Origin of the sequence: Natronosalvus amylolyticus (assembly GCF_024298845.1) — an archaeon.
GTDB lineage: Archaea > Halobacteriota > Halobacteria > Halobacteriales > Natrialbaceae > Natronosalvus > Natronosalvus amylolyticus.
In genome coordinates this window covers 3251705-3480564 of record NZ_CP101156.1, presented here as the reverse complement: position 1 = coordinate 3480564, position 228860 = coordinate 3251705, and the positions used below count along the sequence as shown (strand labels likewise).

The following is a 228860-nucleotide window of genomic DNA, read 5'->3' as shown; positions in this document are numbered from 1 at the left end:
CGGATTCGTTCCCGAAATCACTCGCTCGAGGCGAAGAAGGTGAACCGTTTTACCTGATACGTTAGTACACCGCGACGTCGTCGAATTTTCCATCGTAAAAGATGTGATCAGGATGGGTTGGCTCCGTTCCGGAAAGCAATAGGCGGTCGATTTTCTCCCAGGTATTTTCGTAGACGAGGTGACCGAGCTCACTCGCCGTCGTCCCCCACCGCTTGAGCCCGTTGTCGTAGACGACACGTCGTCGTTCATTAGAACGGAACGCCTCGACGAGTTCAGCTTCCGACTCGATCGATCGGTCGAATTCGACGTACGATACACCAACTGAACGGGGTAGATGCGCATACGAAGAGGTAAACGGAGCCAGGTCGAACTTCGATGCCACCGTTCTCGCCCGCCGGTTGTGTCTCGGCAGATGCTTTGGATTGAAAATTTCTATTGCGTCGATAACGTCTCGATATTCGCGAATATCGCGCTTGGTCAACGAAACCGTCAGAAACTCCGGGTGTGGAACCAGCACGGCTGCATCCTGTCGGTCGAACGCCGTCATCGCTCCCTCGAGCGTGATAAAGTCCGGAACCGGGTCCTCGAGTCCGATCGCCAGCACGTGCTTTCGATCCTGCCACGACCCCGTAAACACCTCTCGAGCGGGGATCACTTGGACCGAGTCGGTGCTGTAGGCGGCCGCCCGCTCGCGTATCTCGGACAGGCGCTTGAAATGGGGGGCATACACCAACACGTCGATCCCAGCGCGCCGGGCGTATTCGACGGTGCGATCGTTTAACACTTTGACGTGGCAATCGACTCGAGTTGACTCTCCGGCGCTCACACCTGCCAGTTACACTAGCGAGCAGTTAGGAATTCTGATTTGTCCATCCGGTCTGACGGTCGAAATCGAACCGTGAGTGCAACGAAAGACCCTTTAGACCCCCTTGAGAAAAGCCATTGAATGGCCTGGGAATGTGGAATCGACGGTTGTGAGGCCGTCTTCGACGACGTCGAATCGGCCATCGCCCACCAGGTGAGTGCCCACGAACGCCTCGAGTGTGGTGTCTGTGGGACTATCGTCCCCGACGGCTACCTCGGAATTCGTCACGTGTTCACCGAACACAGCCGTGCTGAGTACGTCCGCGCATACGGAGCCGACTCTGAAGACGTTCGTCAACGTGAGAAACTTCTCGAGGAAATCGACGAATCGATCGACGAAAAGCGACTGGCCGAGTTTTTGAACGGGTAAATTTTCACGCGTCGGGTTCGTTCGCTACGCTCACTCACCCCTCCTTGCGAAATCTTGTACAAAATACTCGGCGCTCGCCTGTGACCTGCGCCGAGTGCATTACCTCGAAAAACGCCACAAGATAGGACACGATACCGTCTCAAGACAGCACTCGAGTCCTTACCGCTCGTCCGAATCCAGCACTCGAATCTGGTCGCCACGAACCGTCACCGGAATTGGAACCGTGGCTTCGTACAGTTCGACCGTCACCTGATCTTTCCCTTCGTCGATTCGCTGCACCTGGGCTTTCTCCCCTTTGAACGGACCTGCGATGAGTTCGACGATGTCTCCTTCTGCAATCCCTTCCACGTCCGGTTTGGGCGAAAGGAAATGCTCCACTTCGGAGATGTCCGATTCGCCTGGAATGACAGACCGTGCGTGGGGGATCTCCTCGAGGATACGTTCGATGATGTTCGAATCGTCGGCTTCGACCATTACGTAGGAGGTCAGCGAATCGGGGGCTAACGCTGCGTGTACGGTCGGGTCTTCCCGAGTGATGATCATGTCAGCGACCGTCTGCTCCTGGCTTGCGGTCGTTTTGACAGCGTAAATCGGCATCAGAACCCACCGCCAGTGAGGAACAACATAATCACACCGATGAGGAATCCGAGAAAGCCGACGAGCAAGATCCCTGCACCGGCTATTTTCGACACTTGCAGGAACTCCTCGCGCGTGGGCGTCGTCGCCATCTTCAGTACCCGCACGTACGAGGTGAGATCGTAGGGAACGTCCATATCTGTGTGTTTACAATGTAGCGACTTTTATCTGTCTTTCTGTTTTCGAGATAGGCCACTCGAGCGAGCCTCGAGAGACAGTGCACATCGATGAAGGCCTCCAGGAACAGCACACAATCGATGATACTCGAGCAGGCGTCCCAATTGCCGACGAATGTGGAGACGTTATGCTTCGTCGAACAGTTCTTCACCGTCGACCATGTGGTCGGCGACGGTGTCCATGTCGAGGCTGACACCGAGTCCAGGTTCTTCGGGGATTTCGATGTAGCCTTCCTCGATCACATCGCCTTCGACCAGGTCCTCCCACCAGCCGAGTTCGTAGCTGTGGTACTCGACGGCCAGCGAGTTCGGAATCGCCGCCCCGACGTGTGCGGAGGCGACGGTGGCAACCGGCGACGCCACGTTGTGCATCGCGACGGGGACGTAGTACTGGTTAGCAACATCGGCGATCTTTCGCGTCTCACGCATACCGCCGACTTTCGGCATGTCCGGTGCGATAATGTCGACGGCCTGGTTTTCGATGAGACGACGGAGTTCAGTCACGCGATAACGGTTCTCGCCGACCGTGATTGGGGTCGTCGTCGACTGGGTAACGTTGGCCTGCACTTCGAGGTTCTCCGGCGGGACGGGGTCTTCGAGCCACCAAACGTCGTAGGGCTCGAGCGCTTCGGCGAGCCGCTTCGCCGAGCCACCGGAGAACGTCCAGTGGCAGTCGAAGGAAACGTCTGCACGGTCTTTGACGCGTTCGGTGACCTGCTCGACGATTTCGGCTTTGTGCCGAATTTCACCGGGACGGAGATGACGGTTCGCTCGGTCTTTTTCCAGTCCACTCGGCACATCGAGGTCGAACTTCAGGGCATCGTATCCGAGCTCCTCGACGACCCGTTCGGCCTCATCAGCGCAGGCTTCCGGGTCGGCTTCCGCCTCAGTGTGACAGTCACAGTAAACGCGCATCTCGTCGCGATACTTGCCACCGAGTAGCTGGTAGGCCGGCACCTCGAGGATCTTGCCCGCCAGATCGTGTAAAGCGATTTCGATACCCGAGATTGCCGTAACGGTGACGCCTTCGACTGAGCCCTCGCCGGACATCTTCTGGACGAGATGCTCGTACAATCGATCGATGTCGAGCGGGTTCTCGCCCTGTAAAAACGGCTTCATACGCTCGATCAGTTCGGGAACACCTGCACCCCAGTAGGCCTCACCCGTGCCGACGATACCGGCGTCGGTGTATATTCGCACGAGCGTCCATGGGAAGTTCCCGTCGACCATCGTCGTCTGGATGTCCGTAATCTCCACGTCTCGGCCGCCCCCGCGTTTGGCAGTTACGCCCATCGTTTCAGCCGAGAGGTCCCGCATCGTGTACTCGGCATTAGGGTCGTGTAGCTGAGAGTAATCGATTCCCATACGGACACCATTGACTCGCATAGTAGTAAAACCTTATACTTCACCCGGTCGTCCGTCTCTCACAGGCAGACGAACAGTCACTCGTCGGTTAGCAACGCCTCGAGGCCGTCGACGATGGCCGTTTTGCTGTCGTCGAAGCCCCCACCCTGCGCGAACGCGGCTGACCCGCCACCGCCACCACCGTGAGTCGTCGTCAACACATCGATAAGCTCGCTCGCGTCTCGCTGTCCGTCGCTACGGACGACGGCGAACGTATACTCGGTTTCGCCGACGACCGCAAGCCCATCCGCACTGGTTACCGATGCACGACGGACGGCGTCACCGAGCCCCTCGGGTTCGATACCGTCGATTGTCGTGACGATCCACGATTCATCGCCGTACCTGTCTGGCGATTCCGCACGGAGAGCCGTCTCGACCACCGTCGATTCGAGTTCGCTGTTTCGGGCCTCGAGTTCGTCCTGTTTCGCCAATATACTCGTCAGATTGTCCGGAATCGATTCGACGTCGGCACCCAGCGTCGTTTTCGCGGCGAAAGTGGCCCGTTTTTCGGCTGCTCGTCGCTCGATTGCCCGTGGACCCACGGCGAACTCGACGCGTGTCAACCCGTCTCCCGGATTCGATCGCTCGAGAATGGTAACGGGGCCGATTTCTCGCGTATTTCTGACGTGGGTTCCACCACATGCGGCGACATCCCAGGGGTCACTCGAGCCGTTGGTCGTCGTCCCGTTATCGTTCTCGGAACCGATCGTGACGATGCGAACCTGTCCCCTGTTGAACGCGCCCTCCTCGGTCGCCTCGTTGAACGCGATAAACTCGCGCTCGCGAGCCTCGCTTACCGGAATGGACTCCCAGGAAACCGGACGTGATTCCCAGACGGCTCTGTTGAGCAGTTCGTCGAGTTCGACCAGTACGTCGTCGTCGATATCGGTCGTCGTCTCGAAATCGACGCGAACTTTTTCAGTGCCGATATCGAAGCCGCCGTAGCCGAGGTCGTCGAGGAGGCGTCGCCCGGCACCGTAGAGAACGTGGCTAGCCGTGTGTGCCCGCATACAGTACATCCGAAATGACCAATCGATCGAGCACATGACGCGGTGACCGGCACGAAACGGCGGCGTTTCCGCGAGGATGTGGACGTGTTCGCCATCGATTTGCTGGACATCCTCGACAGCGACGTCGCCAATTTTCCCACGGTCAGCCGGTTGGCCACCGCTTTCAGCGTAGAAATACGTCGTCTCGAGCCAGACGCTGTTGCCATCAACGGCCGTCACTTCAGTCTCGAACCGTGTCGCGTAGGGCTCTGCTGCCGCCCGTTGCCCGCTCATTACCTCCCCATCCGTTCCCAGGTGATAAAAGTCTGCCCGCCGACCGTCGGGAGAAAGGACGGAAAAGAGAGTAACATTTTCCAAGACGGAAGCGGAGTTCGGGTATTTCGTCCGAAACTATTCGGCGAGTTCGACGTCCAGGAACTCCTCGAGCGCCGTAATCAGGCCGCCGCCGACCCCGGCCTGGGTCGCGCGGCCTTGCTCGATAGCGAGCAGGTCGGATTCCTTGCAACCGAGTTCCTCGGCAAGTTCTTCGCGTTTGTATCCGGCATCCTGTCGAGCGGATTCGAGGCGTTCACCGTAAGATTTGACCAGGTACGGCAGGGGGTCGTCGTCGTAGTTTGTCCCGTCTTTCTCCCAGTGTTCCGAGTCACCGTCCCAGATTGGGTTGGCTTTGGCGACGTTCTGGGCTGCTTTCTTTTTTCGGCTGGTTCGTGACTCCTGGCCGCTCGAGCCACCACCCGACTGGCCGCGTCGACTCGACTCGTCGCTATGGGGAGCACAGCTGGGACAGACCTGCAACTGTGCGCCGGCAACGGTCGCCTGCCGGAGCGAATCACTTTCCGCACCACAGAGTTCACAGGACGTCCCGCCGCCGCCAGTGGACGAACCGGTGGAGTATTTTGCCATACAAGACGTTGGCCGTTCGGCCTTTTTAACTATACGGTCGTCAGGGGAGAGAAGCGACTCGAGTGCAAAATCACGACTCGAGGACAGTCACGCTTGACGGAATAGTGCATGCAACTGGAACGGGCTACTGCTTCGACACACCAATAATCTGACTATAACCATCAGTACGTGAAATGAGATTGACTCGAGTCATCGACACGTCGAAAGGATTTCGAGGAATCTGTACCGTGTGACCTCGCCGCAGAGACAGTGACAAAAGAAAGGGCTTTTATATGGCCGCTGGATATCGATGAGTGCGGAGAAAAATACCACGCGAGCGTGGGTAGCCAAGCCAGGCCAACGGCGCAGCGTTGAGGGCGCTGTCCCGTAGGGGTCCGCCGGTTCAAATCCGGTCCCACGCATCGCAAGCGCGGACCAAGTCCGCCAACCGTTCGACGGCTATGCCGTCGAGCGAGTCGATGCAGGTGATTTCCCTTCGCGGACATCACCCACGCATAATTCTACGGAAAACTACCCCACTCAGCGATAGTGTTATTTCCAGGGACCGTCGGTACACAGTCGCTCGAGACTGTGAACGCCGTCGTGAGCGAAGCGAAACGACAGAAGTTCAAATCCGGTCCCACGCATCGTGTGCAAATCGAAGATTTGCATTGCAAGCGCGGACCAAGTCCACCAACCGTTCGACGGCTATGCCGTCGAGCGAGTCGATGCGGGTGATTTCCCTTCGCGGATCTCACCCACGCATAATTCTACGGAAGCTATAGTAGTCAGTGAAAGTCATTGCACACCGCTCGCAAAACTGCATCGCGGTAGGTGTGTAAATCGGTTCACTGGCTACTATAACTCGAGAGTGAGAGCGACGTTTCATGCCCAATTCAGCCACCTGAGACACCCGAACCAGCAGACAGAACTATGTCTCCTTGCAGCAGCTATTTTTGCCTGGCTTGAAAACCCGAGGCCATGGCAGTGGACGAATCAGAGGAGCCAACCGCTGATCTAGGGCCCGAAAATCCGGACATCGACGACCTCCTGACCAAACTCGAGACACTCAAAGAGACGGTAGACGACCCCAGAGAGGTTCAGAAGGTCGAACAGACCATCTCACTCGTCGAAGCAATGCCCGGCAGTCAGGCGTTCACCAAACGGATTACGAAGTACACCTCTCGAGACATCGCACAATCGTTCGTCGGTGCGGTCGTTTTTTCCCTTCCGCTGCTCGTCGAAGACGGGGTCTTCGAGATTGCGGAGTGGTTCCTCGAGATCACCGTGGGAGGGATTCCAGTGTTCCTGGTTGCGAACGTGTTGTTCATCCTGGGGTTGACTGCTGGACTGCTGTACTATGCCGATTTCAGAGACGTACAGGTGAAATATCCGTTCTTTGGTGTGATTCCACGGCGGTACGTCGGCGTACTCCTCGTTTCCTTTCTGACGGCGTTCGGCACGATGGTTCTCTGGGGTCGATTACACGAAGCCGACCCGACTGCGCTCGAACAACTGAGCCGAGTAACCGTTATCTGGGCTGCTGCTGCCCTGGGGGCCGTTATCGGTGACATCTTGCCTGGAGAGTCAACCGGCACAGATCTGAGCGAACGCAGTAAATAGTGACCGTTGACACGCGTTCCACCTCCAGACACAAGACGACCTCCGGATAGGGACGTGAATCGTTTCGATCGCTACGAAGACGACAGGGAGATACGGTTATCCCGCTGTGAGCGCTGTCAGGAGCGACCAATACGACCTTAACCGCCCACTCCTGATAGGCAGGTATGACCGTGGTCGCTCGAGAGCGTGTTCCGCTACTCACTGCACTGTTGTCGATCATCTCGCTCGCGTTGGTGTTCGGTGCTGCCGGTGGCGTGATTCCACAATCGGCAGTTCCGAACGTGCCTGCGTGGTTGCTCGAGGCGATTCCGACGATTAACGTCCTCATCTCGATTACTGCCATCGGAACGATTCTTACAGGGGTTCGTGCGATTCGACGCGGTGCCGTCGACCGACACCGCGTGCTAATGATCACGTCGTTTCTCCTGTTCGCCGCGTTTCTGGTCCTGTATCTGTATCGTCTGATCGCGCTGGGTGGGTCCCAGCCGTTCCCCGGGCCGGAAACGATCGAGCGATTCGTTTACCTGCCGGTGCTGGCGATACACATTCTGCTCGCTGTCGTCTGTATTCCGCTCCTGTATTACGTCCTGTTGCTCGCAATGAGCCATTCGGTCGGCGAGTTGTACAAGACTCGGCATGCACAAATCGGTCGTATCGCAGCGACGCTGTGGCTCATCTCGTTCTCGCTTGGAATCGTCGTCTACGTGCTGTTACACATCGTGTACTGAACGGAGGTTCAGTACCACTCACTATGGAAATTATGGTACGTCTCGAGCGTCAGACTCACAATACTTTGGAAAGTTGAGTATTTTAGTACGGATCTAATAGTGGTTTCGTTGCGAATTCGTCGCTGTCGCTCGAGTGTACTGTTTGGTAAAGACCGTCGTTACCCCTCAGTACCCTCCCAGGCCACTCAGTCGTCAGCCTGAATGGTTTGCCCGCCGATGTTCGGCCGCGTTACGTCACGGTCGGTTGGCTCACCCTCGATATCGTAGGGGTATTCGCCGGAGACACAGCCCATACAGAGGTCAGATCGATTGGCCCCCAGCACCTCCGCGACGGATTCGGGCGAGAGGTAGGCGATGCTATCGGCCTCGATGGCGTCACCGATTTCGGGAATCGTTTTGTCCGAAGCGATGAGCTCCTCTCGAGTGGCCATGTCGATACCCATGTAACAGGGAGCGACGATGGGTGGGGCACCGATTCGCATGTGGACTTCCGCCGCGCCACAGTCTTTGAGAAGGCTAACGAGTTGGGTTGAGGTCGTTCCACGGACGATGGAGTCGTCGATAAGGGTGACGGTTTTTCCCTCAACGGTCGAGGTAATCGGGTTGAGTTTGAGACGTACGGCCCGTTCCCGTTCGTCCTGTGTCGGCATGATGAACGTTCGGCCGACGTACCGGTTTTTCATCAGGCCTTCGGCGAACTCGACCCCCGTATCTTCGACTGCGCGTGGCTCGCCATCAGCAGTCGTCTCGTCGGCAGCGTCAGCGTAGCCGGAGGCAAACGCACGCCCGGAGTCAGGAACCGGCATCACGACGTCCGTCTCGACGCCGTTTTCTTCCCAGAGTTTGCGGCCGAGGTTCCGACGCGCTTCGTAGACCAGTGTCCCGTCGATTCGGGAGTCGGGGCGAGCGAAGTAGACGTGCTCGAAGAAGCAGTGTGCCGTGTTCTCGGCCTCGATCAGTTGATAGGAATCGAAACCAGACCCGTCCTCGCTCAGGACGACCAGTTCGCCCGGGCGGACGTCCCGGACGAGTTCGCCGTCCAGCGTGTCGATAGCCGCGGATTCGGAGGCGATGATGTAGCCGTTATCGAGTTCTCCGATACAGAGCGGTCGGTTCCCCTGTGGGTCACGAACACCCATGACGGTCTCGTCGTGCATGATCGTCAGCGAGTACGAGCCATGGATTCGCTGCATCGTCCGTTTGACCGCCCGAATAAGGTCCTCGTTGAGCAGGTTTCGGGCGAGGTCGTGGGCGATGACTTCCGTGTCCCCGTCGGAGGTAAAGGCGTGTCCAAGTCCGGCGAGTTCGTCCCGAATTTCTTCGGCGTTGACGAGATTACCGTTGTGGCTCAGCCCGAGCGACCCGGATTTGAACGAGACCGAAAACGGCTGGGCACAACAGGAGTCGACGCTGCCAGCAGTCGGGTAGCGAACGTGACCGATTCCCGTCGAGCCGTTGAGCGACTCGAGGTCGTCTTCATCGAATACGTCACCGACGAGTCCCATCTCGACGTGGCTGTGTTGTTGGAACCCGTCGTGGGTCACGATACCCGCTGACTCCTGACCGCGATGCTGGAGTGCATAAAGACCATAGTACAGCGGTCGAGCGGCGTTTCGGTCCTCGAAAGCGATACCGACGACCCCGCATTTTTCCGTCATCCCTGTTCGCCGGGGTGTCTGGCCCCGCCCATCAGTCATGGTGGTCAGTGGGGTTTCAGCCGATAAAAATCCCCCGTGTTTGTGCTCGAATTCGGAACATCAAGCGCATTATATATGCACACACTTGCATACGTAAGGTGTCGTGGGTCGGTTTTGAGCGGTTCGTTGTCGACTCGAGTACTCGAGATACCGACGAAGCCGGCGACTACCGGTAAGTGGCTTCGAAAAGCGACAGGAAAAAGACAGTTAGTTGTCGCCAGTCTTTCCTTGCCACGCGTACGAGCGGCGTTTGGCGGATTTGCCAAAGCCACAGGAGGCACAGACGCCTTTCTGCTTGTGGTAGGATTTCTCACCGCAGCGTCGGCATTTGACGTGCGTCGTCTTGTTCTTCTTTCCTTGGCTTGGGGTTCCTGCGCCAGTCATGGAGTAATCGAAACGACGTTATCGCCGCGTATAATGGTTGTGTCTTCGATTGACGCATCCGCTGCCGTTTCCTCGGGTGACGAAACCGCGGCATCCTCGAGGACGAGATTCATGTGCTGGTCGTAGCCCGCGAGGTCACCGACGTACTCCTCGCCACTTTTGAGTCGTACTCGAACTCGGTCGCCAAGTGACGCCTCGAGGACGTCAAGCGGTCGTCCACTCATACTCGTGATGGCAGTTGTCATGTACTTAACCGTACCGGTCGAGCGGTTGCCGTCTCCCGGAACCAATGACAGTCACCAGGAGTGATCACTCGGAAGAGTCAGGGTATCGGGGAATGTACGACGAGAGACGTACGAGCCATTGGATCGATAGCGGATGGACGGAGAGGTGCAGTTTTGGTGCTGGACCGCTAGGCTAGTCACTGCCGGCGTGCCTCTGACACTCGACGGCCGTGAACGGGTTCCCGTTCACGTTTTCGAAACGTTACCGTAGCGCCTCGAGATCCGTGTGATCGGCGAGCAGCGTCGCCATCGTCTCGATGGTCTGTGCATCGCGCGTCCGCCCGCTGCGGACGATTTCTTCGGCGCGTTCGACCGTCCGCAAGGTGTCGGTCTGGGCGAGGACGACCGGAACGCCCTTCTTCGCTGCCTGTCCGAGAATGGCTCCCGATGGTCGGTGGCCGCCCGTGAGGATCAGACACTTGACCCCCGATGCTTCGAGTGCGGCAGCGTGGATGTCCGCCCTGTCGCCACCCGTGATGACGGCCGCGTTTTTCGTGCGGCGGAAGTGTCGCAGGGCGCTGTCGGCACCCATCGCACCGACAGAGAAGCGCTCGACGTAGTTCTCGAGGCCTTCCTCGACGAGGACCTGGCCACCGAGTTCGTCAGCGAGGTCATCAACGGTGACGCCAGCCAGCGTCTGCTCGCGCGGCAAGACCCCGTGAACTGGGACGCCTCGTCCCTCGAGGAACGGCGCGATTTCGGTCTCGAGTCGGTCGCGTTCGGCATCGGAGACGGCGTTGAAGATGACGCCACCGAAACGGTCGCCGAAGTCCTTCGCTGCTGCAAGAACGTCGTCTACGTCACCGACGGTTTCGTAGGGTGCGACGAGCACTACCTCGGCGTCGAGCAGTTCGGCTACGTCAGCGTCAGTCAGGTCGACGATGCCGCCCTGCTCGAGGCGACCACCACCCTCGATGAACATGTGATCCGCGTCTTTGGACAGGTTCTCGAAGGCCTCTCGAACGCGTTCACCGATCCCTTCGGGGTCCTCCCGTCCGCGAATCGCCTGGTCGATGAACGTAGGCGAGTAGACGACCGGCTCGAGGTCGTGCATCTCGGCATCGAGGTCGAGCAGTTCGCGGGCGAGCATCGGATCCTCATCGAGGGTTTTGCCGACGTTGCTCTGGAGGCGCGTCCCTTTCGGCTTCATGTAGCCGACGGTCGACCCGGCGTCCCTCGCGTGTTTGGCAAGGGCGAGCGTGATCGCCGTTTTGCCCATACTCTCCTCGAGTGAGGCGACGAGCGTCGTTCGTGGCCCGTCGTCGGTCGTCGCTGGCTGTTCGTCTGCACTGTCTGGGTCGGTTGCGGTGTCGTCTGTCATAGTTTCTCCGTGTCAACGGTCAGTCGAAGATCGATTGCCTGTACGCCCTCAGGTCCGACGACCAGCGGGTTGACGTCGAGTTCGAGAATCGCCGGGAAGTCGGTCACCAGTTGTGACAGTCGCTGGATGGACTCCACGACGGATTCGATGTCTGCCGGCTCGCGGCCCCGTGCGCCACGCAACAGTGGCGCGGCTTTGATGTCCTCGACCATCGCCTGCGCCTCGTCCTCGCCGACCGGTGCCACGCGAACGGACGTGTCCTCGAGGATTTCGACGAAAATCCCGCCGAGTCCGAACAACAGGAGTGGACCGAACTGCGGATCGCGGTTGACGCCGATGATCGTCTCCGTCGACCCCTCGAGGTCGAGCATCTCCTGGACCTGCACGCCGACGATTGACGCATCCGGCTGGTAGTTCCGGGCGTTCGAGACCACGTCCTCGTAGGCGTCGTAGACGTCCTCGTCGCTCACGCCGACGCGGACGCCGCCGATGTCGGACTTGTGTGAGATATCGGGACTCACGATTTTGAGGACGACGTCGCCATCGATGTCGGCAGCGATCTCTTGGGCCGCTTCGGGATCGCTCACGATTTCGCCGTGTGGCGTCGGAATCCCGTACGCATCCAGCAGATCCATCGCTTCGACGCCGAGTCGGTTGCCGGTCCGGGAACGCGCCGTCTCCAGGATTTCTCTGGCGCGGTCGTGGTCGACATCGAACCGTTCCGGCTCGTCACGTTGTGCGGTTTTGATGTCTCGATATCGAGCGAGCGCATCGAGGCCGGACACCGCGCGGGCGGGGTCGAAGTAGTTCGGGATACCGAACTCTCGCAGGACCTCCTCGGCCGCCCGTGACCGACTGCCGCCCATCAGGCTGGTAACGATCGGCTTGTCGTGGATATCGCGCTGTTCGATCACGACCTCCGCCAACCGGTCGTACTCGAGGACGGCCGTCGGCGCACTGACGACGACGGCACTGCCCACGTTGGGATCCTCGAGTGCGATGTCGAGTGCGGTCTCGAATCGTTCGATATCGGCGTCACCGATGACGTCGATCGGATTGTAGACGTTCGCCTCGTCCGGCATCGTCTCGGCGAGTCGCCCGATCGTTTCGTCGGTGAAGTTCGCCATCTCGAGGTTCGCGTCGCCGACGGCGTCAGTCGTGAGGACGCCGGGGCCGCCGGCGTTGGTGACGACCGCAACGCCATCGGCGTCGGGTGTCGGCAGGCCCGAAAGCGCCCGTGCCCAGTCGAACAACTCCTGAACGGATCGAGCGCGCAAGACCCCGGCCTGTTCGAGGCCGCTTTCGTAAGCGACCTCGCTGCCGGCAATCGCCCCGGTGTGAGAGGAGGCTGCCTGTGCGCCGGCGTCGGTCCGTCCGGACTTGACGAGCACGATTGGGGTGTCGTCACTGACCTCGCGGGCGACCTCGACGAACTCGTCGCCACGGTCGATTCCCTCGAGGTAGCCGATGATGACGTCGGTTTCGGGGTCTTCACCCCACTCTTCGACGAAGTCGGTCTCGTCGAGGACGGATTTGTTCCCCAGGGAGACCACGTCACGGAAGCCGATTCCCTGTTCGTTCGCCCAGTCGAGAACGGCCGTAATGAACGCGCCCGACTGGCTCATAAACGAGACAGAGCCATCGAGCGCGTTCTCGGGCCCGAAGGTGGCGTTCATTCCACTTCGGGTGTTCATAATCCCGAGGCTGTTCGGGCCGACCAGGTTGAGGTCGTGTTCGTCGGCGAGTTCGCGCAGTTCGCGCTCGCGGGCTGCACCATCACTGCCGGTTTCGGCGAACCCCGCCGTGATGACGACGACGTTTTCGACCCCGGCTTCGGCGCTTTCCCGAATTGCCTCGAGTACGATCGACGGCGGGACGACGATTACTGAGAGATCGACTGGTGGCGCGCTGGCGACGTCAGGATAACACTCGATCCCGAGCACGGACTCGCGGTTCGGATTGACGGGGATAACGTCCCCGACGTAATCCGCCACGAGATTCTCGAGAATCGCGTGTCCGACGGCGCCTTCGCGATCAGTCGCCCCGACGACGGCTACAGATTCCGGTGCGAAGAGATCACGTAACCTTCCCATCACGTGGACGGTCACTCGGCACCGAGTTAAGTATATTCACACGTTCCCACCGACTGGGTCCAATCGAAGGGTGAGACACGGTGACGTGCCTCCCGTTGACTGATTCGTACAACCAACCCACACTGCCAGAGAGCCAACAGCTCTGATTGGAACCACTTAATGCATCGAAAGCGACCGGACACCGTCACTCGAGAGGCCAATCGTTAGCAGGTAGAAAGCGATTGCGACGACGATGATCGATCCGCCCGAGGGCAGTCCGTAGGTGATCGCCATGGCCAAGCCCCCAGCGATCGAGAGTTGGCCGAACAGCACGGACAGGTACATCGTCTCGCGGAAGCCGTGGGCGATCTGGGAGGCCGCAGCAACCGGAATAACGAGCATTCCGGCGACCAGAATAACGCCGAGAACCTGCATCGAGCCGACGACGACGACGGCCGTCATGACGACCAGAATTGTGTTGTAGGCGGTGACGTTGAGCCTGGCCACCCGGGCAGCCTGTTCGTCGAAGGTGATGAACACCAGTTGCTTGTACGTGTAGATGACGACCGCGACGACGATGACACTCAATACGGCCATCAATCGGGCGCTCGAGGCCGTCACGATCGACAGGTCGCCCCAGAGGAACCCCTCGATGCTGATGCCGCGCTGACCGCGACCCCAACTAATGACCAGCGTCCCGACGGCGAAACTCCCGGTAAGCATGATCGCAACGGGAACGTCGCCGTAGGTGTCGGTGTGTTCTGAAAGCCACTGCACGCCGAGTGCGCCAAGGATGCTGACGACCAGCGCAAAGTACAGCGGCACGTTGATTCCGACCAACGAACCGGCGGCAAAGCCGATGGCAACCCCGGCGAAGGCAGTGTGGGCGAGCGTCTCGCCGATGAGTGCCATCTCCCGGTGGACGAGGAACGTGCCGATGAGTGGCGCAACGATGCCGATCAAGACGCCCATCGCTAATTGTTGCCACATGAACGCCCACTTGAAGACGTTCGTTCCGAGGTAGTGATCGAGCCACTGGCCGGCGATCATAAACTGTTCGTAGGCTCCCGTTGCGATGCCTTGTTCCTGAAGCCAAAAGAGGATGATAAAGGCGAGCATCACGAGGGAAACGGCACCCGTAACCGCCAGACCAGCCAGTTCGAGCAGGCGGCGAATATCGCGGCTAGAGTCGGTTTCGCGGGCGACTGTAGTGTCGACGTTTTCGGTCATCAGTGATCGTGGTGGACGACGGTTCCCGTCGCTCCGTAGGCCTCGGCGAGCGCGTCGCTCTGGACGAACGATTCGGTGTCGCCGTGGTGGTACAGTTCCGTGTTGATACAGGCGATTCGCGAGGCACGGTCGGTGACGACACCGATGTCGTGTTCGATGAGGATGATGGTGATACCGGAGTCGTTGAGTGACTCGAGCAGCTGATAGAAGGCGTCTCGAGACTCGGCATCGACGCCGACAGTTGGCTCGTCGAGTGCGAGCAAGTCGGATTCGGAGGCGAGTGCACGGGCGATGAACGCACGCTGGCGCTGGCCACCGGAGAGTGCGTTGACGCGCCGGTCTGCAAGGTCCTCGATGCCGACGGTCTCGATGGCATCCTCGATGGCCGCATAATCCCGTTCTTTCAAGCGTGCGTGTCCTGCGTGGGCGAACCGTCCCATTTTCACGGCTTCACGGACGGTTACCGGCATCGAACCGCCCCGATTAGTCGATTGCTGGGAAACGTATCCGATGCGGTCGCCCGCGCTGAACTCCTCGACGGGTTTCCCGAAGAGGTCGATGGAACCGGAATCGGGCTCGAGGAGGCCGAGCATGAGATGCAATAAGGTCGTCTTTCCAGACCCGTTAGGACCGATTAGCCCCAGGAACTCGCCCTTCTCGATCGTTAGAGACACGTCTTTGACGACGGGCGAATCGCCGTAGGCAAACGAGACGTTCCGAACGTCGACCGCGGAGGTCACGGCCGACTCTCCGACCGCCGCCGAGTTAGTTCTTGCACTTTCCGTGTGAGCGGTTCCTGCCATCAATCTGCTTTGAGTGCCTTGCGAAGCGAAGGTATCGTCACTTCTTCCATCTGTTCGATCCAGCCCCAGCCCTGCTCGTGCCACTCGGCGAGGGTGCCTTCAGCAGGCGTCATGGGTGCGGTCTCGGTTGCGCTACTGTTCTCGACGATAGTCTGGGCGAGTGGCGGGATTTCCTCGTTCGTCGCCTCGAAAGGGTCGTACAGGATCGTATCGATACCGTGTTCGTCGACGAGTTCGATCGTCGCCGTAATTTCACCGGAACTCGGCGATTCGTCAGGTGAGACGCCCACCGGTGAGTGCAGATCGAACCCGTACCGATGTTCGACGTAGCGAAAGGAGTCGTGGCCGGCGAAGACGGCGATATCGAGTTCGCCGTCTGCGACCGCCGACTGGAACCCCTCGTCGACTCCCTCAAGCCGTTGTGCATACGCCTTCGCGTTCGCTTCGTACGTGGCCGCATTGTCCGGATCCAGTGTGGCAAACTCACGTGCAAACGTCTCTACGATCTGGGTCGCAAGCACTGGGTCGGCCCACACGTGCGGATCGTGGAACTCCGTCACGTCAGCGGGATCGACGTCCGCAGAGACGTCGATACTGAGTGCGCCCGCACTCGAGTCCCAGATAACTGACCCATCATGGTGCAGTTCGAACACGAGTAGCGTTCGACCCTCCTCGAGGCCGGTAATTTCGACGGTGTTTCCATCTGACTCGAGGTCGACGATACCCTCGGGTGCGCCGTCGTCCAGACGAACGTCGACCTGCAACTCCTCATCCGGGCCAAGCGGGACGACGTGTCCACCGTCGGCTTCGACGAACGGTTCGAATCGAACTGCGCCTTCGAGCGGGACGTTCGGAAGGCCGCCGTCCCAGTGATCGATGTGCCAGTAGGCAGTGACCTCGTTCGTCGTCGGATCGATTACCTGGAACTCCTCAAGGGTGAAATCGGCCGGATCGACAGTGTACTCCGGGTCTGGATCCGGAAGGCTCCCATCCGAAAACGAGAGAAGTTGGTCATCGGTAAAGCCGGCCAACCCATCGATGGTGGCCACATCGACCGACTCGGCCTCGAGTTGCGCTGCCAGGTCCTGTGCCCAGGAAAACTCCGGCGTGTCGAGATAGACGAACGCATCTGTCTCTGCAACGTTGCGGACGAGATCTCCCTCTGGCGTCCACCCGTGCCCCATTTCTCCGACGTCGACGGGATTTTCGAACGTTCCGTGTTCACCAGTGATCTCGTTGGCCCAGTCCCAGAGAGCGAAAAAGGAAGCGTACCCGGTGAGGCCGCCTGCCTCATCCTCGTTGTTGGTGCCCGAATCGTCGTCGGAACCATCCTCGCCCGGTTCACTCAGACAGCCGGCAAGTGCACCGACAGCGACGGCTGCCCCACCGCGCTGAAGCACATTCCGGCGTGTGCATTTCATACCCGAATGAAATCGGCTCACCGATAAAAGAGTTATTATCTAAATTGGTTGGTTTAATAATCCTGGGGAGTTCGAGTCGCTATTTTGGTAATTCTTCCCTCGAGTTCGAGATCGACGAGAGAGAGAGAGTACAACGGTTCCTTGCGGGAGCCAATTGCAATGAAATTTTGAGTGTTCTCGACCAATTCTCGAGTACCGCCTCAATACAATATCACCGTCAACAACCCCGATTTCACAGATCGGAGTTCGTGCGCTGTACCGCCTATGGAAATTCCGGTTCTGTTGAAATATTCGTATTCATACACCAACTCTGCTGAAAATACTGCCCATGAAAACTATAGTAACCATTGAAACGATTCACACACCTATCGCGACGCCAACATGCGATAAGATGTGCAATGACTTTCAATGGCTACTATAATGACCGCGAACGGCTCTTTCACGACATTCCAGTTTCCGGATCCGAACCCATTGTTTGCTCTTCGATTGGCGATTCCCAGAGCGAGATCACAACTGAGCCGACGACCAGTATCACACCTGCTGTCGAGAGTGCGATCAAGGGTGACACAGCATCCGAAATCACGCCGCTCCCGAGCTGGAACGGAATAACGGTTACCGCACTTACCATCGCCATTGCGCTCAATACGGTTGCACGACCGAGCGTTTCGATACGGTCGTTCACGTACTGTCCAGCAAGCACTCGCGTCGGTTCAACGCACGCCCACCCGACGAACAACGCGACGAGCGCTATCGAAGGCACGAACACCATTGCTGTTAACAGACCACCGACGAGGAGCGGGATGACGACAAACCACCGACGCAGTCCAATCCACTCTTGAATGAACCCGATACGGTAGCTGATCGCTGCCGAGACGAGATTGATCGCTGCGTAGTACACCCCGAGCAACGTTTCGACGTTGTCGGTCGAAATAGCGAGAGTGTAGGGGTTCTCTTGACCGGGAACAGGAAGTGAGAGCGTGAGACTCATGTTCAGGCCAGTCACCACGGACTCGAAGATCGGCTGGAGGAAGATGAACACGAGATAGGTAACGGCTGAGAACAGCACGAAGTAGTAGACGATGAACGACCGGAGCCGACGCTGACCGACAGCCTGCGTCACGACACCCCACGCCTCTCGGATACCCATCTCGCTCGAATCGCTTTCCTCGTACGTCGCCGGTTCGTCTAGCGTTACGATCACGAGCAGCCCTAACCCGGTGAACAGCGCAGCCGCGAGAAACGGATACGTGAGGTCAAGTCCGCCGAGATATCCGCCGACGAGTGACGCACCGACACCGGCCGTCAAAGCGATCGATTGTCCACGTCCACGAACGCGAGTAAACTCGTCACTCGCCGAAACGTCGGTGAGCGTTTCATACACCCACGCATCTTCCGTTCCCGAGCGGAAGTTATAGCCAAGCGACCAACAGATGAACAAGAGGGCAAACGCAAGAAACGAAGAGGCAAACGCGATACCAACTAACGTCGCCGTAATGAGTGCCGATCCGACGAGCAGGCTATTTCGACGACCGATTCGGTCACCGACGTAGCCTGTCGGTACTTCCCCGAAAACTGTCGCCAGATTGTAGAGCGCTTCGACGATGACGATTTGTGTGAACGAGAGTCCCTGTGAGAGGAAGTAAAGGTACATGATCGGCCGATAGAACTCAACCGCTTCCGTCGCTTTGTAGAGATAATATCTGAAGACTGCTCCGGAAATCGTCATATCGCAACGATCACATCACCTAATCCTAACGACTTTGGAATACACCGTCGCCTGCCGCTTCTTCATTCCGATGAAAACATGCCTCAAAGACTTTAGCATCCTCCCACGAGTGAAGTCCTGTCTCTTACCCATAAGTCCACGGCGTTCCAAACAGGCGTTTCAGCCGCTTTCGAACTCGAGTTGTGCCCGGACACTCGAGGTTCGGAGCGATTCGAGCGATGATGCCAGTGGTTGGGGTGGATGAACACCGGTAGGCGGGATCGACGGAATCGATCCTCGAGATTGATTGTACCCGTGAAAAACGGGAGTTTCGGTTGCATTCCTCGATCTTGTTCACTCACGACAGCGGCGCCATTTGTGGGTAAGAGACAGGAGTGAAGTCGTAGGGTTTCTCCCAAAATCTCTGTTATTGGCTGAAAAAACGGTATTGACTGTTAGAGAACTCGGTCAAGATTGTGGGCGATACACGCGAGGGTGAGTTCACGAAACTGCTTCCAACAGCGTCGTGAACGGACGAACGCACCGTATTTTCGCTTGAGTTGAGAGTTCACCGTTTCGCTCTGGCTCCGTTCGTTGTAGCGTTCCTTATCCAGCCGAACCGTCCACACTTTCTGAAGCGAGGAGAACTCCCGATGTTTGATAAGTGGGGAATCCCGTACTCACGGGGCGTTATCCGAACCTGTTGAACGTCGTATCTCTTGTCTCCAAGGGAAACTTCGACTTTCGCTGCGTTGCGGTTGATAAGCGATGACTGTACAAATGTATAATACATCATAGGATTTAACAGAGCCAATATTTCTGCAAAATCGACAGAAAACACCCCTTCAACCTGACCGAAATAGCTGATTGGGTATGATTAGTGATCGTGGTCGTGGTCGTCGTCGTGGTCGTGGTCGTCGTCGTGGTCGTCGTCGTGGTCGTGGTCGTGGTCGTGATCGTGATCGTGGTCGTCGTCAACCTCATCCACGACTTGGGCGGTAAGCCCAGGCGACTGATAATCTGCATGATCATCGTGCCATATCAAGAAGACGATATCAGTGACACCGGTTTCCTCACCACCAAGTGAGACATCCTTTCCGTGAGTATCGAATGAGAGTGCGCCTTCGGGAGCATCGTGTGCGTAGGCAATGCGCAGTTCGTACTCGTCCTCGAAAGTCAGTTCCTCACCCGTTTCCGTTTCCACATTTGCCTCGAGTGAGACCGACCCATCGACTGGAATCTGTGGAAGGCGTCCATCCCAGTGATCGCCGTGGACCCACGCGATTCGATCCCCGTGGTCATCGTGCAGGCTGAACTCCTCGATTCCAATATGGTCGAACTCCGATTCGGCTACTTCGGACTCACTGTGTTCATGATCGTGGTCGTCGTGGTCATCGTGGTCATCGTGGTCGTCATGGTCGTCGTCGTGGTCATCATGATCGTCATGATCGTCGTGATCGTCGCCAGCACCCTCATCATCGTCATCACCGAGACAGCCAGCGAGCGCAAGCGCACCGATAGACGCGGTTCCGAGTAGTACGTTCCGTCGTGATTGAGTCGTATCTGTTGGACGCATTGTTAGACGCTACTCGAGACATCAGGGATTGTTAGTAATGAAGCTGACGATATTATTAACAAGTGCGAAGAAGAGTGGCTGGTTTGATAAACGCAGTTTTTTGGAGGCCTGAGTCACTCGAGGCAAAAAGAATGCATTCGGTTGCCGTCACGTCACAGCGTTCCCGAGGACGACCGATTCGATCACTCCGACGCCGCCACCCTCACAACGTCCGCGTCAGCCAGTTTCTGGAGGGTTGACGGTTCGATGGGAAAGACCGCGGTCGGCGTCCCAGCGGCCGCCCAGACGGTGTCGAACTCGAGGAGCGTCCGGTCCAGAAACGTCGGCGTGGGCGTCTCGTGACAGAACGGTGGGACCCCACCGATAGACCACCCGAGGTGTGATTTGATCCGCTCGGGGTCGGCCATCTCGAGAGCGTCAGGCGAGACGCCGACGTGTTCGGCGAGAGTGGCTTCATCGGCTCGATGTGCGCCGCTGGTCACCGAGACGATCAGGTCGCCGTCGGCTTCGAACGCGAGCGAACTCGCGATTTGAGCGACGTCACAGCCGATCGCCTCGGCGGCGTCGGCTGCCGTTTTCGTCCCCTCGGGAAACTCTTCGACGGCCGGTTCGAATTCGTATTCCTCTCGAGCACAGTCGACAAACGCCGTTGCGCGTGGATGCATGCCGTGTGGTATCTCGCGGCGATGGTGAAAACCTATTGGTCCCGGGAATTCGTGCAGCGCAATCGTCACCGGAGCGATGCCGACACCGCGAGGCCGTCGCGTCGGCTGTAGGTGTGGTGCGCAGGATCGAGTTCGAACGCCTCGAGCTCGACGACGAGCCGTCCGGGCTCGATAGTCGCCCGCAGTATCACCCCGCGACTCGTGACGACGACGTACGGCGGGGCGGGGGCAGGCGGTGCAGATAAGCGGTAGCCCGCCGTCACCACGAGGTCGGCGAGCACACCCGGTAATGCCTCGAGAACGCCCGTGCGCTCGAGTCGCGTTCGAAACGGGTCGACGATGGCTCGACCTCCAGCTGCCGCAGGGGTCGGCCAGCTGTCGGCCACGGCGTCGGCACAGACCTCGATAGCCGAGCAGACGCCCGCGTGCTCTTGGCGTGTACGGGTCTCGACCGCCGTCTCGATAGATGGCTCGACCATCAGTCGCCGGCGTCGTTCGCCTCGAGCATCGATTCGACGGCGTCACGAGTCGGCAGCGCGGTCATTGCTCCCGTTTCCGTCGTCGTGGTCGCTGCAACCGCACCGGCGAAGGCGAGGGTCTCCGCGAGCGGTCGTCCGTTTCGAAGCGCCGCGATGAGTCCGGCGACGAACGCATCGCCCGCGCCAGTCGTGTCGACCACGTCGACGGCATACCCGTCGTGTTCGACCAGCGTATCCGGCTCACGAGCGTCGTCGTTCGTGACGACCATCGCCCCCTCGCTCCCGCGTGTGAGGTATACCGTGTGAGGACCGTACTCGAGGGCATTTCGAGCGACAGCCTCGAGAGAGTCACCCTGACAGCCCAGCGCTCGGAGTTCCTCGACCGTTGCCTTGCACACGTCCGTGTATTCGAGGGCCTGCCGGGAGACGCGTTCGAAGGTGTCCTCGTCCCGCCAGAGTTCCGGCCGTGCGTTTGGGTCGAACGAAACCGTACACCCCTGCTCGGCCGCGCGCTCGAGCAAGTCCAGTGTCGCGTCCCGGGACCGGCCGCTCGAGAGGGCGACGCCACCGGCGTGGACCCACTCGGTCGTCGCGAGCGTGTCGTCGTCGATTCGCCCCGGTTCCATACGCGTGTCGGCCGTGCCGTCACGATAAAAGGAGAAGGTTCGGTCGCCGTTCTCGTCGTGCGTGACGAAGGCCAGACTGGTCTGCGCGTCTCCGTCGAGTTCGACGTAGGTTTCTGGCAGTCCGTAGCCGGCGAGGACGTCCGTCAGATAGCGTCCGAACGGGTCGTCGCCGACGCGAGTCCACAGCGAAACCGGTTCCTCGAGACGGGCGAGTCCCACGGCGACGTTCGCTGGCGCACCGCCGGGTCGTCGTTCGAACCCGCTCACGGTCTCGAGAGGACCAGGTCGTTCGGGTAAGAAATCGATCAGCGTCTCCCCGGCGACCAGTACTGCTGGAGGCATACTGTGACCCTCGCGTGTCCGTCAGTTTATCCTGTCGGTCACGGCTGGACCTGCGCTGTTGGCCCGGCCACCCTGGGATGAATTTACGTTCCCCGAGGTCCCAACACAGGTGAAAGAGTTAATTTAGTAGGAAAAGTTGTTTTTGAATCCAAAACAATAATTTTCCAATGGATAGGTTTTAAGAGGCTGCGCGTGGTAGGTGAGAGTGAGATGAGTACCCAGAAAACCATCCGTCAGCATGCCGAAACCGTCGAAGAAACCGGCCTTCGACTCGAGAAAGAGAAGGCAGAACAGATCGTCGACGCGTTGAACACGGAGCTGGCGAACAGTTACGTGCTCTACCACCAGCTCAAGAAACACCACTGGGTCGTCGAGGGAGCGGAGTTCCGCGACCTCCATATCTTCTTCGAGGAAGCCTACGAGAACGCCGAAGGCGGCGCGGACCTGATCGCCGAACGCGCTCAAGCACTCGGCGGCGTCCCCGTCTCGGGCCCGACGAACCTCGAAGACCGCGCCACCGTCGAGTTCGAGGGCGAAGACGTCTACGACCTGCGGACGATGATGGAAAACGACCTCGAGATTTACGGCGACATTATCGAGTCGATGCGCGACAGCATCGAACTCGCGACCAACCTCGGAGATCACGCCACAGCTCAGATCCTCCGGAACATCCTCGTGGACGTCGAAGACGACGCACACCACTTCGAGCACTACCTCGAGGACGAGACCCTCGTTCGCGAGGACGCGCTCAACTGAGCGCTGGAGACGAGACGAGTACGACGACGGGCACAGGTCCGCTGACAGGTCGTCAGTCGAACGACGATATTTTTCGAGCGGAAATCACAGACCACTGCTCGGGTAGTTCACGGTGACCGTCGAGAGCGTATCTCGTCGCTATCTGACGCCGTTCAGGGTCGAAGCTCGAGAGAAACGTCAGCGGCGATCCAGGCGTCGGAATTGTCTTTTTCAGTAAGGACAATCTTTCCAGGGCGGGTTTCGTGGCAGGTGACCAGAGACGGATCCGTATCGATGTCGGCTGAGGGGTCAGGATCGTTGCGTTGGGCCGGTACGTCCATTGAGAGAAGTTAGGCGAGCCTAAAGCTAAATATGTTTTGGTGGGACAGGTGCCGCTCGTGCCCGCATACCTGCGTGGTTGTTCTACTGCCGGACGGGAGTGATTGAACTCCTCCCTTTGATCATGCTGTGTCCATTTCCGGAGTCTCTTGGAGGGGCTCGACACGGAATACGTACTCCGCGTAACTGCCATCGAGATTCGCGGGACTCTCTTCGTCGGTATGCCCTTGGCAGAGAACGGCCTCTGCTTCAACGGCACCGTGCCCGGTTTCTTCTTGATATCGCTCGAGGACGACAAACGTCGCCCGCTCGGTGCAGCCGCGACGGTGGCACTCGGGAAGCGAGTCCGAAGCTCCGTCCCCGCGTCGGTTCTCGCCGTCTGATTGGTTCTCTCGTCCGTTTTCCGTGTCTACCATCCCTACTCACTAGGGAAGCAAGCCGAATAATGCTATGGTCGTTCGTGGAACCGGACACCAGTAATCGGTTTCTCATGTCTTCAGGCTTGACGAACCACTTCGATGAGACGAAACGCGTTCATCAACGGCTTGACCCCTCGTTCAATCGGTTTCTTTGTCCCGAGTGTTGCTTCGTCTACCGCGACGCTACCCGTCTACCTCGAGTAACGACGCTGACGCAGAGGTCCGGTTCCGATTGAAGTACATGATTTTGGCCCGCAGGATATCGCCTTCGGTCACCGACTCGGGGACATCCTGAACGAAGACGACGAACCCCTCGACTTTGCCGACGGCTCGACACTCGCCGGAGTGATGAGTCTCGAGTTCGAGCACCCCCAATCGGACTTCTTCCCCGATGTCGACCGGCGGTTCTCGCTCGCGAGCTTCCTGATGTGCCCGATAGGATTGTGAAACGTCGTCCAGTTCGTCGAACTCCTCGACAGCATCCTCCCAGTCGTGGCCGGCCGCGACGATAGCGTGACAGAGTTCCTCGAACGCGCGTTCGTCAGTGATCTTTCCCGCTTCCGCAAGTTCGATGAGGCGGTCGTACGCACCAAGCTCCTCGAGCCCCTCGATGTCGTACAGATCGGCGTCCTCGAGGTACGCGTCCACGTCGGCGGGCGACCACGGGTCACCGACACTCGAGCGCCGACGACGGAGCCAGAGACCGGCGAGCCCGCTCAGTACGATTCCACCCACGAGGACGATACCGACGGGGGACCATTCCATTACGTGCAACGAACGGGTGAATCGACAAGTACGTTGTTTTTCCTCGGCGTTGGCACCCATCGTATGCGACCTGAACCCACACTCGAGCGATGACAGTGTGTTTCTTATACAACATTCGTGAAGAAGGAGGTATGTACGAGCGTTCGTTCATGGAGGGGACACGTGGCACCCAGGCGGTCGACTGGGAGGAACGAATCGACGTCAAGCGTATGCGCGAAGAACGCAAGGACCGCGCACTCGAGCGACTCCAGGAGACCGAACTCGGGGCCATGTTGCTCGTGTCGGACCCGAACATCCGCTACGTGACGGGGCTGGCGATGACCGGCGGCAGCGGTGCCGACCACTACACCGTGCTCACCGAAAACGGCGACATCATCCACTGGGACACGGCCGACCACGCGAGCAACCAGCGTTTCAACTGTCCCTGGCTGCACGACATCCGGTACGCCTGCCCGGGCCTCGGGAACGTCCCTCGAGCGTCCGGCCGGGACTCCGCGCGCGAGTTCCTCAAATCGAAGATGGCCGACACCGTCGCCACGGCACTCGAAGAGTACGGCGTCGACGGCGAGACGCTCGGCATCGACGTCGCCAACGGCGGCCTCGTGAGCGCGTTCGAGGCGCGCGGAATCGACGTCGATACCAAAACCGTCCCCGCGGTGATGGAAGACGCCCGCAAGGTCAAAACGCGCGACGAGATCGAGTGTCTGCGACAGGTGGCTGCAATCTGTGAAGCCGGGTTCCAGCGGATTACGGAGGAAGCCAAACCCGGCGCGAAAGAGACCGACCTCTGGGGGGCAGCAGCCGAAACCCTCTGGCAGCAGGGCGCGTTCGTCGGCGGCGGCTACGTCACCTCCGGGCCGAACACCTGGCCCAAACACCAGGCCAACACGACCGACCGGATGATCCGCCCCGGCGACCTCGTCTACGCCGATTTCTACAATATCGGCTACCTGGGCTATCGCTCGTGTTACTACCGGACGTTCTCCATGGGCGAGCCTACCCAGGCCCAGCAGGATGCCTACGAAATCGCTCGCGACAACCTGTACGACGTCCTCGAGCGCATCGAACCGGGCGCGACGACCGACGAAATCTGCAAGGGCTTTCCGGACATGGAAGGCGAACACGCCGACTTCTACGACGCTGACGAACACTGGCAGATGACGACCAACCACTGGGGCCACGGTCTCGGCCTGCAGCTGTACGAGGTGCCGCTCATCTGGCGCGGCCTCTCGCCCGACCACCCCATCGAAATCGAGGAAGGGATGACGATGGCAGTCGAGACCCAGGAACCAGCTGAAAACCAGGGTGTCCGCGTCGAGGAGATGGTCGTCGTTCGCGAGAACGGTGTCGAAATCCTCAGCCAGTGGCCGGTCGAGGAGATTACGCGAATCGAGTACTAAGATCGGTTTCAGAAGCGCTCGAGAGTCCGGGAGTTCGGGACCCTCGAGAGTCGCGGTAGCAACTGCAGCGCGCTCGAGCGCATTTTACAGCACTCGACTGCTCGAGGCCTGACACTTTTTCAGGTTCCTCACCGTAACTGGGGCATGGAGTTCGACGTTATTCAGGGCGATATCGCCGCACAGGAAGCCGACGCCCTCGTCAACGCCGCTGGGACGAGTCTGCAGATGGGGTCGGGCGTCGCCGGCGCACTCAAACGTCGCGCAGGCCCGGAAATTAACGAGGAAGCAGTGTCCAAAGGGCCGATTGACCTCGGTGGGGTCGCCGTCACCGACGCCTACGACCTCGAGGCAGAATACGTCATCCACGCTGCGGCGATGCCCCACTACGGCGACGGGAACGCCACGGAAACGAGTATCCGCGAAGCGACCCGAAACAGCCTCGAGCGCGCAGACGAACTCGACTGCCGCTCGCTCGTCCTCCCGGCACTCGGCTGTGGCGTCGCCGGCTTTGCCCTCGAGCGGGGAGCCGAAATCGTCGGCGAAACGATTGCCGAATACGAACCCTCGACCCTCGAGGACGTCCGGTTTATCGCCTACAGCGACGAAGAGTACGAGACGATTCGCTCCGCAGTGGAGGGCCTCGAGTAATCGCTGACGCGACAGTCACAGAGAGCGGTTACTCGAGCACGTTACAAGCAGCCCTGCTACTCGAGTGAGAGGCCGCGAATCTCGACGCTGTTACCTTCTTCAACACGACCGATTATTTCGCCGTCCGTTTCGTCGGCGAACGCTTCCGCATCGTCTTCGGCCAGCGCGACGACGAACCCGGTCCCCATGTTGAACGTGCGGTGCATCTCCTCGTCCGACACGTTTCCTTGCTCCTGGACGAATTCGAAGATGGGTTGGGCAGGCAGCGGGTTGTCGATGACGTACTTTCGCTCACCCATCCGGAGCAGGTTGGTCCACCCGCCGCCGGTGATGTGGGCCGCCGCGCGAACCTCGTGTCGTCGAATCGGGTCCAGCAGGTAGGTGTAGAGACGGGTTGGACGAAGCAGTTCCTCCCCGATGGACACCTCGGGGTCGAGCGGGAACGGGTCCTCGTAATCGTGATTGCGGGTAACGGCCTCTCGAGCCAGCGTCAATCCGTTGGAGTGGATACCGTTGGACGGGACGCCCACGAGTACGTCGCCGACGGCAGCCCCTTCGTTCAGAATCTCGTCTTTGAGCGCCAGTCCCGCACAGGTGCCCGCGAGGTCGAAGCCGGTGATGACGTCCGGCATGACGGCCGTCTCGCCACCGAGCAGCGTGAGATTGGCTTCCTCGAGACCGGTCGCCAGCCCCTGTCCGATCTGCGCCGTCAGGTCGTCGTCCGGTTCGTCGATGGCCAGGTAGTCGACGAAGGCAACGGGTTCGACCCCAGCAGCGACGAGGTCGTTGACGTTCATCGCGATACAGTCGATGCCGATGGTCGAGAAATCCTGGATGGCTTCGGCGACCAGTAGTTTGGTGCCGACGCCGTCGGTCGCGAGCGCGAGATAGCGGTCGCCGATATCGAGCAGGCCCGCGTACTCGGTTTTCATCCCGCTGCCGAACGCCTCGAGCAGCGCCGCGGTCGCGTCCTCGCTGGCGTCGATGTCGACGCCAGTCCCCGCGTACGTCAGCCCCGCAGCGTCGTCAGCCTCCCCGTTCGAACCGGTGTCGTCCGCCTCGTTAGTCATGCTCGAGAGACCTCGCGGTGAGGGCAAAAGGGCACCGGTCCGTTATCGAACCGGAACGCCACTCACGACGCGGTCGGAGACCGACGAACGGAACCTCAAAACGGCGAGGAGAGGTGCGCTTTCGGTATCGCGTTCCGAACCGTCACCAGCGGGTCGACCACCTGACTGATCTCGAGACCACCGGCCAAACTCGAGAACATGTAGGCCTCGGTTTCGTCGAATCCGTGTTCGGCCACGAGCAAGTCGATCAGGTCCCAGTTGGCGAGTTCGCACGCCTCCTCGAGCGTCTCCGCGCTGGCCACGGTTTTCCAGGCGTCGGCCGTCTCGAGTAGCGGTCTCGAGATGTCTACGGTCGATTCTTCGATAATCTCGAGGGTAACGTCGATCTCGGTGGCGATTTCCGCACCAGTCCCGCACATCTCGCCGTCGGCCATCGCCGCTTTACAGTCGCCCATCGCGAGCAACCCGCCGGGCTGGTTGACAGGGAAGTAGACCGTGGTCCCGGTCGTGATATCTGTTGTATCGAGGTTGCCGCCGTGGTCATGGGGCACGAGCGTGCTGTACCCCGCCTCGTTATCGCGGGTGGCGACGCCGATCGTTCCGATGACGGGGTCGACCGGCACCTCGCGATCACCGAACTCGAGCGTGCCGTCTTCGATGGGCGTCATCCTCGAGCGCGGGGCTTCGATTCGCTCGTGGCCGTCGAGTAGGCCAAAACCGCCGAGCGTGACGACCCGCCCTGCCGGTTCAGTGAGCCGAATGTCGTCGATGTGGACGGCGAGAACGTCACCAGGTGTCGCCCCGTCGACGGCGATCGGTCCCGTCGCGGCGTTTACCTCCTCGGGAACGGCCTCGAGGAGGTCGTCGTCATCCATGACGGCTCCCTCGAGGCTATCGGCCGTTTCAACGGTGATCGAATCGCCCGATTCGATGGTAAGAGCGGCCTCGAGGTCGGGGGTGAACTCGTAAATTTTGCTATCGTCGTAGCTGAGGGTCTGGCCCATGCGTACGAGTATCCTCGCCAACGGTATCAATCTCGGGCAGGCGGAAAACGCCGCGTCACCCGACCTCTCGGGGAGGTGCCTCCGGTCTCAAAACTGGAGTCCAAACTCGAGCAAGAACAGCGCGAGCAAACCGAGACAGGTCGCGAACGTGAGCGCGAACACGGACTTACTCCAGGTGAGGACGGATTTGCCGTCGAGCGGCCCGAACGGGATCATGTTGAACGCGGCCAGGAACAGGTTGATCAATACACCCATGTAGCCGATTCGCTCGAGCAGGCCACCACCGAGGATCGAGCCGAACAGCATAATTGGAAGGAAAACACCAGCCAGCGCCACGTTCGTCACGGGTCCTGCGACGGAGATGAGGCCGTTCTCTCGAGGCGTAATGCGCCCGCGGTGATAGACGGCACCGGGTGCAGCAAACAGGAAACCGATGAGCGCGCTCATGATCGCCAGAAACAGCATCTGGTAGTCGGCGCGAAACTCCGCTAGTTGGCCGAAGTGAATCGCGACCACCTTGTGGGCGAGTTCGTGTAACAGGAACGCAACACCGACGGTCACGAAGCTCAGACCGATCATCGTCACGAAGCCACCGACGGTGCCGATGCCGCGGTGGATCGGTGCCAAGAGCAGGGCAAACGCGACACTCAGGACGACCCAGGCGATAGCCAGGTCGAGCAGTTCCTTCTCACTAAACGACAACGGGGACTGATTTGCGTAACTCATGTCAGGATATCACGGATCAACTCGAGGCTGTTTCGCGCACCCTCGAACAGTTCGGCCATGAGGGCGTCGACGCTGCCGAGTTCGCCACCAGCCAGCCACGGCAAGACGAACAGGACGAACAGGAACGTGGCGATCATGCTGCCGACGTTCGTCAGCGCGACGATCATGATGAGACGGAACAACGGCACGTCGAACATCTGCTCGAGGGAATCCGAAACCGGCTGTGTGGTGTCGCCCGCAATCTCGTTCAGGCGGCTGATGTCGGTGACGTTGACCGGTCGGTATCGGAGTTCGACGTACCCGGCGAACCAGCCGGGTGCGAGCAGCGGGTTGATGCTGGTGAGCCAGGCAACGGCCCCGCCGACGGCCGCGCTCGTCCAGCGTGCCCCGGCGAGTCGTGCGAGCGAAAAGGCGAACACACCGTTGAACGCCACCCACGCGAGGAACAACTGGAGCAAGAAGACGTCCCGTACGCCAGCCATCAACAGCAGGCCGAAGAAGGCGAAGAAGCCGACCATGATGAGATAGCCGAACACTTTGGTAATCGAAAACCGGCGACTCGAGGCCGTTCCGGTGAGCGACTCCATCGGTGGGAGGCTCTCAGGGTCGGCCAGATAGCGTTCGATACCCGCTTTGTGTCCGGCACCGACGACTGCTAACACGTCGTAGCCCTGCTCGCGCAGGACGTGCAGTTTGTGGGCGATGAAGGCGTCCCGTTCGTCGATAAGCGCGTTCGCCCCGCGCGGACTGAACCGGCGAAACTCCTCCATCATGGCCGCGACGACGTCGCCATCGGTCATCTCCTCGATATCGATCTCCTCGACGCCCTCGACGTCAGCCGTCAGTGTATCCAGGGTGAAGCCAACGAGGACGCCGAGTGTCGCGCCGATGCCGAGCCCGGCGACACCACCAACGGTCCCCCGCAGGGTTAGCCCGCCACTGCTCTCGAAGGTTCCCGCACTGAACGGCCCGACGAACATTTCGGTCGCGACCAGCCCAACCATTGCGACAATGCCCAGAACCCCGCCGAGCAGCATTCGTAGACTCGAGCCGCTGAGGAGCCCGTTCGTATACTGACTCGCATCCTCGAGTGAGGGCAAGAACAGTAAGCCGACGAATAGACCACCCAACAGGCCAATCCCGACCGCACCGACGTACTGGAGCGTCGTCGGATCGGTCACGCCGAGTGCGAGCGTGTCCTCGAGGCCGACCCAGCCAGCGGCGAACGCACCGAAGCCGAGACCCACGAGGAGCCCGATAACGGAACCGAACGCGATAGAAAGCGTCCGCGGATCGGTGATTCCCAGGGCGAGTCCGCCGACCATCTTGAGTTTTTCCGTAAACGAGAGTCGCGTCCAGAAGCGCTGAATCGTAACCTGGATGTCCCGGTCGACCAGCGCGAGGCCGAGGCCGTTTCGCTCGGCGGCGTCGATAGCGGCCCGCATATCTGCGCCCGGTTCGACGTCGAAGCGCTCGCCGAGTCGTGACTGGACGTACGAGAGCATCCAGTAGGCCAGAAACTGAAAGACGGTGTTTCCGCTCAGGAGGTCTTTCGCCTCGATATCGTCGGGCGTCCCCCCTTGCATCTGCCGGTAGCGACCTTCGTCGAGTTCCACCGCGACGATGTCCGGTTGTTCCCGGTCGACCGTCTCGGTCACCTCCTCGACGCTCGCCTGGGAGACGTGAGCCGTTCCGAGAACTTCGACGGAGCCACGGCCATCACCCGCTGGCTCCGGTGGGTCTGGAACGGTCGCGTCACCTGCATCGCTCATTGTCGGTCCAACTCGGTCACGGCTTTTACCAGTATCGAAGCGTCCATACACCTCACGTTCGCCCGTAGTCCTCGTTCAGAGCCGGTATATCGAGCAGGAGGATCGAAAAGACGAGAACGAACACGGTCAAGCCGGTGAGTCGAAAAGTTAGGCCATCGGCAACACCAGCGAGTAGCCAGGCAACGACGAGGAAACCGGCAAGAATGACGACGCTCGCGAGAACTCCGCCCGTCACGCCGAGCCAGCGAAACAGGATCGTCTGTCGAAGCAACAGTTCTCGTGGATAGGTTCCCCGCGGCTTTTGTTACCATCGGTCCCCCGACTCCCAGACCGAGTTCCCGCGACCGCGTAATCGAAAGAAACTGATTCGCCGAGCAGAAAGATCAGGGGATGCCAACGCTACAGGAAACGCTGATCGAGAACCGGGAGATGGTCCAGCCAAATCACGCGAACAACCTCGAGACGGCCCACGGAGGGAACGTTATGCTGTGGATGGACGAGATCGGGGCGATGGCGGCGATGCGATTTTCGGGCGAAACTTGCGTGACCGCTGGCGTCGATCAGATGGACTTTCGGCGGCCGATTCTGGTCGGCGACGTCGCGTTCATCTCGGCGTACGTCTACGAGACGGGTCGGACGACGTCGAAAGTCCGGATTCGCGCCTACCGGGAAGACCTGCGAACGGGCGAACGTGAGAAAACGACCGAATCGGTGTTCACGTTCGTCGCCATCGACGAAAACCGGAAACCGACCCCAGTCCCCGAACTGACAATCGAGAGCGAAGAAGGCGAACGGCTCTATCAGGAAGCCCTCGAGTACGAGTCAGATACAGTGTAGGGACGCGACCAGTCGTTCACGCTCGAAAGCACAATTTCTCACTCGAATCGAATCCGTTCACTCTGCGGGTCGATTTCGACGTGGCCACCGATCGGGATTGGAACGGTCGGGTAGGCGTGCCCGAACTCGAGTCCCTGTACCACCGGTGCATCGGAATTGTACTCCTCGAGAACGGCTTCGATCACCGACCGCTGTTGCTCGCGATACGCTTCGCGCCACTCGGGTGGCCGATCCTCGAGGTGGGTGCGAGCGGGCGGTCGTCCGACCAGGACGCCCGAAAACTGCTCGAGGAGGCCGCGTTCACCCAGCGCGCGCAACACGCCAACAACCCACGCCGAGTCGGGAATTTCTTCGGAGGTCTCGAGTGCCAGGATGGTCCCCTCGAGGCGCTCTTCGTCCGGAAGATACCGTCCTGCCAGAAACTGCTGGTCGATGATCTCGAGACAGCCACCCCAGACCCGACCAGAGACGGGGTCTGACCCGCCAGACCAGTGCCAGCCGGGACTCGGTTCGGTCTCGCGGGACTCCTCGAGGGCGGCCGGCTCAACCCAGTTCCCCGGCTGGTCGGTGAATCGGTCCGCTGGCTCGAGTTCGCCCATGGAGTCGCCGAAAAACGCACGTTCGGTGTGCTCGACGGTGTGCTCGAACATCTCGCCGTCCATCGCCAGTTCGAGCATGACCGCGGGGCCGTAAAACGAGACGACGCCGAGATTCCACAGGTACAGTGCGAGGTTCGTGTTGTCGCTGTAGCCGAAAAACCGGGTCGGGTTCGACCGAAGCACTTCGGGGTCGAGGTGCTCGAGCATCCGTATCTGGTCGTTTCCGCCGATAACTGCGATGACGCCGCTGATATCGGGGTCCCGAAAGGCGTCGTGAATGTCGCTGGCACGGGCCTCGGGGTTAGCGTACAGTTCGTCGTTGTTCATCCCGGTGGTCGGAAACTCGACCGGTTCGAGACCGAACACACTCTCGAGACGGTCGAGCCCCAGTTCGTAGACGTGCGGTGCCTCGAGCGATGGATTCGAGGCGGACGCGACGATCGCGACCTGGTCGCCGCGCTCGAGAGACGGTGGCATGATGAACTCGGCTTCCTCGTGAGGTCTGGACATTCGTCACTGTCGGTGTTCGGTCACTCGGGATTTATACCGTTTGGTGGAATGAGGGTTCCTCACACGGGCCAGTTCACGTTAGTAGGGGAAGCGTTCAGGCCCCCTCGAGGAGAGGGTGTCGTATGACTATCTGGGCGCTCGGCGACCAGCTCGCACTCGAGTACGGCCCGCTGGCTGAGGCAGACCCGAATCACGACCGCGTCCTCATGGTCGAAGCAACGGAGTTTGCCCGTCGACACCGGTACCACAGCCAGAAACTCACCCTCGTGTTCGCGGCAATGCGACAGTTCCGTGATCGGCTCCGGCGTGAAGGGTTCGAGGTCGACTACCGGCAGACGGCGACGTTTGAGAACGCACTCGATTCACATTTCGCTTCTCACCCGGGTGACCGTCTGATCTGTATGGAACCGCCGAGTCACGGTGCTGGCGACCGTCTCCAGAGGCTCGTCGAATCGCACGGTGGGACGCTCGAGCGACGCCATCACGAGGGGTTTCTGTGCTCTCGTGCGGCGTTCGACGAGTGGGCCGGCCCCGATGCCGACTCGTTTCGACACGAATCGTTCTATCGGTGGATGCGTCGAAAAACGGGCTACCTGATGGATGGCGACGAACCCGTCGGCGGCGAGTGGAACTTCGACGAGGACAATCGGGCGTTCCCCCGACCGGAATACGCGTTCAGCGACCCGCGTCGGTTCCAACCCGACGACCTGACGCAAGCGACCCTCGAGTGGGTCGAGTCCACCTTCGAAACCTGGGGCGAGCCGGAACCGTTCGAGTGGCCCGTCACGAGAGCGCAAGCGCTGGACGCACGCGATCACTTCATCTCGAAGCGGTTGCCCCGGTTCGGGCCGTACCAGGACGCGATGGTCGAGCGCTCGTGGGCCGGCGAACACGCACTGCTCTCGCCCGCGCTCAACCTCGGCTTGCTCCATCCGCGCGAACTCATCGACCCCGCCATCGAGGCCTACGAAAAGGGGGGCGTTCCCCTCGAGAGTGTCGAAGGCTTCCTGCGGCAGGTCCTCGGCTGGCGAGAGTTCGTCAGACACGTCTACCGACGCGCAATGCCGGAGCTAGCGACGGCAAACGCCCTCGAGGCGAACCGCGAGTTGCCGTCGTTCTACTGGGATGGCGAAACGAAGATGAACTGCCTCGAGACGGCGGTCGGCCGCGTCCGAAAGCGAGGCTACGGACACCACATCGAGCGTCTGATGCTCCTCTCGAATTTCGCCCTGCTGTACGGCGTCGAGCCTCAGGCGCTCAACCGCTGGTTTCACCTCGCGTACGTCGACGCCTACCACTGGGTGACGACCCCGAACGTGATCGGGATGGGATTGTTTGCGAGCGACGCGCTCTCGACGAAACCCTACGCCGCGAGTGCGAACTACGTCGACCGAATGAGCGACTACTGTGCCGACTGCCCCTACGATCCTGACCAGACGGTGGGAGAGCAGGCCTGCCCGTTCAACGCGCTGTACTGGGACTTTCTCGAGCGAAACGAGGATCGACTCGGTGACAACCACCGAATGGGACTCGTCTACCATCACCTCCAGAACAAGGACGAGACTGAGCGGACCGCGATCCACGAGCGGGCCGAGCGGATTCGAAATCGAACTCGACAGGGTTCGATTTGAATGACCCCGGCGCGACTCCGTTGCCCTTATGCCTCAGTTAGTATCTCCTCGAGTTCCGCCAGCGACTCGAGGACGTAGTCCGGTTCGACCGGGAGGTCGCCGTTAGCCGCCCGTTCGTTCGAGGTGATCCCTGTCGTCACCAACGCGGTGTCCATCCCCGCACGCGTCCCGAGTTCGATGTCCGTATCCGGTCGGTCGCCGACGATGAGCGTCCGTTCAGGCGCCGTCTCGAGACGCTGTAGCGCCGTCGCCGCGGCAATGCTCGAAGGTTTGCCGAGTATTGCATCCACCTCACGACCCGCAATTGCCTCCATCGCCGCAATGATCGCTCCCGACCCCGGTTGCAAGCCGGTTTCGGTCGGAATGGTCACGTCAGGGTCGGTGCCGTAGAATGCATCGGCCGCTTCGAGTGCCCCGACCGATGCGCTCAGTTCGTCGTAGGTCAATCCCCGGTCTATCGAACCGAGAACGATCGCTGCCGATTTCGGGTCGTCAGTTACCTCGAGGGACGCCGACTCGAGTAGTTCCCGGAGCCGATCTTCACCGACCAGATAGATCGGGTCATCCGGATGTGTTACCGAGAGATAGTCGACGCTCACGCTCGCGGAAGTGAGGACGAACTCGGGGTCGACCACGATATCGTGTTTTCCCAGTCGGTCGGCGTAGTGTTCGCCACCGCGCGTCGGGTTGTTCGAAAAGAGAAGACGTTGACACCCGGTATCGTCGATCGCCCGAAGCCCGTCGACTGCGCCCGGAAGCACTTGCTCGCCGCGAACGAGCGTGCCGTCGACATCGAGAATAACCGCCTCGTACGCACTCATAGCCAGTACTAAGGACGCAACCGGGTTGAGCGTTCGGTTCCGGGCGAACGAGGCAGCGACGTCGACTGCCGACTCGGGCGAGGCAAACGAATCCTTATCCGCTATCCGGACCTATCCCCGGTCATGACGCTCGAGGTCGAAGCCCCCGCCCCACCGGAACTGGAGTTCGTCGATCCGAACGAATACGAAGACGCCACGATCGCCGGCAACCCTGACGACATCGACTATCGCCGAGAGGAACTGCAAGCGTTTCTCGAAGAAGGTGCCTGGGAAGAATCGTTCGAGGAGTGGCGCGCTGACACCGACCTCGAGGAAGACGAATTTCGGATTGCAACCGACCTCGAGTTGTTCTCGAAGTTCGATTTCTTCTGGGATGACTTTGCAGACCGCGTGGGCTATCACGCCCCCGGCATCCCGGAAGACTGGCGCGAACGCGAGTACCACCCCGAACTCGATTCCTGGGGAACGGTGTCTGGGATCAACGCGGAGTTAACCGAGTTCGGCCAACTCGTCTGCGTCCGCCTGAAAGAACACTACATCGACTGGGAAGCGTCGTACGAACCGCCAGAAGATCTGCCTGATTTCGACTGACCAGGAACGTCGCCGCTGGCTTATTCTCGCGGAACGGCGACGTTGTGAACGGGACCACCGCAGGCCGGACACCGACCAGGCCTCGAGTCGGTATGCTCACGGAAACTACACTCGTAGCACTCCACGTCGTATCTGGTCGGTGTGTATGGATCTGATCGGACCATGTTGTGTGTGGGCACCGAACAGGCACTAACCCTTTTGCTGAAAGAATATGTATATACTGGGCGGGATTGTGTACACACCGAGCGTATAGTTGTCGTATTATTCCGGACAAATGGCGACAATAGCGAGTGTTTCTGGACGGTCGTCCTCTCGGATAACTTCGAAGCCGGCCGACTCGAGGCCCCGACGCACATCGCTAATGGAAAACCGTTCGTCGACAGAGGGCCCGTCTTCGCCCTGCCCGTCAGCCGACCAGTCGACGGTGACGAGTCGGCCACCCGGTCGAATCACGCGAGCGAGTTCGGCGAGTGCCTCGTCGTGAAACGAGTCGGTTGTCCCCTCGAATGACCGAATCGCCGGATCCGAAAATTCGTGGTAGGTCATCGTCGAAAAGGCCCCGTCGAGATGGTCGTCGGGGAACGGTAGCGAATCGATACCGGAGGTCACACACTCGACGTTTTCAGGGAGTCCCTTTTCGCGGTAGGCGTCGTGCATCGCCGACTGGACGTCGACGGCATAACAGGTGCCGGTAAACGGGGCAACGTCGTCGGTGTAAAAGCCCGTTCCAGAGCCCAGATCCGCGACCGTCGGACCGTCCTGGCCCTCGATGTCGAGCATCGAAATCAGTTCCTCCCGCGAGCAGTAGCGGTATCGCGATGGATCTTCGAGGGCGTCGGCTCGTTCGACCGGGAAGGTGTGAAAGCCGCCCATTAGCGGACCTCTGGAGCGACCTCTTCGCCCAGTCGATAGATACAGTCACACATTGCGTCGGGATCGGTGCCGGGATGGTAGGTTCGGAAGATCATGTGGATGTCATCCCCGAGCGCCTCTCGGTAGGTCTCGAGTTCAGCCGTCACTTCTTCGGGCGTCCCAAAGATGGCTTCGGATTTCAGTTCGGCCTTCCGTTCTTCCGACAGTTCGTCGACCGGCTCACCGCTAAAAATCTCGGCGTACCGGCGCTGGATGTAGAAGTAACCGTCTCGCATCGTTTCCCAGGCCGCCTCCCGGGAGTCCCCGACGAAACCGTGTTTAATCACGTAGATGGTGAAATCGCCGTCGATGCCCTCGTCTTCGCGAACGGAACGAATGTCCTCGACGCGTTTCTCGAGGCCCGGAAGCGAGAGCGAAGACGGCGCACACCAGGCGTCCGCTGTTCTGGCCGCCCGTCTTACGGCGGGTTTCGCCTTTCCGCCCAGCATAATTGGAACGTCATTTTCGGGTTTCGGCGTTACGCTGACGTCCGGCGAAACGTCGTGAAACTGCGCGTCGTACTCGAGCGGACCGGCCGACCAGGCGTTGCGACACAGGTCGATCTGGTCCTCGAGGCGGTCGACGCGCTCATCGCGGGGCACTCCGAAGGCGTCGAACTCTCGCGGGTTCGAACCGATAGCGAGACCGAGGGTGAGTCGACCGTCGGCGAGTAGATCGACGGTGGCTGCGTCTTCGGCGAGACGAACGCCGTCGTACAGTGGTGCGAGCGCGATGCAGGTGCCGATTTCGATTTCCTCGGTCACGCCGGCAAGCGCCCCGAGCGTTGGCATGGTCGCCGAGAGATAGCCGTCCTCGGCGAAGTGATGTTCGGAGACCCAGGCGCTGTCCAATCCGGCATCTTCGATGGCCTCGCCCAGTTCGAGTACGTCCTGGTAGAGATCGGTCATCGAACGATCATCGTCCGGTCGTTGCTGACAGGTGAACAACCCGGTGCCCAGTTCCATGTCGCAAAATTTGCGCGAGGTTGTAAAGTCGTTTCTAGAAAATCTCGAACCGAGTATAATGTATCCCGTCGGAGATATCATCGAGCCCCGAGAACACGCTCCTCGAGACTGACCCATCGGTGCTACTCGAGCGGGTCCAACGCACGACGAAAAATCCGCGCGCGGTGACGGCGAGGGCAACGTTTATCGGCGTTATACTCGAACCATTGCAGTAGCATGAGTGATGATAACACTGCAGAGAGCGACGGTGACACGGATGGGGGCCTCGAGGCGCGACTTACCGAGGGGGAGACCTACGAACCACCACAGACGTTCGTCGAGCAAGCAAATGTTAACGATCCGGCGATTTACGACGAGTTCGAAGAGCACTGGCCCGAGTGCTGGGAACGAGCCGCCGATCTGGTCTCGTGGTCCGAAGAGTACGACACGGTCCTCGAGGAGGATGATGCACCGTTCTACCGATGGTTCACCGGCGGCGAGCTCAACGCGTCGTACAACTGTCTGGACCGCCACGTCGAGGAGGGGCGAAAGAACCAGGCAGCGATCAAGTGGGAGGGCGAACTCGGCGAGACGCGCACCTACACGTACGGCGACCTGCTGAACGAGGTCGAGGCGTTCGCCGCCGGATTGCGGGAGCTGGGCGTCGAGGAGGACGACGTCGTCACGCTGTACATGCCGATGATCCCCGAACTCCCGATCGCGATGCTGGCGTGTGCGCGCCTCGGCGCGCCGCATTCGGTCGTCTTCGGCGGCTTCTCGGCTGATGCGCTGGCGACGCGGATGAACGCGGCAGACAGCGAGTATCTGGTCACCTGTGACGGCTACTACCGCCGTGGCGACGCGCTCAACCACAAAGAAAAGGCCGACAAAGGCCTCCGTGGAGTCGATCACGACGTCCAGACCGTCGTCGTCGACCGGCTTGGTGACGAACTCCAGCACTTCCTCGGTGCGGCGGCACACGATTACGGCGAACTCGTGGCCGCCCACGAGGGCGCATCGGTCGAGCCGGTCGCTCGAGACGCCGAAGACATGCTGTTTTTGATGTACACGTCGGGGACGACGGGGCAGCCGAAGGGCGTCAAGCACACGACGGGGGGCTACCTCTCGTACGCGGCGTGGACGAGCCACTCGGTTCTGGACATCAAACCGGAGGACACCTACTGGTGTGCGGCCGACATCGGCTGGATTACGGGCCACAGCTACATCGTTTACGGGCCGCTGACGCTCGGGACGACGACGATGATGTACGAGGGCACGCCGGACTACCCCGAGAAAGACCGCCTGTGGGAACTCATCGAGAAAAATCGCGTCGACATCTTCTACACCGCACCGACGGCCATCCGCGCGTTCATGAAATGGGGCAAACAGTACCCCGAAAGCCACGACCTCTCGAGTCTTCGCCTGCTCGGCACCGTAGGCGAGCCGATCAACCCCCGCGCGTGGCAGTGGTACTACGACACCATCGGTGGCGGCGAGTGTCCGGTCGTCGACACCTGGTGGCAGACCGAAACCGGCGGCATGATGATCACCACGCTTCCCGGCATCGGGGAGATGAAACCCGGCGCGGCCGGACCGCCACTGCCGGGTGTCGACGCGAGGATCGTCGACGCCGCTGGCAACGATGTCGATCCCGGAAACGCCGGCTACCTGACCGTCCAGAAACCCTGGCCCGGCATGCTTCGGACCTTGTACAACAACGACGACCGCTTTCTCAGCGAGTACTGGCGCGAGTACTCCGACGAAGACGCCGACAGCTGGGTGTACTTCCCCGAAGACGGTGCGAAAGTCGACGAGGACGGCTACATCACCATCCTCGGACGCGTCGACGACGTGATCAACGTCTCCGGCCACCGTCTCGGGACGATGGAGATCGAAAGCGCCATCGTCGGCGTCGAAGGGGTCGCCGAAGCCGCCGTCGTCGGCGGCGACCACGACGTCAAGGGGAAAGCGGTGTACGCCTACGTCATCCTCGAGGACGGCCAGGAGCCAACGGATGGTATGTACGACCGAATTATCTCGGGCGTCGAAGACGGCATCGGGCCAATTGCCCGTCCGGAAGACGTGATCTTCACCCCGGAACTGCCGAAAACCCGCTCGGGCAAAATCATGCGCCGCCTCCTCGAAGACATCGCTTCCGGCAACGAACTGGGCAACACCTCGACGCTCCGGAACCCCGAAATCGTCGATGAGATAGCAGAACAGGTCAAAGAGAGCAACTAGGGACTGACGTTTCCTTTCGGGGAGGTAATCGAAAGTGCCCGTCAACTCGAGCACGGATTACTCGTCGGACGGCTCGAATTCGCCCCAAAGTCGGGTCCGGGCCCGAGAGCCGCCATCTCGAGCTAAAACTGTTCGTCCTCGAGGTGCTCGACGGCGACGAACACGAGCGCCAACGTCACCAGAAAAGTGCCGACTGACACTCCCGCATACGCAGCAAAGCTGAGCAGAGAGACGGTGAACGGGATTGCGAGAACGGTGACTGTTTCGTAGCCGCCAAGCGTTTGCAATCCAAAACCGAGCGCCCCACCCAGCGCCGCGGCGACGAGTGACACACCGAGAACTGCGGCCACGATGGCTCGAGGATCGCGGGAGATCGAACCGAATCGAAGATCCATTACGCCGTGGTTCGCAGTCATAGTCGTTGATTGTTGCGGTTTTGGAGGTGGTCGATCGGCCCTCCAAACGCGGTAATCGGAGTGGTGTAACTATTGTAGCCAGTGAAACGATTTACACACCTAGTCCGACGCACGCTTGCGATCGGGTGTGCAATGACTTTCACTGGCTACTTCCTGAGCAGCGATCGAACCGTCCCACCGCTGACAACGAAAACAAACCCTCCGAGACGGTGAATCGTCCGAGCCAGACCACGGCCGAACGGGACGCGCGTCTGACTAAGAATTAAGAGTCCGCCACACCTGGTGGGTAGCATGGACGATACACCGCAAGAAATTACCTCGCTGGTCGGCCGTGAGGTATACACGAACAACGGCGTGTTCGTTGGTGAAGTGGAAGACCTTCGGCTCAACGTCGATGGGGAAGCCGTCACAGGATTAGCGCTCGGTGGTCTCAACTACGAACTCTTTGGCGACCAGGTACACGGCTCTCGAGGCGTCGTCGTGCCCTACCGATGGGTGCGCGCCGTCGGCGACGTTATTCTCGTCACAGACGTCGTCGAGCGAGTCAAAGAGCCCGACGAAGAACAGGAAGAAATCGTCGCCTGATCGGTTCAGGACACAGTATTTCCCCTCGAGTCACGACTCGTTGAGCCATGGGTCTGGCTATCGGTCAAACGGGTTCGATCGAGAAATTCACACGCGCCCACCCGTGTGTCACGCGAGGTTGTGGAGACGGGAGTGTCGCTCGAGCGTGTTGGAAACGAATAGCCGCCCCAGAACCGCAGGCCGATCAATTCCCGTTCGAGCCTTCGCCTTCGACACCCATGGCGTCGAACAACGTCCGTTTGACCGCTTCTTCGGTCAACGTGAGCAACGTCTCCCGGGTATCGTCGGAGATGTCGATTCCGGTGAAGATCCCGAGCGGAATCTCCGCACTCGCCTGCGTAGAGTGGCCCGTCGCTGCTCCGATTTCGCTGTAGGCGTCCTCGAGGACGCCACCGATATTCATGCGAATGTCTTTCGAGCGCGCGGCAAGGAAGATGGTTTCCTCGGCGACGCCAAACACCGCCGTCGTCGTCACACCCTCGAGGTTCAGCAGGTGATTCGCCGCCTGCATGAGCGCTTCGCGGTCCCGAACGAAGCCGGCGTTCGAAACCAGGTGGCTGCCCGAAACGTCCCGGTTGGCGATGGCTTCGGCCAGCACGTCGAGGGTTTCGGGAGACATCGACGGCGACTCGACCTGTTCTAACGTGTCGTGGTTCGCGAAGGGATAGAGGTAGGCCGCAGCCGTGAGATCGGCAGGCGTCGTGTCGCGTTTGAAATCGAGCGTTTCGGCGCGAATGCCATACAGCAAGGCAGTCGCCACCTCCTCGGAGACGTTCATGTCGAACTCCTGAATGTACTTCGTCATGATCGTCGAGGTCGAGGACATGTTCGGCCGGATATCGCTGAACGCGGGCTCGAACTCCTCGTCGGGTTCGTTGTGATCGATCAGGATATCGACCTCGAGGTCGAGATCGCCGGTCGTGTCGTGGTCGACCAGCGCAACGGTATCGTACACCGATTTGTCCTCGACGTCGTTCCACTGGACCAGTTCGATGCCGAGCAAATTGACGAAGGCACGGTTTTCCTGATGGCCGATGTCACCCAGGTAGACGATATCGGAATCGACATCGAGGTGCGTCGCAATCGCCTGCAGGGCCGCTGCGCTGGCGATGGAATCCGGGTCCGGGCTCTGCTGGGTGACGATAGCCAGTTTCCCCGTCGTATCCTCGAGCAGTTCGGCGAGTGACGCCGCATTGTGCTCGAGTTCGCCCGACTCGAGAGCTCGAAGCGCGGAGTCGGCGATGACTGCCGACGGGTTGATAACGATGTTGGCGCCGAGTTCGGAAAGTTCGTCGCCCGACACCGGGTCGCTCGCACGCGCGATGATGAACTGATTTCCACCGAGGTCGCGGATGTGTTCGACGGCCTGTTTGTTGGATTCGACGTCCGAGGCGAGGATCAACACGACAGAGCGGTCGGCGACCAGTTCTGCCGTTTCGGGTTCGCGGATGTCTGCGGTTCGGGCGTCGAGGTCCTGATCGCGGAGGGACTCGACGCGATTTTCGTCGCGGTCGATGATCAGCACGTCTTTGTCCTGGCCCGTTAGCTCCTCGGCGACTGCAAAGCCGACGCTGCCGCAGCCGAGAATCGCGTAGTCAGAGATCGACGAGATCGTAACCCCCGTGTTCATGTGACAGTCTGGTTGGACCGACTGTACTTAATGGTCCCGAAGACGCGCACGATTTACGTTCAGGTGTGTTGATAGGCTCGAGCGGTCGGAACCCGTGATACAGTGCCGGGTAAAGGAAACCTATTTTACCGGCGGGCAAAAAGTCCGGGGTACAGGGCCGGTAGCTCAGTTAGGCAGAGCGTCTGACTCTTAATCAGACGGTCGCGTGTTCAAATCGCGCCCGGCCCGCTTTTGCTCCGAGCAATTACGCGAGGAGCAAAGCGGCTAGAGCGATTTGAACTAGACGAGTCGCAGCCCGCGGAGCCGAACGGAGTGAGGCGAGCAGGAACGTCTCGGCGTAGTTCACAATCGCGCCCGGCCCGTTTTTGCCACGAGGAAACTCTCGAGGAGTGAAACGACCCCGAACGAAGGGGACCCACTACTCGAGTCCGAGCCTAGCCTCGTACAATCGCTCGACAAATCGCGAGCGGGCCGCAAGCGTCTCGTCGTGGACGATCGTCGTCTGATAGTGCCAGTCGATCCGAAGCCGATGGAGGTAGATGGCTGGTAGATACACCGAGATGGTCCGAGGTGGTATCTCGAGTGTGCGACAGTAAGCAGCCAGATACCGCTGGGCAGCGTCGCGATAGGGCTCGAGTTCGGATTCCGGCGTCGAAAGGGCGTCTCGCTCGAGCGAGGGAGATAGTGCCTCGAGAGCGGCGGGATAGCCGCCAAAAACCCGTTTGGCCGTATCCAGCAAGAAGAGTCCGGCGTCGACGATTGGACAGCCGTCGGCGGCGCCGTACTCCCAGTCGATGACGCCGGTGACGGTTCCCTCGTCGTCGACGTGGACGTTACTCGGCATGAAATCGCCGTGAACGGGCGTGGTGAACGTCGGGACGGAAGCGGATAGTGGCGGTGGCTCGAGCCCCGTCGGTTCGAAGGTCAGTTCGTCACGAACCATCTGGGGCGAGGGTTCGAAGCGCTCGCTTCGAAACGTTTGCTGAAACGCGAGGAGCCACTCCAGCCCCGTCTCGAGGACGGCTTCGAACGAGTCGGGGTCCCCCTCGAGGCGCTCGCTAAGGGCTGTTCCTTGCGTCGGCACCTCCATTCTGGCAGTCCCAACCGCCGTCTCGACGGCCCTACCGGCGGGAAGCGTCTCGCGACGGGAAAAGCCATGTTCTGGTGCTCGGAGCCAGGAGAGTAGCGCGTGCTCTCGAGCGGTGAGCGGGGCGTTCTGTGGGCAGTTGGGAACTTTCCAGACCCGTTCGATGACCCGGTCGTCGCTGGCGATTTCGAGGACGACCGAGCGTGACCGACCGGGGAGCACAAGCGGGCGACAGTCCTCGAGGACAGGTTGTCCGCAGATCCGTTCCGCACGAGGGGTGTTCGAGCAGACGACGAGCAACGACGGAACGAGTCGTTCACAGAGGGCTGCAAGTAGAGCGCGCGTGGGTCCCGCTCGTGACACGATCGACAGGGAAGTTTCACCGAGCGTGCGACCATACTCGAGTTCGGCAAAAATGAACTCCAGCAGCCGGACGATCGTCCCCTCGTCGCCAACCGGAAACAGGTACGACGGCGTGGCCGCGTCGGGGACAAACGCGTAGATGTCCACGGTTTCGAAGCCGGCCCGTTCGGCCAGCGTTCGGTAGCGACCGACCGTCGACCCGACGGCGGCTGCAATCGATCGTGAACGTGCGCAGTTCTCTTGTTGGCTCTCACGCAGCGTCCGGAGCAGGGGCCCCGTTGGCCCATCGGCGGTGAAAACGAGCGTTCCGTCCGTCCTGAGCGTATCTCGGATGGACTCGAGACTGTCGCTGATGGTCGACGGAGTACGCTCACTCCAGTCGGCGACCACGGTTCCAACCGCGTCCGTTTCGAGAGGGGGTCGTCGGTCAATCCCCAACAGCGGCGAAATTCGGGTCGCGTGGAGTGTCTCGAGGGCGTCCTGATTCGACACCTGGACGAAAATCGGCTCACCGCTCGCCGTCGTGTAGACCTCGAGTGCCCGAGCACAGCGCAGGGCATCCGGCCCGAGAGTCAGATACGGACCCTCGAGTTCGTGCCCGAAAAGCGCGAGCCAGCCGTTTCGCTTGGTTCCGGGGTGTGGTGAAGAAGGACTCGAGGAGCGCGATCGGCACTGACCCGAGGGAACCGACACGCCGGGTGGTTTCGGGGGGCTCGAGCGGGCCGGATCGATGGTGTTTCGTGTCATGCGTATTGGAACGTCGAGCGAAGTTCAGTCAGATCGAGAAGGCCGCTCGCGACGGCGAGGACAGCCCAGACGAAGACGCCGAGGCCGATGACGAGCGCGAGCGAGACGATGCCGGTGATGTAGCGGGTGACGCTGGCGACGGCCAGTGCCATGGCACCAGTGATGAGAGCGATCTGGACGAGCCTACGAGCGAGATAGCCCAGTCGAAGGCCGAACTCCTGATGGATGATGTAGACGTTTGCAGCCGTGTACATCGAGTAGGTGATTACCGTTGCCAGTGCCGCACCAACCACACCAAGGGCCGGAATCAACGCGATCGTCAGGACCACGTTCAAGACCGCGGTCGACCCTTTGACGATGGCCCGAGCGCGTGCGCGGCCGAGGTAATCGAGGCCGTTGCTGGTGATATTCGTCACAGCCTGCAGTATCGCGTACACCGAGAGAACCTGCAAGACGGGTGCTGCGCCAAGATATGCCGAACCGACGAGCAACGTTATCGTCGGCTCGGCGACCAAGACGACGCCAGCCCCGATCGGGATATACAATAACAGTGCGTGGACGAGGGAGGTTTCGTAGATGCTGGCCGCCCGCTCGAGGTTGTCGCTCGCCTTTTCGGCGGCAAACGTCGGCGAGATGGTAAAGCCGAGAGCGGACATCGGGGTTTCGACGAACTGGACGATCTGTTTGCTGAGGACGTAGTAGGAGACGGCGACGGGCGAGAGAAAGAAGCCGACGAGAATCGTGTCGACTTTTTTATCGAGCGTGTTTGCGGTACTGGTGGCCGTCAGCGGGAGGGTGTAAGCACCGATACGACGTCGCAGTCCCGCCTCGATACCGGTTTCGGTTCGGTGGGGCCGATACTGGTACAGGTAGAGATACCCGAGGCCGATAGCCGACGCGAGTGCGAAGCTGAGCAGATACCCCACGAGCGCACCGAGTGCACCGAAGCCGAGGAGGACGAATCCAGTTGCAAAAAAGAGTCGACTCGCTCGGTCGAGCGCGTGCAGGGTTGCCGAGAGTTCGATGGCCTCGAAACCCTGGAGCAACAGGCGAACGTAGGTCTTCGCCGCCTCGAGGAAGACGTAGAACACGCCAAGTAATAAAAACGGAGCCAGGGCTGGCTCGTCCAGTATCGATGCCAGGTAATCGTGGCCGCCGAGGAACGCGATGGCGACGATGGTGACCGCGAGCAGATTGTACCAGAGCGTCACCCGGAGAATGTGTGGAACCTGCTCCGGGGCCTTCTCTTTGTACTCGGCGACGTATCTGGCACCTGATTTGGCGATGCCGAGTTTGGCAAGAATCCCAACCGCAGCGAAGACGGCGATTGCGAGGAACAACAGCCCGTATTCCTCGGGGCCGAGCAATCGTGCGAGCAAAACGGTGAGCAATCCACCGGCGATGGTCGCGACGAGTTGCCCGGAAAACTCGGCCGTGAAACGCGAGCCCAGTGTGCTCGGCATATCAGTGGCGGTGTGCAGACTCGAGTGACACCGTCTCGGTATCCGGTCGCTCTCGCCTCCAGTTCCCCGCTTGGTAGTCCATGGGCGAGCGCACCAGCTATCCGGGCATTGTTATGGGAGGATTTCCCGACACCCAATTCGTAGAATTGGGGGCCTACCTCTGGTGAGCCCACCTCGTGCATGGTCCGTTCGACTCGAGGGTGCGCGGACCATTCACTCGATGGGGCCGACAAACACCACGGGACGCCCGCGTGGGGCCGTTGGGAACCGCTCCCTAGACCTGCACCCGTTTAAACCCCCAGTCGTGCACCCGTGAGTGACACCGAACGCGTCCGCGTGAGTTCACTCGGTAGTCGACGGTTGGTGGGTATTAGAGTCGACTCGTGTTGACCTCGATGCCGTCGACGGAGACGGTCAGGTCGTCGGTCGAGTCCACCTCGAACGTCTCGATGTCGCCGGTGAAGTGCCACTCCGTCCACGATCCCGTGAGATACCAGTCGGCCTCGCCGTCACCGTACTGCTCGCCTTCGGAGACCCACTGTGCGATTTCTGGAGCGGGCCGGATGTCGCCGCTGACTTCGATGTGGTAATCCGTGGTCCCCTCGAGCCGAATCGTCGACTCCTGGGCCTCGGTGACGACGTCGCCGGGTTCGACTGCCGAACCGTCGATGAAGACGCGGAGGTCGGCAGTCGAGTCCACCTCGAACGTCTCGATGTCGCCGGTGAAGTGCCACTCGGTCCACGAACCGGTTAGGTACCAGTCTACCTCGCCATCGCCGTACTGCTCGCCTTCGGTCACGTACTGTGCCAGGTCGTCGTGTGGGCGAATGTCGCCTGTGACGCCGATTCGGTAGTCGCACGCGCCCTCGAGCCTGATGGTCGATTCCGCGGGCCCGTCGTCGGCCGGGTTCGTGAGTGTGTCAGGATCGACTTCTTCGCCGTCGAGATAGACACGAAGGTCGGCCGTCGAATCCACGTCAAACGTCTCGAGGTCCCCGGTGAAGTACCACTCTGTCCACGATCCCGTGAGATACCAGTCGGCTTCACCATCACTGTACTGCTCGCCCTCGGTGACCCACTGAGCGATTTCGGGAGCAGGCCGGATGTCGCCCGTGACCCCGATTCGGTAGTCACACTCGCCCTCGAGACGGAGGACGGTTTCGTTCTCGCGCGGCCCATCGTCGTTTGACGCTCCCGAGTCGTCGACGTCTTCTTCGGAAGCTTCCGATGGTTTCCAGTCGCCGTCGGGGACCGGGCAGGTGCCGCTGGTCGAAATCCCGCTGGTCGATGGACTGCCGCTGATCGTCGTGCCGTCGACGTTGATCGTCGAGTTCTCGAGACGGACGTTGCTCGAGCTACGGATGCGAACGCCGTCACCCGCTTTTTGTAGACAGAGGTTTCGAAAGCGGGCACCGCTCCGGCCACGCAAATAAATCCCTGCGCGATTTGCGTCACCGGTAATCGAAACGTTCTCGATGATCGTGTGTCCGGAGCCACCTTCATCAAGTTGGATCGCGAAGAAGTTCCGATCTTGCCGGATGCGACAGTCACGAATCGTGATGCCCTCGTGAGCGTTCGACGTGTAAATCGCGTGGGCACCGGCCGGTTCGCCCATCACGAACTCACAGCCTTCGATGGTGATGTCACCGCTCGTCGAGCCGTTTGAATTGATCCAGATGCCGCGGGCAGCGCGACCGCCGGACCATCGTGCCCGCGGGGCGCGTGACTGGTTGAAGACCGTGTTTCGAACCGTCGTGTTGCCACCGATTCGCAGCCCTGTGTTCGTATCCTCGAGGTAACACGAGTCTATCGTCAGGTGCGCCGGCATATTGTGGAAGTACATCGAATTGTTCGCAAAGCCGGAAACGGCCACGTTTCTGAGGGTAATATCACCTTCGGAGCCGACGATGCGGAGTCCGCCGCGGTTCGAGGAGCTATCCGGGTCGGCCGAGCCATCCATCGCCCGGACGTTCTCGAGTAGACCGGTAGTGCCACGGTCTGCATCCAGATAGAGGAGGCTCGACCCCCCGCGCTCGCCAGGGTCACTCATCTGGCCGATAAACTCGAGGTTCCGAACGGCCCAGTCCCCGCCGTGGAAGAAGTTAGTCGGGGCGGCACCGTTCGCGGAGAGGTCGACATCGATACCATCGATCGACCACCCACGTCCGGTGAAGTGGAGATATCGACTGGTGACGTGCCTCGGGACGACGATGGTCGCGTCCTCACCGATCCACGACCAATTGTTCGCACCGTCTCGAAACGGGTCGAGTCGGTATTCGCCGGGTGGGAAGTAAACCGTTTCACCGTCATCGTGGACGGACTCGAGGACGCTGTTGATCGTGGTCGAACCAGTCGGGTCAGCACCAGCGTCGACGATGTTTACTGCATCGTCGAGGTCGGCAGTCGCTGTTGCTGTGCCTGCGCCCGCAAAGAGACCCACTGCTGTGCCGGCGTATTTCAGGACTGAACGTCGGTGCAAGCGTTCGCTCGTGTGTTCGTCCGTACGAGTCGGTAATCGATCGCTAACCGGAGTATCGCGTGCCATACAGTCCGGGGAGCTAACTAATCAGATATAAACTTTCTCGTGCAGAGATCGGCTCTTTTCTGTGACTTTCAAATAATGCTGTACATTTGTATAATTAATTAAGCGACATTCCTATAGACCCTGTCACACACGAATACGAAGACTGCGACGAACTCGCGCGACCTCTATCGGAAGTCGTGAAGGTTCACACCGTTTTTCCTGACTCTCTATTCAATCGTGATTGTCCGGAGAAAACGATCTGTCAGAATCGTTCGCGCGCTGAACGAACAAATTGACCCGATTCAACTGACTGTTTTGCCCGGTAGTCACTCCATACAGCCGGACATTCAAGATCCATTATTAATAGCAACTCACTTCGATAATAGTATTACAATGCCACAGATCGTTTATACCAGTGTTATGGAGCTAAAATCATAAGCCATGTTCGCCACACGTTTCCCTCACAGGTCGGGGAATGTGAATTATATTCGTCACCTCGCTCCGTGTAGTAACCTTTAAAACAAAGTGCGCACAATAGTGGAGTAGATGGCGAGTAACAAGATTCTCGGAATCGACCTTGGGACGACGAACAGCGCCTTCGCGGTTATGGAAGGCGGTGATCCAGAGATTATCGTCAACGGCGAAGGAGACCGCACGACACCCTCTGTCGTCGCCTTCACGGACGACGACGAGCGACTCGTCGGCAAACCGGCGAAGAATCAGGCGATCCAGAACCCCGAAAAGACGATCGCCTCGATCAAACGCCACATGGGCGAGGACGGCTACACCGTCGATATCGAGGGTGAGGAGTACACACCCCAGCAGATTTCGGCGATGATCCTCCAGAAGATCAAACGCGACGCCGAAGAGTATCTCGGCGACGACGTCGAGAAGGCCGTCATTACGGTCCCGGCGTACTTCTCGGACAAACAGCGCCAGGCGACCAAAGACGCCGGCGAAATCGCCGGCTTCGAAGTCGAGCGGATCATCAACGAGCCAACGGCCGCGTCGATGGCGTACGGCCTCGACGACGATTCCGATCAGACCGTACTCGTCTACGACCTCGGTGGCGGTACGTTCGACGTTTCCATCCTCGACCTGGGTGGGGGCGTCTACGAGGTTGTCGCGACCAACGGGGACAACGACCTCGGTGGCGACGACTGGGACCACGCGATCATCGACTGGCTGGCAGACGAGTTCGAGAACGAACACGGCATGGACCTGCGTGAGGATCGACAGGCCCTCCAGCGGCTGAAAGACGCCGCCGAGGAAGCCAAGATCGAACTCTCGAGCCGCAAGGAGACCGAGATCAACCTGCCGTTCATTACGGCGACCGACGACGGTCCGATCCACCTCGAGGAGTCACTCACACGCGCGAAGTTCGAATCACTCACGGCGGATCTGATCGAGCGAACCGTCGAGCCAACCGAGCAGGCACTCGAGGACGCGGGCTACGGGAAAGACGATATCGACGAGGTTATTCTGGTCGGTGGCTCGACCCGGATGCCACAGGTAACCGAGAAGGTCGAAGAGCTCATCGGTGAAGCCCCACAGAAGAACGTCAATCCCGACGAGGCTGTCGCACTGGGCGCAGCAATTCAGGGCGGTGTCCTCGGCGGCGAAGTCGACGACATCGTCTTGCTCGACGTCACGCCGCTCAGCCTCGGTATCGAGGTCAAAGGCGGCCTGTTCGAGCGCCTTATCGAAAAGAACACGACGATTCCAACCGAGGAGTCGAAAATCTTCACCACCGCTGCGGACAACCAGACCTCCGTGCAGGTACGGGTCTTCCAGGGTGAGCGCGAACTCGCGAACAAGAACGAACAGCTCGGTGAGTTCCACCTGACGGGCATCCCGCCGGCGCCGGCCGGAACGCCACAGATCGAAGTCACCTTCTCTATCGACGAGAACGGGATCGTCAACGTCAGTGCCGAGGACAAAGGCACCGGCACCAGCGAGGAGATCACTATCGAGGGTGGCGCTGGCCTCTCCGACGCCGAAATCGAGCGGATGCAGCGCGAAGCCGAAGAACACGCCGAAGAGGACAAACAGCGCCGTGACCGCATCGAGGCACGCAACACGGCCGAAGCGACGATCCAACGAGCCGAAACCCTCCTCGAGGAGAACGACGACGTCGACGACGAACTTCGTGACAACATCGAGGCTGCCGTCGACGAACTCGAGGCGACTATCGACGACTCGGACGCCGACGCGGAAGCAATCGAAGCCGCGACGAAAGAGTTGAGCAACGAACTTCAGGAGATCGGCAAACAGATCTACCAGGAGGCCGCGGCGGCCGAGGCCGGTGGCGCAGGACCCGGCGGTGCAGGACCCGGCGGCGCAGCTGGTGCCGGCATGGGTGGCGGACCAAACCCAGGTCCAGGCGGCCCAGCGGGCGACGACGACGGCGAGGAGTTCGTCGACGCCGACTTCGAGGACGTCGATCCCGAAGACGACGAAAACTAACGCGATATCCAGCCACCGTACCGGTTCCCGAACACGACCCGTGGTCCCCACGAGTGTGCGAGCCAACGGTGGAATCTGACGCCGAACGCACAGTAACCGATTTTACCCAGTGTTGACGCATACTCGTCTTCGAGGCCGATCGTTCGATCCCTCGAGCGGACGACCACCCGAGAGAGATGCCGACGAACCAACCTGACGACAGCATTCGACGAATTCCGATCGAACTCACGCTCGAGGAGGCGTTCTCGGGCCTCGAGCGTGAGCTTTCGGTCGAACAGCCCACGCGGTGTCGGGCCTGTTCGGGGACGGGGCGAACGGGGCGGACAACGCGATGTCCACAGTGTCGTGGCCGCGGGCGGGTCGCTCGAGACAGTCGGGCGTCCATCGGTCGCCCTGGCTCGAGGCGCTGTCCCCGCTGTGAAGGAAGCGGGACGGTTTCGGCCAGCCAGTGTGCAATCTGTGACGGTGATGGTACCCGCTGGCAGGAAACTGCGGTGTCCGTCGATGTACCGCCCGGAATCGAAGACGGACAGGGATTGCGAGTGACCGCAGGTGCAGATCAGCAACCGATTGCGATTCTCGAGGTTACAATCGAGCCACACGAACGCTACGACCGCACCGGCACCGACCTTTCCTGTGAACACGCGGTTGCGCCAGGACGGGCCCGAGCGGGAGAGACGATCGAAATCGAAACGCTCGATGGCGACGTCCAGTTCGAGGTACCCCCCGGAACCGAAACCGGTGACCGGTTCCGGTTCGAAGGGAAAGGAATGCCGGCCCTCGACGGCGACGAGCGCGGGGATCTGTACGTCACGATCGTACTCGAGGACGATACAACGGGTCGGTCACCGTCTCAGAGTAACGGGGTAGCTGACCCGGACGAGGGGAAAACTAGCTCGGAGGAGGCGGCAATCGACCCGGACCGGGACACTCCTGGACCGCCCACTGGTAGACGGGGAGGCCCACGGGCGCAGACTCGAGCATCCGACACGAGCACCGAGCGAGACGGTAACCTCGCAGTCGAATCGGACGATGGTGGCCCGCTAGCGAACGAGCGCCCTGCCGATGAGCGTGCCACGAAAGAGCCAGCCGAGTCGACGCTCGAGGCGTACGAGTCCCGAATCGAAGCCCTCGAGTCGGCACTGGAATCCACGCAAGCGGAGTTTCGGGCGTACAAAGACCGTGTCGAAACGCGACAAGAACGGCGGGACAAACAGGCGGCGGCGAGTCTCCTCGAGCGCTTCGTCGAGGTTCGTGAGGACCTCGAGCGAGCCGTCGAAGCGGACAGTGACGACGGGGCAGGAGTGAAAGAGGGTGTCGAACTCACGTTGCGCCGATTCGACCGAATTCTCGAGGACGAAGGCGTGAGTCGAATCGACCCCGAGCCGGGAACGCCCGTCGACCCACACCGTCACGAGGTGATGCACCGGGTCGAGGGGGACCAGCCGGCGGGTACGGTCAGTTCGGTCTACACGCGCGGCTACGAACTCGATGACCGGGTTATTCGGCCGGCTCGAGTGAGCGTGAGTCAGGAAGCGTGAACAGTTCGTGTGTCTGATCGGCACACGGTGTGCCTCGAGACGGAACGGTCGTTTCAAGTGTCTCAACGCGTTACCGGTGCACAACTAATGAGCGAGGACTTCTACGACGTGCTCGGCGTGAGCCAGGACGCTTCCGCCGAGGAAATCAAAAAGGCCTACCGGAAGAAGGCGACGGAGTACCATCCGGACGTCAGCGACGATCCGGACGCCGAGGAGAAGTTCAAGAAGATACAGAAAGCCAAGCAGGTCCTGACCGACGAGGACAAGCGGTCGGCCTACGATCGGATGGGCCACGACCGCTTCGAGCAGGCCGAAAAGCACGGCTTCGACGCCGGTAGTGGGCAGGGCCCGTTCGGCGGCGCTGGCGGCGACCCGTTCGGCGGCATGGGCGGCATGGGCGGTGGCCTTGGTGACATCTTCGAACAGGTCTTCGGCGGAGGTCGCGGACGCGGACGTAACCGGCCACGGAAAGGGCGCGATCTGCGAACGACCCTCGAGATCGACCTCGAGGAAGCCTACGAGGGAGTGACCAAACAGTTCAGCGTCGAGCGGCCAGAGGAGTGTGAGACCTGCGATGGTGCAGGACATCCCCCGGAGGCTGATGCCACGACCTGTAGTGAATGTCAGGGCCGCGGCCAGGTGACGCAAGTCCAGCAGACGCCGCTGGGGCGCGTCCAGCAGACGACGACCTGTCCACGCTGTGAGGGCGAAGGGACCATCTACTCCGAAACCTGTGACGATTGTCGCGGCGAAGGCTACGTTCGTAACGAGGCCTCACTAACCGTTGACGTCCCCGAAGGCATTGCCGACGGCCAGACGCTGCGTATGGAAGGCGAAGGGGCACCGAGTCCGAACGGCGGCCCCCACGGCGATCTCCTGATCGATATATCGATCGCCGACCACCCCGAGTTCGAACGTGACGGCGACAATCTGTACTACAAGCTACCGATTTCGTTCCCCCAGGCCACGTTCGGAGACACCGTCCAGGTGCCGACCCTCGACGGCTCCGTTGCGTTCGAGATTCCACGTGCGACCCAGAGCGGCGAGCAGTTCCGCCTCGAGGGGAAAGGCATGCCCCGCCTGCGACGGTACGGACAGGGTGACCTGTTCGTCCGCGTGCAGATCGTCACGCCCGAATCGCTCAACGACGAACAGCGCGAGGCCCTCGAGGCGTTCGCCGAGGCTGGCGGCGAAGAGATCGACGTCAGCGAGGGCTTCTTCGATAAAATCAAACGGACGTTCTAGTGCCCTTCCAACCGTCGACTGGTAGTGAAACCGGATAACAACAATCGGTTTCAGTCGTCGGAAACGTTGAGGTTTGAGTGCTGCAAAAGCGAGCCAGTTCGTTCCTACGTGTCCTCAGTCACGGACACGGCGTCCTCGTGTGCCTCGAGCGATGCGAACGCCTGTTCGGTGAGTTCGCCAGTCGTCTCGAGGATGCCGTCCCACTCCGCGGAGTCGGGCGCGATACCCAGTGCGTGTGCGATACGCATAATCGACAGGTGATAGACGTGCTGTCGACCGGGAGCCTCCTCCCAGACGACCATGTTACACGGAAAGAGACCACCGATTTTTAGCGTCTCATCGAGCGCGCGGTCGGCGACGGCCGGATTACACGCACCGAGGACGTAGTAGGGGTCGCGGTCGGCGTCGACCTTCTCGTTGAGCAGTTCCGAGGGAGAGAACTCGACGGGAATCCCAAACCCACAGTCGACGCAGGCGGTTCGAACCGTTTCGATCGCGTCCTCGTGGGATTGCTCCAGGACGACCTGTTTTTCGCCGATGTCGGACGGGTCGATCGCTGCCGGGTCGAATGGAAGCGTCATACCGTGGTGTACGTCCCGACGGTACAAACACAGTTGGGTTCGCTCGAGGGACTGTCGACCGGAACCGTTCTCGAGCAGGAGAAACTGCATCGAAGACACGCCACTAACGGTTACAGAACGCTACCAACTTTCACAGAACACTATCGACTGTCACAGAATTTCTGTGTCGCGTACACCCTCGAGTCGTCGGCGTAGACGCCGATCCCCTGTCTATCCCACGACTCGGTAAGGATATTGTCCCGATGTCCGGGCGACTCCATCCAGCCGTCGACGATGCGCTCAGCCAGCGTCTCCGCATCGGTGGTACCAACCGTGTTGAAGACGGCGAGGTTTTCACCGATAGCTCGACACGAGTTGGGAAACAGGTCGCCGAATCGGTCAGCCGGTCGTTCACCCTCAGGGCTCACGTGTGCGAAGAAGTCCCGTTCGGCCATGTCGTGGCTGTAGGTTCGAGCAATGTTCGCTATCTCGTCGTCGTGCTCGAGCGAAGAGAGTCCGGCTTCGGTTCGAATTTCGTTGATACGCTCGTGGATTGCCACTTCTACCGCGTCGGAGGTGACCGAGCCGGCAGGGCCGACGCTCGAAGTGCCAGGATCGTCGGTAACTGGCTCCCCGACCGCTGTATCATCATCTAGTTGTGCCGGACTACCGACTTCGCTCGACTCATTCTCGATGACGATATCCCAGTTGAACGGCCAGTCCGGCAGCGGATGTGGAGTATCGATTTGCTCACCGTCCCCGAGTCCGACATCGATTGCTCCGGACGTAACGGCAAGCGAGAGGATAGCAGAAAGGAGTGCGACGGCAATCACAGTCCGAACGAAAACGGCCACAATTCGTCCAAGCATGTGTCCTATATCGACTCGGCTTCGGCGGTTGTGTTGTTCGGACTGACGCGAGTCACGACGCGCGATGGAACGACGGCCAGTGGAGAGGTGGGAAACACGAGAAGGACACAGGACCTGCTCGACGATAAGTAACGACCCAGTCAGCCAGGGAAGGACGGCACAACAGCTGGAGTACGTGTGGATTACTCGAGGAGAGACATCCCCCCACCGCTACAGCGGGATTGGCAACCACTCGAGGGCACGCAGTCCAGCCGTTGGGTCGAACAGCGGTTCTCGCAGGACGAGCCAATCGAGCAAGACGAGGCCGGCTCCGTGTGCGATTACGGAGGGTAAAATCGAGTTCGAGTGATAGTCGACGGCGCCGAAGAGGACGTCCGTCGGGCCCGACAGGAGAAATTCGATCGGGGGTTTACCGGCGTGATGAATCATGTAAACGATGGGGCTAATGAACACCGCTTTGAAACCGATTTCTTTGACGCCGACACAGAGCAGGCCCCGGTAGTACGTTTCGGCAGCCAGCGCCAAGATAAACAGCTGTAACGCGTGCGGGATAAACTCCCCAAACGCTAGCGTCGTCTGCCACATCGGGTAGTACTCCCTGATCGTCGGCAACGTCGACCCGATCAGATAAAACGGCAAGACGAACATCGCGAGCAAGAGACCATTACGAACGGCGACCCGATTGACCGTCCAGCCGATGTGGCGACCGTGTGTCACCCCCAGTGCAAGCGGCCCACCAATAAGGACCACGGTGTCGAACACCGTCCGGCGTCCGAGATCGGTTGGAACGGCTGTCATCCAGATCACGGTCAACACGGCACCGACCAGTAACGAGCGTTGAAACCAGGTCGTGTCCGTCAACACATCGGACAGCGTCGAAAGCGCGTCGTAAATTCCCTCGAGCGGACTCGAGTGAGTGCTGTCTCCCCGTGCCACGAGTCCTTACTCGTCCGTCTCAGTGTCGGTATCGTCGCTCTCGTCAGCTACGTCACCCGCTGAAGCGTCGGTATCGTCTTCGCCAGTCACCACTTCGACGTCCGCATCATCACCGTCATCGGTCCCTGTCACGGTTTCGTCCGGACCGTCGTCCGCGTCGACTGGCCCAGTCCCGATGGCGTCGCGAACGTGTGATTCGAACTCCTGGCGACGCTGGAAGTAGGTTTCGTCGATCTCCTCGAGGATAGCCGAAACCGTCCGTGGGCCCGCCGGAGTCCGAATCGTACTTTCGCCTTCGTGTCGGTCGATCTCACTTTTTTCGATTGGCCAGTGAAGTCGAGCAGTCACTCGAGCCAGTGGTGCCCCCTCGACGGGCGTTTTCTCGCCAAGTTCGACGACAGGGCCTGCGTCGTCTGCATCGTCACTCATAGCGGGTGGTTTGGGAGCCCATCGATTCAAGCTTTCGTTTCCTCCGCCTCCCTCGCCACATACGTATCAAATTTCGATACAATGTCTGACGTATCGTTTTGTGGAATGAGCCCTTTATGTCGCGTATGACCAGCCTGACGGAGGTATACGATGGCACGGCAAAGGGGGCGAGCCTCCGGCGGCTGTACGCCGGAACGGCACTCGTCGCCGTGGGGGCGATACTGTCCGTCGTCGCCGTTCTCGTTGCGACGACCGATCTGTTCTCGAGTGCGTTCGCCGATCAGTACGGCCCCGTCCTCTGGGCCGGAGTTCTCTCTGGAACCGGCGTTCCACTCGCCTTACTCGGCGTCTTTACGGTGCTGCCGGCCAGCCGCCGAATTCAGGCCGCCGCCGTTATCGGGACGAGTATCTGTCTACTCGGCGTCGCACTGTTCTGGCACGCCTATCCAGCGCACTGGCGTGGCCACGGCGACAACCTCACGATGCACGTCTCGGTCGTCTACCTGCTCGGCCTGTTTACTGCTATGTGGTGTCTGTTCACCGCCGTCGTCAACTTCAAAACCAGAAACGACCCAGGTGGCATGCTCGAGATGAACGTCACCCGGCGTAACCAGACGAAAGTCGTCGAGGTCGAATCACAGAGCGGCGGCTTCAGCAGCATGGGCTTTTTCGGTAACACGCCGGACGGGGACGTCGAAACCCAGACGAACGACGTGAGTGAGCCGACCAGCAAGGCCGAAGCAACCTCGAGGACACAGACAGGGCAGAAATCGAACACCGGCGGTCCACTCTCAGCCGGCAGGACCACCCCTGCGAGCGATGGCGGCGCGGCGACGAACGACATCAGTTCGCCGCTAGACGACACAAGTAACGGCTATGACGCCGCTATCGTCGACGGGCCGGAGACGCCGGAACCGACCGACCGCTACTGTGGGAACTGCCGACACTTCGATTACGTCCGGTCCAACGGCAACATCATACCATACTGTGGACGCTTCGATGAAACGATGGACGACATGGACGCCTGTCAGGAGTGGACGCCGAACCGAAATCGAGACTGAGACGGTCTCCTGTAACTTTTTACTGGCGATTGCCGACCCCTATGGGCAATTACCGGGGAGGAGACGACAGGAAACCGTATGAAAACACCGCCGTCAGGTAATCCTTCAATCAATGGGCACCTCGAGGTCACACTCGAACGAGAATGCTGTAACTCAAAGCCCCTCTCGGGTCACCATTTTTGCAAAGCAGAAACCCGTCGCCTATTCACTCGAACGGGCGGGGCGGTAATCGCAACTCGTCGAGTTCCGGCAGTTGCTTGACGTTGAAAATAACGTTCGATTCGTCGGTCGTCGGTTCGGCCACACACGAGAGACGAATCCCACAGTCGACCATCTCGTCGGGAAGGACGTGATTGACCGGCGTCGATAAGTCCCCATCCTGAACGGCGACGGCACAGTTCGCACAGGCACCGCCGCGACACGCATACGGCCACTCGAAGCCACGGTTTTCGGCTGCCTCGAGTACGCTTTCGGACGGGTCGACAACGAAGCGGCCGTAGTCACTCGAGTCGAGGTCGGCGTCAGCCGCTTTTTCGAAGAGGTCCTCGTCCTCGAGCGACCAGCCGTAGTCTTCGAACACTTCGAAATTCAGGTACTGGATTGTCGGGGCGACCGGTTCCGTTCCGTTGCCGTCGACGCCGATATCGCTGGGGTCGACACCCTCGAGGTGCTTCGAGAGCAGTTGCTCACGGGCGGCGTGAACCAGTCGAAACTCCTCGACTGAACCACCCTGGTCTGGATGAACCTCCTTGATACGGCGTCTGAAGGCTCGCTCGATGTCGTCGTGGTCTGCATCCGTATCAATTCCCAGGACGTCGAACGGGGACTCCACGCGAGAGGGTAGCGGATGCGTCGTCAATAGTGTTGCTCCATCGTACAGGGCTGCCGGATTCGACAGCAACCGTTCTCGAGAGCGCGAGCGGTGGCTTCAAGGTACTGCCTTCGAACCTGCAAGGTATGCGACTCGAGGCGTACTGGGGAGTGGGACCGAAAACCCGGGAGACACTCGTCGAGGAACTGGGCACCGAACGAGCAATCGAGGCCATCGAAAGCGGCGACGTCCGGACCCTCGCCGATGCGGGCCTCCCGCGGGGTCGGGCGACCCGTATTCTTCGGCGAGCCATCGGCGGTGAAGGCATCGATACGCTCGCGACGAGCGATGCTCGAGCGGCGTACAAGGAACTGCTCGACCTGGCCGTCGAGTACGCCGTCACCGAACGGGCCGCCGACCGAATCAGGGTGCTGACCCCACTGTCTACCCAGGCCGAAATGAACGACCGATTGGACGACGTGCTGGCCGCTCGAGACGCCTGGGAACGACTCGAGGAGGCCGAACAGAACCGTGTGCTCGAGGCGTACGAACGGTACGACGACCGCGACGGAAGCGCGTACGCAGCAGTCAAAGCCGCTATCGCGCTACTCGACACCGGCGTCGAAGACGGCCCGTTCGCGGCGATTGCCGAACTCGAGACGGACGCGCTCGAGAATGCGGCGACGGCACTCGGTGCGCTGGAAGACAGCCGCGTTCGCGAGGGTGCCGACGAGGAACTCGACCGGTTGCGAACCACGCTGGGTGCCGTCGAGGACATGGACGCCAACGCGTTGGCGATTATCGAAGACCTCCGCTCGGACGGAGTCGGCGACGTGAGTGCCTTCCGCGACGCATTCGAAGACCGACTGCAAAGCGAGACGCAGGCAACCATCGACCGGGTGCGCGAGGCGATGCCCAGCGACCCAACCGATGCGACGGACTTCGTCGGCGGGACCCTCAGAACCCTCCGTTCGGATCTGACCGAGGCCGTGGATGAACGCGAATCGACGGTTCGCACGGAACTCGAGGAGACACTCGAGGACGCCGAGAGCGCAGTCGACGGCGCCATTAGCGCGGTCGACGACATTGCCTTTCACCTCTCGCTTGCACGGTTTGCCCTGGCGTACGACTGCACGCGGCCGACGTTCCGTTCCGACGACGGAGCCGCCCCGACACTCTCGGTCGTCGACGCCCGGAATCTCTCGCTCGCCACTCGAGCGGACGAAACCGTCCAGCCGATAACCTACACGCTCGGCGAACACTCCCTGTCGGACGAAGATTTTTCCCTCCCCGTCAGCGACGATGATACGGGCTCGAACGACGAGTGGGCGCTCCCCGGGGACGAACGGATTACCGTCCTCACGGGTGCGAACAGCGGCGGAAAGACGACGCTGCTCGAGACGCTGTGTCAGGTCGTCTTGCTCGCCACGATGGGGCTCCCGGTGCCGGCCGAACGCGCCGAAATCCCGCCCGTCGATTCGCTCGTCTTCCACCGTCGACACGCGAGTTTCAACGCCGGCGTCCTCGAGTCGACGCTGCGCTCGATCGTGCCACCGCTTTCCACTGACGGGCAGACGCTCATGCTCGTCGACGAGTTCGAAGCAATCACCGAACCTGGTAGCGCGGCCAACCTGCTCCACGGCCTCGTCCAGCTAGCGGTCAACCAGGGCGCACTCGGCGTGTTCGTCACCCACCTCGCAGACGACCTCGAGCCGTTACCACCCCAAGCCCGCGTCGATGGTATCTTCGCCGAAGGTCTGAACCCCGACCTCGAACTCGAGGTGGATTACCAGCCGCGGTTTGGCACCGTCGGTCGCTCGACGCCGGAGTTCATCGTCTCGAGGCTGGTTGCCAACGCGAGTGACCGTGCCGAACGCGCCGGCTTCGAAACGCTAGCCGAAGCCGTCGGAAACGACGTGGTCCAGCGAACGCTGGCTGACGCCCGGTGGAACGAATAGCAAACTATTGGTTCGGTTATCGAGTCCACTTGGTATGAGCCAACACGCAATCACCTTCGCCGTCCTCGCTATGCTCGGCTGGGGTCTGTGGACCGTTCTCGCGAACGAGGCGACACGAACCATCGCCCCCGAACTCGCCATGATCCTTTCGTACGCCGCAAGCGTCGTCATCGCCGTCGGCTACGTCGCTGCACAGGGCGAACCGCTGGCGCTCGAGCGAACCGGTGTGGCCTACGCACTCGGTGCGGGTGTCTTCGCCGGCATCGGCGCTGTCGCCTTCTACACCGGACTGAGCGCGGGCCGGGTCGGCGTCGTCGCTACCATCTCCGCCCTCTATTTCGTAGTCGCAGCACTCATCGGAATTCTGGTACTCGGCGAATCGCTCACCTTGAAAAACGCCGCCGGCATTGGCTTTGCCATCCTCGCGGTCGTCTTGCTCGCAAACTGACCGGATTCGTGAGGTCACACACTCGAGCGGCTTCTCACTGCCAGTACCCCCTGTACACTCGAGCGGGTCCCCACCGACTACGACTCGGGGGCCTCGGCCGGGTCGACGAACTCGCCAGTCTCCGGATAGACGCCCACCTGCTCACACAGGTCTGCCATCGGGCACGCGTCGGGGTCCTCGAGACACGCCGGCGCTCGAGCCGTGCAGTATTCGCGCCCGAACTGGATCATCGCGGTGTGACCAAACCCACACATTTCGGGCGGAATAGCGTCCTCGAGCGCTTCCCGAACGCCTTCGTGGTCGGCATCCGCTGGGGCGATTCCGAGCCGACGAGCGATGCGGTGGACGTGTGTGTCCACCGGAAAAACGCCCGGTTGCCCGCCAGCGAACAGGAGAACGCAATCGGCCGTTTTCGGTCCGACACCGTGAACCTCGAGCAACGTCTCTCGCACCTCATTCGGGTCCTCGTCCGTGACGAACGCGTCGAACGCCGCCTCGGAGCCGAACTCCTCACTGACCCACGCGGCCGCACCGCGGATCATCTTCGATTTCTGGTTGTAGAGTCCAGCCCCGCTGATCGTTTCGGCCAGTTCGTCGTGGTCGGCATCCGCGAGGGCGTTCACGAGGTCCGCTTCGTCGTCGGCATAGCGCTCGAGTAAGGCGTCGTGGGCCGGTTGACTCGCGACGTCGCTCGTGTTCTGGCTGAGAATCGTCCGCACGAGACACTCGAAGGCGTCCCGGCCGCCGTAGGTTTTCTCCCAGTACAACTCGCCCAACCGAGCGACGACCCGCCCGGCTCGCGTGTCGATAGCGACCGTCTCGAACGGAGCCAGTTCACCGCCACCGGCGACGCCGCCGCTGATGTTGACGTCGGGTTCGGGGTCAGCTTGTGGCTGTTCGTCCATACCCTTACTCTCGAGTGGCCAAACAAAACGTCACTGAAAATGGCACCCGGAACACTAACGTCCAGCATCATCCCGTGGCGGCATGCCGCGTCTGCTGGCTAACCCTCGTGCCGGGCGGGAAGCGCAACGCGCCTCCAGGTGCCGAGCCGACTGACGCCGACTCCGCGTGCGAGGGACACCACCCTCGAGTGGGACGGCCGAAGCCGTCAACGTATGTACCGTACCTGGGTTCGCCGGGCTGTCATCGCACCCGAAGTGGGTTAACTCGGCCGGGGACTTATGGTACGCACTCGAACTAGCCGCTCGGGCTGGTTATAGGCTGCGATTATTCGGGTTACTGTCGTCTCGTACCGGTGATTGCCCATTCCGAGTCGACAATCACCGGAAAACAGTTATAGCAGGCCGTATCAGACGTCGACTTCGAACGGGGCGAACTCGTGGGCCCGACTCGCGAACAGGCCGAGCATTGTCGCGATCTCCTCGAGGTCGTCGGTATCGATCACTTCGACTGGAGTGTGCATGTACCGGTTGGGGACACTGACGACCTGTGCCGGGATGGCACCAGCGGCCGTGAAGAAGCCGTCGGCGTCGGTGCCCGTCCCGAGTCCGAGCGCCTCGATCTGGACGTCGATTTCGGCGCTGTCGGCGACGGTTCGCAGCCCCTCGAAAATCACCGGATGGTTCGTGCTGCCGCGACCGAGCCCTGGCCCGCCGCCCAGTTCCATCTGGCTCGTTTTCTCGCTCGGAGCCGACGGATAATCGACCGCGTGACCAACGTCGACGACGACGACGGCATCCGGCTCGAGGTCGAAGCCGACCATCTGTGCGCCTTTGACGCCGACTTCCTCCTGAACCGTCGAAACGGCGTACACCGTGGCTTCGGTACCCGCTTCGACGGCCTGTCGGAAACCCTCGGCGGCCGCCCACGTCCCGACGCGATTGTCCAGCCCACGGGCCGCGAGTCGGTTCTCGGTGAGCCACGAGACGCTCGAGGAGAACGTGATCGGGTCCCCGACCTCGAGCAGGGCTTTTGCGTCCTCCTCGCTTTCGGCACCGATGTCGATCCAGAGGTCCTCCATGTCGGGTTCCTCGCCGTCTTCCCGGAGGTGGATGGCCGTCTGGCCGATAACGCCCTCGACCGGGCCATCGGCGGCGTGAATCGTGACGTGCTGGCCCTGGGAAACCGTCGGGTCCGATCCGCCGATTCGACCGGGGCGGATGAACCCGTCGTCGTCGATCGATTTGACGATAAATCCAATCTCGTCGGCGTGGCCCGTCAGGACGACTTCGGGACCGTCCGGGTCGCCCTCGTGGACGGCGATGGCGTTCCCGTAGGCGTCGGTTCGAACGTCGTCGGCAAACTGGGAGACGTAGTCGACCCAGACGCGCTGACCGCGGGTTTCGTATCCCGATGGAGAGGGGGTCTCGAGCAACTCGATCAGAAAGTCGCGGGCGGTTGTGTCCATACGTACTGCTCGAACGGTGACGGTTTTAAAGAATCGGTTATAAAGCGCGCTCGAGCGTCACGACGAACACCGCCCCTCGAGGCTCGTTGTCCTCGATGTGAACCGAGCCACCGAACGCTGTCGTCAGCCGATGGACGAGGTACAGACCGATACCGCTACCGGGGCTGTCGAGACCGCGTTCCCCCCGGCCGAAGACAGCGTCCTTTTTATCGTCGGAGATGCCGGGCCCATCATCGGCAATTCGAATCGTCACCGACGACGCTCCAACGTCCGTCTCGAGATGGACCAGCGGCTGTGCGTTGTCTGCGTGTCGAACAGCATTCGAGAGGATGTTCGAAAACACCGAAGACAGCATCGGCGTTCCATACACGGCGATTCCCTCGATCGATTCACGATACGTTGTTGTGAACGTCGCCTGATTGAACGCCGTGCGCGCTTTCTCGAGTTCGCGCTCGATCATCGGGCCGAGTTCAATAGGCTCGAGCTGAAGGGTGTTTGGCTCGCCGTGATCGCCGGGTGCACCATCTAGTCCCTCGGTTGCCGTAATTGCCTCGAGTAGGGTCCCGATCTGTTCGGTGAGCTCGATCGTATGGGTCGTATTGTACTGAATCGGTTCGAGATACTCCTGGTACGTCGAATCGATATCGCCATCCATGCGTGCCGTCTCGAGATGCTCTTCGAGCAAGTCCGCGTAGCCAGCTACAACGTTCATGTCGTTTTGAATATCGTGGCGAACGATCCGGTTGAGTAACTCGAGTTCCTCGCTCAACGACCGGAGGGCCGCTTCTCGTTCTTTGAGCGCAGTAATGTCCTGCAAGACGAGAATGCGGCCGGTGTTGTCGCCATCGTGGTTCGAAATCGGGACGGCGTCGAGACGATAGATAACGGTCTCATCACCAATGGTATGTTCAAACTGTCGACGGTGAGATGAATCGTCGTCGGGAACATCCTCCATATCGGATGCCTGCAGGCCAATCGATCGGAGACCCTGTGCTGACGAGAACCGAGATCCACCGTTTTCAGCCAGTGTCTCACTCACGGTTGAACGGTCTGATGAGGGGGTCGTGCCGTTACCTGTTCCCTGCCCACCTTCGGAAACTATCGAAACCAGTTCGAACGGGAGCACGGCAGTGGCCGGCATCCCAATGGCTGATTTCCTCGTCGACGGTTCTGAGAGGACCGAAGCGGCCGCCCGGTTGTAATCGACGATCCGGTCGTCTCGATCGAGGACGATCACACCATCTCGCATCTCTTCGACGACGGTCTCTCTCGCAACCGGGAGTAAGCTGAGAAATTCGTACCGAAACAACGCCCAGGCGATACTGAGGGCACTGATCGTAAACGCAAACGGGGTGTAGTCGATCCGAGTAATCTCGAGCAAAAATGCGCCGTTTGCTACGAGGGGAACGAGCATTCCGACCAGCAGTGCAATCGCCTGGCCTCGATACACGTGCCAGGTTCGAATGGCTGACCGGGCGACGAGAACGGCTCCGATAGATAACAGGCCATAGGAGTGTGGAACGTGTACCCAAGTGAACCAGATGCCAGTTTCCGTCGCAGGGAGGACGAGGCCGTTTACGTCGGTTACTCGCGTGCCAGCAGGCCACATCAGTTCGTGAGCGGTATTCGTCCAGACGACGAGCTGTGTGAGGACAGGAACACCGAGTGCCAGGGCAACGGGCACCGGACTGATCCACTCGGTCCTTTCTGTGTAACTGATCGCAAACGCACACCACGAGACGGCAACGATTGAAACGAATCCCATCAAAAACCGATCGACGAATCGGATGAGGACAGGATCAGTGCTCGCAATCTGTACCGCCGCTGCCGATGCCCAGCCGAGAATGCCGCCAAACAGGAGAAACAGGATCGTCGCCTCGTTTTTGTGACGGTGCTTCCAGACGACACCCATCACCAACACGGTCGTCACGATGCCGACGGCGAGCGGAACGAGGTGGTAGGTAACGTTCCAGCCCATGGGCCTCACTCTCGAGGGATTTACTAAAACATACCGGCAGCTTTCGGTCGGAAATTTTCCCACCTCCTCTCGAGACCGTCGTGATGTTCGACACAATACATAAATGACCGCTCGACGTGTATCCGCACATGGGTAGTAAAAAATTCACGTTCGTCGAACTCCACCTCGACGGCAACACGCAGTTCGGCCCGAAAACGATCAGCGACGGACTCCCTATCGGCGACAGCGAGGAAAGCGAAAGCGAGGATCGGGAGGAGGAAGCCGTCGCCGCGGACGAAGAAGGCGGAAAATCTTCCGCAATCGGGGCGGTCATCGGTCTCGTTGCGCTCGTCGCACTCGCCGTCGCAGTTAAAAAACGCCGTGGCAACGACGACGAGGGCGCGGAAGGCTACGACGAACCCGAAATCATCACCTCCTGATACAGTTGTCGTACCCGAATTTTCAACGTGCTGTCTCGTGACACACAGCAACGTATCCCCCTGACGCTCGAGTGTACCGACCGCGAGTGACGGCTCCGTGGGAAACCGATAGCCGGAGTCGTCGACAGCGACAGAACCCTTTTGGCCGCGCTTCCCGTATCGCTGGTGTGAATCTCTATCGTAGCGTCCGTGCGGTCGCCGAGGCCTCCGGTGACGACGCCATCGACTGGCAGGCCGCCGCCGAGGCAGCCAAAGCTTCGACTGACCCCGGCTCACTTGCACTCGAGCCGGGCGAGCAGGCCGCCTACGCTCGAGACGTTCGTGACGCACGCGAAGGGGTGCGCGAGGCAGCAGGCCTCGAGTTCGACGTCCCCGAGGTGATCGAAATCCAGAACCGACATCACTGGATGGACGCCAACATCGAAACGTTCGAGCGAGTGATGGCCCCGATGGAAGACCAACTCGGCGCGTTCCCCGGCGTGGCTCGAACGGTCAACACCGGGACGATGACCGTATTGCTCGCCTTCCTCGGCCGGAACGTTCTCGGTCAGTACGATCCGCTGTTGCTCGCGGAGACCCCCGACGACGACCACGCCCTCTACTTCGTCCGGCCGAACATTCTCAACGCCGCAGACGTCCTCGAGGTCGATCCCGACCGATTCCGTCGCTGGATCGCCTTCCACGAGGTGACACACGCCGCGGAGTTCGGCGCGGCACCGTGGCTGTCGACGCATCTCGAAGAACGTATGCAATCGGGTATCGACGCCCTTTCGGAGGGCGCGTTCGACCGCGATACGTTCCGCGAACTCAACGCCACGATGACCGTGGTCGAAGGGTACGCCGAACTTCTGATGGATCACGCCTTCGACGACGAGTACGAGGACCTGCGACGCAAACTCGACGCCAGGCGACAGGGGCGCGGCCCGCTCCAGCAGCTGTTCAGGCGGCTCCTCGGCCTTGGACTGAAACAGCGCCAGTACGAACGTGGAAAAGCCTTCTTCGAGACGGTCGTCGAGCACCGCGACCTCGAGTTCGCGAGCCAGGTCTGGGACGGGCCAGAATCGTTGCCAACCGACGACGAACTCGAGACGCCGGGCCTGTGGATTCGTCGCCTCGAGAGATAGTCCTTCAGACAGTCTACTGTAACTTCGTACCGATGAGCGCCCATACCGGGTCGGCAATCACCGGTACGAGACGACAGTAAACCGTATCACCACTCCGCCAAGCGTCGGTTCCTGGCTGAAATCGAACGTCTCTCGGCCGTTATCGTCATTCCTGTAACTTTCGAGATGCTATAAAACTGTACTGTCTCCACTCGATCGCCTCGAGACTCCCGAGAATCGCTATTAGCTGACGATCCACGTCAGATACCAGATCAACGCTCCTCCGGCGAGCGCTCCGATACCCGTCGCCAGCGCAGCGACCGGGAGTGACGCCCCGCCCTGAAGCGCCATCATCGTCCCCGAAAGAGCGACGAGAACGACGAATCCGACGCGCAGTCGCTGAACGGTGTCGGCATCGACGGCCGAACGTCGGCGTCGCCGGGCCATTACTTCGCCCCCGCTATCGGAGATACGGCCCCTCGCTTCCAGCCGCGTGCTCGGCCTCCTGACTGCCGTCCACTCGAGTGCATACGAGGCCATTGGTCCACACGGATTTGTAGTCGTTGGAATCTATAGCCAAGCAATACGAGCCATCGGCATCCTCCACACGGCCGAAGTCGTGGGTTTTCTCCTTGTATTTCTGTAAACACAGCCACGACGAACGGCCCAATCTCCAAGGAGTCATAGGGTCCGTTGTGGTCTTTTACCAGTCAGCGACGAGCCGGGGTGGTCGCTGACCGATAAACAGTGACAACAATCCCTATCACACGACACCGAGAAAATCGGAATGAGCCAGCTACTGCCCTCGGTTTAGTAACTCCGGACTTTCGGCTCGTAGGTTTTGTCCTCGCCCTCGAGGATGACGGGCCGGTACCAGATCGACGGCTTGCCGCCGTTCCAGGAGATGAGCGTGTGTTTGAGCCAGTTTTCGTCGTCACGGATCTGGTTCTCGAGACGCCAGTGCGCGCCGCGGAACTCGTTTCGGACGAGCGCACCGAGTGTGATGGTCTCGGCGACGTCGATCAGGTTGCGCGTCTCGTAGGTCATCTGGAGGTCCGTGTTGAACGTTCGGGATGGGTCCTCGACGTAGACATCTTGATACAGTTCTCGGCACTCCTGAATTTCCTTGAGCGCGCGTTTGAGACCTTCTTCCTCGCGGAAGACGTTCACGTCGCGAGTCATCGCATCCTGAAGTTTCGAGCGGATGTCGGCGTGTTTGGTGCCGCTTTCTTTCTCCATCAACCGGTCGACGCGCTCGCGCTCTGCCTCGACGGCCTGCTCGAGCAAGGCGTCCCCGCCGGCGACCTGGCCGGAGCCGTCGGTGGCGACGCTTTCACTGGCCGAGACTGGCTCGATGCCGGCTTCACCCGGCGTGATCGGCAAGTCAGCCTCGGTTTCGTCTTCGACGTCGTCTGTGTAGCCGGTCTCGATTTCGGCCTCGCCGAGGTCTTTTCCGGCAGCGTGATAGCCCGCACGCTTGCCGAAGACGACGAGCTCGGGGAGGGCGTTTCCGCCGAGGCGGTTTGCGCCGTGGACGGAGACACACGCACACTCGCCGGCGGCGTAGAGGCCATCCACACACGTCTTACCGTTTTCGTCGGTTTCGATGCCGCCCATCTCGTAGTGCTGGCCGGGTTTGACGGGCATCGGTTCGATCAGCCCGTCGACGCCCTCGAAGTCCTCGGCGAGGTGGAGTATGTTCTCGAGGCGGTCGAGAATCCGCTCGGAACCGAGATGTCGCATGTCGAGGTGGACGTACTCGTCGTTGACACCGCGGCCCTCGTTGACCTCGGTCAACTCGGCGCGCGAGACGACGTCACGGCTGGCGAGTTCGCCCGCGTTGTTGGCGTAGCCGTGTTCGAACATGAATCGCTCGCCGTCCTCGTTGTAGAGAATGCCACCCTCTCCACGGACACCCTCGGAGATGAGGACGCCCGTGCTCGGCAAGGTCGTCGGGTGGAACTGTACGAACTCCATGTCCTCGAGCGGGACACCCGCGCGGTAAGCCATCGCCTGACCATCGCCGGTACAGGAGACCGCGTTGGTGGTGTGATCGAAGGCCTGTCCAGGGCCACCGGTCGCGATGATGACGCCGTTGTTCGCTTTGAAGCCCTCGACCTTGCCCGACTGCACGTCGTAGGCGACGACGCCGTGACAGGTTCGGTCGTTCGGGTCGGGTTCGTCGGTCACCGCGAGGTTCATCACGAACCACTCGTCGTACACCTGAATACCACGTTTGACGACCTGTTCGTACAGGACGTGTAGCAGGTGATGGCCGGTTTCGGCCCCCGCGTACGTGGTTCGCGGGAACGAGAGGCCGCCGAACGGTCGCTGTGAGACCGTCCCGTCGTCCTCACGAGAGAAGGGCATCCCCCAGTGTTCGAGGGTGATCGTATCCTCCGGGGCGTCCTTGGCCAGGGTTTCGATGGCCGGGGCGTCACCCAGATAGTCCGAGCCCTTCATCGTGTCGTAGGCGTGGAGTTCCCAGTCGTCACCCTCGCGGAGGGCGGCGTTGATGCCTCCTTCCGCCGCGCCCGTGTGACTGCGGACCGGGTGGAGTTTCGTGACCATTGCCACGTCCGCTCCCGCTTCGTGTGCTGCGATTGCCGCTCTGAGGCCAGCGCCGCCGGCGCCGACCACGATGACGTCGTGTTCGTACATGATTACCAGAACTTCAGGTTCTTCTTGACTGCCTCACGCTTGAGCTCCTGAATGTGCTCGGTGAGTGGGATGTCTTTCGGACAGACCTCCGTACAGGAGAACTGGGTCTGACACCGCCAGACGCCGTGTTCCTGCTCGATAATACGGAGCCGATGCTCTTTGATCTCTTCGTCCTCGCGCTCGTCCATCGCGAACCGGTAGGCCTTGTTGATCGCTGCCGGCCCGAGATACTGGTTGTCTCCCGCCGCGATGTTACACGAGGACATACACGCACCGCACCAGATACACCGCGTCGACATCTTGATTTTCTCGCGGTTTTCCCGTGACTGGCGGAACTCCTCGAGGTCGCCATCGGGAAGGTCTTCCTGTTGCATGTAAGGTTCGACGCTGTGCATCTGGTCGTAGAAGTGATCCATGTCCACGACCAGGTCCTTGACGACCTCCTGGTGTGGCAGGGGCTCGATACGAACCGGTTGCTCGAGTTCGGAGAGCTGGGTCTTACAGCCCAGATGCTGTGAGCCGTTGACGAAGAAGGCGTCCGAGCCACAGATCGCCTGTCGACAGGAGTGTCGGAACGTTAGCGAGGAATCGAACTCGTCACGTGCGTAGATCAGGGCGTCGAGGACGGTCATTCCGCGTTCGTACGGAACGTAGTAATCGTCGAATCGTGGCTCCTGTTTTGCCTCGACCTCCGGATCGTACCGGAACACCTTGAGATGAACCTTCGTCTCTTCCGGTTCGGCCTCGGCTTCCGCCTGCTCGCGCTGGGCCTGTCCCAGTCGTTTTCGCTCGAGGCGTCGCTGCTGTGGTTCGGGAGCCGATTCGGTTTCTGGCTCCCCTTCGACGGGCGATTCTTGCGTTTCGGGTTCTTCGGGTTGTTGTTGCTGTGTACTCATTTACATCATCCCTCTCCAGACCAGTGCGACCCAGATGCCCTGGACGATGAGTGCGAGACTCGCAATCGTCAGCACGCCGAGGACGACCTTTTTCGGCGTGCCACTGAGTCCCTGATTGACCAGTGCGTTGTAGACTCCGTTGACACCGTGGAACGTCGCAGTGATCAAAAACAGGATCATCGTGACGAAGTAGCCGATATTCTCCATGCGTGCTGCGGTTCCGGCGAACGTGATCTCCCAGGCGTGGTTGACGAAGTGCAGGAGGAAGAAGTGGTACGCCAGTACCACGACCAGGAACGCGGCCGTCACCCGCTGGAGGAGCCACGCGGTGCCTCCGGGGGTAAACGAAGAGTAGCGTTCAGCCATCTAGAATCCAACCTCCGTCATGAACGTCGGAACGCTTGCAACGGTGATAGCGGCTGTGATGATCAACGAGACGTAGAACGTTTTATCCTGTGCCTCGAGACCGATACCCAGATCGACCATCAGAAGCCGAATCCCGTTGAGGATGTGGAAGACGGCGACTGCCAGCAGGCCGACTTCCAGGAGCCGAACGACGAACAGGGCTTCGAGCCCCTGCAACGTGTCGGTGTACGCTTGCTCGCCCGCGATGGCGGTGCTCAACACTGCGATGTGGGTGAACAGGTAGCCGATCAACATCCACCCGGTGAACTTGTGGAAGATCCATGCCCACATCCCAGCCGAGAACTCCTTCCATCGCCCGAAGTCCTCGATAAGGCCACGATTGTAAGACTGACTCATGCGCTCATGTCGTGGGTTGGACTGTGGGGGTATAGAAGTTACTTTTATCGTGCCCGGTCGTTCCTTCCAAACCACGTCAATCATCTGTGAGGCGGAAAGTCAGGAGAGAGGTCTCCTCGATTCGTTACTCGAGTGTCTCCAGAAACGGGTCCTGCCGTTCGAGTTCGCGCTCGAGGGCGTTCAGGATGGTGTCACTGAGCCCGACCAGGTGACACAACGGATTTCCGGGGTACACCACCGGATTCTCGAGAACACCCACGAGGAGGCCCGTAAAGGGTGCTTCGACCGTCACGATGTCGTCTTCCTCTTTGAACGGATTGGTGATCGCACAGATCGTCTCCCCCTCGCGGACGAGGTCGCCACTCGAGTGTTTCATGTCGACGATACCGCCGGCGTCGGCCCTGAGCCAGGTCTTTTCGCCAGCGTCGTCGATGATGACGCGCCACCCGGGCCAGTGAACCGACGAGTGGGGGTGGAGGCCGAACTCCGCGAGGACGCTCGCAACGCCGGTCAGTGCCCGGTCGATGAGTTGTCGCTGAAACCGGTGTGCTTCGCCCATCTCGACGGTAATCGTCGGAATGCCCGCGTCAGTGGCTTCACCCCGAAGCGTGCCCGAGGGCCCTTCGCCAGCGATAATGACGTTCGAACTGAACGCGCGCGCCAGGCGTTCGACCTTTTCATCACTGGTATCGGCCCGAACGTGGAGCATATTCGTTCGCCCGCGCGTCGAGGTGTGAAAGTCGATTCCAAGGTCACAGGGTTCGATAAAGTTCGTATAGATCTGGTGGGCCATCCGTCTCGCGCTGGTGCTGTCCTCCCGTCCCGGGAACGACCGGTTCAGGTCCCGGTCGTAAATCGGCAGGTAGCGCTCCTGGGCGAGAAAGCCCGGTACGTTCATCACGGGCAGACAGATCAACGTCCCGTGGAGGTTCGAGTGGTCCCAGTCGTGTGCTACCTCCCGGACGACCTCGATTCCGTTGAGTTCGTCACCGTGAGCAGCAGCCGACAGGAACACCGTCGGTCCGGAATATTCGCCGTTGATCACCGTCACCGGGATCCGGACGGGGTCGCCGAGATAGGTTTCGCTGATACCGTAGCGGATGTTGGCCGATTCGCCGGGGTCGACACGACCCCCGTTATACGTGAACACGTCAGAGCCGAGATCGCTATCGGGGGGTTCGCTCATCGTCTCGTCGCTCATGCTCCCCCATACGCGGGCATGCCTATAACTGGTGTCCCCTCGAGTTCGAGCAATTGATAGCTACGAATCCGAGTTGCGAGATTCGGAACTCGAGGAAGATGTTTTCTAACTGGTCGTCGTAGTTGCTCACATGAACGTTCGCGAGGCGACGGCCGACGACAGCCAGCAAATCCGCTCGGTTGCACGGGACTCCGTAACCGACTCTTACAGCCACTTTTTGAACGAGAAAGCCATCGAGACGGCACTCGAGCAGTGGTACGGCGAAGATATCGACGAGCGACTCACCGACGAGAACGCGCTGTTTCTGGTCGTCGAAGACGACGACGAAATCGTTGCGTTCTCCCAGAGCGAACTCGTTGGCGACACCGAAGGTGTCGGTCGAATACTCTGGTTACACGTCGAACCCTCTCAGCGTGGCTCGGGTATTGGCACCCGCCTGCTCGTTCGAACCCGCAAGGGCTTACTCGAGGCAGGCTGTGACCAGATACAGGCGGCCGTCCTCGCCGGTAACGAGGTCGGAAGCGAGTTTTACGCCGGCCACGGGTTCACCCGCGCCGCTGAACGCGAGATCGACATCGGTGACGACACGCTGACCGAACACGTGTACGTCGAAAGCGAACGCGAGACGGGCGACGACTGGCGCGCCCTCGAGGAAGTCATGGAAAACGGCGACACGCTGTACGTCAGCTACGGTGAGCCCGTCCGTGGCTCCGTCGCCCCGTTTTACACGACGTACCTGAACGCCGACGCGAGTCGACGCTACGGCTGGTTCTGTGGAAACTGCAACTCCCTCGACAACGCGATGGATGCCATGGGCCGCATCGTCTGTAACGAGTGTGACAACAAACGAAAGGCGACGCGGTGGGATGCCGCCTACCTGTAAGTATTCCCAACGCTCTCGATCCCTCCGTCATCAGATTCCTTGTCACAACGTGACGAGCGTGTCACTAGTAGGTGTATGTGATGCTTAGCGAGGGTGAGCGCCTCGTTAATCGGGACGCGTAATCGTGGTTATTGCCCGGATTATAAGGAGTGACCAAGCGAGTGCTCCACTCGGTGAAAACACCCGCTCGTCTGCCTGCTGACCGGTCGAACCCACACGCTAACAAAGACGACGGTTCCCCAAGTGAGGATCGATGAACGGAGTCAGATGCAACGTTTCCTCCCTCGAGTATCCACACTGGACACGTGACCGAGAGGCAACCGAAGACGAGGACACAACCCACGCATGGTAACGACCGAGAACACCACGACGAAGACGGTCGTCATCGGACTGGACGCGCTCGACAGTCGATACCTCGAGCGCTTCGAAGCGTCGATGCCAAACATCTCCTCGCTTCGAGATCGCGGCATCGAAGCGGCACTCGAGTCGACGCACCCACCGTGGACGGGAAGTGCCTGGCCGTCGATGTACACTGGCTGCGATCCGAGCCACCACGGTGTCTACGGCTTTTTTCGATACGACACGTATCCGGACGAGGGCGAACTGGTGTCTCGAGGCGACGTCGACCGACCGGCGATCTGGGATTATCTGTCCGACGAGGGAACGCCCTCGGTCGTCCTGAACGTGCCGGTTACCCATCCGGCTGATCGGATAGCTGGCGTGCTGATACCCGGCTATCTGGCGGGCGAAGATGCCGACGGCCACCCCAAAGGCGTTCGCGAGGCGCTCGACGACGAACTGGGCGAGCCCTACCGGATTTATTCGAGCCACGAAGTGAGCGACGATTCCGAAAAGAAACTGGCAGGCTACCTCGAGTTGATCGATCAGCGGCGGCGAGCGGCCTGTTCCCTGGTGGAACGTGAGGACTGGGAGTTTGCGTTCGTCCAGGTACAAAAGACCGACGCCGTTTTCCACAACTTCGACGACGACGAGGCCTTCCGATCGATATACGAAGCCGCCGATCGGCTGGTCGGCGACATCCTCGAGGCGGTCGACGAGACGGTCAACGTAATCGTTTGCTCGGACCACGGTATCGGCCCGGTCACCGGCTACTCGATCTACGTCAACGAGATCCTCCGCCAGCACGATTACGTCGTCGCCGCCGACGGTGAGGGGGGACGAACGAATCTGTCCTCGGTCAAGACCTCACTGACCGACCCCGACACGAATCAGCCCGCGGGATCCGGTACTGCAAATTCCATCGGCGAGCAACCGAGCATCTCGTCGCGGGCCGCCAAATGGCTCGTCGACCGCCTCGGCATCCGTCCCGGAAGTGTGTACGGTGCTGCCGAGCGAATCGGACTCGAGTCAACCCTGCTCCGACTGACGCCCGACTCGTTGGTAGCTTCCGTTAGCGAGACCGTCGACTGGCGAGAATCCAAAGCGTACTGCACGGAGGGCACTCGCCTGGGCATTAGAATCAATCTCGAGGGGCGAGAGCCAAACGGCATCGTTTCGCCGGAGGAGTACGAGACGGTCCGCGATGACCTCATCTCGATTCTCTCCTCGTTCGAGACGCCGGACGGAAAACCCGCGTTCGACATGGTCTGTCGTCGTGAAGCGCTATACGACGGGCCACACGCCGACCGTGCCCCCGATATTCTCTTTCGGCCGACCGACATGAACAACAACATCAAGGTGGAACTGTACGGGCGAACGACCGTCCCCATCGACGTGTACGACCACAAACTCGACGGCGTGTTCCTCGCCGCGGGTCCAGGTATCGACGGAACCTGGAGCGGTGACCGACTGTCACTCACCGACGTTGCACCGATTACGATGTCCCTACTGGGCTACCCGGTCCCGGACTCGATGACCGGAACTGCCCCATCGTCGTTGCTCACCGTACCAGTCCGCAGCGAGCGGTACGACCCGATCGACTACGGAACGACGGCCGTGCCGAACGTCGATACCGAGGGCGTAACTAATCGGCTCGAGGATCTCGGCTATCTCTGATGGGTGACCGTCACCAGGAACTGTCTGCACTCCTCTCGAGTGCCGTCCTCGTCATGGTCGGCGGGATGATCGGGTCGGCGGCAAAACTGGGCGAACGCGTCGTCATCGGTAGACTGCTCTCCCCCGATGCCTACGGCGAGGTGAGTATCGGGCTGGCGTTGCTCATGTTCCTGACGACCTTCGCCATGGCGGGATGCAGCCAGGGCGTCTCACGGTTTATTCCGCGATACGACGATATCGAAGATCGACGGGGTGTCTGGGTCAGTGGCGTCGCGGTCACGATGACCCTCGCGATCGGATTTGCCGCACTCTTGATCGTGGGGGCCAACTGGATCGCATCCCTCCTCTTCGAGAGCGACGTCGCCGTGACGTTCATTCGCGTGCTAGCGGTCGCGATTCCGTTCATCGTCGGGTTCCGAGTAGCCATTTCGGGAATTCGGGGCTACGAGAACACCGTGTTTCGAACCGTCGCACAGGATTTCATCGATCCCTTCCTCAGGATCGCCCTCATCGTTCTCTTTATTCTCGCGGGGATGGGCATCGTTGCGGCCGGTGTCGGCTACCTTCTCGCCGCGATCGCCACGTTCGTGGTCGCGACGCTCTTTCTCAATCGACTCATGCCGCTTCGAGGTGCCTACCGTACCCACACTCGAGAGCTTGTCCGGTTTTCGGCCCCGCTGGTCGTTTCGACCGTCGTCGGCGTCCTCCTCACGCAGACCGACACCCTGATGCTCGGCTACTTCAGAAGTTCCGCCGAGGTCGGCCTCTACAGTGCCGCCTATCCTCTCGCGAGCGGACTGCTCGTCGTCCTCGGTGCCTTCGGTTTCCTCTATCTGCCGATCGCCTCGCGACTGGACTCCGATGGCGACCGAGCTGCCGTCGACGATATCTACGCCACCACGACGAAGTGGGTCTACGTGGTCACGTTCCCGGCTTTTTTACTGTTGTTCGCGTTTCCTGCCGACGTACTCAGGATAGTCTTCGGCGTCGACTACACCCCTGCCGCAAGTGTCCTCCCGATACTGGCTGTCGGGTTTTTCCTCAGCGCGGCGGCGGGTCGCGACCGAGAGACGCTGTCCGCGCTTGGCTCGACCTCGTGGATCGCGATCGGCAACGTGTTCGGACTGACGCTCAACGTCGTGGTCAACATTCTACTCATACCGCGGTACGGTTTCGTGGGTGCCGGAATCGCCTCCGTTACTTCCCTGGTGGCCGTACACACCGTCATCTGTGGCGTTCTCGCCGTCCAGTACGATATTACGCCGCTCTCGAGAGAATCGACCCGAACGTACGTCGGACTTCCACTGGTGTGTCTGCCATGGGCATTTTTGCTCACGCCCTGGGTCTCGATCTCAGCTGTGACCATCTTTCCCGCCCTGGTCTTCCTCGGCGTGAGTTCCCTACTGATTGTCGGTCTCGTCGGCGGCCTCGAACCCAGTGACATCGTCGTCGTCGACCTTCTCGAGGACACGCTTGGCGTGAGTATCCCGCTGATTCGCCGCTGGATTCCCAACGACGATGACTCGACGGTCACGTCAGTAATAGCCGACTGAGAGCGATTCCTGGAACGATCGACACACTCGAGGTGTGCTGGCCTCGAGTCGATGTGCAGTCCTTCGATCGGAGGTCTTGGCGAACCCGAACATCGGCCTGAAAAAATCCCTGGTCGGCAAAGAACACTGTGTGAGAGCGTGACACGTCTGAAAACGGGTATCACGCTCGTAGTAACTAACAACGTTTTTCCGGTGGCAAAGAGTGTATCGAGTTATGACAGCTGCCGATCCGATTACTGTTGGGGTACTCAGTTTACACACGAGCAAGGAATCCAAAGCGATCCTCAACGCTGTCGAGGAGTTAGGTCACGATACCGCCTGGTTGCGCGAGGAGAATACGACGATCAGCGTCGAGGACGGCGAAGTCGTCCTCGACCCGGAAGTGGACGTCATCGCCAACCGGATGTTGCTCTCGAACACCGAGCAACCCTGCGAGGAACTGGGGCTGGCGGGCACGCTCAACAAACTCGTGCCGATGCTCAACGAACCGGAAGCGACGATGACCGCCTCACACAAACTCGCCACCGCGGCGGCACTCGCGTCCGAAGACGTGCGCGTTCCGGACGTGTACATGGCCTTGAGCACGAACAACCTCAACGACGGTCGAGACCGATTCGGCGAGGAAGCCGTCTACAAGACGGCCATCGGCACCCACGGCGGCGGAACCTGGAAGATCGGTCCGGACGACCCGATCAACGCGAAAGTCGGGAACCGATACGCCTTCCTCCAAGAACTCATCGACATGGACGACCAGCGCCACCGCGATATCCGCGTCTACGTCGTGGGCGACGAGGTCGTCGGCGCGATGTACCGCTATGCACCCGACAACGACTGGCGAACCAACGTCGCCGTCGGCGGCAGCGTCGAGGACGCGACGGACTCCCTGTCCGACGAAGTCGTCGACATGGCCGTCAGCGCGTCCCAGATCGTCGGCCTCGATTACGCCGGCGTCGACCTCGTCGAAAGCGAAGACGGGGCGCTCGTCCTCGAGGTCAACCCCACCGCTGGCTTCAAAGGACTGTATCAGGCCACCAGCGTCAGTCCGGCCCCCTACATCGCGAAACTCGCTATCGAACGCGCGGGCGGCGAAGTCGACGACGGCCGGGTCTGGGAGCTCTCGGCGAACCTGGACGATTCGACGCCTTCGGCAATGCCCGACATCGTCCGGCCCGGCGACGGCGAACCCGCGATTATCGGCTACACCGAAGAGATCGTCCTCTCCGGAACCGCGGGCTCGAAAACCGTCTACGCGAAATCCGACACCGGCGCAACGCGAACGAGTATCGACACCCGACTGGCCGCAGACATCGGTGCTGGCCCGATCAAGTCGATCACCCGCGTGAAATCCGGCAGCCGGAAAACCTCGAAAAGCCGACCCGTCGTCGACGTCGTCGTCGGCGTCGGCGGCAACCAGCACACCGTGACCGCGAGCGTCGAAGACCGCAGCCACATGGACTACCCCGTCATCCTCGGTCGCGACATCCTCGGCAGTTACCAGGTCGACGTCAGCCGCCGCGTCGACGGCGACAAACCCGACAGCCCCGAAGAGGAAGAAGAGCTCCTCGAGTAACACTTCGTTCCTCTCGCGCCACCCCCACCCGCAACCGACGCCGTTTTGCTCGTTCGAGCCAACCACTCCACGATGCCAACCCCTGAGGACGTCCTCCGTTGCGATCCCGTGATGGCTAGCCTGCTCGAGCGCTACGACCTCGAGAGCGTCGACACGAACGTCGACGAGTACGAACGGCTGGCCGTCTCGATCATCAACCAGCAGCTCTCGACGGCCTCTGCCAACGCCGTTCGCGGGCGTGTATTCGACGTGCTCGAGGGCGAGGTCACACCCGGGCGAGTGCTCGAAGCCGACGATGACCGCTTGCTCGAGGCAGGGCTGAGCGGGCAGAAACTGACGTATCTACGAAACGCCGCGGCGGCGTTTCGCGAGCGCGACCTCACACGCGAGGGGCTTGCCGACCACTCCAACGCCGAGGTTCGGGAGAGACTCACGGCGATCCGTGGCATCGGCGACTGGACCGCCCGGATGTACCTCATTTTCGTCCTCGGCCGACCCGACGTGCTCCCGCTCGGTGACCTTGCCGTCCGTCGTGGCATCGAGGACCTCTATAACGGTGGCGACGACCTCTCGAGAGCCAAAATACGCGAGATCGCCGAACCCTGGCGGCCACATCGAAGTCTGGCGACGCGGTACATCTGGGCGCATTACGAGGACGAGGATTCATCTCCGCCCTAGAGGCGGGCTTTCTCATCGACGTTTCGTACAAATTAATTCACTTTCCAGAGTTACTTGCTCTCATAATCAAATAAGCTCGGTTTGAAAGTCGAAGTAGTTCAGACGGACGCCCTCACTCGAGGTGGTGATAGTCCAGTTCGTACTCCTCGTCGATGGCTGCCTGAACCGGTTCACTCGGCTCTCCGATCCCTCGTTTGTGGATCGAAAGACCGGACTCGTCCGCCGACACCACGAGATTCACGCGCCAGTCCGAGTGCGTCTCGGGATGATCGCGCCGGTAGTGAGCGCCGCGGGACTCGGTTCGCTCGAGAGCCGTCCGGAGCAGGGCTTCGGCAACGGTCAGGCTGAACGAGAGGTCGACGGCGTACTCGAACGACCGTGAGGTCAGGTCGCCATCGACCAGGAGGTTGGCCGTTTGTGCCCGGATCGTCTCGAGTTTCGCCAACCCCTCCCGGATCCCCTCGCCATCGCGGATGATGCCGGCGTGTTTCCAGAGCAGGTCGCCGATGTCCTCGAGTAGCGCTCTCGGCGTGACTTCGCCGTCCGCTTCCGCGAGCGTCTCGAGGGCGAGGAATTCCCGTTCGGCAAGCGCCCGTTGACCGGGAGTCACCACCGGATCCTCGTCGGCGCTCGAGAGGTGCAAAGCGATGCGTTCGCCGACGGGTTTGGCGATGGCGACTGTCTCCGCGAGCGAGTTACCCCCGAGACGGTTTGCGCCGTGGACGCCCGCGACAGTCTCTCCGACGGCGTACAGCCCATCGACGCCGGTTTCACCCGTCTTGAAGTCGATATCGACGCCGCCCATGGTGTAGTGAGCCGTCGGACCGACCACCATCGGTTCACTCGTGATGTCGACGCCGAGGGTCGCGAACCGTTCGACCATCGTCGGCAGTCGGTCCCGAACGTAGTTCGGATCCCGGTGGGAGATATCGAGGTAGACGCCGCCGTGTTCGGTCCCTCGGCCGTCGCGAACCTCCTCGGCAATCGCTCTGGCGACGACGTCTCGAGCGTCGAGTTCCATCTGATCCGGTGAGTACCGTTCCATGAACCGCTCGCAGACGGACGACTGCGACGCCTGGGAACCGCCGTTCGCGTCGCCCGCCTCGTTCGTATCCCTCACGGAGCAGTCCGCGTTGTAGAGTCGACCCCCTTCGCCCCGAACTGCCTCCGTCACGAGTCGCCCGTCCCACTCCTCGCCGTAGCGCTCGCCGACCATTCCGGTGGGATGAAACTGCACGAACTCCAGATCTAACAGTCGGGCACCCGCCTCGAGGGCGAGTGCCTGTCCGTCACCGTTGTTCTCGTCGTCGCGCGATGAGTGGCGATGGTAGAGCGCCGAGAAGCCACCCGCGGCGAGGACGACGTGGTTACTCCGAAACAGTAGCCCTCGGCCCGTTTCCATGTCGAATCCGGCCGCGCCGTACACCCGTTCGCCATCCGAGAGCAATCGCGTTATCATCACGTTCTCTCGATAGGGAATATCGAGCGCCTGGGCTCTGTCGATGAGCGTCGAGAGCATCGCCTCGCCGGTGCGGTCGCCGACGAAACAGGTTCGGCGGTACGACTGTGCACCGAAGTACCGCTGGTTGATTTTGCCGTCGTCCGTCCGGTCGAACGGTGTCCCCCACCGCTCGAGTTCTCGGATCCGGTCGGGCATCTCCTGGGCGACCAGTTCGACGGCTTCCGGGTCGTTCAGGAAGTGCCCCTCGTTCAGCGTGTCGGCGGCGTGGATCGACCAGTCGTCCTCGGAGTCGAGCGAGCCGAGCGAGGCGTTGATGCCACCGGCCGCCCACGTCGTGTGTGCGTCTCCGTGCCCACGCTTACCGATCACGAGCGGCGTGTGTCCTGCCTCCGCGATGGCGATGGCCACGCGAGCGCCGGCGGCCCCCGCTCCGATGACTAACACGGGCGTCGAAACCACGTCGTAGGGCAACTCGAGCGGTCGCTCGTCGTTGAAATCGGGCACCAGCGAATCGAGTATCGGATCGCCGTCGCCGAGCGTCGAACCCGCCGGTCGGTCGCCACTGGAGGAGGTTTCTGTCATCAAATTGAGAAAGGCTCCGTAGCTATTTACCGTAGACGCCAAACGAGGAAGGGCTGTCGGCAAAACGGCCGAAAACCCATCAAACGATCGCTGAGTCACGTTTACAGAATTACAAGCCGAATGCCACGGGGCTTGAACCCGAGGCACGTCACAGCCCACCACATTTTTACTCGACGGTCGAGTGTACCCGTGCGTGCAACCGATCGTTCACCTCTCGGTTGGCTACCTCTGTTATGCGGCCTACACTCGTTGGCGTCGTGGTGAGCGGCCCAGTGGCGTTCCAGTCCTCGTCGTCCTCGTCGGTGCAGGCCTGCCGGATCTGCTGGACAAACCCCTCGCCGCAGCGGGAATCGTCGACGTCGGACGGACCGTCGGCCACTCGCTGTTCACCGCCGCTATCGTGATGACTATCGTCTGGCTGATCGCCACACGATGTGATCGCCGCCCACTGGCGATGGCGTTCGTCATCGGCTACACTTCTCACATCGCGGCCGACGTGCCGTGGCACGTCCTCTCCGGTGATATCGACGAACTGGGATTTCTCCTCTGGCCAGTCACTGAGATGCCAGCATACACTGGCGTGAAACCACTCGGAACCGTCGGCGGTGTCGAGGTCACGACGCTCTGGCTCGAGGCGGTGATTTTCGTGGCCGGCATCGGCCTGTGGTGGCGCGACGGGAAACCGGGACTCGAGACGCTGAAAAACGCGGTCGTTGACTAGTCCGGATCACGCCTCGTCTTCGGGCGTCTCCGGTTCGATACCCGACAACCGCATCGCGTTGCCGGTGACCGCGAGGCTCATCCCCATGTCGCCGATGACCACCGCGTGGATGACGGTGACGACCCCGAAGGGCGCACCCGCTGCGAGCAGTGCCTTGACGGCGAGACTCGAGCCGATATTCTGGCGGATGACGCCGTTTGCCGTCCCCGAAAGTCGGTACAGGTAGGGAAGACGGGTCAGATCGTCCCCCATAAGCGCGACGTCAGCCGTCTCGAGTGCCGTGTCCGTTCCGGCGGCCCCCATCGCGATGCCGACGGAGGCCGTCGCCAGCGCCGGCGCGTCGTTGATACCGTCCCCAACCATGGCGACGGTGTGTCGTCTCGAACCCTCGCTATCAGCCCGTTCACCCACCTTTCGGCCCGTGTCCGCTTCCGTATCGGCTCGCCCCTCGAGGTCGCGAATTGCCTCGAGTTTCTCCTCGGGGAGCAACTCGGCGTGGTACTCCTCGATGCCGACCTCTTCGGCGATAGCCCGGGCAGTTCCCTCGTTGTCGCCGGTGAGCATGACGACGCGCACTCCCTGGGCCTGTAGCTGGGAGACGGCCCACGCGGCGTTGGGCCGAACGCGGTCGGCCACGGCGATGACGCCGAGGAGGGTGTCGTCCGTGCCGACGAGAACGACCGTCTTGCCCTCCGCCTCGAGTGTCGGAACGACCTGTTGGAGAAGATCGAGGCAATCCTGCCGCGAACAGTCCGGCCTCGACTCGACGGAATCGACCCCGCCATCGGTCCTGACGTGCGTATGCTCGAGGTCGAGCCCCAGGTCGTCGAAGAGGTCGGGTTTCCCCACGTAGTGAGTCTGGCCGCCGATTTCGCCGCGCACGCCACGTCCGGCGAGGGCTTCGAAGTTCCGTATCTCCGGATTCGCTACGTCTTCTATCGCCTCATCTGCGTGCTCGGCAATCGCCGCACCGATCGGATGTTCGCTCCGTTTCTCGAGCACGCCGGCTGTTGCCAGCACGGCCTCCTCGCTGGTCCCCTCGAGGGCCACGATGTCGGTCACCGCGAGGTCGCCCGTCGTCAGCGTCCCCGTCTTGTCCACCGCGAGCACGTCGCTCTCGCCGACCGCCTCGAGGTGGCGGCCTCCTTTGATCAGAACGCCGTTTTTCGCCGCACTCGTGATCCCCGAGACGACGCTCACGGGCGTCGAGATGACGAACGCACAGGGACAGGCGATTACCAGCAGCGTCAATCCGCGGAGGAACCAGGTGTTCCAGTTCGCACCGACAAGTAGCGGCGGGCCAATGGCGAGCGCTACGGCGAGCACGACGACGATAGGCGTGTAGATACTCGCAAAGCGGTCGACGAACTGCTCGCGTTTCGTCCGTTCGCGTTCGGCGTCGGCCACCAAGTCCACGATTCGAGCGAGCGTCGACTCACCGGCTTCGCTCGTCACTTCGATCTCGAGGTAGCCCGACTCGGCGATAGTTCCGGCGAAGACCTCGTCACCGGCGGCTCGGTCGACGGGAACGCTTTCGCCCGTGATCGGCGACTGGTCGACGGCGCTGGCCCCGGTCTGAACCACGCCGTCGGCCGGAATCTTCTCGCCCGGGCGAACGACGACGAGGTCACCCGGCTCGAGCGCCGACGCTGGAATCGTCGTCTCGGCCCCGTCCTCGGCTTTGATCGTCGCGGTATCCGGCGAGAGCTCCATGAGTTCCCGCAGAGAGTTTCGCGCCCGGTCCATCGAAAAGCGCTCGAGGAGTTCGGCGACGCTGAACAACACGGCCAACATCGCGCCCTCGAAGGGGTGGTGGGCGGCCACGCTCGCGAGAATCCCGACGCTCATCAGAAAGTCGATATCGAGGCTGTGTGCCCGCAGCGAGTAGTAGCCATTCCGGAGTATCGGCACCCCGGCAACCGCTGCCGCGATAATAAACAGGACGTGTGAGAGGGCGTACTCGCGACCGACCAGGGTAAACAACTGGGTGTTCGCGTCGGTGGCGACGAACGCCAGTACCATCCCGACGACCACCAGCGCGCCGCCTATCACGGTGCCGATAGCCCGTTGGGTGCGCCAGATCGGGTCCGCGGGCTCGAGCCCCGATTCATCTCCGGTACTCGAGAGCGTCCGCGCCTCGTAGCCAGCGCCCTCGATAGCCGAGACGATCCGTTCGTCGACCCGATCCCAGGCACCGTCCACCGAATCGCCGCCAGTAGCGTCACCGGCCGGGGCGTCGGTCGGTGCAACCGTGACCGTCACCCGCCCGGTCGCCGGCAGCGTTTCGATCGACTCGAGTGTGGGTTCCTCGAGTCCCTCGAGCGCCCCCTCGACCTTGCTGGCACAGGACGAACAGTCCATCCCAGGAACCGAAAACGCTCTCGTCCGTTCGGTGTCACCGCCGGCACCTTCGAGGCCGGTAACCGTGTAGCCGGTTTCCGTCACCCGTTCGCGCAAGGTCTCTGCGTCCGTTCGCGTCGGGTCGTACTCGATGTGTAACCGGCCCGATGCGACGGCCGGATCGATAGTGTAGATGCCGTCAACGCCCTCGAGACCACGTTCGATTTTCGTCGCACACGAGGAACAGTCCATCTCCGGAACGCGAAACTCGACCGTCGCGTCCCCGTCGCTCCGTCTCCTCTCAGTCATCAGTTTCGTCTAGCCTCGCGACCGGCATACGCCTTATTTGGCGCACGCCAACTAGTGGCTTCCCAAACCTGAACAGATTCGAGAAACCGATTACAGTCGTCCGGTTTCAGGCATCGGTCGACGTTTGGCAAGCCACTAAGGCTGGGGAAAGACGAAGTGGATCCGTCCCGAGTCACATTTCCGGCTCGACTCGAGCGCGGTCACCCGCCACGAGCGAGGACGCCATCGCGGCCTCCGCACGTCGCAGCCGATAGGAAAGCGTGGAGCGAGGAATGTCGAGTCGGGCCGCCAGTTCGTCTAATTCGATGGCGCGTGGCGTCTCGTAGTAGCCGTGTTCGACCGCCGCACGCACTGCATCGCGCTGTTCGGGAGGGATATCCGGTTCGACGCTCGCGCGCTCGAGCGACCGCTCGGGGTCGACATCGGCGAGTCGCAACATCTCGATACCGGTACACTCCCCGACTTCGGTCCCGAGCGCGTCGAAAAATTCTCGCACTGGTGCATCGTCGTCGAGGATGATACGCCAGCGATGCCGACGACCCTCGCGGTACGTTTCGAAGAGCAAGCCCGTCCCGAGATACTCGAGTGCCAGGTGCGGAACGGACGTACAGTCGTCGGTTCGATCCCAGTAGGTGTAGACCACGAGTTCCTCGTTCGAGCGGTCGAGCACCTGCGTCTCACAGGTCGCGCCACAGTCGTCGCGGACCAGACAGTCCGCAAAATAAGCGGGTTCCGCGTAGGCCGCCTCGAGCGCTTCGAGCGCCTCAGCCGAACCGGTTGCGTGGTCTACCCGCCACAGGCTGTCGGGGGTCACGTGATAGGACAGCGAGCGAATCCGCGTGCCTGCGTGTGCCTCGAGGACGTCGGCAACCGGATTCGTGCCGGGTTCGTACTCGAGGGCGAAGACGAACTCTCGCATTAGTATGCCGTACGTCGTCCAGCCAAAAAGGACTCTCGCTCGAGCGACACCAGTTCGCGAACGGTCACCGCCAAGGTCAAACGGTTCTTTCACGCTGGGGAAAACACTTACACCGCGGCGCAGTTGGTCGGACTATGCCCGCCGACCGACGAACACTCCTCGCATGCACCGGTGCCCTCCTTGCCGGGATGGCCGGCTGTCTCGAGAGTGATGATTCACCAGCAAACGGCGACGATACCGGCGCTGGCGGGGACGACAGTAATAGTGACACGAACGGGAATGGAAACGGCGACGTCAACGGCAACGACACCGATGGCTTCGGGGCGTACCCGACGCCGGTGTTTCCGGAACTCGAGTTCGTCACTGCTCCCGAACTCGACGAAGCGAAACTGGCCGAACAGATCCGAGGGAACGTCGCCTTCTCGATCGACCTGCTCGAGCAACTTCGGGCGGAATCACCCGAGCAAAACATCTTTTGTTCGCCGTACAGCGTTTCCGTGGCGCTGGCGATGACCTACGCCGGTGCCCGGGGGGAAACCGCGAACGAGATGGCGTCCGCGCTCCGGTACGAACTCGGGCAAGACGACCTGCACCCCGCCTTCGGCGCGCTCGAGGCCGAGTTTGCCCGCCGAAACGAGGACGGACAGGAAGTGGACGACCCGACCGGTGAAGACCACGACGGCCCCGCCTTCCAGCTATCGACGGCCAACACGACCTGGGGCCAGCAAGGTTACGGCTTCGACCAGGACTTCCTCGACCTGCTCGAGGCCTATTACGGGGCCGGGATGCAACTCGTAGATTTCGTCGGGTCACCGGAGGACGCTCGCCAGCAGATCAACGAGTGGGTCGAAGCCCAGACCGAAGACCGCATCGAAGACCTGCTCCCCGAAAACTCGATCAGGTCGACGACGCGACTCGTGTTGACCAACGCTATCTACTTCGTCGCGATGTGGAAGTATCCCTTCGACGAAAGCCAGACGTCGCCGGGGACGTTCACCGGCCTCGAGGGCCAGGAGACGACCGTCGACATGATGCACCAGTCGATCGAGGTCCCCTACGCCGAAATCGACGGCCACCAGCTCGTCGAACTTCCCTACGCGAACGACGACACCAGCATGGTCGTCATCGTTCCCGCGGCCGGCGAGTTCGCCTCCTTCGAGGACGCGTTCAGCGTCGACCGACTGGCAATCATGCTCGGGGAAACGACTACGCCGGAGGTCGAACTCACGATGCCAAAATTCGAACTCGAGTCGAAGTTCAGCCTTGTCGAGATCATGGAGAACCTGGGGATGGAGCGTGCGTTCGGCGGCGGCGCGGATTTCTCCGGAATGGTCGATGGTGATAGCAGTCTGTTCATCAGCGAAATCGTCCACCAGAGTTTCGTGGCCGTCGACGAACTGGGAACTGAAGCCGCCGCAGCGACGGCCGTCGTCATGGACGAAAGCGGTCCGATGGACCACGTCGAACTGACTGTCGACCGCCCGTTCCTGTTTTACATCCGCGATCGCCCGACGGAGACGGTGCTGTTCGCCGGCCGGGTCGTCGATGGGGAGACGTTACAGGCCGAGTAGTTACGACACCGATTCAGGTCCCGCTCGTTGAACGGTGGCTCGTTCGCGAAACCGCGCCGCATCGACCGGACTCGAGCCACGAGAATCAACGAGAACTAACGAGAAACGAACTCGTCCACGGATGGCCGAGCGTGCGTCTCGAGCGACAGCGAGAGGCGCACATTCACGGGGGAAGAGGCTGTTGACCAGCCACCCACCCCGAGCGACGCTCGCGAACTGGCGACCGACGTGGAGGACGCGGCACGTCCGGAACGGAGAGGAGTGCTTTTGGGCTCTTGGCGAGCGTCGCGAGCCAATGGTCAGCGAGCACGTGTGCTTGCCAGACAGGTTTTATCGAGGGACGCTGTGCTGTGCGGCGAAGCCGTCAGCGCAGCAGACCGCAAGATAAAAGGTGGGTTTTAGAACCCTTTTCCGAGCATCTCGCGAGCGATGATGTTCTTCTGAATCTCGGTCGTCCCCTCGTAGATCTGGGTGATCTTGGCGTCGCGATAGAACCGCTCGACGGGGAAGTCGTTGACGTAGCCAGCGCCGCCGTGGATCTGGACGGCCTCGTCGGCGACATCGACGGCGATGCGGGAGGCGTACTCCTTGGCCATCGAGGCGAGTTGGGTGATGTCCTCGCCCTGATCGACCTTCCAGGCAGCCTTGTACGTCAGGTTGCGGGCGGCCTCGGTCTTGGTCGCCATGTCGGCGAGTTTGTGCTGGATGGCCTGGAACTCGCTGATCGGCTTGCCGAACTGCTCGCGGTCCTGCGCGTACTCGAGTGCGGCCTCGGTGGCCCCTTTCGCGATACCGACGCCCTGAGCGGCGACGGCCGTACGAGTCTCGTCGAAGAACTGCATCTGCTGGAGGAACGCGGCGTCACGCGTCCCGACGAGGTTCTCCTCGGGCACGCGTACGTCGTCGAAGATGACTTCGGCGGTGTCCGACGCTCGGATGCCGAGTTTGCCCGTGATCTTCTCGGTGGAAACGCCGTCCCAGTCGGTCTCGACGATGAACTGGCTGAAGCCGTTGTAGCGACCCTCGGCGTCCGGGTTGGTTTTCGTGAGGACGACGAGGAAGTCGGCGACGGTGCCGTTGGTGATCCACATCTTGTTGCCGTTGAGGATCCACTCGTCGCCGTCTTTTTCGGCGTGGGTCGACACCGAGGAGACGTCAGAACCGGTGTCCGGTTCCGAAATTGCGGCACCCGAAATCGCCTCACCGAGGGCGACTGGCTCGAGGTACTGCTCTTTCTGTTCTTCGGTCCCGAAGTTCATGATCGCCTCACAGCCAAAGGAAGTGGCGACGATCGAGAGTGCGATACCGGGGTCGACCGCGAACAGCTCCTCGGTGATGATCGCGGTGTCGAGAATCGAGTAGCCAGCGCCACCGTACTCCATCGGGATGTATGGCCCGGTCAGCCCCATCTCGGCGGCCTTCTGGACGACCTCGTGTGGGTACTCCTCGGCGACGTCGTACTCGGTTGCGACGGGTTCGACCTCGTTTTCGGCGAAGCGTTTCACTTCTTCGCGGATCTGTTGTTGCTCGTCGGAGAGTGCAAAGTCCATACAGGGGTATTCTGTCCTGAACGATAAAGAACTTTGTAACCGGCAGTAAACTCGAGAAACGTTTGAAGCCGAAAAGAGGGAAACGTTGAAACCGGTGCCAGACGCATATGTGTCCATGGAGCTTGAGGATATCAACACCATCGCAGTTCTCGGCGCGGGGAACATGGGCCACGGCATCGCCGAAGTGGCGGCACTCGCCGGCTACGACGTGAACCTGCGCGACATCAACGAGGAGTTCGTCCAGAACGGCTACGACCAGATCGAGTGGTCGCTCGGCAAACTCGCCGAAAACGACCAGATAACCGAAGCGGAGGCCGACGCCACCCTCGAGCGTATCACGCCGCTGGTCGACGTCGAGGAAGCCGTCGGCGACGTCGACGTCGTCATCGAGGCTGTTCCCGAGAAGATGGAAATTAAACAGGACGTCTACGGTGAGGTCGAAACCTACGCCCCAGACCACACCATCTTCGCGACGAACACCTCGAGCCTGTCGATCACGGACCTTTCGGAGGTGACCGAGCGCCCCGAACAGTTCTGTGGAATGCACTTTTTCAACCCACCGATCCGGATGCCACTGGTGGAAGTCATTTCGGGCGAGCACACGAGCGAGGAGACGCTCGACGTGATCGAAGCCCTGGCCGACGACTTCGACAAATCACCCGTCCGCGTGCACAAAGACGCCCCCGGCTTCATCGTGAACCGGATTCTCGTCCCCCTGATGAACGAAGCCGCCTGGCTCGTCAGCGAGGACGAAGCCACCATCGCCGAGGTCGACTCGACCACGAAGTTCGACATGGGCATGCCGATGGGCGCGTTCGAACTGGGTGACCAGGTCGGTAACGACGTTAGTCTCCACGTCCTCGAGTATATGCACGAGGTGCTGGGTGATGCCTACGAGCCCGCACCGCTGCTCGCCGAAAAGGTCGAAAACGAAGAACTCGGGAAGAAGACGGGCAAAGGCTTCTACGACTACGACGATGGTCCCGGTGCAGACGTGCCGACCGATCAGCAGTCCGAACTGGTGAAGCGGCGACTGCTCGGCTCGATGGCAAACGAAATCGCGAAGCTGATCGGTGGCGACGTCGCCCCGCCAGAATCCATCGACGAAGCCGTCAAACTCGGTGCCGGTTTCCCCGACGGCCCCGTCAAGGTCGTCGACGAATTCGGCCTCGAGCCACTCCTCGAGGAACTCGAAGACGCCTACGAGGCAACCGGCCACGAACGCTACGCACCGGATGCATACCTCCAGGAGCGTTCCGACGTCGGCAGCTTCTACGACGCCGCGGAAGACGACGACGGGGTCGACTTCGAAACGATCCGCCTCGAGTATCCCGCCGAGTACGTCGGCCACATCGTTCTGGACCGCCCACACCGGATGAACACTATCAGTTCCGAACTGCTCGATGAACTCTCGACGGCCATCGACCTGCTCGAGGACGACGACGAGGTACGCGCGATTTTGCTCACCGGCGAAGGCGAGAAAGCCTTCTCCGCGGGCGCGGACGTCCAGAGCATGGCCGCCGGCGGTGCCGACCCGATCGGCGCGGTCGACCTCTCAGAGCAGGGCCAATCCACCTTCGGCAAACTCGAGCGCTGTGAGATGCCGGTCGTCGCCGGGATCGACGGCTACTGTCTCGGCGGCGGGATGGAACTGGCCACCTGCGCCGACATCCGTATCGCCTCCGAGCGTTCCAAACTCGGCCAACCGGAACTCAACCTCGGCCTGATTCCCGGCTGGGGCGGCACCCAGCGCCTCTCGAACATCGTCGGTGAAGGACGGGCCAAAGAGATCATCCTCACGGCCGACCGCTACGAGGCTGAAACGCTCGAGGAGTACGGCTTCGTCAACGACGTCGTCGACAACGACGAACTGCTCGAAGCCGCCCTCGAGATGACCGAAAAGCTCGCCGGCGGCCCACCCATCGCCCAGCGCTTTACCAAACGTGCCATGCTCGCCGGCCGCGACGACACCGAAGCCGGTCTCGAACTCGAGGCCGCCGCGTTCGGTCACCTGATGGCGACCGACGACCTGATGACGGGAATCACCGCCTTCATGAGCGGTGACGACCCCGAGTTCGAAGGCAAATAACGTCGAAATCGGGATCCAGGTTACCACGGACTCGTTTCGTTATTCATCCGACTGAAACCGTTTCGTCGTCTCGACCAGCGGATGCTTCGCGTAATCGACGACTTCGATATCCGCGATACTCTCCAGCCCTTCCTTTTTTGCCGTTTTCGCCATCCCGAGATCGATCGGGTGATCGATGACGATCACGTACGCGTCCATCTCATTGAGCTCGAGTCGGTCAGCTGCAAGCACCCGATGATGCCCATCGGCGAGCAACAACGTGCCCCCGTTGTCGATGACGACCAGCGGTTCCGCCAACCCGTGTTCGAGTTCGTAGCGTCGACCCTCCAGTTCGTCCGCGTAGACCCGACCCTGCGTCGGGGTCAGTTCGTCCAGTTGGATGTCGCGTCGTTCCTCCCGTAACTCAATTGAGTGGATGTTCTCGAGGGTTCGAATCAACTTCCCAACTTTTTCCGGAGTTGCACGCTCGATCTGACTCCTGATGACGTCCGCATTGGAAATAATGCCGACCAGATTTCCGGCATCGTCCACAACGGGCAGTTTCTGAATCCCAGATCGAAGAATAACGCGTGCGGCATCGGTCACTTTCATATCCGGGTGGGCAACGATCAGGTCCGTCGTCATCACTCGAAAAATCGGCGTCGAATCGTCGGCGAGTAGCAGATCTCGAGCAGTCACGAAGCCATCGACGCGTCGGCGTTCACAGACGGGAAAGCCGCTGTGATCTTCGCTTTCGGCGATTCGTACACTCACTTCTTCGACCGTATCGTCGGGTGACACCGTTGCCACGTCTCGAGTCATGTAATCTTTGACCCGGGGTTTGGTGTAGCCGTCTGCCTCCGTAGAACCGTGCATGAACGCATCTCTCGAGGGGAGCGGTGAAAAACACTCCGAGTAATAGCGATTCGTGGAAGGCCATCGATATTCGAACGATACAACAGTCCGATCGACCTATCCAGACACCATCACGATTCGTCCGTGCCAAACAGCACCTGACTCGTCTGGCTGTACAGCCCGACAGCTGTTCCAGGACGTGTCTCGATCGCTTCGAAAAACCGATCCGTAATCACCTCTTCGACGACGCTGAGAATCGACTCGAGTTCGGCCGCCGTTTCCGTCCCGCCCAGTACGCCAATCTCGAGTTGCGCGCCGGCCATATTCGCGTGTCCACCAGCACTCCCGATCTGGTCGTAGGCATCCCGAAGCACCTCTCCGAGATCGATATCGGAGCCGCGTGAACGAGCCGAAATGAACACCATCTCGTCGTCGAACCCGAATACGAGCGTCGTATCGATCCCCTCCATCGAGAGTAACTGATCGGCCGCCTGTGGCAACGCATCCCGGGTTGGAATCTCGCCAGCGCTAGCGACGAGTACAGAATCCCGTCGGGTACGGTTTTTAATCGCTCGAGCGACCGTATCCAGTATGTCGGGATCGACCGTCGGTTGTTCGATTCGTAACAATACGTCGAGATCGGCGTCCGGCCAGAGCGTCGCAGCCGCCTCGAAGTCCTCGGCTGAAACCTCCCTCGTAAAATCGTTGGTATCGACACGGATACCGTACAACAACGCTGTTGCCGTCGCTTGCGAGAGATCGATATCGAACCAGTCTATATACCCAGTCAACATGGTGCTGGTCGCTCCGATCCGTTCACGAAGGTCGTAAAACCCGGCCGCGACCGGCCCTCGAGGCGGGTGGTGATCGATGACGATGTCTATCGCCAGTTCCGCCGGCAACTGATCGTTGACACCCGGTCGGGAGTGATCGACGAGTGCGAACGCGCCGTACTCGAGCGGGTCATCGATATCGAGCGCGCGAAGATCGAGATCGAGCAAGTTGACCATCGCCCGATTTTCCTGATGGGAAATGTCTCCGTAGTAACAGGCCTCCGCATCGACGCCGACCGATTCAGCGAGTTCGGCGAGGGCAACCGCACTGGCGATAGCGTCAGGATCCGGATTGTCGTGTGCGACAACCGCGAGCGTCCCCTCAATGCTACTCAGTTTCTTCCGTAACGTGATTGCTCTGCGGGCCGCTGGCGTCGCCGAACGTTCGAGAATCCACTTCGCCAGCAGGTCGGTCGAATCGATAACCGTCGTCGTCGCTCGCTCGAGACCAGCCAGGTCCGCCGCCCGGGACGCAACCGTCTCGCGTTCGCCACCACCGCTGCTCGGCTCAGGTGCGTACCCGATAACAGTTGCATCTGGTGCAATGGTCGTGATCGTCTCGGCCATCTCACGATTGCGATCCAGTTCATCACCAGCGATGAAAACCACGTCAGGCTCCTCGAGTGACTCGAGGAGCGTCCGATCACACGGATCGACACAGCGGGCGGGCACGCTCTCTTCACGGAGCGTTTCTACGAGATCCGCATCGTCAGCGAGGACGAGTAACTCACCAGCCGTCGCCGCCAGTGCCGGCAGCCCCTCGACGACGCGCTGTCCAACGCCCCCACAGCCGAGGACCAGCCGGAAAACCATACGGCCGCTTCCGACTGGAGGCGCTAAAAGTTACCGGGTTTTCAGTACAGATCTCGAAGGAAATTCCGAAACGTCGTGCGTCGTGATCAGGTGACGAGCACTGCACTCGCCGCGTCGACTGCCACGTCAGCGACCGGGCCGAACGCAGGCAGCAAGACGACAGTCATCACGGCAGCGAACAGAATCGCTGCGTACAGTCCTGTCGGCGTCCCGCCGAAGTCTCGCTCGGCCGTGGGGTCGGCATCGTTGATCCAGACCGCTTTGACCAGTCGCGAGTAGTAATACAGCGACAGTGCGCTGTTGACCACGAGTGCCGCGGCGACGAGCAACAGCGCGCTGTTGGCCGACGCCGCCTCGAGCGCCCCCGTGAACAGGAAGTACTTGCTCCAGAAGCCGCCGAACGGCGGGATCCCTGCGAGGCTGAACATGAACACGGCCAGTGCCGCACAGGCAATCGGAGCGCGTGCAGCAAGTCCGTTGTAATCCTCGAAGGTACGACCGACGCCCCAGTACTCACCGAGACCAACGAACAGGAACGCACCCGTGTTCATGAAGCCGTAGACGAGCAGGTGCATCATCGCCGCACCGAGGACGAGTTCGCCGCCGTCGACGGTGAGCGCAGCCAGTCCGATCAGCGCATAGCCAGCGTGACCCACCGAGGAGTACGCAAGCATCCGCTTGACGTTCTGCTGGGTCGCGGCCGCAAAGTTCCCGACCGTCATCGTGACGATGGCGAGGATGATGAACGCAACCGTCCAGTCGAGCCCGATGACCGCAGTCGTCGTCTCGAGCGGGAACGCCGTCGTGAACACACGGAAGAGGATCACGAACCCGGCTGCTTTCGACGCCGAGGAGAGGAACGCCGCAATCGGTGCGGGCGCACCCTCGTAGGCTTCGGGTGCCCAGAAGTGGAACGGGACGCTCGCCGTCTTGAACGCGAAGCCACCGATCAACATCACGATACCGAGTCCGAGCAAGCCGCTGTAGGCGTCTGCCTCACCGGCCGCCAGCGTGTCTGCGATTGCCTCGAGTTGCAGGTGCCCGGTAGCACCGTAAACGAGGCTGATACCGTAGACGAAGATGGCCGAGGAGAGCGCACCGATCAAGAAGTACTTCAGCCCAGCCTCGACGCTGCCACGGTTGTCCTTGAGGATCGCGACGAGTGCGTACGATGGCAGGCTTGCAAGCTCGAGGGCGATGAAGATCGTGACGAGACTGTTTGCGGCAGCCATCGTCGACATCCCCGTCGCGGCGAGCAACAACAGCGAGTAGTACTCGGCCTGATAGGCGTGACCGGCCATGTAGTCGTAGCTGGCCACCGCCACCAGCGCTGTGACGACGGCGACGACGATCATGAAGAACAGCGCCATCTGATCGACGACCAACTGGCCGCCGAACAGATCGATTGCGCCGGTCCCAGTGACCGAATCACCGACGACGAACCAGAGGTCGTAACCTGCATCATGCCCGTCAGCCCCGGTTCCTGCCAGCGTAAACCAGACGGCAGTTACGAGTGAGGCCAGCGCACCAACGACGGCGATACCGGCCAGTACCGGTCGGTTCGTCGACCGCGGGTTGATGCTGTCGTAGGCGAACAACGCCAGGGCGGTAAGCGCCAACAGGAGTGGCGGTGCGAGCGCGGCCCACTCGGGGAGAGCGAACGCATCAGTCATCAGGCCTCACCTCCGAACTCGAGAATCGGGTCAACGGCATCTAGGATCATGTCGAAGATCAACTCGGGTGCGACACCCAGTGCGATGATGAGCCCCAGCAACACGAACATCGGCGCGATGTCGTGCAGTGGTGCTCGACCGACCTCGTAGTCAGTCTCGAGGCGGTAGGGGCCAAACAGCGTGCGCTGCATCGCAAACAGCAGGTAGCCGGCAACGATCACGATGCCGAACATCGCGAGCGCCGTGAACACCGGAGCGTACGACAGGACCTCAGAGCCGAAGGCCCCGAAGAAGATGAAGTACTCTGCGGCGAACCCGGACATAAGCGGCAGCCCCATGTAACCGAACGCACCGGCAATGAGGATGCCGACCGCAATGGGCATCTTATCGGCCATCCCGGACATGTCGGTGACCATCCGCGTGTGGGTCGCGTTGTAGATGACGCCGACGGCCATGAACATCAGCCCGGAGATGAGGCCGTGAGAGACCATCTGGAACGTCGCGCCACCGACACCGAAGTGCGTGTACGCGATCAGACCGAGGATGACGTATCCCATCGACGAGACCGACGAGTAAGCGACGATCCGTTTGAGGTCGGTCTGTGCCAGCGCCAACATCGCGCCGTAGATGACGCTGATGACGGCGATAGCCGCAATCGGAACCGCATAGGTTTCGACCTGGTCCGGGAACATCGTGAAATTGAACCGGAGCAGGGCGTAGGTACCCATCTTCAAGAGGACACCGGCCAGGAGTACCGACGCCGGTGTCGGTGCTTCAACGTGGGCGTCCGGCAGCCAGGTGTGGAATGGGACCACTGGAACCTTGACAGCGAAGCCGAGGAACATGGCGATGAACACCAGTGAGGCGACCGTACTCCCGGCGACACCCGCGAAGGCGTCCGGTCCGCCGTTGAGCATCGCCTGCGTGACCTCGGGCAGGCCGAACGACGATACGTCCAGGCTGAACACGAGCGCGATGAACGCCGCAAACATCACCAGCGAGGCGACGTTCGTGTAGATGAAGAACTTGATCGCGGCGTACTTGCGTCGCGGACCGCCCCAGACACCGATCAGCAGGTACATCGGGATGAGGACGGCCTCCCAGAAGATGAACCACATGAAGAAATCGAGCGCCACGAAGACACCGATCAGGTTCGCCTCGATGAACAACACGAGACCGTAAAACTGGGACTCGCGGACGTCGATCGGCGTCCACGAACTCATGATCGCGAGCGTGGTCAAAATCGTCGTCAGGACCACGAGCGGCAGGCTAATACCATCTAACCCCACGTACCACGAGATTTCGTAGGCGCCGAGTTCGATCCAGGTTGCCCGGTTCTCGAAGGCGAGTTCGCCACCTTCGAGTAAGGCGTTCCCGCTTCCGTCGAAGGCGGTGAACAGCCACAGTGAAAGCCCGGCCGGGATCAGACTGATCGCGAAGGCCAGCTTTCCGGCGATACGATTGGGCGCGAGGAACGTCAACAGCGCGCCCGCAAACGTGACAGCGAGGAGCGTCTCAATCATCATACGAACCACCCTCCGAGAACGCCGAGCACGACAAGTAAGACGATGAACCCGACGATAAGCAGTGCCGCGTAGTTCGTGACGACACCGGTTTGTAATCGCTTCATCCGTCCGCTACCGAACAGACTCACGCTCGAGACGCCGTTGACGACGCCGTCGATAACCGTCTGGTCGAACCGATCTGCGGCTCGAGCCAGCGGCAGCGTGAGGTTCTCGGCGAGCCAGACCTGGTACTCGTCCTGGTAGTAGTTGCTGCGCAGAACGGTCCGGGCGCTGCCGAGGTTTTCCGTGTGTGGTTCCGGCTCGGGCACGTTGTAAAGCACCATCGCAAAGACGGCACCACCAACGGCAAGGCCCAGGCCGAGACCGGCCGCGATCAGCAGGGTGATCGTCTCGGAACCGATGTATTCAGTGCCGAATGGGACGGTTTCGCCGTAGGCACTGTAAGTCAGGTCGGCGTAGCCACCGTACTGACCGTCGAGCCAGAACTCGAGGTACGTAATCTCGAGGCCGGTGAGTTTGTACACCGGCGCGAGGTTGGCGATACCGGCGACAAGCGCCAGTACACCCAGTGTGAGCAGCGGGAACTTGATGTTCCAGCTGACGGGGTGTGGGTCTCGCGCGGCGTCAGACCGGGGTTCGCCGTGGAAAGTCAAGAAGACCATCCGGAACGTGTAGAAGCCGGTGAAGAATACGGCGAGCAGTCCCATTGCGTACGCAGCCAGGAAGATCGGCTCGTTCAGGCCGACGATGATGGCGTCAAAGAGAATCTCGTCTTTCGACCAGAACCCAGAGAAGGGAACGATGCCCGCGAGTGCGAGTGCGCCCGCGAGGAACGTGTAATACACGACGGGTGCCTTGTCTTTGAGGCCACCCATCTTCCACATGTCCTGTTCGTGGTGCATGAGGACGATGACGGCACCGGCCCCGAGGAACAGGAGCGCCTTGAAGAAGGCGTGATTCATCAGGTGGAAGACGCCAGCGACGTAGCCGCCAACGCCCAGGCCGAGCATCATGTATCCGTACTGGCTGATCGTCGAGTACGCCAGCACCTGTTTGATGTCGTCTTTGACGACACCCATCGTGGCGGCGAACAGTGCGGTGAAGCCACCGACGAACGCAATGATCCCGAGAGCGGTCGGGCTCAGCGCGTAGTAGCCGAACATCCGGGCAACGAGGTAGACACCGGCAGCAACCATCGTCGCCGCGTGGATCAGCGCCGACACCGTAGTCGGACCTTCCATCGCATCGGGCAGCCACGTGTGGAGTGGGAACTGAGCGGACTTTCCGATCACACCACCCAGCACTAGCAGACCGGTGATGGTGACCCAGGTTTCGGCACCGAAGCCGAACAGCGTCTCGCCGTTGTCGATTGCCTCGCCAGCAGCGGCGACGAACGAGCCGTCGCCCTGGAAGGCGAGCGTCCCGAACGTTGCACCGATGGCGACGACACCGAGCAAGAAGAAGTAGTCACCGAAGCGGGTGACCAGGAACGCTTTCTTCGCTGCCGATGGCGCAGATTCTGTGCGGAACCAGAAGCCGATGAGCAGGTACGAACAGAGTCCGACCAGCTCGAAGAACATGAACGCCATCAGCAAGTTATCGGCGACGACGAACGCGAGCATGCTGAACGTAAAGAGCCCGAGTTCGGCGTAGTACCGGGGAAGCCCCGTTTCACCCTCGTCGTTCATGTAGCCGAGGCTGAAGACGTGAACGAGGAACGCAATCAGCGATACGATGACGAGCATCAGTGCCGAGAGCGGGTCGAGCAGCGTGCCGAACGTAAATTCGATCGTCGGAACACCGGTTTCGCTCACGGCATCGCCGGCAGCCCAGGTAAAGTACGTCTCCTGATGTTGGCCACCGGTCGCGACAGCCGCCATGACGTACAGCGACAGGAGCAAGGAACCCGCGGTGGCGACGATACCCGCAAGCGCTCCCTTTTTCGGCATATAGTTCCCAAAGAGCAAGGCGACGACGAACGCCGCAAGCGGGAGCAGTACAATCGCCGGCGCTAATTCGAATGCAGTTTCCATAGTGTTACCACCTCATCTCCGACGGAACAGTCACGTCCACGTCACGGAAGTTACGGTACAGCACCAGGATGATCCCGAGTCCGACGGCGACTTCCGCCGCAGCGAGCGCCATCGTGAACAGCGCGAACACCTGTCCGGTGAGGTTACCGTGATAGAACGCGAACGCGATCAGGTTGATGTTGGCCGCGTTCAGCATCAACTCGACGGACATCAGGAACATCAGTGCGTTCCGACGCGTCAAGACCCCGAAGAGTCCGATACAGAACAGGGCCAGGGACAACAACACGTAGTACTCGATGCCGACCGTCACTGGTCGACACCTCCGTCAGCCGCTGCCGTTCCGCTCGAGTCAGCGTCCGTCGGCGTCGTCGAGAGCGCCGTAACTGGCTCGCCTGCATCTTCACGTTTGGCGAGCACGAGTGACGCGTCGAGTGCGGCGTCGAGAACGACGGCGATGAGCAGGAACGAAACCAGGAACGGCTCGGTGTCACCGATGTTCATCGCTCCCGACTGCAACGCCGTCATATCGAACATGGCGTAGCCTATCTCGGAGGTGATCGAAATCCCCTCTGGATAGCCAGTCATCGTGCCGAACCCGGTGTTCAGCGTAATCACGCCCATCAGTGCAAACAGTACCACGGCGAGAACGCCCGGTACCAACGTCTTTCCGAGTCGGAGCTTTGGACCTGTCGTCATGCCCGCGGCACCTCCTCGTCCGGTTCCTCCGTTTGCGTGAGCATGACGGCGAACGTGATGAGGATGAGAACCCCGCCTACGTAGACGAGAATCTGCATCATTGCGACGAACTCCGCCGCTAGCATCACATAAAACACCGCCACGCTCGTCAGCGACACGCCCAGCAGGAGCGCGGAGTGCCACGGATCCTGCAAGAGCACGACGCCGACCGCACTGCCCAGCGTAACGAAGGCGAACAGCGCGAACGCGATCAGCTCGTATGTCATTGGTGTTATCTGGTTGGGTATGCCCTTTGTAGATTTCGAGATGGGCTGGTCTCGTTACTGATAGTCGACCTCGCCGTCTCCTTCACCGATCCACGCCCCGCGATCCGGTTCGCGGGACTCGAGTGGATCGATGTCTTTGTACCACGGTACCGACATCAACTGCTCTTTGTTGTAGACGAGATCGTGTTTCGTATCGCCCGTAAACTCGAAGTTCTGGGTGAGCAAGATGGCGTCGACGGGACAGACCTCCTCACACAGTCGGCAGTAGATACACTGGCCGATGTGGAGGTTGTACTGTTCGCCGTTTCGCTGGTCGTCCGTCACGATCTGAATCGTGTCGTTCGGACAGACGTTCTCACACTGGCGACACCAGATACAACGTTCCTGGCTGAACTTGTGGACGCCACGGAACCGCGGGGAAACGTCAGGTGTTTCCTCCGGATACTGCACCGTGAACTTGTTGCCGTCCAGTGCGTGTTTCATCGTTACCGCCATCGATTTGAGTAGTCCAATCATGCGAAGATCACCATGCTAAGTGCGAGGTCAGCCTCGAGCAAGCCCACGATAATCGCCGTGAGCACGAGGTTGGCGAAAGCAAGCACGAGCATGCCTTTCCAGCCAATCTCGATAAGTTGGTCAATTCTGACACGCGGTAGCGCCGAGCGCAGCCACTGGGTGAACAAGAAGACCGCCCAGATCTTCACGATAAACCAGACGATTCCCAATTCGGCGGGGCCGGGTCCAGCAGGGCCACCGAGGAAGATCGTCGCGATAATAGCGCCACCCAGGAAGATGTGCAGAAACTCCCCGAGGTAGATCAAGACGAAGTAGACGCTCGAGTACTCCGTCTGGTATCCGGCGACAATCTCAGTCGGCGCCTCAGGGATGTCGAACGGGTTACGACCGATCTCGGCCATGTTCGCCGCGACGAACAGGACGAACGCGAACGGATTGACGAACGCATACCACATCGGGATGTCGAGTCCACCAACCGTGATGAGCGTCTCGGCCTGTGCGGCAGCGATCTCGCTCATCTGTAAGGTACCCGCGAAGATAACGACGGACATCCCCGTGACGACGAGCGGAATCTCGTACGCGACGTTCTGGGCGACAGCGCGAAGCCCCCCGATCATCGAGTACTTGTTTGCCGAGGAGTAACCGGCCATGACCAGTCCGACGCTCGCGATGCCAGCGACCGCAAACACGTACGCAAGCCCGACCTCGGGATCAGCGAGGTGGATGCCGGACCCCATTGGAATAACCGCGAAGCCGAGCATTGCAGACCCAGCGACGACGATCGGTGCGAGGTCGTATGCTGGGCGGTCCGCGTTTTCCGGTATGATTAGCTCTTTGGCGAGCAAACGCACCGCGTCAGCGACGATAATCAACAGGCCGAAGGGACCAACACGGTTGACCGCGTATCGGTCGGTGAACGCCGCCGTAATCTTTCGTTTCGCCCACGGTCCGGCAACGCCGGTCATCGCGAGCATCAGGTTACCGACGATAAACGCCGCGATAAACGTCGCGAGCAGTTCGCCGGCCATCCCGAACTCGCCGAGTCCGGTCAGGTCACCGATCCGTTCGGGCAGCAAGATCGTATCTTGCAACGGAGTCTTGCTCCCGCCGATCATCGATCCACCTCACCAAGTACGATGTCCAGGCTCCCGAGGGAAGCGATCAGGTCAGGGATGTATTCACCTTCGGTCATTTCTCCGAGCGTCGAGAGGTTGTGGAAACACGGACTGCGAATCTTGAAGCGACCGGGCTTGTCGGTGCCATCCGAACGGAGGTAGATTCCGAGTTCGCCTTTCGCCGCTTCGACGGCGCGGTACGTCTCGGTGTCCGCTTCCGGTTTGAGCGTTCGGGGAACGTTGCTCTGAATCTCCCGGTCGTCTTCCGGCCAGTCCTCGAGCAAGTCGATACACTGCTCGATGATTTTGGCACTCTCTTCGACCTCGCCCATGCGTACGAGCACGCGCGAGTAGTTGTCCATGCCGTCCTCGGTGATGACGTCCCACTCGAGGTTCTCGTAGTAGCCGTAGGGGTCGTCACGGCGGAGGTCCATATCGATACCCGAACCGCGGGCCGTCGGCCCGGTCGCCCCGTAAGATTTGGCAACTTCGGGCTCGAGAATGCCGGTGTCGACACACCGGATCTGGAAGATTTCGTTCGTGACGATCAGGTCCTCGTACTCCGAGACCTTGTGTGGAAGGTCATCGAGGAAGTCACGCGTTTTCTCGAAGAACTCCTCTCGGGGCTCTGGGAGATCCCAGGCGACGCCGCCGAGTCGGAAGTAGTTGAACATCAGGCGCTGACCAGTGAGGTCCTCCAGAATGTCCTGAACGACCTCGCGGTCGCGGAACGCATACTGGAAGACGGCAGTGAAATCGCCGAAAACGTCCAGTGCGAACGTCCCGAGCGCCAGCATGTGGGCAGCGATCCGACACAGTTCTGCGCCCAGCGTTCGAATGACCTGCGCGTATTCGGGGACTTCGATGTCCGCAAGGTCCTCGACCGCACGCGCGTAGGCCCACTCGTTGAGCAGGCCAGCCGAGACGTAGTCCCAGCGGTCCGGGTAGGGCATGATCTGATGACGGTAGGTGCCCTGCTCGCACATCTGTTCCTCACAGCGGTGGAGGTAACCGATGTCCGGGTCGACGTCGACGACAGTTTCACCGTCAAGTACGGCCTTCACGTGCAACACGCCGTGAGTGGCCGGATGGTGCGGGCCGATGTTGAGGAACATCGTATCCGTCTCGGTATCCTTATGGTCGGCCTGTAGTGGGTTGGCGTGTTCGGCCAGGGTGACAACCTGGGGTTTCTCCTGATTGTAATCCTGCGAGAGCGGATGTCCTTGCCACGTCTCTGGCAGCAGAATCCGCCGCGGGTCGGGATGGCCTTCGTAGTCGATTCCGACCAGATCGAAGTTCTCGCGTTCGGCCCAGTCAGCCGACCGGAACACCGGTTCGGCAGTCTGGCTGACCGGGTTATCGGTCGACGTTGGCACGACGACACTCACTTCCTGTGTTGGGTCGTCGTACTGTTTCAGGTGATAAATCGACTCGTACCGGTCGTCGTACTGTTGTGCCGTGACACACGAGAGGTGGTCGAAACCTGCCTCGTCGCGAAGATCGAACAGCACGTCCTGAACGTCGTCGGGTCGAATAACGAACCCGGGCGCGTTTTTGTGGTCATCGCGCTCGAGGGCTCGGTCACCGACGAGTGCTTCGAGTCTGTCCTCGAAACTCATCTCGGCGATGTCAGCGTCAGTGTCGAGATGCGGTTCCGTGCTCATGGTGAATCAGCCCAGTTGTATCGCATGACGAGGTCCTCCTCGTCGATCTGATCGGCGAGTTTCTGCACCAGTTCGTCCTGTGGCAGGTCGCCAAACTGCTCGAGTTCGTACGGTTTGACGACCACCGGGGAAGATTCGCCGTTAGCGACTCGCTCCTGGAGTTTGGCAACGCCGTAGATGAGCGCCTCTGGACGCGGTGGACAACCTGGAACGTGGATATCCACCGGAATGATCTCCTCAGCACCTTTGACGACGTTGTAGCCTTCCTGGAACGGGCCACCGGAGATCGTACACGACCCCATGCCGATGACGAACTTGGGTTCGGGCATCTGGTCGTAAACGCGTTTCATTCGCGGCCCGAACTTCGAGACGATGGTTCCGGGCACGATGATGACGTCTGCCTGTCGCGGTGACGCCCGTGGCACACCGGCACCGAACCGGTCCAGGTCGTGTTTGATCGCGTAGGTGTGGATCATTTCGATGCTGCAGCAGGCGATCCCGAACTGCAACATGAACATCGACGACCCCCGGACCCAGTTCATGAACTGGTCGAACTTGGTGAGGATGAAGGGGGACGAGCCGAACGCCTCACGAAGCTTCGAGTTCATCCGGGCGTCGACGCCGGGCCCCATCCGGTCCTCCTGGGTGTCCGTCGAGGGGGCGGTACTGTCGTATATCTGTTGGGTTGGTTCGTTACTCATGGTCGATTACCCTCTGTGCCGACCTGCTGGGGCGATTTGGCCCACTGTACTGCGCCATTGCGCCAGGCCCACGCGAGTCCGACGACGAGGATGGCGACGAACAGTAGCATCGGACCGAGCGCGTAGAACAGTCCGTACTCTGCCAGCGCATCGGTGTAGATGACCGCCCACGGGAACAGCAAGACGGTCTCGATGTCGAAGACGAGGAAAAGCAGCGCAACCATGTAATACTGAATATTAAATCGGATGCGCGTCCCGCCCGTCGGCACCTCACCACTCTCATAGGTGGCACGTTTGCTCGTTTCGGGTACACTCGGTCGTAGGAGATACGACACCGCCATCATGGCGAGCGGAATCAGTAAACCCACGAGCGCCAGTGCCCCGATGGCTATCCAATCATTCATCTCCGTAACGTTCGGCCGTTGGAAACGCACCCATATAAGGGTTGATTGTTTGTTTTTCGGCCGATTTCGACCGACTCGAGTAATCTCTCTCGAGATTGGGTCAACAGATTACTCGTATCGCGATGTCGAAGCCGACGTTTCCGCCCCTGAGGCGGCTGGTAAGGTAAACGCTACCGTCGTTCCCGAACGTGGCGAGGACTCGAGGTCGATCGTCCCGTCGTGGGTTTCGACGATGCGTTTACAGATAGCGAGCCCCATGCCCGACCCAGTTGCCCCTCGATCGGATTTCCCGCGGTTGGTATCGTTCGATTCACTCGAGTCGAGAGAATCGTTCGCGGTATCGCGGGGCTCCAGACCTCGAGTGAACAAATCGAATACCCGTTGCTGGTCCGCCGGGTCGATCCCGGGGCCATTGTCACGAACTCGAAACAGCCATTCATCTCCCTGCGGGGCCGCCGATATTTCGATTTCGGGGTGTTGGGGATGGCCGTACTTTAGCGCGTTATCGAGCAGGTTCTGGAACAACCGGCGAAGCAGGTGGTCGACGCCGGAAACCGTTGGAAGGTCGCCGACGGTGACGGTCGCATTTCTGTCCTCGAGTTCGAACCGGAGCCCATCGAGCACGCTATTGACGGCTGTGGTACAGTCAACGGGTTCGAGCGTCACGTCGCTGGCTCCGATCTTCGAGTACTGTAACAAATCGTCGATCATCACTTGCAGTCGGTCGGTATTTCTCAGCGCGACCGACAGCAGTTCCCGGTCTTCGACGTCGAGGGATGGTCCGACCCGCTGTTCGATCAACCCAAGATACTGTTCAGTCGTTCGGAGGGGTTGTCGCAGGTCGTGTGAGATCACGCCCGTGAACGCCTCGAGTTCCTGTTGGCGACGATGAATTTCTGTGACATCTCGACAGACCAGTACCCAGCCCACGTGCGTTCCCCGACGCTCGAGAGGCTGGGCACGGGCATCGTAAACGACGGAACCCTCAGCCGCAGTAGTCGTCTCGAAAGTCGTTTCGACACTTTCGGACGTCGATAGCTCGAGGCCGGGCAGCAACGAGCCGAGTGACCGCTCGAGGAGCGACGTCCCGTCGTTTCCGAGTGCTTCAGTCGCCGTCCCGTTGGCGTGGACGACACGGCGCAACGCATCGAGTACCAACACGGCATCGGGTGACTGTTCGATAACGATCCGGTCTGCAATCGGCTGTAAGTCGAGCAATCGGTATCGATGCATCGCGACCCCGATTGCCACCGACGAGATGGCAGTCGAGGCGGGAACGTAGTTGACGCTGTCGACGGTAAAGGGCGGAACGTTTGCCGACGTCAGCAAGCTCACCGTAATCGGCGTGACAATCGCGAGGGCGAGCAGTCCACCCTGGGGCAGATACGCCCGCCCGCGACGAACGGCTTCCGAGACGATAACCGCGAGCGTCAGGACGGCCATCAAGGACGCGTACGTGAAACTCAGTGCAACGTGGGCCGGGCCAGTCGTTGCCCGCATGACGAGCAGTCCGTCGACTTCGAGGATACGCGTGTCGACGATGACGACGTCGTGAGGGTTCGTGAACAACAATACCCAGAAGACGACCGGGACGACGAACAACCCGGCGAGAACGTCTCGACGAACCCACTGAACCCGGTCGGTGTACGCGAGAACGAACAGTAACAACAACGGCCCAACCGAGGAACTCCCGAGATAGAGGAGTCGGTAGGTGTGAAACTGTATCGTCGGATCCGTGCTGAGTAGCTTGACTGCCGAAAAGCCGGTCCAGATCGCAATAGCCACGTTCATGGCCGCGAAAATCAACAGGGTCGGCCGCTGACTGTGTCGGTGGCGTATCGAAAGCGCATACCAGGCAAAGATCAGCGAGAGCGCCATCGCAAACAGCATCGGATACGCGTATATCGTATGCTGCCAGGCCATTGGCTACACGTCTCACTGAATCAGTATACCCTTTTGGGGGTACGATGGCTGCTCGTTGGTGAACAGCCATCTGCGAAAGTCAGTTCCCGCTCTCCTCTCGAGTCTCCCGGAACCGGTCGACACCCTCGTCGTGGAGCCGTCTCGAGACCGCTCCAACGTCTTCCTCGAGCGCATCGTGGTAGGCGACGAGTCGATCGCGAACAGGTTCGTGCTTCCTCGCGAGAATCTGGGCTGCCGAAAGTGCCGCGTTGAAGGATTTGCCCGCATCGACGGCGGTCATCGGTGCGCCCGTGGGCATGCCGATGACGCTGTCGACCGATTTTTCCTGTACGGGAACCCCGATCACCGGTAGTGGATACGCGATAGAGGCCGTCATATTCGGCAAGTCGGCTGACTTCCCACCAGCTCCTGCGATGATAACCTCGAGACCACGGTCTTCGGCTGTCTCGGCGTAGGCGCTCATCAGGTGTGGCGTGCGATGAGCGGAGGTCACGTAGGTTTCGAACGTAAACCGTTCGTCGGGTGGGTTCTCGAAGTCTGTCTGCTCGCCGAAGCCGAGTTCGTCGACCAGTGCGTCGTAGGCACCGCGTCGACGGCCGCCGGTGAGCATCACCTCGAGGTCCGAGTCACTCCCCATGACGATGCCGATATCGGGCGTTTCCTCGGTGGACCGGTCCTGGTTCGCTTCGTCGTGCAATCGATCGATCAGGGTGGAGACGCTATCTGTCATGTGTGTCCTGTCGTTACTGCTGGTTGTTCTCGGCACCATCGCTCTTCTCACGGAAGGTCACGGCGTCGCGCAACGACCGGGCCTTCGCGAGGAGCACCGCTCTGTCGGCAGTCTCGTCACCAGCGGCGGCCGTCAGCGTGACGTGTCCCATCTTTCGGATGGGTCGGGCCTCGCGTTTGCCGTACCAGTGGAGGTGTGCACGCGGCGTCTCGAGGATCCGTTCGACGTTTCGCAGCTGTGCCTCGCGAGGTTCCTCGACGTCAGCGAGTAGATTCGTCGAGACGGTGCTGGCACGCAGCTCCGTCGAACCGAGTGGCCACCCGAGGACGGCTCTGGCGTGTTGTTCGAACTGTGAGGTCTGGGCCCCCTCGATAGTCCAGTGGCCCGAGTTGTGGGGTCGCGGTGCGATTTCGTTGAGCAACACGTCACCGTCGACCGTCTCGAACAGTTCGATGCCGTAGACGCCCCGCCCATCCATTACTTCGAGCACGTCCTGGGCGACGGCGTTCGCTCGTTCGAGGACGGCGTCACTCGAACGGGCGGGCACCACGGTCTCTCGAAGGATTTCTGCCTCGTGAATGTTCTCCCCGACGGGGAACGTCGCGGTTTCACCGTAGCCTTCGACCGCGATGACCGAGATCTCGCGCGTGAAATCGACGAACGATTCGACCATGGCTGGCCCTGCAACGGCCTCGAGAGCAGCTTCTGCCTCGCCTTTCGACTCGACTGGGACGTTGCCGCGGCCGTCGTACCCACCGGTGCGGGCTTTGAGCATGACTGGCGCACCATACTCGTCGATAGCGTCGTGGACGTCCGTGACGGAGTCGACCCCGCGGAACGGTGGAACCGGTACGCCGGCGTCCTCGAGTGCGCGCTTTTGGACGAGCTTGTCGTGGATGGTCCGTAAGGTCGCGGGATCGGGGTGAACCGGCACACCCGTGTCCTCGCGGACGCGCTCGAGGACGTCCTGGTCGGCGAGTTCGATTTCGAACGTTAACACGTCTGCGCGTTCGGCGAGTTCACGGATTTTGTCTTCGTCGCCGAATCCGCCGACGAGTTGGTCTCGGCTAACGCCGGCAGCGGGACAATCCGGTGTCGGATCGAGGACGATGACGTCCGCGCCGAGTGGTGATGCCGCCTCAGCGAGCATCCGACCGAGTTGGCCCCCACCGACCACACCGATGGTCGGTCCCGGAGATGAAAGCGTCGTCATGCGCGGCGATTGTCGGGGACCTCGCTTAAGGATTTGTATACGGACCCTCGAGTGTATCGGCTACGTCGGTACCCATACTGGCTGCCCTAAGTGGTTCGTCACGCCTGAGTATGTAAGCCGACCCGATAGCGGTTGTCGGGTTCGGTTTACAGATCAACGCTCGACGGAGTACTAAGTCGTGAAAGGCGCTCGCCAGCACGAGGTTGCGAGAAACTTCACACAAGGGGTCCAAGAGTATCAGGAACGGCGGTCGTACACTTGCACCGCCCGGTCGTGTCGTGAGGAGAGTCCGTGTGGATTCCGACGCGTGCTACGGTCGGCATAGCGTGAACGGAGGCCATCGAGTAACCCTCGGGCAGAGCCTTTGAGCACGCTGACACCGTTGCCGAGCCAGCCGGTTGGCGTTCCCTCACCCGAAAGAATGCCTCGAGCGCCACTCGCACCGTCGGCAAGTGCGCGACAGACGAGTCGGCCGACGACCGACGGCCAGAGGCCGTAGTTTTTCACGAGACGGTACGACCGCGAACGATACCGGTCGCCCCATGCAGCGTCGGGCCTGCCGCCGTCGGTACCGACTTCGTTTCGAACGGCCATCTCGTCGCTCCAGGTGACGTCGAAACCCAGGCCGGCGACCCGATGGGCACACTCGACGCCGTCAGCGGTTTGTGGGTACTCGTCGAAACCATCGAGTGCCTCCAGAACCGTTCGATCAATGACGACGTTTTCGGGGGCAAACGGCGTCACTGTGCGTCGGCGTATCGTCCGTTGTTCCGGCGGCTGGCTCGAATCACGCCGTGGTTCCTCAGCCACTCGTTGACCACGGATTGGCCCAGTCACGACGTCTGCTCCATGGTCTATCGTGCCACAGATCGCATCGTACCAGCCCGATTCGACTGCGTAGGCATCACCGAGGAACGCAACGGCATCACCCGTCGCCTGCTCGATGCCGGCGTTCCGGGAGACGTTCGGCGTCCGTTCGGATATTTCGACGAGCACGTCGACGTCGTCACGGTCCCGGACCGCACCGGACGTGCCATCAGAAGACGGCCCGTTCACGACGATCAGTTCACTCGAGGTGGGGAGTTCCCGATGAAGGGCGTCGAGACACGAAAGCAACTGCTCTCGGCCGTTCAACGTCGAAACGACTACCGAGAGCGACGAACTCATGTTGACGGATAAATTCGTCCGAGAGTAAAAATAGGCTGGGTTTTGCCGCAAAATACGATTATTCGCTGATACGTCGGGGTGTCAAACCCTGACGTTCCAGTAGGAGACAGACATGAGGTGGTCAGTTAACGGCAGTCGACCCACTGCCGAATCGAGGGCTCGAATGGGGGATGCGAGAACGTTCGGAATCGCTCTGTAGAGACCGTACGGTACGAGGAAATCGTGTTCGGCGTCGACCAGTTCGAGGCCGTTTTTCGCGAGCAACACACTCACTTCCTTCGTCGAATACAGACGCGACCCCATCGGTAGCGCCCAGTTGTAGACGCTGCGGGAACTGAACCGGTTGAACGTATCGAACACGATCTGTTCGCGTGCAACGCGTTTCATCTCACTCAGGAACGCTGCCGGATCGTCGGCAAGGTGGAAAAAACGCATGGCGACGACCGTATCGAAGTGGTCGTCCGGAAACGGCAGCCGTCCCGCGTCCCCGCGAAGGAACTCGAGCGAATCGTCGACACCGCTCGCGTGCGCTTTCTTGCGTCCCTGCTGTAACATTGCTGCTGAAATATCGAGTCCAACGACGTTCGCGCCCTGCTCGGCGAGCATGACGGTAAATCGCCCGGTACCACAGGCAATTTCGAGTACGTCCCGGCCCTCGAGCGGTCCAAGCGCGTCGAGAACGGCGGTTTTCTCCCGCCGGTCGATAAGCTGACCGCCCCGAGAGAACCGCTTATCGTCGTACTCCTCGGCGATGTCGTCGGCCTGGTACCACTCCTGTCCTTTCACACTGATGGAATCTACTTTCCCCGGAGGATAAAACGATACTGGACTCGGGTCGAGGGAACACGTTTTATTTCCTGCTAACGTATGACACAGTATGCCGACCTGCACCTACTGCGAGCGCTCGCTCGAGGCCGCCGACCTCGTTCGCCACGAATCGGGGGATTTGCTACGCGTCCACTGTCCGGACTGTCACGGTGTGATCGGCACGTACCGTGAACCGGGACGGTTCTGATGGGATCGTTGTCCTCACGTGCCGTCAAACGCCCGCAACGAGGTCGGGAATTGACGGTACACTAGTGCGAAATTCCCTTTGAACGCATTTTGCGTCGACCCCAGAGAAATATGGTCATATTGGGTCGCCGCGGACGAAAAGTCCCTTCTCGTCGGTCTCTCGATTCTGGGCGTACGAATCGTGATACTCCATCAGTTGGATGAGTGCACCAGTGGGATTGCGAGGCGAAATAAATGCCTCCGCCCAGTCGTTCCTGTCGTCGTAATCGATAACCCGGTATCCCGCGGTCTCGATCACGTCTACCGCCGTATCGATGTCCGCCACTTCGAGCGTCACGTGGTGCAGTCCGGGGCCGTGTCGCTCGAGGTAGGCCGTGAGAAACGAGTCGGTACCCTCGAGCGGAGCAATGAGTTCGAATCGGGACGCATCGCCGAGTCGGTACGTCGCCCAGGTGAAGGTGTCGTCGGTGACCTCTTCGTGAACCTTCTTCGCACCAAGGGCAAAGAGCAGTCCCTCGGCGTCGGGAATCGACTCGACAGCGATGCCGACGTGGTCGAGACGCATGCGTGGTGGCTCGGGCATAGACGGTAAAACGGCCACCAATGTGGTAATTGTTGGCATCCGAACGGCGAGCGAATTCCTCCAGAGATGAGCTGTCGTGGAGACATATAGCGATTCGTGGAAGTCCTGGGACACTCGAGTGGAGACGATACCGCTCGAGTGTCTCGATTAGTTCCACGAATTACTATTACATACAATGAGACCGTTGGCCATGCTATGACGGACGTCGAGGACTCACTCCGGGCACGTATCGAAGACGACGCCTACTGCCAGACGCTGGGTATCGAACTCGTCCAGGCCGAGGCCGGCCGTGCTCGAACACGGTTGTCCATTACTGACGACCTGGTGAACTTCCACGGGACCCCACATGGCGGCGCGATTTACTCCGTCGCTGACGCCGCGTTCGCCGCCGCTTCAAATGCGGCCGGCGAGACCGCGTTCGCTCTCGAGACGAACATCTCCTACCTCGAGGCGGTCGACGTCGGAACGACGGTGACGGCGACGGCGACCGAGACGCACGTCGGCGGTCGAACGGCCGAGTACGAGGTTGTCGTCACCGACGGCGAGGACCGAATAGCGACGTTCAGAGGGCGCGTGTATCGTCCCGGCGCGTGAAACGCCGTTTGAGACCGGCTATCGGCCTCGTGCGTCGAAGTGGGCTATTGCCCTCAGCGTAGGGCCTCGGCTACTCGAGTGGACAACGGCGTTATCGCTCGAGGTCGGAACGGGGCTGCTCGACGAAGGGTGTGCGATGGTCCTCAAATCTCGGCCTCGAGAAACCGGTATTTGCCTCGGCTGGCTGTAAACACTGACTGCAGACGTCCACAAAAACGCCACCGAACCGCTGAACTGGCGATTCTCAGCGATGGTCGAACACGCGCCGTACCTTGCCCACTTCGGTTCGTTCGATGTCGCCGTAGGGAACGACGTCTATTTTATCCACGCTGATACCGAGTACGTCGTCGAGTCGGTTTTGAATCCGCTCACGTAGTTCCGCAGGGTCGCCCTCGAACTCCTCGTGGTGCTCGACGGTGATCTCCATCGTGTCGAGTTGATCCTCCCGATACAGATCGATACGATAGTGGGGCGCGACGGCCTCGAACTCGAGCATGACCTCCTCAATGGAACTCGCGTACACGTTGATCCCACGGACGATGAGCAAGTCGTCGACGCGCCCGCGAACGTTATCCATCCGCACCATCGTCCGTCCGCATTCACACTCGTCATAGTACAGTCGCGTGATATCACCGGTCCGATAGCGCAAGACTGGGAGCGCTTCTTTCGACAACGTCGTCAAAACGAGTTCGCCGCGTTCGCCCTCCTCGAGCGGTTCCCCCGTATCCGGGTCGACGATTTCCGGATAGAAGTGGTCCTCCCAGATGTGCAGTCCGTCCTGGGCGTGTGCGCACTCGACGGAGACCCCCGGGCCGACGATCTCTGAGAGACCGTAGATATCGATGGCGGTGACGTCGAGTTGCTCTTCAATCTCATCGCGCATGGGGTCGGTGAACGGTTCAGCCCCGATAACGACCGTCGAAAGCGGGAGATCACGGATGTCAACCCCGCGCTCGGCCGCTCGCTCCGCCAGGTACAGACAGTACGACGGCGTACAGCCGAGTGCGTCACTCCCCAGGTCCTCGAGCATCTCGATCTGTTTGGCCGTATCGCCACCACCGGTCGGAACGACCGTCGCACCGAGTTCTTCGATACCATCGTGGAAACCGAGACCGCCGGTGAACAGCCCGTAGCCGTAGGCGTTCTGAAACGTCTGGCCGGGGTCGACGCCCGCCGCATACAGCGATCGAGCCATCGCCTCGTACCAGACCTCGAGGTCGGATTGCGTGTAGGAAACGATCTTTGGCTTACCGGTCGTTCCCGAAGAGGCGTGGATCCGGCGGATCTCCTCGTCGGGAACGGCGAACAGCCCGTCGGGATACTCGTCTCGGAACACCTCTTTCGTCGTGAACGGCAACCTCGAGATATCGTCGATCGAATCGATGTCCGCGGGAGAGACACCTTGCGCGTCGAGCTGGTCGCGATAATAGTCGACGTTCTCGTACGCCTGTTTGACGATTTTTCGAAGGCGTTCGCTTTGCAGCTGTCTGAGGTCATCCCGATCGGCCGTCTCGATATCGTTGTAGGTCATCCCCACGTTATGCACTAACACGCCACATAAAAATCATATCGGTTGATGATGTGGGATTCGACTCTTTTGCTCACGTGCCATAGTAGTCAGTGAAACGATTGACACACCTCTCGCGACGCTGTATTGCGAGAGGGTGTGCAATGACGTTTACTGGCTACTGTGGTCTCTCGCTCGAGCCAGAACCTCCCACCCAGCATGACCGTTTGGCGGGGAAGTATTTTCATACCGGTACGCGTATGCCACGTCGTGTCATTGCGTACCGACCCCCTGCGTCGACGCTGGCTCGTCTGGACGGTGCTGGCAATCGTCTTCTTGCTCGTGAACCTCTACCGGCTGTCGTCGGCCGTTCTCGCAGATCGATTGATGGCCGGCTTCAATACGACCGGCGCAGGCCTCGGAACGCTCCATGCCTCCTTCTTTTACATCTATGCACTCATGCAACTCCCGACCGGCATCCTCGCAGACCGGGCCGGGCCACGCAAGACAGCTACCGCCGGGGCCATCGTCTTCAACGTGGGCGCGATCGGTTTCGCCCTTGCACAGACCTACCATGTCGCGTTTCTCAGCCGGGCGCTGATCGGTCTCGGCGGTGCCGTCATCTTCATTTCGACCCTACGGTTTTGCGCGAACTGGTTTCGCGCCGACGAGTTTGCGACGATGAACGGACTCACGATCGCGATCGCCGGGCTCGGCGGCATTATGGCGACGACCCCGCTCGCCCTCGCTGCCAACGCGTTCGGCTGGCGACCGACGATGTTCGCCCTCGGCGTCGTTGGGCTACTGTTTGCGGGCGTCGTCTGGCTGCTCGCGCGAGACTCGCCCGAGTCGGCCGGCCTCGAGCCGATCGAAGACGTCGAAACGGGCACGACGTTGACGCTCGAGGAAGTGCTGCAAAACCTTCGAGCGGTACTGGCCGAGCGCGAGACGTGGGTCATAAGTCTGATGCTGTTTTGCTCGACGGGGGTGTTGATCACACTCCTCGGCCTGTGGGGCGTTCCTTACGTCGTCCAGACCCAGGGCGTTTCGGTGACGACGGCGTCGTACTACACGCTCCTCGGGAGCTTCGGACTGCTCGTCGGCCCACCGACGTTCGGCTGGGTTGCCGATCGCTTCGAGACCCGAACCGGTTTGATCGTCGGTGGCGGAATCGTCTACGTCGCCGGTTTCGGCGTCCTCACCCTCGTCCCCTCACCCCACCAGGGCATCGTCGCACTGATTTACTTTACTTCGGGAGCCACCCTCGGAGCGTTCACGCTCAGTTACGCCGTTATCAAAGATCGCCACGCGACTGCAGCAAGTGGTGTCTCGACTGCCACGGTCAACGGGGCGGCATTTCTCGGGGCAGCCGTCTTTCCGACTGCCATGGGATACGCCCTCGACACGTACTGGACCGGAGAAACTGTCGCCGGGTCCCGCGTGTACACTGAATTCGGATACCAGGTCGCGTTCGGTATCGCGACAGCCGCTATCGTCGTCGCACTCTGCTGTGGGCTGTGGTTACACTGGAAGCTCCCTGACGGTTGATAGGGATTGTTGTAACCGTGTCCCGGTCAGCGACGAACCGATCCCCGATGGGGCGACAAGAACCCTGTGAGGCCGCCGGTTGTCGTTCCGCCGAACGTTGGCCCACGCTGGTACCGAACGGAACACGATGAGAAAACGGGCCACGTCCTGCCACGAACGGAAACCTCGTCAGTTCGTCACGCCGAGGTACTGCTCGAGGATATCCTCGTCAGCCTCGAGTTCGGCCGAGGTCCCCTCGTAGACGATTTCGCCCTGGTTGATGACGTAGTTTCGATCGGCCAGTTCGAGGCCAACGTGGACGTTCTGTTCGACCAGTAACACGGTAATCCCCCGGTCGTTGAGCTGTCGCACGATATCCATCACGTCCTGCACGATGAACGGGGCCAACCCTTCGGTCGGTTCGTCGAGCAAGATCAGTTCCGCCCCGCCCACGAGCGCTCGGGCGATGGCCAACATCTGTTGTTCACCGCCGGACAGTGACGATCCGATGTTCTCGGTTCGCTCGGCGAGGTTCTCGAACATCCCCAGTACCTCATCGAGTGATAACGCGTTTTCGCTATCGGCACCGCCGAGCGCCGCCAGCTCGAGGTTTTCGCGTACGGTGAGTTCGGGAAAGATCCGTCGCTCTTCCGGGACCAGTGCGATCCCCCGTCTGACAGTCTCGGTAGCCTCGATGGCGCTGATGTCTTCACCTCGATAGGCAACGGTTCCGGACATCGGCGTGATGATCCCCAGTATGGTTCGCAACGTCGTCGTCTTGCCGGCCCCGTTTCGTCCGACGAGAGAGACGACTTCACCCGCACCGACCTCCAGCGAGAGGTTTCTGAGGACCTGTGTCTCACCGTAGCCGGCGTTGACGTTCTCGAGTGACAACACGGGGTTGGTCATTACTCGACCACCCCGCCGAGGTAGGCGTCCTGGACGGCCTGATCGGCAGCGATCCGTTCGGGCGACCCGTCGGCGATGACCTCACCGCGATTCAACACCGTAATGTGATCTGAGAGTTCCATAACGAGTTCGATGTCGTGTTCGATCAACAGTAACGTCTGGTCGACCAGCACCTCCTCTATCAGATCGATCGTTTCGCGGGTCTCTTCGACGCTCATCCCGGCCGTCGGCTCGTCGAGTAATACGAGTGCCGGATCAGCAGCCAGAACCACACCGATCTCGAGTCGTCGTCGATCACCGTAGGCGAGTGCGTTCGCTTCGACGTCGGCCAGGTTGGTGAGGTCGACCCGCTCGAGCGTTCGGTCGGTGGCCTCGTTGATGTCGGCGTACCGGTCGGTCGTTTTGAACAGCGATTCGACGATGCCGTACTCAGCTTGCCGATTGGCCTGGGCGGCCAATCTGACGTTTTCCCGGACGGACAACCCGCCAAAGACGTTCGAGATCTGGAACGAACGGCCGATGCCGGCGCGAACCCGGGCTTCCGGCGACAGTGACGTGATGTCGTCGCCGTCGAATCGGACGGTTCCGCTGGTCACCGGGAGCGCCCCGGAGATGAGATTGAACAGCGTGGTCTTCCCAGCTCCGTTCGGGCCGATGACGCTCCGGAACTCCCCGCGTTCGACCATCATGTCGACGCCGTCGATAGCCGCGAACTCGCCGAAGCGTTTGACCAGCCCCTCGAGTTCGAGAATCGTCTCCCCTCGTTGTGCCGTGACGTTCGCCCGGTCGCCGGTCGTCTCGGCCGCCATCAGTCATCACCCCCATGGCTCGAGTCCTCAGTCGCCACGTCGGGTTCTGGTCCTGGCCCCGGACCCGCTCCCGAGAGATGACGGTCGAGCAGTGCCGGAAGCGAGACGAGGCCTCGAGGGAGGAAGATGACGAATAGAACGAAGATCACACCGAGTACCAGCCGCCATCGGGTAGTGAAGTCACTGATGACTGATTCGAGGCCGAAGTAGGCACCAGCTCCGATGATGGGGCCGTAAAGCGTCCCCATACCACCGAGAATAACCATGACGATCACTTCTCCGGATTTCAACCACTCGGCGACAGAGGGCGAGACGAAGGCGTTGTTGAGCGCGAACAACCCACCAGCAAGCCCGGCGAACGCACCGCTGACGACGAACGCACGTCGTTTGTAGACGACGGTGTCGTACCCGATAAACGTCGCTCGTTCTTCGTTTTCACGGATGGATTTCAGCACTGAACCGAACGGAGAACGAAGCATTTGACGGGTCACTAGATATGCAAAGATGAGCGAACCGAGTACGAGATAGAAAAAGAGCGCACGCCCGGTGATGACAACGGGCCCGACGAAGATGCCGCTCGTCCCGACGTCGATTCCCGCGCCTGCAACGCCGTAGTAGCGGTCGATACCGAGCAGACCGAGTCCCTCGGAGCCGCCAGTAAATTCGACACGGTACAGGAAGTTGTAGTAGAGTTCGGCGAACGCGAGCGTGATCATCGCGAAATACACCCCGTGGACCCGTATCGAGAGATAGCCCACGACCCAGGCGATGGCTGCCGAAACGGCAATCGCGAGTACGAGGGCGACGAACACCGAACCGGTCATGTGGACCAGCGTGAGGGCAGCGACGTACGCCCCCAGTCCGAGGAAGAGCGCGTGACCGAGCGAAACCAGTCCCGTATATCCCATCACGAAATCCAGGGAGAGCGCGAATAACCCCCAGATCAGGACCCGCGTCCCGAGCGTGACCCACTGTGGATTGCCGAGGACGTTCGCCAAAACCGGTAACAGTACCAATAGCCCGATCAGTAACCCCCCGAGTCGAAGCCGGGTCTGGTGATCTATCAGTCCCCCTCCGGAACTCGTCAGGAGTTCGTGGCTCTCGTCTTCGGCAAACTCGGTTCCGAAGAGGCCCTGCGGACGCAGAATGAGGATACCGATCATCAGCAGGAAGATGATCATCCCCTCGAGTGCCGGAAAGTACGGTCGCAGAATAGATTCCTGCAGGATACCGACGAGGAGGCCGCCAGCGACGGCACCTCTGAAGCTACCGAGGCCGCCGAGGACGACGATGACGAACGCCGGGATTATGTACGACATGCCGAGTTCGGGCGTCACTTGCTGGCGTCCGGCGAGAACGATGCCGGCGAACGCTGCCAGAGCAGCCCCGAAGCCGAACACCAGCGAGTAGTACCGGTCGATGTCGATCCCGAGGTTTCGCACCATCTGGCGGTCCTGAGCACCGGCGCGGATTATCAGACCGTATTTCGTGTATTTCAGACCGGCCCAGACCGACATCGCCATCGCCGACCCGATGACGATCATAAACAGATTGTACGCACTGACTGAGATACCAGCGAGGCCAACGGTGCCGGTGATGATCTCCGGTCGAGGGAGCCGGAACGAGCCAGTCCCCCAGACGAGGTAGATACTGTCGTTGATGACGAGTACCAGTCCGAACGTCAACAGGATGTGATACAGCGGATTGCGTCCGTACAGCGGACGGACGGTGAATCGCTCGATTGCGACCCCGATAACGCCGACGAGAAGCGGTGCGATAACGAGCGCGACGACGAAGCCGCCAGCACCCAACCCCGCCTGGACTAACAGCGCAACCGCGAAGTACGCTCCGAGCGCGAATAGTTCCCCGTGGGCGAAATTGATGACGTTCATGACGCCGAAGATAATCGACAACCCGGCGGCTAACAGGACGTACACGAGACCGACGGTCAGACCGTCGACCAGATGTTGAATAAGCAGGCCAACCATGTTAGATAAAAATTGTAGTTATCGCTCGCACCCGGTCTCTTCACAGTCCGGTATCGCGTCCTCCCCATCCAGGTCGAAAAGAATGTCGACGTCCGCCATGTCGCCGTCTCCTTCGACTAACTGACTCATCCAGACCGGGTTGACGGCCTGTCCGTCACACTCGCGGAATTCGTTCGGACCGAAGATGGTATCCTGCTCGAGACCCGGTAACACGTCTTTAACCACGGTCGGATCGTTCGAACCCGCCTCCTGGATGCCGGTAGCAACCATCCGAACCGATTCGTAGCCAACTCGAGAGAAGTTATCCGGGACCGCATCGTAGGCATCCTGATACGCCTCGACGAACGCCTGATTGTCACCGGTATCGGCCTCCGGCGTGTATCGAACCCCGCTGTAGACGCCGACGGCGGCTTCGCCAGCACCCGCTCGGACCGGGGTGAACGACGCCGTCGTCGAGACGACCGGAATCTCGTCGTACAGTCCACGGTCCGAAGCCTGCGCGAGGAAACCCACCAGATCACCGCCCGTGCTCCCGATAATGACCGCGTCTGCGTTTGCTGCTTCGCCCTCGATCTGGGTGATGTAGGCCTCGAAGTCCGTCGCCCCGAACTCCGCCCGGGTTTCTCCTACCTTCTCGTAGGAATCACTGAGAGCCTGCATTCGGGATTCGAACTCGTTCATCACTGATTGGCCGTAGGCGTAATCGGCAATGTGATAGAAGATCCGATCACCGAGCTCTTCGTACGTCCACTGGGCCATGACCTCGGCGATCTGAGCAGTGCTCGTCTCGAATCGGAACACGTACTCGTTACAGCGCTCACCGGTGATCGCGATGTCTGCAGCGCCCGGGGTGTAGACGACCTCGTTCTCGAGAGCGAAGTCGTTCATCGCCAGGGCAACGTCACTGGAGATACAGCCGGTGATGAACTGGGCCCCGTCTGCTTCGACGGCGTCCCTCGCTTCCGTCAGTGCGTCTTCCGGGTCGGACTGTGAATCGTACGTTTCGTATTCGATTTCGAAATCGAACTCGTCGCTATCGTTGACCTGTTCGATCGCCAGTTCGGTCCCTTGTGTTCGCTCTTCCCCGAGATCGCTGAAGGGCCCGGTATACGGTTCGATGACGGCGAGTTGTACCGTATCAAACGCCGGCTCTTCACCGTTACCGTCGTCGGCTACGGTATCATCGTCATCGTCCAGTTCCCCGACGCACCCGGCAAACGTCACGGCACCCGTCGCCCCAGCGGCCTGCAAGAACCGACGGCGACTACCACGCGATGTGTTATCTGTAGGCATAGTTCATGATCTTTATTGCAGTGAATAAACGTTTAGCCGCGTATAGACGGCATTTATAACAGAGGGCGAACACGATCGGGTGATCACTCCACGCGCCGGAGTTATTTTTACCGCCGAGCCGAATGTATCAGTATGTACACTGTCTTACTCGCTATCGACACGTCCAACGATCGGGCTATCGCTCAGGCAACCGCCGTCGCATCACTCCCCGAAGCTGCAAGCAACGTTAAGGCCGTATTGCTTCACGTGTTCGACGATAATCCCGAAGGCGCGTCCGTCAATCGCCTCTCATCGGTTCGCCGAGCCATCGGCGTCCTCGAGGATGCCGATGTCGAGTATGAACTCCGAGAGGCCAGCGGCGAACCGGCCACCGAAATCCTCCAGGCCGCCGAGTCGGTGGCTGCCGACGCGATTTGCGTTTCCGGCCGCCAGCGAACACCAACGGGCAAAGCCCTCTTCGGCAGCGTCACTCAGTCCGTGTTACTCGAGGCTGACCGTCCGGTGTTGAACGCTAGCATCGACTGACAGGGACTGCTGTTACTCGGCACAGCAGCCGGATGAACGCACTCGAGCGTGCCAGAATTTGCGCTCCTATCAGTCTCCGCTCGCGACGACACGGTCCGGTCGTATACGGATAATCACGCGCTCGCCCACCTCCTCGCCATGATGTGGGTATTCCTCGCGTTCGAAGTACCGCTGTGTGAGCGAGTCGATGTGGTCGACTGCACCCTCGGTCGTGACCGCCTCGACTTCACCACGGATGGAGAGATATCGGTACGGATCCTCGGGGTCCGGAATCGATACGCCAACCTTCGGGTTTTGCTGGACGTTCTGCTCTTTCTGCCGATTTCGGGCCGTGTTCACCAGCACGTACCCCTCCTCGTCGACGTCGATCCAGACGGGTGTCACTTGCGGTGTCCCATCGGGCATCATCGTCGCGAAGTGAGCAACCGTTTTACGGTCGAAGAGGTCCAGAAACGAGTCGGGAATTGGTTCCATACCCCACCCTCGAGGGCGGCGACAAAAGTGTCTGCGGACTCGGATATGTATGTGCCTTATACACCTATTATAATCTCAATTGTTCGTATCCCCATATAGGGAAGGTTTACGACCACCTACCCAATCGTGTGTTGCATGAGCATGAGTACAGCTGACGACCATGCCGTAGCCGCCGAGGAGATCCTCTCCGAGGCTGAATACCGTGACCGCCTTCGCGATCTGCCACCGAGTGCCAAACTCGTCGCCAAGGTTCTCGAATCGGACTCCCCGCTCTCGCAGGGACAACTCGCCGAGGAATCGCTCCTCCCGGATCGCACCGTCCGATACGCGCTCAACCGCCTCGAGGACGTTGGCCTCATCGACTCGCGCTACAGTTTCCGTGACGCGCGAAAGCAGGTCTACTACCTCAAACACTAACCCAGCCGCACCGCCAGTCGAGAAGACGGCTGCGACCGTGTCTCGACGTCCAACCACGCCCGGACGACGCCGACTGGCGTCCGGGTTACTGTCATACACTCCGGTGTCCACCGTCAACACCCCTTTTCATCACGCCCGAGAGCGATCAGAAACCGCGTTGGATACACGATTCGTACCACCACACTCTTCACTTCGCTGGGGCGACTGACGAACAGTGAAGCTGTCCGAGGTTACCCGAGTGCCGTTGTCCGTTCCCGCCGCTGTCCCGACCGGCCGAACCAACGCGTACATCATCGGGATCGATCCTGTCGTGCTCGTCGACCCCGCCACCCCCGACCAGGACCTCGAAGACGCACTGAGCAACCGAACGGTGGAGCACATCTGCGTGACACACTGTCATCCTGATCACGTGGGTGGTGTGGCGACGTACGCCGAGCGGTTTGACGCGACGGTCTGGGCTCGCGCTGGCCGGGAGCGATCGTTCACCGAGGCGACCGGTGTCGAACCCGACCAGACATTCGTTCCAGGAGAGACGATACCGCTCGAGAACGGGACGCTCGAGTGTATCGATGCGCCGGGACACACGACCGGACACGTCGCGTTTGGGCTCCGGGAATCGGTGGACAGTTCGGACGAGCCACCGGCGGCTATTCTCGTCGGAGATTGTGCAATCGCCGACGGAAGCGTTGCCGTGACCGCCCCCGAAGGAGATATGCGCGCCTACCTGAGTACGCTTCGACGACTCCGTACTCACGACGCCCAGCGCCTGTATCCCGGTCATGGGCCCACAATAGAGGCGCCCCAAGAGGTCCTCGAGCGACTGCTCGCCCACCGACTCGAGCGTGAACGGCGGGTACTCGTTGCGGTCGCCGGTGGTGCTTCCAGCCCGGAGGCAATCGTCGATGTGGCATACGAAAAGGACGTTTCGCACGTGTTCGACCTCGCTCGAGCGACGGTCGTCGCCCACCTCGAGAAACTGGCCGTCGAAGGGGCGCTAACGTGGGACGGTACCCGGGCGACGGTGTGATACGGTTTACTGTCATCTCTTCCCGGTGATTGCCGACTCGGTATGGGCAATCACTCATAAAACGGTACAGGAAACCGTATGAAGAGCACCACCAGGACAGCAGTGTGCGTACCCGTTGCATTTCGCTCCAAAACGGGACGTCTATACGAGTCGCGTCCCAGTGAATAGACGTGAACAGCCTCGTTGACGAACTCGAGGCCGCCAGGGACCTCGAGGTGGATGCGCTCGCCGACGCCATCGAATCGATCGGTTTCGAGTGTACCCACTGTGGCGCGTGCTGCCGGGGGACGGAAGCGGACGAACATACGGCGACGGTGTTTCCGGACGAAGTTCGGACGTTGGGAGAGTCACAGGGGGCTGATACCGACACCGAGTACGACTGGCGAGACGTCGCCAGACCGATGCCGTATGGTCTCCGCGACGGGACGGACGGCCCCGAGGGCGAAACGTTCGAGTGGGCGCTCCAAACCGACGGGTGTGGTGACTGTACGTTTTACGACCCGACCGCCGACGGCGGTGGATGCACCGTCCACGAAAACCGCCCGCTGATCTGTCGGACCTATCCGTTCAGCGTCGCCCTCGAGGGAACGAGTCAACCGATGGGCGAAGCCGTCGACGAAGCCGGCATCGTCCGCGCCCACGAGTGTGAAGGGTTGGGCCGGGACATCGACCGCAAAGAAGCAGAGACGCTGGCAGCGGGGTTAAAACGCCGAGCGATACGGGAACTCGAAGAGGCAATAGCGGTTCTGGAGCGATATCAGCCAGTCGACGCGGAGGGGGTCGTTGTCCACGACTCAGAAGGGCCAAAACGGCCGGATGGAACGCCGCTCGAGCACCCATAGTGGCTTCCCAAACCCGAACAGGCGTGAAACCGATGGTTTCACGCAGAGATCGGCGTTTGGGAGGGGCTCGACCCCACCGAGTTAAAAGGTTTCTTCGATTATCTCGCCGACGGCGAAGTTCGATTTGACTTCGCTTACTTCGACTTTGACGCGTTCACCGACTTCGGCACCGGGAACGATGATTACATAGCCGCGTTCGACGCGAGCGATGCCGTCACCCTGTTTCCCGATGTCTTCGATTTCGACGTAGCGCGTCTCCCCAACGTCGACCGGTGGCTGGGGTTCAGACGGTGCGGCCGGCCGCGACGGTGCCGTCGCCGACGACGATGCATCCGTTGCAGTCGTCGACTCTTCGGTCTCTCGCTCACGAGATATCAGCGCAACCCGGTAGATGTCACCCGGTTCGACGTCGCCAGTTTCGACTTCCTGACGCGGTATTTCGATAACGTAACGGTCGTCTTCTTCTACGACATCTGTGCTGAAAAGACACAGGAGTTTTTCAGATATTTCCACAGGTAGACCCTCAGTTATCAGTCAGAATCCCACACGTAATAGAACTACCGACCGCAGCCCTCGATTTCCGGGTTCGGGAACGCCGTTTTGGCGGTGTTGCGGTTCACAGTGGGTCGGACGCGAGCCGACATTGCTCGAGTGAAATCATCCTTGCCAGCTCACTCGAGCGTCGTCGGCCGCGAAACCGTCGTGAACGACGAGAGGTCGACCGACGTCTCGAGATCGGCGTTCACCCCCTGAACCGTTTCGTGAGGCCGGTTGACGACGACGTCGCCAGCCCGTCGCTTTCCGACACCCGGAATCGCCGTGAGTTCGTCCATCGACGCGACGTTGAGGTCGAGCGGATAGGGGACAGCAGTCACTGATCGGAAGCCGTGATCGACGATCGCAACGTCGAGACTCGTTCCGAGCGGCCGTTCACCCGGAATACCGACCAACAGCGGATACGTCCCGAGCTGCCGACCGAACGTCTTTCCGTCCTGATGATACTCGAGGTAGACGTCCTCCAGGACGGTTCCCGGCGGGGCGAGCCGCTGTAACATCGGATTATCTATCGTCTCGCGCACCTCGCGTTTGTATTTCTTGAACAGTTTCTTGTGCGAATGTGCGATACTCGCGCCGGTGTCAGCCATCTCGGTACCCGAAAAGGCCATCACCTGCCGGATGTTGACCCGACGAAGCATCAGGCCCTCGTCGTACACCTGCTGGAGGAACTCGAGGTTGTGGTCGTAGGTTTCCTCGCGTTCGTCCATCAGCCCGTGCAGGAGGTTGATCCCGGGGAGTAACTTCGGCAATCGCCCCGCAGCGTCCGGCCCCGTCGACGGCCCCGTGCCCGGTTTCTCACCCGGACGCCAGCCGCCAGCCTCGTTGACGATACGAACGGCCTCGAGACACTCCTCGGCGGAGACGTTGAGGTTGTTCGCCTCCTGAACGACCGGATCGGCCGACTCGAGGCCGAACGCGGCGGTGTCTCCCGGCGTATTGTGTTCGGCGATGATCCGAATACCCTCGCGAGATTGGTCGGGCCACTTCGCGATGGTGATCGGGTTCATATTGTCGAGATGCAGGGTCTCGAGGTCCGGTGCGACAGCACGGATTCCTTCGTACAGTTCCCGGAGCGCATCGGGATTGGGCGCTTCCCCGTCGCCGCCGTAGGCCAGAATGTCGGCCTGTCGACCGATGCGGAAGTTGGTGACGCCGTGGGCTGAAAGCGCGTCGACCTCCTCGATAACCGACGACGGCGGCCGAAACGAGGGATTTCCGTAGAGCGGTTCCGTACAGAACGAACATCGGTAGGCACAGCCACGACCGGTCTCGAGTTCACAGATCAGGTACTCCGGATGGTTCGGGTGTTGCTCGACGACGAACGCGCCCGCTCGTGCCCAGCGGCTGGCTTCCTCGACGTCGCGCATTCGGTTGTTGAACCCCTCGAGGCCGCTTTCAACCAGATCGTAGACGGCTGCTTCGACGTCACCTTTGGCGACGAAATCGAAGTCCAGGTCCTGGCGTTCGGTTTCGGTCGCTCCCTCGTTGGCGTCACCGACGCCGAACTTGACGGGGCCCCCCATCAGACTCGTGCCACTGGCCGTCCAGGCGAGCTTTCGAACTTCGTCGGGTTCCGCTGGCGTGCCCCCGACGTACTTTCCGGGGACGGTCATCCCGCCGAGATAGAGCAACAGGTCCGCCTCGTCGACGTCCTGCCACCGGTTTGGCTCGTCTCGGAGGCCGTCGATGGTGTGATAGGTAATCGCTTCGCGTGGGACGCCGGCATCGACCAGCGCGCCCGCGGTATAGCGCGGATAGGTCGACACGTACGGCGGCACCCCGAAGTGGGCGGGCTCGTCGACGTAGCCGTCGACGATCGTCACCGAGAGCGTTTCGGGGTCAGTCATGGCTCTGGGTAGCCCCTCGAGCGGTAAAACCGTGACTGTCTGGAGTCTCCATGGTCCCACTGGGGATCGAACATCCACCGCCCAGCCGAGCTACTCACTCGAGAGAGGTCACTCGAGACGTACACGCTGGCTCTCTCGAGACGACACGCGGCGAGTGCCGCGAACCGTGGTTTGATACCGTTGCTCGCACAACCCCCTTCCATGCCACCAACCCAGGAAATCGAGTGTACCAACGACGAGTGCTTCCTCGATATGTTCGAGAACCACTACACCTACGACGTGCCGGACGACTACGGCGTCTCCGAACTGCAGTGTCCCGTCTGTGGCGGGACGGATTGTCTCGTCGCGATCAACGTTTAATCCCACGGAAAATCCACTCGAAACACGCCTGGGGCGAATCCAGACCGAATTGTCTGACGTTTATTTAGCACACCCAAAAAGAATAACAACTGGGACAGCATACAGCTATGTAGGTGGGGAACACGCCCCGGATGGCTTCCCTGAAGGCCGTCCCCGTGAGGTGAACGTAAGTGAATTTCAAATCGTGGCGAGAGACCGTCGGTGGCGCGCTCTACCGGCAGGTCGGTCGCGCCAGCAGTCACGTCCAGGAGCATCGATCCCTTCCCGTCGACATCCTCGAGAACGAGTCCTCCTATCTGGTCGTTTTCGACGCCCCGGGCACGGAGCCCGAGGACCTGCAAGTTCGGTATCTCGACGGGGACGTAAAGATTCGAATCGACCGGTTTCGATCGTATCACGACGGCTTCGAGATGCGATTCCCCGGCCGAGGGATGGCCCTCGATGGGGACGCAGCCCTCCCAGACGACGCAGTCGTCGACCCTGATGCCGGCACCGCCAAGTTGACCGACAGCGGCACCCTCCAGATATCGATCCCAAAAGAGGGTTCGAGCGAGGGCGGCGAGGAGGATTCGCCAGTCCCATCGAACGAGGAACCCCACGAGTTCCAAGACGAGACGCCGACGGCCGAATCCGGTATCAGCGACGAAACGGATTCCGAAACGACCGTCAACTCCGACGATTAACGGGGAGCGCAGAAATACGACCGGTCACTCGAGGCCGTCGAGATCCATTCCTTCCACGATGTCGAACGATTCGTCGCCGTCGAAACGTGTTGGGTCGAATCGATCGATTCCGTCGCCGCCGAGCAGCTGATCGGCGACCTGTGCACCGATAGCCGGAGCACGCATGAAGCCGTGCCCCTGGAATCCAGTCGCGACGTACACGCCTTGCGCTACCTCGCCCACGAGCGGGTCCTGATCTGGCGTGGCCGTACAGACGCCTGCCCAGGCTCGAGCGACCGCGTTTTCGTCGACCTCGAGGTCGGGAAATCGGTGGGTGACGCGGTCGATCAGCGACGCCGCAAAGTCGGGGTTGGCCGATCGATCGTACGAATCCGGGTCGATCTCGACCGTCTCCGTCCCGTTGCCGGCGAGTAGGCCCATCTCGTGCGGCCGGACGTAAAATCCGCCCGTCGCGTCGTAACACATCGGTTCGGTAATCGTTTCGGTTGCCGTCAGCGCCTGGACGCGATAGGGCTTCATGGCTATCGGGACACTCGCAGCCTCGAGAATAGCCTTCGTGTGGCCGCCTGCCGCGACGAGGACGGCGTCGTACTCGCGTTCGTCGTCGACCGAGTTCGAATCGGCCGTCGGTACGACTCGTGGCGGGTCGGTTCGAACCCCGACGGGCGTCTCCGTCTCGATGGTGGCACCAGCCCCGCTTGCTGCCGCAGCCAGACAGGCCGTGTATCTGGCAGGGTCAGTGTAGCCGGCAGCCCCAGCGATACCCCCAACGGCTACGTCGTCAGTTCGCAGATCGGGGAAACGCTCGGCCAGTTCGTCGGGACCGACCTCGAGGGCGACCACCCCGTTTTCTTGCATCTCCCGAATACCCCCACGGATCAGGTCGACTCGTTGGTCGTCGCCCTCGCGCACGAGCCAGACGTACGGGCACTCCGTGAACGGGAACGTCTCGTCGCCCGAAAGCGTGCGAAAGCGTTCGATGGCGTCGGCCGCAATCTCGGCGTCCAGTTCGTCGGCAAACGCGTTGTAACAGACGCCTGCCGCCCGCCCGCTCGAGCCACTCGCAATCCCGCCTTTCTCGTACAGGGTGACTGACGCGCCCTCCCGCGCCAGGTCGTAGGCGGCCGTCGCGCCGACCGCACCCGCTCCGACGACGGCGACCTCGAGACCGGCACCACGGTCGACGAACGCGTCCGCGCCGACGGCGATATCAGACCCGTCAAGCCCAGGAGCCTCCACCGGACCGTCGCTCATACGTGCCCCCGTGACCAGCACGACTCGAGCGGACGCTCGACTAACCAATCGAGCAGCGCGTGCAGTTCATCCCGAGCAGCCCCAAATAGCTGAGCGCCCGCCTCCGGGCTCGCCTGCGTCGGCTTTCCGACGGCACCAGACTCCGAGAAGTCGATGGTGTCGAATCCCAGATTGGCTCCGTGGACGGACTCGCCCCAGCCGTCGCTGGCTCCCGCCTCGGCGGCCTCGAGTTCGGCCGGTCGAATCAGGTCCTCGCGAACGTGCCAGAGGACGCTCGATTCCATGGCGTCTGCGTGGCCGCCGGCCTCCTCGAATAACTCGTCGGCGAGGTCCCCAACGCTATCCCACCAGTTCCACGGTGGAGCGAACATCGTTTCCGCATCACGAAGCGTTCGTGCCGCGCTGCGAAGCGCGTTCGAATTCCCGCCGTGACCGTTCACAACCACGGCCTTCCGACACCCGTGTTCGGCCAGACTCTCGAGTGTCTCTCTGACGAACGATTCGAACGCCTCCTCGGAGACGTACAGCGTCCCGTCGAACTGACGGTGATGGACGCTGACGCCGACCGGAATCGTCGGCAAGACGACGGCGTCATCGCGCTCCCGGGCGGTCTTCGCGAACGCCTCGGCAGCCATGTGGTCCATTCCCAGCGGGAGCGCTGGTCCGTGTTGCTCCGTGCTTCCGACGGGCAAGACGGCGACGTCGGCACCCTCGAGCGTCGTCGCCGCCTCTGTCGTCGTCTGTTCGGCGAGCAGAGTCATTGCCAGACGGTGGGCGGGCCGGCCACTTATAGTATCGGTGACTGGGCGTCGAAAGAAGGAAGCCGGGAGGAAGTACGCGGACGGATACGACGTTGCTACGAAATCCTGTCCAACAATCGCTCGAGTTCCTGATGTGCATCCGCCGTCCCGATAACGATGAGTCGGTCTCCGACCTCGAAGACGACGTCGTTCTCGATCACCGACCTGACCTCGCCGTCGCGCTCGAGGCCGAGGAGCGTCGTCTCAGTTTTCGATTCGATCACGACCTCGTCTTCGCGAGCACCGGCGAGACCGGACTCCTCAGTGACCGAATACCACTGGATGTGTTCTCCGCTGCTGGTTTCCTCGGAAAGCTGTCCTGCGATGGGCTGGTAGTACGCCCCGACCAGAAAGAGCCCTAGCGTCCGCGCCTGTGAGTCCGTCAGCGCGTACTGTTCCTCGTAATCGTCGTTTGGATTCTCCCGAAAGTACACCTGTCGTTCCCCCGATGAACGAACCACGATGGCAATGCTACGGTTCGCATCGAGATACAGTTCGTAGCGTTTGCCAACTCCCGGAAGCACGGTTTCTTTGACATCGAACGGCATACGGAGAGGGTCGTGGGGCAGTGACTTAATAGCATCTCACGTGACTATCGAACTCGATTCGAGGAAACGTGTACAGCCCTACTCGAGGAACGACTCGAGCCCCCGGGCTGGATACCCAGCGACGGTCGTCACGCCTGCTTCCCGCAGTGCCGCCGTCTGTGTACCGACCGCATCGGCCGTCCCGACCAGCGCGTAGTCCTCGGCCGCTGCGAGCAAGACCTCGCGTGCGCGCCCCGTCGCCGAGGCGTCAGTGGGTGCACCATCGGGCAAGGCTCGAGCGACCGGTCGGCGTCTCGAGACGTACGCACCGACGGCATCGAGAACGGCGTCTTCGTCTGCGGTCAAGACAGTCGGCGCGTAGACGACGATGTCGCCGTCGAAGCCGGCGGCCCGGACCGCGCGCACCTCCCGCTCGGTCGTGCGCGACAGCAGGTCGTACTGGGTTGCACCGGTCGCCATCGCGATCCGTTCGACGCTTTCGGTGCCGACCCAGGCGTCGGGGGCCCGCTCGAGGGCAGCACCGAGGCGCGGGGCGACCGACCGGGTCTGCTCGGCTTCCGTGAGGTACGCGGCGTGACCGGCCACGAGCACCCGGTCGACGCCGTCGGGAATCGTCGGCACCAACGAATCGTCGCCGAGCGGGTCGAATCCGTCGGCGCGAACCGGCGTCGTCAGACGGACCGCTCCGGATTCGGCCAGTGCCTCGAGCGTATCGAAATCGGGCAGGTGTGCTCGCCCTTCGTAATCGATTGCGACCGTTTCGACCGGCAGGTCGACGGCGTCGGAGACCGTACACTCAGCCGGTTTGATCGCTACGGCGTCGAGGCCCGCAGCCTCGAGAGCGGTCGCTCGAGTTGCGGTGTTTTTCAACATCGACGATCACCGACCTCGCTGACGCTCACGGGTGGAGCGCGTGTGGACAGGAAAAAGCATTTAGAAACGACTCGGAACTCGATCCATCGTCTGTGAGACCATGTACACTTCCCTGGGCGACCAGCAGGCAAAAAGGTGGCGTTCGACGCAACCTTTCTCGTTGGGTGCCAGACGCAATTGTGAAGCAAGGGAAACGAGGTACACAGTGAAGCAGGGTGCACAGTGAAACGAGGTGCACAATGTAACGATGTACACAATGTAACGATCTACACGCCTACCGTGACATCCATCGATTACGCAGGGCTGACATATACTACACCATTAGTAGTGTTAAGTAGTGGTATAGTAGTGTTGGATAGTGGTATAGTAGTGTTAAGTAGCAATTTGCGAATGAATTACTTCACAGACAATACATAACATCGTGTGGACACCCAGGCGTTCCGGAACGACAAGACAAATACCCCCGTTTCCCTAACCTCGAGTAATGGCTCCTGCGACCGCGACCGCACGACAACGAGTGCGGAACAACACGCTCGAGACGGCCATCGTCCTCACAGTCGTCGGCTACAGTCTCGTCATCGGAACGTTCGTTCTCGACCTCCCCATCTATCCCGAGTTGAGCAACGAGCAGGTGAACCTCTTCTCGAGCGTCATCGCGGTTATCAACGCGACGACGACCATGTTTCTGGCCGCCGGTTGGTACTACATCCGCGCCGGGGACGTCGAAAAACACCGCTACTCGATGGTAACTGCCTTCGCCCTCATCCTGCTATTTCTGGTCGTCTACCTGGTTCGCGTCGGCGGGGGCGGAACCAAACAGTTCGTCGGCCCCGACCTCGTCACCTCCGCGTATCTGGCGATGCTCGCAATCCACATTCTGCTCTCGATTCTGGCCGTCCCGCTGGTGCTGTACGCACTCCTGCTCGGGCTAACACACACGCCCGCCGAACTCCGCGAGACTGCCCACGCTCGAGTCGGCCGCTTTGCCGCTGGCGCCTGGCTGTTGAGTCTGATTCTGGGCGTCGTCACGTACCTCATGCTCGATCACATTTACGCCTACGAGTTCGCCTGGCTCGTCGTCGGGTGATACGGTATGCTGTACCCTTTTTCGGTGATTGTCGCCCCGCTACGGGCAATCATCGGTAAAACGACGGAAACCGTATGAACGTTCGTTGTCGTCGCTTCCTGAGCAACGACGGATTGGTTCGTCGCTGAGCGGCACACAGTGACAAATCCCGCTGACGGCGATCAGTTCCATCGCGACCTTCAAGCGATACTATAGTAGCCAGTGAAACGATGTACACACCTCTCACGACGCCGTCTTGTGAGAGGGTGTACAATGACTTCCACTGGCTACTATACAAGAGGTCGAACCCCGTCGAGGGTGAAGCGCCAACGTACTCGAGGCCAACTGGTCGAGTGAACTCGAAGGTAATAAGCCAACGCACTCGAGTTCAGGGGGTTCGAAATCGGCGGACACACCGAGGTCCGGATCGAAGCACCCGTTGGCCCGTAAGTCCGTAGGGACCCGATACCGACTTTTTCGGGCCGCCTACGGTGAAATCGGGTGTGTGGGAAGCACACGACCACAGCCGGTATATATACGGGTCCGTTGTTCCGGCCGCCTATGGCGACACCATCACGACGCGCCCTCCTCAGTGTCCTCGCGGGCGGTACAATCGCCGGTGCCGGCTGTCTAGAGGGCGACACGGATGGCGACGAACCGAGTGAAGGGGCGACCGATCAGAACGGTCACCACGAAGGAGAGGCCGACACCGAAGGAGACGGCTCGGAGGGTGCTGGAACCCAATCGACCGACGCAGGAAACGGTAACGACGACGAAAATCAGCCCGACGGCGACGACCAGTCGAACGATGCCGACACGCAAACTGGTTCAGTCTGGGAGACGACCGAACTCGAGGACGTTTTGACCGGCGACTGGTTTGCCGTCGCAGATTTCGATCGGCCGGTCTTTCTCGAAACCTTCGCCGTCTGGTGTTCCACCTGTCGACAACAACAACACGAGTCGGCGACGTTACACGAACGCGTCGGCGACGAGGTCATCACGGTCGGCCTCAACGTAGACCCGAACGAGGACGCAGACGCCGTCCGCGAGCACGCCAACGAACACGGGTTCGACTGGTACTTTTCGGTCGCGCCGCCCGAAGTCACCAGGAGCCTCGTCGACGAGTTTGGCGAGTCGATGGCGAACCCGCCCAGTGCTCCCGTCGTCTTGCGATGTTCGGACGGAACCGTACAGCGACTCGAGGATGGGGTGAAATCCGCCGACACCCTCGAGGCCGCACTCGAGGACGGTTGTTACTTATGACCGCAATTGGGAGCTACCCATGACCCTCGCCGCACGACTCTTCGAACTGTTCGTTATCGGCGTTGGAACGCCGCTGACGACCGTCTGCGTCCTGCCGCTGTATCCGGCGTTTATCTCGTATCTCGCCTCCGCAGAAGGGCGCGACGGTCGACCGCTCTCGCCCGCAGTCCTCGGCGTGCTCGTCGTCGGTGGCGTACTGGCCTGCATGGCACTCGTTGGCTTCGTATTCACCACCGTCCTCGAGACGTCCCTGACTCGAGTGATCGAAACGGTCTCGCCTGTCGCCTTCGCCATTCTCGGCGTAATCGGTATCGTCCTGCTCGCCGACCTGAAACTATTCAACCGAATTCCGACCCTCGAGCCACCACAGACGCGCTACCCCTCGCTAACCGCCTTCGGTTACGGCTTTTTCTTCGGGGCGATCGTCCTTCCGTGTAATCCGGCGCTTATCGCCCTCTTTTTCACCCGCGTCCCCATCCTCTTTGACACCTGGGCGCACGGCATGCTCGGCTTCCTGGCGTTCGGTCTCGGGATGGGAGCACCGCTGCTCGCGTTCGCGCTCCTGTCCGAAACGGCCGGGCGTCGCATCGTCACCGTTCTCACCAGACACGCGACGGTCATCAATCGAGGAACCGGAGCTATTGTCCTCGCCGTCTCGCTTTACTACTTGTTCTGGGTGTTCGCCGTGGTTCCCACACCGACGTTCTGATCGTTTCCCATTCGATTGCTGTAACCGGCTTCCTCGCAAGACCGGTTATCAGGACCACACAAAAGGTCCTGTTGCGTCCGAACACTGCCCGACTGGCTGTTTGGCAGCGCCTTTTTATTCTCGACTCGCGACAGAATGCGTATGCGCATCCGTGGCTCACTGACTCGAGAGGAAATCGACGACTACCTTTCGTCGACGACAGTCCCCGTTCGGCTCGCCTGTCACACCCCGAGTGGCGGGCTCTGGATGCTCTCACTGTGGTATCGTTATCGGGACGGGGCTCTGGAGTGTGCGACCGCTGCTGACGCCAACGTCGTCGAGTACCTCGAGGGTGACCCCACCGTCGCATTCGAAATCTCGAGTAACCAACCGCCGTACATCGGCGTCCGCGGTGCCGGAACCGCCTCCATCAGCCCGGACCCCGAAAAATCCGTCCTGCGCGCACTCCTCGAGCGGTATCTCGGCGGCACGGATTCACAACTGGCCGACACGCTACTCGACGAATCTCGCGAGGAGGTCGTCATCACAGTCGAGCCACAAACGGTCTACGGCTGGGATTTCAGCGATCGAATGCGTGACGTGCTCGAGGAAGAATAGCGCAAAAACGGGACCCGGTCGAGAGCTATTCGGTGACGATAACCGTCCCGACCATGCCGCCTCTGACGTGTGGTTCGCAGATGTATCGGTACGTCCCCGGCACTTCGAAGGTGTGTTCGAACGTTTCTCGGGTTCCGAGTCGCCCGCCGCGATGGTTGTGCCAGGCCTCGGTGGCCGTTTCCTGATCCGGATAATCGCCAGTCGAAAAGTACGACGCACCCTCCGGGAGGCTCCGTTCGACGGCAGTGATAGTGTGATCGGCCTCGCTGGTGTTTTTCCAGACGACCGTCTCCCCGACCGTCGCCTCGTATTCGTCAGGAAGGAACTCGTTACGGCTCATCCCGATGTCGTACTCGCTGGGCTCGAAGACCTGCTCGCCGATGTCACCAAGAGCCGTACAACCGGCGAGTCCGGTCAGCGTGGCGCTGCCGACGGCGGCCAGATAGACGCGTCGGTTCATATTCGAGATTAGGATAGCGACACCATAACGGCCCCGGTTTCCCGAGCGATACGACCCCCGATTTCCGAGCGAATATGTTCGCTCGAGAGCGGGAGAACGTCGTCTACTGTAATGTGTCCCGACAGTGAACTCACGGCAAAGGAAACACGTAAGACCGCGCCGCATCGAAACCGGAGGTATGCTGCCGCGTTTCGTCGGCCGACTCGGTCTCGCCGACGCAGTGACGATTGCCAACGCTGCTCTCGGGTTCGTCGCCGTCGTCGTCGCGTTCGTCGATATCGAACTCGCCGCGCGACTCATTTTACTCGCAGCGATCGCTGACGGCCTCGATGGCATCGTCGCCCGCCACTACGGTGGCACCGAGGCCGGACCCTACCTCGACTCGCTTGCCGACGTCGCTTCCTTTGCTATCGCCCCGGCAGTGCTCGCCTTCGTCGTCATCAGCGACGGGCTTGGCGTCGATTTGGAAACCGTCACCCTCGAGTTAGGTCTCGTCACCGCCATCTGTGCCCTGTTCGTCGCGATGGCCGTCGCTCGCCTCGGCCTCTATACGGCCTACGACACCGCAGACCACTACACCGAAGGAATTCAGACGACGCTCGCCGCGACGATCATGGGTGCGGCGATCCTCGCCGGTGCGCCAGTCGATGACCCCTGGCTTATTCTCGCCATAACCGGAGCGTTCTGTTATCTGATGGTCTCCCCAATCCAGTATCCCGATTTACTGACTCGAGACGCTCTGATTATGGGGATCATCCACGCGCTAGCGATTCTCGTTCCCAATTTTGCCGGAAGAACCTTCCCGTACGCGCTTCTCACGCTCGGCATCGCCTACATGGCATTGAGCCCGTGGTTTTACTGGCGGCCGGACGCCACGCCGTCCCCTGATGATCGGGCGGTAAGGGGCGAAGACCCGACCGAGTGACGGACCCCGATCCGGTTTTCGACCGACTCGCTCGTGGAGCATCGACAATGGAAACGCTTAGGAGCATCCTGGCACGACAGATTCGTATGAAGACGGGACTGCGTCACCAAGCGGCGATCGATCGCCGGGTGAGCCGATGAGCGACGACGAGACCGGCGGCGACGAACTTACCGTCGAGTCACTCCGTGAACGGCTCGAGGCCGTCGAAGCAGCCCTCGAGGACGCCGAAACCGAATCTGACCTCGACGAGGTCGAGGCGGCCCTCGAGGATCTCGAATCGGACGTCGAGGAAACACTCGAAGACGACGAAGACGACGAGGAGGCCGAGGAACTCGAAGACGAACTCGGCGATCTCGCCGACGAACTCGACGAGGCCCGTGGCCCCTACGCCGACGACGTCCTCGAGGATATCGAGGAGGTAAGCGACGAAATCGCTGAGGAGACCTGGACCGAACAGGGCGAATCGTCCCTGCGAAGCGTCGTCGAAGCCGCCCTCGAAGACATCAACGAGATTCTGGGCACCTCATTGACGCTCGCCGACGACGACGAGCTCACCGAGAAACTGCTCGCAACACTCGAAGCGACCGGCGAGGCTATCCACGACGCCGATCTGGACCCGGACGAGGACGGAGACACCATCGAATCGCTGCTCGAAGCGACCGAAACGCTCCAGAACGGCGTCGAAGATGCCCAGACCTGGGACGACCTCTCGGTCCGACAGCAGCTACAGGCCCAGGGCTACTACGATGTCCTCGACCACGTCAAGGACTATCCACCGGAGTGGCACGCGCTAAAAGTTCACGAGAAGCGCGGAAACATCGACATGGTCTTGCTCGCCCTCGAAACGTTCGACTCCGATTTCATGGAAGAACACGCCCTCGAGACACTCGAGCGAATGGGCCACGAGGATGCAATCGAACCGATGCTCCAGCGAGCGGGCCGTCGCGACCAGGATGCGATCCGGATTCTCGGCAAGACCGGCGTCGAAGACGAGGAAGTCGTCGAGACGCTCGTCGACTACGTCGACAACGACTCGAATCCACTGCTCCAGAAGGTGACGTTCAAAGCCCTCGGTCAGATCGGTGCCGAAGCCGCCGTCCAACCGATTGCCGACCAGCTCGTCGCCGAAAACGCCGAAATTCGCAGCGGTGCCGCCCGCGCACTCGGACTAATTGGCGACACGCGTGCGATCGACCCCCTGGCAGACGTCCTTGCGGAAGACGACGACGATACCGCCCGCGCATCGGCCGCCTGGGCACTCAACCAGATCGCCACCGAAGCCGCCCTCGAGGCCGTCGCCGAGTACACGGACGACCGCGCCTACCTCGTTCAGGCCGAAGCTGAAAAGGCCGCGCCAGCGCTCGAGCCGGCCGCCTGAACTCGACCTCAGGATTCCGTTCTTTCCAACCGTTTACAACACTTCGATTCGCCCCCTAACACGCTCATTAGCGCGGTGATCTTTATATACGAACGAGCGGCCAGCGACAGCAATGCGTCCCGGGCTAACCGTCGCGAGCCTCGTCGTCGCCTTCGGAGTCCTCGCTATCGCCCTCGGAACGGCGGTCGCCGTCACCGGTTCCCTCGCTGGTCCCGCAGGCGGCGACGATGCGCGCTCGAGTCAGGGCCTCGAAATGGCGTACGGAAACGTTGGCCCAACGGCATCTACGGAACACCAGTGTCCGATCCAGGTTGAAGAAAGCTGGTCAGACGGCCACATCCCTGCACGACCACCGTATGCAGACCGGTCGCTCGAGACACCGGCTCACCCGACGATACTCGCAGCCTATCCGAATCCAACCACGGAAGGGAACGTCGGCGAGTATTTCGTCCTCGACGCGCCAGTCGGCACCCGCCTCGGGAATCTGACAATCACCGATGGTCACACTACGGCTCGGTTCCCGAACGAAACGATCTCGGGTCCGGTCGCGGTGACGATGGATCCGCACGTAACCGACGAGATGACGGCCCTCGAGAGCGTCGCACTCGAGGGACACCTCCGGCTGGCGGCAGATGGCGACCAACTTACGCTCCAGCGAAACGGGACGACACTCGACACCGTTCGGTACGATCGCGCCAAGACGGCTCGAGTCTGGTACCGTGAGCCGACACCGGGATACGAACACGTCTCGAACGAGAGTGACAGGGTCGCACACGGTCGCTGGTGGCCTCGCGAGCGCAGTTGCTTCCCGCCGGTTGCGTCCGAGCCGAACGCAGCGACGGCGTTCGTGCTCCCGGATAGTCCCGAGGTCCCGCTCGATCGCGTCGAGGCCGCAGAGGAACGTATCCTGCTCGGTGGCTACACGTTCACCTCGAAAGCGACTGCCGAAGCCCTCGAGGATGCCATCGACCGCGGCGTCACTGTCGAATTACTCGTGGAGGCAGGACCAGTGGGTGGGACGCCAGCGGCGACCGATTCATTGTTCTCGAGTCTCGAAATGCAGGGAGCTACCGTCACCGTCATCGGCGGCCCCGGCAGTCGATACCGGTTCCACCACCCGAAATACGCCATCCTCGACGATAGCGTACTCGTGACCTCCGAAAACTGGAAACCGTCGGGGTTGGGAGGCGCCTCGAGTCGTGGATGGGGCGTCGTCGTCGAGGACCCGGAACTGGCCGCGTCGCTCGAGTCGGTCTTTCGAGCCGATACGAGGGGGTGGGATACGTCGACCTGGAACGACCATCGAAAAACCGCCTCCTTCGTCGACGAAGAAGGTGCCTCCGACACGTTTTCGATGGAACACGAACCCGAACACCTCCATCCCGAGCAGGTCGAGTTGCTACTCGCTCCCGAAAGCGCCGAACCGCGACTCCTCGAACTCATCGACGGAGCGTCGGACACTCTCTCCATCAAACAGGCCAGTATCGGCGACGACGATTTCGCGTTGCTCGAGGCCGCAATCGAAGCCGCCGAACGCGGTGTCGAGGTTCGGATTCTGCTCGACGATAGCTGGTACCACGAGGACGGGAACCAAGCCGTCATCGCGACCCTCGAGACGGCTGCCGCGGACGACGACCTCCCGCTCGAGGCGAAACTGGTCGGGTCGAGTGATCGATACGAGAAAATCCACGCCAAAGGAATCGTCATCGACGGCGAGACGGCCATCGTGGGCAGTCTCAACTGGAACGATAACTCGCTACGGAACAACCGCGAGGTCGTGCTGGCACTCCACGGCGAGAACGTCGGTGCCTACTACGAGGGCGTGTTCGACGCCGACTGGACGGGTGGAGAAGACGAAGCCGTGTTTCCGTTCCCGATAGAGTTACTCGTCGCTGTCGGTGCCGGCGTCGTCGGCGCTGGGGTTCTCGGGTGGAATCACCTGCGGTTCGACTCGACGCGGGAGGAGGAAATTGCGGACGAACGAATCTATTTTAGTTCTCGAGTGGGGCCGCACTCGAGAGCGCTTCATCCAGATCTGCTGCGGCCATCTTCTCGACCAGTGCGTCGATGACTGCCTCACGTTTGCCCGCGAGGAACTTGATCGAGCCGACGACGAGGTGGCCACCACCGGAGACGCCGGCACCGGGCAGCTCATCCTCGAGTTCTGACACCATGCGCGGAATGTCGAGTCGGACACCGTCACTCCGGAGGACGGCGAAGTCCGGGCCGTAGCCGATGGTGATGACGGGGTCGCCCGTCTCGGTGATCTTGCGGTCGTGAATTTCGCCCGTCGTCTTGCCGGGTGCGGGATAGGTGAACCGGTGGGCGTAGTGTTCGACGTCGATCCGATAGAGGTGTGCCCCGCTCTCGAGCCGTTCGTGTTCGACGTGGTCCATCGCGTCGCCGAGTTGCCTGTCGACATCGCGCCGGGAGCGCTCGGCGAGGAGCGAAACGAGTTTCCGGTGGCGCGTTTCGTCGGCGTCCGAGAGTTCGAGAATGTCCTGTATCAGGTGATCGCCCGAGTTGTAACGCAGCCAGAAAGCGGCGTAATCGAGCGCTTCGCTGACGTCTCGGAGACGGGTTTCGTCGTAGTCGTTTTCGGCGGCCAACTCGAGATACTGGCCCATTGCGTCGGCTTTCGAGCGATCCGAAACGCCGGCGACGGCCGGGATGTGTCGGAGGTCGTCTGTGAGGCCCGGATCGATCATTCGGGCGAGTTCGACACAGAGCATCCCCGTCGTAATTCGGTAATCCTCGTCGTGGAGGTACGGATTGACGTGCGCGTCCAGCAAGTCACCGACTGCCTCGGGGTCGGGATGGTGATGATCGATGGCGACGATAGGGATGTCGTAGTGTGAGAGCGTCTCGTAGGCCGGAACGTCCTCGGCAGTCGACCCGTTGTCGAGCATCAACAAAAGCGGCAGTTGCTGGCCGTGGCGTGATCGGTCCTCGAGCGCGAAATTGAGGTCTCGCGTCGCATCTTCCATCTCGTAGAACGGCGCTTTCGCGGGCAGGCGCTTGATCAGGTGTTCTGACGCATCGGCGTCCTGGTGAACCTCGGCGATGAAGTTCTCGAGGGCGAGTTGGACGGGAACGGCCGCACACATGCCGTCGCCATCAGCGTGATGACGAACTCGAATCGGTCGGCCCTCGAGTACGGTTCGGCGAAGGAGGGTTGCAACCTCCCGAAGGTTGTCGCGGAGCTTCTCGAAAGCGGGCCACTCGATCAACGGTTCGACGTCGTGTGGCTGTGCACGTTCTTCGAGGGCGGCCTCGAGTCGGTCACGGGCGTCACGAGCATCGTCCCCCTCGAGCGTGGAGAGGCCGTCGACTTCGATCTGGACCGATCCCTCGCGGTTTTCCGGCGTGCCAGTCACGCGAACGACGTCACCGACTGCGAGACTCGGATAGGCGCGAACCCCGGCCTCCTCGAAGGCGGCACAGGGGACGACGCCGTCCTCGTCGGCGATGTGAAAGATCGTTGGGCCGCCGGTCTGTTTGACCTGGACGATTTCGCCTTCGAGGTGTATCTGCTCGCCGACGTTAGCCTCGAGGCGATCAGTGCCGGTTAGCGGATACTCGTGGTCGACCGGTTCGAGCGTGTACTCGTCGTCCTCGAGGTCGATATCAACGGGCTGAAATGCCATATCGCCGTTGTCACGAACCTCCTCGAGTTCGACGACGAGTTCCTGACCGACGCGGAACGTGCCCTCGAGGACGGACTCGTGAACGAGTCCCGAAACGGTGTCTGAGAGGTCGACGAAAACGCCGTATTCGACGATGCCGTTGATTTCGGCGAGATACGGTGTGTCCGGTTCGACGTCGGAAGCGGTACAATCGGCAGCGAGATCGTAGACGACGGAAACATCTCCGTCTTCGCCGGAACATCCGGCGGAATCACGTGTCATCGGTATCGGTTGTTTGGTTCCGGTGCGTATAACGCTTGTTAACCCATCTTCGACGGGCTGGAACGCTTCCGGAACGTTTAGCAACGTCAGGCCCCGACGATGTGACATGGGATTGCTGGATGCGCTGTTTCGCTCGAGCGAAATTCTCGGCATCGCCGAGGAAACCCTCGAGTTCGCGCTCGAGTCTTCTGAAGCCACCCACCCCAACGAGTACATGGGGTTCCTTCGCGGGACCGAGGCGACACAACTCGGTCTCGACCGTGACGGCCTGGTCATCACCGACATCCTGATCGTGCCGGGAACGGAGGCAAACAGCGTCAGCGCAACCGTCAAAACGAGTTCGATTCCGAACGACGTCAAAGCGCTCGGGAGCGTCCACTCACATCCAAACGGCGTCATCCGGCCGAGTCAGGCCGACCTCGAGACGTTCGGCCGAGGCAGCGTCCACATCATCATCGGTGCTCCCTACCGACGGAGCGACTGGAAAGCGTTCGACTCACAGGGTCGCCAGACGCGGCTCGACGTGATCGACGTGGCGTTGCCAGACAGTGAGGAGTTTTTCGACTTTACGCAGGCGGATATCGACGAGGAGTTACGAGGATGACCGACAACCGAGACACCCAGCCGGAAACCGAACGAGTCGTCGTCGCCCAGGGAACCTTCGATATTCTGCATCCCGGGCACGTCCACTATCTCGAGCAAGCGGCTGCGATGGGGGACCGACTCGTCGTCATCGTCGCTCGGCCGACGAACGTCGACCACAAAGCCGCCCCCATCTGTTCGGCCAACCAGCGACGTGAACTGGTCGGCGCCCTCGAGGTCGTCGACGAAGCGATACTCGGCGACACAGAGGACATCTTTCGCCCGATCGAGCGCCTCGAACCGGACGTGATCGCCCTGGGTCACGACCAGCACCACGATCCCGAGGCGATTCGCGCGGAACTCGCGGCTCGAGGACTCGAGTGTGCAGTCAGGCGTGCCTCGGGTCGGGAACCACAGTACGAAGACGAACTGCTCTCGACGCGGCTGATCATCGAACGGATTCTGCGACGCAGAGGCTAGTGGGGGCTGGCCGGTTTACCACACAGCACAAAAGGGTACTAGTGGCTTCCCAAACCTGAACGAATGCGTGAAACCGATTGCTGTTGTCCGGTTTCACGCATTCGTCGACGTTTGGGAAGGGACTAGAGGTAGCCTTCGGCAACGAGCCGGTTGATGCCTTCTCGGAGCCGCTCTTCGCTAGCTGCATACGAAATACGAGCGTAGCCGGGCGTGCCGAACGCGCTTCCCGGTACCGTCGCGACGTGGGCGTCCTCGATGGCTCCCTCACACCAGGCCTGGTCGTCGGCATCGACTGGGAGCATCATGTAGAACGCCCCTTCGGGGACGGCGACGTCGACGTCGTGTTCCGCCAACAGGTCGACGATGCTATCGCGACGTGCTTCGAACGCGTCGACCATCTCCGCGACGGCCTCGTCGGTGTTTTCGAGGGCTTCGATACCGGCCATCTGGACGAAGTTCGTCGCCGAGGACACCGAGTGGCTGTGGAGTTTGCCCGCCTGATCGATCAGATCTTTCGGCCCGGCGAAGTAGCCCAAGCGCCAGCCCGTCATCGAGTAGGCTTTCGAGAAGCCGTTGACCGTCACCGTCCGGTCGGCCATCCCCTCGAGAGTGCCCAGACTGGTCGGTTCGACGCCGTAGGTAATCTCCTTGTAAATCTCATCAGAGATGACGGTGATGTCGTGTTCGACGGCCAGGTCGCGAACGCCCTCGAGTGCGGCATCCGAGTACACCGCGCCGGTGGGGTTCGACGGCGAGTTGACGATCAGGAGTTCGGTGTCGTCGGAGACGGCTCCAGCGAGGTCCTCGAGCGCGGGTTCGAGCTGGAAGTCGGTGGCGGAGAGGTCGACTCGTGTGAGGTCACCGCCAGCCATCTTGACCATCGCTTCGTAGGAGACCCAGGCGGGGTCGAGGAGGACGACTTCGTCGCCATCCTGAATGAGCGCCTGAATGATTTCGTAGAGGGACTGTTTCGCCCCTGGCGTGACGATAATTTCGTCGGGGCCGTGCTCGAGGCCGTCAGCGGCGAGTTTCTCGCTGATCGCCTCTCGAAGCTCGAGGTGACCCGCGGGGGTCGTGTAGCCGGTGTAGCCATCGTCCATGGCCTGCTGGCCGGCATCGATGATGTTCTGTGGGGTTGGGAAATCCGGTTCGCCGACGCTGAGGTCGACGACGTCGACGCCGTCGGCCTCGAGTTCGGTGGCGAGCGCCGAGATGGTCAGGGTTGCGGACGGTTCAACGCGGGAAACGCGATCGGTGAATTCCATGGTCATTGTCAGGTGATGTTTCGGTGGACAGCGAGGGTTGGTGTCGACCGTCGTGTTCGACGGTCCGTGTGGTGATTCGCGTCGGTTTCTCGAGGGACGCTTACGGGGACGGCAGTTCGTCGACGAGGTCGAGCGCACCGCCGACGGCTTTGGCTGCGTTATCGACGCGTTCGCGGGCTTCCGCGGCCGACATTCCCGGGCCAGTGACGCCGAGTGTAACCGGGGTGTCACGCTCGAGGCTCACATCTGCGAGTCGGCCGGCAGCGGCATCGGTGATGACCTGATCATGGTCGGTATCGCCGGTTATCACGGTCCCGATTACGACGACGGCGTCGATGGCCTCGAGTCGGGCGAGTCGGTCGGCAGCCAGCGGTGCATCGTAGACGCCGGGCACCGAGACGACCTCGGCGACCTCGGCTCCGGCCGACGTGGCTGCCTCGAGGGCAGCGTCTTCCATCCGTTTGGTAATCGGCCGATTGAACTGCGCGATCACCAGACCGAGCGTGGTCATACTCGAGGGGTTGGTTGGATAGGTAAAAGAGGTTCTGCTATGGACGAGGTTTTGCGAGGATGTCGCTCGACACCTCGACAGTCGAGACACCAATCACGGTCACGTGGAAATCCGTACGCCGCGTTTAGCTATTGTTGGGCGGTTCGTCCCGGTGATCGTTCGGGTTGGCGTTCTCGAGTGCCGCACTTTCTCGTTCGGTGGACCCGTGTTCGATGTCTTCTTTGCGCCGTTTTTCGTCCGCTCGTTCTCGAGCAGCCTGCTGCGCCTCGCTCAATTCCGCATCGTCGACACCGTCGGGCAATTCCGCTTGCTCCGGTTCTTCATCGGCGGCTTCCGTTGCCAGTTCGACGTCTCGTCCGTGGGTCGTCTCGTCGCTCATGTGTGCCACCACCTCGTGGGTGGCTGTGGTGAAAAAAGGGACATTGGCTTGCACACGAAATGGCGTCTTGAGGGGGAAGAAAATGTCGAGGAAATATAGTAGCCAGTGGAACGATGTACACACCTATCACGACGAAGTCAAGCGATAGGGTGTGCAATGACTTTCACTGGCTACTATAGTGTCGTTACCAGGGTTCACCGGAGGCCAGATCAATGTCGCTATCGCCCTTTTCTGAGGGGCAGATGTCGGCGAGAACACAGGATTCACAGTCTGCAGAGCGGGCCGAACAGACGGCACGGCCGTGGTCGATACAAAGGTGGGTAAACTGCTGCCATGCCGATCCGGGAATCACCGAGAGCAGATCCTGCTCGATCTGCTCCGGGTAGTTCTCTTCAGTCAGTCCGAGTCGTCGAGTGAGTCGCTGGACGTGCGTATCGACGACGATTCCCTCGACGATATCGTGCCCGTGTTGGAGCACGACGTTCGCCGTCTTTCGCCCCACGCCCGAGAGCGCGGTCAGTTCGTCCATCGTGTCCGGCACCTCGCCGTCGTGTTCGTCGACGATCGTCTGACACGCACTGCGGATGTACTTCGCTTTGTTGTTGTAGTACGTGATCGAGTTCAACGCCTCGGCGAGTTCTTCCTGTGGCGCGTTGGCGTAGTCCTCGGGCGTCCGGTAGGTTTCGAACAGCTGTTCGGTCTCGGCATTGACGCGCTCGTCCGTACACTGTGCCGAGAGCATCACCGCGATCAGCAACTCGAGGCGGTTCGAGTACCGAAGCGAAATCGTCGAATCCGGATACTCGTGTTCGAGTCGTTCGATAACTTCGGTCGCCTGCGCCGTTCGGTCCTCGAGCGGGGTTCCCATTGGCCGACCCTTTCGAGGCGGTCCATTTCAGGAATTCGATTTGGTCGAGTCTGAAGACTTCAATATGGTAGAAAGAAGAGTACTATTATTACCCTCGGGGTTCGTGTATTGAAGTGACTCTGGGGGGAGTCCGCACTGACGACAGCTATGAACGCACAGAACGAACCACTCACACTACCTGACGAACCGCACGACCGGTTCGACGAAGCGTTGCTCGATGCGTTACTCATCGAACTGAAGTCGGACGAAGGGGGAGCCAAACGGGAGGCACTCCGTCGCGCACTGAACATCGACACGACGACCAGCAACGAGGTTCGACTCGAGCACGTCGAATCGACGGTATCACAGCTCGAGGCCTACACCGATTCACTCGGCGAGTTTCTGGACGAGAACGGCACGGCAGAGACCGTACTGGCCGACGTACAGGACGGACTGGAAGCCGCGACAGCAGACATCCGTTCGCTCGAGAATAGCGTCGACGATCTCGATGCGACCGACGAGCGGCTCGCGGAACGACTCGACAGTGTCGACGAGCGGCTCGACGCACTCGAGTCATCACTCTCGACGGTCGAAGCCGAAACCGACGAGCTTCGAACCGATTTCGACGCCGCACGCGACTCACTCGAGGATTCGCTGGCCGAAATCGGGGCCACCGTCGATACGGTTCGCGACGATTTCGAAGCGCACGTCGAAACGGCCGAAATCAACCACGAAACGGTTACCGCCCGACTGGACGATCTCGAGGAACAACGAGCACGAGATCGCGATGCGTTCGAGGAACGCCTCGAAACGCTCGAAGAGCGAATCGACGATCGGACGGCGGCGCTAGAAGCCGAAATCGACGATGTCGAGGAGAGAGTCGATGACCGAATCGAGGCGCTCGAAACGGGCCTTCTCGACCGTGTCGAAACCGTCGAAAACGGTCTGATGGACGAAATCGCCGGGCTCGAGGGAGAAATCGGCGATGTCGAAGCCGACCTCGAGTGGCAGGCCGAGCGTATCGAAGGCCACGACGGCGATATCGAAGCGCACACGATGAGGCTCGAAGCCCACGACGACGATATCGGAACGCTCGAGGAGACTGCCGAAACCCTCGAGGCCGACCTTGCGAGGACGGACGAGCAACTCGAGGAAGCGACCGACGAACTCGAAGCGCTCGAGGCCGAACTCGAGGCAACAGAAGAACGAGTCGGCGACCGTCTAGGAGAGACAGCCGACGAAATCAGGGCGGCCATCGACGACCTCGAAGCCGAGTTGTGGGCCGAGTTCGAGGACGAGGTCGACGATATCGAAGCGCGAATCGAGACGCTCGAGCAGGTGACCGACGAGGCAGCCGAGTGGCGCGAGGAGTTACAGGCGGCACTTGGGTAGCCCGAGTGGTTGGTCACGGCTGCACAGGTGCGCCGAACCGTTCGGTTCGGCTCACACGTCGACGCGTAACGAAGTACTGACACCCATTTTCGGGCGATCCCGAATCGGTTTGGGAAGGGAAACCATCGGTTCGCCGACTCGAGTGCCAGGTATGCCGTGACCTTTAAGCGGCCAACACTCACTCGTGAGTGTATGAAAGCGACGGCGATGGCCCACCCGATTCAGGGGCTTATCAAATACCACGGCATGCGAGACGACATCGAACGACTGCCCTACCACGACAGTATCAGCGTCTGTACGGCACCGAGTCACACCCGCACCACCGTCGAGTTCTCGATGGACTACGACGAGGACACCTACGTCGTCGACGGCGAGGAACTCGAGGGGCGAGGATTCGACCGTCTCGAGGCAGTCGTCGAGAAGGCCCGTGGTATGTCCGACGCGGCCCACACCGTCTACCCGGTCCGCATCGAAAGCGAGAACAGCTTCCCCTCGAACGTCGGACTCGGCTCCTCGTCCTCGGGATTCGCCGCGGCCGCTCGAGCGCTCGCCGAAGCAGCCGAACTCGACGCCTCGATGCAAGAGATTTCGACCATCGCCCGTGTCGGGTCGGCCTCGGCCGCCCGATCGGTGACCGGTGCGTTTTCGCAGTTGTATACGGGGATGAACGACGACGATTGCGTCTCCCGTCGCGTCCCGAGTAACCTACACGAGGAGCTCAAGATCGTGGTCGGGCTGGTTCCCTACCACAAGGAAACCGAAGACGCCCACGACGAGGCCGCAGACAGTCACATGTTCCAGGCCCGAAACGCCCACATCCACGGTCAGATTGCGAAGATGCGCGACGCGCTGCGAAACGACGAGTTCGATGACGCGTTCGAACTGGCCGAACACGATTCGCTGAGCCTCGCGGCGACGACGATGACCGGTCCCGAGGGCTGGGTCTACTGGCAGCCGGCCACCCTGGCTATCTTCAACAAAGTCCGCGAACTCCGCGAGGAAGAGGACGTTCCGGCGTACTTCTCGACGGACACTGGTGCAAGCGTCTACGTCAACACGACAGCCGAACACGCCGAACAGGTCGAGGAAGCCATCGCCGAAACCGGCGTCTCGACGACTACCTGGGGCGTCGGTGGCCCCGCACGCCTGCTCGAGGGCGACGACGAACACCTGTTCTAACGCCTCCCAGGCCAGATTTTGCGTCACCTGTTGTGTACAGAGGGGAAGCATTGCTTCCACGCACTGACGTCACCCGAGGAACCAGCAACCGTCCCGTTCTCGAGCAGACCTATACTGCTCGAGCCCCAAATGAGGGTATGCACGTCGTCGTCCTCGGCGGTGGCTACGCCGGAGTGACACTGATGCGAGCGCTCGAGCGCGACCTGCCCGTCGACGTCGAGTTGACGCTGGTTAACGACTCACCAACGCACCTCGTCCAGCACGAACTCCACCGCGTGATTCGTCGACCATCAGTTGCGGCCGAGATCTCGATTCCCCTCACCGACTTGCTCGAGCGAGCGACGGTCCACGTCGGCGTGGTCGAATCGATCGATACCGAGAGGCGAACCGTTCACCTCGAAGATGAAACGCACCTCGAGGATGGAACGCTCACCTACGACTTCTGTGCAGTCTGTCTCGGAGCCGAAACCGCGTTCTACGGGCTCGAATCCGTGCGTGAACACGCACTCCCGTTGAAGCGTGTCGGTGATGCAACCGCGATTCGCTCGGGCGTACAGCGCGCGCTGGAAAGCGAATCCGAAACGACCGACATCGTGGTCGGCGGAGCGGGCCTCTCTGGCATCCAGGTTGCTGGCGAATTGGCAGCACTCCTCGAAGAATCGGCCCCAGAGCGCGTTGACGATGGGACGGCGAGTGTCACCCTCCTCGAGCAAGCAGCCACTGTCGCACCGGAATTCGACCGATCGTTTCAGGAGGCGACACGCGATGTCCTCGAGCGAGTCGGCGTCGACGTTCGGACCGAGAGCACCGTCACCGACGCTGGTGAATCGACAGTTACGGTCCGGTCTGCGGACGAAAACAGCCCGCGCACGCTCCGGGCGGACGTCTTCGTCTGGACCGGCGGCATCTCCGGGCAGGACGCACTCGAGGGCGAGCGACCACAGGTCAATCGCACCCTGCGCCTCGATGATCGAACGTTCGTCGTCGGTGACGCGGCGCGGGTTATCGACGCCGAGGGGGAAGCCGTCCCGGCGAGTGCCCAATCTGCGGTTCGCGAAGCGATCGTCGTTGCCGAGAGCATTCGTCGGCTGATCGAGTACGAACACCAGGGTGGCGTGTTCGAGCCGCGACTCGAGAGCTTTACGTTCGAATCGCCCGGCTGGCTGGTCAGCGTCGGTGACGACGCCGTGGCCCAGGTTGGTCCTTCGGTGTTCACCGGGGCGCCAGCGAAGGCGCTGAAAACCACCGTCGGCGTCGGCTATCTCTCATCGATCGGCTCCGTCCGTGAGGCGGTCGACCTCGTGCAGAACGAACTGTGCGCGTCCTCTCACTCGAGGCAATCCCAGTAACCCACTTTTTATCCAGGAGATAGAATTCGGAATAGTAATACGAATCGGTGCAGTATGCATCGGACGACCGATGTCCTCACTGCACGCGCTTCGTGCTGGCCTCACCGATTCCTCGTTACGGCTAGCGATCTTGGTCGGACTCACGTCCGTCCCGTTTACCGTCGCCCTCTCCTGGGAACCGGTAGCCGACGACGTCGTGGTCATCGGTGGCTCTCTGTCGGGAGCGCCGGTTCTGCTGGCAGGGTTACTCGTTGGCTACCTCTATACCGACCGGCCGACAGAAACGCGTCGGGCGGGGATCTGGGCCGGGATGGCCGGTTCGATCGGGACGATGATCGTCTTTCTGGCCAACACACTCACCAGTCTTCCTTCGGCCTCCTCGAGAATCGGCCTCGCCGGGGTGATTGCGACACCGATCGTCGTCGCAATCGGTGTTGGCTTCACCGTCGTGATTACGTCTATCAGCGCACTGTTCGGCCAGTGGATAACGACGCGTCTTCTTCGAGAGAGTGGTGAACGGAAGCCGGAGACCGCACAGAGATGGCGATACGTCCTCTTCATCTATGCGGTCATCGCCCCCGTAACGTTGATCTATGCGTTGTTAATCGCTCCACAACACGGTATTTCATTCGGGTTCTCGATAGTGAGCATGTTCGTGTTAGTCCCGCTGTCCATCGTTACGCTCGCGGGACTGTTTATCCAGATAACGACACCACCAAAGGGACCGAATACACTGGCCACCGTGTCGGTGTACGTCGGCGTACCGATCGGAGTGTGCGCACTGCTCTACATTGTAACCGGCTTTCGAGGATTCGAAGATCCGGGCCCGATAGGGCTCATCGGATTCATGATCGCACTCTGGCTGACGACGGCTCTGTATCTCGCGAGCAGCGACCGGACACCGATCACGGCGTGAACGAGACCGCACTCACGTCCAGGAATCGAGCCCCGTCTGCACGACGCTCGCCTCGATCCGCTCGAAACCGCGCTCGACTTCCCCGGCATCGACGCCCCACTCGTCGACGACGTACTGTCTGGCCGACTCGAGGTCCGGTTCGAGGCTCGTCTCGAACTCGTACTCGTCGGTCACGTTCGGGTCGCGAAACAGCTGTCGGACCCGGTCGCCGTGTTCGATGTGGTCACCGCGAGCCTCGAGTACGCTCCAGAGGTCACCGTGTTCGCCAATTTCAGAGAGTGCCGTCTTGGGTCCGATTCCGCGAATTCCCTCGTTGAAGTCCGTCCCGATCAGGATGGCCGCGTCGATCAGTTGCTCGAGCGTGAGGTCGTGAGCCGTGAGCGTCGCCTCGAGGTCCATCAGTTCGGGGTCGCCCTTACTGGTCAGTTGCCTGAGCGTGTACGGGGCGCCAAAGAGGAGTGCGTCGTAATCTTCTGACCCGACGTAGTCGGCGTCGCCGCGTTTGACCATGTGTGCCGCCTGAGCTTCACCCTCTGCGGGCGCTTCGACCACCGGCACGTCGAGCAGTTCGAGCAGTTCGCGGCTGGTCTCCTGAATCGTTGGCGTCAGCCGCTGGGTTCGAGATTCGAGTTGGGCGATAGCGACGGTGTCACCCTCCTTTCGGGCCCGTTCGAGTTGTTCCTCGTACACCTCGCGTTGTTCGCGCCGATCTGCGATTTCGTCGGCTTTCAGTTCCGAGGGGCCGCCGTCGAACACCATCACCGGGACGATATCGTGTTCGAAGAACTTCGGCAATCCCTGGATGATTCCGATCAGGTTCGCGACTTCAGTGCCATCGTCGGTCGTGTACTTCTCGCTCGAGGTCCACTTGACCGTCGTCGTCAGATAGCGATAGAGCCAGTTGTGTGCGTCGACGGCGACGACACCCTCGATATCTTCGAACGGCACGTCCTGGATGACGGCGATATCACGAAGTGCTGCGTTTCCCATTGGAAGTTCCTTGGGGCGAGAGGGTTTGAAAGGTTGTGTTCGCCGTTGGCGTGGTGGGGCCGTTTCTGTCCACCCCGATTACGTCGAACGTGACGGCGGGCCGTTCTCGAGGCGACGCTCGAGGAAGCGACGTTCGTCCGGAGACCGATCGCGGTCCTGTGATCGAAACTGCTCGAGACCGTCGCGATAGTGGGCGAGAAGGCGGTCGTCGACCCCGGCTGAGGGAGACAGCTCCGTGCCCGTCGCAGGAGGCGAGACGGGATGGACCAGAATCAGTTCGGCCAGCCCTGTGGTCTCACCGGTGAACGTAAACCCGGCTTTCCAGAGAGCGTCGTACGCAAAGGGGTTGTTGACGGCGATTTGTAAGCTGCCGTAGCCACGCTCGAGTGCCAGGTCGCGCACGCGAGAGATGAGTTCTGGTCCGAGCCCTTGGCCTCGAAACTCGCTGTCGACGGTGACGTAACGGAGCCACAGCGTCGACGCGTCGGTTCGGTCTTCGTTGAACGCCACCGCGGCCAGTACGGCCGTCGCGTACGGAAGCTCCCGAACTGGCGTCGAACCGGTGTTACTCGAGGGAACCGACTTCCCCTCCCGTTTGAGCACGGCCTTGCCCGTGTTCGACATGACGAACTTTCCAGCGTAGCTGAAGCGTCGATAATCGAGTCGGAGCGTCGGCCCATCGGCTGGCCAGCCAAGCAGTTCGAACTCGACGGCGGGTGTCGGAACCACGAGTGGATTATAGCGGCCGTGAGCCTAAGTGTGGTGGACGACGAACGCGATTGTATCGATTTGTGGAAGACCTGAGTGGTTCGTCAAGCCTGAACGTGTGACGGAGCACTCCAGACACTCGAGTGGAGACGGGGCCGCCCGAGTGTCCCGATAGGTCCACGAATCACCATTACACTCGCTCGAGCGTCACCGAATTCGCCTCGTAATCCTCGACGAACGCGCCTTTCCCACCGACCGTGACGATTGTGTCCTCGTCGTCTTCGCTCTCGAGTTCGAGGATGAGCGCGTTTTCGACGGCGAAGGTGTCACGCGTTGGCTCGAGTAGGCTCTGTCGAACGCCGACGAGTTGCCCTTCGATGGTAGCGTATTCGTCCGTTCGAACCGGGCGTGCTTCGGCCCGAACGAGGATGTCGTGGCCCGCCTCGAGGTGAAGCGTCGACTGGAGCACGCCGTGACGGAAATCGGTGTAGGTCCGCGGGAGGACGTCCGGTTCGGTGACGTACACCTGTTCGGCCATCGGCCAGTAGTTCCCGAAGAACGAACCGACGATGATGGGGACCAGCTGGGCCTGCGAGATGGCGATTCCCTGTTTGCCGGAGTTCGACCGAACCAGCATCTCATTCGGCGCGAAGAGTCCGAGGTGCTGGTCAGCGGTCACTATCAGCGGAGCGTTTTCGCCCCAGCTACGGGCGATACTCGCAAGTCCCGAAAAACGTGATTCCGGAAGGGAGTCGTCACCCGTCACCAGTAAAATGACCATGACGCCGCGATCGACCGTCGCCTCGAGTGCGTCTTCGATTTCCTCGAGTAAGGCGGCTGGTACCGAGAGCGTTACCTCCTCCTCGGCCCGCTCGAGCAGTTGGGTGATCCGCTTCATGATCGTCGTCCGTGTCTTGATCACCTCGAACTCGCGCTCCTGTTCGGAGACGTTGCCGTAGCGGTTCTTGAGTTCTGGCTCGAGCGACTCGAGATCCGTCGTCAGTGCCGCGATAACTTCATCGGGCGGGTTGGCCCGGATCGTGGTCGGAACGGCGTGATCGATGACGTCGACGAAGCCGCGTTCGTCGAGTTTTTCGCTCACGCTGTAGACGTACCGTTTGGAGACACCGGCGTCATCCGCAACCGTGCTCGCTTTCGCCTCACCGTGTTCGAGAATCGTGAGATAGGTATCCACCTCTTTTTCGGACAGCCCGAGTTGCCGAAGGCGGTCCGAGAGCGTCGAATCATCCATACAATGAGTACATGATTCAGATGCAATGAGTGTTCGGACCAGCTGCCGACAATTCGTGCAGACCACCCTGGTAATCGTCGCGCTCACGGATTGGTACTCGAGTGGACACAGACAGCTCACTCGAGTCTACACCATGCCAAACCGTGAACTAATTTTACAACAAATTTTTGTACCCACCGTTCCTGGTGAGAGACAATGACACTCCGCGCTGCGCTGGACGACTACAAACAACACCGGGGTTCGGAGACGCTCTTTCCCGGTGAGCGTCGGACGACGACGGGCCGGTTTTCAGGACTCGCTGGCCGTACGCTTCACGTCGGCCGTGACGGTTCGCTTCGTGATTTCTCGTATCCACTCACTGGACGGTACGGTATCGATCGCTCCCGATTTGGGGTTCGCATCGACGGCGAGGTCACCTGGCTCGATACCGTCACGGCCAGCACACAGCGCTACGTGGGTGCAACCGCACTCGTCGAGACGACCTTCGAAACCGAGGCGTTCACACTCGAGCGACTGGACGTGACCCTCGAAGACACCCACGTCACCCACGTCACGGTGACCGAAGGCGAGCCGGATGCACTCGCCGCCTTCGTCTCCTTCGCTCCGGGCGGGCGCGACGAGCGAATCGGCCAACTCGTCTACGACGAACCGGGTGTCGTCGAGGTCTACCACCGTGACGAACACGACTTCCTGGCGAGTGCGCCGACGTTCGAATCGGTCGCCGGGCAGTTGCCAGAACGGCTGGCCGACGTCCTCGACGGGGCACCAGCGACGTATCCGAACGGCGGCGAAACCGGCCAGTACGAAGACGGACGCCTCGGCGGCTACGTGCTCGGGTTCGTCCCGTTCGATGACGGCAGCGCGACCGTCGTTTCACAGGTGACCGAGCGACCCGAGTCGGCGAAAGTTGTCGCCGAACTGTCCGATCAGGCCGCTCGACTCGACAACGAGGCGACGCTTCGGGAAATCGCACCCCGCATCGAGACGGGCATCGACTGCCAGACGGTCGTCGACGACCTGCGCGTCCTCTCGGTGCTCTCGAGCGCCCGCGGCAGTCGCATGGCCGGTCCCGACTTCGACCCGCACTTCGAGTACTCCGGTGGCTATGGCTACACCTGGTTCCGCGACGACGCCGAAATCGCCCGCTTCCTGCTCGAGACGGACGCCGAGTTCGACCTCGGCCTCGAGCCCCAGCACGAACACAGCGCCGCGTTCTACGCCGACGTCCAGCTCGAGGACGGCACCTGGCCACATCGGGTCTGGCCGGACGACGGCACCCTCGCCCCCGGCTGGGCGAACGACCGGCTGGGCGGTGAGGGCATCGACTATCAGGCAGACCAGTCCGCGAGCGTCCTCTCGTATCTGGCCGCCTACGCGGAAACGAGCGAAAAGCGCCGCCACGAAGTCGAACCCGTCGTCGAACGCGCAATCGAAGGGCTCGACGAGACGCTGGCCGACGATGGGTTGCCCATCGCCTGCCAGAACGCCTGGGAGAACATGGCCGGTCGATTCGTTCACACCGCCGCAACCTTCTTACACGCCTACGCCTCGGTTGCGCGTGCCCCGTTCGACACCGACCTGCGCGAGCACAGTGCCGAACAGGCCCGTCGCGTCTACGAGGGATTGGACACGCTCTGGGATACCGACCGCGGTATCTACGCGCTGCGCGAACACGATGGGAACCTCGACACGCGCCTGGACTCGAGTTCGTTCGCGCTGGTGGACGCCCACGTCGCCTACGCCGAAATCGGACCCATCGAAGACGAGCGGCGAGAACGGCTCCGACAGCACGTCGATACAACGCTCGAGGGGCTTTACCGGGAAACTGACGCAGTTGCCGGCCTCATTCGCTTCGAAGGCGACGACTGGCGAACCCGAACGCAGGTCGACGAGAAGATATGGACCGTGTCGACGGCCTGGGGAGCGAACGCGACGGCCGCCTTCGCAACCTTCCTCGAGGACGAGAGCTACTACGAGCGCTCGCGGGAGTTGCTCGGCGAGTTGCTCCCCGACGGGAGCCTCTGTCTCGAGAACGGCTACCTGCCCGAACAGGTATTCGACGATGGGACGCCCGACAGCGCAACCCCACTCGGGTGGCCCCACGCGTTGCGGCTCGCGACGGTTGCGCATCTCGAGTCCGTCGGTGAGTTGCAAACATCGATTTCTGCAGACGACGCCGAGGTTCTGCTCGAGTAACAGCGATTCCGGGATTCCTGAGTCCGCTCCCAACCGTCGACTCGTAGGTGATTTCGAGCGGCAACGCCTGCGTTACCCCACGGGTTGGGAAGCTACTGAGCAGTTAGTCAACGCTTGACGGAGGACGGAGACTCGAGTGGCCACGGCTCGCCTCACGTCTGTCGATATGTGAAGAATTACTGAGCGAGAAGAGACGAAAACGAATCCCCTTAGGGCTCGGGTGCTGGCGCTTCTGCCTCGTCGGCCTCGAGCAACGAAACGCCCGTGTCCGCATCGAACAGTCGAATCTTCGATTCGTCGAACGTGATCTCGATTGGGTCACCGATACCCGGCTTCACGTCCGCGTTCACGCGAGCGATAAATCCTTCCTGAATCTCGAGATAGAGGTAGTTATCGCTGCCGACCGGCTCGAGGACGTCGACGCGCGTCTGGATACCGTCTTCGGACGGCTCAGCCGGATAGATGTCCTCCGGGCGAATCCCGAGTGTGACTTCCTGGCCGTCTTCGACCACGATGTTGTCGGCGTATTCTCGAGAGAGCGAGTATCGGAAGGCTTCACCGTCGGTCAAGACGAGCGAGTTACCCGAGGCACGGGCGACGACGTCCATGAAGTTCATCGACGGCGAGCCCACGAAGCCTCCGACGAACTCGTTCGACGGGTTCTCGTAGACGTGGGTTGGCGCGCCGATCTGCTGGAGTTCGCCGTCCTCGAGGATGACGATTTTGTCCCCCATCGTCATCGCCTCCTCCTGGTCGTGGGTGACGTAGACGGCGGTGATACCGAGTTCGTCCTGAAGGCGCTGAATCTCGGCGCGCATCGTCGTTCGCAACTTGGCGTCGAGGTTCGAAAGCGGTTCGTCGAACAGAAAGAGTTTGGGTTCTCGGACGATCGCTCGACCGAGCGCAACGCGTTGTTTCTGGCCGCCAGACAGCTCGTCTGGTTTCTGGTCGAGCAGTTCCCCGATGCCCATCATCTCGGCTGCCCACTGAACTTTCTCCTTGCGCTCTTCTTTCGTGAGATCCGTGCTCATCCGGAGGCCGAATTCCATGTTCTGGAACACGGTTTTGTGTGGGTATAGCGCGTAGTTCTGGAACACCATCGCGATGTCTCGCTGGCGCGCACTCTTTTTCGTCACGTCCTCCCCGTCGAGGTAGATCGAACCGGAGGTCGGTTTCTCGAGACCAGCGATCATTCGAAGCGTCGTCGTCTTCCCACAGCCGGAGGGGCCGACGACAGTGACGAACTCACCGTCTTTCACGTCGAGGTTGACGTCGTCGACGGCGACGATGGTTCCTCGGTCGAACTCCTTTCGGAGATTTTCAACTTGCAGACTCGCCATTTACTAGGTGTGGGTCAATCGCACATATAATTCTTTTCCTCATTTTCGAACGTGTGATGCACTATTTCGTAGTACTTTTATGCAGAGGGGATCCACACTGGATACTCCACTCACCGCCGACCTGACACCGAACCGCTACGCGTTCGGGATACGATGCCGGCACAAATCCTCCAAGGCTCCCGCTCGATAACGGCGTCCCCGAGGATCGAACCGACGACGAGTACGTCCCCATCCGGACCGGCTCGAGCGAAGTGTGACTCGAGACTGGGGTCAACGAGAACGGACAGTTACGCCTCGAAGTACTGGAAGGGAGGGTCGGCTTCGAATCATCCCGCTCGAGTCGGGCGTGGACACTGAACCCTTCGGACGACGACGATACTCGGTTGAAGGGCGACAGCGGCCCACATATGTCAATGGTTCCCACCCACATCCAAAGGACTAAATAGGTGAAGTTATAATTCATCACGTATTCACCATGGCAATGGATAGAAGAACGTTGGTGAAGTACCTCGCAGGTGCATCAGCAGCCGGTGCCCTTGCAGGATGTATTAGTACCGAAGACCCCGACGACGACGGTAACGGGGGCAATGGTGGGAACGGTGGTGACGACGACTCCCAGGAATACGAAGAGGACGAAGACTGGCCAACCGTTGAGCCCGAAGGCGTCTCCGGAAACGCCGAAATCTGGCACTCGCTGTCGGAAGGCGAGCAGGCCGACTTCGAAGGCAACATCGACCAGTTCAACGGCGACTACGACGTCACCGTCTCGGCTGACGAAATCGCCGAACTCGAAGAACAGATCACTGCCTCGATTCCAGCAGGTGAAGGCCCCGAGATGCACATGTGGGCTCACGACTGGGCCGGCCGCGACTACGAGGCCGGCTTCCTCAGCGACCAGAGCGACCGTCTCCGCATAGACCTCGAGGAGTACTTCGTCCCCGGTGCGGTCGACGCCGCACAGTACGACGGTGCGACCATCGGTCTCCCACACGCAGCCGAGACCGTCGGCCTGATCTACAACAAAGACTACGTCGACGAGCCACCGGAAACATTCGAGGAGATGCAAGAAATCATGGACGAGCACCACGACCCTGCAGAGGGAACGTACGGGCTCTCCTACCCGCTCGACCCGTACTTCTACAGTGCGTGGGTGCACGGCTTCGGTGGTTATTACTACGACGACGACAGTGGCGAACTGGGCCTGACGAACGAAGAGAGTATTCGCGGCTTCGAGTTCATCAAAGAGGAACTGTTCGAGCCGTACATGGCCGCCGACTACGAGTACGACGCACAGGCATCCGTGTTCCTCGAAGGGAACGCCCCGTTCGCGTTCAACGGCCCGTGGTTCGTCGGGGACGTGACCGACTTCGAAGTCGGCACGGCACCGTGGCCGGAAGTCAATGGCCACACGCCGAGCCCCTACTCCGGGTTCCAGCTCATGTACTTCACGTCCGAAATGGACGAAGACGAAGAGCGCGCCGACGCCGCAGTCGCATTCGCCGAGTGGTACACCTCGAACACGGCAATCGTTTCCCAGATGGCCGACCAGCACGGTTTCATTCCGGTCCACAATGCGTTCGTCGAGGACGACGACGAAGCCGACGAACTGCCGGATGCAGTGCAAGGATTCGCCGGCGCCGTCGAGCAGGGTATCCCGATGCCGGCCAGCCCGGAGATGAACCAGGTCTGGGAACCAACCGAAGACGAATTCATCGCGTACCTCACCGACAGCAAGTCGATCGAAGACGCGATGGAAGACGCCGAAGCACGCATCCGAGACGCCTGGGACTAACACCGAACCAATGAGTCTTTCTTCAGCCGAATCGCGCAAGCGCTACGAGGAGCTACTGCCAGGGCGCGTTAACGAGTGGATGGAACGAAACGGGGCCGGCTTGCTCGTATTGCCGGGTCTGCTTTTGTTCTCCATTTTCATGTTCTTCCCGCTGGCATACACGTTCTACCTGTCACTGACCAACGCAGAGCCAACGAACGTGTTCGCTGGTGACGGCCTTCGTGGCGACGAAGAGTTCGTCTTCACCGAAGTGCTCGGACTCCAGTTGCCGATTGCCAACTACGTCGACGTCCTTTCGGACCCGGCCTTCTGGAACTCGATCGGCGTCACCTGGCTATTCGTCGTCGCGAGCGTCGGGCTAAAAGTCGCGTTCGGCATCGCGCTTGCGATGGTACTGACGAGCGATCGGATCCGAGGGAAGCGTTACCTCCGGTCCATCGTGATAATTCCGTGGGCACTCCCGCCGATTTTCACCATCACAATCTGGAGCGGTGTCTTCAGCTCTGCACGATTCGGCCTGGCGAATCAGTTCCTCATCTGGCTCGGCTTCGCCCCGCAGGCGTTCTTTACCGACCGATGGCTCGCGTTCACCACCTATCTCATCACGGAGATGTGGCTCGCGTACCCGTTCATGGTCATCATTACCGTGAGCGCACTCCAGGCCGTTCCCGAGGAACTCATCGACGCCGCGAAAGTCGATGGTGCCGGCTACTTCAGTCGGTTCCGTGCAGTAACCGCACCGGCGATCAAACGACCGGTGATGTTCGCCGGTATTCTGACCGCTGCCGCGTCGTTCCAGCAGTTCCTGATCCCCTACGTGTTCAACCGCGGGGGCCCAGGACGTGATAACGAACTCATCATCCTGTACGGCTACCGTGAAGCGTTCAACTTCAACCAGTACGGGGCCGGGGCCGCAATTATGCTGACGGCAGTCCTCTTTATCGCGATGTTCATGCTGGTCGCCGTCTGGAAGGGAGACCTCGCAGAAGGGGTGAGCAACTGATGTTGGGAGATATTGTCGGAAAGAAACTCAAAAAGGACCTCTCGACGGCAGTCAACAAGCCTCGAGAGTGGCGTGCGGAACTCGAGTACACCATCGAAGGGATACAGCGTGGAATTATCGATCCCAAAGACGTCGCCAAGACGGTGCTCTCGACGCTCGCCGTCTTCGCGTTCGTCTTCGTACTGTTGTTACCCGTCTACTGGATCCTCATGATCGCCCTGCAGGGCGAAGGAGCGACCCTGTACTCGACGGACAGCGCCGGTCTGGTCCCGACGGAGTTCAACCTCGAGGCCTTCATCTGGGTAATCGGCGATATCGCTATTCCCGCGAAGGTCGTCGGAATCAGTATCCCGTTCCTGGGCGAGTTCTTCCTCTCCTGGCCGCGGATCGTGTTCTTCGACTCGAGTCCGTACGTGGATTCGACGTCGAACTTCCCACGATACTTCGTCAACAGCATGGTTGTCGGCTTCTTCACCGTCGTGATCGCCCTGTCGGTCGTGATTCCGGCGTCCTATGCGCTCTCGCGACGGCAGTTCGCCGGCCGCATGAAGCTGCTGTACGGCTACATCCTGTTTACGCAGGTTGGCGGCGGGCTTGGCATCGCTGGCTTGATCGCTCTGTACACGATCTTCGTGAGCTTCGGTGTCGCGAACAATCGGCTGGTGCTTGCCGTCTACTACGCAGCGCTGGCCGTGCCGTTTAACACCTGGCTGTTGAAGACGTATATGGACTCGATACCGGTCTCCTACGAGGAGGCCGCGATTATGGACGGTGCATCCCCCTTCCGTGTCGCCTGGGAAGTCGTCTTGCCACTCGCAAAGCCCGGTCTGGCGACCATCCTGATCTTCATCTTCCTCACCGGCTGGATGGAGTTCATCGTGGCACAGCTGGTGTTGCGCCCCGAGAATTACACGCTCCCGGTTGGCCTGTTCATGCTGGTCGACACCTACTCGGTGCCGTGGGGGCAGTTCTCGGCGTTCGCACTGGTGTACGCCTCACCCATTGTCTTCGTCTATCTGTTTGCCCAGCGCTACATCGAGGCCGGTCTCTCCTTCGGCGGCGTCGAAGGGTAACCCCCTCGATAGCCAGTGTTCTTCTTTCGAAACGCTCCCGTTGAGCCTGCCGTCCCGCAATTTCTGACCTTCTGCAGCCAACAGATATAACACCGTCTGTAGTGTGCAATGTAGGTATGGCCATCTCTCGAGCAGCCGTCCACCACCGCCCGAAGAGTAACTACGCCTACGCGTACGACGAGTCGACCGTCCACATCAGACTCCGCACCGAACGCGGCGACCTCGAGGACGTGACGTTACTCTACGGCGACAAGTACGACTGGCCAGACAGCGCCAAACGCGTTTCGATGGAGCGCCTGGGTCACGACGAGACGTTCGATTACTGGCAGGCAACGGCCACCCCTCCCTACCGACGGCTGTGTTATGCGTTCGAACTCGAGGCGCCGGACGAATCGCTGTGGTTCACCGAGTGGGGGTTCGAACCGGTGACGGGTTCAGTGCCCGAACGGGAAGAAAACGGCACGTTACACTTTTTCGAGTATCCGTTTCTCAATTCAGCCGATATCAACGACCCACCCGAATGGGCGAACGACGCCGTCTTCTATCAGATTTTTCCCGAGCGGTTCGCCAACGGCAATCCCGACCTCGACCCCGAAGGCGTCGAAGAGTGGGGCGAGCAGCCAAAACGAGACAACTTCTTCGGCGGCGACCTCCAGGGGATCATCGACAATCTCGAGTACATCGACGACCTCGGTGTGACGGCGCTGTATCTCACGCCCGTCTTCGAGTCGACGTCGAATCACAAGTACAATACGACGGATTATCGCACCATCGACCCGCACTTCGGTGACCAAGAAACCCTCAAAACGCTAGTCGATGCAGCCCACGAGCGTGACATCCGTGTGATGCTCGATGCCGTTTTCAACCACTGTGGCAGGCAGTTCGAGCCGTTTCAGGACGTGCTCGAACACGGCGAAGACTCCGAGTACGCTGACTGGTTCCATATCCGGGAGTTTCCCATCGAATTCGAGCCGAAACCCAGCTACGACGCGTTCGCGTTCGAACCGTACATGCCGAAGCTCAATACCGAAAATCCGGAGGTCAAATCCTATCTGCTCGAGGTCGCCACCCACTGGATCGAGGTCGCAGACATCGACGGCTGGCGACTCGACGTGGCAAACGAGGTCGACCACCAGTTCTGGCGAGAGATGCGCCAGGCGGTCACGGCGATCAAGCCGGAGGCGTACATCCTCGGTGAGATCTGGCACGACTCGAGTGCCTGGCTCCGGGGCGACCAGTTCGATTCGGTGATGAACTATCCGTTCAGTTACACCGCCTACGACTTCCTCGCAACCGACGAGATCGACGCCAGTACCTTTGCCGAAAAGAACACCCGATTCCAGGTTCGGTATCCCGAACAGGTCAACGAAGTGCTGTTCAACCTGTTGAGCAGCCACGATACTCCGCGAATGCTCCATCGCTGTGACGGCGACGAACAACGGCTTCGGCTGGCGTTTTTCTTGCAGCTCACCTCGCCAGGGACGCCCTGTATCTACTACGGCGACGAAATCGGCATGACTGGTGGCCAGGACCCCGACTGCCGACGCACGATGATCTGGGACGAGACGAAACAAAACCGTGACCTCCGAGCGTTCGTCTCGCAACTCGTTCAGTTGCGCCACGACCACCGTGCGCTCAGACGTGGCCGGGTTCGGTTCGTCCAGGAGGCGTGTACTGAAGCCTTGCTCGTCTACCAGCGCTTCCTCGACGATGACGCTGATACCTACACCGTCGCGCTCAACAGGGGAAGCGACCCCGTCCACCTGTCGGTGCTCGAGGAGGGTGCAGAACTGCTGTGTGCCGCAGGAACTGAGAGCGAGTTCGAAGAAGGCGAGTGGACCGTACCGGCCACCAGCGCTGCGGTGTGGCGACACGGCGGTTGAGCAGGCAGCAACACGCGGAGGCGTTTTGCTGAGATTTCGACCTCTAGAAGACGATTTTTGCCCATATCTACGGAAAAGAGAAACCGGGGCAAGCGACTCGAGTGATGGTTACCCAGGATAAGCGACTCGAGTGATGGTTAGACGCCAGCGAGCACGAGTGCGTCGACCAGAATCGCGATCAGTACCGCCCCGAGGAACGCGTTCGACGCGTGGAACGCACGGAACGCGGCCCGTTCAGTTTGTTCGAAGTGCAAGTCGACGGCGAACCAGAGGAAGATGCCGCCAAACAGGACGACCGTGGCAGCGTACAGCGCGCCGAGGTCGGTGAGCCAGACCAGCCCGGTCGCCCCCACGAGCGTCGCCGCGATGTAGTACAGGATGTGCTTTCGCGTGACGGTTTCGCCGCGAACGACGGGTAACATGGGGAAGCCACCTCGAGCGTAGTCGTCCTGGTAGGCAAGCGCCAGGTTGTAAAAATGCGCAGGTGTCCAGAGGAAGATCAAGGCGGCGAGAGCCAGTCCGGGCAGTCCGATCTCGTTGGTCACGGCCGCCCAGCCGATGAGCGCCGGCAGCGCTCCAGCAGCGCCGCCGAGTACCGTGTTCTGTACCGTGTTGGGTTTGAGGACGAGCGTGTAGATAACGCTGTAAAAAACGATGGCGACGAACCCGAGGGCGGCCGCGAGCAGGTTGATCGTCAGAAACACCGACATCGAGGCAGCCGTCAGGAACAGGCCGAACAGCAACGCGTTTCGGACAGGAATCAGGTCGGTCGCCAGCGGTCTATCGGCCGTTCGTGACATCTGCTGGTCGACGTCCCGTTCGAGAACGTGATTGAACGTGCCCGAAGCACCGATTGCGAGTACCCCGCCACCGAGTGTCGCGAGGATAGTCGATTGGCTCAGATCCGGCCCCGCAGCCAGCGCCATACCCGCAGCAGCGACCAGGCACAACAACCACATCAGTCGTGGCTTCATCATCTTGAAATAGGCGAACGCGGTGAGTTTCACGCGTTCGAGGCCACCCTCCGGAACGACTCGCGGGGTTCCTGACGCGGTCGGGTCGATCGGTTCGGGCGAACTATCGATAGCGTCGTCATCGCTCCCGGTAGCGATCTCGAGGTCCCACGCCAGCGCGAGAATGACGAGCGTAAAGATACTGACGCCGAGTGCGAGGTGGAGACCGGGGACGATAGCCTGTGGGCCGCCGAGTGCGGTCATGGCACCGACGCCAACTTGCACCGCGTACAGGGCAACCGAGGCGACAAGAGCCAGTGTCACGCGACGCGTAACGTCACCGAAGATAGCCATTACCGTGATCCCAACGAGAAGCAGTCCGACGAGGACGGCAGCGAGGCGGTGTCCCCAGGCGATGGCCAGTTCGGTCTGACTCAGCGCAGTCGGGGCTGCACAGCCCGGCCAGGTACCACAGGCCCCGGCGGCGTCCGTAATCGAGGTCGTCGCGCCGATGATAATCAGCAAATACACGCCGAGTGCGGTCGCCGTCAACGTGGCTGCGAACCGTGGGCGTGTCCGGACGGGGGGCAAAAACGGCGACTGCGACATCTAGATAGGGGTTCGGCTGCGTGTACTTAGGGCTCCCGCTTTCGGCCGCCACTACGCCCCAGAGAATTCACCAGACGCCTCGGGCCCAGGGGCCACGAGGGATCGATGGCGCCAGGTCTTTCACCGCTCCGGAGAACAGTTCGCGTATGTTGCCTGAAAACTGGTATCGAACGAAAGGATCCGACCGATGGGGGACAGGCCCATGAGTTGGCTCGTTATCATCGGCGCCCTGTTGGTCGCAAGTGGTGTCATCGGCGTTCGAATGGCCCCAAAGATGGTCGAAGCACAAAAAGAGCGAGGGAAGATGCCACTCGAGAACGACGCGGTAACTGACGCCGATCGTGAGCGAGTGATGCGTGGGTCAAGTGTCCTGATTACCCTCATCGGCTTCGGACTGATCCTGTTTGCTATCCTGTAGCGACTTACTTTCGTCGTCGAAAGAAAAGCAAAACACTGCTCCAACCGGACGTTGCGGAATCCGTGCGAACCTGTTGACGATGCGCGCGAGTCAGGTGCAAGACGGTAACGTAACTGAGGACAGAAAGCACCAGTGCGATGATGACGTTGCCGATGAGCACGAGTTGGACGATAGTGATGATCGTCTCGAGTGAGCTGTGTGTCGAGGGAACTCTCGGTTCCGTCCCAAAGAGAAACGCGCCAACCTGATAGCTCGCTATATACACCACCGGTTTGATAATCGGGTTCAACACGACGACGGACGCGAAGATTGCTGGTTTGCTAACCCAGGACCACCAGTAAATAAACACGAAAAACAATCCGATTCCGAGCCCACCGCTGGGCATCGCCGTAATGAAAATGCCAATCGCAAAACTCAGCGCAATCTCGTGTGGAGTATGTTCTTCTCGAAATGCCGCGAGTAATGCCCGTCGAACGCGATCACGGTAGAGAGCGAGACGGTCGCGGATCATCTAAGTGTCGACCGAATCTGTGCCTCGAGACAGCAAAAGGGTGTCGACACATGTTGACATCCTCCTCGCGTGAACGCGGAGGAATCCTGAGTCAAGCGAATCGAAGATTCGCGTACGTCGCAAACCTCCGGTTTGCTCAGCGTTGGAGATTTCAGGTTTGCAGTTCCGCCGAACCCCAGTACGGTGAGAATCCGTGTGGGGTTCACGGACTGTGGCGGGTGGGACTGCTGGGAGTGCCAAGCCCCCGGTACTCCTATCCTCCATCGTGTACGGACTCCCGAAGTTGTTTTTGCCTTGGGGAGTCCATCAGACTTCGACAGACTTGGAGTTACTTTCTGTGGTGCTTTCGAGCAGTCAGGCACTGTATCGGTTCATTATAGGAACCGACCGTTCACCCAACTGGTTCCGATTACTGTCTCATTGCTTGGGGCGGACAGGCCGCCATCGTAGGACTAGTGGGAATCGCTCCGTTCCCAGCCTGATTCCTACCTATAGGTAGGATTGCCTGTCACTTTAACTTACGGATAGTCAATCTCAGCGTGGCTATTGCAGCGTAGATTGACTCCGAGTTGTCGGATTCATCCTGCGGCTGAAGCCGCAGGTATTCTCCTTGACCTTTATAACTACTGCCGATCAGGGGAACGTACCACCCTCTTCGAAGGCATTGACGACCCGCTGGATCGCCACGACGTAGGCTGCCGTCCGGAAGTTGTCGATGTCGTGGGCTTCGTACGTGCTTGTAAGGTCGTCGAAGGCGTTACAGATGATCGTCTCGAGTTCCTCGTTGACGCGTTCTTCGCTCCAGTAGAAGCGCTGACGGTTCTGCACCCATTCGAAGTACGAGACGGTGACGCCGCCAGCGTTGGCCAGAATGTCCGGGATGACGTGAACGCCGCGTTCGGTCAGCACATCGTCAGCCTCCGGAGTCAACGGACCGTTTGCAGCCTCTGCGATAACATCGGCCTGGACATCCTCAGCCAGAGCCCCGTCGATGGCGTTCTCGAGCGCAGCGGGAACGAGCAAGTCGACATCGAGAGTCAGCAGCTCCTCGTTTGTGAACGCTTCGTCGGCATCCTCGTAATCAGAGACAGTGCCGGTTTCGTTTTTGAAGGTCTTGACGGCCGCCGTGTCGAAGCCGTCCTCGGCGTAGATGGCTCCACTCGAGTCCGAGACGGCGACGACCGTCGCCCCGATATCTTCGAGCAGGTTGGCAGCGATCCAGCCAGCGTTACCGTACCCTTGCACGGCCACCGTCGCACTCTCGATCGGTTTATCCAGGTATTTGAACGCTTCCCGTGCGGCGAGCATCGTCGACCGGCCGGTCGCCTCGACGCGCCCTTCACTTCCGCCGGACTCGATGGCTTTCCCCGTGATAACCCCCGGTTCGGTCGTGTTTTCGAGCAGTTCGTACGTGTCTTTGATCCAGTTCATCTCGCGCTGGCCGGTGTTGACGTCCGGGGCGGGGATGTCTCGGTCTTCGCCGATAAACGGCCGTAACTCCGTTGCAAACGCTCGTGTGAGTCGCTCGATTTCGCTTTCAGAGTACGCCGCAGGATCGATAACGATGCCGCCTTTTCCGCCCCCGTAGGGGATGTTTACGACCGCACATTTGTAGACCATCCACCCCGAGAGCGCCTTCACTTCGTCGCGGGTGACCCCCGGATGGTATCGAATTCCCCCCTTGTACGGGCCTCGGTCACCGTTGAACTGGGAGCGAAACGCTTTGAATCGCTCGAGTGTCCCATCGTCAAGTTCGACTGATAAGTTGGTTTCGAGGACGCGCTCGGGGTGTTTGAGACGGTCGAGCACGTCCGGTTCGATATCGAGATGGAAAGCAGCGCTGTCGATTTGTGACTGGAGACTCTCGAACGGATTCGCCTTCCCGGACATAGTGCGCTATTCTCTTGAGTGTACTAAAAGGGCGTCGGATACCCGAAATACTGTACGAATCTGACTCGTTTAGCAAAGTCATCGGTTAGCACTGACAACCCCCTGCTGATGGAAATCACGAACCGTCGTTGGCAGCCGCCGCTCGCTCGAGAATGCGTTCGGCCTGGGCGATCAGTGGGGCATCGATCATCTGGCCGTCAACTTCGAAGACCCCTCGTCCCTCCGCGTCGGCGGCCTCCTTCGCCGCCATCACATTTTTCGCCCACTCGCGTTCGCTCTCGTTGGGCGTGAACGCCTCGTTTATCGGCTCGACCTGTGCGGGGTGTATCGCCATCTTGCCGTCGTAACCCAACTGTATCGCAAATTCGGTCGCTTCGATGAGGCCTGCCTCGTCACCGAAGTCAGTGTAGACCGTGTCGATGGCGTCACACCCGGCAGCCGCGGCCGCGATGACGACCCGTTCGCGAGCGTACAGCACCTCGAGGCCGTCATCGGTCCGTGTCGCCCCGATATCCGCGGATAGGTCCTCGGCACCGAACACCAGCGCCTCGACGGCCGAGTGAGCGGCAATCTCGGGTGCAGCGAGGACGCCAGCGGCCGTTTCTATCAGCGCAAAAATCGGCACCTGTGGGACTTTCGGTGTGAGGTCGGCAACCACCTCGGCCACCTCACTCCCGGCCTCGACTTTTGGAACCATCACGGCGTCGAGACGGAGGCCGGTGGCCACATCATCGTTCGAGTCATCCACCTCGAAAAGTGCTTCGAGATCAGCAGACGCGATCGTCGACGGTGCGTTCACTCGTACACAGACCGTGCAGTCGGGATCGAACTCGGGATCGGTGAGGACGTCGCGGACGGATTGTCGAGCCGTCTCCTTTTGGCCGGGAGAAACCGCATCCTCGAGGTCGAACACGATTACGTCAGCGCCCGCAGTAGGGGCCTTTCGGAGCATCTCCGGACGGTCACCGGGCGTAAACAGGACGGAACGACGTGCCATGGCTACTCGCTCGAGTGGAGTCAATAAGAAATGTCGGTATCCATGGTCACGGGCGCGGGGTACAAAAAAACGAGAACCCGATTATTAAGGCCAGAGCCCGCGAGCGTCGTGTGACTCGGCAATCCGCTGTAAGGCAACGATGTACGCCGCATCTCGCCAGGTGACGTCGCGCGCTTCGTATTCTTTTCGGACTCCCTCCCAGGCCTGCAACATCTCGTGTTCGAGTTCTTCGTGGACGCGCTCGAGCGACCAGGCGCGACGGTTGGTGTTCTGAAGCCACTCGAAGTACGAGACGGTGACACCGCCGGCGTTGGCGAGGAAGTCGGGGATGACCGGTATCTCGCGGCGCTCGAAGATTGTGTCGGCCTGTGAAGTCGTTGGGCCGTTTGCCCCTTCCACGATCATGTCAGCCTGGACGTTCCCGGCATTTTCGCCAGTCAACACGTTCCCGATCGCACTCGGGATCAACACGTCGACGTCGAGTTCGAGGAGTTCGGCGTTCGAGAAGTGCTCGGGTGCGTCGTACCCCGAAACCATCCCCGGAACGTCGTCGTGGTCCTGTACGTCGTTCGTGTCGAGACCGTCAGCATCGTAGATTGCGCCGTCGACGTCGCTGACGGCGACAACGCTGGCACCGTGTTTATCCAGATAGCGTGCGGCGTTGGCACCAACACTTCCGAATCCCTGTACGGCGACGGTTGTTTCCTCGATGTCCCAGCCGTAGTAGTCGATCGCCTTCTCGGCAATAATGCCGACGCTGCGACCGGGCGCTTCCTCGCGCCCGTAACTCCCGCCAACGGCAGGCGGTTTCCCCGTCACGATGCCCGGTTGGGTTTCGCCTTCTTGCATCGAATAGGCGTCCATAAACCACGCCATCATCGCTGGATTCGTTCCCATGTCGGGGGCCGGGATGTCTTTCATCGGCCCGATAACCGGTCGCAGCTCCTGTGCGAGCCGTCGCGTAAGTCGTTCCTCTTCGTCTCGGCTGAGCTCTTTCGGGTTGATGACGACACCACCCTTTGCGCCACCGAAGGGGATGTCCATCACGGCACACTTCCAGGTCATCCACATTGAGAGCGCGACACACTCCTCTCTGGTGACTGCAGGGTGGTATCGAAGCCCACCCTTGTAGGGACCGCGAACGTCGTCGTGGTGCGCGCGGTACCCAGTGAGGATTTCGACCGTTCCATCGTCTCGTTTGAGCGGAATCGAAACCTCGTAGACGGAATCCGGATGTCGCAGACGCTCGATTGTGCCCTCGTCGACGTCGAGGTGGGCAGCGGCACGCTCGAGTTGCCTCCGGGCGGTTTCGACGGCTGACTCTGCTTCTGACTCCGGTTCAGTGGTAGATTCTGCGGTTGCCATAGTGGTAGGTCACTCCCGAAATCGCGTCACGCGTGGGCACGATTCGGGAAAATCTGTCCGACAGCACGGCCCTCGATTCTCGGGGGGAACGTCGGAGCAGTCAATGATGATTTTTCGGGCGAATTCTTAACCCTTACTATTACCTATTGAATAGGGCAATTCTTACAGGCCACGCAGCAACCGCGGAAGATATTCGTGTGCCGTTGGATTTTCCATCATAAATCACCGTCGTTATACGCCCGGCTTGCGCACCAACCACCCAATGTCCGGACTGTACTACGAGGAGTTCGAGATCGGCGAACCGATCGAACACGAACGGAGACGCACGATATCCGAAAGCGACAACCAGCGGTTTTGCGATATGACGATGAACCAGCAGCCGTTGCACCTCGACGAGACCTTCGCCGCGGACACCCAGTTCGGCGAGCGGCTGGTCAACGGCATCTACACGATGGCACTCGCCGTCGGCATCTCGATTCCCGAGACGACCGACGGAACGATCGTCGCCAATCTGAGTTACGACGACGTCGAACACCCACAGCCGGTGTTCCACGGCGATACGATTCGCGTCCGCTCGACGGTCACCGACAAGCGCGAAACCAGCGACGGGGAACGCGGCATCGTCACCATGGACGTCGAGGTGTTCAATCAGGACGACGACCTTGTCTGTTCGTTCACCCGAACCGTTCTCTCGCTCAAACGGGAGTTCACCGAAACCGACGACAGCTGACGGGACGGTGGCTAACGAGATTCGACAGAGAGACAAACGGCGGAGCACGGTCACTCGAGGGCAAACCCGGCTACGGATACTCGAAGCCAAACCCGACGACAGTCACTCGAGGCCACCGATAAGCATTCTTAAGCGTCGGGAGAAAAAGGGTCCAGTATGCACCCACGCGACCTGTCCGACCACGTCGCCTACCAGGCGGGTCGAGGCATCGAGGAAGTCGCTCGAGAACTCGGGCGCGACCCCTCGGAGTTCGTCAAACTCGCTTCGAACGAAAACGCCCTCGGGCCCGCACCGGCGGCCGTCGAAGCCATCCAGTCTGCCGCAGCCGGGGTTAGCTCATACCCAAAAGCGACCCACGCCGACCTCACCGCAGCCCTCGCCGACCGCTGGGGCGTCACGGACGATCAGGTCTGGCTAGCAAACGGCGGTGACGGCGCAATCGATTACCTCTCGCGGGCGATGCTCGAGCCCGGGGACGAGATACTCGTACCCGTACCCGGATTCGCCTATTACGGAATGAGCGCCCGGTTTCACCACGGCGACGTCGCCGAGTACGAACTCGCTCGCGACGACGATTTCAGACAGGACGCCGCAACCGTTCTCGAGGCCTACGACGACGAGCGAATCGTCTACCTGACGAGCCCGCACAACCCCTCAGGGTCGACCATCACGCTCGAGGCAATCGAAACGATTGCAACCGAAACCGACGACGAGACCCTCGTCGTGGTCGACGAAGCCTACGGCGAGTTCGCCGACGTCGACAGCGCCGTCGCACTGCTCGAGGGTGAAAACGGCTTCGACCAACGTGAAGACGTCGCCGTTCTTCGAACGTTCTCGAAAGCGTACGGTCTCGCCGGGTTGCGCCTTGGATACGCCATCGTTCCCGAAGCCTGGGCCGACGCGTACGCTCGCGTGAACACCCCGTTTGCTGCGAGCGAACTCGCCTGCCGGGCCGGGCTGGCCGCCCTCGAGGATACCGCTCACGTCGACCGGACCATCGACATCGTCGAAACCGCTCGCCACGCAATGGAAGCCGACATCGCGGCTCACGTCTGGCCGAGTCAGGGGAACTTCGTGTTGGTCAATGTGGGCCGCGACGAGGCGGAAGGTCAGTCCAATAGCGACGGCGAAGCCACAGCCGTGGCCGAAGCCATGCAAACACGCGGCGTCATCGTCAGAGACTGTACGAGTTTCGGACTGCCCGACTGTATCAGAATAACCTGCGGCACCGCAGAAGAAACCCATCGGGCTGTCGAAACGCTCAACACAATTCTCGAGGAGCGAGCGAGCGACACCTCTGTACCCGACGATTCGGGGGTGTCCAAGCCGTGAGGGTCGCCGTCACCGGGACGCCAGGAACGGGGAAAACAACGGCGACGAGGCTGCTCGAGGACCGAATTCAGGATGGGGCGGAGGAACGAGTTCCCCACGAGTCCGGAGCCCTTGACGGGTTCGAAGTCGTTCATCTGAACGAGGTACTCGAGAGCGAGGGTCTGTACACCGACGTCGACGCCGACCGGGACAGCAAAGTCGCCGACCTCGAGGCACTGGAAGCCCACCTCGAGGGGCGAGACGACGTGATCATCGAATCACATCTGGCGCACCATCTGCCGGTCGATCGAGTAGCCGTCTTGCGGTGTGCGCCGGAATCCCTCGAGTCACGACTGCTCGAACGGGGTGAAACCGAAGCGAAGGCACGCGAAAACGTCGAAAGCGAGGCGCTAGACGTCATCCTCGCCGAAGCCGTCGACAGACACGGGCTCGAGTCCGTCTACGAAATCGATACGACGGATCTCGAACCAGCCGCAGTTGCGACGGCGCTCGAGTCGGTACTTTCCGGCGAGCGCGAACCGAGCGCCGGCACCGTCGACTTCGTGGGGTACCTGGCATGACGCTTGATTCGCTCCGACCCTATATCTCCGGCTTCCTCGACCCGTTCGTGCGTGCGTTCGATCGCCTCGGGATGGGTCCCGACGGCGTCAGCGTCATCGCTGGGATCATGGCCATCGCTGCCGGTGTCGCGTTCTATCTCGGCGGGGTGGCCTCGCCGGTCTGGTACGTCGGCGCTGGCTTTCTCGTGTTTTTGAACGGCTGGCTCGACATCGTCGACGGCGCACTGGCACGCGAACAGGGTGTTTCCTCGCCCGCAGGCGATTTGCTCGATCACGTCCTCGACCGATACGCCGACATCGTCATGATCGGCGGACTGGCAGCCGGGATTGGCGATTACTGGCTCGGTTTTCTGGCCGTCACCGGAGTCGTGATGACCTCCTATCTCGGCACCCAGGCTCAGGCCGTCGGCCTCGACCGGGTCTACGGCGGCCTCGTCGGCCGGGCCGACCGCCTGGCAATCATCGGCATCGTCGGCTTTCTGGCCTACCCACTCGAGTCGTTCGAACTCGGCGGCTACGGACCCATCGGGCTCCTGTTACTCTTCCTAGCCGTCGTCGGTCACCTGACCGCACTTCAGCGGTTTACGTACGCCAGAAAGGCGCTGGCAGCCGAATAGCGACGCGCTGTCGTCGCGAACAATGCATGTCGCGATGGAACGGTTACTCGAGGCGCCCCCATACCGGATAGCACACGACTACCCTTCGGAACCCCTCGTGGCATCCCGTTGGCTGCGCCGTATCCTTTATACCGCGTGACGCGTTAGGGTCGGACATGGTTCAGTGCGAGATGTGTGGCGCCGAGACGTCGTCCCCGAAGACCATCAAAGTCGAGGGCGCGAAGCTGGACGTATGTTCGAACTGTACCAGCTTTGGAACCGAGGTGAAACAACCCGGCTCGAGTTCGAGCACGTCGACGAAATACTCGACGAGTTCGGGCTCCGGATCGAGTGGTGGAAGTGCCTCGAGCGGATCGGGTAGCACCAGCAGCCGATCCAGTGGCTCGAGCAGTTCCCGCCGCCGCGATATGTTCGACGACATGGACGAGATCGTCACCGACTACGATGACCGAATCCGTCGCGCACGCGAGGGCAAAAGCCTTAGCCAGTCCGACCTCGCAAACGAACTCAACGAGAAGGCCAGCCTGATCCGCAAGCTCGAGCGCGGTGACACCCTGCCGAGTGACCGCGTCCAGCGCAAACTCGAGAACTTCCTCGACATTTCGCTGACTGGCGGCGGCGGGACGGCCGACGATACCGACTGGGACGGCGGCAAATCGAGCGGCAGTTACACCCTCGGCGACGTCGTCAAGCGAAAAGACTGACCGCTCATCGTGGCCCGGTGCCACGACGTGTTTTGATCAGGTTGTACGTGTCTCGGTACATTCGAGAATCTATACTAGCTAGTGAAAGACATCGCACACCCTATCGCAAGACGGCGTCGCGATAGGCGTGTCAATCGTTTCACTGGCTACAGTATCGACTCCGACGGCTTCGAGTGGCTTTTACACCCCTCACACGTTCTGGACCTCGGAAACGGTGGCTCTGAAGTGGGTGGTTCCTTTACTATTGATATAAGAGTAATTTGCTATTTAAATAATATTAGAGAGTTTATGGGAATCAAACGCCGCCGCTCTGAGGAGTCGCTCGAGGCGGTGCAAAACCGCCGTTGCACAAAGCATTTAGTAGCCACGACACCCCGGTTCAGATATGTTCGTACTGGTCAACCTGAAGACGTACCCGTGTGATCCGGTCGCCGTCGCGGAGGCGGCCGCCGAGGTCGACGACACGACAGACGCCCGTATCGCCGTTGCACCACAGGCTGCCCACCTCGAGGCCGTCGCCGAGACCGGCGTCGAAACCTGGGCCCAACACGTCGACCCAATCGAGTACGGCTCGAACACCGGGCACACGCTCGCCGAAACCGTCGCCGACGCCGGTGCCGCCGGGACGTTGATCAACCACTCCGAACACCGCCTCACGCTCGACGACATCGACGGCTCCGTACAGGCCGCCGAACGGGCCGGCCTCGAGACGGTCGTCTGTGCGAACAACCCACCACAGATCGGTGCCGCTGCGGCACTCGGGCCCGACGCCGTCGCAGTCGAGCCACCAGAACTCATCGGCAGTGGGACGCCGGTCAGCCAGGCCGACCCGGATATCGTGAGCGATGCCGTCGATGCAGCCGGAGCCGTCGATTCTGACGTTACCGTCCTCTGCGGGGCCGGTATCAGCACCGGCGAAGACGTGGTAGCCGCCGGGGAACTCGGTTCGAAAGGAGTCTTGCTCGCCAGCGGCGTCGCGAAAGCCGACGACCCTGCCACCGCACTGGCCGACCTCGTCGCACCCCTGTGACTGTTCACGCTGCCAACCACAGCCATGACCGACCAACACCCAATCGAGGTCGCCCTCGAGAACCAGTTGATGAGCCAGGGCGTCTACGTGACGACGTTCGAGACGAGCGACGACGAGTACGACCGCCTCGAGTACGAGGTCGTTTACGATACTGCATCCGTGACGCCACACGAAGTCGGGACCGTCGTTCGCACCGTCCTCAAACTGGCCGACGAACGTGACGACTGGGAGGCAGGTGGCCTCGAAGTCGTTTCCTGTTCGACCGATGGCGACCGACGTGGCACCTGGCGTGTCGAGCCACAGTGGATACAGGGACTGAACGAAACGATATCCGAAAGCGGCTTTTCGCAGCTCGTTCTGGACACAATTAGTCACGATTCCGGTGGAAATTAGAAAGAGTAATAATGTTTACCTTCATCATCCCTGTAGAGTGACTAATGACCGGAGAACAGGTATTCGTCTCACACGCCCCTTCTGATCTGGAGCTCGTACAGGAACTGTTCTCCACGGTCAAGAATTTTCCATTCGGCGTGCATATCGTGCTCGAGGAGGTCGGCTCCGGTCGGTCGCGAAAACGACTCGAGGGTCGGCTCGCTAACAGCGACATAGTGGTTGCCGTCCTGACGAACCGTTCGGCCGGAAGCCGGTGGATCAACCAGGAGATCGGCTACGCGCTCGCGAAGGGGATTCCGGTGTTGCCGCTGTACGAGACCGAGGATCTGCGCGGCGGTTTCGTTAGCGACGTTGAGGGCGTCAAAATCGACCGAGAGAACCCATCGTTTACTATCTTTAATCTGCTCTGTCGGCTCCGTGGCGAGTTGGCGCCGTTGGGAGCGATGTCGGTACCGAACTGGTACATTCGATTCCCCTGTACGATTCCGGACTGCGGCCATCCGGTTACGCTTGACATTACGCAGGGGCAAACGAAACTCTGGAAACTCCACCAGCACGGCCAACAGTTGACGGCGACCTGTGACATCTGTGAATCGAAATATTACTTCGATCCGGCAACGATCGGTTTCCGTGGCCGTGAAGACGGCATTCAACGTTCTGAGTGAGAACGCGGTAGTTCCTCAACCCACAAGGTGCACCGAACCGATGGGTTCGGCTCACACGTGGACGCGTGACGGAGTACTCAGGTCCGCTCGCGTATGCGAACATCTTACTCGAGAAAATCACACCCCAAACAGTCGTTACTCCAGATTATCGCACCCAATCGACCGCTGCGCGAGTGTGTTATCGAAGCCGGTCGTAGGCTTCTTTGACTAACTTGAACGCAGATTCGCTGCCACTTTTTTTGTCCGGGTGTGCGTGTTTGATCTGCGTGAGAAACGCCTGCCGGATTTCGGCGGTCGTCGCATCTTCGTCCACGCGGAGGATCTCTCGGGCTTCCGCACGACGCATCTTCACGCGGTTGACGACGCCTTTCTCCTCCGCCAGTTCCTTACAGTCCGTACACATCTCTTCGGTTCGGCCGTCGATAGTCGTCACGTGGTAGAGTTCCTCCGTGACCCACTCGTGACACTGGCTACAGAGTTGCCGACGAGTGGCGATTTCAGTGGTTTCGGCTGCCTGTGTGGCCCCGGTATCCGGATCGACCCCGCCCTCGGTTTTTGACTCGCCACCACCGTAACCGGGCGCATCCTCGAGGCAACTCGAACAACAGGTAAGCACCGTCCCATCGGTCAGGACGATATCCTCGAGGCTGCTGGTCGGAAACGTCGAGTTACAGCCGTCACAGCTGTCTCGGGACTGGTCGATAGAGCCGAGTTTCTCGGCGACGTCTCGAGCGTGTTGCTCACAGGTCGGACAACAGGCGAGCCGTTCCCCATCCGGCATCGTCACGGTCGTCAAATTTTCGAGCATGACGGTTTTCCCACACCCGTCACATCGCTCGCGACGTTCGTCAGCCACAGCCATCTGTCAATGCGTTCGTATTCGACCTATATTAGTCCTCCCCTACGGAGTATCAAAGTGGCAGCCGAAAGCCACCACCAGCAGGCCCGCATCCAATATACAACGCTTTTACAACCGACACAAATGGACGAACATGGCCACGCTCATCGGGCTCACGACGAATATTGGTCGACTCACCGAAGACACCGACCGCCTGCTGGTCGCTGCCGTCGACGGACTGGTTATCGCAGCGCTGGCAATCGCCGGACGTGCCCACCACGGCTATCCGATCCTCGACCAGCCACTCGAGACCATCGAGACCGCGGTTCCGTTCCTCCTCGGCTGGCTCTTGCTCTCGATTCCGGCCGGCGCGTACGCTCGAAACACGCTCACATCGCCCCGAGCGGCCGCTCGAGTGACGCTCGTGGCCTGGCTCGCCGCTGCAAACGTCGGACTGCTCGTTCGCTCAGCTCCGTTCTTTACGGGCGGCACCGCGTGGCCGTTCCCGCTGGTGATGAACGGGACCGGACTGGTCGCCCTCGTCGCCTGGCGACTGGCGTACACCGCTATTTCGAAAGAATAGATTCGCGGGTAATGTCCTGACAGAGTCGATGATACACGTCCTGATCGAGCAGTTCGGTCATCGTTTCGTCGACCTGGCTTCGCAGGACAGCCAGACGGTCTTCGAGGACGGCGTACTCCTGGCTCGAGTTGCGTTCTGCCTGTGTTTTCTGGGCGTCGAGCAGCGCCTTTTTCGACGCGAGTGCGAAGAACTCCTGAAGCTGTTCGTCGTAGGTCGAACGCAACAGTAACTGGTCGATAATCGTCGTCAGTTCGTCTTTCGAGACGGGTTTGACCAGATAGTCGTCGAATCCCATACCGATAATATCGAAATCCGGTTCGACCGCGGTCACCATCGCAACCCGGCAATCGAGGTTGCGTTCGCGAATCGTTCCGAGCACCGTATCACCCGATAGGCCCGGCATTCGACGGTCGAGCAGGACGATATCGATAGCTTCGTCTATCGCCTCGAGCGCTTCGTTCCCGTCGTAGGCCGTCTCGACCGAACAGCGGTCGTCCAGCCAGGCGGCGTACAGGTTCGCCAGATCGGGTTCGTCCTCGACGATCAGCACATGTGGATCCGTAGACATTGAGCCTTCCCCAGTAGACGTTGGTATCCGATTCTTCTCACGGAGCCATATGAAGATATCGGGCGATTTTCCCGTTGTAAAAAGTTCATTCCGCCAAGGCGTGAACTCGTGCCCCGAGCGAACGCGCTACTCGAGTTCCGCTTCGATGATCGATCGGCGATCCGCAATCGCCCCTGCGGTTCGCTCGAGTGTGTCTTCCCCGACCGTGACCGAAAGCGTGCCGTCCGTCGTCGTCGCACCGATCGCGGTGACCGGGGCAACAGCGTCGAGCGTCGCTCGAACGGATTCGGGGTCGGTCGTCAACACGAGCGCACGTCCGGGCGTCTCGTGGAACAGTGCCCCAGCGGGGCTGTCGGTCTCGATGGAAACTTCGAGTCCGGCCGTCTCGGTTATCATCTCGGCGAGCGAAACCGCCAACCCGCCGTGGCTGACGTCGTGCGTCGCGAGCGTCGAGTCGTCGTTGGCGACCGTTGCGAGCGCCTCGAGTCGGGCCGTTGGGTTCTCAGGAAGCGTCGGGAACCGGTCGGTTCCGCCCTGCTGGGCCAAATACTCCGAGCCACCGAGGGCGAACGAATCGGTCCCGAGGGCGTCGTCGCCAACGAGCAAAAGCGTCGCATCCTCGTCTGCAGTCGCGGCAAGCGGTGGTGCTTCGTAGCCGAGTTTCGTCCCGACCATCGCGAGCGTTGGCGTGGGTGGAATCGGTCCGCTCACCGAGTCGTTATACAGGGAGACGTTCCCGCCGACGATGGGAACCGACAGCTCCGCACACATCCCGGCGAGACCGTCGACGATCCCTTTGAATCCGCCGTACACGTCCGGCTTTTCGGGATTTCCGCCGTTGAGACAGTCCACGGCAGCCAGCGGCGTCGCACCCTTCACAGCCAGGTTCGTCGCGTTCTCGAGCGCGACGGCTCGAGCACCGGCCTTCGGGCTCGCCGCGGTCCAGTTGGGGGCCGCGCCCGCCGATATCGCAAGACCGCAATCGGCCTCCCGGATCGCAACCAGTGCGGCGTCGTCGCCCGGCGGGACGCTCGTTCGGACCCCCACCTCGTGGTCGTACTGGCGGTAGACCCATCGTTTGGAAGCCGTGTTCGGCGAGCCAACGACGGCGTCGAAAGCCGTCTCGAGGTCGACATCCGGTAACTCGGTGTCGGCTTCGGCGGGCTCGTTCCATGGTAGGTCGTTCATCGGTGCACCCTCCCCGAGGAACTCGGCATCGACGTCGACGACGGTTTCTCGCTCGTCTTGCTCGACTCCTTTGAACGTACAGACGTAGTTTCCGTCGGTCACGTCGCCAATAACCGAACACCCGAGATCGAAGCGGTCAGCAATCTCCCGGACGCGGTCGACGTTGTCGGGTTCGACCTCGTAACACATCCGTTCCTGGGATTCAGCCAACAAGATTTCGAGGGGCGTCATGTTCGGCTCGCGCTGGTGTACCCGCTCGAGTTCGATGTGCGCACCGAGGCCGCCTTTCGCGACGAGTTCGCTCGAGGCACCACCGAGCCCCGCAGCACCGAGGTCGCGAGCCGACTCGATCAGGTTCTCGTCGATCAGTTGCTCGTTGGCCTCGATCAGCAGCTTTTCGGCGTACGGGTCGCCAACCTGCACGGCTGGTCGGTCTTCGGTTTCGGCGTCTTCTGCCAGGTCTTCGCTCGCAAAACTCGCCCCACCGAGGCCGTCACGGCCCGTCGCGTTGCCGACGAGCACGAGTTTGTTGCCCGGCTCCTGAGCGACGGCGGTGACGAGTCTCTCCTCGTTCAACAGGCCGACACAGGCGACGTTCACCAGCGGGTTCCCCTCGTAGTCGGGGTGGAAGTCCACGCTCCCGCCAACCGTCGGCACGCCGATACAGTTGCCGTAGTGGCTGATACCGTCGACGACACCTTCGAACAGGTATCGGGAGTGCTCGCGGTCGAACGAGCCGAAATAGAGGCTATCGGTGAGTGCAATCGGATACGCGCCCATCGAGAGGGTGTCCCTGACGATGCCGCCGACGCCCGTCGCCGCGCCGTCGAACGGGTCGACGTAGGAGGGGTGGTTGTGACTCTCGATACCCAACGTGATGTAGACGTCCGAGTTGTCACCGGCTTCGGGAGTCTCGCCGTCTCCCGCACTCGAGTCATCGTACGACGGGAGTGCGACGACCGCCGCGTCGTCACCCGGTCCCACGACGACCTGCTGACCCTCACTCTCGAAGGCAGACAGGAGGGGTCTCGAGGACCGATACGCACAGTGTTCGCTCCAGAGGTTCTCGAACAGCGCCGCCTCGGCCGGGGTCGGCTCACGCCCCAGTTCCGCGACGATCAGTTCGTGGTCCGAATCGGCTTCACTCATTCACCTAAGTGGTGAAAGCCGGGCCTAAAAGGGGTTTCTATATGCACGTTCGTGAACACCGAGGACGTGATCGAGCGCGTCATCGTCGAGAACCGTGGAACGCTTTCACCGGCAACAATAGCAGGTGCTCTCGTCCGGTTTGGTGTATAGAGGCTCCAACAACCGTGTCGCACCTCCAACCTTTCAACAACCGTGTCGCACCTCCAACCTTTTCGATAGTATTTTGTTCGCGTCCTAATCAGGTTTCTATAATGTCACAGACACAATCAGCGCAGGAGTCGCCGTTCCACAATCCGATGGTGCGCCACGGCGTCGGCATCGGCGGTGCCGCACTTCTCGTCTTTATCGCCGTGTTCTTCCTCGAGGGTACGTTGATGTATCTCGTCCTCGGATTAGCTGTCATCGACGCGGTTCTCACACCGAGAATCCTCAAGATGGCCGTCGAAGAAGACGGTTCGTGAGGGACCGAAGACGGCAACTATAGTAGCCAGTGAAAGTCATTGCACACCCTCTCGCAAGCTGGCGTCGCGGTAGGTGTGTCAATCGTTTCACTGGCTACTATAGGTCCGACGCTTTTTGTAGGATAGCGACAAATTCGCGGGTATGAAAACCATCAAGGACAGCGTCCACGACCACATCGAGGTCGACGGCGTCGCTCGAGACCTCCTCGATACGCCCGCAGTCCAGCGGTTGCGCCACATCGCTCAGTTGGGCACCGTCTCGCTGGTCTACCCCTCCGCGAACCACACCCGGTTCGAACACAGCCTCGGTGTCTACCACCTGGCCTGTCGTGCACTCGAGCACCTCGGTATCGAGGGTCGCGAGGCCAAACGTATCCAGGCCGCCGCGTTGCTCCACGACGTCGGACACGGCCCCTTTAGCCACAATCTCGAGGAACTCACCTACCGAAAAACCGGTCGCTATCACGACGACGTCCACGACCTGCTCGCGACGGGTGATGTCGGCGACGTGCTCCGCGATCACGGCCTCGAGCCAGCGACGGTCGCCGACATCGTCGCCGGCGAGGGTCGCTTCGGCCAGATCGTCTCGGGCGAACTCGACGTCGATCGGATGGATTATCTCGTGCGCGACGCCCACCACACCGGCGTTCCCTACGGCACCATCGATCACGGTCGACTCGTCCGCGAACTCCGGTTCGTCGACGGCGAACTCGTCCTCGCCGAGGGCAACGTCCAGACGGCCGAGAGCCTGCTCGTCGCACGTGCGTTGATGAACCCAACCGTCTATAGTCACAGCGTCGCTCGCATCAGCAAAGCCATGTTGCGCCGGGCTGGCGAACAGCTACTCGAGGCCGAGGTTACCGATGCGGGGACCCTCCAGCGGATGGACGACCACGACCTGATCGCGACGCTACGCTCGAGTGGGGCAACCGCAGCGTTTTCCAAGCGACTCGACCACCGAAATCTGTACAAGCGTGCCGTCTGGGCCGAAATCGACGATGTCCCCGGTGGAATTATCGAGGCCGACCACGCGAACATTCGCGAGTTCGAGCGTGAAATCGCCGCGGACGCCGGGGTCGAGGAAACGGACGTCATCATCGACGTGCCCTCCCGCCCATCGATGAAGGAATCGACGACGCGTGTGCTGGTCAACGGCGAGGTGCGCCAACTCGGCCGACAATCGCCGCTCGTGGACGCCCTTCGGTCCGCCCAGTACTCCCAGTGGCGACTCGGGGTGTACTCGCCAGCGCCCGTCACCGAGGCCGTCGGAACCGCTGCCGTAGACGTGCTAGGACTCGACATCGACGGGCCTCTCGTCACCGAAGTTCGGGACGGGCTGTACGCAACGCTCGACCAGTTCAGCGATTGAGAGGGACGGTCTGACCGCCTCGAGCACGATGTGGAGCGTTTCGAGCGCGGTCCTGGCCGCCTCGAGTCCAAACGACCAACGTTGAAGCCCTCGAGCCCCAAACGCTGGGTATGGAGTACACCGGAACTATCCTGCAGGGGCCGAATCTCGAGCCACGGGAAGGACGGCTCGTTATCGGCGATGACGGCCGTATCGAGGCTATCGAAGAGACGACAGTCGAGAGCGACGACATCATCCTTCCGGCGTTCATCAACGCCCACACGCACATCGGCGACTCGATTGCCAAAGAAGCCGGCGGCGGCCTCTCACTCGAGGAGCTCGTTGCCCCGCCCGACGGCCTGAAACACCGCCTGCTTCGTGCCGCCAGTCACGAGGAGTTGGTGTCGGCGATGGCGACCTCCCTCGAGCACATGGAACGCGCCGGCACGGCGGCCTGTTTCGACTTCCGCGAGGGTGGCGTTGCGGGCGTCGAAACACTCCGTGAGGCGGCCGCTGGACAGTCGATCGACGCCTACGCGTTCGCTCGAGAGTCACTCGAGGCGATGGAAGCCGGCGACGGCTTCGGGGCCAGCGGGGCTAACGATGACACCTTCGACCGCGAGCGGGAAGCGACTCGGGAGGCTGGCAAACCGTTCGCCATCCACGCCGGCGAGGGTGACCCGAGCGACATCGACCCGGCGCTGGACCTCGACCCGGCGTTTCTGATTCACGTCGTTCACCCCGAAGTCCACCACCTCGAGCGAATCGAGGAGCAAGGTGTCCCAGTCGTGCTCTGCCCTCGTTCGAACCTGGTGACTGGCGTGGGATTCCCGCCCGTTTCGGACCTTCTCGAGCGGACGACGCTCGCGCTGGGTACCGACAACGTGATGTTGAACTCGCCGTCGATGTTCCGTGAAATGGAGTTCCTGGCGAAACTGAGCGACGTCCCCGCCCGCGAGGTTCTCAAGATGGCGACCGTCAACGGGGCCGACCTGCTCGACCTCGAATACGGCTCGCTCGAGGCAGGCAAGTCGGCTCGCGTCCTGGTGCTCGATGGCGAGTCGCCGAACCTCGAGGGCGTTCGTGATCCCGTTCGGGCCGTGGTCCGACGGGCGGGCGTCGACGACGTGAAAGCGGTCGAATGGGGTAACGTGTAGCGGTCGTACACAGAGACGTTGGGAACCTCGATAGCGACCCCATCCGACGAACGGGGTCGTCGGCAGGGACCCAAATATATGTACCCCTCGCCACATCGGTCAGGTATGCAAACACTCGAGGTTACGGACGAACAGTACGCGGTGATCCAGCGACTCCGGGCGACGATGTCAGAAGAGGTCGTCGGCAAGTACGGCTTCGTTCGCGAGCAAGACGCCGTCCAGTATCTGATCGACACGCTCCAGGCAGCCACCGAAGACGGCGAGTTAGGCGATCTCGCGTTCGATATCGAGGCCGACAGTTCGGGCTCGACGGCGACCGACGACGTGGCGGCAGCCGTCGAAGCCGCTATCGAGGGCGAATCCCCGCCGGAAGACGTCGAAACGGTGAGTTACGACGAAGGGGGCGACGACGAAGTCGGTGGCGACGACTCGAGTGCAGCGGACGAGGACGCCGACGATGCGGACGAAACGGCAGACGACCGCGCCGACGCCGCAGATGAGGACACCGACGAAGACGACGACGCGGCTGATGAAGATGCTGACGCAGACGAGGACGAAGGGGAAACCGAGGCGTCAGACGCCGAGGATGCTGACGAACCCGACGAAAGTGACGACGGTTCCGATGGTGGGGCAGCCGACGACGACGACATGCTCAACAAGATGATGAGCTTGCTCGACACCCACGACGACAAGTGGGAGGAGTCACCGTCGGCGGATTATCGCTATCGGGTCGACCTGCCGGACGGCGGGACGAAAGACGTCCAGACCAAAGACGACGTTCGCGCCCTGTTGTTCAAGAATTACTGATAGCTTTCGGAAAGCGGTATCGAGTCGCCAGTTGTTGCGTGTGACACAACGCTTTTGATGACCCTCGCGCTTCGAGGAGGTATGAGCGAACGCGACGTGCTCGAGTTGCTGCGTGAGAACGCGCGATACGACGTGGCCGACATCGCGCGAATGACCGACCTCGACGAGGAGGAGGTAGCCGCAGCGATCGACGCACTCGAGGCCGCAGGCGTCGTCCGCGGCTACAAACCCGTCGTCGACTGGGACCGCCTCGAGGACGAGCGCGTTCGAGCGGAAGTCGAACTCAACGTCACCCTCGACCGAGAGACCGGCTACGACGACATCGCCGAACGCCTGGCCCGGTTCCCCCAGGTGACGGCACTGCGACTGGTCAGCGGCGACTACGACTTCGACATGGAAGTCGAGGGCGACTCCATCCGCGAAGTCTCCCAGTTCATCAGCGAAAAGGTCGCCCCCGTCCCCGAGATTACCCAGACGGTCACTCACTACATCATGACCTCCTACAAGGAACACGGGATCGAACTCGGGGACGGCGAAGACGACGATAGGCTCTCGGTCTCGCCATGAGTCTCGAGCCGTCACAGCGCGTGCAAGCGGTGGGCCCCTCGGGTATCCGTCGGTTCTTCGAGATCGCCGAGGAACGCGACGACGTCATCTCACTCGGCGTGGGCGAACCCGACTTTTCGACCCCGTGGGCTGCCCGCGATGCCGCGATTGCCTCCCTCGAGCGAGGAAAGACGTCGTATACGGCAAACCGAGGGATGCGCGAGTTACGGGAGGCGATTTCAGGATACGTCGACGAACGGTTCGGCCTCGAGTACGACGGGGACGACGAGATCCTCGTCACCGCGGGCGCGAGCGAAGCCGTCGACCTGGCGTTCCGAGCGTTCGTCGACCCCGGCGACACCGTCGCCATCGCTCAGCCGTCGTACATTTCCTACGAACCGGGCGTCATCTTCGCCGGTGGCGAGGTCTGTTCGGTGCCGACGCGAGAAGCGGACGACTTTCGGCTCACCGTCGACGCGCTCGAGGCTGCTGGCGCGGCCGACGCCGACTTGCTCGTCCTCTGTTACCCAAACAACCCGACGGGGGCCGTCATGTCGAAAGCCGACCTCGAGCCGATCGCCGCATTCGTTCGCGAACACGACCTGTCGGTGCTCTCCGACGAGATATACGCCGAGTTGACGTACGGAAACGATACCGACGGACCCGCTCACGGCGGCAGCGCCATCCATACCTCAATCGCGACGCTGCCTGGCATGCGCGAACGAACGATCGTTTTCAACGGGTTCTCGAAAGCCCACGCGATGACCGGGCTCCGACTCGGCTACGCACTGGGCCCCAGTGACGCCATCGCCGCCATGAACCGCATTCACCAGTATGGGATGCTCTCGGCCCCGACGACCGCACAGTACGCCGCTCTCGAGGCCCTCGAGTCCTGTGGGAACGACGTCGCGGACATGGTCGCCCAGTACGACCGACGACGCCGATTCGTCCTCTCGCGGTTCCGTGAAATCGGGATGCCGTGTTTCGAGGCCGCCGGCGCGTTCTACGTCTTCCCCGAGGTGCCCGATAGCTGGGACGGCACGGCCAACGACTTCGCCGAAGCACTCTTGCACGAGGAGGGCGTCGCCGTCGTCCCCGGCGACGTCTTCGGCCCCGGTGGGGACGGGCACCTTCGAGTGTCGTACGCGACCGGACTCGAGGACCTGCGCGAAGCGCTGGCTCGCATCGAAACGTTCGTCGACGGGCTATAATCGCCCACTCTCTCGACCCCGGTCGGTATCTGCGTCTGGAAGAGCGACCGCTCGAGGCGATCATCCACCGCACCCTGTGAGATGCTACCACTACACGTGAACCTACTTATCCTTCGAGGGAGGTCCTGTGTGTATGTCGAAATACTGTGCCCTGCCCGATACCCAGCGGGCGGTCTTTCACGAGTACGTCTCCTATGCGTTTTCACCACAGGAAGGTCCCCCGGAGTACGACCCCGAGGAGGACGAAACCAAAGGAGAGCAACTGGGCTCTCGCCGCGGACTGTATCCTGACGATGTAGCGACACGCCCTGACGAGAACGGCCTCGAGCGACTCGAGACGGACGACCCGCCGGACCCGCTGTGTGTCTGTCGCCACTACTGGTTCGAAACCAACATCCGGGGCGAAGGGCTGTTGACACCGGGTCTCTCTGCCGTCGCCTCCCCGCCCGAAAACCGCCGCGGTGGCCACGTACGGGAACTGCTCCGACACTCCCTCGAGGAGTACCGCGAGCGAGAGGCTCCGTTCTCGCTACTCTGGCCGTTTCGCTATCGGTTTTATCGGCAGTACGGCTGGGACACGACGAACCGGTATCTGCGAGTCGAGTGCGAACCCGAGGACCTCGCGTTTGCCCGCGCTCGACGCGAGCCAGACGGAAGCGAACACGAGTTCCGGGCACTCGAGGCCGACGACTACCCTGCCCTCGAGTCGGTCTACGAGCGCTACGCCGACCGATACGATTGCCGAATCGATCGGGACGGTGACTGGTGGCGCTATCGAATCTTCGAGAACTGGACGACCGATCCGTTCGTCTACGTGTGGGAACGGGACGGAAAACCGGCGGCATACCTCCGGTACGTCATCGACGGTGACTGGGGTGACCGCACAATGACCGTCTCGGAACTCGTCGCCGTCGACCTCGAGGCGTTCCGTGCCGCACTCGCGTTCTGTCACGACCACGACTCACAGGTGTCGGCGGTCAAATTACGCCTGCCCGTCGACACGCCGCTGTTCGACATCGCCACCGACCCCGACGAACTCGAGGTCGAGTATCACACGGGTCCGATGGCTCGCATCGTCGACGTCGAACGGGCACTAAGTGTGCTCTCGTATCCGGGGGGAACCGAGGAGACGATCACGCTTGCAGTCACCGATCCGCTCGTCGACTGGAACGATGGCACCTTCGAACTGGCCGTCGCCGACGGCAACGGGTCGTGTCACCGACTCGGGACGGCGGGGACATCCGATGGCACACGAGTAGACGAACGCGGTGATGTCGACGCGATACTGGACATCGCGACGCTCTCCCAACTGGCTATCGGTGCCCGCTCGGGCGGCGCACTGGAGCGAGCGAGACGACTCGAGTGTGATTCAGCGGGGCTCGAGGGCCTCGAACGGCTGTTCCCCGAGCGAAATATCTTTCTGGATGAAGGGTTCTGACCGAGCCGCGAATTCGTCACTGATCGCTGGGTGAGAAGAAATCGCGTCTCTCACTCGTCAGATTCGTAGTGTTCCCCGGCCGCAGACGGCATCCGGGTACGTCCGACGAAGGTCAGGACGACCAGCACAGCGACGTAGGGAATAATTCCGACGAGCGTCGAAGAGACGTCGTAGCCCGCAATCTGCTGGAGTTGTAGCTGTAGCGCCTCGAGGCCGGCAAACAGGAACGACGCCAGAAACGCCCCGACGGGGTTGTAGTTCCCGATCAGGTACGCCGTCAGGCCGATCCAGCCACGGCCGTCGATCATGGTGTCGCCGCTGCCGACGAACTGGCCGGTGTTGAGTGCCAGACCGGCACCACCGATACCACAGTAGATACCGGAGAGCAAGACCCCAGCGTAGCGAACTTTCCGAACGTCGACACCAGCAGTATCGAGCGATTTCGGGTCTTCGCCGCTGGCCTCGATCCACATCCCGAAGGTGGTTCGATTGAGCAGGTACCACGAGAACGGGACGGCAAGCGCCAGCAAGAACACCGGTGGCGTCGCTTCGAACAGCGGGCCGATACCGGGGAGTGCAGAGAGTCCTGGTACCGAAAGCGTCGGGAACGTCCCGACGCTCGGGCTGCTCGTGCGACTCCAGATGATGATGCTGGCAAAGGGGGCGAAACCGAGGGCGATCAGCCAGACGGCGAGACCAGCGATGATCTGGTCGGCTTTGAACTCGATGCAGACGATGGCAAACAACAAGGCGACGAACGTACTCGCGACGATAGCGAGCACGAACGCGAGCCAGATGTTGGCCCCGATTGGAGTCGCCGAGAGCGCGTACAAACTCGCAACGGCACCGAACGCCCCGATGATGAGCAGTCCCTCGAGGCCGATGTTGATGACGCCGGTCTTTTCGGCGAAAATGCCACCCATCGCTGCGAACGCGATCGGTACCGTGAGCCGTATCGCGGAGGCGAGATAGGAGACGCTGAACACGCCAGCAACGTCGCCGAGGAGTTGGCCCCCACCATCGATGAGGAGGCCGAGTGCGATGAGTCCAAAGAGGATCCCACCGATGAGCAGCCCCTGCCGACGAGTGACTGACGGGGCTTTCATCAGGCCTCACCCCCGTCGGTCGCGACCGAACCGTTTCCGTAGCCGAACCGTTTACCGATCATGCGGAAGAACTCCGGCATGGCGATAAAGAGGATGATCAGCCCTCTGAGCACCTCGACCAGTTCGCCCGGAACACCCAGTGAGAGGTCGACGGCAACGCTGCCGGTTTTCAGACTGCCGAACAGCAGTGCCGCCGGAATCACCCCGATCGGGTTGTTCCCGGCGAGAATCGAGACGGCGATGCCGTCGAACCCGAGTGGTGGAATGCCCGCTTGCCAGCGATACTGGACCATCATAACGTAGATAGCGCCAGCAATACCGCCGAGGACGCCAGAGAGCGTCATGCTGGTGACGATGTTTCGTTTGGCGTTGACGCCCCCGTATTCGGCGGCACTTTCCTGAATCCCGCTCGTTCGCAGATCGTAGCCGATCACGGTTCGCTTGTACAGCAGGTAGATGCCAACCGCAACGAGCAATGCTCCGATGAGCGCGATCACCGAAAACCGCGAGCCACTGATCGTCGCGGGCAATCGAGCGACCGACGGAATCGACTCGGTCTGCACCGAGTCGGTCGTCAGGTCACCCACGTGGACCTGGACGAGCCAGAAAGCGATGCCGATGGCGACGAAATTGAGCATGATCGTGGTGATCACCTCGTGGGCGTTCGCGTATGCTTTCATCAGCCCTGGTACCATCCCCCAGAAGCCGCCAACGATCCCGCCGACGACGACCCCGACAGGGATTACGATAAGCATCCCGACCGCGTTATCCGGCACGTACGCAGCGAGTTCGAGGACGACCAGTGCCGTTGCCAGCGCACCGAGCACCATCTGTCCTTGCGTCCCGATGTTGAACAACCCGGCTCGAAACGCGACCGCGACCGACAGCCCCGTGAACAACAGTAACGTCGTCTGCAAGAGCGTCTGCCCGATGTCGGTCATCGATCCGAACGAGCCGATAAACATCGTCCAGTACACCTCGAGCGGGTTATAACAGCCATATCCCAGTCCCGGTAAGTAGATGAACGGATCGCGACACTCGGCGACGAACCCGGAGACGAACACCAGGACGGTGCCGACGATGATTGCGAACCCGAGCGAGGCCAGACTGATCGCGATTCGCTCGGCGGCCGTCGCATCGACGAGACGGTCGAGTGCGGCCGACCCCTGTGCCCGCAGCCCCTCACCGCTGTCATCGTCGCTCATACTGAAGACCTCCGTACTCGAGCGCCGTCGACGTCGAGGTTGTCCGGACGTTCACCCGCCATGAGCAGACCGAGCTCTTCTTCGGTTACCTCGTCGGGGTCGACGACCGCAATAATCTCGCCATCGTGCATGACGCCCAGTCGGTCGGAGAGTTGGGTCACCTCGTCCAGTTTCGAGGAGACGAGCAATACCGCTTTGCCGTCGCGGCGGAGTTCGAGCAGGCGGTTGTGAATGAACTCGATGCTTCCGATGTCGACGCCACGGGTCGGCTGCGAGGCGATGACCAGCGACGGGTCGCGTTCGAACTCCCGGCCGACGATGAACTTCTGTTGATTACCACCGGAAAACGAGTGGGCCTTGGCTGTCGGATCGGCGGGGCGCACGTCGTACTCTTCGATGACATCGTCGACGTACTCGTCCGTCGCCCCCCAGTCGATCAGTCGACCGTCGGAAAACGGGCGCAAGTGCTGGCGACCCAGCAAGCCGTTGCGTCGGAGTTCGTACTCCATCACCAGGCTGCGCTTCTGGCGGTCTTCGGCGACGTAGGCCATCCCAGCCGAAACGCGACTGCGTCGGGAATCTGTCGTGATATCCCGACCGTCGAACGTGATCGTCCCGCCCGTCGGTTTCCGAAGGCCGGTGATCGCCTCGATCAGTTCGGATTGGCCGTTGCCGTCGACACCTGCGATACCGAACACCTCGCCCTGATGGACGCCAAAACTCACCGAGTTGGCCGCGACGACGCCACGGTCGTCTTCGACGGTGACGTCCTCGACGTCGAGGACGAGGTCACCCCGTGAAGCGGCCGGTTTCTCGACCTCGAGCAGGACGTCACGTCCGACCATCATCCGCGCAAGCTCCTCGCGAGTGGCCGTCCCGGCGTCGACCGTGCCGACCAGTTTCCCCTTTCGCAACACGCTGATCTCGTCAGCCACCTCGAGCGCCTCACCGAGTTTATGCGTGATGAAAATGATCGTCTTCCCTTCGGCTATCAACTCCCTGAGGATGTCGAACAGCGATTCGACCTCCTGTGGCGTGAGGACGGCCGTTGGCTCGTCGAGAATCAGGATATCGGCCCCACGGTAGAGCGTTTTCAGGATTTCGACGCGCTGTTGTTCGCCGACGCTTATCTCCTCGATCAACTCGGTTGGTTCGATCTCGAGGCCGTAGCGGTCGGCGAGTGCCTGCGTTTCGCGGTTTGCCCGTGCCCGGTCGGTGACGATGCCGCCCCATTTGGTGGGCTCGTTCCCGAGGACGACGTTCTCGGCGACGGTCATCGTGTCCACGAGCATGAAGTGCTGGTGGATCATCCCGATGCCGACGTCCATCGCGTCGCCGGGGTCGTCGAACGTCTGTGGCTCGCCGTCGATACGGACGGTTCCCTCGGTCGGTTCGTACAGACCATAGAGGACGTTCATCAACGTCGTCTTGCCGGCACCGTTCTCGCCTATCAGGGCGTGAATCGATCCCCGTTCGACTTCGAGGTCGACGTCGTCGTTCGCGATGACGCCGGGAAACCGTTTGGTAATGCCGTCCAGGTGAACCGCCGGTGGTGTCCCTGTCGCCGCCCGTTCGTCCTGCTCGTCAGATTCCATCTCGATCAGAGGTCGTCGAGGTTGTCCGGCACGTCGATGTCACCGTCGATGATCGCCTGGCGCGAGTCCTCGAGCGCGTCCACGACGTCGTCGGGCAGGTCACCGTCGAAGTCCTGGCCGATCGTTGCACCGACACCCTCGTCCTCGAGACCGAGGTCGTTCATACCGCTCTCGAACTCGTCGTTGACGACCGCTTCGATCGATTCGTAGACTGCGGTGTCGACGCGTTTGACCATGCTCGCGACGATCACGTCGCTGAACTCCTCGGCGCTGATCGACTGGTCGTCGTCGACGCCGATGGCGAATCGCCCGGCCGACTGTGCAGCCTGGAAGACGCCGCCACCGGTTCCGCCGGCGGCGTGGAACACGACGTCGGCACCCTCGTCGTACATGCCGGTCGCGATCTCCTGGCCGGTCGCCGGGTCGTGCCAGCTGCCGGCGTAGGCAGAGGGTGTTTCGATGCCGTCGTCAGCGTGTTGGGCACCCGCGATGTAACCCGCTTCGAACCGTTCGATGAGAGCGATTTCCTGGCCGCCAACGAAGCCGACCCGCGCGTTGTCGGTGTCCGTTTCACCGGCACCGTGCGCGTAGTCCATCGTCGAGAGCAAGCCGGCCAGGTGGCCGACCTGGAACGAGCCCTCGTGTTCTCTGAACGTGTAGTTCGCGACGTTGTCCGCCTCGACGACGGCGTCGACGAGGGCGAACCGCTGGTCCTCGTACTCCTCGGCGTTCTCGGCGAGGTCGGTTTCGTGGTCGAAGCCGATACAACAGACGAGGTCGATGTCCTCGTCGCTCGCGAACTGGCGTTGCATGTCGTTCATGTCGGCCGGTTCGTCCGGTTCGGCGTTCTGATAGGAGATGCCAAAGTCCTCCTCGGCCTGTTCGATGCCGGCAAAGGCCATGTCGTTGAACGACTCGTCGCCGAGTCCACCGGTCGAGTAAATGATACCCACGGTGATGTCAGAGTCGCCACCATCATCGTCCCCATCGCCAACCAGACAACCAGCCAGTCCAGCCGTTGCACCAACTCCCACCGATGTCAGAAACGTGCGTCGTTGCATACACAGATGTGACTCTGCGCAATCGGTTTATAGATTCGGTTTTGGACGCCCCAGGGTGAATTTTCTTGACCATTCGAGGAGGAAATCAACAAAGGGTTGCTGAACGGTCACTTCGCGTAGTGGGGATCACCGTGCCGGAACGCATCGAGAAGCATCTCGGTAAACCGGTCGCCGTCGACCGATTCGATCACCCGGGTTTTCGCCTCGCCGTCGGTTACCTCGAGTTCGTCCACCAGACTGTAGCCGCGTGTCATGCCCTCTCGGTCGTCGACAGCGACGTGGTACGTACTCGCCTCCTCGACGATATCCGGCTCGAGCAGCGTCGCAATCGTCATCGAATCGGGCTGGGTAGTGACGTCTTCGCCAAGCGAGTCGTGTTCGGACTGGCTGTTGAACTCGCGGACGGCCTCGGTGATCGTCGTGTAAAACTCGGCCAGTGGCGTGTCGATCGATTCGATTTCGGCGAACACGTCGGCATCGAACGTCGAATCGCGGACGGTCACGCCCCAGTCGACCAGCGTGGTCTCGAAGGCGTCCATCACGATGGCGGCGGCGTCGGGGTCGACCCAGAAGTTGTACTCCGCGGCGGGCGTGATGTTGCCCAGCGTGTTCACCGCCCCACCCATGATCAGCACCTCGTCGAGCAACTCCGGCAGGTCGGGTTCGTGCTGGAGCGCAACCGCAACGTTGGTCAGCGGTGCGATACAGACGAGCGAAATCTCGCCCGGGTTCTCTCGAGCGCTCCGAACGATGAAGTCGACGGCGTGTTCGTCTGCCGACTGGATCCCCGTATCCGGGAACAGCTTCCCACCAAGCCCGCCCTCTCCGTGGACGTACTCGGCGAAATCGTGTTCTTTTTGCAGCGGTGATCGAACCCCCTCGTAGACGGGGACTTCGTCAGCCACGCCGGCTAACTCGAGCGTGTACTTCGCGTTCTCGACCTGGTATTCGAAGGGGACGTTGCCCGCACAGATCGTGACCCCCTCCAGATCGACCCGGTCAGACAGTGCAGCCAGGACGAGCGCCTGGGTGTCGTCTCCAGCGGTGTCCGTATCGACGATAATCCGTCTCGAGTCTGTATCACTCATTGGATGGCGGTTGCTCTCGAGAGATAAAGAGACATCGGGTAGCGGAAACCCCTCACCGTCGACGTGTTTCATCACTCCTCGAAATTGATAAGTATTGAATCCATAGCAATACGCACCAGAAATATACTAAACACTATTATTTTCGTAGTAAAACGGCTGCAACGTGGAATCATCTCATCGACCCGCAACTGTCCCTGACGACAACAGCCCCTATCAAGTGCCCAAACACCCATTATCGGGTATGGTTCGCGTCATTCCTGACGACGACATCCGCTCGTTGATCGACCTCGAGACACTCCTCCCAGTCGTCGCCGACGGTTTCGCCGCCCAGTACGCGGGAGCGGTCGAACGGCCGGAACGACCCCACTATCCGATCGGAAGCGGCCTCGAGACGGTAAACCCGGAACAGCCACTCGGAACCGGCCTCTGTATGCCCGCGTACGTCCACGGCTCGCCATACGTCGTCACCAAACTGGCAACCGTCTTCGAGGGGAACGAAGCCCGGGGGTTGCCCACCGTCTCGGCACGGATTGCGGTCGACGACGCCGAAACCGGCCAGCCGCTCGCGTACCTCGCCGGGACGGCGATCACGAACGCACGAACTGGCTGTATCGGCGGCCTCGCCGCCCGCGAACTCGCTCGAAAGGAGCCGGTCTCGCTTGCGGTCATCGGTGCTGGCGCGCAGGCCCGCTGGCAAACGCGAGCCATCGACGCCGCCACCGACCTCGAGTCGGTTCGCGTCTACTCACCCAGCGACTCCCGCGTCCGCTGTGCGGCCGACCTCGACGGCGAACTCTCGGTCCCCGTCGAAGCCGTTTCGAGTCCGGTCCGGGCGCTCGAGGGAGCCAGCGTCGTCGTCACCGCGACCACGAGCACCGAGCCGGTGTTCGACGGGGGCGACCTCGAGGCAGGGGCCCTGGTGATCGCCGTGGGCGCGTACACTCCCGACATGCGTGAACTCGACGACCGGACGCTCGAGCGTGCCGAGCGCGTCTACGCCGATGTCCCCGAAGAAGCACGCGAGACGGGCGACCTGTGCGTTCATCCCGACCTCGAGGTAGACGATTTCGGCGGCCGGTTCGTCGACGAGGGCACGGTCACGTCTCCGATACCTGGACGACAGTCACCGGATGAAATACTCGTCCTCTCGAGTGTCGGAAGTGCCGTCTTCGACGCAGTAACGGCGTCACAACTGTACGAACGAGCACGCGATGAAGGGGTCGGCACAGTTGTCGACCTGTGACCGGCGTCGAGATCATCTCGGCCCGTTGTACACTCGACGATTCGGCCACGACACTCAAATACCGGCCTCGGTAACATATAGAACAGTAACGAGTCTCGATGAGACGGGTGCCTCAGATCGCTAGTGGGTTGTCACAGACGCTGGGAGTGGCAACTACCTCGAGGGGTGACCGTCCGTGAGCCCGCGACACATCCCCATCGTCGACCGGGTTCGAGACGCCTTTTTCGCCCTCGATACCGACTTTCGGTTCACGTACGTCAACGAACGCGCCGAGTCCCTGCTCAGTCGCTCGCGCGAGGACCTGCTGGGCCGCGTCATGTGGGATGAGTTCCCCGAAACCGTCGAAACCCAGTTCCCCGACGGCTTTTATCAGGCGATGGACGAACAGGTTCCCGTCAGTTTCGAAGTGTATCACTCGCCACTCGAGACCTGGTTCGAGACGCGAGCCTGGCCCGACGAGAGTGGCCTCTCGGTCTACATGCGTGACGTCACCGAGCGAAAGGAGCGCGAGACGAAACTGGCACGAAACACCGCGGTGGTCGAGGCGGTCCAGGACGGCATCGTCACCCTCGATGATAATACCCGCATCCTGTCGGTCAATACGACGCTCGAGGAGACGTTCGACGTCGACGCGGGCGAACTGCGGGGCGAACACGTCGAAACCCTGCTCGACATCGCCTCTATCGACGCCGAGGACGCCGTCCGCGTCGGCCGGGCCATTAGCGACGTCGGTGTGGGGACTGGTTCGTTCCGATCGGTCGAGGTCCCCTACACCAACGCAGCTGGTGACAGCGGCGTCGTCGATATCAGGGTCGTTCCTATCGATCACGGGTCGGCCAACGTGGCGTGTATCGCCCGCGACATCACCGATCAGCGCGAATACGAGCGCGTCGTTACCTCGCTGCACGAGGTCACCCGCTGGCTGTTACAATCCGACGAACCCGAGGAGATCTGTGCGATAGCCGTCCACGCCGGCAGCGACCTGCTCAACTTACCGATCAGCGGTGTCTGGCTGCTCGACGACGAATACGGCTATCTCGACCCCGTCGCCGGCACGGCTGGTGCTCACGAAGAGTTCGGCGGCCTCCCCCGGTTTCGCCCCGGCGAGGGCCTCGTCTGGGACGTGTTCGAGAGCGGCGACCTCGAGTACTTCGAAGACCTGCACTCGGTCGAAGGGGTTTACAATCCCGACACCCCCATTCACTCCGAAATTATCGCTCCCATCGGGACCCACGGCATCATGATGACCGGGGCCAAACGCCCCGACCAGTTCAGCGAAACCGACATCGACCTCATCTCGATGCTCGTCGAAAACACCCGTGCAGCCCTCGACCGCGCCATCCGCGAGCAGGTTCTTCGAGAGCGAAGCGACGCGCTCGAGCGCCAGACCAATCGCCTGGAAGCCGTCGCGAACGTCCTCTCGAGCGATCTCAAAGACCAGCTCGAGGCGGTGGCGACGGCGCTGGAAGAAGAACAGCGAACCGAGGCCACCGAGTGGGAGTTCCCGCTCGCCGAAGACACCGTCACCACGACGCTCGACCGAACCGAACGACTCGTCGACGACGTCCAGGAGTTTGCCCGCAACGCGACGGCCGTCGGTCCGCGGACGCGAATCGATCTCGAGGAAGCTATCGATGCGGCGCTCGCCGACTCCAGGCTCGAGCGTCCGTCCATCGTCGTCGACGCCGATGCGACCTTACGTGCTGACCACGAACGGTTCCACAACTTGCTCGAGACCGTCTTCAACGACGTGGCCGCCCGTGCTGACGGACTCGTCACGATTCAGGTCGGGCTCATTGGCTTTTCGACGCCACGGACGGAGACACGCGGATTTTTCCTGATGGACGATGCGGCCGAGGTACCACCAACCGAAAACGAGAATCTGGCCGACCGCGAGCAACGATCACCGAGCACCGTGGGCTTTATCAGCCCGCCGACAAACGAACTGGCACTCGAGGAGCCGGACGCCGCGGTCACTGTCGAAGATGAAACTGCCGAGTCCGCCGAAGCCACCGAAATCGAAACCGAGGGGACGCCAGCCCTGCGTCCAGACGACCGCTCGGAGCGCGGGCTCGGTCTCACGCTGGCTCGAGCCATCGCGGAAGCCCACGACTGGGAACTTCTCGTCAAACGGGGCCAACACGGCGGCACCCGTATCGAAATACGAGACGTGACGACGCTCGAGCAACACTGAGGTTACGACGCTCGAGCAACACTGATACGGTTTACTGTGGTCTCTTCCCGGTGTTTGCCGACCCGGTATGAGCAATCACCGGTAAACAGTTACAGCAGACCATATGAGACGGACTGTTGTCGCCTCTTTCCGATCAGCGTTCTTCCGGCCCACCGGTGACGACGACCGGACGGTCGGCCTCGAGGATGACAGATTGGGTAACGCTTCCGAAGATTGCCTTTCCGACGGGCGAACGCTTGCGCCCGCCGAGGACGATGGCATCGACGTCGAACTCGTCTGCCTCCTGCAGGATGTCGGCGACGGTATCCCCACTCTCGTCCAGAATCGTGGTTTCGACGTCGTGCTCGTCGAAGATCTCTTTCGCTCGGCGGACGGAACCGACCCGAAGTGCCGACTTGAACGGCTGGAGTTCGTCCGGCAGGTCCGCACTCTCGTCCGTGAAGACGAACAGGATGATCGCTTCCACCGCCTCGCTCGCTGCGGGGAGGTCAGTCACGTAGGAGGCCTGGGCTATCGCTCTGCCTTCGTTCGTATCGACGGGAAGTAACACACGATACATGGTACTCTTACGACGGCAACCTCCCTAAATACTGCTGGGTGGTTGCCCTCGCCAGTTCCGGGACGCACGACAACTGGGCAGCCGATATCGGGGGTCCAAAACATTTCAGATTCGATACCAGTGTCTGACGTACGTTTAAGTGTCGTGACTGGTCCCTAGTAGGTATGTCGAAAAACCGTGTCGAGCGACTCGAGGCGACCGTCAAGGAACTGGAGTCCACAGTCGAGGGGCTCACCGAGGAACTCGTCGAATCGAAAGAGCGTATCCGCATTCTCGAGGCCGAACTCGATGCCGAGGTACCCACACGGGTACCGGAACGCCGCTCATCGGCCGTTATCGACGGCGAGAGCGACGGTAAAACGCCCGAAGCCGCACAGAACGACGTGGACGAAGCCGCCGCCGAAGCCGAAGACGACGCCGACCTCGAGGACGAACCAGAAGACTCAGGTACCGACGACATTATCGTCGCATAATACGTTCCGACCGCGTTTCGACGGCCGGGACCCCGTGGCAGAAGGGAGTAACTATGCACATCAAGGCGCTCGTCTTAGACAATTTCAAGAGTTTCGGCCGGAAGACGAAAATCCCGTTTTACGAGGATTTTACCGTCGTTACGGGCCCGAACGGGTCGGGGAAATCCAACATCATCGACGCCGTGTTGTTCGCCCTCGGGTTAGCCCGAACGCGTGGCATCCGCGCGGAAAAACTGACCGACCTGATCTACAACCCCGGTCACGACGGCGACGGCGACTCGATGGGGCCGCGAGAGGCTATCGTCGAAGTCATTCTCGACAACAGCGACGAAACCCTGACCCGTTCGCAGGTCGTCAACGCCGCCGGCAGCGACGACGTCGGCGACTGCGAAGAGATCCGCATCCGGCGGCGTATCAAACGCACCGAGGACAACTACTACTCGTATTACTACCTCAACGACCGCTCGGTCAACCTCTCCGATATCCAGGACCTCCTCGCGCAGGCCGGTGTCACCCCCGAAGGCTACAACGTCGTCATGCAGGGTGACGTCACCGAAATCATCAACATGACGCCGTACAACCGGCGTCAGATCATCGACGAAATCGCCGGCGTCGCCGAGTTCGACGCGAAAAAGGAAGACGCGTTCGAGGAACTCGAGGTCGTTCAGGAACGAATCGACGAAGCCACCCTCCGCATCGAAGAGAAACGCGACCGTCTCGTCCAGCTCGAAGACGAACGTCGGATGGCCCTTCGCTATCGCCGTCTCAAAGACGAGAAAGACGAGTACGAGGGGTATCTGAAAGCCAGCGAACTCGAGGACAAACGCGACGACCTGACACGGGTCCAGTCCCGCATCGAAACGCTCGAAGACGACCTCGCGGACCTCCAGCGCGAACTCGACGAACGCCAGGGGAAAGTGTTGCGCCTCGAAGAAGACCTCGAGGACCTGAACGCCGAAATCGAGCGCAAAGGCGAGGACGAACAGCTCCAGATCAAAAGCGAAATCGAGTCCGTCAAAGGCGAAATCTCACGACTCGAGGATCGGATCGATGCGACCGAAGAACGCATCGATGAGGCCGAATCAACGCGACGAGAAGCGTTCGTCCAGATCGACCGCAAACAGGAACAGGTCGCTGACCTCGAGAGCGAGATGCGCGAGTACAAACTCGAGAAAGCTTCGCTCAAAGCCGAAATTGGGGAGCGAGAGGCCGAACGCGAGCGTCTCGAGACCGAAATCGAGAACGTCGACACCGAGTACGACGAGGTCAAAGCCGCCCTTCAGGCGGAAAAAGACAACCTCGAGGCGGCCAAAACCGCGAAAAACGACCTCCAGCGAGAACAAGACCGGTTATTAGACGAAGCCCGCAGACGGTCGAACGCCGTCAGCGAGAAAGAAGACGCCATCGAAGCCAAACGCGAGACGCTGCCCGAAGTCGAAACCGAGCGAAACGACCTCGAGCGCGAACTCGAGAAGGCGACGACCAATCGAAAGAACATCACTGACGTCGTCGATGACCTCCGGGAGGAAAAACGCGAGTTACAAACGAAACTCGACGATATCGACGACGAGTTGCAGGCCAAACAGGCCGAGTACGCCGAACTCGAGGCCAACGCTGGCCAGAGCGGTGACTCGTCGTACGGCCGCGCGGTCACCACCATCAACAACGCGAGCATCGAGGGCGTTCACGGCCCGGTGGCCGAACTTGGAAGCGTCTCGGGCGAGTACGCCGTCGCCTGTGAGACGGCTGCCGGTGGCCGGCTGGCGAACGTCGTCGTCGACGATGACGTCGTCGGCCAGCAGTGTATCGAGTACCTGAAATCGCGAAACGCCGGCCGAGCGACGTTCCTTCCGATGACGAAAATGCGCAGTCGTGGGCTGCCAAACGCGCCATCGGATCCAGGCGTCGTCGACTTCGCGTACAATCTCGTCGACTTCGATTCCCAGTACGAGAGCGTCTTTTCGTACGTCCTCGGCGACACCCTCGTCGTCGAAGATATCGAGACGGCACGTGCCTACATGGGCGACTACCGCATGGTCACCCTCGACGGTGATCTGGTCGAAAAGAGCGGCGCGATGACCGGCGGATCGCGCAAAGGTTCCCGGTACTCCTTTGCGAGCGGCGGGAAAGGCCAACTCGAGCGCGTCGCGACCGAAATCACCCAGTTACAGGACCGCAAGCAGTCGGTCCGAGGCGACCTGCGTGGCGTCGACGACCGCCTCGAGGACGCCAGAGATCGCCAGACAGATGCCGCCGACGAGGTGCGTTCCATCGAGAACGAACTCGAGAAACTCGAGGAGAAACGTGGTCGCGTCGAAGGCGAAATCGAGACGCTCGAGAACGAAATCGACGATCTCGAAGACGAACGCGAGACCGTCGACGAGCGGATGACCGAACTTGCAAGCGAAATCGAGACGAAAAACGACGAGATCGACGCTATCGAAGCCGAGATTTCGGACCTCGAGGCCGAACTGGCGGACTCGAAGATTCCCGAGCTCACGGCACAGATCGAGGAACTCGACGCCGAGATCGACGAACGCGAAGATCGAATGGACGACCTCGATAGCTCGCTCAACGAGTTGAGTCTCGAAAAGCAGTACGCCGAGGACGCCATCGAGGACCTCCACGACGACATCGAAACCGCCCAGAACCGGATCGCGGAGTTCGAATCGACGATCGAGGATTGTGAGGCCGCTATCGACGACAAACGGGAGGAACTCGAAGCCAAACGCGAGGCCGTCGAAGAACTCGAGGACGAACTCGCCGAACTCAAAGCCGAACGAAGCGAGTGCAAAGAGGCTGTCGCGGAGGCCCGAACCGCTCGCGACCAGCAACAGGACCGGGTGAACACTGTCGAGAACAAACTCGAGTCCGCCCAAGAACGGGCCGACGCGCTCGAGTGGGAGGTCGACTCCCTCGAGGCCGACGTCGGCGAGTACGACCCCGAGGAGATTCCCGACCACGATACCGTCACCGAGATGATCGAGTTGCTCGAGGCGGACATGGAAGCGCTCGAACCGGTCAACATGCTCGCCATCGACGAGTACGACGAGGTGCGGTCGGACCTCGAGACGCTCGAAGAGGGGAAGGCCACGCTGGTGGAGGAAGCCGACGGCATCCGGGAGCGCATCGAGCAGTACGAAACCCAGAAGAAACGGACGTTCATGGACGCCTACGACGAAATCGCCGCCCACTTCACCGAAATTTTCGAAAAACTCTCCGAGGGGACGGGGACGCTCCATCTGGAGAACGAGGACGACCCGTTCGACGGCGGCCTGACGATGAAAGCCCAGCCCGGCGACAAGCCGATTCAGCGTCTCGATGCGATGTCCGGGGGCGAAAAGTCGCTGACCGCACTGGCGTTTATCTTCGCCATCCAGCGACACAACCCCGCGCCGTTCTACGCACTGGACGAGGTCGACGCCTTCCTCGACGCGGTCAACGCCGAACGGGTCGGTCAGATGGTCGACGAACTCGCCGGTCGCGCCCAGTTCGTGGTCGTCTCCCATCGCTCGGCGATGCTCGATCGCTCCGAACGGGCAATCGGCGTGACCATGCAACAGGACAACGTCTCCGCGGTGACCGGCATCGACCTGAGTGGTTCCGACTCGAGCGGGGACGACGGCGACAACCCGGACGAAACCGAGGTGCCGGCCGATGACTGAGGACGATATCCCGCTCCAGATTGCGGGTCACGAAGACCGCGAACGGCCGGGAACGAAAGAGCGGTCGCCGCCGGGCGGTGACACGACTCTCGAGTTCCACGAAGCGGAGATGGACGTCGATGAGTTGGAAAGCGAGGGAGAGAAAGCGGATGGCGACGACGAGGACGTCGAACCCGTCGAACTGCTGGTCCAACTCGCCAAAGACGGCGAGATCGACCCCTGGGACATCGACATCGTCACCGTCACCGACCGTTTCCTCGAGGCACTCGACGACGCCGACCTCAGAACCTCGGGGCGAGCGCTGTTTTACGCGAGCGTCCTGTTGCGGATGAAAAGCGACGAACTGTTCGCCCCTGACCAGCCCGAGGAAGAGGAACTGCCGCCCTGGGAAGCCCCGTTCGCGGACGATGGCGCTATGGACGACGTCGAACCGGGATTCGACCCCGTCGCGGGCCTCGAGGCGGAGATGGACCGTCGCCTCGAGCGCAAGCACGCCCGTGGCAAGCCCGAAACGCTGGACGAACTCGTCAGGGAGTTACGCGATGCCGAACGCGGCACCTGGTGGAAGTCCTCGCGCAGCTACGACACGAGCGACTCGCCCAGCGGCTACGGTCGCGGGACCCAGGAGTTACACTACCACTCGGGCGACGACTTCCGCGTGGACGACGAACCGACGGCGAGCGACGTGACGCACACGGCCCACGAGGAGGATATCGAGACCGTGATCGACGACGTCGACGAAGTCCTCACCGAACACTACGACAGGGGCCGCGAGGAGGTGCTGTACGCCGAAATCGAAGAGGTAGGCGGCTCACGCGTCATGACCTATCTGGCCTTGCTCTTTCTCGCCCACCGGGGTCGGCTCGTCCTCGAGCAGGACGAACTGTTCGGCGATCTCTGGATCCAGCGAGCGGTTCCGGAGACGGAAACCAGTGAAGCGATTGCCGACTGAAATTATTGGTAGCATATTTGTAGTATACCGGTGGTGAGTTGGTAGTGAGTTGGTGCTATATTGATAGTATGTCAGAACAAATTTACTAAATATTCAGTATAGACGCAATAGTAAACTCGAGTCGGTGCAATCACCTCGAGATTCGTCGATACACCCTTCCCACGAACGATGGACGATCAGAACGGTTTTACTGTTACCTGGTGAACATGTGCGTAGATGTCTAGACCCGACGACGTCCTCTATCGCACTCGAGTGGGAGCTTTCGCCCTCCTACGAAAGATACTCCCAGCGGTCCTGCTTTGTTTTCTGCTCATCTGGCCGATGGTCGTCTTCGACCCGCCGTGGGGAGCCCTGCTCGGCTGGGTCAGTTTCTTCATCGGCGGGTTCGTTATCTGGATCGCCAGGGGAATCCCCCTGTACCCCGCGCACACCTTCGGCGTCGAACACCGCATCGACGAGGACACGTTCGACGGGCCACGAAAACACTGCACGGAGTGTGGCACGACGGCGACACAGGGGCTACGCAGACGCTACACCCGCCAGTTCGTCGTCTTCGGGATTCCGCTGCACACCCTCGAGTGGGGAATCAACGACTACTGTCTGGAGTGTGCGCGACCCGGTGGCGGACCGGGCGTCCACGAGACGGAGGCGGTCAAGCGAGTGCAAGAAAACGACGAAAGCGCCGAACGCGAACTCGAGCGGGCCTTCGAGGGATAAGATGAGCGAGCCACCGAGAAGTCTCGACCGACGGCTCCGACGGGTCGCCGACAGCCTCGGGTTCGCGCTCCTCTGGGGCTGGATACTGATTTCGCTGTTTTTCGTACCGACCTGGCTCGGCTACTGGTGGGTCGGGACGCTGTTGTTCGCCGTAGGCTTGCTGATCTGCTGGCAGGCGGCGAGTGCGACGACCCATCCAGTCTCCGTGATCGGCACACGGCGTTCGGTGTCGACCGCGGCCGTGACCGACGAGACGGTTTCCTGTGACGAGTGTGGACGTCCCGCCGACGGCGGCGAGCGTCGCCGCTACGCGACTCGACGGGTGCTGTTCGGGACCACCGTCGCGGTGCCAGAGTGGGGCGAGAACGTCTACTGCCCGGCCTGTCTCGAGGCCGAACGAGAACCTCCAGACAGTACGTCGCCGACTGAACCCACCGAATACACCGACTCGAGCGAACTCGAGCAAACCGACTCGTCCGAACTGGCTCGAGAATCAGACGGATAGCCGAGTACTGCACCCTCGAGACCACATTTATACGGACTCTCCGCAATCGTGACGTATGGCCGGCGTCGCCACGCTGACCGAACCGCAGGTGCTCGCCCACACGAAACAGCGGTTGTTTCCGGAGGCGTCCGAACCGAACAGCTACGTCGTCAGCGATACCCAGTTTGGGAAAGACGAGTGGCTCCCCGGCCGACCGATTCCGGCCGATGTCCGAACGCAGTTGGCTCCGTTCAATCACGTCGAGGTTGGCTCGGGGTACCCCGATCTGGTAGGCGTTCGCTCGCTCGAGTCGGAGCTCCTCGCCGTCGAACGCTTCGGCTCCCAGCCGCCGTTGATCGCCGTCGAAGCGAAAGGCTACACCGAAAGCGGCGGCGTCGACGTCGAACGCGGGGTCCTCCAGGCGTACGACCGATTGCACGAGGCCAACGCCGCCTACGTCGCTGCGCCCACCGACTCGATTGCGCCCTCGGTGCGCACGCTCGCTCGCGAACTCAACGTCGGCGTCCTCGGCGTCGAAGCCGACGGCGTCGTCGAACCGCTCGAAGTACCTCGAGTCGTCGGGAACCGAACGACCGGCGACGCCAGTGCGATACGGTTTCAGGCGACGGCCCAGGGTGTCGCCGACAAATCCTTCAGCCTGAACCACCCGAAGAACTACCTCGCGTACCCCCTGGCACTGTATCATCCCGACCCGACCGACGAACTGCTGGCCGAACACGTCGTCCGGGCCGTCGACGGGGCCCGGCAGGGGGCGACGTTTCTCGGACTCGTTAGCGAGTCGCCAACCGGGACGAGTCTCACACCGCTGGGCCGAGAAGTCGTTCGTTTTGCGCACACCGAATACGGGTCTGTCGACGCCGCTATCCGTTCGTTTGCCGCGTGGAGCGGCTCGAGAAAGCGCTTCTGTTCGATAGCGCCGAAGTGGGGGTTGGTGACCAGACGCGTCATCTGGGCGTACCCCGCCACGAAGTTGTTGGTGACCGAACTCCAGACGATGTACGAAGACGGCATTACCGACCCCTCGCTCGTCGATCTCGTCGAGTGGTTGCACGTCCAGCAGCCCACGTTCGCCGTCGAGTTGTTCCTCCGTGGTACCGACGACGTACGCGCTCGAGCGCTGACCGAAGACGGCAATCTGCTCGCCAGCCAGCTCGAGGACGGGGCAATCTATCACTCACCGACGGTCTTCCAGCTCAAGGCAATGTTGTATCACAGCGGACTGCTCACCGAGCGCGGAGCCGAACCCAACCGTCTCGACCCGCTCGAGGACCGGTGGACGTTACGGGAACCGCTCGAGGCTGTATGAAAACTCCTACAGACCAATCGCTTCGATCTGTTCTTGATACCGGTTCCGAATCGTGACCTCCGTTACCTGTGCAACGGAGGCTACCTCCCGCTGGGTCTTCTTTTCGTTACACAACAGCGAACTGGCGTAGATGGCTGCGGCTGCGTATCCGGTCGGTGATTTCCCCGAAAGTAAGCCTTTCTCCGTCGTGACGTCGATAATTTCGTTGGCCTTGCTCTGTACCTCTTCGGAGAGTTCGAGTTCGGAGCAAAATCGCGGGACGTACTTTTTCGGGTTGACCGGTTCCATCTCGAGGCCCAGTTCCTGGGCGACGTATCGATACGTTCGGCCGATCTCTTTGCGGTCGACACGGGAGACGCCGGCGACTTCCTCGAGGCTCCGCGGAATGCCTTCCATCCGACAGGCAGCGTACAGAGCCGACGTCGCGACGCCTTCGATGGAGCGACCGCGGATCAGGTCCTCGGTGAGCGCACGCCGATAGATCATACAGGCGACTTCACGAACGGAGCGCGGAATGCCCATCGCCGAGGACATCCGGTCGATTTCCGAAAGCGCAAACTGGAGGTTGCGTTCGCCCGCGTCCTTGGTCCGAATACGCTCTTGCCACTTGCGCAGTCGGTGCATCTGACTGCGCTTTTCCGAGGACAGCGACCGGCCGTAGGCATCCCGATCTTTCCAGTCGATAGCCGTGGTCAGCCCCTTGTCGTGCATCGTCTGGGTCGTCGGCGCGCCGACGCGGGATTTGTTCTGGCGCTCGCTGTGGTTGAACGCACGCCACTCGGGCCCGCGGTCGATGCTACTTTCCTCGAGAATCAGGCCACAGTCTTCACAGCTGACTTCGCTGCCGTTGGCGCTGGTCACCAGCGAGTCAGACGCACATTCCGGGCAGCGTCTCACGCCCTCCTCGTCCACTTCAGGAGTCCGCTCCGTTTGGTCCTCCTCGAGTGCCGTTTCAGTCGCGGTCTGCGCGGCTCCCTCTCTCTCGCGGCTGGGGCGTATCATCGGTTCACCCCAATCGAAGCGATGGGCGACATTAAGCACTGTGTCTGTTTGACAGACACATCATATTCAAAACATACGTGAAATGTTTTGGAAATACGTCCAACGTTTTCAAGATGCGTGGAACGGGGAGCCAGTCGCAGATGGGAACGAGACTGCTCGAGGGGAGTTCAGTGGACACATCCACTCGAGCGGACCGGCCGAACCGTACGGGATGGCTCAGTGACCGCTTCTCGAATGGGCGTCGGACTTCCAGAATACTGCCTCGAGAGCCACGGATCGGGGGTCAGTGAGGTACTCTCCTCCTCCGTGGAGGCGAACATACCCATCTTATTGTTCGTGCACGTCGACGACGAGAACCGGCAGATGGGTTGTTCGAAGCGTCCGTTCGGCGACGCTCCCCAGCAGCGCCCGTTTGATCCCACCACGACCGGCAGAGCCCATCACGATGAGGTCGACATCGTGCTCGTCAGCGTAGCTCGCGATCTGGCGGTGCGGTTGCCCTGCGGTGATCGCCTCGGTGACCTCGAGGTCGTAGCCGCTCGCTCGAGCGGCTTCGACGACGGCGTTCGTGGCGGATTCGGCTCGTTCGCGCACTTCTGGCATCGAACCGAACTGACCCTGTCTGAGACGGTCGACCTGTTCGGTCCCGAGGCCGACGTCCATCGCACCGGTATCGACGACGTACAGGGTGTGGACGTTGGCGTCGTACTTCGTGGCGATGTCGATAGCGTGTTCGACCGCGTGTTGTGCAACCTGGCTGCCGTCAGTGGGAATGAGGATGGTATCGTACATGAGTCAGTCATCTGCTTGGGTGGTGCTCGCGGCGTCTTCCGCGGATTCCATTCGACGCATCGGTTCTGGGCTGTGACACTGTCGAACGAGGCGTTTGACGTCCTGTGGCGGGTTTGCGGTGAACACCGAGACGACGATGATAACCACAAACACGACCGGAACCCCGACGAGTGCCGAGGATGTCCCGGGGAGCCACGTTGCCAGTGCCGGGATAACGGCGTCTTCGACCCCCGTGTACATCGGGATGGCGGTATCGTTGAGGATCGCGCCAAAGGAGAGGGCGATCCCGGTGACCATCCCGGCGAGTGCACCCTCTCGAGTCGTGTTCTCCCACCAGAGTCCGAGGAAGAAGACGGGGAAGAAGACGGTGCCGGCGATAGCAAAGGACATCGCGACGAGTTCGCCGATGAGTGCCGGGGGATTGAGCCCGATCAGGGTCACCAGGATGCCGATACCGAGAATCGTCGACCGGCCGACGATCAGCTGTTCGCGCTGGGTGGCGTCTTCTTTGTAGAGGTTCGTGTAGATGTCGTGTGCGGCCGCGGAGGACGCCGAGATGAACAGCCCTGCCGTCGTTGCCAGCGCTGCCGCGACTGCGCCAGCGGCGACGAGGCCCACGAGCCAGGTCGGCAGGTCGGCCAACTGTGTCGTCAACACGACCAGTGCGTCGGCTTCCTCACCCGACATGCCACCTTCGCCGGCGAAACCACCTCCACCGGTCACCTCGCGGTTGTATAGCAGGCCGCCCCAGGCAGCGTACGTCGCCGTGCCCCAGTAGAGCAGGCAGATGAAAAACAGTCCCCAGACCGTCGACCAGCGAGCGGTTCGTTCGTTGTCCACCGTGTAGAATCGAACGAGCACGTGTGGCAGCCCGCAGGTGCCGACGATCAGGCTGAACGCAAGGGCGACCCAGGCGTAGTAGCCCGCGTTGGCGAACGGTTCGATGAACTGTGCCTCGATGCTCGCCGCTTCGGCTACTTCGGGGCCGAACTCGAGGTAGGGCAACACCGTCGACCAGCCCTGACTCCAGCCCGTCGCGTACAGTCCGAGCGTGAACGCGATGATCAGGATGACGTACTGGATGGCCATGTTCTTCGTCGTCCCGAGCATGCCCGAGAGGGCGACGTAGCCGATGGTAACGCCCATCAACAGGATGACCCCGGCTTCGTACGAGATACCGAAGATGTACTGGGCCATCAGCCCCATCCCGCTGGCCTGCCCGATGGCGTAGGTGAACGCGATGGCGAGCGTCGTGAACGCGGCGATGCCGCGGGCCCAGTCGGAGTAAAACCGGTCGCCGACGAAGTCGGGTGCGGTATACTTGCCAAACCGACGGAACTGCGCGGCCATGAAGATGAGCAGGATGAAATAGCCCGTCGTCCAGCCGACGACGTACGCCAGGCCGAAGTAGCCGGCCGTCGCGACCAGTGCGGCAACACCCAGATACGAGGCAGCACTCATCCAGTTCGCGCCGATAGCCATCCCGTTCTCGATGCTGCCAATCGAGCGGCCGGCGACCCACAGCTCGTCGACTGCGGCCACCCGGAAGAAGTAGCCGACGCCGAGGAACAGCGCCAGCATGAGCGCGACCGTCAACGCCGGAATGAGCTTGAACTCACCGACGTCGAGCGCCGTCTCGAGCGTCACTGGATCGAACGGCAACTGCAGGAGGGTTGGCTCGAGCAAGCCGGCGAACCCACCGATCATTGGTCACCTCCGTCAGCCGCGACGGTTCCCGCGTCCTCCGCCGTCTCCGTCTCGTGTTCGATGCCGTATTTCGTATCGAGTCGGTCACGCTGGATCGCATACGCGACCGACAGGACCAGCGCTCCCAGTGGGGTGACGATGGCCGCCAGGAAGAAGTGCAGTGGGAAACCGCCGAGAACCGTCGTTTCGACGAATATCTCGGGCGCGAGGAGCGCACCCGTAACGGGGCCGAATACGACGAGTATCCAGGCGAAAAACGCAGCCCAGATGACCAGTAGGTGGTCCCGCATGAACGGTGTCGCCGGTTTGAAGATATTGATCTCGTTGTCGAGATAGGCGTCAGTGCTGACACCCCCATCCGTCTCGAGGGCGTTCGCACCGTCGTCCGTCGTTTCGTGGCTGTTATTCTCTGTCATAACTGTGTTCGTCACCGTCTGTCGGAATGTCCTGTGTTCGTGTCATGGAATCGCTCGAGTGTGGCGTGACTTGACTCGGGATTTTCGTGATGTGGCCCGAGGTCCTGTCACGAATCCCGTTCTGTAGCGGTCTGAGCGTCGGTCGAAAACGTGGGTGCACCGGCATCGACACGGCCAACCCGTGACTCAGTACTCCGTCAGGTGTCGACGCACTCAGTCACGCGTACAGGCGTATCGAACCACTCATGTTGCCCGACCGCCGCTCACTCGTTTTCTACCTGTGCGGCGATTTCCTCGACGATTTCGGGGTTCCGGAGCGTCGAGGTGTTGCCCAGTTCGTTGCCGGAAGCGATGTCCTCGAGCAGTCGACGCATGATTTTTCCCGAGCGGGTTTTGGGTAGTTCGGGAGTGACGACGACCGCTTCGGGGCGAGCGATCGGCCCAATACCCTCTTCGACGCCCTCGACGATTCTGGCCTCGAGATCGTCGCTGTCTTCGTAGCCGTCTTCCGGGATGACGTAGGCGTAGACGGCTTTGCCTTTCATCTCGTGGTCGCCGCCGACGACGGCGGCTTCGGCGACCCCTTCGACGCCGACGATGGCGCTTTCGATCTCCATCGTCCCGAGACGGTGGCCGGAGACGTTGATCACGTCGTCGACGCGTCCGAGGATGGTGATGTAGCCGTCCTCGTCGACTTTCGCACCGTCTTCGGGGAAGTAGACCCACTCGTCGGCGTTTTCGTCGGAGTACTCGCGCCAGTACTCGTTGAGGAAGCGGTCATCGTTGTTGTATAGCGTGCGGAGCATGCCTGGCCAGGGTTTCTGGACGGTCAGGTAGCCCGCGTTTCCGGGATCGACGTCGTTGCCAGCAGCGTCGACGATCCTCGCGTCGACACCCGGCAGTGGCGGTCCGGCCGCGCCGGGTTTCATCTCCCCGATGCCGGGGAGCGTGGTGATCATCATGCCGCCGGTTTCGGTCTGCCACCAGGTGTCGACGACCGGGCACTCGCCGCCACCGATGGTGTCGTAGTACCACTGCCACGCGCGGGGGTTGATCGGCTCGCCTACGGTGCCGAGCAGGCGAAGACTCGAGAGGTCGTGGCTTTCGGGGTACTGTTTGCCCCATTTCATGAACGCGCGGATGGCCGTCGGTGCGGTGTAGAAGATGTCGACGCGGTTTTTCTCGATGAGTTCCCACAGGCGATCTTTCTCCGGGTAGTCGGGCGTCCCCTCGTACATCATCGTCGTCGTCCCGAGCGTCAGCGGCCCGTAGACGATGTAGCTGTGGCCCGTAATCCAGCCGATGTCGGCCGCACACCAGTAGGTGTCCTCCGGTTTGATGTCCAAGACCGCGTGGCTCGTCCACGCCGCGTACGAGAGGTAGCCCCCCGTCGTGTGCTTGACGCCCTTCGGCTGCCCCGTCGTCCCCGACGTGTACATCAAAAACAGCATGTCTTCGGCGTCTCGAGCGACCGGCTCGACCGATGCGCCCTCGTGGGCGGCCACGAGTTCGCCGTAATCGTGCTGGCTTTCGGTCAAATTGTGAGAGCGTTCGTCCCCCAGTCGGTCGACGACGACGGTGTCGACGCCGTGTTCGACGTCGGCGAGACCGTCGTTGGTCTTCGAGAGGTGATCGAGCGCGTCGCCACGGCGGTAGTAGCCGTCACAGGTGACCAGATACTCGCTGTCTGCCGCGTTCATCCGCGTCGCCAACGCATCCGCCGAGAAGCCGCCGAAAACGACCGAGTGCGGCGCGCCCAGACGCGCACACGCCAGCATCGCGATCGGGAGTTCGGGGATCATCGGCATGTACAGCGTGACGACGTCGTCCTCCTCGACGCCCAGCTCCCGCAATCCGGCGGCGAACGCCTCGACCTCGTTCAGCAGGTCGCCGTACGTGTAGGTGCGCGTCTCGCCGAGTTCGCCCTCCCACTTGATCGCCGCCTGGTTCTTTCGCCCCTCCTCGACGTGGCGGTCCAGACAGTTGTACGACGCGTTGAGCTCGCCGCCGGTGAACCATCGGTAGAACGGTGCATCGTCCTCCTCGAGGACCGTGTCGTACTCTTCGGACCACGAGACCAGATCGGCGGCTCGTTCCCAGCACTCGGGCCAGTGCTCTTCGAACTCGTCGTAAATCGCCGGGTCCGACACGTTCGCTTGCTCGACGAACGACTGTGGTGGTTCGTAGCTCTCTCCGTCAGCAAGTCGCGCCTCGAGGGCCGGTTCTTCCTGTGACATGTGACAGTATACCAGTGTAGTAGTAACGGGGTAAATACCGAATCTAGGTGTACAAAGTGTGGAGGTTCGAATTCGATGGGCGCTCTAGAAGCTTAGAATACGGCCGAAGCGCGCATACGAAATTCTCCAGGATACAGGGACTCACCGAGAACTGCGCCTCGAGGGCTCTTCGACCGTGTCGGCGTCAAAAAACGTCCGTAGGAGTTCGTGTTGTCCCTTCCGGAGATGGTTGTGTAGCGTCGGGGAGGAGACACCCATCGCGTCGGCGATTTCTTCGGCCGTACTCTCCCGCGGCCAGTCGTAGTACCCGCCGAAGTACGCCGCCCGAAGCGAGGCCTCCTGACGGTCCGTCAATCGCTCCTCGAGGCCCGTGTGGAACGCCTGTGCAGTCTGTACCGACCGCTCGAGCGTTCGTTTGCTGACCAGTTCCGAGTCAGGGAAGGATCGGCGAAGGCCGCCCACGATGGTCCGAATATCCGTGTCGCTCGCACACTCGGCGGTGATCGTCGTGGACCCGGCTTCGGTCACCGACTCGAGAATCGTCACACCGTACTCCATCAGTGTCAGAGTCGGTGACGCCCCGGAGACGACGAACTCGAGGCGGCTGCCATCTTCGTAGGTGTCGATAACCCGGCAATCCTGGATCCGCTCGGTGTTGGCAACCCGATCGAACACGGCGTCGGGCGTGGTGCCCGTAACGCGCATGTAATAGAGGTGTGTTCCCTCTTCGACCGGCACCAGTGAATCGAGCGCGAAGCGACACTCGAGCGCTCGCGAGGTGTCGACGAAAAACGACCGGCTGTCTCGCGAGTGGAACTCGAGTTCGACGACGGTATCCGAAAAGAGGAGGTTCCGGCGACGGACGGCCGCGATAGCGTGCCCGACCTGACGAGCGACGGTTTCGAGCCAGGCACGTTCGTCTTCCCCAAACGCGTTCGGCCGCTCGGTTCCGACGCCGAGAACGCCGTAGACGGAATCGCCGTAGAGAATCGGTATCGTGGCGATCCCGCCCTCGAGCGTCGAGTCCGCGACGCTATCGCGCTCTATCCTCACGTTCGACTCGAGAGAAGGGGCCTCGATATCGGAGCCAGGACCGTCGACTCGTACCCCTGCTGCCTCGATCAGTTCCTCGGGTTCGCCGCTAACGGTCCGCTGCTCTCGACTGTCACCCGAAATGGTCGACCGATCTATCCACGCGAGTTCGTAGGCAAAGTCGGTGAGGACGTCACAGACAGCGGTCTCGATACCTTCGTGGGTCGGTGCCTCCAGAAGCGCTGTCGTCAGCGACTGGTGGCACTCGCGTGGGTCGAACGCCGAATCGGCGGTACCGCCACCCCCAGTTTCGTCATCGGGAGTTTGGGGGGTTCGATTCCCGCCGACAGCAGCCCCCTGGCTCGCAGGCTCGAGAGGGGCGAACGCGCCGACGATTCGGTCGGCTGTCGGCGGCTCGAGGTACGGCTCGAGCGCCTCGAAACTGTGCCACCCGCCAACGGCTTTGACCACTCGCGGGTTGATCTCGTGTTCCACCAGCGCCTGTCGGGCGAAATACCGGCGTAATTCACTCGAGGAGACGGTCTCGAGCGACGGATTATCGTATTTCTCGCTTGCACGAGTGGTCACCTCGGAGACCAGCATCTGGAGGCGTCGTGGCGTCACTGGAAACAGGCGCGAATCTCCGCCGATATCGTTGCTGGTCGCGTACCGTCGTAGCGATCGTTCGAGGTCAACCGGGACGTAGGCCGTTCGGTCCACCTCTCGTGAAGCCGACGGTCCGCCGTGGTCGACCATCCGGACGTCCAGCCCATACCGTGGCGGTTCCTCCTGCAGAAGCCGCAGACAATCGGGCGTCAGGGCTGCGATTTCTGCCGGGCGCAAGCCGACTTCGCCGCACAGGCGAACGACCAGTGCCTCTCGAAAAGTGTCTGCCCCGTCGAGAATCGCGTCGTATCCCGTCGAATCGAGCGGACCCTCACTCGAGTCGTGGCCGTTCATGTTTCGCGATATCGAGTAGCTCGAAAATAAAGATGTTGCTCTTGACGGCGATAGCGACCAGAATGGCGGTGAAATTGGAGTAACAGGTCGAATAGCCGTTTCGTAGTATTTGGTATGGCGAAATCAGTCTCGAGTCCCGATGGCCGACTGTATCTCCCCGACGATTTCCGGGTTCCGCAACGCGCTCGTGTCACCCAACGATTCGCCGTTGGTCACGTCCTCGAGCAGTCGGCGCATGATCTTTCCCGACCGGGTCTTCGGCAGTTCGGGCGTGAACACGATCCGTTCCGGACGAGCGATCGGGCCGATAGCCGTCTCCACGGCGTCGATAACGCGGGACTCGATAGCGTCGTCCGGTTCGGTGTGCCCCTCGGTGCTCACGTAAGCGTACACCGCTGCACCGTCGGGCCCGCCGACGACCGCCGCCTCGGCGACGCCATCGACGCCGACGATAGCGCTCTCGATTTCCATCGTGCTGAATCGCCGGCCCGCGACGTTGATCACGTCGTCGACCCGGCCCAGAATCGTCAGATAGCCGTCGTCGTCCATCCGAGCGGCGTCACCGCTCGCGTAGCGCCAGTCGTCCGCCTCGGGATCGGAAAACTGGCTCCAGTACTCCTCGAAAAAACGGTCGTCGCCGTCATACAGCGTCTTGGCCATGCCGGGCCAGGGTTTCGTGAGGGTGAGATAGCCGGGTTCGCCGACGTCGACCGACGAGCCGTCCCCGCCGAGTAGCTCGACCTCGATACCGGGGAGTGGTGGACCGGCCGCGCCGGGTTTCATGTCGTCGACCCCCGGCAGTGTCGAGATGGTGATCCCGCCGGTTTCGGTCTGCCACCAGGTGTCGACGATGGGGCACTCGCCATCGCCGATGTGATCACGGTACCACTGCCAGGCACGCGGGTTGATCGGCTCGCCCACCGTCCCGAGCAAGCGTAGACTCGAGCGATCGTAAGCGTCCGGATACTCCGTTCCCCACTTCATGAACGCCCGAACAGCCGTCGGTGCGGTATAAAAGACGTCGACGGCCATCCGTTCGACGATCTCCCAGAGGCGGTCACGGTCGGGATAATCGGGCGTCCCCTCGTACATCACCGTGGTCGTCCCGAGTGCGAGCGGCCCGTAGACGATGTAGCTGTGGCCCGTAATCCAGCCGATATCGGCCGCACACCAGTAGGTGTCATCCGGTTTGATATCGAGTACGGCCTGGCTCGTCCAGGCGGCGTAGGCGAGATAGCCACCCGTCGAGTGGACGACTCCTTTGGGTTCGCCCGTCGTCCCCGACGTGTACATCAAAAACAGCATGTCCTCGGCGTCTCGAGGAACCGGCTCGACCGTTTCCCTCGAGTGGGCCTCGAGCAGATCGCCGTAATCGTGTTCGCCGTCCCCGAGGACGTGCGGGAGCGCCTCGCCGAGTCGGTCGACCACGACGGTCGTCACGTCGGTCTCGATCGAGAACCGGGCATTGTCCGCTTTGCTCTTCTGGTTGAACGCATCGCCACGACGGTAGTACCCATCACAGGTAATCAGGTACTCGCTGTCTGCAGCCTCCATCCGCGTAGCGAGCGCGGCAGCAGACAGGCCCGCAAACACGACCGAATGCGGTGCGCCAAGCCGGGCACACGCGAGCATCGCGATCGGCAGTTCGGGGATCATCGGCAAGTAAATCGTCACCACGTCGTCTTCGCCCACACCCAGCGCTCGCAGGGCGGCCGCACACTCGTTTACCTCGACGAACAGTTCCCGATAGGTGTAGGTACGACGTTCGCCGTCTTTTCCCTCCCACCTGATCGCCGCGTGATTCTTTCGCCCCGACTCGAGGTGGCGATCCAGACAGTTATAAGAGGCGTTGAGCGTCCCATCCGGAAACCAGCGATAAAACGGCGGGTTTCGCTCGTCGAGGACGCTCGAGTAGGGTTCCATCCAGTCGAGGGACGCGCCCGCTCGGTCCCAGCACTCGGGCCACTCGCTCGCAAACGTCTCCCTGATCGACCCGTCGGTGACGTTGGCTCCCTCGAGGAACGACGACGGCGGTGACTGTCGCGTGACGCCTGTCGCCTCGTCGACAGTCTCTCGGTCCATACCGATAGCGATGGTCGAAAGACGAATAAACGTTCTGACGGCGGGCAGTTCTGATCGAGTTTGATCGATGACCAGCGTTCAGACCGAAAAGTCGGTTCGCGCCGTACAGTCGTGATCGTTCGCAGCGAGTTCGCCTACAGCCGTGTACTCCCCCGGCTCGAGCGAGTCTCCGGTCGCCTCGTAGGTCCGCTGTTGACCTGGCTCGAGCGATTCAGAGGAGATCACCTGGGTGAACATCCGGTTCTCGGTCAGTCGCCACACCTCTGCGCCATCGGCTTCGACGGCGAAATCTGCCGAGCATCCGGTCATAAACTGGAACGTTACCGGCTCTGTGCCCGTGTTTTCGACCGTGAGTGCGAACGACGGCGTCCCGTCAGAAACTGTCACGTCGAGCGTCCCCTCGAGTGTCATACTCGTCGGTTCGCTCGGGCATACTATATTCTTTGCGGGATAGCAGAAATTAACTCGAGGCACCCGGAAACGCCACGGGTCTGTTCGAGACGACCGTGAACGGTACGACTTTTTACCGTGGACGCGACGGGTTACCTGTGCAAATCGTCGGCTACGAACCGAAGCGCTCTCCCCCCGATTCGGACGAGCACGCGATCGTGTTCTGTAGCGATTCGAGCCGTGTTAGGAGGGGTGACGATGGTGATTCCGGTCACGGGCCCCTGTCCGAAATCACGACTATCGCGCTCGAGCCAGGCACCACGCTCGAGTATACCCTCGAGAACCGACACTGTGCCGGCGTCTTCGACGGGGACCGACACCACCCATGTGACCGGGAGGCGGCCCCACACTGTCCATACCACACAAGCACGTGGGTCTGTGCGCGCTGTACGGGCACTTGCCTGAAAGACGAGATGGACTGTTTCGAAACCCACGTCGTCTACCTCGCTGGCTTCGCCCCGGACACCTTCAAAGTCGGCGTCACCCGCGAGTGGCGACTCGAGACTCGTCTTCGCGAACAAGGAGCCGACGTCGCTGCGCACGTTCATACGGTGGCCGACGGCCGCATCGCCCGAGAACTCGAGGCCACGATTGCCGACGAACAGGGGCTCGTCGACCGCGTCCGCACACCCGCGAAGGTTTCGAGTCTCGCCGAGAGAATCGACGGTGCCGCGTGGAACGCGCTGCTCGAGCGCGACGCCTTCGACGTCATCGAGCGCTTCACGTTCGAGTACGGAATCGACCTCGAACGCCAGCCGATCGCGGAGACACACCTGTCGGGGACGGTCGTCGGCACGAAAGGCCGACTTCTCGTTCTCGAGCGCCAGGGGACGACGTACGCCGTCGACCTCCGCGACCTGGTCGGCTACGAACTCGAGCGCGGGACGGGCGACGACGCTGGCGACCTGCAGTCGTCGCTGGGTTCGTTCGGTTGAGTGGGTACGGTGGGCGTGACGCCCCACCTCTCGAGGGGGGCGCACACTTCATCGTCCGAAAACGGATGCTGCACCGGGGACCCCCTGGCCCTGTACCCGAGCAACGCAGGGATGGCTTACCGAAGGACGATGAGAAGTAATCCGATCACGCTGAGGACGAACACGACAGCGATGGCGAACATCAGGAGTACCTCGAGAAATTCCGGCGCGAACACGTCCGTCACCCTCTCAGACAGACCCATACGAATCTCGAAGACCGAATCTGCCAAAGCGTTTGTGTACGGAGAGTGATCCAACGCTGGAAATCAGTGTCGAAGGGCTCGAGGCAACGTCACGGCTCAAGGCTCAAGAGGGCGACCAGCAGAGGCGACACACGTGATCGATGGGGACACGTGGGGCCTTTCGACAGCAGCTATAACAATCCTTTTCCGGCCCGCTCGAGAAGGTCGGGTATGGCAGACGAACACGAAAGCGGTGCCGAAGACGAAGCCGAAAACGGCGACGACGGCGAGGAGAAATCGTTCCGCGAGCGCGTCGAAGAAATTCGCGAGAAACGCGAACAGGAAGCCGCTGAAGGCGAAGGCCCACCGGAGAGCCCGTTCGGCGGCGGTGGCGGCCCCGGTGGCCCCGGCATGGGCGGCAACCCGCTGGCACAGATGATGGGCGGCATGATGGGCGGTGGACCCGGCGGCCCCGGCGGTCCGGGTGCCGGTGGCGACTCCGGCGTCGGCAACGAAGAACTCGTTCGCGAGGTCCGTCAAGTCCGAGACGAACTGCGCGACCAGACGCGAGCGCTCAACCGTATCGCTGACGCGCTCGAAGACGAGTAAAACCCCACAGACGCCGTTTTACCCGAGAGTACCCGACTCGACCAGCGACGCGTACAGCCTGCGGACCTGTTCGACCGACCGCTCGACACCGAGTGTCGGCCGAACGTCGAGACAACCGGCCTCGAGCGTCGACCGTCCCTCGAGTGCAGTCTGCAAAGCCCGGCCAAACGACCCGGTGTCTCCGGGGTCGTAGTGAAGGCCCGTGACACCAGCGTCGACGGTTTCGTTGAGTGCGCCGGCAGCAGCAGCGACGACGGGCGTCCCCGATGCAATCGCCTCGAGGGCGACTATCCCCTGGGTTTCGACCGGGCTCGGATGGGCGAATACGTCGAGGACCGCGTACAGCGACGGAAGATCGGCACGCTCGAGAAAGCCGAGAAAGCGCGCTTCGAGCCCGTGGTCGCGAGCCCGTTGCTCGAGCGCCTCCCGGGCCGGTCCATCGCCACCGAGAACGAGCAACGGCTCGGCGAGCCCGTTCGATCGGCGAGTTTCGGTGAGCCTCGCAACGGCGTCGATCAGTTCCTCGAGTCGCTTCTCCTGGCCGTGACGGCCGGTGTAGCCGATTAGTGGACGGTCCTCCTCGAGACCGTGTCGAGCTCGAAAGTCGGTCACCTCTCGCGGGTGAAACCGCTCGAGATCGACGCCGTTGGAGACGACTCGAATCGGCGTTGAGACGCCGACCCGTTCGCGGAGGTGGCGCCGAGCCGTGCTCGAGGGGGCCACGACCAGATCGGCTCGCTCGTAAAACCAGCGTTCGTATCCGGTGGCGAGTCGCCTGATTCCGTTGGCCACGCGTTCGTGTGGGGCGAGATACTCGGCGTAGGCGGCCGCTGGGGTGTGATAAGTTGCGACCAGCGGCAGTGAGTGGCTCCTCGCGAACCGGCTGGCGGCGAGGCCGAGCGCGAACGGTGTGTGGGCGTGAACGACCTCGATATCGTCGCCGTTCGAGAGCGCTCGCGGAACGCGTGGCCCGCCGAGTCGAAAGCCGTCGTAGAACGGAAACGGAACGCTTCCGACGGGATGTTCGGCCGGGCCGGGATCGTAGGAACTGGCCGGAAACACGACGGGCATCCTGCCACCGAGCCGCCGAAAGCGTTCACGCCAACTCCGGACGGTGTAGGTCACGCCGTTGACCGTCGGAAGATAGGTATCGGTGAACGCGGCGACCTGCTCGACCATTGGCTGGCGGTTTTCGCTCACAGCGTTAAGCAGTGGCGATTTCGGCGGCTGGCGTGGCTGCAGGGTCTGACGGAGGTGAGTGTCTGGACTCGAGTACGAGCTGAGTCGGTGAGTGTCTGGACTCGAGTACGAGCTGAGTCGGTGAGTGTCTGGACTCGAGTACGAGCTGAGTCGGTGAGTGTCTGGACTCGAGACAGTACCTACCGCCGACCGAACAGCGAACGAAGTCGATTACCACCAGGTATCGCCTCGAGGCCGCCGGCGTCCGCGAATGCGTCGTAAATCGACCAGCGACCGACGAGTCGAGCAGCGAGTACGACTGCAATCCAGCCGAGTACGATACCGGCGAGGACGTCGATTGCCCAGTGGATGCCGAGATACATCGTCGAAAGCGCGACGCTCAGTGCCAGTGGGATAGTGAGGAGATACCACCCGAAGTAGATCTCTCGAGTGCGATAGGCCTGAAACGCTACCGTCGCGGCCAGCGAGGTGTGCAGGGATGGAAACACGTTGGTATTCCGGTTGACTTGTCGCGTCAGGTGCTGGTACTGCGGATACGTGTCGTACAGGAGCGCCTGAATCAGCTCCGGCTCGAGGTTTCGTGGGCCGTACGCGATAATGAGGATGTAACACACGAGCCCGAGCGTGTAGTTGAGGGTGTACGCGGTGAACAGTTCCCTGAGCGGGCGCGTATTCGGCAGGAGGAAGTAGACCACGACGGGGAAGATCAGCAAGAACACGTAGCCGTATATGTAGATGAACGAAAAGTACGCCGTCACCTCGGGGGTTGCCTGTGCCTGCAACCAGAGGATGAGGTCGCCTTCGGTTTCGTATATCGTCCAGGTAATTTCCTTTCGAATCAGCCGCAGCCAGGAGAGTTCGGGAACCGCCTGTCTGGCGACACTGTTGAACAACAGGACGGTCGCCAGAAGTACCGTAATCGGAGCGATCGCCTTCACTCGAGTGGGCCACTCGCGAACGGTTCGAACCAGTCGCTGGCGGCCCGCGAAGACGCCAACGCCGAGGACGACCATCAGCGCGACGATGAGCGCTAACCGAGTGAGAACTTCGACCAGCACTATTCTCTCACCACCAGTTTGTCGCCATCGTACCGATAGCCCGCCGCTTCGAAGGCCGACCGCGCCGCGCTCACGTCAAGGTCACCGTCCTCGCCGAAAAACGGTACCACTGGATCGGCCTCCTCGAAGACGAGCGAGTCCGGTGTCCACTCGTCTGCGACTGGCGTGGCAAGCGGTTCGGCGTAGCCCTCGAACACGGTTTCGACGAGCCACGCCTCGTCGATCAGACGCGCCACCGCCCGTCTGACGTACGGGTTGGCGAAGGGTGCAGATCGCGTATTGAAACCGACGTGATAGAAACCCTCAGAGGGCGTCTCCAACACCCGTTTCTCCGCTGACTCCTCGAGATCGTCGTACACGTACGCCTCGAGCGGCGACATCGTGATATCGGAATCGCCCGTCTCGAGCAACGAAATCGCAGACGGACTCCGCGGATCGATCTGGGCCCGCAGTCGGTCGACCGTGGCCGAGGGAAGCGAGACGTCATCTCGAGCGGTGAAGTGATCGCCAAATCGCTCGAGTGTGAGGTGTTCGCGCTCGGCTCTGTCGTGGAACTCGAACGGACCGCTCCCGACCGGCGGGACGTTGTCCGTGATCAGCGCCTCGGTCGTCCCCTGTGCGATACGAACCCCCCGAACGGTCGCCTGTTCGGCCCGTGGTTCCCAGCGATGCCGGGGCAAAATTGGGACGGCCAGTACGCGCTGGGCGACGGCTTCGCCCGTGGTGACGCCAATCCGCAGTTCGTGATCGCTCTCGATGTCAACCGAATCGACCGCGGCAATCGCCCCGCGGTATCGAGGCGTGGGAGCGAGTACGTCGCTCGAGCCCAGTGACGTATCCTCGAGGAATCGGTACGTAAAGGCGACGTCGTGGGCGGTGACGGGTTCGCCGTCGTGGAACGTGTGCCCGCGCCGAAGCGAGACGAGGAGGGCGTCACCGTCCCACTCCCAGTCGGTCGCGAGCCACGGAATGAGGGTTCCCTCGTGGTCGCGGGTTGCCAGCGAGTCGTATAGCAGATCGACGAGCGGGTCTTTCCCCCGGTATTCGGCCGAAATCGGGTTGAGGTTTTTCGACACCCGTGCGTCGATCACCGTCCCCCGAAGCGTGCTCGCGTCATCGACTGGCTCGAGGTCGAGATACCCAATCCGTGTCGAAAGTGCGTCGGCATGCCAGCCATCGAACCGGTCGGTGCGGACCAACCTGACATCAGTCGGCCGACAGATGGGGACGAACGGTTGTTCGGCTGCGACGGCATCGAGCAGGTCGCCGACTGCCTGCTGGCGCTGGTCGCCATCGGTGGTTCGCTGGGTCTCGAGCAAGTCGTCGACGATCGTGTTTGCGTAGCCAAAGGGGTTCTGCCAACCGGCTTCTTCGCCGTAGCGTGAGTGGAGCGTCTCGTACAGAAAGTCGGGGTCAGTGTCGCCGGGGTGACGACCGACGTAGATATCGAAGTCGTGGTTGATCAGGATGTCACGGAGGAACTCCTCGCGTGAGCGCAGTGGGACAGAAACGTCGATGCCGACGGCCTCGAGGTTGTCCGCCAACCGCCGGGCGATTTGAATCGCCTGCCGGTCGCCGTCGGCCGGTTGCGTCGTAATCGACACCGACAGTTGCTCGAGTCGAGTGCGGTTGACTGCGCTCCGGAACTCCCGGAGACAGCCCGCGGTCGCCACAGAGAGGCCAACGCCAGCACTGGCCAGAAATGCTCGTCGGCCCGAACTCGAGGCGCCAGTGTCCTCATCCGCGGTAGGTTCACTTACTATTGGTTCCGAAGCTTTCGGTTCAAATACAGTACCGTTTGGTATCGGGAGACGAGTATCTGCGCTAGAATCGCTCGAGTTTGCGGCCGATTGGCGTGACCCGGGCCGTACGTCGCTCGAGGTGGCCGATGAATCGTCGTGCACGTTCTCGTGGGTACTTCGCTGTGGGAAATATAACAGTATTGCGTCATCGACCAGGCAAAACGTACAGTCAGAACCGCCGTCCTGTCGGGCCGGAGAGTTGCCCACGGCTGCTCGGGGGTTTGCCCCCGAGATTTTGTGAGCCACGTCACTGGAGTGATAGCGATTCGTGGAGGTCCCGAGACGCTCGAGCGGTACTGGCTCCACTCGAGCCACTCGATAATTGACCGAATCACGAGACCCGATCGTACACCTCGAGCAGTCGCGCTCGAACCCGCTCGAGGGAGTGTTCGGCCGCCGTTTCCCGTGCGTTCTCACCCAGTTCTCGACGCCGGCCCGGATTCGTTGCGAGCATCTCGAGTGCTGCACAGAACTCGTCCTCGGTCGAGCACAACAGGCAGTCGACGCGGTCAGTGTAAAACTCCCTGAATACGGGGAGATCCCGGAGGACGACCGGCTTCCCGCAGGCCATCGCCTCGAGGACGGCGATGCCCTGATTTTCGGCGTGGGTGGGGAAAACGAACACGTCGCCGGCGGCGAAGGCGTCGCGTTTGTCCTCGATCCAGCCCGTAAATCGGACGTCAGGCGGTGGGTTCCCCGTCAGCCGTCGCACGGTCGAGCTCGCCTGTAGACCTCGGTCGTAGGGGCCGAACCAGACGAACGAGTACGGCGTTCGGCCGGCGAGTCGGCAGAAAGTCGTCAGCCCTTTGCGTTCGAACACGTTGCCGACGGCGAAGGCAACCAATCCATCGAGGTCGAATCGCTCTCGAGCGCGCTCTCGTCGAGCATCGACCCCCTCGAGCGAGCGATGGTCCACGCCGTTGGTGATCGGTTCGATCGGGGCCGACACCGGATACGCCTCGAGATGGCGTCTGGTCTGTTCGCTCGGACACAACACGAGGTCGGCCTGCGAGTAAAACCGTTTGAGATAGCCTCCGAGGGGGCCGGACAGCGCGTTCGACCAGCGAAAACTGTCGCGGAAGTCCTCGCGGGTGACGTGTGCGTGCAACACGAGCGGCGTGTCCGTCCGCAGGGCATCACGAGCGACGATCAGCGAACCCGGCCCAATCGCGTTGCAGTGGGCGATGTCGTACTCGACGGTCGGTGAGCGCTCCCGGCGAAGGCGTCTCAACACCGAACGCGGCGAGCCACCCCAGGGGTCGGTGCGGAGTTCGATGTCGTGATCCGCAGAGTGAGCGGGCTCGCCTAGCAGCGCCCGTCGCTGATGCTCCGCCGCCGTCCCGATACCGCTTCGCTCGAGCGGCCCCTCCAGCTCGAGGTAGTTGAGTACGCGCACGCTCGTGTCGAACGGTCAGCCAAGAGCCAGATAGCGGTTTCGATAGCGGTGTTCGAGTGCCCAGTAAACAAAACACCAATACGTCGGCCACGACAAACGGGAGTAATGAATATCGCCGCAGAGCGAATCGATCGGCTCCACGACCTCGCTCGAGCGGCGGCTGCCGACGGTGAGGACGAGCGGGCCAAACACTACGTCAGGCTGGCCCGTCGCGTGGCCGAACGGAACCGACTGTCGCTCCCTCGAACGTTCAAACGGTTCACCTGCGACGCGTGTGATGCGTATCTCCGCCCGGGCGTGAACGCTCGCGTTCGCCTCCAGGATGGCCACGTGGTGATCACCTGTGACTGTGGACACCACGCTCGGTACCCCTACGAGTGACCGTGCATGCCACAAGCGGTCGAATTCGAATATCGATTCGCGAAGATTGAAACCATCGGCCTCCTTACGACGCCCTATGGATACACAGGAACTGAAAAAGCGAGCCCACGACCTCGACGTAACCGTCTGGGTCGGTAAAAGCGGCGTCGACGCCGTCGTCGACGAGTTGAACGACCAGCTCGCAAACGAGAATCTGGTAAAAGTGAAGTTTCTTCGGGCTGCTCGAGCCGGGGACTCCACCGAGAGCAAAGCACAGTCACTCGCCGAGGAAGTGAACGGCACGCTCGTTGAGACGCGCGGGCACACCGCCGTGATCCATCGATGATGGGCACGGTGCTTCCGGCACCGCTCCAGGAAGACCTGGGTCCGATCGGTGAGCAACTCGAGGCCATCGGCGGCATCGATAACGCACTCGCAGGGACCCTCGAAGGTGCGATCATCTTCGTCCTCACACTGGTCGTCGTCTGGCTGCTCGGCCGCGTGATCGTCGTCCCGCTCGTTCGACGCGGAATGCGACGGCGAGACCTGGACGAACACGCACAGATACCGCTACTCAAACTCACAAAGTTTGGCGTCCTGTTCGTCGGGATCGCCGTCGCGTTCGGAGCGGCCGATTACGGTAACTTCCTCGTATCGATGGCCGGTATCGCCGCGGCCGGGGCACTGGCAATCGGTTTTGCGATGCAAAACGTCATCGCGAACTTCGTCGCTGGCGTGTTCATCTACACCGACAAACCGTTCCGCATCGGCGACTGGATCGAGTGGGACGATCACTCCGGCGTCGTCGAAGACATCAGTCTCCGTGTCACGCGAGTCAGAACGTTCGATAACGAACTGCTGACGGTGCCGAACTCCACCTTGACCGGTGGCGTTATCAAAAACCCCGTCGCGAAAGAGCGCCTTCGACTGAAGTTCGTCTTCGGTATCGGCTACGACGACGACATCGAACAGGCCTCCGAGATCATCGTCGAGGAAGCCGAAAATCACCCGGAGATCATGGACGACCCGGCCCCGTCCGTTCGCCTGACCGAACTCAACGACTCGGACGTCGGTCTCCAGTCGCGTATCTGGATCGACGACCCCTCGAGAGCCGACTTCGTCCGCATTCGCGGCGAGTACGTCACCAGCGTCAAACAGCGCTTCGACGAGGAAGGGATCGACATTCCGTACCCAATCCGCACGCTGGATGGTGGGATTGGTATCCAGAACGCAGACCGACTCGAAGCCGCCGACGACTGATACGAGCTCATCAGCGTTTTCGCCAACCGTGTCTGCAATCGGTGATCAAGACGAACGTCGACTGTTTTCACTGCTCGGGGCTGCCGTAACCGAAACACCATTGCCCCCTGCTATCGCGGTACCCGTATGATCGGCGTCGAACTCTCTCTACGCCAGGCCGACTGCCCCTTGAGCGCTGCATCGGCGGCCTACGACGTCGCCTTCGTCACCCCACACTGGCAGTACCACCGCGACGACGCTCGCCTCGAGTTACGCATGCTCGTCGATGCCTCGAGTCGCGCGGCGCTGGAGGCGGGGCTCGAAACCGTTCGTAACCACCCCTCGACAACCTCGTTCGAGTTGCTCGCCAAACAGGAAAAAACTGCCCGATCACGGCTGACGATGGGAACGACGACGGCGATGGGAACGGTCGTCGACCACGACGGCTACCTGACAGGCCCCTTCCGGAACGTCGACGGCATCGAACGCTGGTCGCTCGGATTCGACACCGAAGCCGCAACTCGTGGTGCGCTCTCGTCGCTCCAGGGAAACACCGACGACCAGTGTACGGTGACTCGCCACGAAGCGGTGACGCCATCGGACGCCCTCGAAAACGTCCGTGCCGACGCCGTCGGAACGCGGCTACTCGAGGCCCACCGCCACCTGACGTCGACCGAACGAGAGACCATCGAGCGAGCACTCGAAGCGGGTTACTACGAGGTGCCGCGGTCGACGACGCTCGGCGAACTCGCCGACTCACTTGGCGTTTCCGACGCGGCCGTGTCCAAAACGCTGCGTCGGGCGGAATCGAAACTCCTTCCGCCGTCCGTGCGTCGTCCCGAATGGGGTTAAGATCCTAACGTCAAGTCGGATAGCGCTCCAGCCCAAAGCAATGGCGTGACCGGTGAATCAATGACAGTAGCATCTGACGGGGGAGAATCCTCCGAGTCGAGTTCGCCCAACGATTTCCTCTCGAGATACCTCTTTGCGCTCGCGCCACTGGCCGCTGCTACCCTCTGGGGTGGCCTCTACGTCGTCAGCAAGTGGGGGTTCGAAGCCGTTCCACCGGTCACCCTGGCGTTCGCCCGGGTGGCCGTCGGTGCGGCCGCGCTGTGGGTCGTCGTTCGACTCACGTACCCCAGTCGCTCGTTTACCAGACGAGATCTGCTTGCGTTCGCCGGACTCGGCGTGCTCGTCAGTGGCTCTCTCGTCACCCAGTTCCTCGGGACGGACCTGACGACGGCAAGCCAGGGGTCGTTGATTACCGTCTCGACACCCGTATTTACCGTCCTGCTCGGCGTCGTCTTCCTCGGCGAACGGCTGTCCGCTCGAGCGGTCATCGGCATCGGTGTCGCCACCGTGGGCACGCTGCTAGTCCTCTCCGGACAGTACGACCTCACGTCACTCGCCGGCGCGGCGACAACGGGGATTCTGTTGTTGATCGTGGCGAGTGTCACCTGGGCGGGGTACACGGTGTACGGCAAGCCCCTGATCGAGCGCTACTCGGCCCTCGAGACGGCGACGTACTCGACGGTTGCAGCCGTGCCGATGCTGGCGTTCATCGTCCCAATCGAACTCGCGGTTACCGACACCACGCTCTCGAGTATCCCGCTTTCGCTCCCGGTTCTCGTCGCCATCGGCTATCTTGGTCTCTTCGGAACCGCCGCTGCGTGGTATCTCTGGTACAAAGGCCTCGAGTACGTCGACGCGAGCATCATCTCGGTGTTCTTTTTCGCCCAGCCGGTGGTCGGCGGATTACTGGGGGCCGCGTTCCTCGGCGAGCAACTCGGGTCGTTGTTCGTCGTCGGTGGGGTCGTTATGGCCGCAGGGGTGTACCTCATCGCCGCTGAAGAGCCCTGAACGTTCTTTTGCCATCGACCGGACTGTTCTCCTCGACGTTGGAACTGTTTTCGAGTGGGTACCGACGCACCAACTGTAGTAGCCAGTGAAGCGATTGACACGCCTACCGCTGCGCAATCTTTGTGTAGGGTGTGCAATGACGTTCACTGGCTATGTCATCACTGCTAATGGTGATGAGACTGGTTGAACTGTGAAAATCGATATGAATGCGGACCCCGCGATTGCCCGGCGTTCCGGACGGGGGAATCCCGGTTGCCTTCTCCACCCCGCGACCCGTCGAGCGACAGGTGTTCGGCGGTCCACTGCTCGCTTCCGCGCCTGATGGGCTGTCGCCGATTAACCACGATGAGTCGTCCCTGCGGACGGTCACCGTAGACCGCTGTCCCCGACGGACGAGGCTTCCACGTTAGCTCCCGGGGCCCCGGCCGGTCAGACCGGACGCCCGCGGGCTTCGGTCCTCACTGAAGGCCATAGGGTGAGTTGTGAGCAGGGCCTAACTGCCCGACCTAGTCCAATTGGCTTTAGCTGCCCACCCCTTAAGGGCCTTTCGTCTCCGGGTTCGCGGCCGCGTGTTCCTGGAACAGTCGTCGCCACACTGACCCCCTCGACCGGAGCAATCGGTAGTCGCCCGCAATCTGACATCCTCTCTGAGAGTCAACGTTTTAGGGATGGACTGAGATAGTCGACCAACGTATGAGTCCGGACCTCTCCGAACGAATGCTCGGCGTCAGTATCGACGACCCGGGCGACCGGCAACCATCGACACCCGAAGAAGACGAACCGGAGGAACTCGAGCGGTTCGTCTACGTCGCTATCGGGGAACACCGTCTGGCGTTTCCGGTCGACGACGTCAAAACGATCACTGACCCACCCGAGTCAGCCGATATCACCACCGTTCCTCGAGCACCGCCGGCCGTCGACGGACTCGTCGACATCCGCGGAGAAATTACGGCACTCGTCGACCCACGAGTCCACTTTCCGGCGGACGAACCGCCGGCAGCGAAAGGGCGTTTACTCGTGTTCGACCGCCCGACCGACCAGCAGTCGGCTGCGATCACCGTCGACGAGGTACTGGGCGTTCAGACGGTGCCCGAGACAGACGTTCACGGGCCAGAAGACGTGGAGGATCCGACGGTCGCGGGCGGCGCGATCAACCACCCGCTTATCGTCGCCCTCGTCGAGCAAGAACGACAGGCCGAGCGAAGCACTCGAGGGACCACGACTCGCGAGAGTCGGTTCGGAGGCACGAATCAACCCGACGAATCGTTGTCGCTCCCGACCGAAGAGGCCGACGACGACGTTGTCAGCGACGAGTTCGTTCTCGAAGAGGAAACCGAGGAAGAACCAGAATCCGAGCAACCACCGGAGATCATCGTCGAAGCAACTGGACTCGTCGACGTCGAACGACTGTTGTTAGCATCCGGACACAAGTCGTAACAAACACGCACGAGACTCGAGGAGACGGATCGCTCACATCCGCTCGCGTCATTTATCACGTGTGATAATCAGGAGACAGCATTTATGGTAGTTGTATTTCTATCGAAGTTTGGTGTACAACTGAATGTCGACAGGGGTGCTCATCGTAGACGACTCTCATTTTATGCGTAATTTACTGCGACAGATTCTCGAGCAGGATTACCATATCGTCGGAGAGGCGTCGAACGGCGCTGAAGCAGTCAAACTGTATAAGGAAAAGAATCCCGACATCGTCATGATGGATATCGTGATGCCGAAATGTAACGGTATTAAGGCGACGGCTGCGATCAAGAAACTCGATCCGCAGTCCCGCGTCATCATGTGTACGAGTGTCGGGCAACGAGAGAAGATGAAACTCGCCGTAAAGGCTGGGGCAGACGGCTACGTGACGAAGCCGTTCGAAGAACCCAGCGTACGGAAAGCCCTTGCTGACGTCGTTGCGGCATGACGTGTGTACTCGTTGTCGACGACTCGCAGTTCATGCAGACGGTCGTCGGTAACGCGCTCACAGCCGCAGGATACGACGTCTGTACGGCACGTACTGGCGATGAAGCACTCGAACTCGTCGAGGCAAACGAGCCGGACGTCATCACGATGGACGTCGAGATGCCCGGTATGGGTGGCCTCGAAGCCGTCGAACGCATCATGTCACGAAACCCGACGCCAATCTTGATGCTCAGCGCACACACAGAACGCGGCGCGAAAGCGACGCTCGAGGCACTCGAACGGGGTGCCCTGGATTTTCTGCCGAAATCGGCCAGTTCGAGCGAGCAGAATATCGCCCATCTCGCCGACGCCGTCGTCGAAAAAGTCGATGCGCTTTCGGAAGCAACAGTATCGTCACTCGCGCTCGCTCGGGCGACGGCGGCGGTTCACGCGACGAAACGGCAGGTACCCGATCCGGACCGCCATGCCCCTGTCTCGAGTGTGACAGCAGGCGGGGCAAACACAGCTACCGCCAGTCCTCGAACGAGCAGACGTGTGTCGGGCGCCGACACACCGGGCACAAAAACCCCTGTCGAGGGTCCGCTTCTGGAGCATCCGACGATAGTGATCGGTGCCTCGACTGGAGGCCCGAAGATCATCGAGCGGGTGGTGGCGGGGTTGCCGTCAGCACTCGAAGCGAAGGTCCTGATCGTACAGCACATGCCGCCAGACTTCACGAAGCGACTGGCAGACCGGCTGGATTCCGCCAGCGAATACGACGTCAGGGAAGCGAGCGACGGCGACCGCGTCCGTGCTGGTGACGTGGTAATCGCTAAAGGCGGCCATCACCTGACCGTTACCGACAACGACGGCGGTGCACTCGACGTCGCACTGACGAGCGGCCCCCGCGTCCACGGCGTTCGACCGTCGATCGACGTTACGATGGAGACTGCAGCGGAGACGGTCACCGACCCCCTCTGTGGCGTCGTGTTGACTGGAATGGGTAAAGATGGGGCGGCCGGTATCGAGGCTATCAATGCCGCCGGCGGCCACACGATAGCCCAGGACGAAGCGACGAGCCCGGTATTCGGTATCCCCCGACAGGCGATCGAAACCGGTTGTGTCGACGAGATAGTGCCCGCGTCAGCACTCGTCGACCGAATCGTAGACGCGTTTACCACGGACGGTGAGACCGATGACTGATTACTGGACTGAGTTCGCTCGAGAGAGCGACGAACACATCACGAGCCTGAACAACTCGCTGTTGACTCTCGAGCAGAATCCGAACGACGAACAAGCGATGGAGTCGATCTTCAGAACCGCACACACCCTCAAGGGCAACTGCGGCGCAATGGGGTTGAAACGCGCAAGCGACCTCGCCCACGCGATCGAAGATCTGCTCGAGGCCATCAGAAGCGACGAAATCGAGATCACGAGCGACGTGATGGACGTTATCTTCGACGGCGTCGACGAACTCGAGGCGATGCTCGATGAGGCAGCGGCGAGGGGCGAGATCGACAGCGATCCCGGAGCGACAATCGAGTCGCTTCGGAGCCCGCTCGAGGGACGGTCGGCGGGTTCCCAGCAGCCCATCCGGGAACCGACAGTCGAGGAGACCGAGACGGTGCTTGCCAGATTTGAACCGCCCAGCGATATCGAGGGCAACGTCTACCTGGTTCGACTCTCGGTCGTCGAACACGAGTCGGTGAACAACGGACAACTGGTTGTCGAAGCACTGATCGATGCGTTCGATTTGATCGGAACAGAGCCCTCACAGGAAGCAATCGAAAACGATCAGTACGGTACGCGCTTCGATGCAGTGTTCGCCAGTGCCGTCGGCAAGGCAGCTATTTCGGCCGCCCTGGATCCGGTGGATGCGGTCGAAGAGTTCGTCATCGTCGACGTGACCGAACAGGTAGCGGAACTCGAAGCGTCGCCTGCGCCGGCGCCCGCCCCGGACGGTGACGACAGTGACGAGGACTCGCTATCAGAAGGTGACCCGCAGGACCTTTCAGTCGACGAATTACTCGACGAGTTCGAGGAGTTCGACGACCTCGACGCGATGGTCGAAGACGTCGACGAATCCGAACTCGAGGCGTTCGACGACATGGGTGATGCCGGTTCGTTCGACGATTTACTCGGTGAGACAGCGGACGAACCCGAAATCCCCGAGCCAGAACACGTCGATGACGCCGAGGAGCCCGAACCTGCCGGTGTCGACGCCGGCACCCCCGACCCAGTCGAAGAAGAGGACGAGCAGGTCGACGACGCCGGCGCCGTCTTTGCCGAACTCAAAGACGAAGTGGAGATGGTCGGGTTCGACGAGCTCCAGTCGGAACTCGACGAACTCGAGTTCGACGAGTTCGACAGCGATGACGAGGTCGACATGGACGAGTTACTCGGTGACGACGTCGACACATCGGACAATACGTTCCTCGGCGTCGGCGAAGAGCCCCTCGATATGCCGGAGTTGAGCGCCGAGGTAGACTCGCAGCCGGACCTGCAGGCGGACGACGACGTTGTTGAAGCGGCGCCGGCGGACGGCGAAGATACCGATTCCGATGACGCCTTCGCTGACGTACTCGAGCCGGATGATGCAGATGATGGGGCGGTCGAGCCGGTTGACGACGACCTCGTTGCCGACGACGAAGCCTTCGAGTCGTTTGCAGACGACGCCTTCGATACCGAACCGGAGGCCGTGGACACAGAAATTGAAGAACACCCCGAGAGCGACGAGGAGATTGCCTCGGTCGAAGCCCTCGAGGACGTCGATTTCGCCGACACCGCTCCCGAAACAGGTGGTGAGCCAGCGGCCACAGACGAGGTCGACTCAATCGACGTTGACG

Annotated in this window: 212 protein-coding genes, 2 tRNA genes, 1 other RNA gene and 2 pseudogenes (1 of these 217 cut by a window edge); 92 read left to right on the top strand and 125 right to left on the bottom strand. The window is 61.1% G+C overall.

The features are described 5' to 3' along the window. Window positions 1–61: 61 nt before the first annotated feature. Window positions 62–835, bottom strand: a complete 774-nt coding sequence (locus tag NLK60_RS16255; protein ID WP_425499083.1) for a PHP-associated domain-containing protein — start codon at window positions 833–835, stop codon at window positions 62–64. Between the two features lie 111 nt (window positions 836–946). Between NLK60_RS16255 and NLK60_RS16250 the strand changes: the two genes are divergently transcribed. Next, window positions 947–1234 (top strand): DUF7565 family protein, encoded by a 288-nt coding sequence (locus NLK60_RS16250; protein ID WP_254808817.1) that lies wholly within the window; start codon window positions 947–949, stop codon window positions 1232–1234. Window positions 1235–1393: 159 nt separating this feature from the next. Here NLK60_RS16250 and NLK60_RS16245 read toward each other — a convergent pair whose 3' ends face one another. The 5 genes from NLK60_RS16245 to NLK60_RS16225 all read right to left on the bottom strand — a co-directional run bounded on the left by NLK60_RS16245 (window position 1394) and on the right by NLK60_RS16225 (window position 5363). Continuing rightward, the gene (locus NLK60_RS16245; RefSeq protein ID WP_254808816.1) at window positions 1394–1831 is read right to left on the bottom strand and encodes a transcription elongation factor Spt5; all 438 of its coding nucleotides are present in this window, start codon (window positions 1829–1831) and stop codon (window positions 1394–1396) included. Beyond that, window positions 1831–2007, bottom strand: a complete 177-nt coding sequence (locus NLK60_RS16240) for a protein translocase SEC61 complex subunit gamma (protein WP_254808815.1) — start codon at window positions 2005–2007, stop codon at window positions 1831–1833. Before NLK60_RS16240 ends, NLK60_RS16245 begins: the two co-directional genes overlap by 1 nt. Window positions 2008–2172: 165 nt before the next feature. Further along, window positions 2173–3411: a mandelate racemase/muconate lactonizing enzyme family protein gene (locus NLK60_RS16235; RefSeq protein WP_254808814.1), complete on the bottom strand. Its 1239-nt coding sequence runs from the start codon at window positions 3409–3411 to the stop codon at window positions 2173–2175. 77 nt (window positions 3412–3488) lie between these two features. After that, complete coding sequence (locus tag NLK60_RS16230; RefSeq protein ID WP_254808813.1) at window positions 3489–4733, bottom strand: alanyl-tRNA editing protein; 1245 nt, start codon at window positions 4731–4733, stop codon at window positions 3489–3491. Window positions 4734–4850: 117 nt separating this feature from the next. Beyond that, window positions 4851–5363 (bottom strand): helix-turn-helix domain-containing protein, encoded by a 513-nt coding sequence (locus NLK60_RS16225; protein WP_254808812.1) that lies wholly within the window; start codon window positions 5361–5363, stop codon window positions 4851–4853. A gap of 316 nt (window positions 5364–5679) precedes the next feature. On the opposite strand from NLK60_RS16225, the gene NLK60_RS16220 reads away from it, so the two are divergent. The 3 genes from NLK60_RS16220 to NLK60_RS16210 all read left to right on the top strand — a co-directional run bounded on the left by NLK60_RS16220 (window position 5680) and on the right by NLK60_RS16210 (window position 7693). Next, window positions 5680–5764 (top strand) — tRNA-Leu (locus NLK60_RS16220). 565 nt (window positions 5765–6329) lie between these two features. Beyond that, on the top strand, window positions 6330–6965 hold the full coding sequence (locus NLK60_RS16215) for a DUF2391 domain-containing protein (protein ID WP_425499082.1): 636 nt from the start codon (window positions 6330–6332) through the stop codon (window positions 6963–6965). A gap of 164 nt (window positions 6966–7129) precedes the next feature. Then, the gene (locus tag NLK60_RS16210) at window positions 7130–7693 is read left to right on the top strand and encodes a DUF420 domain-containing protein (RefSeq protein WP_254808810.1); all 564 of its coding nucleotides are present in this window, start codon (window positions 7130–7132) and stop codon (window positions 7691–7693) included. Window positions 7694–7878: 185 nt separating this feature from the next. Here the strand turns inward: NLK60_RS16210 and purF are convergent, their stop codons facing one another. The 14 genes and pseudogenes from purF to NLK60_RS16140 all read right to left on the bottom strand — a co-directional run bounded on the left by purF (window position 7879) and on the right by NLK60_RS16140 (window position 22298). Next, complete coding sequence (purF, locus tag NLK60_RS16205) at window positions 7879–9351, bottom strand: amidophosphoribosyltransferase (RefSeq protein WP_254810508.1); 1473 nt, start codon at window positions 9349–9351, stop codon at window positions 7879–7881. 246 nt (window positions 9352–9597) lie between these two features. Next, window positions 9598–9774 (bottom strand): 50S ribosomal protein L37e, encoded by a 177-nt coding sequence (locus tag NLK60_RS16200; RefSeq protein WP_254808809.1) that lies wholly within the window; start codon window positions 9772–9774, stop codon window positions 9598–9600. Next, the gene (locus NLK60_RS16195) at window positions 9771–9998 is read right to left on the bottom strand and encodes an LSM domain-containing protein (RefSeq protein ID WP_254808808.1); all 228 of its coding nucleotides are present in this window, start codon (window positions 9996–9998) and stop codon (window positions 9771–9773) included. Before NLK60_RS16195 ends, NLK60_RS16200 begins: the two co-directional genes overlap by 4 nt. A gap of 262 nt (window positions 9999–10260) precedes the next feature. Beyond that, window positions 10261–11379: a phosphotransacetylase family protein gene (locus NLK60_RS16190; RefSeq protein ID WP_254808807.1), complete on the bottom strand. Its 1119-nt coding sequence runs from the start codon at window positions 11377–11379 to the stop codon at window positions 10261–10263. After that, complete coding sequence (locus tag NLK60_RS16185; RefSeq protein ID WP_254808806.1) at window positions 11376–13472, bottom strand: acetate--CoA ligase family protein; 2097 nt, start codon at window positions 13470–13472, stop codon at window positions 11376–11378. The genes NLK60_RS16190 and NLK60_RS16185 overlap by 4 nt, the downstream gene beginning before the upstream one ends. Window positions 13473–13628: 156 nt before the next feature. Then, the gene (locus tag NLK60_RS16180; RefSeq protein ID WP_254808805.1) at window positions 13629–14681 is read right to left on the bottom strand and encodes a metal ABC transporter permease; all 1053 of its coding nucleotides are present in this window, start codon (window positions 14679–14681) and stop codon (window positions 13629–13631) included. Further along, window positions 14681–15421, bottom strand: a complete 741-nt coding sequence (locus NLK60_RS16175) for a metal ABC transporter ATP-binding protein (protein WP_254808804.1) — start codon at window positions 15419–15421, stop codon at window positions 14681–14683. Before NLK60_RS16175 ends, NLK60_RS16180 begins: the two co-directional genes overlap by 1 nt. 62 nt (window positions 15422–15483) lie before the next feature. Beyond that, the gene (locus NLK60_RS16170; RefSeq protein ID WP_254808803.1) at window positions 15484–16905 is read right to left on the bottom strand and encodes a metal ABC transporter substrate-binding protein; all 1422 of its coding nucleotides are present in this window, start codon (window positions 16903–16905) and stop codon (window positions 15484–15486) included. A gap of 439 nt (window positions 16906–17344) precedes the next feature. Then, entirely contained in the window at window positions 17345–18631 is a 1287-nt protein-coding gene (locus NLK60_RS16165; RefSeq protein ID WP_254808802.1) for an MFS transporter, read from the bottom strand. A gap of 434 nt (window positions 18632–19065) precedes the next feature. Next, window positions 19066–19388 (bottom strand): annotated as a pseudogene (locus NLK60_RS16160) (transposase); the annotation flags it as partial. A 99-nt stretch (window positions 19389–19487) separates the two neighbouring features. After that, a complete protein-coding gene (locus NLK60_RS16155; protein ID WP_254808801.1) occupies window positions 19488–20186 on the bottom strand; it encodes a hypothetical protein in 699 nt (232 codons plus the stop codon). Between the two features lie 182 nt (window positions 20187–20368). Beyond that, window positions 20369–20851: a YbaK/EbsC family protein gene (locus NLK60_RS16150; protein WP_254808800.1), complete on the bottom strand. Its 483-nt coding sequence runs from the start codon at window positions 20849–20851 to the stop codon at window positions 20369–20371. 65 nt (window positions 20852–20916) lie between these two features. Further along, window positions 20917–21330 (bottom strand): DUF7988 family protein, encoded by a 414-nt coding sequence (locus NLK60_RS16145; protein WP_254808799.1) that lies wholly within the window; start codon window positions 21328–21330, stop codon window positions 20917–20919. Next, window positions 21330–22298 carry a carbohydrate kinase family protein gene (locus tag NLK60_RS16140; RefSeq protein ID WP_254808798.1) on the bottom strand — a complete coding sequence of 323 codons (969 nt, stop codon included), beginning with the start codon at window positions 22296–22298 and terminating at the stop codon, window positions 21330–21332. Before NLK60_RS16140 ends, NLK60_RS16145 begins: the two co-directional genes overlap by 1 nt. A 210-nt stretch (window positions 22299–22508) precedes the next feature. Between NLK60_RS16140 and dpsA the strand changes: the two genes are divergently transcribed. Then, window positions 22509–23054 carry a DNA starvation/stationary phase protection protein DpsA gene (gene dpsA / locus NLK60_RS16135; RefSeq protein WP_254808797.1) on the top strand — a complete coding sequence of 182 codons (546 nt, stop codon included), beginning with the start codon at window positions 22509–22511 and terminating at the stop codon, window positions 23052–23054. A gap of 152 nt (window positions 23055–23206) precedes the next feature. On the opposite strand, the gene NLK60_RS16130 is transcribed toward dpsA, so the two are convergent. From NLK60_RS16130 to NLK60_RS16120, 3 genes are all read right to left on the bottom strand, one after another. Next, the gene (locus NLK60_RS16130; protein ID WP_254808796.1) at window positions 23207–23374 is read right to left on the bottom strand and encodes a hypothetical protein; all 168 of its coding nucleotides are present in this window, start codon (window positions 23372–23374) and stop codon (window positions 23207–23209) included. 120 nt (window positions 23375–23494) lie between these two features. Continuing rightward, complete coding sequence (locus tag NLK60_RS16125; RefSeq protein WP_254808795.1) at window positions 23495–23788, bottom strand: hypothetical protein; 294 nt, start codon at window positions 23786–23788, stop codon at window positions 23495–23497. Window positions 23789–23974: 186 nt separating this feature from the next. Beyond that, a complete protein-coding gene (locus NLK60_RS16120; RefSeq protein ID WP_254808794.1) occupies window positions 23975–24556 on the bottom strand; it encodes a hypothetical protein in 582 nt (193 codons plus the stop codon). Between the two features lie 131 nt (window positions 24557–24687). On the opposite strand from NLK60_RS16120, the gene NLK60_RS16115 reads away from it, so the two are divergent. Continuing rightward, window positions 24688–25956, top strand: a complete 1269-nt coding sequence (locus tag NLK60_RS16115; RefSeq protein WP_254808793.1) for a M24 family metallopeptidase — start codon at window positions 24688–24690, stop codon at window positions 25954–25956. A gap of 144 nt (window positions 25957–26100) precedes the next feature. Continuing rightward, window positions 26101–26604 carry a macro domain-containing protein gene (locus NLK60_RS16110; protein WP_254808792.1) on the top strand — a complete coding sequence of 168 codons (504 nt, stop codon included), beginning with the start codon at window positions 26101–26103 and terminating at the stop codon, window positions 26602–26604. A gap of 56 nt (window positions 26605–26660) precedes the next feature. Here the strand turns inward: NLK60_RS16110 and purM are convergent, their stop codons facing one another. From purM to NLK60_RS16085, 5 genes are all read right to left on the bottom strand, one after another. Continuing rightward, window positions 26661–27674: a phosphoribosylformylglycinamidine cyclo-ligase gene (gene purM / locus NLK60_RS16105; protein WP_254808791.1), complete on the bottom strand. Its 1014-nt coding sequence runs from the start codon at window positions 27672–27674 to the stop codon at window positions 26661–26663. Between the two features lie 95 nt (window positions 27675–27769). Continuing rightward, window positions 27770–28678: an acetamidase/formamidase family protein gene (locus tag NLK60_RS16100; protein WP_254808790.1), complete on the bottom strand. Its 909-nt coding sequence runs from the start codon at window positions 28676–28678 to the stop codon at window positions 27770–27772. 87 nt (window positions 28679–28765) lie between these two features. After that, window positions 28766–29404 (bottom strand): zinc metalloprotease, encoded by a 639-nt coding sequence (locus NLK60_RS16095; protein ID WP_254808789.1) that lies wholly within the window; start codon window positions 29402–29404, stop codon window positions 28766–28768. Beyond that, the gene (locus NLK60_RS16090; protein WP_254808788.1) at window positions 29401–31176 is read right to left on the bottom strand and encodes a TraB/GumN family protein; all 1776 of its coding nucleotides are present in this window, start codon (window positions 31174–31176) and stop codon (window positions 29401–29403) included. The genes NLK60_RS16095 and NLK60_RS16090 overlap by 4 nt, the downstream gene beginning before the upstream one ends. Before the next feature lie 52 nt (window positions 31177–31228). Beyond that, window positions 31229–31447, bottom strand: coding sequence for a hypothetical protein (locus NLK60_RS16085; RefSeq protein WP_254808787.1), 219 nt, complete (start codon window positions 31445–31447; stop codon window positions 31229–31231). Window positions 31448–31566: 119 nt separating this feature from the next. Between NLK60_RS16085 and NLK60_RS16080 the strand changes: the two genes are divergently transcribed. After that, complete coding sequence (locus NLK60_RS16080; RefSeq protein ID WP_254808786.1) at window positions 31567–32013, top strand: acyl-CoA thioesterase; 447 nt, start codon at window positions 31567–31569, stop codon at window positions 32011–32013. Window positions 32014–32051: 38 nt separating this feature from the next. Here the strand turns inward: NLK60_RS16080 and NLK60_RS16075 are convergent, their stop codons facing one another. Beyond that, on the bottom strand, window positions 32052–33122 hold the full coding sequence (locus NLK60_RS16075) for a S66 family peptidase (RefSeq protein ID WP_254808785.1): 1071 nt from the start codon (window positions 33120–33122) through the stop codon (window positions 32052–32054). A gap of 122 nt (window positions 33123–33244) precedes the next feature. Between NLK60_RS16075 and NLK60_RS16070 the strand changes: the two genes are divergently transcribed. Beyond that, window positions 33245–34753, top strand: coding sequence for a cryptochrome/photolyase family protein (locus tag NLK60_RS16070; protein ID WP_254808784.1), 1509 nt, complete (start codon window positions 33245–33247; stop codon window positions 34751–34753). 26 nt (window positions 34754–34779) lie between these two features. Here NLK60_RS16070 and NLK60_RS16065 read toward each other — a convergent pair whose 3' ends face one another. Next, entirely contained in the window at window positions 34780–35574 is a 795-nt protein-coding gene (locus NLK60_RS16065; protein WP_254808783.1) for an HAD-IIA family hydrolase, read from the bottom strand. Window positions 35575–35697: 123 nt separating this feature from the next. On the opposite strand from NLK60_RS16065, the gene NLK60_RS16060 reads away from it, so the two are divergent. Further along, window positions 35698–36165: a DUF7992 family protein gene (locus NLK60_RS16060; RefSeq protein ID WP_254808782.1), complete on the top strand. Its 468-nt coding sequence runs from the start codon at window positions 35698–35700 to the stop codon at window positions 36163–36165. Between the two features lie 20 nt (window positions 36166–36185). On the opposite strand, the gene NLK60_RS16055 is transcribed toward NLK60_RS16060, so the two are convergent. The 3 genes from NLK60_RS16055 to NLK60_RS16045 all read right to left on the bottom strand — a co-directional run bounded on the left by NLK60_RS16055 (window position 36186) and on the right by NLK60_RS16045 (window position 38042). Beyond that, window positions 36186–36329: a rubrerythrin-like domain-containing protein gene (locus tag NLK60_RS16055; RefSeq protein WP_254808781.1), complete on the bottom strand. Its 144-nt coding sequence runs from the start codon at window positions 36327–36329 to the stop codon at window positions 36186–36188. 97 nt (window positions 36330–36426) lie between these two features. Then, on the bottom strand, window positions 36427–37038 hold the full coding sequence (locus tag NLK60_RS16050; protein ID WP_254808780.1) for a class I SAM-dependent methyltransferase: 612 nt from the start codon (window positions 37036–37038) through the stop codon (window positions 36427–36429). Next, window positions 37038–38042, bottom strand: a complete 1005-nt coding sequence (locus tag NLK60_RS16045) for an LLM class flavin-dependent oxidoreductase (RefSeq protein ID WP_254808779.1) — start codon at window positions 38040–38042, stop codon at window positions 37038–37040. Before NLK60_RS16045 ends, NLK60_RS16050 begins: the two co-directional genes overlap by 1 nt. Before the next feature lie 216 nt (window positions 38043–38258). On the opposite strand from NLK60_RS16045, the gene acs (NLK60_RS16040) reads away from it, so the two are divergent. Then, window positions 38259–40262 (top strand): acetate--CoA ligase, encoded by a 2004-nt coding sequence (gene acs, locus NLK60_RS16040; RefSeq protein ID WP_254808778.1) that lies wholly within the window; start codon window positions 38259–38261, stop codon window positions 40260–40262. Window positions 40263–40384: 122 nt separating this feature from the next. Here acs (NLK60_RS16040) and NLK60_RS16035 read toward each other — a convergent pair whose 3' ends face one another. Further along, a complete protein-coding gene (locus NLK60_RS16035) occupies window positions 40385–40657 on the bottom strand; it encodes a hypothetical protein (protein WP_254808777.1) in 273 nt (90 codons plus the stop codon). 312 nt (window positions 40658–40969) lie between these two features. Between NLK60_RS16035 and NLK60_RS16030 the strand changes: the two genes are divergently transcribed. Then, complete coding sequence (locus NLK60_RS16030) at window positions 40970–41263, top strand: PRC-barrel domain-containing protein (RefSeq protein WP_254808776.1); 294 nt, start codon at window positions 40970–40972, stop codon at window positions 41261–41263. A gap of 184 nt (window positions 41264–41447) precedes the next feature. Here NLK60_RS16030 and NLK60_RS16025 read toward each other — a convergent pair whose 3' ends face one another. After that, window positions 41448–42893, bottom strand: a complete 1446-nt coding sequence (locus NLK60_RS16025) for a DHH family phosphoesterase (protein ID WP_254808775.1) — start codon at window positions 42891–42893, stop codon at window positions 41448–41450. Between the two features lie 154 nt (window positions 42894–43047). Between NLK60_RS16025 and NLK60_RS16020 the strand changes: the two genes are divergently transcribed. Beyond that, window positions 43048–43121: transfer RNA gene (locus NLK60_RS16020), tRNA-Lys, on the top strand. A 190-nt stretch (window positions 43122–43311) separates the two neighbouring features. Here NLK60_RS16020 and NLK60_RS16015 read toward each other — a convergent pair. From NLK60_RS16015 to NLK60_RS16005, 3 genes are all read right to left on the bottom strand, one after another. After that, window positions 43312–45090, bottom strand: coding sequence for a phosphotransferase (locus NLK60_RS16015; RefSeq protein ID WP_254808774.1), 1779 nt, complete (start codon window positions 45088–45090; stop codon window positions 43312–43314). Continuing rightward, window positions 45087–46553 carry a flippase gene (locus NLK60_RS16010; RefSeq protein ID WP_254808773.1) on the bottom strand — a complete coding sequence of 489 codons (1467 nt, stop codon included), beginning with the start codon at window positions 46551–46553 and terminating at the stop codon, window positions 45087–45089. Before NLK60_RS16010 ends, NLK60_RS16015 begins: the two co-directional genes overlap by 4 nt. A gap of 370 nt (window positions 46554–46923) precedes the next feature. Beyond that, window positions 46924–49098 (bottom strand): right-handed parallel beta-helix repeat-containing protein, encoded by a 2175-nt coding sequence (locus tag NLK60_RS16005; protein WP_254808772.1) that lies wholly within the window; start codon window positions 49096–49098, stop codon window positions 46924–46926. Between the two features lie 525 nt (window positions 49099–49623). Here NLK60_RS16005 and dnaK point away from each other — a divergent pair. The 3 genes from dnaK (at window position 49624) to dnaJ (ending at window position 54329) form a co-directional block, all read left to right on the top strand. After that, the gene (dnaK, locus tag NLK60_RS16000; protein WP_254808771.1) at window positions 49624–51543 is read left to right on the top strand and encodes a molecular chaperone DnaK; all 1920 of its coding nucleotides are present in this window, start codon (window positions 49624–49626) and stop codon (window positions 51541–51543) included. A 176-nt stretch (window positions 51544–51719) separates the two neighbouring features. After that, entirely contained in the window at window positions 51720–53084 is a 1365-nt protein-coding gene (gene grpE, locus NLK60_RS15995) for a nucleotide exchange factor GrpE (RefSeq protein WP_254808770.1), read from the top strand. A gap of 87 nt (window positions 53085–53171) precedes the next feature. Further along, entirely contained in the window at window positions 53172–54329 is a 1158-nt protein-coding gene (dnaJ, locus tag NLK60_RS15990; RefSeq protein WP_254808769.1) for a molecular chaperone DnaJ, read from the top strand. Between the two features lie 104 nt (window positions 54330–54433). Here dnaJ and NLK60_RS15985 read toward each other — a convergent pair whose 3' ends face one another. The 4 genes and pseudogenes from NLK60_RS15985 to NLK60_RS15970 all read right to left on the bottom strand — a co-directional run. Then, a complete protein-coding gene (locus NLK60_RS15985) occupies window positions 54434–54910 on the bottom strand; it encodes a DUF302 domain-containing protein (RefSeq protein ID WP_254810507.1) in 477 nt (158 codons plus the stop codon). Window positions 54911–55050: 140 nt separating this feature from the next. Further along, on the bottom strand, window positions 55051–55758 hold the full coding sequence (locus NLK60_RS15980) for a CAP domain-containing protein (protein WP_254808768.1): 708 nt from the start codon (window positions 55756–55758) through the stop codon (window positions 55051–55053). Window positions 55759–55968: 210 nt separating this feature from the next. Then, complete coding sequence (locus tag NLK60_RS15975; RefSeq protein WP_254810506.1) at window positions 55969–56652, bottom strand: CPBP family glutamic-type intramembrane protease; 684 nt, start codon at window positions 56650–56652, stop codon at window positions 55969–55971. A gap of 189 nt (window positions 56653–56841) precedes the next feature. Beyond that, window positions 56842–57123, bottom strand: a pseudogene (locus tag NLK60_RS15970) (DUF5789 family protein); the annotation flags it as partial. A 125-nt stretch (window positions 57124–57248) separates the two neighbouring features. Between NLK60_RS15970 and NLK60_RS15965 the strand changes: the two are divergent. Continuing rightward, window positions 57249–58184, top strand: coding sequence for a cell division protein CdpA domain-containing protein (locus tag NLK60_RS15965; protein ID WP_254808767.1), 936 nt, complete (start codon window positions 57249–57251; stop codon window positions 58182–58184). Between the two features lie 205 nt (window positions 58185–58389). Here the strand turns inward: NLK60_RS15965 and fer are convergent, their stop codons facing one another. Then, window positions 58390–59016 carry a ferredoxin Fer gene (fer, locus tag NLK60_RS15960; RefSeq protein ID WP_254808766.1) on the bottom strand — a complete coding sequence of 209 codons (627 nt, stop codon included), beginning with the start codon at window positions 59014–59016 and terminating at the stop codon, window positions 58390–58392. Window positions 59017–59141: 125 nt separating this feature from the next. On the opposite strand from fer, the gene NLK60_RS15955 reads away from it, so the two are divergent. Both NLK60_RS15955 and NLK60_RS15950 read left to right on the top strand, forming a co-directional pair. Continuing rightward, on the top strand, window positions 59142–60953 hold the full coding sequence (locus tag NLK60_RS15955; RefSeq protein WP_254810505.1) for a MutS-related protein: 1812 nt from the start codon (window positions 59142–59144) through the stop codon (window positions 60951–60953). 34 nt (window positions 60954–60987) lie between these two features. Beyond that, window positions 60988–61401, top strand: a complete 414-nt coding sequence (locus NLK60_RS15950; RefSeq protein WP_254808765.1) for an EamA family transporter — start codon at window positions 60988–60990, stop codon at window positions 61399–61401. A gap of 77 nt (window positions 61402–61478) precedes the next feature. On the opposite strand, the gene NLK60_RS15945 is transcribed toward NLK60_RS15950, so the two are convergent. From NLK60_RS15945 to NLK60_RS15935, 3 genes are all read right to left on the bottom strand, one after another. Further along, a complete protein-coding gene (locus NLK60_RS15945) occupies window positions 61479–62306 on the bottom strand; it encodes an endonuclease III domain-containing protein (RefSeq protein ID WP_254808764.1) in 828 nt (275 codons plus the stop codon). Between the two features lie 407 nt (window positions 62307–62713). Next, window positions 62714–63772, bottom strand: a complete 1059-nt coding sequence (locus tag NLK60_RS15940; RefSeq protein WP_254808763.1) for a zinc-binding metallopeptidase family protein — start codon at window positions 63770–63772, stop codon at window positions 62714–62716. Window positions 63773–63809: 37 nt separating this feature from the next. Beyond that, window positions 63810–65750 carry a sensor histidine kinase gene (locus NLK60_RS15935; protein WP_254808762.1) on the bottom strand — a complete coding sequence of 647 codons (1941 nt, stop codon included), beginning with the start codon at window positions 65748–65750 and terminating at the stop codon, window positions 63810–63812. A gap of 128 nt (window positions 65751–65878) precedes the next feature. Here NLK60_RS15935 and NLK60_RS15930 point away from each other — a divergent pair, with 128 nt between their 5' ends. Both NLK60_RS15930 and NLK60_RS15925 read left to right on the top strand, forming a co-directional pair. Continuing rightward, window positions 65879–66169 carry a hypothetical protein gene (locus NLK60_RS15930; protein WP_254808761.1) on the top strand — a complete coding sequence of 97 codons (291 nt, stop codon included), beginning with the start codon at window positions 65879–65881 and terminating at the stop codon, window positions 66167–66169. A 167-nt stretch (window positions 66170–66336) separates the two neighbouring features. After that, window positions 66337–67293 carry a zinc-dependent metalloprotease gene (locus tag NLK60_RS15925; protein WP_254808760.1) on the top strand — a complete coding sequence of 319 codons (957 nt, stop codon included), beginning with the start codon at window positions 66337–66339 and terminating at the stop codon, window positions 67291–67293. A gap of 222 nt (window positions 67294–67515) precedes the next feature. Here NLK60_RS15925 and NLK60_RS15920 read toward each other — a convergent pair whose 3' ends face one another. The 6 genes from NLK60_RS15920 to NLK60_RS15895 form a co-directional block, all read right to left on the bottom strand. Further along, window positions 67516–67812 carry a hypothetical protein gene (locus NLK60_RS15920; protein WP_254808759.1) on the bottom strand — a complete coding sequence of 99 codons (297 nt, stop codon included), beginning with the start codon at window positions 67810–67812 and terminating at the stop codon, window positions 67516–67518. A 270-nt stretch (window positions 67813–68082) separates the two neighbouring features. Beyond that, window positions 68083–69933, bottom strand: coding sequence for an FAD-binding protein (locus tag NLK60_RS15915; protein WP_254808758.1), 1851 nt, complete (start codon window positions 69931–69933; stop codon window positions 68083–68085). A gap of 2 nt (window positions 69934–69935) precedes the next feature. Beyond that, window positions 69936–70829, bottom strand: coding sequence for a succinate dehydrogenase/fumarate reductase iron-sulfur subunit (locus NLK60_RS15910; RefSeq protein ID WP_254808757.1), 894 nt, complete (start codon window positions 70827–70829; stop codon window positions 69936–69938). Then, the gene (locus NLK60_RS15905; protein WP_254808756.1) at window positions 70830–71195 is read right to left on the bottom strand and encodes a succinate dehydrogenase/fumarate reductase transmembrane subunit; all 366 of its coding nucleotides are present in this window, start codon (window positions 71193–71195) and stop codon (window positions 70830–70832) included. Beyond that, window positions 71196–71591 carry a succinate dehydrogenase, cytochrome b556 subunit gene (gene sdhC / locus NLK60_RS15900; RefSeq protein ID WP_254808755.1) on the bottom strand — a complete coding sequence of 132 codons (396 nt, stop codon included), beginning with the start codon at window positions 71589–71591 and terminating at the stop codon, window positions 71196–71198. Between the two features lie 124 nt (window positions 71592–71715). Beyond that, window positions 71716–72792 carry a succinylglutamate desuccinylase/aspartoacylase family protein gene (locus NLK60_RS15895; RefSeq protein ID WP_254808754.1) on the bottom strand — a complete coding sequence of 359 codons (1077 nt, stop codon included), beginning with the start codon at window positions 72790–72792 and terminating at the stop codon, window positions 71716–71718. A 130-nt stretch (window positions 72793–72922) separates the two neighbouring features. On the opposite strand from NLK60_RS15895, the gene NLK60_RS15890 reads away from it, so the two are divergent. The 5 genes from NLK60_RS15890 (at window position 72923) to NLK60_RS15870 (ending at window position 79492) form a co-directional block, all read left to right on the top strand. After that, a complete protein-coding gene (locus NLK60_RS15890) occupies window positions 72923–73675 on the top strand; it encodes a GNAT family N-acetyltransferase (RefSeq protein ID WP_254808753.1) in 753 nt (250 codons plus the stop codon). Between the two features lie 345 nt (window positions 73676–74020). Beyond that, on the top strand, window positions 74021–75691 hold the full coding sequence (locus tag NLK60_RS15885) for an alkaline phosphatase family protein (protein ID WP_254808752.1): 1671 nt from the start codon (window positions 74021–74023) through the stop codon (window positions 75689–75691). After that, on the top strand, window positions 75691–77244 hold the full coding sequence (locus NLK60_RS15880; protein WP_254808751.1) for a flippase: 1554 nt from the start codon (window positions 75691–75693) through the stop codon (window positions 77242–77244). The genes NLK60_RS15885 and NLK60_RS15880 overlap by 1 nt, the downstream gene beginning before the upstream one ends. A 214-nt stretch (window positions 77245–77458) precedes the next feature. Beyond that, the gene (locus NLK60_RS15875) at window positions 77459–78814 is read left to right on the top strand and encodes a RimK family alpha-L-glutamate ligase (RefSeq protein ID WP_254808750.1); all 1356 of its coding nucleotides are present in this window, start codon (window positions 77459–77461) and stop codon (window positions 78812–78814) included. A 72-nt stretch (window positions 78815–78886) separates the two neighbouring features. Further along, the gene (locus tag NLK60_RS15870; protein WP_254808749.1) at window positions 78887–79492 is read left to right on the top strand and encodes a DNA-3-methyladenine glycosylase family protein; all 606 of its coding nucleotides are present in this window, start codon (window positions 78887–78889) and stop codon (window positions 79490–79492) included. Between the two features lie 112 nt (window positions 79493–79604). Here the strand turns inward: NLK60_RS15870 and NLK60_RS15865 are convergent, their stop codons facing one another. Beyond that, window positions 79605–81536 (bottom strand): L-aspartate oxidase, encoded by a 1932-nt coding sequence (locus tag NLK60_RS15865; RefSeq protein WP_254808748.1) that lies wholly within the window; start codon window positions 81534–81536, stop codon window positions 79605–79607. Between the two features lie 193 nt (window positions 81537–81729). Here NLK60_RS15865 and NLK60_RS15860 point away from each other — a divergent pair, with 193 nt between their 5' ends. Further along, entirely contained in the window at window positions 81730–82257 is a 528-nt protein-coding gene (locus NLK60_RS15860; protein ID WP_254808747.1) for a metal-dependent hydrolase, read from the top strand. Between the two features lie 6 nt (window positions 82258–82263). Here NLK60_RS15860 and NLK60_RS15855 read toward each other — a convergent pair whose 3' ends face one another. Both NLK60_RS15855 and NLK60_RS15850 read right to left on the bottom strand, forming a co-directional pair. Continuing rightward, a complete protein-coding gene (locus NLK60_RS15855) occupies window positions 82264–84906 on the bottom strand; it encodes a heavy metal translocating P-type ATPase (RefSeq protein ID WP_254808746.1) in 2643 nt (880 codons plus the stop codon). 172 nt (window positions 84907–85078) lie between these two features. Continuing rightward, window positions 85079–85825: a helix-turn-helix domain-containing protein gene (locus tag NLK60_RS15850; protein WP_254808745.1), complete on the bottom strand. Its 747-nt coding sequence runs from the start codon at window positions 85823–85825 to the stop codon at window positions 85079–85081. 134 nt (window positions 85826–85959) lie between these two features. Here NLK60_RS15850 and NLK60_RS15845 point away from each other — a divergent pair, with 134 nt between their 5' ends. After that, the gene (locus tag NLK60_RS15845; protein ID WP_254808744.1) at window positions 85960–87396 is read left to right on the top strand and encodes a serpin family protein; all 1437 of its coding nucleotides are present in this window, start codon (window positions 85960–85962) and stop codon (window positions 87394–87396) included. 398 nt (window positions 87397–87794) lie between these two features. Here the strand turns inward: NLK60_RS15845 and NLK60_RS15840 are convergent, their stop codons facing one another. Continuing rightward, window positions 87795–88946 (bottom strand): acyl-CoA dehydrogenase family protein, encoded by a 1152-nt coding sequence (locus tag NLK60_RS15840; protein ID WP_254808743.1) that lies wholly within the window; start codon window positions 88944–88946, stop codon window positions 87795–87797. Between the two features lie 115 nt (window positions 88947–89061). On the opposite strand from NLK60_RS15840, the gene NLK60_RS15835 reads away from it, so the two are divergent. Continuing rightward, entirely contained in the window at window positions 89062–91035 is a 1974-nt protein-coding gene (locus NLK60_RS15835) for a 3-hydroxyacyl-CoA dehydrogenase/enoyl-CoA hydratase family protein (RefSeq protein ID WP_254808742.1), read from the top strand. 39 nt (window positions 91036–91074) lie between these two features. On the opposite strand, the gene NLK60_RS15830 is transcribed toward NLK60_RS15835, so the two are convergent. The 18 genes from NLK60_RS15830 to NLK60_RS15745 all read right to left on the bottom strand — a co-directional run bounded on the left by NLK60_RS15830 (window position 91075) and on the right by NLK60_RS15745 (window position 109928). Continuing rightward, a complete protein-coding gene (locus NLK60_RS15830) occupies window positions 91075–91890 on the bottom strand; it encodes a CBS pair associated ParBc domain-containing protein (RefSeq protein WP_254808741.1) in 816 nt (271 codons plus the stop codon). 110 nt (window positions 91891–92000) lie between these two features. Further along, entirely contained in the window at window positions 92001–93515 is a 1515-nt protein-coding gene (locus NLK60_RS15825; RefSeq protein WP_254808740.1) for a DHH family phosphoesterase, read from the bottom strand. Window positions 93516–93601: 86 nt separating this feature from the next. Continuing rightward, on the bottom strand, window positions 93602–95188 hold the full coding sequence (locus NLK60_RS15820) for an NADH-quinone oxidoreductase subunit N (RefSeq protein WP_254808739.1): 1587 nt from the start codon (window positions 95186–95188) through the stop codon (window positions 93602–93604). Then, window positions 95188–96714, bottom strand: a complete 1527-nt coding sequence (locus tag NLK60_RS15815) for a complex I subunit 4 family protein (protein WP_254808738.1) — start codon at window positions 96712–96714, stop codon at window positions 95188–95190. The genes NLK60_RS15820 and NLK60_RS15815 overlap by 1 nt, the downstream gene beginning before the upstream one ends. Then, entirely contained in the window at window positions 96711–98747 is a 2037-nt protein-coding gene (nuoL, locus tag NLK60_RS15810; protein ID WP_254808737.1) for an NADH-quinone oxidoreductase subunit L, read from the bottom strand. The genes NLK60_RS15815 and nuoL overlap by 4 nt, the downstream gene beginning before the upstream one ends. Before the next feature lie 4 nt (window positions 98748–98751). Beyond that, on the bottom strand, window positions 98752–99057 hold the full coding sequence (gene nuoK, locus NLK60_RS15805) for an NADH-quinone oxidoreductase subunit NuoK (RefSeq protein ID WP_254808736.1): 306 nt from the start codon (window positions 99055–99057) through the stop codon (window positions 98752–98754). Further along, on the bottom strand, window positions 99054–99443 hold the full coding sequence (locus tag NLK60_RS15800; protein ID WP_254808735.1) for a hypothetical protein: 390 nt from the start codon (window positions 99441–99443) through the stop codon (window positions 99054–99056). Before NLK60_RS15800 ends, nuoK begins: the two co-directional genes overlap by 4 nt. Beyond that, window positions 99440–99709 carry an NADH-quinone oxidoreductase subunit J gene (locus NLK60_RS15795; protein WP_254808734.1) on the bottom strand — a complete coding sequence of 90 codons (270 nt, stop codon included), beginning with the start codon at window positions 99707–99709 and terminating at the stop codon, window positions 99440–99442. The genes NLK60_RS15800 and NLK60_RS15795 overlap by 4 nt, the downstream gene beginning before the upstream one ends. A gap of 54 nt (window positions 99710–99763) precedes the next feature. Continuing rightward, window positions 99764–100225 carry a NuoI/complex I 23 kDa subunit family protein gene (locus NLK60_RS15790; RefSeq protein ID WP_254808733.1) on the bottom strand — a complete coding sequence of 154 codons (462 nt, stop codon included), beginning with the start codon at window positions 100223–100225 and terminating at the stop codon, window positions 99764–99766. Continuing rightward, complete coding sequence (locus tag NLK60_RS15785; protein ID WP_254808732.1) at window positions 100222–101340, bottom strand: complex I subunit 1/NuoH family protein; 1119 nt, start codon at window positions 101338–101340, stop codon at window positions 100222–100224. Before NLK60_RS15785 ends, NLK60_RS15790 begins: the two co-directional genes overlap by 4 nt. Next, window positions 101337–103004, bottom strand: a complete 1668-nt coding sequence (locus tag NLK60_RS15780) for an NADH-quinone oxidoreductase subunit D (protein WP_254808731.1) — start codon at window positions 103002–103004, stop codon at window positions 101337–101339. The genes NLK60_RS15785 and NLK60_RS15780 overlap by 4 nt, the downstream gene beginning before the upstream one ends. Beyond that, window positions 103001–103705 carry an NADH-quinone oxidoreductase subunit B gene (locus NLK60_RS15775; RefSeq protein ID WP_254808730.1) on the bottom strand — a complete coding sequence of 235 codons (705 nt, stop codon included), beginning with the start codon at window positions 103703–103705 and terminating at the stop codon, window positions 103001–103003. Before NLK60_RS15775 ends, NLK60_RS15780 begins: the two co-directional genes overlap by 4 nt. After that, window positions 103702–104109, bottom strand: a complete 408-nt coding sequence (locus NLK60_RS15770) for an NADH-quinone oxidoreductase subunit A (RefSeq protein WP_254808729.1) — start codon at window positions 104107–104109, stop codon at window positions 103702–103704. The genes NLK60_RS15775 and NLK60_RS15770 overlap by 4 nt, the downstream gene beginning before the upstream one ends. Window positions 104110–104217: 108 nt before the next feature. Further along, window positions 104218–106032: a sensor histidine kinase gene (locus NLK60_RS15765; RefSeq protein WP_254808728.1), complete on the bottom strand. Its 1815-nt coding sequence runs from the start codon at window positions 106030–106032 to the stop codon at window positions 104218–104220. Window positions 106033–106111: 79 nt separating this feature from the next. After that, a complete protein-coding gene (locus NLK60_RS15760) occupies window positions 106112–106762 on the bottom strand; it encodes an AIR carboxylase family protein (protein ID WP_254808727.1) in 651 nt (216 codons plus the stop codon). A 13-nt stretch (window positions 106763–106775) separates the two neighbouring features. Then, entirely contained in the window at window positions 106776–107975 is a 1200-nt protein-coding gene (locus NLK60_RS15755) for a 5-(carboxyamino)imidazole ribonucleotide synthase (RefSeq protein ID WP_254808726.1), read from the bottom strand. Between the two features lie 237 nt (window positions 107976–108212). Beyond that, window positions 108213–109142 (bottom strand): glycosyltransferase family 2 protein, encoded by a 930-nt coding sequence (locus NLK60_RS15750; RefSeq protein WP_254808725.1) that lies wholly within the window; start codon window positions 109140–109142, stop codon window positions 108213–108215. 81 nt (window positions 109143–109223) lie between these two features. Then, on the bottom strand, window positions 109224–109928 hold the full coding sequence (locus NLK60_RS15745; RefSeq protein ID WP_254808724.1) for a class I SAM-dependent methyltransferase: 705 nt from the start codon (window positions 109926–109928) through the stop codon (window positions 109224–109226). A gap of 91 nt (window positions 109929–110019) precedes the next feature. Between NLK60_RS15745 and NLK60_RS15740 the strand changes: the two genes are divergently transcribed. Further along, window positions 110020–110157: a hypothetical protein gene (locus NLK60_RS15740; protein ID WP_254808723.1), complete on the top strand. Its 138-nt coding sequence runs from the start codon at window positions 110020–110022 to the stop codon at window positions 110155–110157. 114 nt (window positions 110158–110271) lie between these two features. On the opposite strand, the gene NLK60_RS15735 is transcribed toward NLK60_RS15740, so the two are convergent. Next, the gene (locus NLK60_RS15735; RefSeq protein ID WP_254808722.1) at window positions 110272–110739 is read right to left on the bottom strand and encodes a VOC family protein; all 468 of its coding nucleotides are present in this window, start codon (window positions 110737–110739) and stop codon (window positions 110272–110274) included. 195 nt (window positions 110740–110934) lie between these two features. On the opposite strand from NLK60_RS15735, the gene NLK60_RS15730 reads away from it, so the two are divergent. Continuing rightward, window positions 110935–111333 carry a PaaI family thioesterase gene (locus NLK60_RS15730; RefSeq protein WP_254808721.1) on the top strand — a complete coding sequence of 133 codons (399 nt, stop codon included), beginning with the start codon at window positions 110935–110937 and terminating at the stop codon, window positions 111331–111333. A 244-nt stretch (window positions 111334–111577) separates the two neighbouring features. On the opposite strand, the gene paaK is transcribed toward NLK60_RS15730, so the two are convergent. Next, window positions 111578–112864: a phenylacetate--CoA ligase PaaK gene (gene paaK / locus NLK60_RS15725; RefSeq protein WP_254808720.1), complete on the bottom strand. Its 1287-nt coding sequence runs from the start codon at window positions 112862–112864 to the stop codon at window positions 111578–111580. 246 nt (window positions 112865–113110) lie between these two features. Here paaK and NLK60_RS15720 point away from each other — a divergent pair, with 246 nt between their 5' ends. Beyond that, window positions 113111–114388: an MFS transporter gene (locus NLK60_RS15720; RefSeq protein ID WP_254808719.1), complete on the top strand. Its 1278-nt coding sequence runs from the start codon at window positions 113111–113113 to the stop codon at window positions 114386–114388. Between the two features lie 168 nt (window positions 114389–114556). Here the strand turns inward: NLK60_RS15720 and NLK60_RS15715 are convergent, their stop codons facing one another. The 4 genes from NLK60_RS15715 to NLK60_RS15700 are packed head-to-tail and all read right to left on the bottom strand — an operon-like array spanning window position 114557 to window position 119366. Next, complete coding sequence (locus tag NLK60_RS15715) at window positions 114557–115276, bottom strand: ABC transporter ATP-binding protein (RefSeq protein ID WP_254808718.1); 720 nt, start codon at window positions 115274–115276, stop codon at window positions 114557–114559. Beyond that, the gene (locus NLK60_RS15710) at window positions 115276–116085 is read right to left on the bottom strand and encodes an ABC transporter ATP-binding protein (RefSeq protein WP_254808717.1); all 810 of its coding nucleotides are present in this window, start codon (window positions 116083–116085) and stop codon (window positions 115276–115278) included. The genes NLK60_RS15715 and NLK60_RS15710 overlap by 1 nt, the downstream gene beginning before the upstream one ends. Beyond that, window positions 116085–118073: an ABC transporter permease gene (locus NLK60_RS15705; protein ID WP_254808716.1), complete on the bottom strand. Its 1989-nt coding sequence runs from the start codon at window positions 118071–118073 to the stop codon at window positions 116085–116087. Before NLK60_RS15705 ends, NLK60_RS15710 begins: the two co-directional genes overlap by 1 nt. Before the next feature lie 18 nt (window positions 118074–118091). After that, window positions 118092–119366 carry an ABC transporter substrate-binding protein gene (locus NLK60_RS15700; RefSeq protein WP_254808715.1) on the bottom strand — a complete coding sequence of 425 codons (1275 nt, stop codon included), beginning with the start codon at window positions 119364–119366 and terminating at the stop codon, window positions 118092–118094. A 132-nt stretch (window positions 119367–119498) separates the two neighbouring features. Here NLK60_RS15700 and NLK60_RS15695 point away from each other — a divergent pair, with 132 nt between their 5' ends. Continuing rightward, entirely contained in the window at window positions 119499–119891 is a 393-nt protein-coding gene (locus NLK60_RS15695; protein WP_254808714.1) for a universal stress protein, read from the top strand. 69 nt (window positions 119892–119960) lie between these two features. Here NLK60_RS15695 and NLK60_RS15690 read toward each other — a convergent pair whose 3' ends face one another. Then, a complete protein-coding gene (locus NLK60_RS15690) occupies window positions 119961–120365 on the bottom strand; it encodes a PPOX class F420-dependent oxidoreductase (RefSeq protein ID WP_254808713.1) in 405 nt (134 codons plus the stop codon). Between the two features lie 135 nt (window positions 120366–120500). Between NLK60_RS15690 and NLK60_RS15685 the strand changes: the two genes are divergently transcribed. The 3 genes from NLK60_RS15685 to NLK60_RS15675 all read left to right on the top strand — a co-directional run bounded on the left by NLK60_RS15685 (window position 120501) and on the right by NLK60_RS15675 (window position 122651). Next, entirely contained in the window at window positions 120501–120782 is a 282-nt protein-coding gene (locus tag NLK60_RS15685) for a MarR family transcriptional regulator (protein WP_254808712.1), read from the top strand. A 214-nt stretch (window positions 120783–120996) separates the two neighbouring features. Continuing rightward, on the top strand, window positions 120997–121809 hold the full coding sequence (locus tag NLK60_RS15680) for an MBL fold metallo-hydrolase (RefSeq protein ID WP_254808711.1): 813 nt from the start codon (window positions 120997–120999) through the stop codon (window positions 121807–121809). Between the two features lie 170 nt (window positions 121810–121979). Then, entirely contained in the window at window positions 121980–122651 is a 672-nt protein-coding gene (locus NLK60_RS15675) for a YkgJ family cysteine cluster protein (protein WP_254808710.1), read from the top strand. 81 nt (window positions 122652–122732) lie between these two features. Here NLK60_RS15675 and NLK60_RS15670 read toward each other — a convergent pair whose 3' ends face one another. Both NLK60_RS15670 and NLK60_RS15665 read right to left on the bottom strand, forming a co-directional pair. Further along, on the bottom strand, window positions 122733–123164 hold the full coding sequence (locus NLK60_RS15670) for a TRAM domain-containing protein (RefSeq protein ID WP_254808709.1): 432 nt from the start codon (window positions 123162–123164) through the stop codon (window positions 122733–122735). 158 nt (window positions 123165–123322) lie between these two features. Further along, window positions 123323–125056 carry a radical SAM protein gene (locus NLK60_RS15665; protein WP_254808708.1) on the bottom strand — a complete coding sequence of 578 codons (1734 nt, stop codon included), beginning with the start codon at window positions 125054–125056 and terminating at the stop codon, window positions 123323–123325. A 201-nt stretch (window positions 125057–125257) separates the two neighbouring features. On the opposite strand from NLK60_RS15665, the gene NLK60_RS15660 reads away from it, so the two are divergent. Further along, on the top strand, window positions 125258–125416 hold the full coding sequence (locus NLK60_RS15660) for a DUF7559 family protein (protein WP_254808707.1): 159 nt from the start codon (window positions 125258–125260) through the stop codon (window positions 125414–125416). 170 nt (window positions 125417–125586) lie between these two features. Then, window positions 125587–126099 (top strand): Hsp20/alpha crystallin family protein, encoded by a 513-nt coding sequence (locus NLK60_RS15655; RefSeq protein ID WP_254808706.1) that lies wholly within the window; start codon window positions 125587–125589, stop codon window positions 126097–126099. A 24-nt stretch (window positions 126100–126123) separates the two neighbouring features. Here NLK60_RS15655 and NLK60_RS15650 read toward each other — a convergent pair whose 3' ends face one another. From NLK60_RS15650 to NLK60_RS15635, 4 genes are all read right to left on the bottom strand, one after another. Next, complete coding sequence (locus NLK60_RS15650) at window positions 126124–127353, bottom strand: NAD(P)/FAD-dependent oxidoreductase (protein WP_254808705.1); 1230 nt, start codon at window positions 127351–127353, stop codon at window positions 126124–126126. Then, the gene (locus tag NLK60_RS15645; RefSeq protein ID WP_254808704.1) at window positions 127350–128114 is read right to left on the bottom strand and encodes a creatininase family protein; all 765 of its coding nucleotides are present in this window, start codon (window positions 128112–128114) and stop codon (window positions 127350–127352) included. Before NLK60_RS15645 ends, NLK60_RS15650 begins: the two co-directional genes overlap by 4 nt. 95 nt (window positions 128115–128209) lie before the next feature. Further along, window positions 128210–128701, bottom strand: a complete 492-nt coding sequence (locus NLK60_RS15640; protein ID WP_254808703.1) for a cation:proton antiporter regulatory subunit — start codon at window positions 128699–128701, stop codon at window positions 128210–128212. A gap of 78 nt (window positions 128702–128779) precedes the next feature. Further along, entirely contained in the window at window positions 128780–129574 is a 795-nt protein-coding gene (locus tag NLK60_RS15635) for a DUF7388 family protein (protein WP_254808702.1), read from the bottom strand. Window positions 129575–130058: 484 nt separating this feature from the next. On the opposite strand from NLK60_RS15635, the gene NLK60_RS15630 reads away from it, so the two are divergent. The 4 genes from NLK60_RS15630 to NLK60_RS15615 all read left to right on the top strand — a co-directional run bounded on the left by NLK60_RS15630 (window position 130059) and on the right by NLK60_RS15615 (window position 133209). Next, window positions 130059–130661 (top strand): DUF420 domain-containing protein, encoded by a 603-nt coding sequence (locus tag NLK60_RS15630; RefSeq protein WP_254808701.1) that lies wholly within the window; start codon window positions 130059–130061, stop codon window positions 130659–130661. A gap of 540 nt (window positions 130662–131201) precedes the next feature. Further along, the gene (locus tag NLK60_RS15625) at window positions 131202–131903 is read left to right on the top strand and encodes a TlpA family protein disulfide reductase (RefSeq protein ID WP_254808700.1); all 702 of its coding nucleotides are present in this window, start codon (window positions 131202–131204) and stop codon (window positions 131901–131903) included. Window positions 131904–131922: 19 nt separating this feature from the next. Next, window positions 131923–132612 carry a cytochrome c biogenesis protein CcdA gene (locus tag NLK60_RS15620; RefSeq protein WP_254808699.1) on the top strand — a complete coding sequence of 230 codons (690 nt, stop codon included), beginning with the start codon at window positions 131923–131925 and terminating at the stop codon, window positions 132610–132612. 141 nt (window positions 132613–132753) lie between these two features. Beyond that, window positions 132754–133209, top strand: coding sequence for a pyridoxamine 5'-phosphate oxidase family protein (locus NLK60_RS15615; RefSeq protein WP_254808698.1), 456 nt, complete (start codon window positions 132754–132756; stop codon window positions 133207–133209). Between the two features lie 25 nt (window positions 133210–133234). Here NLK60_RS15615 and NLK60_RS15610 read toward each other — a convergent pair whose 3' ends face one another. Then, complete coding sequence (locus tag NLK60_RS15610) at window positions 133235–133669, bottom strand: cupredoxin domain-containing protein (protein WP_254808697.1); 435 nt, start codon at window positions 133667–133669, stop codon at window positions 133235–133237. A 178-nt stretch (window positions 133670–133847) separates the two neighbouring features. Here NLK60_RS15610 and NLK60_RS15605 point away from each other — a divergent pair, with 178 nt between their 5' ends. From NLK60_RS15605 to NLK60_RS15595, 3 genes are all read left to right on the top strand, one after another. Then, window positions 133848–134594 carry a protein sorting system archaetidylserine synthase gene (locus NLK60_RS15605; protein ID WP_254808696.1) on the top strand — a complete coding sequence of 249 codons (747 nt, stop codon included), beginning with the start codon at window positions 133848–133850 and terminating at the stop codon, window positions 134592–134594. A 136-nt stretch (window positions 134595–134730) separates the two neighbouring features. Then, window positions 134731–135972, top strand: a complete 1242-nt coding sequence (locus NLK60_RS15600) for a HEAT repeat domain-containing protein (RefSeq protein ID WP_254808695.1) — start codon at window positions 134731–134733, stop codon at window positions 135970–135972. A gap of 112 nt (window positions 135973–136084) precedes the next feature. Continuing rightward, entirely contained in the window at window positions 136085–138043 is a 1959-nt protein-coding gene (locus NLK60_RS15595; protein WP_254808694.1) for a phospholipase D-like domain-containing protein, read from the top strand. Here the strand turns inward: NLK60_RS15595 and han are convergent. Then, window positions 137964–139880, bottom strand: a complete 1917-nt coding sequence (gene han / locus NLK60_RS15590; RefSeq protein WP_254808693.1) for a Hef-associated nuclease — start codon at window positions 139878–139880, stop codon at window positions 137964–137966. The genes NLK60_RS15595 and han overlap by 80 nt on opposite strands. 106 nt (window positions 139881–139986) lie before the next feature. Between han and NLK60_RS15585 the strand changes: the two genes are divergently transcribed. Together NLK60_RS15585 and NLK60_RS15580 are read left to right on the top strand one after the other, a co-directional pair. After that, window positions 139987–140484, top strand: coding sequence for a Mov34/MPN/PAD-1 family protein (locus tag NLK60_RS15585; protein ID WP_254808692.1), 498 nt, complete (start codon window positions 139987–139989; stop codon window positions 140482–140484). After that, a complete protein-coding gene (locus NLK60_RS15580) occupies window positions 140481–140942 on the top strand; it encodes an FAD synthase family protein (RefSeq protein ID WP_254808691.1) in 462 nt (153 codons plus the stop codon). The genes NLK60_RS15585 and NLK60_RS15580 overlap by 4 nt, the downstream gene beginning before the upstream one ends. A 122-nt stretch (window positions 140943–141064) precedes the next feature. On the opposite strand, the gene NLK60_RS15575 is transcribed toward NLK60_RS15580, so the two are convergent. From NLK60_RS15575 to nth, 4 genes are all read right to left on the bottom strand, one after another. Next, window positions 141065–142213, bottom strand: coding sequence for a pyridoxal phosphate-dependent aminotransferase (locus NLK60_RS15575; protein WP_254808690.1), 1149 nt, complete (start codon window positions 142211–142213; stop codon window positions 141065–141067). A 94-nt stretch (window positions 142214–142307) separates the two neighbouring features. After that, window positions 142308–142718: a 6,7-dimethyl-8-ribityllumazine synthase gene (gene ribH, locus NLK60_RS15570; protein ID WP_254808689.1), complete on the bottom strand. Its 411-nt coding sequence runs from the start codon at window positions 142716–142718 to the stop codon at window positions 142308–142310. Between the two features lie 124 nt (window positions 142719–142842). Then, the gene (locus tag NLK60_RS15565; protein WP_254808688.1) at window positions 142843–143097 is read right to left on the bottom strand and encodes a hypothetical protein; all 255 of its coding nucleotides are present in this window, start codon (window positions 143095–143097) and stop codon (window positions 142843–142845) included. Between the two features lie 184 nt (window positions 143098–143281). Further along, a complete protein-coding gene (gene nth, locus NLK60_RS15560; RefSeq protein WP_254808687.1) occupies window positions 143282–143965 on the bottom strand; it encodes an endonuclease III in 684 nt (227 codons plus the stop codon). Window positions 143966–144112: 147 nt separating this feature from the next. Here nth and NLK60_RS15555 point away from each other — a divergent pair, with 147 nt between their 5' ends. The 4 genes from NLK60_RS15555 to NLK60_RS15540 all read left to right on the top strand — a co-directional run bounded on the left by NLK60_RS15555 (window position 144113) and on the right by NLK60_RS15540 (window position 148780). Further along, window positions 144113–145336 (top strand): coiled-coil domain-containing protein, encoded by a 1224-nt coding sequence (locus tag NLK60_RS15555; RefSeq protein WP_254808686.1) that lies wholly within the window; start codon window positions 144113–144115, stop codon window positions 145334–145336. Between the two features lie 192 nt (window positions 145337–145528). Continuing rightward, entirely contained in the window at window positions 145529–146515 is a 987-nt protein-coding gene (mvaD, locus tag NLK60_RS15550) for a phosphomevalonate decarboxylase MvaD (RefSeq protein ID WP_254808685.1), read from the top strand. 137 nt (window positions 146516–146652) lie between these two features. Next, window positions 146653–147864: an NAD(P)/FAD-dependent oxidoreductase gene (locus NLK60_RS15545; protein ID WP_254808684.1), complete on the top strand. Its 1212-nt coding sequence runs from the start codon at window positions 146653–146655 to the stop codon at window positions 147862–147864. A 70-nt stretch (window positions 147865–147934) separates the two neighbouring features. Next, complete coding sequence (locus NLK60_RS15540; RefSeq protein WP_254808683.1) at window positions 147935–148780, top strand: DUF5518 domain-containing protein; 846 nt, start codon at window positions 147935–147937, stop codon at window positions 148778–148780. Window positions 148781–148792: 12 nt separating this feature from the next. On the opposite strand, the gene fen is transcribed toward NLK60_RS15540, so the two are convergent. From fen to NLK60_RS15525, 3 genes are all read right to left on the bottom strand, one after another. After that, window positions 148793–149770 carry a flap endonuclease-1 gene (fen, locus tag NLK60_RS15535; RefSeq protein WP_254808682.1) on the bottom strand — a complete coding sequence of 326 codons (978 nt, stop codon included), beginning with the start codon at window positions 149768–149770 and terminating at the stop codon, window positions 148793–148795. Window positions 149771–149848: 78 nt separating this feature from the next. Beyond that, the gene (locus NLK60_RS15530) at window positions 149849–150499 is read right to left on the bottom strand and encodes a GNAT family N-acetyltransferase (protein WP_254808681.1); all 651 of its coding nucleotides are present in this window, start codon (window positions 150497–150499) and stop codon (window positions 149849–149851) included. A 169-nt stretch (window positions 150500–150668) separates the two neighbouring features. Next, window positions 150669–151730 (bottom strand): TrmB family transcriptional regulator, encoded by a 1062-nt coding sequence (locus NLK60_RS15525; RefSeq protein WP_254808680.1) that lies wholly within the window; start codon window positions 151728–151730, stop codon window positions 150669–150671. 195 nt (window positions 151731–151925) lie between these two features. On the opposite strand from NLK60_RS15525, the gene NLK60_RS15520 reads away from it, so the two are divergent. After that, a complete protein-coding gene (locus NLK60_RS15520) occupies window positions 151926–153926 on the top strand; it encodes a DUF7997 domain-containing protein (RefSeq protein ID WP_254808679.1) in 2001 nt (666 codons plus the stop codon). Window positions 153927–154135: 209 nt separating this feature from the next. Here the strand turns inward: NLK60_RS15520 and NLK60_RS15515 are convergent, their stop codons facing one another. Further along, complete coding sequence (locus NLK60_RS15515; protein WP_254808678.1) at window positions 154136–155266, bottom strand: ABC transporter ATP-binding protein; 1131 nt, start codon at window positions 155264–155266, stop codon at window positions 154136–154138. A 481-nt stretch (window positions 155267–155747) separates the two neighbouring features. On the opposite strand from NLK60_RS15515, the gene NLK60_RS15510 reads away from it, so the two are divergent. From NLK60_RS15510 to NLK60_RS15495, 4 genes are all read left to right on the top strand, one after another. Beyond that, window positions 155748–157058, top strand: a complete 1311-nt coding sequence (locus NLK60_RS15510; RefSeq protein WP_254808677.1) for an extracellular solute-binding protein — start codon at window positions 155748–155750, stop codon at window positions 157056–157058. Between the two features lie 79 nt (window positions 157059–157137). Continuing rightward, a complete protein-coding gene (locus NLK60_RS15505) occupies window positions 157138–158061 on the top strand; it encodes a carbohydrate ABC transporter permease (protein ID WP_425499081.1) in 924 nt (307 codons plus the stop codon). Next, window positions 158061–159134, top strand: coding sequence for a sugar ABC transporter permease (locus NLK60_RS15500; protein WP_254808675.1), 1074 nt, complete (start codon window positions 158061–158063; stop codon window positions 159132–159134). Before NLK60_RS15505 ends, NLK60_RS15500 begins: the two co-directional genes overlap by 1 nt. Window positions 159135–159250: 116 nt before the next feature. Beyond that, window positions 159251–161017 carry a glycoside hydrolase family 13 protein gene (locus NLK60_RS15495; protein ID WP_254808674.1) on the top strand — a complete coding sequence of 589 codons (1767 nt, stop codon included), beginning with the start codon at window positions 159251–159253 and terminating at the stop codon, window positions 161015–161017. Window positions 161018–161154: 137 nt separating this feature from the next. On the opposite strand, the gene NLK60_RS15490 is transcribed toward NLK60_RS15495, so the two are convergent. Next, window positions 161155–162579 (bottom strand): heme o synthase, encoded by a 1425-nt coding sequence (locus NLK60_RS15490; protein ID WP_254808673.1) that lies wholly within the window; start codon window positions 162577–162579, stop codon window positions 161155–161157. 202 nt (window positions 162580–162781) lie between these two features. Between NLK60_RS15490 and NLK60_RS15485 the strand changes: the two genes are divergently transcribed. After that, window positions 162782–162997, top strand: a complete 216-nt coding sequence (locus tag NLK60_RS15485) for a hypothetical protein (protein WP_254808672.1) — start codon at window positions 162782–162784, stop codon at window positions 162995–162997. A 4-nt stretch (window positions 162998–163001) separates the two neighbouring features. On the opposite strand, the gene NLK60_RS15480 is transcribed toward NLK60_RS15485, so the two are convergent. From NLK60_RS15480 to gdhB, 4 genes are all read right to left on the bottom strand, one after another. After that, complete coding sequence (locus NLK60_RS15480) at window positions 163002–163508, bottom strand: DUF2062 domain-containing protein (RefSeq protein WP_254808671.1); 507 nt, start codon at window positions 163506–163508, stop codon at window positions 163002–163004. 633 nt (window positions 163509–164141) lie between these two features. Then, complete coding sequence (locus tag NLK60_RS15475; RefSeq protein ID WP_254808670.1) at window positions 164142–165398, bottom strand: Glu/Leu/Phe/Val family dehydrogenase; 1257 nt, start codon at window positions 165396–165398, stop codon at window positions 164142–164144. A gap of 115 nt (window positions 165399–165513) precedes the next feature. Beyond that, the gene (locus NLK60_RS15470) at window positions 165514–166395 is read right to left on the bottom strand and encodes an HpcH/HpaI aldolase/citrate lyase family protein (protein ID WP_254808669.1); all 882 of its coding nucleotides are present in this window, start codon (window positions 166393–166395) and stop codon (window positions 165514–165516) included. An 84-nt stretch (window positions 166396–166479) separates the two neighbouring features. After that, the gene (gdhB, locus tag NLK60_RS15465) at window positions 166480–167760 is read right to left on the bottom strand and encodes a glutamate dehydrogenase GdhB (RefSeq protein ID WP_254808668.1); all 1281 of its coding nucleotides are present in this window, start codon (window positions 167758–167760) and stop codon (window positions 166480–166482) included. 262 nt (window positions 167761–168022) lie between these two features. On the opposite strand from gdhB, the gene NLK60_RS15460 reads away from it, so the two are divergent. The 8 genes from NLK60_RS15460 (at window position 168023) to NLK60_RS15425 (ending at window position 173791) form a co-directional block, all read left to right on the top strand. Then, window positions 168023–168490, top strand: coding sequence for a MaoC family dehydratase (locus tag NLK60_RS15460; RefSeq protein WP_254808667.1), 468 nt, complete (start codon window positions 168023–168025; stop codon window positions 168488–168490). 156 nt (window positions 168491–168646) lie between these two features. Beyond that, window positions 168647–169822 carry a histidinol-phosphate transaminase gene (hisC, locus tag NLK60_RS15455; protein WP_254808666.1) on the top strand — a complete coding sequence of 392 codons (1176 nt, stop codon included), beginning with the start codon at window positions 168647–168649 and terminating at the stop codon, window positions 169820–169822. Next, window positions 169819–170382 (top strand): adenylate kinase family protein, encoded by a 564-nt coding sequence (locus tag NLK60_RS15450; RefSeq protein ID WP_254808665.1) that lies wholly within the window; start codon window positions 169819–169821, stop codon window positions 170380–170382. The genes hisC and NLK60_RS15450 overlap by 4 nt, the downstream gene beginning before the upstream one ends. After that, window positions 170379–170999, top strand: coding sequence for a CDP-alcohol phosphatidyltransferase family protein (locus NLK60_RS15445; RefSeq protein ID WP_254808664.1), 621 nt, complete (start codon window positions 170379–170381; stop codon window positions 170997–170999). Before NLK60_RS15450 ends, NLK60_RS15445 begins: the two co-directional genes overlap by 4 nt. 155 nt (window positions 171000–171154) lie before the next feature. After that, complete coding sequence (locus tag NLK60_RS15440; RefSeq protein WP_311136935.1) at window positions 171155–171703, top strand: multiprotein bridging factor aMBF1; 549 nt, start codon at window positions 171155–171157, stop codon at window positions 171701–171703. Window positions 171704–172088: 385 nt separating this feature from the next. Beyond that, window positions 172089–172733, top strand: coding sequence for a triose-phosphate isomerase (gene tpiA, locus NLK60_RS15435; protein ID WP_254808663.1), 645 nt, complete (start codon window positions 172089–172091; stop codon window positions 172731–172733). A 24-nt stretch (window positions 172734–172757) separates the two neighbouring features. Next, window positions 172758–173126: a DUF8159 domain-containing protein gene (locus NLK60_RS15430; RefSeq protein ID WP_254808662.1), complete on the top strand. Its 369-nt coding sequence runs from the start codon at window positions 172758–172760 to the stop codon at window positions 173124–173126. A 44-nt stretch (window positions 173127–173170) separates the two neighbouring features. Beyond that, a complete protein-coding gene (locus tag NLK60_RS15425) occupies window positions 173171–173791 on the top strand; it encodes a toll/interleukin-1 receptor domain-containing protein (protein WP_254808661.1) in 621 nt (206 codons plus the stop codon). Between the two features lie 178 nt (window positions 173792–173969). Here the strand turns inward: NLK60_RS15425 and NLK60_RS15420 are convergent, their stop codons facing one another. After that, window positions 173970–174653, bottom strand: a complete 684-nt coding sequence (locus NLK60_RS15420) for a J domain-containing protein (RefSeq protein WP_254808660.1) — start codon at window positions 174651–174653, stop codon at window positions 173970–173972. 130 nt (window positions 174654–174783) lie between these two features. Here NLK60_RS15420 and NLK60_RS15415 point away from each other — a divergent pair, with 130 nt between their 5' ends. Beyond that, window positions 174784–175212, top strand: coding sequence for a DUF3054 domain-containing protein (locus tag NLK60_RS15415; protein WP_254808659.1), 429 nt, complete (start codon window positions 174784–174786; stop codon window positions 175210–175212). Here the strand turns inward: NLK60_RS15415 and NLK60_RS15410 are convergent. Further along, window positions 175196–175780, bottom strand: a complete 585-nt coding sequence (locus NLK60_RS15410) for a response regulator transcription factor (RefSeq protein WP_254808658.1) — start codon at window positions 175778–175780, stop codon at window positions 175196–175198. The two genes, NLK60_RS15415 and NLK60_RS15410, sit on opposite strands and share 17 nt — an antisense overlap. A 126-nt stretch (window positions 175781–175906) precedes the next feature. Further along, on the bottom strand, window positions 175907–178117 hold the full coding sequence (gene purL / locus NLK60_RS15405) for a phosphoribosylformylglycinamidine synthase subunit PurL (RefSeq protein WP_254808657.1): 2211 nt from the start codon (window positions 178115–178117) through the stop codon (window positions 175907–175909). Window positions 178118–178368: 251 nt separating this feature from the next. Between purL and NLK60_RS15400 the strand changes: the two genes are divergently transcribed. The 7 genes from NLK60_RS15400 (at window position 178369) to NLK60_RS15370 (ending at window position 185085) form a co-directional block, all read left to right on the top strand. Then, window positions 178369–178578, top strand: a complete 210-nt coding sequence (locus NLK60_RS15400; RefSeq protein ID WP_254808656.1) for a hypothetical protein — start codon at window positions 178369–178371, stop codon at window positions 178576–178578. Window positions 178579–178720: 142 nt separating this feature from the next. Then, complete coding sequence (locus NLK60_RS15395) at window positions 178721–179947, top strand: HD domain-containing protein (RefSeq protein ID WP_254808655.1); 1227 nt, start codon at window positions 178721–178723, stop codon at window positions 179945–179947. A gap of 110 nt (window positions 179948–180057) precedes the next feature. Beyond that, window positions 180058–181083, top strand: coding sequence for an amidohydrolase family protein (locus NLK60_RS15390; RefSeq protein ID WP_254808654.1), 1026 nt, complete (start codon window positions 180058–180060; stop codon window positions 181081–181083). A 105-nt stretch (window positions 181084–181188) separates the two neighbouring features. Then, window positions 181189–181890: a hypothetical protein gene (locus NLK60_RS15385; protein WP_254808653.1), complete on the top strand. Its 702-nt coding sequence runs from the start codon at window positions 181189–181191 to the stop codon at window positions 181888–181890. Window positions 181891–181971: 81 nt separating this feature from the next. Further along, window positions 181972–182457 carry an Lrp/AsnC family transcriptional regulator gene (locus NLK60_RS15380; RefSeq protein ID WP_254808652.1) on the top strand — a complete coding sequence of 162 codons (486 nt, stop codon included), beginning with the start codon at window positions 181972–181974 and terminating at the stop codon, window positions 182455–182457. Continuing rightward, a complete protein-coding gene (locus tag NLK60_RS15375; RefSeq protein WP_254808651.1) occupies window positions 182454–183647 on the top strand; it encodes a pyridoxal phosphate-dependent aminotransferase in 1194 nt (397 codons plus the stop codon). The genes NLK60_RS15380 and NLK60_RS15375 overlap by 4 nt, the downstream gene beginning before the upstream one ends. A gap of 133 nt (window positions 183648–183780) precedes the next feature. Then, window positions 183781–185085: a GNAT family N-acetyltransferase gene (locus tag NLK60_RS15370; protein ID WP_254808650.1), complete on the top strand. Its 1305-nt coding sequence runs from the start codon at window positions 183781–183783 to the stop codon at window positions 185083–185085. A gap of 50 nt (window positions 185086–185135) precedes the next feature. Here the strand turns inward: NLK60_RS15370 and NLK60_RS15365 are convergent, their stop codons facing one another. From NLK60_RS15365 to NLK60_RS15345, 5 genes are all read right to left on the bottom strand, one after another. After that, window positions 185136–186191 (bottom strand): ABC transporter permease, encoded by a 1056-nt coding sequence (locus tag NLK60_RS15365; RefSeq protein WP_254808649.1) that lies wholly within the window; start codon window positions 186189–186191, stop codon window positions 185136–185138. Next, a complete protein-coding gene (locus tag NLK60_RS15360) occupies window positions 186191–187396 on the bottom strand; it encodes an ABC transporter permease (protein WP_254808648.1) in 1206 nt (401 codons plus the stop codon). Before NLK60_RS15360 ends, NLK60_RS15365 begins: the two co-directional genes overlap by 1 nt. After that, on the bottom strand, window positions 187393–188991 hold the full coding sequence (locus tag NLK60_RS15355) for an ABC transporter ATP-binding protein (RefSeq protein ID WP_254808647.1): 1599 nt from the start codon (window positions 188989–188991) through the stop codon (window positions 187393–187395). Before NLK60_RS15355 ends, NLK60_RS15360 begins: the two co-directional genes overlap by 4 nt. A gap of 5 nt (window positions 188992–188996) precedes the next feature. Next, a complete protein-coding gene (locus NLK60_RS15350; protein ID WP_254808646.1) occupies window positions 188997–190052 on the bottom strand; it encodes a BMP family lipoprotein in 1056 nt (351 codons plus the stop codon). Window positions 190053–190159: 107 nt separating this feature from the next. Further along, window positions 190160–191140, bottom strand: coding sequence for a nucleoside hydrolase (locus NLK60_RS15345; RefSeq protein WP_254808645.1), 981 nt, complete (start codon window positions 191138–191140; stop codon window positions 190160–190162). A gap of 241 nt (window positions 191141–191381) precedes the next feature. Here NLK60_RS15345 and NLK60_RS15340 point away from each other — a divergent pair, with 241 nt between their 5' ends. Both NLK60_RS15340 and NLK60_RS15335 read left to right on the top strand, forming a co-directional pair. Further along, a complete protein-coding gene (locus NLK60_RS15340) occupies window positions 191382–192383 on the top strand; it encodes an ornithine cyclodeaminase family protein (protein WP_254808644.1) in 1002 nt (333 codons plus the stop codon). 175 nt (window positions 192384–192558) lie between these two features. Continuing rightward, window positions 192559–194577: a PAS domain-containing protein gene (locus NLK60_RS15335; RefSeq protein WP_254808643.1), complete on the top strand. Its 2019-nt coding sequence runs from the start codon at window positions 192559–192561 to the stop codon at window positions 194575–194577. A 133-nt stretch (window positions 194578–194710) separates the two neighbouring features. On the opposite strand, the gene NLK60_RS15330 is transcribed toward NLK60_RS15335, so the two are convergent. Beyond that, on the bottom strand, window positions 194711–195136 hold the full coding sequence (locus NLK60_RS15330) for a universal stress protein (RefSeq protein WP_254808642.1): 426 nt from the start codon (window positions 195134–195136) through the stop codon (window positions 194711–194713). 164 nt (window positions 195137–195300) lie between these two features. Between NLK60_RS15330 and NLK60_RS15325 the strand changes: the two genes are divergently transcribed. From NLK60_RS15325 to NLK60_RS15300, 6 genes are all read left to right on the top strand, one after another. Beyond that, window positions 195301–195609: a DUF7518 family protein gene (locus NLK60_RS15325; protein WP_254808641.1), complete on the top strand. Its 309-nt coding sequence runs from the start codon at window positions 195301–195303 to the stop codon at window positions 195607–195609. A gap of 53 nt (window positions 195610–195662) precedes the next feature. Further along, the gene (gene smc / locus NLK60_RS15320) at window positions 195663–199274 is read left to right on the top strand and encodes a chromosome segregation protein SMC (protein WP_254808640.1); all 3612 of its coding nucleotides are present in this window, start codon (window positions 195663–195665) and stop codon (window positions 199272–199274) included. Continuing rightward, complete coding sequence (locus NLK60_RS15315; protein ID WP_254808639.1) at window positions 199267–200226, top strand: segregation and condensation protein A; 960 nt, start codon at window positions 199267–199269, stop codon at window positions 200224–200226. Before smc ends, NLK60_RS15315 begins: the two co-directional genes overlap by 8 nt. 216 nt (window positions 200227–200442) lie before the next feature. Further along, complete coding sequence (locus tag NLK60_RS15310) at window positions 200443–200943, top strand: DUF8108 domain-containing protein (RefSeq protein WP_254808638.1); 501 nt, start codon at window positions 200443–200445, stop codon at window positions 200941–200943. A 1-nt stretch (window position 200944) separates the two neighbouring features. Next, window positions 200945–201448, top strand: a complete 504-nt coding sequence (locus tag NLK60_RS15305) for a DUF8108 domain-containing protein (protein ID WP_254808637.1) — start codon at window positions 200945–200947, stop codon at window positions 201446–201448. Window positions 201449–201503: 55 nt separating this feature from the next. Further along, window positions 201504–202754: a hypothetical protein gene (locus tag NLK60_RS15300; protein WP_254808636.1), complete on the top strand. Its 1251-nt coding sequence runs from the start codon at window positions 201504–201506 to the stop codon at window positions 202752–202754. A gap of 6 nt (window positions 202755–202760) precedes the next feature. Here the strand turns inward: NLK60_RS15300 and NLK60_RS15295 are convergent, their stop codons facing one another. The 8 genes from NLK60_RS15295 to NLK60_RS15260 form a co-directional block, all read right to left on the bottom strand. Continuing rightward, a complete protein-coding gene (locus tag NLK60_RS15295; RefSeq protein WP_254808635.1) occupies window positions 202761–203756 on the bottom strand; it encodes a transcription initiation factor IIB in 996 nt (331 codons plus the stop codon). Between the two features lie 327 nt (window positions 203757–204083). Then, a complete protein-coding gene (locus NLK60_RS15290) occupies window positions 204084–204548 on the bottom strand; it encodes a universal stress protein (RefSeq protein WP_254808634.1) in 465 nt (154 codons plus the stop codon). 3 nt (window positions 204549–204551) lie between these two features. After that, window positions 204552–206255: a solute symporter family protein gene (locus NLK60_RS15285; protein ID WP_254808633.1), complete on the bottom strand. Its 1704-nt coding sequence runs from the start codon at window positions 206253–206255 to the stop codon at window positions 204552–204554. Then, the gene (locus NLK60_RS15280; RefSeq protein ID WP_254808632.1) at window positions 206252–206671 is read right to left on the bottom strand and encodes a DUF4212 domain-containing protein; all 420 of its coding nucleotides are present in this window, start codon (window positions 206669–206671) and stop codon (window positions 206252–206254) included. Before NLK60_RS15280 ends, NLK60_RS15285 begins: the two co-directional genes overlap by 4 nt. A gap of 263 nt (window positions 206672–206934) precedes the next feature. Beyond that, window positions 206935–208908, bottom strand: a complete 1974-nt coding sequence (acs, locus tag NLK60_RS15275; RefSeq protein WP_254808631.1) for an acetate--CoA ligase — start codon at window positions 208906–208908, stop codon at window positions 206935–206937. 141 nt (window positions 208909–209049) lie between these two features. Further along, window positions 209050–210900, bottom strand: coding sequence for a bacterio-opsin activator domain-containing protein (locus NLK60_RS15270; protein WP_254808630.1), 1851 nt, complete (start codon window positions 210898–210900; stop codon window positions 209050–209052). 123 nt (window positions 210901–211023) lie between these two features. Next, window positions 211024–212982: an acetate--CoA ligase gene (acs, locus tag NLK60_RS15265; RefSeq protein WP_254808629.1), complete on the bottom strand. Its 1959-nt coding sequence runs from the start codon at window positions 212980–212982 to the stop codon at window positions 211024–211026. Between the two features lie 78 nt (window positions 212983–213060). Next, window positions 213061–213393: a BsuPI-related putative proteinase inhibitor gene (locus NLK60_RS15260; RefSeq protein WP_254808628.1), complete on the bottom strand. Its 333-nt coding sequence runs from the start codon at window positions 213391–213393 to the stop codon at window positions 213061–213063. 137 nt (window positions 213394–213530) lie between these two features. Between NLK60_RS15260 and NLK60_RS15255 the strand changes: the two genes are divergently transcribed. After that, window positions 213531–214367: a DUF2797 domain-containing protein gene (locus NLK60_RS15255; RefSeq protein ID WP_425499056.1), complete on the top strand. Its 837-nt coding sequence runs from the start codon at window positions 213531–213533 to the stop codon at window positions 214365–214367. A gap of 116 nt (window positions 214368–214483) precedes the next feature. On the opposite strand, the gene NLK60_RS19570 is transcribed toward NLK60_RS15255, so the two are convergent. Further along, on the bottom strand, window positions 214484–214609 hold the full coding sequence (locus NLK60_RS19570; protein ID WP_256530380.1) for a hypothetical protein: 126 nt from the start codon (window positions 214607–214609) through the stop codon (window positions 214484–214486). 210 nt (window positions 214610–214819) lie between these two features. On the opposite strand from NLK60_RS19570, the gene NLK60_RS15250 reads away from it, so the two are divergent. After that, the gene (locus tag NLK60_RS15250; RefSeq protein ID WP_254808627.1) at window positions 214820–215197 is read left to right on the top strand and encodes a hypothetical protein; all 378 of its coding nucleotides are present in this window, start codon (window positions 214820–214822) and stop codon (window positions 215195–215197) included. Between the two features lie 18 nt (window positions 215198–215215). Here NLK60_RS15250 and NLK60_RS15245 read toward each other — a convergent pair whose 3' ends face one another. From NLK60_RS15245 to NLK60_RS15230, 4 genes are all read right to left on the bottom strand, one after another. Next, window positions 215216–216376, bottom strand: coding sequence for a glycosyltransferase (locus tag NLK60_RS15245; RefSeq protein ID WP_254808626.1), 1161 nt, complete (start codon window positions 216374–216376; stop codon window positions 215216–215218). Window positions 216377–216576: 200 nt separating this feature from the next. Then, a complete protein-coding gene (locus tag NLK60_RS15240; RefSeq protein WP_254808625.1) occupies window positions 216577–217455 on the bottom strand; it encodes a phosphatase PAP2 family protein in 879 nt (292 codons plus the stop codon). After that, complete coding sequence (locus tag NLK60_RS15235; protein WP_425499080.1) at window positions 217455–219218, bottom strand: ABC transporter substrate-binding protein; 1764 nt, start codon at window positions 219216–219218, stop codon at window positions 217455–217457. Before NLK60_RS15235 ends, NLK60_RS15240 begins: the two co-directional genes overlap by 1 nt. 370 nt (window positions 219219–219588) lie before the next feature. Next, on the bottom strand, window positions 219589–220653 hold the full coding sequence (locus tag NLK60_RS15230) for a glycosyltransferase family 4 protein (RefSeq protein WP_254808623.1): 1065 nt from the start codon (window positions 220651–220653) through the stop codon (window positions 219589–219591). 105 nt (window positions 220654–220758) lie between these two features. Here NLK60_RS15230 and NLK60_RS15225 point away from each other — a divergent pair, with 105 nt between their 5' ends. The 5 genes from NLK60_RS15225 (at window position 220759) to NLK60_RS15205 (ending at window position 224112) form a co-directional block, all read left to right on the top strand. Then, window positions 220759–221034: a ribonuclease P protein component 4 gene (locus NLK60_RS15225; protein WP_254808622.1), complete on the top strand. Its 276-nt coding sequence runs from the start codon at window positions 220759–220761 to the stop codon at window positions 221032–221034. 76 nt (window positions 221035–221110) lie between these two features. Further along, window positions 221111–221359 (top strand): YhbY family RNA-binding protein, encoded by a 249-nt coding sequence (locus NLK60_RS15220; protein WP_254808621.1) that lies wholly within the window; start codon window positions 221111–221113, stop codon window positions 221357–221359. Next, on the top strand, window positions 221356–222273 hold the full coding sequence (locus tag NLK60_RS15215) for a mechanosensitive ion channel family protein (protein ID WP_254808620.1): 918 nt from the start codon (window positions 221356–221358) through the stop codon (window positions 222271–222273). Before NLK60_RS15220 ends, NLK60_RS15215 begins: the two co-directional genes overlap by 4 nt. A gap of 126 nt (window positions 222274–222399) precedes the next feature. Beyond that, window positions 222400–223104, top strand: a complete 705-nt coding sequence (locus tag NLK60_RS15210) for a helix-turn-helix domain-containing protein (RefSeq protein ID WP_254808619.1) — start codon at window positions 222400–222402, stop codon at window positions 223102–223104. A 60-nt stretch (window positions 223105–223164) separates the two neighbouring features. Beyond that, the gene (locus NLK60_RS15205) at window positions 223165–224112 is read left to right on the top strand and encodes a DMT family transporter (RefSeq protein ID WP_254808618.1); all 948 of its coding nucleotides are present in this window, start codon (window positions 223165–223167) and stop codon (window positions 224110–224112) included. Between the two features lie 206 nt (window positions 224113–224318). Here NLK60_RS15205 and ffs read toward each other — a convergent pair. Beyond that, an RNA gene (gene ffs / locus NLK60_RS15200) (signal recognition particle sRNA) lies at window positions 224319–224629 on the bottom strand. Window positions 224630–224805: 176 nt separating this feature from the next. On the opposite strand from ffs, the gene NLK60_RS15195 reads away from it, so the two are divergent. The 4 genes from NLK60_RS15195 to NLK60_RS15180 form a co-directional block, all read left to right on the top strand. Then, a complete protein-coding gene (locus tag NLK60_RS15195; protein ID WP_254808617.1) occupies window positions 224806–225549 on the top strand; it encodes a chemotaxis protein CheW in 744 nt (247 codons plus the stop codon). 124 nt (window positions 225550–225673) lie between these two features. Further along, window positions 225674–226036 (top strand): chemotaxis protein CheY, encoded by a 363-nt coding sequence (cheY, locus tag NLK60_RS15190; RefSeq protein ID WP_254808616.1) that lies wholly within the window; start codon window positions 225674–225676, stop codon window positions 226034–226036. After that, window positions 226033–227217 (top strand): chemotaxis-specific protein-glutamate methyltransferase CheB, encoded by a 1185-nt coding sequence (gene cheB / locus NLK60_RS15185; RefSeq protein ID WP_254808615.1) that lies wholly within the window; start codon window positions 226033–226035, stop codon window positions 227215–227217. Before cheY ends, cheB begins: the two co-directional genes overlap by 4 nt. Continuing rightward, window positions 227210–228860, top strand: partial view of an ATP-binding protein gene (locus NLK60_RS15180; protein WP_254808614.1) — the 5' portion only. The gene runs 1823 nt beyond the window's last position; only the first 1651 of its 3474 coding nucleotides appear in the window; the start codon lies at window positions 227210–227212; its stop codon lies beyond the right edge, outside the window. Before cheB ends, NLK60_RS15180 begins: the two co-directional genes overlap by 8 nt.

What these genes read in the sequence shown, in the direction of transcription:
- NLK60_RS16250 (WP_254808817.1), top strand. Translation starts at nt 947, where the DNA reads ATGGCCTGGGAATGTGGAATCGACGGTTGTGAGGCCGTCTTCGACGAC.
- NLK60_RS16245 (WP_254808816.1), bottom strand. Translation starts at nt 1,831, where the DNA reads ATGCCGATTTACGCTGTCAAAACGACCGCAAGCCAGGAGCAGACGGTC.
- NLK60_RS16240 (WP_254808815.1), bottom strand. Translation starts at nt 2,007, where the DNA reads ATGGACGTTCCCTACGATCTCACCTCGTACGTGCGGGTACTGAAGATG.
- NLK60_RS16235 (WP_254808814.1), bottom strand. Translation starts at nt 3,411, where the DNA reads ATGGGAATCGATTACTCTCAGCTACACGACCCTAATGCCGAGTACACG.
- NLK60_RS16230 (WP_254808813.1), bottom strand. Translation starts at nt 4,733, where the DNA reads ATGAGCGGGCAACGGGCGGCAGCAGAGCCCTACGCGACACGGTTCGAG.
- NLK60_RS16225 (WP_254808812.1), bottom strand. Translation starts at nt 5,363, where the DNA reads ATGGCAAAATACTCCACCGGTTCGTCCACTGGCGGCGGCGGGACGTCC.
- NLK60_RS16210 (WP_254808810.1), top strand. Translation starts at nt 7,130, where the DNA reads ATGACCGTGGTCGCTCGAGAGCGTGTTCCGCTACTCACTGCACTGTTG.
- purF (WP_254810508.1), bottom strand. Translation starts at nt 9,351, where the DNA reads ATGACGGAAAAATGCGGGGTCGTCGGTATCGCTTTCGAGGACCGAAAC.
- NLK60_RS16200 (WP_254808809.1), bottom strand. Translation starts at nt 9,774, where the DNA reads ATGACTGGCGCAGGAACCCCAAGCCAAGGAAAGAAGAACAAGACGACG.
- NLK60_RS16195 (WP_254808808.1), bottom strand. Translation starts at nt 9,998, where the DNA reads ATGAGTGGACGACCGCTTGACGTCCTCGAGGCGTCACTTGGCGACCGA.
- NLK60_RS16190 (WP_254808807.1), bottom strand. Translation starts at nt 11,379, where the DNA reads ATGACAGACGACACCGCAACCGACCCAGACAGTGCAGACGAACAGCCA.
- NLK60_RS16185 (WP_254808806.1), bottom strand. Translation starts at nt 13,472, where the DNA reads ATGGGAAGGTTACGTGATCTCTTCGCACCGGAATCTGTAGCCGTCGTC.
- NLK60_RS16180 (WP_254808805.1), bottom strand. Translation starts at nt 14,681, where the DNA reads ATGACCGAAAACGTCGACACTACAGTCGCCCGCGAAACCGACTCTAGC.
- NLK60_RS16170 (WP_254808803.1), bottom strand. Translation starts at nt 16,905, where the DNA reads ATGAAATGCACACGCCGGAATGTGCTTCAGCGCGGTGGGGCAGCCGTC.
- NLK60_RS16165 (WP_254808802.1), bottom strand. Translation starts at nt 18,631, where the DNA reads ATGACGATTTCCGGAGCAGTCTTCAGATATTATCTCTACAAAGCGACG.
- NLK60_RS16155 (WP_254808801.1), bottom strand. Translation starts at nt 20,186, where the DNA reads ATGCGTCCAACAGATACGACTCAATCACGACGGAACGTACTACTCGGA.
- NLK60_RS16150 (WP_254808800.1), bottom strand. Translation starts at nt 20,851, where the DNA reads ATGCATCCACGCGCAACGGCGTTTGTCGACTGTGCTCGAGAGGAATAC.
- NLK60_RS16145 (WP_254808799.1), bottom strand. Translation starts at nt 21,330, where the DNA reads ATGGTCGAGCCATCTATCGAGACGGCGGTCGAGACCCGTACACGCCAA.
- NLK60_RS16140 (WP_254808798.1), bottom strand. Translation starts at nt 22,298, where the DNA reads ATGCCTCCAGCAGTACTGGTCGCCGGGGAGACGCTGATCGATTTCTTA.
- dpsA (WP_254808797.1), top strand. Translation starts at nt 22,509, where the DNA reads ATGAGTACCCAGAAAACCATCCGTCAGCATGCCGAAACCGTCGAAGAA.
- NLK60_RS16130 (WP_254808796.1), bottom strand. Translation starts at nt 23,374, where the DNA reads ATGGACGTACCGGCCCAACGCAACGATCCTGACCCCTCAGCCGACATC.
- NLK60_RS16125 (WP_254808795.1), bottom strand. Translation starts at nt 23,788, where the DNA reads ATGGTAGACACGGAAAACGGACGAGAGAACCAATCAGACGGCGAGAAC.
- NLK60_RS16120 (WP_254808794.1), bottom strand. Translation starts at nt 24,556, where the DNA reads ATGGAATGGTCCCCCGTCGGTATCGTCCTCGTGGGTGGAATCGTACTG.
- NLK60_RS16115 (WP_254808793.1), top strand. Translation starts at nt 24,688, where the DNA reads ATGTACGAGCGTTCGTTCATGGAGGGGACACGTGGCACCCAGGCGGTC.
- NLK60_RS16110 (WP_254808792.1), top strand. Translation starts at nt 26,101, where the DNA reads ATGGAGTTCGACGTTATTCAGGGCGATATCGCCGCACAGGAAGCCGAC.
- purM (WP_254808791.1), bottom strand. Translation starts at nt 27,674, where the DNA reads ATGACTAACGAGGCGGACGACACCGGTTCGAACGGGGAGGCTGACGAC.
- NLK60_RS16100 (WP_254808790.1), bottom strand. Translation starts at nt 28,678, where the DNA reads ATGGGCCAGACCCTCAGCTACGACGATAGCAAAATTTACGAGTTCACC.
- NLK60_RS16095 (WP_254808789.1), bottom strand. Translation starts at nt 29,404, where the DNA reads ATGAGTTACGCAAATCAGTCCCCGTTGTCGTTTAGTGAGAAGGAACTG.
- NLK60_RS16090 (WP_254808788.1), bottom strand. Translation starts at nt 31,176, where the DNA reads ATGAGCGATGCAGGTGACGCGACCGTTCCAGACCCACCGGAGCCAGCG.
- NLK60_RS16080 (WP_254808786.1), top strand. Translation starts at nt 31,567, where the DNA reads ATGCCAACGCTACAGGAAACGCTGATCGAGAACCGGGAGATGGTCCAG.
- NLK60_RS16075 (WP_254808785.1), bottom strand. Translation starts at nt 33,122, where the DNA reads ATGTCCAGACCTCACGAGGAAGCCGAGTTCATCATGCCACCGTCTCTC.
- NLK60_RS16070 (WP_254808784.1), top strand. Translation starts at nt 33,245, where the DNA reads ATGACTATCTGGGCGCTCGGCGACCAGCTCGCACTCGAGTACGGCCCG.
- NLK60_RS16065 (WP_254808783.1), bottom strand. Translation starts at nt 35,574, where the DNA reads ATGAGTGCGTACGAGGCGGTTATTCTCGATGTCGACGGCACGCTCGTT.
- NLK60_RS16060 (WP_254808782.1), top strand. Translation starts at nt 35,698, where the DNA reads ATGACGCTCGAGGTCGAAGCCCCCGCCCCACCGGAACTGGAGTTCGTC.
- NLK60_RS16055 (WP_254808781.1), bottom strand. Translation starts at nt 36,329, where the DNA reads ATGGTCCGATCAGATCCATACACACCGACCAGATACGACGTGGAGTGC.
- NLK60_RS16050 (WP_254808780.1), bottom strand. Translation starts at nt 37,038, where the DNA reads ATGGGCGGCTTTCACACCTTCCCGGTCGAACGAGCCGACGCCCTCGAA.
- NLK60_RS16045 (WP_254808779.1), bottom strand. Translation starts at nt 38,042, where the DNA reads ATGGAACTGGGCACCGGGTTGTTCACCTGTCAGCAACGACCGGACGAT.
- acs (WP_254808778.1), top strand. Translation starts at nt 38,259, where the DNA reads ATGAGTGATGATAACACTGCAGAGAGCGACGGTGACACGGATGGGGGC.
- NLK60_RS16035 (WP_254808777.1), bottom strand. Translation starts at nt 40,657, where the DNA reads ATGGATCTTCGATTCGGTTCGATCTCCCGCGATCCTCGAGCCATCGTG.
- NLK60_RS16030 (WP_254808776.1), top strand. Translation starts at nt 40,970, where the DNA reads ATGGACGATACACCGCAAGAAATTACCTCGCTGGTCGGCCGTGAGGTA.
- NLK60_RS16025 (WP_254808775.1), bottom strand. Translation starts at nt 42,893, where the DNA reads ATGAACACGGGGGTTACGATCTCGTCGATCTCTGACTACGCGATTCTC.
- NLK60_RS16015 (WP_254808774.1), bottom strand. Translation starts at nt 45,090, where the DNA reads ATGACACGAAACACCATCGATCCGGCCCGCTCGAGCCCCCCGAAACCA.
- NLK60_RS16010 (WP_254808773.1), bottom strand. Translation starts at nt 46,553, where the DNA reads ATGCCGAGCACACTGGGCTCGCGTTTCACGGCCGAGTTTTCCGGGCAA.
- NLK60_RS16005 (WP_254808772.1), bottom strand. Translation starts at nt 49,098, where the DNA reads ATGGCACGCGATACTCCGGTTAGCGATCGATTACCGACTCGTACGGAC.
- dnaK (WP_254808771.1), top strand. Translation starts at nt 49,624, where the DNA reads ATGGCGAGTAACAAGATTCTCGGAATCGACCTTGGGACGACGAACAGC.
- grpE (WP_254808770.1), top strand. Translation starts at nt 51,720, where the DNA reads ATGCCGACGAACCAACCTGACGACAGCATTCGACGAATTCCGATCGAA.
- dnaJ (WP_254808769.1), top strand. Translation starts at nt 53,172, where the DNA reads ATGAGCGAGGACTTCTACGACGTGCTCGGCGTGAGCCAGGACGCTTCC.
- NLK60_RS15985 (WP_254810507.1), bottom strand. Translation starts at nt 54,910, where the DNA reads ATGACGCTTCCATTCGACCCGGCAGCGATCGACCCGTCCGACATCGGC.
- NLK60_RS15980 (WP_254808768.1), bottom strand. Translation starts at nt 55,758, where the DNA reads ATGCTTGGACGAATTGTGGCCGTTTTCGTTCGGACTGTGATTGCCGTC.
- NLK60_RS15965 (WP_254808767.1), top strand. Translation starts at nt 57,249, where the DNA reads ATGACCAGCCTGACGGAGGTATACGATGGCACGGCAAAGGGGGCGAGC.
- NLK60_RS15955 (WP_254810505.1), top strand. Translation starts at nt 59,142, where the DNA reads ATGCGACTCGAGGCGTACTGGGGAGTGGGACCGAAAACCCGGGAGACA.
- NLK60_RS15950 (WP_254808765.1), top strand. Translation starts at nt 60,988, where the DNA reads ATGAGCCAACACGCAATCACCTTCGCCGTCCTCGCTATGCTCGGCTGG.
- NLK60_RS15945 (WP_254808764.1), bottom strand. Translation starts at nt 62,306, where the DNA reads ATGGACGAACAGCCACAAGCTGACCCCGAACCCGACGTCAACATCAGC.
- NLK60_RS15940 (WP_254808763.1), bottom strand. Translation starts at nt 63,772, where the DNA reads ATGGACACAACCGCCCGCGACTTTCTGATCGAGTTGCTCGAGACCCCC.
- NLK60_RS15935 (WP_254808762.1), bottom strand. Translation starts at nt 65,750, where the DNA reads ATGGGCTGGAACGTTACCTACCACCTCGTTCCGCTCGCCGTCGGCATC.
- NLK60_RS15930 (WP_254808761.1), top strand. Translation starts at nt 65,879, where the DNA reads ATGGGTAGTAAAAAATTCACGTTCGTCGAACTCCACCTCGACGGCAAC.
- NLK60_RS15920 (WP_254808759.1), bottom strand. Translation starts at nt 67,812, where the DNA reads ATGGCCTCGTATGCACTCGAGTGGACGGCAGTCAGGAGGCCGAGCACG.
- NLK60_RS15915 (WP_254808758.1), bottom strand. Translation starts at nt 69,933, where the DNA reads ATGTACGAACACGACGTCATCGTGGTCGGCGCCGGCGGCGCTGGCCTC.
- NLK60_RS15910 (WP_254808757.1), bottom strand. Translation starts at nt 70,829, where the DNA reads ATGAGTACACAGCAACAACAACCCGAAGAACCCGAAACGCAAGAATCG.
- NLK60_RS15905 (WP_254808756.1), bottom strand. Translation starts at nt 71,195, where the DNA reads ATGGCTGAACGCTACTCTTCGTTTACCCCCGGAGGCACCGCGTGGCTC.
- sdhC (WP_254808755.1), bottom strand. Translation starts at nt 71,591, where the DNA reads ATGAGTCAGTCTTACAATCGTGGCCTTATCGAGGACTTCGGGCGATGG.
- NLK60_RS15895 (WP_254808754.1), bottom strand. Translation starts at nt 72,792, where the DNA reads ATGAGCGACGAGACGATGAGCGAACCCCCCGATAGCGATCTCGGCTCT.
- NLK60_RS15890 (WP_254808753.1), top strand. Translation starts at nt 72,923, where the DNA reads ATGAACGTTCGCGAGGCGACGGCCGACGACAGCCAGCAAATCCGCTCG.
- NLK60_RS15885 (WP_254808752.1), top strand. Translation starts at nt 74,021, where the DNA reads ATGGTAACGACCGAGAACACCACGACGAAGACGGTCGTCATCGGACTG.
- NLK60_RS15880 (WP_254808751.1), top strand. Translation starts at nt 75,691, where the DNA reads ATGGGTGACCGTCACCAGGAACTGTCTGCACTCCTCTCGAGTGCCGTC.
- NLK60_RS15875 (WP_254808750.1), top strand. Translation starts at nt 77,459, where the DNA reads ATGACAGCTGCCGATCCGATTACTGTTGGGGTACTCAGTTTACACACG.
- NLK60_RS15870 (WP_254808749.1), top strand. Translation starts at nt 78,887, where the DNA reads ATGCCAACCCCTGAGGACGTCCTCCGTTGCGATCCCGTGATGGCTAGC.
- NLK60_RS15865 (WP_254808748.1), bottom strand. Translation starts at nt 81,536, where the DNA reads ATGACAGAAACCTCCTCCAGTGGCGACCGACCGGCGGGTTCGACGCTC.
- NLK60_RS15855 (WP_254808746.1), bottom strand. Translation starts at nt 84,906, where the DNA reads ATGACTGAGAGGAGACGGAGCGACGGGGACGCGACGGTCGAGTTTCGC.
- NLK60_RS15850 (WP_254808745.1), bottom strand. Translation starts at nt 85,825, where the DNA reads ATGCGAGAGTTCGTCTTCGCCCTCGAGTACGAACCCGGCACGAATCCG.
- NLK60_RS15845 (WP_254808744.1), top strand. Translation starts at nt 85,960, where the DNA reads ATGCCCGCCGACCGACGAACACTCCTCGCATGCACCGGTGCCCTCCTT.
- NLK60_RS15840 (WP_254808743.1), bottom strand. Translation starts at nt 88,946, where the DNA reads ATGGACTTTGCACTCTCCGACGAGCAACAACAGATCCGCGAAGAAGTG.
- NLK60_RS15835 (WP_254808742.1), top strand. Translation starts at nt 89,062, where the DNA reads ATGGAGCTTGAGGATATCAACACCATCGCAGTTCTCGGCGCGGGGAAC.
- NLK60_RS15830 (WP_254808741.1), bottom strand. Translation starts at nt 91,890, where the DNA reads ATGCACGGTTCTACGGAGGCAGACGGCTACACCAAACCCCGGGTCAAA.
- NLK60_RS15825 (WP_254808740.1), bottom strand. Translation starts at nt 93,515, where the DNA reads ATGGTTTTCCGGCTGGTCCTCGGCTGTGGGGGCGTTGGACAGCGCGTC.
- NLK60_RS15820 (WP_254808739.1), bottom strand. Translation starts at nt 95,188, where the DNA reads ATGACTGATGCGTTCGCTCTCCCCGAGTGGGCCGCGCTCGCACCGCCA.
- NLK60_RS15815 (WP_254808738.1), bottom strand. Translation starts at nt 96,714, where the DNA reads ATGATGATTGAGACGCTCCTCGCTGTCACGTTTGCGGGCGCGCTGTTG.
- nuoL (WP_254808737.1), bottom strand. Translation starts at nt 98,747, where the DNA reads ATGGAAACTGCATTCGAATTAGCGCCGGCGATTGTACTGCTCCCGCTT.
- NLK60_RS15800 (WP_254808735.1), bottom strand. Translation starts at nt 99,443, where the DNA reads ATGACGACAGGTCCAAAGCTCCGACTCGGAAAGACGTTGGTACCGGGC.
- NLK60_RS15795 (WP_254808734.1), bottom strand. Translation starts at nt 99,709, where the DNA reads ATGACATACGAGCTGATCGCGTTCGCGCTGTTCGCCTTCGTTACGCTG.
- NLK60_RS15790 (WP_254808733.1), bottom strand. Translation starts at nt 100,225, where the DNA reads ATGATTGGACTACTCAAATCGATGGCGGTAACGATGAAACACGCACTG.
- NLK60_RS15785 (WP_254808732.1), bottom strand. Translation starts at nt 101,340, where the DNA reads ATGATCGGCGGGAGCAAGACTCCGTTGCAAGATACGATCTTGCTGCCC.
- NLK60_RS15780 (WP_254808731.1), bottom strand. Translation starts at nt 103,004, where the DNA reads ATGAGCACGGAACCGCATCTCGACACTGACGCTGACATCGCCGAGATG.
- NLK60_RS15775 (WP_254808730.1), bottom strand. Translation starts at nt 103,705, where the DNA reads ATGAGTAACGAACCAACCCAACAGATATACGACAGTACCGCCCCCTCG.
- NLK60_RS15770 (WP_254808729.1), bottom strand. Translation starts at nt 104,109, where the DNA reads ATGAATGATTGGATAGCCATCGGGGCACTGGCGCTCGTGGGTTTACTG.
- NLK60_RS15765 (WP_254808728.1), bottom strand. Translation starts at nt 106,032, where the DNA reads ATGGCCTGGCAGCATACGATATACGCGTATCCGATGCTGTTTGCGATG.
- NLK60_RS15760 (WP_254808727.1), bottom strand. Translation starts at nt 106,762, where the DNA reads ATGACAGATAGCGTCTCCACCCTGATCGATCGATTGCACGACGAAGCG.
- NLK60_RS15755 (WP_254808726.1), bottom strand. Translation starts at nt 107,975, where the DNA reads ATGACGACGCTTTCATCTCCGGGACCGACCATCGGTGTGGTCGGTGGG.
- NLK60_RS15750 (WP_254808725.1), bottom strand. Translation starts at nt 109,142, where the DNA reads ATGAGTTCGTCGCTCTCGGTAGTCGTTTCGACGTTGAACGGCCGAGAG.
- NLK60_RS15740 (WP_254808723.1), top strand. Translation starts at nt 110,020, where the DNA reads ATGCCGACCTGCACCTACTGCGAGCGCTCGCTCGAGGCCGCCGACCTC.
- NLK60_RS15735 (WP_254808722.1), bottom strand. Translation starts at nt 110,739, where the DNA reads ATGCCCGAGCCACCACGCATGCGTCTCGACCACGTCGGCATCGCTGTC.
- NLK60_RS15730 (WP_254808721.1), top strand. Translation starts at nt 110,935, where the DNA reads ATGACGGACGTCGAGGACTCACTCCGGGCACGTATCGAAGACGACGCC.
- paaK (WP_254808720.1), bottom strand. Translation starts at nt 112,864, where the DNA reads ATGACCTACAACGATATCGAGACGGCCGATCGGGATGACCTCAGACAG.
- NLK60_RS15715 (WP_254808718.1), bottom strand. Translation starts at nt 115,276, where the DNA reads ATGACCAACCCCGTGTTGTCACTCGAGAACGTCAACGCCGGCTACGGT.
- NLK60_RS15710 (WP_254808717.1), bottom strand. Translation starts at nt 116,085, where the DNA reads ATGGCGGCCGAGACGACCGGCGACCGGGCGAACGTCACGGCACAACGA.
- NLK60_RS15705 (WP_254808716.1), bottom strand. Translation starts at nt 118,073, where the DNA reads ATGGTTGGCCTGCTTATTCAACATCTGGTCGACGGTCTGACCGTCGGT.
- NLK60_RS15700 (WP_254808715.1), bottom strand. Translation starts at nt 119,366, where the DNA reads ATGCCTACAGATAACACATCGCGTGGTAGTCGCCGTCGGTTCTTGCAG.
- NLK60_RS15695 (WP_254808714.1), top strand. Translation starts at nt 119,499, where the DNA reads ATGTACACTGTCTTACTCGCTATCGACACGTCCAACGATCGGGCTATC.
- NLK60_RS15690 (WP_254808713.1), bottom strand. Translation starts at nt 120,365, where the DNA reads ATGGAACCAATTCCCGACTCGTTTCTGGACCTCTTCGACCGTAAAACG.
- NLK60_RS15685 (WP_254808712.1), top strand. Translation starts at nt 120,501, where the DNA reads ATGAGCATGAGTACAGCTGACGACCATGCCGTAGCCGCCGAGGAGATC.
- NLK60_RS15665 (WP_254808708.1), bottom strand. Translation starts at nt 125,056, where the DNA reads ATGACTGACCCCGAAACGCTCTCGGTGACGATCGTCGACGGCTACGTC.
- NLK60_RS15660 (WP_254808707.1), top strand. Translation starts at nt 125,258, where the DNA reads ATGCCACCAACCCAGGAAATCGAGTGTACCAACGACGAGTGCTTCCTC.
- NLK60_RS15650 (WP_254808705.1), bottom strand. Translation starts at nt 127,353, where the DNA reads ATGAGCGACGGTCCGGTGGAGGCTCCTGGGCTTGACGGGTCTGATATC.
- NLK60_RS15645 (WP_254808704.1), bottom strand. Translation starts at nt 128,114, where the DNA reads ATGACTCTGCTCGCCGAACAGACGACGACAGAGGCGGCGACGACGCTC.
- NLK60_RS15640 (WP_254808703.1), bottom strand. Translation starts at nt 128,701, where the DNA reads ATGCCGTTCGATGTCAAAGAAACCGTGCTTCCGGGAGTTGGCAAACGC.
- NLK60_RS15635 (WP_254808702.1), bottom strand. Translation starts at nt 129,574, where the DNA reads ATGTTGAAAAACACCGCAACTCGAGCGACCGCTCTCGAGGCTGCGGGC.
- NLK60_RS15630 (WP_254808701.1), top strand. Translation starts at nt 130,059, where the DNA reads ATGGCTCCTGCGACCGCGACCGCACGACAACGAGTGCGGAACAACACG.
- NLK60_RS15625 (WP_254808700.1), top strand. Translation starts at nt 131,202, where the DNA reads ATGGCGACACCATCACGACGCGCCCTCCTCAGTGTCCTCGCGGGCGGT.
- NLK60_RS15620 (WP_254808699.1), top strand. Translation starts at nt 131,923, where the DNA reads ATGACCCTCGCCGCACGACTCTTCGAACTGTTCGTTATCGGCGTTGGA.
- NLK60_RS15615 (WP_254808698.1), top strand. Translation starts at nt 132,754, where the DNA reads ATGCGCATCCGTGGCTCACTGACTCGAGAGGAAATCGACGACTACCTT.
- NLK60_RS15610 (WP_254808697.1), bottom strand. Translation starts at nt 133,669, where the DNA reads ATGAACCGACGCGTCTATCTGGCCGCCGTCGGCAGCGCCACGCTGACC.
- NLK60_RS15605 (WP_254808696.1), top strand. Translation starts at nt 133,848, where the DNA reads ATGCTGCCGCGTTTCGTCGGCCGACTCGGTCTCGCCGACGCAGTGACG.
- NLK60_RS15600 (WP_254808695.1), top strand. Translation starts at nt 134,731, where the DNA reads ATGAGCGACGACGAGACCGGCGGCGACGAACTTACCGTCGAGTCACTC.
- NLK60_RS15595 (WP_254808694.1), top strand. Translation starts at nt 136,085, where the DNA reads ATGCGTCCCGGGCTAACCGTCGCGAGCCTCGTCGTCGCCTTCGGAGTC.
- han (WP_254808693.1), bottom strand. Translation starts at nt 139,880, where the DNA reads ATGACACGTGATTCCGCCGGATGTTCCGGCGAAGACGGAGATGTTTCC.
- NLK60_RS15585 (WP_254808692.1), top strand. Translation starts at nt 139,987, where the DNA reads ATGGGATTGCTGGATGCGCTGTTTCGCTCGAGCGAAATTCTCGGCATC.
- NLK60_RS15580 (WP_254808691.1), top strand. Translation starts at nt 140,481, where the DNA reads ATGACCGACAACCGAGACACCCAGCCGGAAACCGAACGAGTCGTCGTC.
- NLK60_RS15575 (WP_254808690.1), bottom strand. Translation starts at nt 142,213, where the DNA reads ATGACCATGGAATTCACCGATCGCGTTTCCCGCGTTGAACCGTCCGCA.
- ribH (WP_254808689.1), bottom strand. Translation starts at nt 142,718, where the DNA reads ATGACCACGCTCGGTCTGGTGATCGCGCAGTTCAATCGGCCGATTACC.
- NLK60_RS15565 (WP_254808688.1), bottom strand. Translation starts at nt 143,097, where the DNA reads ATGAGCGACGAGACGACCCACGGACGAGACGTCGAACTGGCAACGGAA.
- nth (WP_254808687.1), bottom strand. Translation starts at nt 143,965, where the DNA reads ATGGGAACCCCGCTCGAGGACCGAACGGCGCAGGCGACCGAAGTTATC.
- NLK60_RS15555 (WP_254808686.1), top strand. Translation starts at nt 144,113, where the DNA reads ATGAACGCACAGAACGAACCACTCACACTACCTGACGAACCGCACGAC.
- mvaD (WP_254808685.1), top strand. Translation starts at nt 145,529, where the DNA reads ATGAAAGCGACGGCGATGGCCCACCCGATTCAGGGGCTTATCAAATAC.
- NLK60_RS15545 (WP_254808684.1), top strand. Translation starts at nt 146,653, where the DNA reads ATGCACGTCGTCGTCCTCGGCGGTGGCTACGCCGGAGTGACACTGATG.
- NLK60_RS15540 (WP_254808683.1), top strand. Translation starts at nt 147,935, where the DNA reads ATGTCCTCACTGCACGCGCTTCGTGCTGGCCTCACCGATTCCTCGTTA.
- fen (WP_254808682.1), bottom strand. Translation starts at nt 149,770, where the DNA reads ATGGGAAACGCAGCACTTCGTGATATCGCCGTCATCCAGGACGTGCCG.
- NLK60_RS15525 (WP_254808680.1), bottom strand. Translation starts at nt 151,730, where the DNA reads ATGGATGATTCGACGCTCTCGGACCGCCTTCGGCAACTCGGGCTGTCC.
- NLK60_RS15520 (WP_254808679.1), top strand. Translation starts at nt 151,926, where the DNA reads ATGACACTCCGCGCTGCGCTGGACGACTACAAACAACACCGGGGTTCG.
- NLK60_RS15515 (WP_254808678.1), bottom strand. Translation starts at nt 155,266, where the DNA reads ATGGCGAGTCTGCAAGTTGAAAATCTCCGAAAGGAGTTCGACCGAGGA.
- NLK60_RS15510 (WP_254808677.1), top strand. Translation starts at nt 155,748, where the DNA reads ATGGATAGAAGAACGTTGGTGAAGTACCTCGCAGGTGCATCAGCAGCC.
- NLK60_RS15505 (WP_425499081.1), top strand. Translation starts at nt 157,138, where the DNA reads ATGGAACGAAACGGGGCCGGCTTGCTCGTATTGCCGGGTCTGCTTTTG.
- NLK60_RS15500 (WP_254808675.1), top strand. Translation starts at nt 158,061, where the DNA reads ATGTTGGGAGATATTGTCGGAAAGAAACTCAAAAAGGACCTCTCGACG.
- NLK60_RS15495 (WP_254808674.1), top strand. Translation starts at nt 159,251, where the DNA reads ATGGCCATCTCTCGAGCAGCCGTCCACCACCGCCCGAAGAGTAACTAC.
- NLK60_RS15490 (WP_254808673.1), bottom strand. Translation starts at nt 162,579, where the DNA reads ATGTCGCAGTCGCCGTTTTTGCCCCCCGTCCGGACACGCCCACGGTTC.
- NLK60_RS15485 (WP_254808672.1), top strand. Translation starts at nt 162,782, where the DNA reads ATGAGTTGGCTCGTTATCATCGGCGCCCTGTTGGTCGCAAGTGGTGTC.
- NLK60_RS15480 (WP_254808671.1), bottom strand. Translation starts at nt 163,508, where the DNA reads ATGATCCGCGACCGTCTCGCTCTCTACCGTGATCGCGTTCGACGGGCA.
- NLK60_RS15475 (WP_254808670.1), bottom strand. Translation starts at nt 165,398, where the DNA reads ATGTCCGGGAAGGCGAATCCGTTCGAGAGTCTCCAGTCACAAATCGAC.
- NLK60_RS15470 (WP_254808669.1), bottom strand. Translation starts at nt 166,395, where the DNA reads ATGGCACGTCGTTCCGTCCTGTTTACGCCCGGTGACCGTCCGGAGATG.
- gdhB (WP_254808668.1), bottom strand. Translation starts at nt 167,760, where the DNA reads ATGGCAACCGCAGAATCTACCACTGAACCGGAGTCAGAAGCAGAGTCA.
- NLK60_RS15460 (WP_254808667.1), top strand. Translation starts at nt 168,023, where the DNA reads ATGTCCGGACTGTACTACGAGGAGTTCGAGATCGGCGAACCGATCGAA.
- hisC (WP_254808666.1), top strand. Translation starts at nt 168,647, where the DNA reads ATGCACCCACGCGACCTGTCCGACCACGTCGCCTACCAGGCGGGTCGA.
- NLK60_RS15445 (WP_254808664.1), top strand. Translation starts at nt 170,379, where the DNA reads ATGACGCTTGATTCGCTCCGACCCTATATCTCCGGCTTCCTCGACCCG.
- NLK60_RS15440 (WP_311136935.1), top strand. Translation starts at nt 171,155, where the DNA reads ATGGTTCAGTGCGAGATGTGTGGCGCCGAGACGTCGTCCCCGAAGACC.
- tpiA (WP_254808663.1), top strand. Translation starts at nt 172,089, where the DNA reads ATGTTCGTACTGGTCAACCTGAAGACGTACCCGTGTGATCCGGTCGCC.
- NLK60_RS15430 (WP_254808662.1), top strand. Translation starts at nt 172,758, where the DNA reads ATGACCGACCAACACCCAATCGAGGTCGCCCTCGAGAACCAGTTGATG.
- NLK60_RS15425 (WP_254808661.1), top strand. Translation starts at nt 173,171, where the DNA reads ATGACCGGAGAACAGGTATTCGTCTCACACGCCCCTTCTGATCTGGAG.
- NLK60_RS15420 (WP_254808660.1), bottom strand. Translation starts at nt 174,653, where the DNA reads ATGGCTGTGGCTGACGAACGTCGCGAGCGATGTGACGGGTGTGGGAAA.
- NLK60_RS15415 (WP_254808659.1), top strand. Translation starts at nt 174,784, where the DNA reads ATGGCCACGCTCATCGGGCTCACGACGAATATTGGTCGACTCACCGAA.
- NLK60_RS15410 (WP_254808658.1), bottom strand. Translation starts at nt 175,780, where the DNA reads ATGTCTACGGATCCACATGTGCTGATCGTCGAGGACGAACCCGATCTG.
- purL (WP_254808657.1), bottom strand. Translation starts at nt 178,117, where the DNA reads ATGAGTGAAGCCGATTCGGACCACGAACTGATCGTCGCGGAACTGGGG.
- NLK60_RS15400 (WP_254808656.1), top strand. Translation starts at nt 178,369, where the DNA reads ATGTCACAGACACAATCAGCGCAGGAGTCGCCGTTCCACAATCCGATG.
- NLK60_RS15395 (WP_254808655.1), top strand. Translation starts at nt 178,721, where the DNA reads ATGAAAACCATCAAGGACAGCGTCCACGACCACATCGAGGTCGACGGC.
- NLK60_RS15390 (WP_254808654.1), top strand. Translation starts at nt 180,058, where the DNA reads ATGGAGTACACCGGAACTATCCTGCAGGGGCCGAATCTCGAGCCACGG.
- NLK60_RS15385 (WP_254808653.1), top strand. Translation starts at nt 181,189, where the DNA reads ATGCAAACACTCGAGGTTACGGACGAACAGTACGCGGTGATCCAGCGA.
- NLK60_RS15380 (WP_254808652.1), top strand. Translation starts at nt 181,972, where the DNA reads ATGAGCGAACGCGACGTGCTCGAGTTGCTGCGTGAGAACGCGCGATAC.
- NLK60_RS15375 (WP_254808651.1), top strand. Translation starts at nt 182,454, where the DNA reads ATGAGTCTCGAGCCGTCACAGCGCGTGCAAGCGGTGGGCCCCTCGGGT.
- NLK60_RS15370 (WP_254808650.1), top strand. Translation starts at nt 183,781, where the DNA reads ATGTCGAAATACTGTGCCCTGCCCGATACCCAGCGGGCGGTCTTTCAC.
- NLK60_RS15365 (WP_254808649.1), bottom strand. Translation starts at nt 186,191, where the DNA reads ATGAAAGCCCCGTCAGTCACTCGTCGGCAGGGGCTGCTCATCGGTGGG.
- NLK60_RS15360 (WP_254808648.1), bottom strand. Translation starts at nt 187,396, where the DNA reads ATGAGCGACGATGACAGCGGTGAGGGGCTGCGGGCACAGGGGTCGGCC.
- NLK60_RS15355 (WP_254808647.1), bottom strand. Translation starts at nt 188,991, where the DNA reads ATGGAATCTGACGAGCAGGACGAACGGGCGGCGACAGGGACACCACCG.
- NLK60_RS15350 (WP_254808646.1), bottom strand. Translation starts at nt 190,052, where the DNA reads ATGCAACGACGCACGTTTCTGACATCGGTGGGAGTTGGTGCAACGGCT.
- NLK60_RS15345 (WP_254808645.1), bottom strand. Translation starts at nt 191,140, where the DNA reads ATGAGTGATACAGACTCGAGACGGATTATCGTCGATACGGACACCGCT.
- NLK60_RS15340 (WP_254808644.1), top strand. Translation starts at nt 191,382, where the DNA reads ATGGTTCGCGTCATTCCTGACGACGACATCCGCTCGTTGATCGACCTC.
- NLK60_RS15330 (WP_254808642.1), bottom strand. Translation starts at nt 195,136, where the DNA reads ATGTATCGTGTGTTACTTCCCGTCGATACGAACGAAGGCAGAGCGATA.
- NLK60_RS15325 (WP_254808641.1), top strand. Translation starts at nt 195,301, where the DNA reads ATGTCGAAAAACCGTGTCGAGCGACTCGAGGCGACCGTCAAGGAACTG.
- smc (WP_254808640.1), top strand. Translation starts at nt 195,663, where the DNA reads ATGCACATCAAGGCGCTCGTCTTAGACAATTTCAAGAGTTTCGGCCGG.
- NLK60_RS15315 (WP_254808639.1), top strand. Translation starts at nt 199,267, where the DNA reads ATGACTGAGGACGATATCCCGCTCCAGATTGCGGGTCACGAAGACCGC.
- NLK60_RS15310 (WP_254808638.1), top strand. Translation starts at nt 200,443, where the DNA reads ATGTCTAGACCCGACGACGTCCTCTATCGCACTCGAGTGGGAGCTTTC.
- NLK60_RS15305 (WP_254808637.1), top strand. Translation starts at nt 200,945, where the DNA reads ATGAGCGAGCCACCGAGAAGTCTCGACCGACGGCTCCGACGGGTCGCC.
- NLK60_RS15300 (WP_254808636.1), top strand. Translation starts at nt 201,504, where the DNA reads ATGGCCGGCGTCGCCACGCTGACCGAACCGCAGGTGCTCGCCCACACG.
- NLK60_RS15295 (WP_254808635.1), bottom strand. Translation starts at nt 203,756, where the DNA reads ATGATACGCCCCAGCCGCGAGAGAGAGGGAGCCGCGCAGACCGCGACT.
- NLK60_RS15290 (WP_254808634.1), bottom strand. Translation starts at nt 204,548, where the DNA reads ATGTACGATACCATCCTCATTCCCACTGACGGCAGCCAGGTTGCACAA.
- NLK60_RS15285 (WP_254808633.1), bottom strand. Translation starts at nt 206,255, where the DNA reads ATGATCGGTGGGTTCGCCGGCTTGCTCGAGCCAACCCTCCTGCAGTTG.
- NLK60_RS15280 (WP_254808632.1), bottom strand. Translation starts at nt 206,671, where the DNA reads ATGACAGAGAATAACAGCCACGAAACGACGGACGACGGTGCGAACGCC.
- acs (WP_254808631.1), bottom strand. Translation starts at nt 208,908, where the DNA reads ATGTCACAGGAAGAACCGGCCCTCGAGGCGCGACTTGCTGACGGAGAG.
- NLK60_RS15270 (WP_254808630.1), bottom strand. Translation starts at nt 210,900, where the DNA reads ATGAACGGCCACGACTCGAGTGAGGGTCCGCTCGATTCGACGGGATAC.
- acs (WP_254808629.1), bottom strand. Translation starts at nt 212,982, where the DNA reads ATGGACCGAGAGACTGTCGACGAGGCGACAGGCGTCACGCGACAGTCA.
- NLK60_RS15260 (WP_254808628.1), bottom strand. Translation starts at nt 213,393, where the DNA reads ATGACACTCGAGGGGACGCTCGACGTGACAGTTTCTGACGGGACGCCG.
- NLK60_RS19570 (WP_256530380.1), bottom strand. Translation starts at nt 214,609, where the DNA reads ATGGGTCTGTCTGAGAGGGTGACGGACGTGTTCGCGCCGGAATTTCTC.
- NLK60_RS15250 (WP_254808627.1), top strand. Translation starts at nt 214,820, where the DNA reads ATGGCAGACGAACACGAAAGCGGTGCCGAAGACGAAGCCGAAAACGGC.
- NLK60_RS15245 (WP_254808626.1), bottom strand. Translation starts at nt 216,376, where the DNA reads ATGGTCGAGCAGGTCGCCGCGTTCACCGATACCTATCTTCCGACGGTC.
- NLK60_RS15225 (WP_254808622.1), top strand. Translation starts at nt 220,759, where the DNA reads ATGAATATCGCCGCAGAGCGAATCGATCGGCTCCACGACCTCGCTCGA.
- NLK60_RS15220 (WP_254808621.1), top strand. Translation starts at nt 221,111, where the DNA reads ATGGATACACAGGAACTGAAAAAGCGAGCCCACGACCTCGACGTAACC.
- NLK60_RS15215 (WP_254808620.1), top strand. Translation starts at nt 221,356, where the DNA reads ATGATGGGCACGGTGCTTCCGGCACCGCTCCAGGAAGACCTGGGTCCG.
- NLK60_RS15210 (WP_254808619.1), top strand. Translation starts at nt 222,400, where the DNA reads ATGATCGGCGTCGAACTCTCTCTACGCCAGGCCGACTGCCCCTTGAGC.
- NLK60_RS15205 (WP_254808618.1), top strand. Translation starts at nt 223,165, where the DNA reads ATGACAGTAGCATCTGACGGGGGAGAATCCTCCGAGTCGAGTTCGCCC.
- NLK60_RS15195 (WP_254808617.1), top strand. Translation starts at nt 224,806, where the DNA reads ATGAGTCCGGACCTCTCCGAACGAATGCTCGGCGTCAGTATCGACGAC.
- cheY (WP_254808616.1), top strand. Translation starts at nt 225,674, where the DNA reads ATGTCGACAGGGGTGCTCATCGTAGACGACTCTCATTTTATGCGTAAT.
- cheB (WP_254808615.1), top strand. Translation starts at nt 226,033, where the DNA reads ATGACGTGTGTACTCGTTGTCGACGACTCGCAGTTCATGCAGACGGTC.